Consider the following 230,686-nt stretch of genomic DNA (forward strand, 5'->3'; position numbering starts at 1 on the left):
TTTTGCCCCCCCCCCCCCCCCCCCCGCCCCGTCGGGGGGGGCGGCCCCCCCCCCCCCCCATAAATTTTGGCGCCGTCCCCCGCCCCCTTTTGGGGGGGGGGGGCACCCCCGCGATCGGGGGCGGAGGGGCGAAAAACCCTCACCCCAGCAAGTCGTTCACCGGCACCCGTCGGAACTCGATCGTGTCGTACGTCCCCGTCGCGCCGGTCTCGTAGAGGAGACCGACCCGGCTCGCGCCGAGCTGCACGAGGTCGGAGTACGCGGCGCGCTGCGAGGAGAGCGTCGTCGCCTTGGTGAAGGACCCGCCGGCGTCCGTGCTGCGCCAGATGGCCATGGACTGGCGGGCGGTGGGGACAGAGGGGCCGGAGAAGAGGAGGGGGGCGGAAGGACCGGCCAGTTGGAGGACGCTCGCCTGGACGACGGGGACGTCGTTCAGGGTGGGCTGGATGGCGTAGGGGCGGTCGAGGGACTCGGCGCCGTCGCTGGAGTAGGCGTCGAGGCGGTTTCCGGCACTCGTGCCGTTCTGATCACGGGACGTGAAGTACAGCCGACCGTCGGGCAGTTCCGCGGCGCCGCTCTCGTTCGCGTTGTCGACACCGTCGTAGGAGTCGTCCACGAAGCCCAACCGCCAGGTGACCCCGCCGTCGTCGCTGTAGAGGGCGTGCGCGCCGTAGTACTTGGGCTCCTGCCCGGTGTCCGCGGAGCCCACCGGCGGGGCGGCGGAGTGGTTGGCGGCGACGACCAGGCGCCCGGCGTGCCGGCCGTAGCGCAGAGCGATCGCGTGGCCGGGGCCGGTGGCGTACCACCGCCAGCCCGGCAGCTTCACCTGAGCCGTGATGTCGCGCGGAGAGGAGAAGTGCCGGCCGTCGTCGCGGCTCGTCTGGACGAAGACGCGACGGCTCTGTTCCGGTGTGACCTCGCCCCGCATGATCTGCGCCTCGGTCACCGCACCGCTGTTGTAGGACGTGACCAACACGATCCGTCCGGTCTTCGGGTCCACCACCGGCGCCGGGTTGCCCCGGGTGTCGCCGTCACCGGACGCGACGACCCGCAGCGGGCCCCACGTACAGCCGCCGTCGAAGGAGCGTCTGAGGACGACGTCGATGTTGCCGGTGTCGCCCGCGCTGTTGTGTCTCCCCTCGGCGAAGGCGAGCAGCGTGCCCGCGCGCGTGGTGACCGTCGCCGGGATGCGGTACGTGTCGTAGCCGTCGTGCCCCGCCGTGTACGGCACGGAGGAGGTGCAGCCCCGGCCGGCGAGCGGCGCGCCCGATGCGGTGCCGTTGACGGCGAGCGCAGCGAGGAGACCGATGGCTGCCGCCGACGCGACCCTGCGGCTCGTGATGCTCATGGCGCGCTCCCTGAACTCCGACGGACATAGGACGTGGGATGTCCAGGAGAACGTAGTGCGCCCCGGGTGGCGTATCAATATCCGTGCGGCTACGGCGTGTTGATGTGTCGTCAGTTCAGCTGCCGGTGCCGGGGGTGACGAGACCCGACTCGTACGCCACGATCACCAGCTGGGCCCGGTCGCGGGCTCCCAGCTTGCCCATGATGCGGCTCACGTGGGTCTTCGCGGTGAGCGGACTCAGTCCCAACGCCCCGGCTATCTCCGTGTTGTTGAGGCCTCGCGCGACCAGCGTGAGTACCTCGCGCTCCCGCTCGGAGAGGCCGCCGGGACCGCCCGCCGCGGGCGCCGGAGCCGACGGGCCGCGCAGGAAACGGGCGATCAGCCGGGCGGTCGGGCCCGGTGAGAGCAGGGCCTCGCCACCGGCCACCGTGCGGATGGCGTCGAGGAGCTCGGCGGGCCTCGTGTCCTTCACCAGGAAGCCGGAGGCGCCCGCGCGCAGCGCCTCCGCGATGTGTTCGTCGGTGTCGTAGGTGGTGAGGACCAGGACCCTGACCCCGGCCAGGTTCTCGTCGGCCGCGATGAGCCGGGTCGCCTCGATGCCGTCCAGGTCGGGCATGCGGATGTCCATGACGACCAGATCGGCCCGCGCGCTGCCCGCCAGCTCCACGGCCTCCCGCCCGGTGGCCGCCTGCCCGACCACCTCCATGTCCCGCGCCGACTCGACCAGCATGGCGAACGCGGCCCGCACGAGCGTCTGATCATCGGCGAGGAGTACACGGATGGTCATCGGGACTCGCCTCGCTCGAGTTCGGGCTCACGCCCGGGATCGGATGCAGGTACGGGATCGGACGCGCGTACGGGTCCGGGCTCACGTACGGCGTCGCCGTCACGTACGGCGTCGGGAGCACGCGCGGCTCGCGAATCACCTACGGCATCGACATCACCCACGGCCCGAGCATCACCTACGTCTTCGAGGTCCCGTACAGGCCCAGCATCACGTACGCCGTCCCGCCCGGACACGTGCGCGGGTACCCCGGCCCCCAGTGGCAGCACCGCCGACACCCCGAACCCACCCCCCTCCCGCACCCCGGCCTCCAACGTCCCGCCCACACTACGAGCCCGCTCCCGCATCCCCACGAGGCCGAACCCGGGAGTGCCGCCCGCGTCGCCGACGCCGTCGTCCGTGATCGCGACGTGCAGCGCCCAGCCCTCCGCCCGCAGGTCCACGCGCACCGTCACATCGGGACCCGCGTGGCGAACCGCGTTGGTGAGCGCCTCCTGGACGATCCGGTAGGCGGCGGCGCCGACCGCGGACGGGACGTCACCCGTGTCCACCGCGACCGCGGTCTCCACCGTGGCACCCGCGGTGCGTGCCGCCGCCACCAGGTCCGGCACCCCGTCGAGCCCGGGCAGCGGCCCGCGGCCGTCTCCGCCGAACTCGGAGGCGCGCAGCACCTCCAGCGTGGTGCGCAGTTCGCCGCGCGCGGTGCGGCAGGTCTCGGAGATGTCGTCGAGGGCCTGGGCGACCGCCGTCCGGTCGAGGCGGTCAGGATCGGCGGCCAGGACATGCGCGGCGACGGACGTCTGGACACCGATGAGGGTGATGCTGTGGGCGAGCAGATCGTGCAGGTCGCGGGCGATGCGCAGGCGTTCCTCGGCGACCCGGCGGCGGGCCTCCTCCTCACGGGTCCGTTCGGCGCGTTCGGCGCGTTCGACGACCGAGGTGACGTACTGACGGTGCACGCGCACGTACACGCCGAGGACGAGGAACGCGACGATCCAGCCCGTCACGCGCAGCGCCTGGGCGCCCTCGGCGGTGCCCTGCCCGAACTTGACGGCGAGCATGATGCCGATGACTCCGCCGCCGACCAGGGCGGAGCGCAGCGGGCGCCCCGTCACGGCGACGGTGAACAGGCCGAGCATCGAGACGAGCAGCGGGGCCGTGTGATCGAAGTCGAGCGCGTGGTACGGGCCGACGCAGGCGACGAGCGCGAGGAACGAGAGGAACGGGGCGCGGCGCCGCCACGCCATCGGGACATGCCCGGCGATCAGGAGGGTCCAGCCGAGCCCGTCCGGCCGACGACCGTCGGTGTCGAGCACGAGCGCCACGGACACGTCGACGACCAGCAGCGCGGCGGCCAGCAGCGCGTCCTGGCGCAGGATCCGTGCGGGGCCGGCGCTTCCCCGGTGGGCGAAGCCCGTGAGCAGTATGCGTTTGGCGTCCACCGGTTCATCCTCCGTGAGGAGGCGCCCCTGCGGGAGACAGGGGCGCCCACAAGCCGCTCAGGTGACGGCGACGGGTTCCTTGTGCCGCGGCTCCGGTGGCTGCGACGGCTCCCGTGACAGCCGCCCCGGCCACCACACCTTCCTCCGCAGCGCCACACTCGCGCTGGTCACCAGGTACGTACGGACGAGGAAGGTGTCGAGCAGCACCCCGACCGCGATCACGAACCCGAGCTCGACGAGCTGCACGAGTCCCATGTTCGTCAGCACCGCGAAGGTCGCCGCCAGGACCAGTCCGGCCGAGGCGATCACACCTCCCGTCGTGCGCAGCGCGGTCAGCGCGGCGGTGGCCGGCTCGGCACCCGAGAGAGACTCCTCGCGCATCCGGTGCATGAGGAAGATCCCGTAGTCGACGCCGAGCGCGACGAGGAAGACGAAGGACAGCAGCCCGAGCCCCGGGTCGGTCCCCTCGAACCCGAACAGCGGCCCGAAGACCAGCCCGCCGATGCCGAGCGCCGCGCCCCACACCGCGATCACGGCCGCGACCAGCAGCAACGGAGCGACCAGGCTGCGCAGCAGCGCGATCAGGATCAGCAGCACGGAGGCGAGCACGATCGGTACGACGACGAGCCGGTCCCGGGCGTTGGTGTCCTGCAGGTCGATCTGCTCGGCGCTCGGACCACCGACGTACGAGCCCGAGCCCTTGAGATCTCCCCGCAAGGACTTGATCGTGGCGGTCTCGGCCGCCGACTGGGGCGCGCCCTTCGCCGTCACGGAGATCTCCGTCCAGCCGCCCCCACTGCGCCCTCGTTCGGCGCTCGCGACACCCCGCTGGTCCCGCACCGTGGCCAGCGTGGCGTCCGTCCGCCCGGTGGGAGTGATCACGGTGATCGGCTGGGTGCCCTGCCCCGGGTAGGCCTGTGCGAGTGTCTCGATCGCGGCGACCGAGTCGGGCGTGTGGACGAAGGAGTCCTGCTGCTTGAGCGAGCCGGGCAGGTTCAGGGTCCCGAGGGCGAGCGCCCCGAGCAGGACGGCCCCGCCCGCGAGGACCGCGTACGGCCGGCGTCCGGCGGAGGACCCCATCGCGGCGAACAGACTCCGCCGCTGCTTGGGTTCGCTGCCGTACGCGGGCACGAGCGGCCAGAACACCCGGCGTCCGAGCACGACGAGAACGGCGGGCAGCAGGGTCAGCATGGCGACGAGCGCGCACAGCACGCCGACCGTGCCCATCGGTCCCATGCCCCGGCTGCTGTTGAGGTCGGCGGCGAGCAGGCACAGCAGTCCGGCCGCCACGGTGCCCGAGGAGGCGAGCACGGCGGGCCCGCAGCCGCGCAGGGCCTTGCGCATCGCGTCGTACGGCCGCTCCACGCGTCGCAGCTCCTCGCGGTAGCGGGAGATGAGCAGCAGCGCGTAGTCGGTCCCGGCGCCGAAGACGAGGATCGTCATCACGCCCGAGCTCTGGCCGGAGATGGTGGTCCCGAAGGCCTGGTGGAGGCCGTACGCGACGCCCATCGACAGGTAGTCGGCGACGCCCGCGACGGCGAGCGGTACGAGCCACAGCAGCGGGCTGCGGTAGATGAGGATCAGCAGAACGGCGACCACGGCGACGGTGGTGTAGAGCAGCGGGCCGCCGAGGGAGTTGTAGACCTCAGCCGCGTCGGTGGCGAGCGCGCCGGGCCCGCCCACGTCGACGCTCATGCCGTCCTCGGTGCGGGCGACATCGCGTACGTCGTTCACGAACGCGTCCCGCTTCTTCTCGTCCGTCCCGGGTGCGGAGCTGGCGACCGGGTACATCAGCGTGGTGCCGTCCCGGGACGGCACACCCTTCGGGGGTGCCGTGAGCGGGTTCTCCTTGGTGATCTCGGCGATCTGGCGCTCGGCGGTCGCACGGTCGGCGGCGCTCAGCCCGCCGTCGCGGTGGTAGACCAGCACCAGCTCGGTGGTCTCACCGCCGGGCAACCGGTCCTCGATCTTGGCCACTTGCGTGGAGTCGGCGCTCGCCGGCAGGTAGTCCACGGCTCGGTCGTGCTGTACATCCGTCAACTTGGACGCGAACGGCCCGATGATGGCAAGGACGGCCACCCAGAGCCCGAGCAGCGCACAGGGCACGGCCCTGCGCCGCCTGTACGTGGTTGTCTTTCCGGGCCCCATGACGGGGTCCTCCCCTCCTGGCCGGGTGTCTGGACAAGAACCAGACTCCCGGCGCGTGGGACCGGAATCGTCGCGCGGGAGGGCGAGTTCGGGGCTACTGCGAGGGGTGGCGGGACGGAGGCATTACTCCCTGGGGAGTACTACGACGGCGTACGCGCCGCCACCAGCAACCGCGTCACATCGTCCGAGCAGATCGTCAGCGCCGCGCCCACGGTGGCCAGCACGTCCCGCTCGGCGGGGGTGTAGGGGCCGTCCGCCAGCGCGATGCGGGCGCCCTGGAGGAGGATCGCTTCCCGGCCGGTCGGCGCGAGGTGCGGGGCCAGCGGGTCCAGCGCCTCGTGAAGCTCTATGGCCAGACTCGCCCCGCACGGCTCCCCGAAGACCCGGCCGGTGTCGGCGGCGAGCGCCTCGACGAGCGCGCCGAGCTGGTCCTCCGTGCAGTCGTCGAAGCCGGCCGAGCGCACCGCGCCCGCGGCGGTCTCCAGCGACGTACGGGAGCAGGTGCCGCCCGCGGCGAGCACGGCGAGGGCGACGGTGTGGACGGCGTCGCGGAGCATCGCCGAGAAGCGCGTGGTGGTGGGGTGGTCGAGGACGTCGGCGCCGTAGTGGTGGCCGCAGGCGGCGCATTCGACGACGGGCCCGGTCTCGCCGCGCGGGAGAACGGGAACACCGAGGAGAGTGAAGCGGCGACGGCCGGTGAGGCGCTGGTAGTTGCGGTCGCCTCCGCAGCCGGGGCAGAAGAACTCGCCGTCGCCGACGGTGGTCCACGCGGTACGGGTGCCCAGGACGCGGGGAACCTGAACTGCACGACCGTTTCGTCCCCGTTTCGGCAGCACCGTCGCACACCTCCGTAATGCCGCGGCAACATCGCCGCGCTGGCGTGATGTTAGCCACATTGTTGATGCGGAGTCAGTACCCCGGACGAGACCTGCTCGTGACCTCCACGCGGATTGGCCGGGAAACGACGCGGCTCCGCCCGCCTCGAAAGGCGGACGGAGCCGGAAAGAACCAGGTGAACGAGGTCAGCGGGCCGCGCGGTTGACGGCGGAGACGACAGCCTTCAGCGAGGCACGTGTCGTATTCGCGTCGATGCCGATTCCCCACAGAACCTTGTCGTCGATCGCGCATTCGATGTACGAGGCGGCCTGCGCGGAGGCACCCTCGCTCATCGTGTGCTCCTGGTAGTCCAGGAGGCGTACGTCGATGCCGATGGACTGCAGGGCGTCGAAGAACGCGGAGATCGGACCGTTGCCGGAGCCGGTCAGGACGGTGTCCTGACCGTCGACCGTGGCCTCGACCTTCAGCGTGTCCACGCCGTCGGTGTCGGTGGTCGACTGGCCGTTCTTGACCTGGATACGACCCCACGCGTTGTCGGGGTTCGGCAGGTACTCGTCCTGGAAGGTCGCCCAGATGTCCCTCGGCGTGACCTCGCCGCCCTCGGCGTCCGTCTTCGCCTGGATGATCTTCGAGAACTCGATCTGCATCCGGCGCGGCAGGTCCAGCTTGTGGTCGTTCTTCAGGACGTACGCGATACCGCCCTTGCCGGACTGCGAGTTGACGCGGATGACGGCCTCGTAGGAGCGGCCGACGTCCTTCGGGTCGATCGGCAGGTACGGGACGGCCCATTCGATGTCGTCGACCGTGACGCCCTTGGCGGCCGCGTCGGCCTCCATCGCGTCGAAGCCCTTCTTGATGGCGTCCTGGTGGGAGCCGGAGAAGGAGGTGTAGACGAGGTCGCCGACGTACGGGTGGCGTGCGTGGACCTCCATCTGGTTGCAGTACTCCCACGTACGACGGATCTCGTCGATGTCGGAGAAGTCGATCTGCGGGTCGACACCCTGCGAGAACAGGTTCATGCCCAGGGTGACCAGGTCGACGTTGCCGGTGCGCTCGCCCTGCCCGAACAGACAGCCCTCGACGCGGTCGGCGCCGGCCATCAGCGCCAGCTCGGCAGCGGCGACGGCGGTACCGCGGTCGTTGTGCGGGTGGATGGACAGGCAGACGTGCTCGCGACGGGACAGGTTGCGGCCCATCCACTCGAAGCGGTCCGCGTGGGTGGAGGGGGTGGAGCGCTCGACCGTGGCGGGCAGGTTCAGGATGATCTCGCGGCCCGGGCCGGGCTGCCAGACGTCCATGACCGCCTCGCAGACCTCCAGGGCGAAGTCCAGCTCGGTGTCGGTGAAGATCTCGGGGCTGTACTGGTAGCCGAATTCCGTCTCCGGGCCCAGCAGCTTCTCGGCGTACTCCATGACCAGTCGCGTGCCGTCGACGGCGATCTGCTTGATGTCGTCCTTGGAGCCACGGAAGACGACCCGGCGGAAGACCGGCGCGGTCGCGTTGTACAGGTGCACGGTGGCGCGCTTGGCGCCCTTCAGCGACTCGACGGTCCGCTCGATCAGGTCCTCACGGGCCTGGGTCAGCACGGAGATCGTCACGTCGTCCGGGATCGCGCTCTCGTCCTCGATGATCGACCGTACGAAGTCGAAGTCCGTCTGTCCCGACGCCGGGAAGCCGACCTCGATCTCCTTGTAGCCCATCTTCACCAGCAGATCGAACATCGCGCGCTTGCGCGCGGGCGACATGGGGTCGATCAGGGCCTGGTTGCCGTCGCGCAGGTCCGTGGAGAGCCAGCGGGGGGCGACGGTGATCCGGTTCTCCGGCCAGGTGCGGTCCGGGATGTCCACCTGGTCGTACTGACCGTACTTGTGGATCGGCATGGACGTGGGCTGCTGGCGGTTCTGGCTGTTCGCCATGGTGCGTGGGCTCCTCGTGGTGTCCGGAAAGGACGGCCGACGGCGCAACGCCAGACTCCGCGGGGAGGGGGTCGGCCTCGACTACAGGCCCTCGCCGCGGCAGCTAAGGAGAAGCAGCCCGAAACGCATGATGCTCTGCAGCCTAGCCGAGCCATGCTCCGTGCGGAGGGCTGTATCAGTATGCGGGATCGCGGCCGCGAAAGGAACGAAAAGGGCAAAAAGGTGCGCCATACCACTTTGGACCGGACTCCGAGGCTCCCTATCGACCCATTTCACCAATCATGGTTGCAGGTGGTGACAGAGTCATAACTCAGTGCAAGGGTGCCGGGCATGACGACCAACGGGGGCTTCGAGCCCGTCTTCTGCACCATCGTGCCGCCCCACGTCCTCGACAAGCTCGCCCAGCACGAGGACCCCGCGCTCGCAGGTCCCGCGCGCCAGACCCTGGAGCGCGACGCCTATGAGCGCACCCACCGCCGGCTGACCACGGTCATCGGCGCCCCGACCGTCGCGCCACCCAAGGAAGCGGCCGAGCAGAAGCCGCACCGCACGATCTACGACGCCCGCCACCACCAGGACCTGCCCGGCAAGAAGGTCCGCGGCGAGGGCGACAAGCCGGGCAAGGACGCCACCGTCAACCGCGCGTACGCCGGTCTGGGCGCGACCTTCGAGCTCTACCTGAACGCGTACCAGCGCAACTCGATCAACGGCGAGGGCCTGCCTCTCGACGCCACCGTGCACTTCGACCGGAACTACAACAACGCCTTCTGGAACGGCGAGCAGATGGTGTTCGGCGACGGTGACGGCGAGATCTTCCTCGACTTCACCATCCCGGTCGACGTCATCGGCCACGAGCTGACCCACGGTGTCACCCAGTACACGGCCAACCTCACCTACTTCGGCCAGCCCGGCGCCCTGAACGAGTCCATGTCGGACGTCTTCGGCTCGCTGATCAAGCAGTACACGCTCGGCCAGACCGCCACCGAGGCCGACTGGCTGATCGGCGCGGGCCTGCTGGCCCCGCGTGTCACCGGCACGGCGCTGCGCTCCATGAAGGAGCCGGGCAGCGCGTACGACGACGACGTGCTCGGCAAGGACCCGCAGCCCGCGACGATGGACCACTATGTCCGCACCGGCCGCGACAACGGCGGCGTGCACATCAACTCCGGGATCCCCAACCACGCCTTCTACCTCGTCGCCGAGGCGCTCGGCGGCCACGCGTGGGAACGGGCCGGGCAGATCTGGTACGACGTGCTGACCGGCGGCGAGCTTCCCTCACAGGCGCTGTTCTCGGACTTCGCCCGGCTCACGCTCGCCGCGGCCCGCTCCCGGTACAACGAGGGAGAGGAACTCCAGGCCGTGGTGAAGGCCTGGGAACAGGTCGGAGTGCCGGCCACATAGCCCCGGCCCCCGACTCGTACTAGACAGGACCCATGCGTATTCAGGTGAGGCGCACGGGCGGATTCGCGGGCATCGAGCGCCATGCCGAGGTGAACACCTCGGGACGGCCCGACGCCCATGAGTGGCACGCCCTGGCCGAGCAGGCGATCGCCGCCGGCCGGGGCGCGCCCCCCACGGGTGTCCCGGACGGCTTCAGCTACGAGATCACGGTGGACGGGAAGACGGTGTACGCGGCCGATCCCCGGCTCACGGAGGAGCAACGAAAGTTGATTTCGCGGGTACTGAAGGAGGGCGCCTAGGAAAGGGGGGCCGGGTCAGGGGCGCGGGGCTGTCACAGCGTGCGGCTCCGCCGCGTGGGCGCGACCGGCCCGGCCCGCGGCCGCACAAAGACCGCACTCCCCCTGGGCGCCCCAACGAGTAACGGCCAGTTCACACCGCCCCGTTGACTTCCGTTACCGCCGGTACGGATGATCGCGCGCATGGCGACGAACCCCCTACCGCAGTTCCCGCCCGGCTTCCTCTGGGGCGTGTCCACCTCGGCCCACCAGATCGAGGGGGCCGCGACCGAGCGCGCCCCCTCGGTATGGGACGCCTTCACGGCCGAGCCCGGCCGGATCAAGGACGGCACCACCGCGGAGGTGGCCTGCGACCACTTCCACCGCTACCGCGAGGACGTGGCGCTCCTCGCCGACCTCGGCGTGGACGCCTACCGCTTCTCCCTCTCCTGGCCCCGGGTGAACTCCCCCGGTGGTCTCGACTTCTACGACCGCCTGGTCGACGAGCTGTGCACCGCCGGCGTACGGCCCGTGCCGACCCTCTTCCACTGGGACCTGCCACTCGAGCTGGACTGGCTGAACCGGGACACGACGGAGCGCTTCGCCGAGTACGCCGGTGTCGTCGCCGCACGCCTCGGCGACCGCGTGAAGAAGTGGATCACTCTCAACGAGCCCGCCGAACACACCCTGCTGGGCCACGCGCTCGGCGCGCACGCCCCCGGCAAACAGCTCCTGTTCGACGCCCTGCCGGTGGCCCACCACCAGCTCCTCGCCCACGGCCTCGGCGTACGGGCCCTGCGCGCCGCCGGAGCCACGGACATCGGGATCGCCAACTCCCATGGGCCCACCTGGGCGGCATCGCGCCGGACCGAGGACGTGGAAGCCGCCGACTTCTACGACATCCTCCTCAATCGCCTGTTCGCCGACCCGCTGCTGCTCGGCCAATATCCCGAGGGCATCAGGGAGTTGATGCCGGGCGACGTCGAATCGGACCTGAAGGTCATCGCGGAGCCGCTGGACTGGTACGGGATGAACTACTACCAGCCGACCAAGGTGGGCGCCCCCGAGGGCGAGGAGATCGAGTTCAGCGGACTGACGCTGCCCGCGGAACTCCCCTTCTCCGTACGTGAACTGGAGGGCTACCCGGTCACGGACTTCGGCTGGCCGGTCGTCCCCGAGGCACTCACCGAACTGCTGGTCGGCTTCCACGAGCGCTATGGAGACCGGCTCCCGCCCGTCGTCATCACCGAGAACGGCTGCTCGTACGACGGCATCGACGACCAGGAGCGGATCACCTTCCTGGACGGTCATGTCCGGGCACTGCACCGGGCGTTGGAGCAGGGCGTGGACGTACGCGGCTACTTCGTCTGGTCACTGATGGACAACTTCGAGTGGGCGGAGGGATACGCGCGCCGCTTCGGTCTCGTCCATGTCGACTACGAGACGCTGGAGCGGACACCCAAGGCGTCGTACGCGTGGCTGCGGGACGCCCTGCGGGCGCGGAGATGACCACCGAGGACACCGTACGGGTGACCGCTCTCGCCGAGCCGGTCGAGCGGGTCGGCCGGGGCTGGACTTCGGCGCTCTCGCTGGCCAACGGGGCGATCTGGGTGGGCTGGTACGGCCCCCTGCAGATCCTCCTCGCCTCCCAGGCGGAGGACTACGCGCCCGGTACCGGCATGTCGAAGGAGACGATGCTGGCGTGGGTCACGGGCGCGGGCGCGGTCGTCTCGCTGGTCGCCAACCCGCTCTTCGGCGCGCTGTCCGACCGAACGACCGCGCGCTGGGGCCGCCGTACCCCGTGGATCGTGGCGGGAGCGGCGGGCGGCGCACTGTCCCTGCTGCTCCTGGCGGGCGCGGGCGGCGTGTGGACGATGGCGGCCGGCTGGTGTCTGGTCCAGCTAACGCTGAACGCCGCCTTCGCTGCGGTCACGGCGGCCGTGCCCGACCGGGTACCACGACTGCAGCGGGGTTCCGTGGGCGGCTGGCTGGGCGCGGCGCAGATCCTGGGCGTGGTCGGCGGGACGGGCCTGGCGACGGCGGCGGGGGGTGTGGGCGGCGGGTACGTGGCTTGCGCGGTGTTCACGCTGGTGGGCGTCCTGCCCTACGTACTGCGTCACCAGGACCTGCGCCTGCCCGCCTCGGCCCGCCCCGCCTGGTCCTGGCGCGCCTTCCTGGCCTCCTTCTGGCTGAGTCCGCGCCGCTACCCCGACCTCGCCTGGGCCTGGCTGACCCGCTTCCTGATCAACCTGAGCAACGCCCTCGTACTCCTCTACCTGCTCTATTACCTGAGGGACCGGCTGCACTACGACGACCCCGAGAACGGCGTGCTGATCCTGACCGCGGTGAACGGTGTCACGCTGCTCGCCACGGTCGTGGTGGGCGGGGTGTGGTCGGACCGGGTGGGCCGCCGCAAACCGTTCGTGATCTGGTCGGGCGTCCTGATGGCGGTGGCCACGGCGGCCCTTTCCGGCTGGCAGACCTGGCCGGGCGCGATCGTCGCGGCGGCGGTCCTGGGCGTGGGCTTCGGTGTCTTCACATCCGTCGACTTCGCCCTGATGACAGACGTTCTGCCCAAGGCCCTGGACCGCGGCAAGGACCTCGGCGTCATCAACATCGCCAACGCCCTGCCCCAGGTCGCCGCGCCCGCGCTGGCCGCGCCGATCGTGACGTATCTGGGCGGATACCGGGTGCTGTACCTCGTCGCGGCGGTGATCGGGATGGCGGGGGCGGTGCTGGTGGGGAGGATCAGGGGCGTGGACTGAGCGGTGTCGGGGACGTGTCGGTACGTCCCCGAGGCTGCTCAGAGGGCGCCCGCATCAGCCGCTGTCCATACCGACGGATACAGCGGGCGGTAGCCCAGTTCCCGGCGGATTCGGGCCGTGGACACGATCCCGAACCAGGGATCGGGGTCGGTGCGCTCGTACAGCGCGGGCGGGATGTCGACGCCGTTGAGCTGGTGGAGGTCGACGGTGGTGACAGGCGCGTCGTCGGCGATGTTGTAGACGGCACCCGCCGTGCCCGGGGCGTACAGCAGGCGCCACAGGCCCTGCGCGACATCCGCGTGGTGGACCATCTGGAGCCGCTGGGTGGCGGGCCAGTGCGCGGCCCACTGCATCGACGCGGCGAGATGCGGGTCGCCTTCGCCGTAGACGAAGGACAGACGCCCGATCCGCACGTCCATACCGCCCTCCAGGGCGAGCAGGCCCCGCTCCGCCTCCGCCTTCGCCTCCGGGTACGCGCCCCACATGTCGCCGCCGGGCACACTCGGGTCCTCCTCGGTGAGGGGGCGGCCGCGGCCCGTTCCATAGACCAGGTTCGTGCTGACCTGCACGAAGCGGCGTACGCCGGAGGTCTCGGCCGCGCGGCCCAGCTCCAGGGCGGCATCGCGGTTGACCGCCCGCGCCTCCTCGTCGGGTACGCCACGGAAGGCGGCCGCGATGTTCACCACCGCGTCGACGCCCGCAAGGGCCTTGCCGAGCGCTTCCGCGTCCCGCAGGTCACCGACCGCGACCTGCGCGCCGAGGTCGGCGAGGGCAGCCGCCTTCGCCTCGTCGCGGACCAGGACCCGTACCTGGTCGCCCGGGGGCAGCTGCCGCAGCAGCCGCGGTACGAAGCGGCGGCCGACCTCACCGGTGGTTCCTGTCACCAATGTCAACATGATGGGTTCCTCTCGTCGGCCCTCAGCGTCTCCCCGTGCCCCGGGCGGCGGGAGAGACCCGCTGATCCGGGGATTGGCAGTGCCTGGATAAGACGGGCGGGTTCGGTCAGGCTGGAGAGGTGAACCGAGCCGAACTCGCCGACTTCCTGCGCCGCAGCCGCGCCCGGCTGGAGCCCTCCGACGTGGGGCTCACGGCCGGGGCCCGACGCCGTACGCCCGGCCTGCGCCGCGAGGAGGTGGCGGCGCTGGCCGGCATGTCCGTGGACTACTACACCCGGCTCGAACAGTCGCGGGGCCCGCGCCCGTCCCGCCAGATGCTGACCGCCCTGGCGCGGGCACTCCGCCTCACCGGCGACGAACGGGACCACCTCTTCCATCTGGTGGGCGAGGAACCGCCGCGGGCCGAGAGCGCCTCGGCACATGTCCGCCCCGGTCTGCTGCTGATCCTCGACCGGCTGCACGACGCACCCGCGCAGGTGATCACCGACTACGGCGACGTGCTCGCGCAGAACGCGATGGCGGCGGCCCTGGTGGGCGAGGCGGACACCGACCGCAATCTCGTACGGCGCTTCTTCATCGACCCGCGGGGCCGTGCCCTCTCCCTGCCCGAGGACCGCGCCGAGCACGCGCGCGCCCATGTCGCCAATCTGCGTGCCGTCACCGCGGCCCGTCCCGACGATCCGGAGCCGGCCCGCCTGGTGGCCGAACTCCGTGCCGCCAGCGAGGAGTTCCGCCAACTCTGGGAGTCGCACGAGGTGGCGGTGCGGCGCGCCTCGACGAAGAGGTTCCTGCACCCCACGGTCGGGCTGCTCGACCTGGACTGCGAAATCCTGCTCAGCTCCGGCGACAACCAACTCCTGATCGTCCACACGGCCCGCCCCGGGACCGAGTCCTACGAACGCCTCCAACTCCTGCGCGTGGTGGGCCTCCAGGACATGTCCCCCACCGCGGACCGCTCCTGATCGCGAAAGGGGCGCGGGGAACTGCGCAAACTTTCAGGGGGTGTGGGGGCGCAGCCCCCAGGGACGGGACGGGTAGGGGCGGAGGGGGCGAACACCCCAACCGGACACCCAACTTCGGCCACTTTTTCTGACCGTTGAAGGAAAGCCTCGGCACCCCTTGCAATCGCGAGCCCCCCGCGCATCAATGGAACCGCACGTTCCGACGGACCGTCAGATACGCCGCCGCATGGCGTCCCGCACCCCACTCGCGGACGGTCCGCGCACACATCTCCCCGCACCCTCACCCGCACAGAGGTGAGAAGCCCGTGTGCCCGGACAGGGCGGTTCGGTCCCACCATCCCCACATGGCAATTCCCGTACAAGGGAAGGGAATCCGATGAGAGGCAAGCAACTCGGAATCGCCACGGCGTTAGCCGCCGGCACCCTCGCCGCGACCGGCCTGGTCTTCGCACCCGCCGCCGCGGCCGTCACCCCACAGACGGCCACCATCAACGCGACCTGCAGCATCGGCGGCAGCGGCGCGGCCACCCTCACGGCCACCCAGGACGGCACGGCCGCGACCATCACCCTCAGCTCCACCGAGATCACGGCCCCGATCGACGTGGCCCAGGACTCGGTCAGTTCCACACTGACCATGGTGAAGGCGAGCGGCGGCACCACGGTCTTCTCCGGCACGAAGAACCCCGCCATCCCCGCGGGCGGCGGCGTCTCCGTCGGCCCGCTCGACGGCACGGTCGCCGTCGGCGACAGCCTGGAGGCATACGGCGGCTCGCTGCAGATGATGGTCTTCGGCATCACCATCACCTGCACGGCGGACGCAGCGCAGTCCCCGGGCCCGTTCGTGTTCGACTGAGCCCGCATATGTGAAGACCGGTGCCGCCCGCGCGCAGCGGCACCGGTTCACGGATCACGGATCACGGTGGCACACGCAACGCAACTACCTTGTGTGCACCAGCAGTTGATGACTTCGACTGGAACTGATGGGTCAGCAGTCACCGTACCGATCCTCCATTTGCCGCCGGGGCGGCACGCATGCTCACGGCTGCGGCGGAAGATCAGAGCGCGTCCGGCCCGCGCTCCCCCGTCCGTACCCGCACCACCGTCTCCACCGGCACGGCCCACACCTTCCCGTCCCCGATCTTCCCGGTCTGCGCGGCCTTCACCACCGCCTCGATGACCGCGTCGGCGTCCGCGTCCTCGACGACGACTTCGATCCGCACCTTGGGGACGAGGTCGACCTGGTACTCGGCCCCGCGGTACACCTCGGTGTGACCGCGCTGACGCCCGTACCCACTGGCCTCCGTGACGGTCAGCCCGTGCACGCCGATTTCCTGCAGGGCGGTCTTGACCTCGTCGAGGCGGTACGGCTTGACGATCGCGGTGATGAGCTTCATGCCTGGGTCTTGACCTTCTGCGCGGTGGGGAGGGACGGCGAGACCGGGGCACCATGGCCCAGGACCCCGTGATCGTAGGCGCTCTCGGCGTGCACCGTAAGGTCCAGGCCGGTCTGCTCCTGCTCCTCGTCCGCCCGGAAGCCCATGAGCCGGTCGATCAGCTTCCCGATGCCGTACGTGACGGTGAAGGCGTACGCCCCGACCGCCACGACGGCGACCAGCTGCTTGCCGAGCTGGCCGAGCCCGCCGCCGTACAGGAGCCCCTCGGCCCCGCCCGTCATCTCCTTGGCCGCGAAGACTCCGATGAGCAGCGTGCCGATGATCCCGCCGACCAGGTGCACACCGACGACGTCCAGCGAGTCGTCGTAGTTCAGCTTGAACTTCCAGCTCACGGCGTACGAGCAGACGGCACCGGCGGCGAGACCGACGACCAGCGCACCCAGCAACGACACCGACCCGCAGGACGGGGTGATGGCCACCAGACCCGCGACCGCGCCGGACGCCGCGCCCAGCGTGGTCGGATGCCCGTCGCGCTTCTGCTCGACGAAGAGCCAGCCGAGCAGGCCGGTGCACCCGGCGGCGAGCGTGTTGAGGAACGCGGCGGCGGCCAGCCCGTTGGCTCCGAGGGCCGAGCCCGCGTTGAAGCCGAACCAGCCGAACCACAGCAGTCCGGCACCCAGCATCACCATCGGCAGGTTGTGCGGCCGCATGGCGTCCTTCTTGAAGCCGAGACGCGGACCGAGGACCAGACAGAGCGCGAGCCCGGAGGCGCCCGAGGTGATCTCGACCGGCAGACCGCCCGCGAAGTCCAGCGCGCCCAGCTTGTCCAGGATCCAGCCCCCGGGACCCCACACCCAGTGGGCCACGGGAACGTATACGAGCAGCGCCCAGACCGGCACGAAGACCAGCCAGGCCCCGAACTTCGCGCGATCCGCGATCGCGCCGCTGATCAGCGCGGCGGTGATGATCGCGAAGGTGAGCTGGAAGGTGGCGAAGAGGAGGGTGGGGACCGAGCCCTGGACATTGTCCGGGCCGAGCCCCGCCATGCCCGCGTGCTTGAGCCCTCCGATGAGCCCGCCGAGGGCGTCGTCCCCGAACGCGAGCGAGTAGCCGGCGGCCAGCCACACCACCGTGACCAGGGCGATCGACACGAAGCTCATCATCAGCATGTTGAGGACGCTCTTCGTGCGGACCATGCCGCCGTAGAAAAGGGCCAGGCCGGGCGTCATCAGCAGGACGAGCGCGGTGGCGGCGAGCAGCCAGGCCGTGTCACCGGTGTCGATGTGGGGGGCAGCCAGGGTCACAGTCTCTCCAGCGGTCCGAGGGCGTCGTCAGAGAGTCACGGGCGCGCGTTTCCGGTTGTGCACACACGCGTTTCCGGCGTGTTTCGTGTTGCGCGGGGGTTTCCGCAACCTCACGGTGCAGAGCCGCGGCGCACGGCGTGCGGCGGGGGCTTGTGGATCAGGGACAATGGGCGCCATGAGCGTTCGTACCCCGTCATCCAAGCCGTCCGAGGCCCCCCACCGCGCCGGCTTCGCCTGCTTCGTGGGCCGCCCCAACGCGGGCAAGTCCACCCTTACGAATGCTCTGGTCGGCCAGAAGGTGGCGATCACCGCGAACCAGCCGCAGACGACGCGGCACACGGTACGGGGCATCGTGCACCGGCCCGACGCCCAGCTGATCCTGGTGGACACCCCTGGTCTGCACAAGCCGCGCACGCTCCTCGGCGAGCGGCTCAACGACGTCGTCCGGACCACCTGGGCCGAGGTCGACGTCATCGGCTTCTGTCTGCCGGCCAACGAGAAGCTCGGCCCCGGTGACCGATTCATCGCGAAGGAACTGGCGTCCATCAAGAAGACGCCGAAGATCGCGATCGTCACCAAGACGGACCTGGTCGACAGCAAGACGCTCGCCGAGCAGCTCATCGCGATCGATCAGCTCGGCAAGGAGCTGGGGTTCGAGTGGGCGGAGATCGTGCCGGTGTCGGCGGTCGGTGACAAGCAGGTGAGCCTGCTGGCCGACCTGATCGTGCCGCTGCTGCCGGAGGGCCCGGCCCTCTACCCCGAGGGCGATCTCACCGACGAGCCCGAGCAGGTCATGATCGCGGAGCTGATCCGCGAGGCCGCCCTGGAGGGTGTGCGCGACGAGCTGCCGCACTCCATCGCCGTCGTCGTGGAGGAGATGCTGCCGCGCGAGGACCGGCCCGCCGACAAGCCCCTCCTGGACATCCACGCCTTCGTCTACATCGAGCGGCCCAGCCAGAAGGGCATCATCATCGGCCCCAAGGGCAAGCGTCTGAAGGAGGTCGGCATCAAGTCCCGCAAGCAGATCGAGGCGCTGCTGGGTACGCCGGTCTTCCTCGACCTGCATGTGAAGGTCGCCAAGGACTGGCAGCGGGATCCTCGGCAGCTGCGCAAGCTGGGGTTCTGACCCGGGCGGGGGCTCCGAAGACCGAGCAGTTCCCCGCGAACGGGGTCTGGGGCGGAGCCCCCGGGGACGGGCAGGCGCGGAGCGGGCGAAAACCGTTCTGGCCCGCTCAGCCCGTCAAGAGATGTTCAGCATGCGGATGTCCATCAGCACGACGTCCGGGCGGAGTTCGCGCGCCCCCGCCACCGCGCCCAGGCCGTCGGCGGCCTCGCCCACCCCCTCGATGCCACGGGCCGTCAGGATCAACCGGAAGCCCGTCCTGACCAGTGTCTGGTCGTCGGCGATCAGCGCGCGGGGCCCCCGCTCGGTCGTGCCCGCCGCCACGGCCGGTCCGGAGGAAGACGTCACGGGCGGTCCAGCGGAAAGCGAGCCCGCACCCGATGATGGACGTCTGGCAGGCCCCGGCCCTGGCGGCCACGGCCCTCGCGGGCGTCGCCGTCGCCGTACTGGGCGCGCTGCTCCCGGCACGGGGCGCGGCGCGTCTGACGATCGCGGAGGTGCTGCACAACGAGTGAGGGGACCGGGTGAGTTGTCAGTGGGCCCGCCTACACTCCCCGCCCATGACCTACGTGGAAGAGCACGTGCACCCGGAGCCTCCTGTCGCCGGCGACGAGACCGCCACCCTGCTCGGCTCCCTGGAGCGGCAGCGCGCCACCCTGGCCTGGAAGTGTGGGGACCTGGACGCGGCCGGTCTGAGAGCGACGGTCGGTGTCTCGTCGATCGCCCTGGGCGGGCTGCTCAAGCACCTGGCCCATGTCGAGGACGACTACTTCTCGGGGCGGCTGTTCGGGCGCGAGCCCAGTCCTCCGTTCGACACGGCGGACTGGGACACCGACCCCGAGTGGGACTGGCACTCGGCCGCCGAGGACACCCCCGAGCAGCTCTACGCGCTGTGGCGGGACACCGTGGCCCGTTCGCGCTCCCTCGTCGCACAGGCACTGGCCGACGGCGGCCTGGACCGCCCGGCCGACCGCGGCTGGCCCGACGGCCGGGCCCCCAGCCTGCGCCGTATCCTCATCGACCTGATCGAGGAGTACGCCCGCCACGTCGGCCACGCCGACCTGATCAGGGAAGCGGTGGATGGACTCGTGGGTGAGGACCCACCACGCACTCTTTAGCCCGTCCGGCGTTCGGGGACGAGGCCGTTCAGGCCGAAGCGGGGGTCTGGGGGCGACAGCCCCCACGTATGGGACGGGCAGGGGCGGAGGGGGCGAAAACCCTTGCCTCAGCCCGCGGTGACCGCGGCGCGGACCGCCCCGTCGGGCCCCGCGAGGAGCACCGGCGTCTCGGCCCCGCCGAGGTCCCGCACCGCAGCCCGGTCCTCCGCGGACACGGCCTCCGTCTCGGACACCACAGCCGCCGCCTCCAAGGACTTCGCCCCCGAGGCGACCGCCATGGCCACGGCGGTCTGGAGGGCACTCAGCCGCAGGGAGGGCAGAGCCACCGTCCCGGCGACATACGTACGGCCCGTCTCGTCCCGCACAGCCGCCCCCTCGGGCACACCATTGCGTGCCCGCGCGGAACGGGCCAGGGTCACGATCTTGCGGTCCTCGGGGTCAAGCGCGCTGCTGTCGGTCATGCCCTGAGCATACGAAGCACCACTCCCACCCCGCGCGGCGGTACGCGGCTAGCCGGCGACCGTGTACATCGACCCCCGCCGCCCCTCCGGCGAAGCCAGCCACTCCAGCTTCGCCGCCGTGTTCGCCTCCGGTAGCGGCGTGTGCAGCACGATCGTGAGGTCGGGCCGCACCGGGACCTTCATGGCGGTGGACTCGACGGCCAGCAGACCGACCAGCGGATGGTCCAGTTCCTTGCGGATCTGCCCGGCGTCCTCGATGTCCCGCCGCTCCCACAGCTCGGTGAACTCGGCGCTGGATTCCCGCAGTTGGGTCAGCAGCTCCTGGAACCCCTCGTCCGTGGGGTCGGCGGCGCACGACGCGCGGAACTGGGCGACGACCGTGCGCGCGTTCTCCTCCCACGTCCGGGACTGACCCCGGTAGAGCGGGTCGGTGAAGAAGTCGACGATGCAGTTCTGTGTGTTCTCGGGGCGCATGCCGAGAACCATCGCGGCGGCGTCGTTGTACATCACGCAGTTGTAGTACCGGTCCATGATGTGCGCCGGATACGGCATCCACGTGTCGATCAGCCGCCGCAGCCCCTCGCACATGTCCCGGTCCTCGGGCGCGACCTCGGGCGCCGGCGGGTTCAGCCCGGCGAGCACGTACAGATGGCGCCGCTCGGCGTTGCTGAGCCGCAGTACACGGGCGACCGAGTCGAGGACCTGCGGCGAGACGGAGATGTCGCGTCCCTGCTCCAGCCACTGGTACCAAGAGGCGCCGACACCCGCGAGCACGGCGACCTCCTCCCGACGCAGACCGGGGGTGCGACGGCGCGCCCCGCCGTCCGGCAGTCCGGCCTGGGCCGGTGACACCCGGGCCCGACGGCTCATCAGGAAGTCCCGCAGTTCCCGCCGTCGGTGGGTCCTGAGCGCGTCCTGAGTCACGTTCGAATCCCCCTCTTGGTGACTGGTGGTGCGACCACCAGCATAAGTTCCCGCTCCCCACGGTTATTCCGACCGCAGGAAGCTCTTGCCATGGCGATCGAGACCACGACCGAGACGACGGCCGAAACCCCCACCGGCACCTCCCCAGGCGCCCCCACCCGCACCTCCACCCGCCCCGCGCACGACCCCCAACCCCCGCTCGGCACCCGGCTGTCGACCCGCGACAAGCTCGTCCTCTTCGTGCTGTGCGCGGCGCAGTTCATGGTCGCGCTCGACTTCTCCGTCCTGAACGTGGCGCTGCCCGTGCTCGGCAGGGACCTGGGCATGAGCCAGTCCGCGCTCCAGTGGGCGGTCACCGCCTTCGCGTTGCCGTCCGGCGGCTTCCTGCTCCTCTTCGGCCGGATCGGCGACCTGTACGGCCGCCGCAGGCTCTTCCTGACGGGCCTGGCCCTGTTCGGCGCGGCCTCACTGCTCGCGACCTTCGCCTGGGACCCGGCGTCGTTCCTGGCCGGGCGGGCGTTGCAGGGCCTGGGCGCGGCGGCGATCGTGCCGACGGGCATGTCGCTGCTGACGACGACGTTCCCGGAGGGCCCGGCGCGCGACCGTGCCCTGGGCATCTCGGGCACGCTGCTGTCCCTCGGCTTCACGGTCGGCATGGTGGCGGGCGGTGTCCTGACCGACGTACTCGGCTGGCGCTCGACGATGGGCCTGCTGTCGGTCTTCGCGCTGATCGTGCTGCCGCTGGCCCCGGGCCTGCTGCCGGAGTCACGCACCCCCGACCGCCCGCGTCTGGACATCCCCGGAGCGGTCACCGTCACCGGCGGTCTGCTGGCCCTGATCTACGCCCTGTCGACGGCCGCCGAGCGCGGCTTCGGCGGCGCGGACGTCATGGCGGGCCTCGTCGCGGGTGTCCTCCTGCTGGCCGCGTTCGGATACGTCGAGTCGCGTGCCCAGGCCCCGCTGGTCAGCCTCCCCATGCTGCGCCGCCGCACGGTGGCGTGGGGCAACCTGGGCGGTCTGGTCACCTTCTCGATGATGTCGACGGTGGTCTTCGTGCTGACGCTGTACCTGCAGGAGATCCTCGACCTGTCCGCCTTCGAGACCGGTCTGGTCTTCGGCGTCCAGGGCGCGCTGTCGGCCGTCGCCGGGGTGTACGCCCCGAAGGTCATCGGCCGCTTCGGCGCCCGCCGTACGCTGGTCGGCTCACTGGCAGGGCAGGGACTGTTCGTCGCGGCGCTGGTGGGACTGAACGCGCACACCTGGTCCGTCTGGCTCGCCGCCGCCGCGGTCTCGCTGGCCAGCATGTGCCACCTCGGCGCGATCATCTCCTACGGCCTGACCGTCACCTCGGGCGTCCCCGACGAGGAGCAGGGCCTGGCCACGGGCCTGGTGACCTCCACCCAGCAGGTCGGCCTCACCGTCGGCATCCCGCTGCTCGGCGTCCTCGCGACGACGTCGGACGACCTGCTGAGCGGCGTCCACACGGTGCTCGCCCTGGATGCGGCGATCGTCCTGGCGGCGGCGGTGCTGGTCGCGGTGGGACTCGGCCGACGGGGCCCGAAGGCTGGTTCAGGACCGGTCGAGGCGGAGGCGCTCGGCCTTCGGTAGACCGGCGACGACGAGATCGTACGAATCCTCGATGAGCTCCCGAACCAGCCGGTCCGGGAGTTCGCCGTCGACCGTCACCGTGTTCCAGTGCCGCTTGTTCATGTGGTAGCCGGGGATGATCAGCCCCGGGTGCTCGCCGCGCAGCCGGACCGCGTCGTCCGGGTCGCACTTCAGATTGACCGTCAGCGGGCGTGCGTCCAGATGGCTCAGGGCGAAGAGCTTGCCCAGCACCTTGAAGACCGAGGTCTGCGGGTTGAAGGGGAAGTCCTCGACGGTCGCGTTGAACGACAGGCAGAACGCGCGCAGCTGCTGCGGGGTCACTCCGGCTTCTCCTCCTCGGGGGGCTCGATCGGGCCGACCGGCTCGACGAGTACCGTGACGATCTTGTTCCGGCGCCCTGCCGCGGCCTCCGCCGTCAGCCGCAGTTCGCGGCCGTCGGGCAGCTCGACCACCGAGGAGGCCCCGGCGATCGGGACCCGCCCGAGCGCCTTGGCGAGCAGCCCGCCGACGGTCTCCACATCCTCGTCGTCGTACGCCTCGAAGCCGTACAGCTCGCCGAGGTCGCCGATGTCGAGGCGGGCGGTGACGCGGTAGCGGTCGTCGCCGAGCTCCTGGACCGGCGGCAGCTCACGGTCGTACTCGTCGGTGATCTCGCCGACGATCTCCTCGAGGATGTCCTCGATCGTGACGATGCCGGCCGTGCCGCCGTACTCGTCGATGACGACGGCGACGTGGTTGCGCTCCTGCTGCATCTCGCGCAGCAGATCGCCCGCGTTCTTCGTGTCGGGCACGAAGGTGGCGGGCCGCATGGCCGTCGACACCAGCTCGGACTCGGCGTCGCGGCTGATGTGCGTCTTGCGGGCCAGGTCCTTCAGATACACGATCCCGACGATGTCGTCCTCGCTCTCCCCGGTGACGGGGATGCGGGAGAAGCCCGAGCGCAACGCGAGGGTCAGGGCCTGGCGGATGGTCTTGTAGCGCTCGATGACGACGAGGTCGGTCCTCGGGACCATGACCTCGCGCACGAGAGTGTCGCCCAGCTCGAAAACGGAGTGCACCATGCGGCGCTCCTCGTCCTCGATGAGCGACTCCTTCTCGGCGAGGTCGACCAGCGCGCGCAGCTCGGCCTCGGAAGCGAACGGGCCGCGCCGGAAGCCCTTGCCGGGCGTGAGCGCGTTGCCGATGAGGATGAGCAGGGGCGGGATCGGGCCCATCACCCGGGCCAGCGGAAGCAGGACGTATGCCGCCGCCGTCGCCGTGTTCAGTGGGTGCTGGCGGCCGATGGTGCGCGGGGAGACGCCGACCGCGACGTACGAGACGAGGACCATGACGCCGATGGCGACGGCCAACGCCTGCCAGGTCTTGTCGAACTCCTTCAAGCAGGCGTAGGTGACGAGCGCCGCGGCCGCCATCTCGCAGGCCACGCGCACGAGCAGCGCCACGTTCAGATAGCGGGTCGGGTCGGCGGCGACCTGGGCGAGCTTGGCGCTGCCGCGCCTGCCGCTGCGTACGGCCTCCTCGGCGCGGAAGCTGGAGACGCGCGCCAGGCCCGCCTCCGCGCAGGCGGCGAGCCAGGCGACGACGACCAGCAGGACGGCGCCGACGACGAGTTGAGGACTCATGACACGGTCGGGGCCGGGGAGGGGCCCGTCATGCCCTTCTCCGCGCGCCAGCCGTCCACGATGGCGGCCTGGAGACCGAACATCTCGGCCTTCTCGTCCGCTTCCTCGTGGTCGTAGCCGAGCAGGTGCAGCACCCCATGGACGGTGAGGAGCTGGAGCTCCTCGTCCATGGAGTGCTGCGTCGCGGCTTCCTTGCCCTGTCGCTCGGCGACCTCCGGGCAGAGCACGATGTCGCCGAGCAGGCCCTGCGGCGGCTCGTCGTCGTCCTTCGACGGCGGCCGCAGCTCGTCCATGGGAAAGGACATGACATCCGTCGGTCCTGGCAGGTCCATCCACTGGATGTGGAGCTGCTCCATGGCGTCGGCGTCCACGACGATCACCGAGAGCTCGGAGAGCGGGTGGATGCGCATCCGCGCGAGCGCGTAGCGGGCGATGTCGAGGATCGCCTGCTCGTCGACCTCGGTTCCGGACTCGTTGTTGACGTCGATCGACATGGTCGTGCTGGTCTACTTCCCCTTGTGGCCGGCTTTGCCGCGGCCCTTGTGGGAGCCGTTCTCGGTGCCGTTCTCGCTGTCGTACTTCTCGTACGCGTCGACGATACGGCCGACCAGCTTGTGCCGTACGACATCGTGGGACGTGAGCCGCGAGAAGTGGACGTCGTCCACACCCTCCAGGATGTCCTGGACCTGGCGCAGACCCGACTTCGTGCCGTTCGGCAGGTCGACCTGTGTCACGTCGCCCGTGACCACGATCTTCGAATCGAAGCCGAGGCGGGTGAGGAACATCTTCATCTGCTCGGCGCTCGTGTTCTGGGCCTCGTCCAGGATGATGAAGGCGTCGTTGAGCGTGCGACCGCGCATGTAGGCGAGCGGCGCGACCTCGATCGTCCCGGCCGCCATGAGGCGCGGGATCGAGTCCGGGTCGAGCATGTCGTGCAGCGCGTCGTACAGCGGACGCAGGTAGGGGTCGATCTTCTCGTAGAGCGTGCCCGGGAGGAATCCCAGTCGCTCGCCCGCCTCCACCGCCGGACGGGTCAGGATGATGCGGTTGACCTGCTTGGACTGAAGCGCCTGGACCGCCTTCGCCATGGCGAGGTACGTCTTGCCGGTACCGGCGGGGCCGATGCCGAAGACGATGGTGTGCTTGTCGATGGCGTCGACGTACCGCTTCTGGTTGAGCGTCTTGGGGCGGATGGTGCGGCCTCGCGAGGACAGGATGTTCTGCGTGAGCACCTCGGCCGGAGTCTCCTGGCCGTCGCCCTCCCCGTTCTCGCTCGCCCTGAGCATGGCGATCGAGCGTTCCACTGCGTCCTCCGTCATCGGCTGCCCCGTGCGGAGCACCAGCATCATCTCGTCGAACAGGCGCTGGACGAGGGCGACTTCACCGGCGTCGCCGACCGCACTGATCTCATTGCCCCGGACATGGATGTCGGCCGCCGGGAAGGCCTTCTCGATCACGCGCAGAAGGGAGTCCCCGGAGCCCAGCACGGTCACCATGGGGTGCGCGGCCGGAACGGTGAACTGCGCTCTCGCTTGTCCCTGCGCGGGGGTGTGAGCTGTGGGTGTCTGAGTCATGGGCCGGCTCTGAAGGCCTGCTTTTCCTCCTTGATCGGCACGCTTGCCACGAGGGCAGCGTTGCGATTCCAAGCGTACGTCGCCGCACTGACAGAGCCGTAGGGCTTTTCCTCACCCACACGGAGCGCCGCACAGAGCACTGCACGACGCCTCACGCGGAGCACCACACGGCGCCTCACGCGGAGCGCCCGAAACCGATCGTCGGCACCGCACGGCGCAGCGGCCACGGGCGCGTCACCTGGGGCAGCAGCCCCTCCAGGAACGCATAGCGCCTCAGGGCCGTCGGATCCTGGTCGTCGACCGACTGGACGCGGCGCCACCAGGCGGCGATCTCGGACCAGCCGGGCGCCGACAGCGACCCCCCGAACTCCTGGACGGAGAGGGCGGCGGTCAGCCCGGCGAAGGCGAGACGGTCGGCGAGGGGCCAGTCGGCCAGGGTGCCCATGACGAAGCCCGCGACGAAGACGTCACCGGCGCCGGTGGGGTCCATGGCCTCGACGGCGATCGCCGGGACCTCGGCGGTCTCCCCGGTACGGCCGTCCACGGCGTACGCGCCCTCCGAACCGAGGGTGACGACCGCCAGCGGTACGTGCTCGGCCAGCGCGTGCGCCGCCGCGCGCGGGCAGTTCGCACCGGTGTACCGCATGGCCTCCTCGGCGTTCGGCAGGAACGCCTCGCAGTGTTCGAGATCGGCGAGGCCCGCCAGGTCCCAGCGGCCGGTGTCGTCCCAGCCGACGTCCGCGAAGATCCGGGTGCCCTTGCTCGCGGCCTGCCCGATCCACGGCGCGCGCGTGCCCGGCGTCAGCGCGGCGACGGCGGCACGCGCGCGTGGCGGGCAGTCCGGCGCGGGTTCCTCCGGTGGCGGCTCGTGCCCGTGGCTGACCATCGTGCGCTCGCCCTCGTACGCCATCGACACGGTGACCGGGGAGTGCCAACCGGGTACGGTGCGCGACGGGGTGAGGTCGATGCCCTCGCCCTGCTCCAGGGCGTCCCAGCAGTACTCCCCGTAGTGGTCGTCGCCGAAGGCCGCCGCCAGGGAGGTCTTCAGCCCCAGCCGAGCGAGGGCGGTCGCCATGTTGGCGACTCCGCCCGGGCTGGAACCCATCCCCCGCGCCCAGGACTCCGTCCCCCGCACGGGGGCGGAATCGAGCCCGGTGAAGATGATGTCCAGGAAGACCGTGCCCGTCAGATAGACGTCCCAGGGCGGGTCCTGGGGGGTGCGCAGCCCTGCGAGCGGGTCGACGTGGGCCTGGCAGTACGGTCGCTCTCCGTTGGACGCGATCACGGTGCGCTCCCTGACGTGGTACGGATCTGGCCAGTGTGCACCACCGGAACCGCCCCGCCCCGTCCGCTCTAACCTATTTTCGCCCCCTCCGCCCCTACCCGTCCCGTCCCTGGGGGCCGCGCCCCTGACCCCCCTAAAAGATCGCGCAGTTCCCCGCACCCCAAGGGGCGCGGAAAGTCACCACCGCGGCATGGACGGCGCAACCCACCCCGCGTCGGCGACCCGCATCGCCCCCGCATCATCACGCTCCCGCAACCCCCCGTCGTCATCGAGCCACCGCCGATGCAGCACCCCCACCGCGTCACGGTCGAGCTCGACCCCCAGCCCAGGCGCGTCGGAGACCCTCACACACCCGCCCTCGAAGACGAGCCGCTCGGTCAGCACATCCTCGGACTGCCACGGATAGTGCGAGTCGCAGGCATGGTGAAGCCCAGGAATCGTCGACGCGACCTGCGTCATCGCCGCGAGCGAGATCCCCAGATGGGTGTTGGAGTGCATGGACACCCCGACACCGAACGTCCGGCAGACGGCGGCCAGTTCACGGGTGTTCCGCAGCCCACCCCAGTAGTGGTGATCGGACAGCACGATCTGCACGGCCCCCACCGTGAAGGCCTCCCGGATCTCCGCGAACGTCGTCACGCACATATTGGTGGCCAGCGGCACGGACGTGCCCGCCGCGACCTCGGCCATGGCGGCCGTCCCGAGCGTTGGATCCTCCAGATACTCGAGTACGTCTCCCAGCGCCTCCGCGACCTTCAGCGAGGTCTCCACGGACCAGGCCCCGTTGGGGTCGAGCCGCAGCGGACGGCCGGGGAAGGCCTCCGCGAGCGCCCGCACGGCGGCGATCTCCTGCTCCGGAGGAAAGACGCCGCCCTTGAGCTTGAACGAAGTGAACCCGTACCGCTCGGTGAACTTCCGCGCCTGCGCGACGACTCCGGCCGGGTCGAGCGCGGCTCCCCAGTCGTCCTTCTCCCCTGCGACCCCTTCGGGATGGTCGGCCCACTTGTAGAACAGGTAAGCGCTGTACTCCACCGCGTCCCGCACCTTGCCGCCGAGCAGCGCGTGCACGGGCAGTCCCAGCGCCTTGCCGAGCGCGTCCAGACAGGCCACCTCGAAGCCGGAGACGACCGACAGCCGCAGCTTGTCGGCGGTCTGCACCCCGCGCAGTCCGCCGACGTCGACCTGGCCGTCCACCCGCGCCCGATCGACGGCGACCTCGTTCATCACCGTGAACAACCCGTTCAGGTGGGAGACTTGCCGTCCCACCAGCTTGCGCGCGAACGGCCGGGCGAGCTCCAGATATGTGCCGTCGCCGTATGTCTCGCCGACACCCGTCACCCCGTCCGCAGTGACGACCTCCACGATCAGCCGGGGGTGTACGGCTGATGCACGCCCTGCGTGTTCAGCAGGGGCGGGTCGGCGACGAGGATCGGGGTCAGCCGGACCTCGGCGATGGTCAGAGCGCGGGTCACGGGACGGCTCCTACGGTGGGCGTACACCATCTACGTATGAAGACAAAGGTTAGGTAGGCGAACAACCCGTCGTCAATGGGCCGACGCGGGCCTCGCCGACGACCCGGTGCAGCGGCAGGGCGAAATCCACACGCCTACCCCAGCACCCTCACCCCAAACAGAACGTGCCCCACATCACACCGCCCCGCCTTCTTCGCACCCCCACCCCCTTGATACAAATTGCCCGCGCGTTCCTGTCCGTCGACAGCCGCCCAACCCCCCTTCTTGAGCCGCTTCTTTCGCATGCCCTGGGAACGCCCGTGTCCGCCCGCACCACCCCGCCCTGGCCCCTCGTCGCCCTTTTCACGGCCGGGTACCTCGCCGCTTATCTGCTCCCGACCACCGTCGGCAGGCTCGACGCGGGCCTCCCGCTCTCGGCCACGCAGGCCGGCGCCATCGGCAGCGCGCTGCTGCTGAGTTCGGCGACGGCGGGCTTCCTGCTCGCCTCCCGCGTCGACCGCTTCGGCCCGCGCAGGCTCGCCCGCACCGGCCTGCTCCTCGCGGCCGCCGGCTACGGCACCGCCGCCCTCACCTCGGCCGTCCCGCTGGTCATCACCGGCGCGATCGTCGGCGGCTTCGGATCCGGTACGGCCACCACGGTCGCCGCGACCGGCATCGCCGCCCAGCGCGACCCCCACCGCACCACCACCCTGGGCCTGCTCGGTGTCTCCGCCCTCGCGGGCGCGCTGTATCTGACGATCCCTCATCTCGGCCCGGCCCACGGCCTCCCCCTCGCCGCGATCGCCTGCACGGCGCTGCTGGTGCTGCCCCTGACCGGGCGCCTCCCGGCCCGCACCCCGGCGACCCTGGCTCTGCGCACCGGGACTCCGCTCCCCCACCTCCGCTCCGGCCTGGTCCTCGCCGCCGCCATGCTCTTGTGGTCCCTCGCCCAGAACTCCCTCTGGGGCGTCAGCGGCCGCATCGGCGTGACCCAGGCGGGGCTCGGCGAAGTGACGGTCGGCGTGGTCTTCGCGGTGGCGCTCGGCGCCGGGCTGCTGGGCGTGATCGGGGCGGGCGCCCTGGGCCCGCGGCTCGGCCCGGCCCTGCCGATCGGCGCGGGTACGGCACTGATCGCCGGCTGCATCGCGCTCAGCGCGGCGGCGAGCGACCTGTCCTCGTTCGCGACGGGCGAGATCGCCTGGAACACGCTCTACCCGGTCGTGCTCTCGTACGTGATCGGCCTCGCCGCCTCCCTGGACCCGCGCGGACGGTGGGCGGTCCTCGTCGGCTCGGCCTCCTCGCTGGGCACGGCGTGCGGCCCGCTCGCCGGGAGTCTGCTCTCCGCGCGGGCCGGGTTCCCGGCGATGGGCGTGATCCTGGCACTCGGCCTGCTCGCCGTCACCGTCCCGATGACGGCCGTGGCGCTAAGCCTCAGGCGCGGCATCCCGCAGGAACACCCGGTCGTCGAGATCCCGCTGGAGGCCGTGCCCGCCCGGCGGGCGGCGTACGACACGGCGGGACCCCGGCAAGCGGCGGCAGCGGCCGCACCGGGGTCCGGGACAGGCTGACGGCTACTCGAACTCGTACGCGTCGACCTCGGCGATGTACCGGGCCCGCCGCTCCTCGTCGTGCTCCAGGAAGGACGCCTCGAACGAGTTGCGGGCCAGCTCCCGCAGCCGCTCCTGGTCCAGCCCCAGCGCCTCGTGCACGGCGTGGAAGGTGTCGCCGACATAGCCCCCGAAGTACGCGGGGTCGTCGGAGTTGACGGTGCACAGCAGCCCGGCGTCCATCATGGCCGGCAGCGGGTGCTCCTCCAGGACGTCCACGGCCCGCAGCCGTACGTTCGACAGCGGGCAGAGCGTGAGCGGGATCCGCTCCCGCACGAGCCGCTCGACCAGTGCGGGGTCCTCCATGCAGCGCAGCCCGTGGTCGATGCGCTCGACGCCGAGCACGTCCAGCGCCTCGGTGATGTACGCGGGCGGGCCCTCCTCGCCCGCGTGCGCGACGCGCCGCAGACCGAGCGCGCCCGCGGCCTCGTACACCTCGCGGAACTTGACCGGCGGGTGCCCGACCTCCGCGGAGTCGAGTCCGATGCCGACGATCCGGTCGAGGTACGGCTTCGCGGCCTCCAGCGTCTCCATGGCCGACTCGGCGGACTCGTCCCGCAGGAAGCACATGATCAGCTGCGTGGAGATGCCGTGCGTCTCCATGCTGTCGGCCAGCGCGCGATGCAGGCCCTCCACGACCGTCCCCATGTCCACCCCGCGCGCGAGGTGCGCCTGCGGGTCGAAGAAGATCTCCGCGTGCCGGACGCCCTGCGCGGCGGCCCGCGCCAGATAGGCGTCGGCCAGGTCGGCGAAGTCCTGTTCCGTCCGCAGTACGGCCATGAGCTCGTAGTACAGGTTCAGGAACGACTGGAGATCGTCGAAGAGATACGCCTTGCGCAGCTCCTCGGTGTTCGCGTACGGCAGCGTGACGCCGTTGCGCGCGGCGAGCGCGAAGGCGAGCTCGGGTTCGAGCGTGCCTTCGATGTGGAGGTGCAGTTCTGCTTTGGGGAGGGACATCAAAGCATCGTACGGTCGATTTCCGGGCACTCGGAATCGGCGCCCCGGGCCGCGATCAAGAGTGCCGATGGCGAGCGCTCGGGAAGGGCGTCCGGGCCGCGACCACGGACGCCCCGGAGCCGGCTCGCTCACCGGCGCTTCGGAACCGGCACCCGCACCAGATCGTGCGCCACGGTCAGCTCTCCGTCGAACCCCGCGGCCCGAGCCTGCCGCTCGAACTCCTCGGGCTCGGAGTACCGCTGGCTGAAGTGGGTGAGCACGAGATGGCGTACGCCGGCCTCCATGGCCACCCGTCCCGCCTGACCTGCCGTCAAGTGGCCGTGATCCATGGCCAGTTGCTCGTCCTCGTCGAGGAACGTCGACTCGATGACGAGCAGGTCGCACCCTTCGGCGAGCGCGCCCACCCCCTCGCACAGCCGGGTGTCCATGACGAACGCGAACCGCTGCCCGTGCCGCACCTCGCTGACGTCGTCGAGGGACACCCCGTGAAGCGAGCCCTCCCGCTGCAGACGCCCGACGTCGGGCCCTCTGATGCCGCGCTCGGCGAGCCGCTCCGGCAGTATCCGCCGCCCGTCCGGCTCGACCAGCCGGTACCCGAACGACTCCACGGGGTGGGAGAGCCTGCGGGCCTCCAAGGTGTACGAGGGCGTGGTCGCCAGCACGCCCTCGACCTCGACCGGGGCTTCCGTCAGCTCGACGGTCTCGCGGTAGGCGGTCGCGTACCGCAGCCGGTCGAAGAACCGCTGGCCGGAGCGCGGATAGTGGACGGTCACCTCGTGCGGCACGCGGTCGAGGTTGATGCGCTGGATCACGCCGGCGAGCCCCAGCGAATGGTCCCCGTGGAAGTGCGTGACACAGATGCGGTGCAGGTCGTGCGCGGCGACCCCGGCACGCAGCATCTGGCGCTGCGTGCCCTCGCCGGGGTCGAAGAGCAGTCCCTCGCCGTCCCACCGCAGCAGATAGCCGTTGTGGTTGCGATGCCGGGTCGGGACCTGGCTGGCGGTGCCGAGGACCACCAATTCGCGTACGGACAAGGCCGGTTACCCCGGGGGCCACTGCATGCCGCGACCGCCCAGCACATGGGCGTGCGCGTGGAAGACGGTCTGGCCCGCGCCGCTGCCGGTGTTGAACACGACCCGGTAGCTCTCCAGCTTGTCCTCGGCCGCGACCTCGGCGGTCTCGCGCAGCACGTCCGCGACGACCGAGGGTTCGGCGGCCGCCAGCGCGGCAGCGTCCGGGTAGTGCACCTTGGGGATGACCAGGACGTGGCTGGGCGCCTGAGGGTTTATGTCGCGGAAGGCGACGGTCGTCTCGGTCTCCCGGACCACGGTCGCTGGAATGTGCCCCGCGACGATTTTACAGAACAGGCAGTCGTCCTGCGGCTCTCCCGCCATGCGTGTGCCTCCTCACGCCAGCCGATCATTACCTCCGCATGCTATCGGCCCGACCGGGCAGGCCGCGTACGGCTGTGCCGACCATCAGCGGCGTACACAGGGCGCACCGACCGGCCGCCGGGCAGGACCGCTCGGCCGGGCCGCGGTCCTGCACAGGCAGTGGCGAGCCGATCGAACACGGCTCCGCCCCCACCCGGCATCCTCCAGCCGCCGGGCCCCGCGGGGACCTTCACCGCCCCGGCCACCGCCATCGCGGATGTGCCCCGGCCACCGCCGTCGCGGGCGTGCGCCGCCCAACCGGAAGGGCGGACGGACGGGGAACAACATCCGCCGCGAAGCGGTGGATCACCCCGCCACGGCGGCGCCGCGGGTTACAGCGGCGGCAAAGCGGGCGCGGCCTTCGCCGGGTTCTCGGTGAGGGCCGCCAGGGCGATGCGGATCGCCTCGTCGAGCTGGGTGTCCCGTCCCGCGGCGTAGTCCTGCGGAGCCTGGACGACCTCGACGTCGGGGTCGACACCGTGGTTCTCGACGCCCCACTCGTAGCCCTCCAGCCAGAAGGCGTACTTGGGCTGGGTGACGAGTGTGCCGTCGACGAGCCGGTAGCGGCTGTCGATGCCGATCACTCCGCCCCAGGTACGGGTGCCGACCACGGGCCCGATCCCGAGCGCCTTGATCGCCGCGTTGACGATGTCGCCGTCCGAACCGGAGAACTCGTTGGCGACGGCGACGACCGGGCCGCGTGGCGCGTCCTCCGGGTAGCTGTACGGGCGCAGGCCGCGCGGCAGGTCCCAGCCGACGATCCGCCGCGCCAGCTTCTCGACGACGAGCTGGGAGGTGTGGCCGCCGCGGTTCTCGCGTACGTCCACCACCAGCCCCTCCCGGGCCACCTCGATGCGCAGGTCGCGGTGGAGCTGAGCCCACCCGGAGCCGACCATGTCCGGCACGTGCAGATACCCGAGGCGGCCCCCGGACTGCTCGTGGACGTACGCCCGCCGGTCCGCCACCCAGTCGTGGTAGCGCAGCGGCTCCTCGTCCGCGAGCGGGACGACGACCGCGTGACGTGGATCGCCGCCGCCCGAAGGCGAGATGGTCAGCTCCACCGGCTTGCCCGCCGTGCCGACGAGCAGCGGCCCGGGCCCGGCCACCGGGTCCACCGGCTGCCCGGCGACCGCGACGATCGCGTCTCCGGCGCGCACCGCGACCCCCGGAGCGGCGAGCGGCGCCCGCGCGTCCGGGTCGGAGGTCTCGGACGGGAGGATCCGGTCGATGCGCCAACTGCCGTCCTCATGACGGGAGATGTCCGCGCCGAGCAGCCCCTGTGCCCGGTCGCCGCCACCCCCTCCGCCACGCGGCATGACGTACGCGTGCGAGGTGCCGAGTTCGCCGTGCACCTCCCAGAGCAGGTCGACGAGATCGTCGTGCGTGGCGACCCGCTCCAGAACCGGCCGATAGCGGTCGAGTACGGCGTCCCAGTCGACCCCGCCCAGGTCGGGCCGCCAGAAGTTGTCCCGCATCAGGCGGCCCGTCTCGTCGTACATCTGCCGCCACTCGGCGGCCGGGTCGACGGTCTGCCGGACCCGCGACAGATCGACGGTGATGTTCGTGTCGCTCTCGTCGTCGTTCGAGGCGCGCCGGTCGCTGGGTACGACCTTGAGCTTGCCGTCGGTCCACAGCAGGACCCGCTTGCCGTCGCCCGTGACGGCGAAGTGGTCGGCGTCCGCGGCGAGATGCTCGATGCGCTGGTGGGCGAGGTCGTACCGCTCCAGCTCGGTCTGCGGGTCCGGGTCGTCGGGCGTGGCGCGGGAGGCGCCGAGCACACCGCGGACCGGGTGCCGCAGCCACAGCAGCCCGTCCTTGGCGGCACGCAGCGTCGAGTAGCGCGCGGCCTCGACGGGGAACGGCACGATCCGGTCGGCGAGCCCGTCGAGGTCGATGCGGGTCGTGGGGGCGCCCTCGCTGTCGGGCGTCTCGTCCTTGTCCGGCGCCTCGAAGGGGCGGCCGTGCCGCTGCGGCCCGAAGGGGGACGGCGTGGTCGCGGCCAGGGTGATCAGGTAGGGCCGCGAGCCGCCCACGAACGCCAGGTCGAAGACGTGCTCGTCGTAGACGGGGTCGAACGCGCGCGCCGAGAGGAAGCCGAGGTGCTTGCCGTCGAGCGTGAACGCGGGCTCGTAGTCGCGGAACCGGAGCGGGGTCGCCTCGGTCACCGACAGGTCGGCGGTGTTGGCCAGCTTGAGCTGGCGCAGCGGGCGCGGTCCCGGGTGCGACCAGGCGAGCCAGGCCGAGTCGGGCGAGAAGACAAGGCCGCTGACCTCACCGTCCTCGCTGCGGTCGACCTCGCGCACCTCCCCGCTCTCCCGTTCGACGAGCAGCACACGGCCGTCGTGCGAGGCGACGGCGGCGCGGCTCCCGTCGGGCGCCATCGCGAGCCCGAGGACCCGTCCGAGCTGCCCGGCGGCGAGTCGGCGCGGGGTCGCCCCCGGCGCGACTCCCGTCGCCGGGGCGAACTCCAGGGCGTCGTCGCCCTCCGCGTCGGTCACCCACACCACGTGCTCCTCGCCCTCCGCCCGGAAGGTGCGGGGCAGCCGGGAGCGCACGCCCTGCTCGGCGGCGAGGGCGCGGGCCGGACCCGAGCGGTGCGTGACCCAGTGGACGGCGCCGCGCACCGAGACCGCGCTGCCGCGTCCGGTGTGGTCGGGCGCGGCGGCGGAGAACCAGCGCGAGGCGCTCACCGGGTGCGGCTGCTGGTCGACGCGCTGGCCGCCGAGGCGGATGTCCAGCCTGCGCGGCTCGGCGCCCTCCAGGTCGTCGAGGAGCCACAGTTCACCGGCGGACGCGTACACGACCCGCGTGCCGTCGGTGGCCGCGTGGCGGGCGTAGAACCCTCCCCCACCGGGCGTGTGGCGCCGCAGGTCGGAGCCGTCGGCGAGGGAGGAGTAGAGCGCCCCGACACCTTCGTGGTCGGACAGGAAGGCGATCCGCTCCCCCACCCAGAGGGGATATTCGATGTTCCCGTCGAGCTCTTCATGCAGCCGTACGAAAGCGGAGTCCCCGTCGCCCTCCCGGTCGATCCACAGCTTGCCCGCCGTGCCGCCGCGATACCGCTTCCACCAGGCGGCCTCGCGCCCCATGGGCGCGGACAGCAGCACGACACCCGGGCCGCCGTGGGCGATGTCGCCGACGGGCCCGTAGGGAAGGGTCGTCGCGGGGCCGCCGTCGAGTGGGACGGCCCGGGCCCAGCTGCGCCGCAGGCTCGCCTGTCCCTGGGTGCTGAGCGCGAGCACCTGACCGTCCGCGGTCCAGCCGCGCACCTGGGTCTTCGAACTGCCCCAGTACGTCAGTCGCTTGGACGGTCCGCCGGCCAGGGCGGCGGCGTGTACCTCGGGCGCCCCGTCACGCGTGGACGTCCAGGCGACCGTCGTGCCGTCCGGGGAGATGCGCGGATGGTTCACCGGGACGTTGTCGGCGCTGACCCGCCAGGCCCTGCCTTCGCCGTCGAGCGGGGCGGCCCAGACGTCGTCCTCGGCCGTGAAGACGACCAACTCGCCGTGCAGATGCGGAAACCGGAGATACGCGGAGGCTGCGGACTCTGTCACCCGATCACCCTATGCAGCGACCGCACCCCTTGAAAGGGGTTTCGATCACTTGATCCGTGTGGGCCTGGCAGGTCACCGGGCAGGTCACTTGCCCTGGGAGGGCCAGCAGGTCGGGTCGCCCTTGCACCACATGGTCTTCGTCACGGTGACGGTGACGGTGGGGTTGGGCTGCCCGTTCGTGGGGTGGTACGAGATGGGCGGGTTGGGGGCGTTCGTGGCGTTGCAGTTCCCGAGGCCGCTCACGTGGAACCACTCCTTGCCGCCGACCGTGGCGCGCAGGTCCCCGCGTACGCACGCGCCGTCGACGGCGCGGGTGACCTTGCCCTTGACGACGATCTCCCGTCCGTCATCCGTCTGCCCCTGGCAGTCGACGGAGGCGGCGGTGCTCACGGTCGGCGCGGGCGTCTTCCCGGGGGTGTAGGCCTTGTTGGCCCCGCCGTAGGACGCCGTGCAGCTGAGCCAGCGCACGTTCACATGCTGTCGTTCGAGTTCCTTGGTCGCGGTCCGGTCGGTCGTGTAGGCCACCGTGGCCGAACTCAGCCCGCCCGTCGGCTCGCACGCGGCCACCCCGAACACTCCGGCCGCTCCGAGCCCCACCGCCATCAGCACCTGTCGACGCCCTGTCCGACGCCTTATCCGCCTCAAAGCCCCCATAGACGGCAGCCTGCCACTGTCCCGCGAACGGCGGTAGACCGCATGCGGCCACGATCCCCAGGACCACCCGAAGGAGGGTTTTTCACCCCCGCCGCCCCTGCCGGGGCGGCGGGGGCGAAAGAGGCCTGGCCCTCAGGTACGCAGGAGGAGCCACTCCTGGAGCTCCACCAGGTTGCCCTCCGGGTCCTTGAGGTGGGCGACGCGCATGCGGTCGGTCATGGGGACAGGACCGTGCAGGACGGTCGCGCCACGCGAGGCGATCTGCTCGCAGTACGCGTCCAGGTCATCCACCCGTAGCACCACCAACGACCGATGCCCGGTAGCCAAGTCGCCCAGTTCACCCAGGACTTCGGCCATCACCGACCGGTCCTGTATGGCGATGCCCGCCGACCCGGTGGCGGGGCTGAACTTCTCGTACGGCCCCTCCGTCGCACCCGACTGGGGCTTGAGACCCAGCACCTCGGCGTAGAAGCGGTAACAGGCGGCGAAGTCCGAGACGAGCAGCCGTACCTGAGCGAGTTCCAAGGCGATCCCCCGTGAGTGTCAGGACCAGCGACCGGTACGGGCCAGCAGCAGCGCCGCCGCCACGGTCCCGGCGGTCGAAGTACGCAGCACGGTACGCCCCAGGTGGAACGTCCGCGCACCCGCCTCGGTGAACAGCGCCACCTCCTCGGGCGAGATCCCGCCCTCGGGGCCGACCACAAGGACGATCTCCCCGGAACCGGGCAGTTCGGCCGTCGCGAACGGCTCGGTCCCGAGCTCCGTGTCCTCGTGCAGTACCGCCGCCAGATCCGCTTTGGCGAGAAGTGCGGCAACCTGCTTGGTCGACATCGCGTCCGCGACCTCGGGGAAGCGGACGCGCCGGGACTGCTTGCCGGCCTCCCGGGCCGTGGCCCGCCATTTGGCGAGCGCCTTCAGCCCCCGCTCGCCCTTCCACTGCGTGATGCAGCGGGAGGCCGCCCAGGGCACGATCGCGTCCACGCCGGTCTCCGTCATGGTCTCGACGGCGAGCTCGCCCCGGTCGCCCTTGGGCAGGGCCTGCACGACGGTGATGCGCGGCTCCTCCGCCGGCTCCTCGGTCACCGAGTCCATCCGGACGATCAGCCGGTCCTTGCCCTCGGTCTCCAGCACCACGCACTCCGCCCAGCGCCCGGCCCCGTCGGTGAGGACGACGTCCTCGCCGGGCCGCAGCCGCTTCACCGAGACGGCGTGCCGCCCCTCGGGCCCGTCGAGGACATAGCGTCCGCCGCCCCCCGCGTTGAAATCTTCGACCACGAACACCGGGGCGGTCATCGGCCCGCACCCCCGTCCTCTTCCGGGAGCGCCGACAACGCTGTCCTGGCGGCGGCGAGTTCGGCGCTCAGCACCTCCACCAGCTGCCCCGCAGGCAGTTCGCGGGCCATGCGGTGGCCCTGACCGGCCCACAGTGCCATGCCCTGCGCGTCGCCCGCCGCGGCGGCCGCCTTGCGCAGCGGGGAGGTGAGGTGGTGGATCTCGGGGTACGCGGCGGGCGCGTACGGACCGTGCTCGCGCAAAAAGCGGTTGACCAGTCCGCGCGCCGGGCGCCCGGAGAACGCGCGCGTCAACTCCGTCCGTACGAACAGGGGGTTGGTCAGCGCCTGCTTGTGCATGGCGTTCGCGCCGGACTCGGGGGTGGCGAGGAACGCGGTGCCGAGCTGGGCCGCGCTCGCGCCCGCCGCGAGCACCGCGGCGATCTGGCTGCCGCGCATGATGCCGCCCGCCGCGACGATCGGGATCTGCACGGTCTCGCGGACCTGCGCGATCAACGAGAGCAGCCCTATGCCGGTGCCGTCCGTCTCCGGGTTGTCGCGGTGGGTGCCCTGGTGGCCGCCCGCCTCGACGCCCTGCACGATCACCACGGCGGCGCCCGCCCGCTGCACGGCCAGCGCCTCCTCGGCGGTGGTCGCGGCGACCATCGTCAGCGTGCCGGCGCGGGCGAGCGAGTCCAGTACGTCGCGGGTGGGAACGCCGAAGTGGAAGGAGACCACCGGCACCGGGTTGTCGAGGAGGACGGCGAGCTTGGCGTCGTAGCCGTCGTCCCGGCCGCTGTCGGGGTCGCCGAGCTCGGTCTCGTACCAGGCGGCCTCACCAGCGAGCTGGTTGGCGTACACCTCGACGGCGGCGGAGTCCGCATACTCGGGCTGCGGCATGAAGAGGTTCACACCGAAGGGGCGGCCCGTGAGTCCGCGCAGCTGCTTGATCTCCTGGTACATGCCGTCGGCGGTCTTGTACCCGGCGGCGAGGAACCCGAGCCCACCGGCCTCGGACACGGCGGCCGCGAGATGCGGGACGGAGACGCCGCCCGCCATGGGGGCCTGCACGATCGGGTGGGGGAAGAGATCGGTCAGTGCGGAGGACATGACGGCATGTTGTCACGTCCCCCGTACAAGTCCGAATCCGGCCTTCCGCCTGGCATAGGCCAACGGGATGGGCACCCGCGACCACCTATTTTCGCCCCTGTCGAACGCCCCGTAAGGGGCCCGAGGCTGTGACATTTGCGGCTCCGCCGCGTGGGCGCGACCAGCCCCCACCCACCCGCAGCCGAAAGACGACCGGGGGCCTGGGGGGCGGAGCCCCCCAGGGACGGGACGGCCAGGGGCGGAGGGGCGAAAACCTCACCTCAGCGGCCGTTGAACGCGTCCTTCAGCCGCGAGAACAGCCCCTGCTGTCCGGGCTGGAACTGCCCGGTCGGCCGCTCCTCACCCCGCAGCTTCGCAAGCTCCCGCAGCAACCGCTCCTGCTCGGGATCGAGCTTCGTGGGCGTCATCACCTCGACGTGCACGATCAGATCGCCCCGGCCACCGCCCCGCAGATGCGTGATGCCCCGCCCGTGCAGCGGGATCGACTGCCCGGACTGCGTGCCCGGACGGATGTCGACCTCCTCCAGGCCGTCGAGCGTCTCCAGCGGCACCTTCGTGCCGAGGCACGCCGCGGTCATCGGGATGGTGACCGTGCAGTGCAGATCGTCGCCGCGCCGCTGGAACACGGCGTGCGGCAGCTCGTGGATCTCGACGTAGAGGTCACCGGCGGGCCCGCCACCGGGGCCGACCTCGCCCTCGCCGGCGAGCTGGATCCGCGTGCCGTTGTCGACACCGGCCGGGATCTTCACGGTCAGCGTCCGACGGGAGCGCACCCGGCCGTCGCCCGCGCACTCCGGGCACGGGGTCGGGACCACGGTGCCGAAGCCCTGGCACTGCGGGCAGGGGCGGGACGTCATGACCTGGCCCAGGAAGGACCGCGTCACCTGCGACACCTCACCGCGACCGCGGCACATGTCACACGTCTGCGCCGAGGTGCCCGGCGCCGCGCCTTCCCCATTGCAGGTGGCGCAGACGACGGCCGTGTCGACCTGGATGTCCTTCGTCGTGCCGAAGGCGGCCTCGTCCAGCTCGATCTCGAGCCGGATCATGGCGTCCTGGCCACGGCGGGTGCGCGACCGGGGGCCGCGCTGCGACGCCGTACCGAAGAAGGCATCCATGATGTCCGAGAAGTTCCCGAAGCCGCCCGCGCCGAAGCCGCCCGCGCCCGCGCCGCCCGACTGGGACAGCGGGTCGCCGCCGAGGTCGTAGACCTGCTTCTTCTGCGGGTCCGACAACACCTCGTACGCGGCGTTGATCTCCTTGAACCGCTCCTGCGTCTTCGGATCGGGATTGACGTCCGGGTGCAGCTCGCGCGCGAGCCTCCGGAACGCCTTCTTGATCTCGTCCTGGGACGCGTCGCGGCGCACGCCGAGTACGGCGTAGTAGTCCGTGGCCACTTAAGACTCCGCCAGGATCTGTCCGACGTACCGTGCCACCGCTCGTACCGCTCCCATCGTTCCCGGATAATCCATGCGGGTCGGGCCGACCACGCCGAGTTTGGCTACTGCCTCGCCGCCCGAACCGTAGCCGACCGAGACCACGGACGTGGAGTTGAGTCCCTCATACGCGTTCTCGTGCCCGATTCGCACGGTCATGCTCGAATCCCCGGCCTCACCAAGCAACTTGAGGAGCACCACCTGCTCCTCCAGCGCTTCGAGCACCGGCCGGATGGTGAGAGGGAAGTCATGTCCGAAACGGGTGAGATTGGCGGTGCCGCCGATCATCAGCCGCTCCTCGGTCTCCTCGACGAGCGTCTCCAGAAGGGTGGAGAGCACTGTCGAGACCGTACCGCGGTCCTCCGCCTCAAAGGCCTCCGGCAGGTCCTGCACGAGCTGCGGGACATCCGCGAAACGGCGGCCCGCGACCCTGCTGTTGAGCCGGGCCCGCAGATCCGCGAGCGACGTCTCGCCGAACGGCGCAGGGCAGTCGATCATGCGCTGCTCGACCCGGCCGGTGTCGGTGATCAGCACGAGCATCACGCGCGCTGGGGCGAGCGAGAGCAGCTCCACGTGCCGCACGGTCGAGCGCGTCAGCGAGGGGTACTGCACCACAGCGACCTGCCGTGTGAGCTGCGCGAGCAGCCGTACGGTCCGGCCCACGACGTCGTCGAGGTCGACGGCGCCGTCGAGGAAGTTCTGGATGGCGCGCCGCTCGGGCGCGGTCATCGGCTTGACGCCCGCGAGCTTGTCGACGAAGAGGCGGTAGCCCTTGTCGGTGGGGATGCGCCCGGCGCTGGTGTGCGGCTGGGCGATGTAGCCCTCGTCCTCCAGCACGGCCATGTCGTTGCGCACGGTCGCAGGCGAGACGCCGAGGCGGTGCCGCTCGGTCAGCGCCTTGGAACCGACCGGCTCCTCGGTGCCCACGTAGTCCTGGACGATGGCGCGCAGCACCTCAAGCCTGCGTTCACTGAGCATCGCGCACACCTCCAGAAGTCTTCCCCGCGCACTTCGTGGCCTTCGGCCTGGCACTCAGCGCACGCGAGTGCCAGCGTTCCCCGGCCCAGTGTACGGCGGTGAGGTACGGCCCCGGCAAGGGCGGGCCTGCGATGTCGTGCCTGGCAGGCTCTCACGGCTAGCGTCTCCATATGAGGCTGACTTGGGAAGACCTGGGGTGGGAAACGGTGGCGCCCCGGGTCGGGCGGAAGCGGCTTCCGGTCTGGGACTGCACGGCCGGGCTCGTGGTGGGCGACGGCGCGGCGCTGATGATCGACGCGGGGTCGAGCCTGCGGGAGGGCGCGCAACTGCGGACCGAGGCGCGACGGATCCTCGGTGGCGACCGCCGTGTGACGCACCTCGCACTCACACATCCCCACTTCGACCATGTCTTCGGGGCGGCCGCGTTCGCCGGGGTGGAAGTGTTCGGCGCGGTCGGCCTGGACGCGGTCTTCGCGCACGACCGCGAGGAGCTGCGCGCGGACGCCGTACGCAACGGTCTCGACCCGCGCGAGGCGGCGGAGGCCGCGGACCTCCTGGTCCACCCCCGCCACTCGGTGTCCGGCGAGTGGACCCTCGATCTCGGAGGCGGCATACAGGTCCTGCTCGCCAACGTGGGCCCCGGCCACACCTGCCACGACCTGGTGGTCCTGGTCCCCGGCCCACCCGGCTCACCGGAGACCGTCTTCTGCGGCGACCTGGTGGAGGAGTCGGGCGAACCCCAGGCGGGTCCCGACGCCGTTCCCTCCCACTGGCCGGCGGCGCTGGACCGGCTGCTCGACCTGGGCGGGGAGGACGCGGTGTACGTGCCGGGACACGGCGCGGCGGTGAATGCGGCGTTTGTCCGTGCGCAGCGGGACGCGTTGGCCACACGTTTCGGCGTGTCTTCGTAGCGGGCCGGGAGCTTCTCCTATCGTCATCCGAATGCGCCAGTACTCTCCGGACCTCACCCCGCCGTGGAAGAAGCCCCAGGCCGTGCCCGAGGTCCCCGCCGACCCCGGCCTGGTGGTCGAGGAGCCCGGCACCGGCTTCTGCGGCGCGGTGATCCGCTGCGAGGCGGGCACGGTGACCCTGGAGGACCGCTTCGGCAAGCACCGCGTGTTCCCGCTGGAGCCGCGCGGCTTCCTTCTGGAGGGCAGGGTGGTGACGCTGGTCCGCCCGGCCTCCGGTCCGGTACGTCCCACCCGCACGGCCTCCGGTTCGGTCGCCGTCCCCGGCGCGCGGGCCCGGGTCGCGCGGGCCGGACGTATCTACGTGGAGGGCCGCCACGACGCCGAACTGGTCGAGCGCGTCTGGGGCGACGACCTCCGTATCGAAGGCGTCGTCGTCGAGTACCTGGAGGGCATCGACGACCTCCCGTCGATCGTCGCGGACTTCGCGCCGGGGCCGGACGCCCGCCTCGGCGTCCTGGTCGACCACCTGGTCCCCGGCACGAAGGAGTCCCGCATCGCGGACGCGGTCACCAGCGACCACGCCCTGGTGCTGGGCCACCCGTACATCGACATCTGGGAGGCCGTGAAGCCGTCCTCCGTGGGCATCGGGGCCTGGCCCAGGATCCCGCACGGCCAGGACTGGAAGACGGGCGTCTGCCGCGCCCTGGGCTGGCCGGAGAACACCGGCGCGGCCTGGCAGCACATCCTGTCCCGGGTGCGGTCCTACAAGGACCTGGAGCCGGAACTCCTGGGCCGGGTCGAGGAGCTGATCGACTTCGTGACGGCCCCGGCGTAGCTGTGGGCAGTCGTGCCGCCGGGGCGGCACCCGCCCCACAGAAGGCGGCACCCCGCGCGCGCCGGTAGGCGCACCGCCCCCGACCCCGGCCGCGTCCCCGGGTGCCTCAGTCCACCAGGTCCCGCACCACCGCGTCGGCCAGCAGCCGCCCCCGCAGCGTGAGAACGGCGCGACCGGCGTCGTACGGGCCGGGTTCGAGAAGTCCGTCGGACAAGGCCCGGCGGGAGGCGGCCAGCCCGTCCGGCCGGAGCAGGGACAGCGGGCAGCCCTCGCGCAGCCGCAGTTCGAGCAGGATCCGCTCGACGCGGCGGTCCTCCTCGGAGAGGAGTTCGCGGCCCGCGCCCGGGGAGCGGCCGGAGGCCAGGGCGGCGGCGTACGCCCCGGGATGCTTCACATTCCACCAGCGCACGCCGCCGACGTGGCTGTGGGCGCCGGGGCCCGCGCCCCACCAGTCGGCGCCGCGCCAGTACAGCTCGTTGTGCAGGCAGCGGCCGGCCTCGGAGGTGGCCCAGTTCGACACCTCGTACCAGTCGAACCCGGCCGCCGACATCACCTCGTCCGCGATCAGGTAGCGGTCCGCGTGAACGTCGTCGTCCGTCATCGGGACCTCGCCACGGCGGATGCGGCGGGCGAGCTGGGTGCCCTCCTCGACGATCAGGGCGTACGCGGAGATGTGGTCGGGGCCGGCGCCGAGGGCCGCGTCGAGCGACGCGCGCCAGTCGTCGTCGGACTCCCCGGGCGTGCCGTAGATCAGGTCGAGGTTCACATGCTCGAAGCCCGCCGCGCGGGCCTCGGCGACACAGGCCTCGGGGCGGCCGGGGGTGTGCGTACGATCGAGCACCTTCAGTACGTGCTGCCGGGCGCTCTGCATGCCGAAGGAGATCCGGTTGAAGCCCCCGGCGCGCAGGGTCGCCAGGTATGCCGGGTCCACCGACTCCGGGTTCGCCTCGGTCGTGATCTCCGCGTCGTCCGCGAGCCCGAACTCGTCGCGGATCGCCCCCAGCATCCGTACGAGATCGTCGGCGGCGAGCAGGGTCGGCGTACCGCCGCCGACGAAGACCGTGCGAACGGGGCGCGGGTCGTCGCCGAGGACCTTGCGGGCGAGGCGGACCTCGTCGGTCAGCGTGTCCGCGTAGTTGTCGCGGGAGGCGAGCACGCCTCCGGTGCCCCGCAGCTCGGTCGCCGTGTAGGTGTTGAAGTCGCAGTAGCCGCAGCGGGTCGCGCAGTACGGCACGTGGAGATAGAACCCGAGGGGTCGCTCGGCCGCCCCGGCCAGGGCGTGCGCGGGCAGCGCCCCGTCGTCGGGGACGGGCTCACCGTCGGGAAGTGCGGAAGGCATGCCTTCCATTGTCCAGCACGTCCGCCCATGCCCTCGCTCGCCAGAATTCAGGAGCGCCCCGTCAGGGGCGCGGGGAACTGCGCGACCAGCCCCCACCGGCCCGCACCCAAAAAGACAACCCGGGCGGTCTGGGGGCAGGGCCCCCAGGTACGGGACGGGTAGGGGCGGAGGGGGCGAGAAAAACGCTGTTCCCGCTACTCGGCCTGCAGTACCAGCAAGGCCATGTCGTCCTCCGGCGGCCGCGCCCCGAACTCGTGCACCAGCCTGCGGATCCGTTCCGCGATCAGCTCGGCACTCAGCCCCGCACAGCCCTCCAGAGCCTTCGCGAGCCCGTCCTCGTCGTCGAACTGCCGGGACCCATTGCGCCGCTCCGTCACCCCGTCGGTGACACACAGCAAGGTGTCACCGGCATGCAGCTCGAAGGTCTCGGAGCTGTAGCAGGCGTCCTCGAAGACGCCGAGAAGAGTCTGCGGCCCCGCCACTTCCCGTACGTCACCGTCGGGCCCGAGGAGCAGCGGCAGTGGATGCCCGGCGGAGGCCAGAGTGCAGCGCACACCCCCGTCGAAGGGGACGAGCTCGCCGTACAGCATGGAAAGGAACCGCGTCTGCGGGCCGAGGTCCGCGCCCAGCCCCGGCCCGCCCGCTGCCACGAGCGCACGGGCCGCCGCGTCCGCGGCCTCCGTCGCGTCGTCGAGCAGGAGCTGATTGAGGCGGTCGAGGACGTCCGCGACGTGGTAGCCCTCACGGGCCAGCAGCCGCAGCCAGGGCCGGGCCAGGCCGATCACCACGGCGGCTTCGGGGCCCTTGCCCTGGACGTCGCCCACCGCGAAGCACCAGCGCCCGTCGCCCGCGGGGAACAGGTCGTAGAAGTCGCCGCTGGGCCCGCCCTTGTCGAGCGGCTCGTACACGAGCGCGCTGCGTACGCCCGGGATCTCGGCGACCGCGCCGGGCAGCAGGCCGCGCTGGAGGACCCGGCTGATGGTGGCCTGGCGCGCGTACTGGCGGGCCGCGCCGATGGAGAGGGCGATGCGACGGCTGAGGTCCTCGACGAGCCCGGTGATCTCGTCGGGGAAGTCGACCAGCCCGGCCCGTCCGATGACGAGCGTGCCCAGCGGCCGCCCGCCCGCGATCAGCCGGTACGCGAGCGCCGCCCCGCTCGCCCCGCGCCCGCCCAGCGCCTCACCGGGCCAGGGCACGGGGACGGCCCGGGAACGCACCGCGTCGGGCAGCAGCGGCGGGTCCTTCTCCAGGGCACGGCGCAGCTCCTCGATGCGGTTCTCACTGCCGTGCCACACCCGGGCCAGCCGGGGTCCCAGGGCGAAGCCGAGACCGCCCGCCCGGTCGGTGGCCTCGTCCTCCAGCCACACCGCGCACCAGTCGGCGAGGCGCGGCACGAGCAGCTGTCCGGCGAGCGCGGCCACCAGATCCTCGTCGAGCTGCCCGGCGAGCAGATCGGACGCCTCGGCGAGGAAGGAGAGCGCCCCGCGGTTGAGCCAGTCCTGGTCCTGCTGGGCGCTGCGTCGCGGCTCGGGCGGAAGTATCTCGGGGGCGAGTATCTCGCCCACCCGTATCCCGCGCTCAAGCGCCTGCTCACCGGCGTACGCCGCTATCTTCTCCGCGACTCCGGAAATCCTTTCGGCTCCCGAAATCCTGCCGACTCCCGAGATCCTTCCCGCATCGGAGATCAGCCCCGATTCCGAGACCTTTCCTCCGTCCGAGCCCTTTCCCGAACTCGAGATCCCGCCCACGTCCGAGCCCCTTCCCGAACCCGAGCCCGAACCCCTTCCCGCGTCCGAGATCCGCCCCGAATCCGATCCCCCTCCCGGATCCGAGATCCACCCCGCATCCGAGATCCTTCCCGTATTCGAGATCCTTCCGGATGCGGAATTCCTGTCGGCTTCCGACATCGTCTCGGCGCCCGGGACGCCACCCGCTGCAGGGACGCCTTGCGCACCCGAATTGCCCGCCACCTCCATGACCGCGCTCCCGTCGACGGGCAGCCGCGCCCACACGGTCTTGACCCCGGTGCGATAGGTGATCCCCCAGGCGTCGGAGAGCGCGGACACGAGCCGTAACCCGCGCCCGTACTCCGGCGTGCCGTACGGCCGTTCGATACTGTCGTCGCGTACCGCGCGCGAGGGGTGGTGGTCGGAGACCTCGATGACCAACGGTCCCGGCGCCCCGTCACCCGCGGTTTCGAGGCGGCACAGCAGCTCGACGTCGGTGCCCGCGTGCACCACGGCGTTGGTGACGAGTTCGCTGATCACCAGGATGGCGTCGTCGGTGAGGCGGTCGTCGATGATCTCGGCGCCCGGAAGGGCGAGTTCGGTCCAGTCGGCGAGCGTGCCACGCACGAACCGGCGGGCGGCTCCGGGGGCGAGCGGAGTGCCGGGCAGCGCGGTGCGGGCCACGACTTCCTGGCCGGCGCGGTTGTGCGCAGGCGCATCAGGGGCACGCGCCATGGACTCCCGTTGCGTCGGAATGGCCCCCACTGTGCAGCTCCCTGAGCAGTTCGGACGAATACGCCTCAGGCGATGCGGACAGAGTGACAGACTGACCCTGCCCATAAGCGCCGAGTTACCGAAGTGGGCCGCCATGAGTGAGAACAGTGGTATGCGTGTGCTCGAAGACGGACAGATTCGAGCATCGGATCTGCGTCCGCTGCTCGCCGCGATGACCGCCGCACGGGACGGGGATTTCAGCAAGGTGCCGGAAACGGGGCACGGCCTGGTGGCCGACCTCAGCGCGATGTTCAACCAGATCATGGACCGCAGTACCCACTTCAACTCCGAGGTGCAGCGTGTCCGCCGGGAGTTGGTACGGCACGGGCGGCTCGACGAGCGTCTTTCGGCCAGCCCCGGCCAGGGCGGCTGGACGGCGCGCGTCAACGACGTGAACCAGCTGCTCGACGCCCTGGTGGCCCCCGCGGCGAACGCCACCCGAGTCCTCGACGCGGTGGCCGGCGGCGACCTGACCCAGCGGGTCGACCTGCACGACGGCAACCGTCAACTCCGCGGCGACTTACGCAGACTGGGCCGCGCCGTCAACAAGATGGTCGACCAGCTCTCCCTCTTCACCGGCGAGGTCACCCGTGTCGCCCGCGAGGTCGGCACCGAGGGGCGGCTCGGTGGCCGCGCCAAGGTCACGGGCCTGTCGGGTAGTTGGCGGGATGTGACGGAGGCGGTCAACACGATGGCCTCCCGTCTGACGGCCCAGGTGCGAGACATCGCCCTGGTGACCACGGCGGTGGCGCGCGGCGACCTGACCCGTACGGTGACCGTCGAGGCGACCGGCGAGCTCCTCGAACTGAAGCTCACCGTGAACACCATGGTCGACCAGCTCTCCGCCTTCGCCGACGAGGTCACCCGGGTCGCCCGCGAAGTCGGCACCGAGGGCCAGTTGGGCGGACGCGCGCAGGTGCGGGGCGTGAGCGGGGTCTGGAAGGACCTCACCGACAACGTCAACTTCATGGCCTCGAACCTGACGTCCCAGGTCCGGAACATCGCCCAGGTCACGACGGCCGTGGCGAACGGCGACCTCAGCCAGAAGATCACGGTCGACGCGCAGGGCGAGATCCTCGAACTGAAGTCGACCATCAACACCATGGTCGACCAGCTCTCCGCCTTCGCCGACGAGGTCACCCGCGTCGCCCGCGAAGTCGGCACCGAGGGAAACCTAGGCGGCCGGGCGCAAGTTCGCGGGGTGAGCGGCGTATGGAAGGACCTCACCGACAACGTCAACTTCATGGCGGACAATCTCACGTCGCAGGTCCGCAATATCGCTCTCGTCTCCACCGCCGTGGCGCAGGGCGACCTCGGCAAGAAGATCACCGTCGAGGCGAAGGGCGAGATCCTGGAGCTCAAGTCGACCATCAACACCATGGTCGACCAGCTCTCCGCCTTCGCCGACGAGGTCACCCGCGTCGCCCGCGAAGTCGGCACCGAGGGAAACCTCGGCGGGCAGGCCCAGGTGCGCGGTGTGTCGGGCGTCTGGAAGGACCTCACCGACAACGTCAACTTCATGGCCCTGAACCTGACCTCACAGGTCCGGAACATCGCCCAGGTGACCACGGCGGTCGCGAACGGCGACCTGTCGAAGAAGATCACCGTCGACGCCCGCGGCGAGATCCTGGAGCTGAAGGACACCGTCAACACGATGGTGGAGCAGCTGCGCGCCTTCGCCGACGAGGTCACCCGCGTCGCCCGCGAGGTCGGTACCGACGGACGGCTGGGCGGCCGCGCCCAGGTGCTCGGCGTGTCGGGCGTCTGGCGGGACCTCACCGACAACGTCAACTACATGGCCGACAACCTGACCTCACAGGTGCGGAACATCGCGCAGGTCGCGACCGCCGTGGCCCAGGGCGACCTGTCGAAGAAGATCGACGTGGACGCCCGCGGCGAGATCCTCGAACTGAAGACGACCATCAACACCATGGTCGACACCCTCTCCTCCTTCTCCTCCGAGGTCACCCGCGTGGCCCGCGAGGTGGGCTCCGAGGGCCAACTCGGCGGCCAGGCCCGGGTCGAGGGCGTGTACGGCACCTGGAAGCGCCTGACGACGAACGTGAACGAGCTCGCCTCCAACCTCACCACCCAGGTCCGCGCGATCGCCGAAGTGGCGTCCGCCGTGGCCCAGGGCGACATGTCCCGCTCCATCACGGTGGAGACCCAGGGCGAGGTCGCCGAGCTGAAGGACAACATCAACCTGATGGTGGCCAACCTCCGCGAGACCACGCGCGCGAAGGACTGGCTGGAGTCGAACCTCGCCCGCCTCGCCGCGCTGATGCAGGGCCACCGGGACCTGATGGAGGTCGCCGACCTGATCCTGCGCGAGCTGACCCCGCTGGTGAACGCCCAGTACGGCGCCTTCTTCCTGGCCGACCCGGAAGAGGACGGCACGTCACTGCGAACGGCGGTGCCCACCAAGGGACTCGCCTTCATCGCCGGGTACGGCTCGGCGCAGGGCGCGACCGTCGACACCGGCGGCATGCCGGTGCACGGCCTGGTCCGGCAGGCGGCGCGCGAGAAGAAGCGCATCCTCGTCGAAGAGGCCCCGCCGGACTACATCAAAATCAACAGCGGGCTCGGCGAGGCGGCCCCGGCGAGCGTCGTGATCATCCCGATCCTCTTCGAGGACAAGCTGCTGGGCGTCATCGAACTCGCCTCCTTCTCCCGCTTCTCCGACGTCCACCTGGCCTTCTTCGACCAGTTCGTGAACACCATCGGCGTCGCCATCAACACCATCATCGCCAACTCCCGTACGGAGTCCCTGCTCGGGGAGTCCCAACGGCTGGCCGTCCAGCTCCAGGACCGCTCGGACGAACTCCAGTCACAGCAGGCCGAGCTGCAGCGCTCGAACGCCGAACTCGAAGAGAAGGCGGCCCTGCTGGCGACCAGCTCGCAGTACAAGTCCGAGTTCCTGGCGAACATGTCGCACGAGCTGCGCACACCGCTCAACTCGCTGCTGATCCTCGCCCGGCTGCTCTCCGACAACCCGGACGGCCATCTCTCCGACCAGGAGGTGCAGTTCGCGACCACCATCCACCGCTCCGGCTCCGACCTCCTCCAGCTGATCAACGACATCCTGGACCTGTCGAAGATCGAGGCCGGCCGGATGGACGTACGCCCCAAGCGACTCCCCCTCATCAAGCTGCTCGACTACGTCCACGCGACCTTCCGCCCGCTCACTCTGGACCGGGGGCTCGCCTTCGAGGTGACGGTCGGCGAGGACGTACCACGGGAGATGTACTCGGACGAGCAGCGGCTCCAGCAGATCCTGCGCAACCTGCTCTCCAACGCGATCAAGTTCACCGCGACCGGTCGCGTCGAGCTGCGCGTCAACCGCCTCAAGGACCCGGAACACAACTTCACCCGCGAGAACAGCGACGACGTGATCGCCTTCGCGGTCACCGACACCGGCATCGGCATCGCCGCGGAGAAACTCCCGGTGATCTTCGAGGCGTTCCAGCAGGCCGACGGCACCACCAACCGCAAGTACGGCGGCACGGGCCTCGGCCTGTCGATCAGCCGGGAGATCGCCGGGCTGCTCGGCGGCCGGATCATCGCCGAGAGCAAGCCCGGCAAGGGCTCCACCTTCACGCTGTACGTCCCTGTCGTGAGCCCCGGGCACACGGCGACCGGCCCCGCCCCCGAGGACCGCCAGGTGCACGTGCCCGAGCAGCTGTCCAGCGAGCCGTACACCGCGCACGACACCGACGACACCTGGCCGACACCCACCAAACTGGAGGCATGGAAGTCCGGCCGGGCGGGTCAAGTCCTGCCGGGTCGACGGGTGTTGATCGTGGACGACGACATCCGCAACGTCTTCGCGCTCACCCATGTCCTGGGCCGTGTCGGCATGCCCGTCCTCTACGCGGAGAACGGCCGCGAGGGCATCGAGACGCTCGAACGCAATCCCGATGTCGAACTCGTCCTGATGGACATCATGATGCCGGAGATGGACGGCTACGAAACGATCTCCGCCATCCGCCGCACCCCGCGCTGGACCGGCCTGCCCATCGTCGCGCTGACCGCGAAGGCGATGCCCGGCGACCGCGAGAAGTCCATCGCACGGGGCGCCAACGACTACGTACCGAAGCCGGTGGACGTCGACCAGCTCCTCACCGTCGTCTGCGCCCTCCTCGACCCGGAGGGCACGGACGAGCCGGAGCAGGACCCCGCGGACGGTGCGGTTGTACCGGGACCGAGCACATCAGGGGAGTCCGCGGTTCCACCGACGACTGAGTGAGGCAACAGTCATCATGAGCGCTGAGGAAACGACCGACGAGCGCGCCAGCATCCTTCTTGTCGACGACATGGAGGACAACCTGATCGCACTGGAGGCCGTCCTGGGGTCCCTCAACGAACCACTGGTGCGCGCGCGTTCCGGCGAGGAGGCGATGAAGGCCCTGCTGCGGCGGCGGTTCGCCGTCGTCCTGCTCGACATCCGGATGCCGGGCATGGACGGCTTCGAGACCGCCGCGAACATCAAGCGGCTCGACCAGACGAAGGACGTCCCCATCATCTTCCTGACCGGCACGGACGCCGACGCGGGCTACGCCTTCCGCGGGTATGCGACCGGCGCCGCCGACTATCTGACGAAACCCTTCGACCCATGGGTCCTGCGCGCCAAGGTCACCGTCTTCCTCGACCTGCACCGCAAGAACCAGCAGCTCGAGCGGATGCTCGCACGCGAACAGGAGCAGTTCGACGAGCTCGCCAACCGGCTGAAGAAGATCGAGACGCACATGGCTGCCAGCAGCCTCCAGGACGTCTTCGAACTGCGTCATCAGGTACGTCAGATGGAGGAGCTGTTGAGAGAGATGCGGAGGGGGCGGGGCCTGTAGCCCCGCCCCCCCGCGCCGCTTGAGATCCGGCCTCGCGTGCGCCGCTCGAGGTCAGGCCTCGCGCGAACCCGCGTACATCTCGTCGATCAGGTGCTTGTACTCCCGCTCGACGACCGGCCGCTTCAGCTTCAGGCTGGGCGTGATCTCGCCGTGTTCGACGTCGAGGTCGCGCGGCAGGAGGCGGAACTTCTTGATGGTCTGCCAGCGCTGGAGGCCCTCGTTGAGTTCCTTGACGTAGCCCTCGACGAGGGCGACGGTGGCAGGCGCGGCGACGACATCGGCGTACGACTTGCCCTCCAGACCGTTCTCCTTCGCCCAGTCCAGGATGGACGGCTCGTCGAGGGCGATGAGCGCGGTGCAGAAGTTCCGGTCGGCGCCGTGCACGAGGATGTTGGAGACGTACGGGCAGACGGCCTTGAACTGGCCCTCGACCTCGGCGGGCGCGATGTACTTGCCGCCGGAGGTCTTGATGAGGTCCTTCTTGCGGTCGGTGATGCGCAGGTAACCGTCGGGAGACAGCTCGCCGATGTCGCCGGTGTGGAACCAGCCGTCCGACTCAAGGACCTCGGCGGTCTTCTCGGGCAGCCCGTGGTAGCCCTCCATGATGCCGGGACCGCGCAGCAGGATCTCGCCGTCGTCCGCGATGCGCACCTCGGTGCCGGGCAGCGGCTTGCCGACGGTGCCGGTGCGGTACGCCTCGCCGGGGTTCACGAAGGAGGCCGCGGAGGACTCCGTGAGGCCGTACCCCTCCAGGATGTGGATCCCGGCGCCCGCGAAGAAGTAGCCGATCTCGGGCGCGAGCGCGGCGGAGCCGGAGACGCAGGCGCGCAGGTTACCGCCGAAGGCCTCGCGGATCTTGGCGAAGACAAGCGCGTCCGCGACCTTGTGCTTGGCGCCCAGCCCGAAGGGGACGGAGGCGGTGCCGGTACGGCGGAAGTTGTCCTGGCTGACCTTCGCGTATTCGCGGGAGACCTCGGCCGCCCACTGGAAGATCTTGTACTTGGCGCCGCCGCCGGCCCGTGCCTTGGCCGCGACCCCGTTGTAGACCTTCTCGAAGATGCGCGGGACGGCCGCCATGTACGTCGGCTGCACGACCGGCAGGTTTTCGATGATCTTGTCGACGCGGCCGTCGACCGCGGTGACGTGCCCGACCTCGATCTGACCGGACGTGAGCACCTTGCCGAAGACGTGTGCGAGCGGCAGCCACAGGTACTGCACGTCGTCCTGGCCGACCAGCCCGGTCGCGGCAATGGCCTTCGCCATGTACGCCCAGTTGTCGTGCGGGAGGCGGACGCCCTTGGGGCGACCCGTGGTTCCGGAGGTGTAGATGAGGGTCGCGAGCTGCCCGGCGGTGATCGCGCCGACCTTCTCCTTGATCAGGTCGGGGTTCTTCTCCAGGTAGGCGGCGCCGCGCGTCTCCAGCTCGGCGAGCGTGAGCACCCAGTCGCCGGTCTCGACGCCGGCCGGGTCGATGACGACCACGTGGGTCAGCTCGGGCAGCTCGGCGCGCTTCTCCCGGGCCTTGGCGAGCTGCTCCGCGTCCTCCGCGATGAGCACCTTGCTCTCGGAGTCGGAGAGGATGAACGCCGACTCCTCGGCGTTGGTCTGCGGGTACACGGTCGTTGTGGCCGCGCCCGCGCACAGGATGCCGAGGTCGGCCAGGATCCACTCGACCCGGGTGGACGAGGCGAGCGCGACGCGCTGCTCCGGCCGCACTCCCAGTTCGATCAGACCGGCCGCGATGGCGAAGACCCGCTCGGCGGCCTGCGCCCAGCTCAGCGACTTCCACTCGTCCGGGCCCTCGCCCGTGGGGGCACCTCCCTGCTCGAGCGAAGCCGAGAGCTTGGGGGAGGGTGGCACCGGGTAGCGATAGGCCTCGGCGTCCGGTGTGGCCGCCACGCGCTCCAGGAAGAGGGCCGCCACGGACGGCGGACGGTTCTCGATCAAGGTCTGTGTGTCGCTCACGACATCCTCCGGGGCCCGCGACAGTGCGTGCGTCTGGCTCGACCGACTGTGTTGGCTGCTGCCAACTGCTGTCTCTTGGCTGCCGACTACTGCTGTGCGGCTGGCTGGTTGCGGCTGTTGTTTAACTCGCGAGTAACCATCGAGCAGAGATCAGAGTAGAGCGCGTCCGGCCGGTGCGTAAGAGGCGGCGGCCTGTCACTTCCTACAGAGAGCAACCCTACGCACGCGTACGGGCTCGCCGCGCCGAAGCGCGACGAGCCCGCATTGTGCCCGAGTTTCCGGGGGTAACAGACGACTGTTCCCGAGGAACAAGTGGCTACTTCTTGCCCTTGGCCGAGCCCCCGCTGTCGTCACTGGACAGCACGGCGATGAAGGCCTCTTGCGGAACCTCCACAGACCCCACCATCTTCATCCGCTTCTTGCCCTCCTTCTGCTTCTCCAGCAGCTTCCGCTTACGGGAGATGTCACCGCCGTAGCACTTGGCGAGGACGTCCTTGCGGATGGCGCGGATGGTCTCGCGGGCGATGACCCGGGAGCCGACGGCCGCCTGGATGGGCACCTCGAAGGCCTGCCGAGGGATGAGCTCGCGCAGCTTGGCGACGAGCCGCACACCGTACGCGTACGCCTGATCCTTGTGCGTGATCGCCGAGAAGGCGTCCACCTTGTCGCCGTGCAGCAGGATGTCGACCTTGACCAGGCTGGAGGTCTGCTCGCCGGTGGGCTCGTAGTCGAGCGAGGCGTAGCCGCGGGTCTTGGACTTCAGCTGATCGAAGAAGTCGAAGACAATCTCGGCGAGCGGCAGCGTGTAGCGGATCTCGACCCGGTCCTCGGACAGGTAGTCCATACCGAGCAGGGTGCCGCGCCGGGTCTGGCACAGCTCCATGATCGAGCCGATGAACTCGGAGGGCGCGAGGATCGTGGCGCGTACGACGGGCTCGTACACCTCGCTGATCTTCCCCTCCGGGAACTCGCTCGGGTTGGTGACCGTGTGCTCGGTCCCGTCCTCCATGACCACGCGGTACACGACGTTCGGCGCGGTGGCGATGAGATCGAGTCCGAACTCACGCTCCAGACGCTCACGAATGACGTCCAGGTGCAGCAGCCCCAGGAAGCCGACACGGAAACCGAAGCCGAGAGCGGCGGAGGTCTCCGGCTCATAGACGAGCGCGGCGTCGTTGAGCTGCAGCTTGTCGAGGGCGTCGCGCAGCTCGGGGTAGTCGGACCCGTCCAGCGGATACAGCCCGGAGAAGACCATGGGCTTGGGGTCCTTGTACCCGCCGAGCGCCTCGGTCGCGCCCTTCTGCAGGGTGGTGATGGTGTCACCGACCTTGGACTGGCGGACATCCTTCACGCCAGTGATCAGATATCCGACCTCGCCGACCCCGAGCCCGTCGGCCGGAAGCATTTCCGGCGAGTTGGTCCCGATCTCCAGGAGCTCGTGCGTGGCTCCCGTGGACATCATCCGGATCCGCTCACGCTTGTTGAGCTGCCCGTCGATGACTCGTACGTACGTCACGACACCGCGGTAGGAGTCGTAGACCGAGTCGAAGATCATCGCGCGGGCGGGGGCGTCCTGGACGCCGACCGGTGCGGGGATCTCGGCGACGACCTTGTCGAGCAGCGCCTCGACGCCCAGCCCGGTCTTGGCGGAGACCTTGAGAACGTCCTCGGGGTCGCACCCGATGAGGTTGGCGAGCTCCTCGGAGAACTTCTCCGGCTGGGCGGCCGGCAGATCGATCTTGTTGAGTACGGGGATGATCTTGAGGTCGTTCTCCATCGCCAGGTAGAGATTGGCGAGGGTCTGAGCCTCGATCCCCTGGGCGGCGTCAACGAGCAGGACCGTGCCCTCGCAGGCCGCCAGGGACCGCGACACCTCATACGTGAAGTCCACGTGCCCAGGGGTGTCGATCATGTTGAGGATGTGGGTGTTGCCCGGGTCCTCTGTCGGCGCCCAGGGCAGACGGACCGCCTGGGACTTGATCGTGATGCCACGCTCGCGCTCGATGTCCATGCGATCGAGGTACTGGGCACGCATCTGCCGCTGCTCGACCACCCCGGTCAGCTGGAGCATGCGGTCGGCGAGCGTGGACTTGCCGTGGTCGATGTGCGCGATGATGCAGAAATTGCGGATCAGAGCCGGGGCGGTACGGCTCGGCTCGGGCACATTGTTAGGGGTCGCGGGCACGCAGGGTCCTGTCTCTTGAGGCGCCTGTCGCCTCGGGTCGGATCGATACGTAGGCTCCATGGTCCCACGGGTGGGGAGCTGCGACCGTTTTGGGCCGCATGAGCTGGCGGCTTCGGGCCGCGGGAGCGGGCGGTCGACGACCGGTTTGGGCCGGTCGCACGACGGCTGGTAGCCTGGTTCGCTGTGTCTCATGCCCTCTCTGCAGGAGGCACACCCCAAGGAAATCAAAACGGCGAGTGAGACGTGCTGTCTCGCGCGCCTGAACCTGTAAAGGCTCATTTCGTGGCGAACATCAAGTCCCAGATCAAGCGGATCAAGACCAACGAGAAGGCCCGGCTGCGCAACAAGGCCGTCAAGTCTTCCCTGAAGACCGCGATCCGCAAGGCCCGCGAGGCCGCTGCCGCGGGTGACGTCGAGAAGGCCACCGAGTACACGCGCGCCGCGTCGCGCCAGCTCGACAAGGCTGTCTCGAAGGGCGTCATCCACAAGAACCAGGCCGCCAACAAGAAGTCGGCGCTTGCTTCGAAGGTCGCTTCCCTCAAGGGCTGAGTCGGCTGGGCCCTGCTGGGCTCACCCCTGACTTGACCACCGGAAAGGACCAAGCGGGCCTTCTCACCCGCTCCTGACCGGCACCCCCGGACCCGTGCGCGGCCTGCGCTCGCAAGCCTGGGGAACGTTCCATCCACCGTGAGGACACGTCGAGCCCTCTACCTCGACTCACGGACAGACATCGTGGTCGCCACGCCGCGTACAGTGCCCCCGGACCCACTTCGGGGGCATTGCTGTATCCAGCTTTGCCTGCCGTTGCATCCCATGCGCCACTGCAGGGGCTCTGGGGAGGCGGAGTCCTCCAGTGACGATGCTGGTGATCCCCCTGCTCGAGCGAAGCCGAGAGCTCAGGGATGGGTAGGGGCGGAGGGGGCGCAACCCCGCGGCCGACGCGACCGCCGGGCACCTAACCCCGACGGGACCGAGCCGCCCGAGCAATAACAACTACCGCCTTCTCCAGCGCGTACTCGGGGTCGTCCCCGCCACCCTTGACGCCGGCATCGGCCTCCGCGACGGCCCGCAACGCAACGGCCACCCCGTCAGGAGTCCACCCCCGCATCTGCTGCCGGACCCGATCAATCTTCCACGGCGGCATCCCGAGCTCACGCGCAAGGTCGGCAGGACGTCCCCCACGGGCGGAGGACAGCTTGCCGATGGCCCGCACCCCTTGCGCCAACGCACTCGTGATCATCACGGGGGCAACCCCGGTGGACAGAGACCACCGCAATGCCTCCAACGCCTCCGCGGCCCGCCCCTCCACAGCCCGATCAGCAACCGTGAAGCTCGATGCCTCGGCCCGCCCCGTGTAATACCGCCCGACGATGGCCTCGTCGATCGTCCCCTCGACATCGGCGGTCAGCTGAGACACCGCGGAAGCCAGCTCCCGCAGATCGCTCCCGATGGAATCGACGAGCGCCTGACAGGCCTCCGGCGTGGCAGACCTCCCCAGCGCCCGGAACTCCCCCCTGACAAACGCCAGCCGATCCGTCGGCTTCGTCATCTTGGGGCACGCCACCTCCCGCGCCCCCACTTTGCGCGCGGCATCGAGCAGTCCCTTGCCCTTGGCGGCACCCGCGTGCAGCAGCACAAGGGTGATCTCCTCGGCCGGCGCCTCCAGGTACGCCTTCACGTCCTTGATGGTGTCGGCCGACAGATCCTGCGCGTTGCGTACGACCACGACCTTGCGCTCGGAGAAGAGCGACGGACTCGTCAGCTCGGCAAGCGTGCCGGGCTGCAACTGGTCCGGGGTGAGGTCCCGTACATCCGTGTCGGCGTCGGCGGCCCTGGCGGCGGCCACCACCTCCTGCACGGCACGGTCGAGCAGGAGGTCCTCCTGGCCCACGGCAAGCGTGACGGGGGCGAGAGGGTCGTCATGTGCAGTCTTCCTGGCCATCATCGAAAGCATCCCATGCGCCACTGACAACGCGGACCGGTCGGGCCGCCCTCCCTCGGCGGAGCGCTACGGTTCCTCGCGCCAGCCGTCCCACTCCTCCGCGAACTCGTCCAGTTCCTTCGGGTCGAGCCGCTCCCCGGGGTCCGTCAGGACCACCAGCCACTGGGCGTCCTCGGCGTCGTCCTCACCGGCCAGCGCGTCCCGCACGAGCTGCGGCTCCTCATCGAGCCCGAACCGGTCACCGAGCGCCTCCGCCGCCTCTTCCGCGGCTCGCGGTCGGGCAGCACCAGCACATGTCTCACATCACTCACATGGACATTTTCCGATACGCCCAGCAGCCCCGACGACGGGGGCGGCCCTCACGACAGCCATGCCAGAACGCCAGGTCAGCCCGGGCCTCCCGCACCCGCCGCGCATCCCGCGCCTCCCACTCCTCCCGCAGTCGGTGCGCCTCCCGACGCCGACGCGCTTGTCGCGCCCTTGCCACTCCCGCCCGTCTCACTCCTCACTCCTCACTCCCGCGCCTCCTCACCTCCGGAACCTCGCTCAACTCGATCCCGAAGCGCTCCCGATACAGGGCCAGCACCTCCTCGTCCGTGACCAGTTCCGACACCTCCTTCGTCCCGTCGGCCGTCGTCACCGTGAAGCTCCGTCCGCTGAGCGTGATCCGCCCTCCGTCCTTCGTGACCCGCGAACAGACCAGCGACCGCCCGAAATGCGACACCGGCGACGTGCTGTGCCACCAGGCCCCCGTGACGAAGTCCCCCAGCACCCGCGGACGCACCTCCAGGCGGTACTGCACCTTGCCGTTCCGGATGACGTCGAGGTCCTCGCCCTCGCGCGAACCGCCGACACCGCGAACCCCCGCAGCATCCGGCCCCGACTCGACGACCCGGAACGTGCCGCCCGGATCCTCCTGTTCCCCCCTCTCCCCGAAGGCCAGCGGGTAGTGGCTGTGCGCCCCGAACCCGACGTCGGCCAGCCAGTCGCCCCCGTCCACCGTCCGCACCCGCAGCGCGAGATGGTCGTACGGAATCCCCAGCCGCCCCTCCTCGCCGTACACCCGCGCCGCGAGCAGCGTCACGTCGTAGCCCAGCGCCCCCAGCAACGCCCCGAACGCGCCGTTCAGTTCGTAGCAGAACCCACCCCTGCGAGCGCCCACCAGCTTGTCCATCAGGCTGTTCTCCTCCAGCACGATCTCCTCACCGAGGTGGATCGACAGGTTCTCGAACGGCACCGTCTGCAGATGGCGCAGTTGTAGGTCCCGGAGCACATCGGACGTGGGCCACGCGGGGTGCTGGACCCCGATCCGGCGGAGGTAGGCGTCGGCCTGTGCGGAATTCATGAGTTCAGTCTCTCGCCACACTCAACCCTCCACCCGTACCGACGACGGCCAGCGCCCCGTCCTCGTCCGTGCGCAGCACCACCGCACCTCCGGCCCGCAGCGCCGCTACGGTGCTCGGCGCGGGATGCCCGTAGGGGTTGTCCTTGCCGCACGAGATCAGCGCGAGCCGCGGAGACACCCTGCGTATGAGGTCCGGGTCCTGGTAGGCCGAGCCGTGATGGGCGACCTTGAGAACATCCACCGCTCCGAGCTCAGCGGCCGCCGGCGACCTCAACAGGGCTCGCTGGGCCGGGGGTTCGAGGTCACCGAGCAACAGCAGCCGCAGTCCGGCGGACCGTACGAGCAGGGCGACACTGGCGTCGTTCGGGCCGTCCGGCGTCGGGGCCGGGCTCGGGGGCGGCCACAACACCCGCCAGTCGAGGCTTCCCGTGCGCCGCCGCTCCCCCGCCACGGCCCGCGTCACGGGGATGTGCCGTGTTGCCGCCTCCCTTCGTACGAACTCGACCTGGTCCGGCGGCTCTTCGAAGCCGGTCGTCTCGATCGCGCCCACCGAACGCCCGCGCAGCACGCCGCGCAGCCCCGCGACGTGATCGGCGTGGAAGTGCGTCAGTACGACGAGCGGAATCCTGGTGATGCCGAGCGTGCTCAGGCAGCGGTCGACCAACACCGGATCGGGCCCCGCGTCCACCACCACCGCTGCGCCCTCGCCCGCCGAGAGCACCGTTGCGTCCCCCTGCCCCACGTCGCACATCGCGAACCGCCAGCCGGGCGGTGGCCACCCCGTGATCACCCTGGCGAGAGGCGGTGGCTGCACCACGACCAGCAGGAACAGCAGCACACAGACGCCGCTCAGCCACGGATGTCTCAGGAGCCGTCGCCCCACGAACACGACCACCGCGATGACGAGAGCGAGCAGCAGCGCCCCCGTCCAGCTGCCCGGCCAGTCCACTCCCCCTCCGGGCAGAGCCGCCCCGGCACGCGCGATGTCCGCGATCCACCGGGTGGGCCAACTCGCGCACCACGCCAGTGCCTTGGCGACGGGCATCGCCACTGCGGCCGTCGCCAGTGTCGCGAAGCCCAGGACCGTGGCCGGCGCGACCGCGATCTCCGCGAGCAGATTGCACGGCACCGCCACCAGGCTCACCCGAGCCGACAGGACGGCTACCACCGGCGCGCACAGGGCCTGCGCCGCGGCGGCAGCGGCGAGCGCCTCGGCCAGACGCGGCGGCACACGTCGCCTCTGGAGCGCCGCGCTCCACCGCGGGGCGAGGGTGAGCAGGGCGCCGGTCGCCAGGACGGAGAGCAGGAAGCCGTAACTACGGGCCAGCCACGGGTCGTACAGCACCAGCAGCAGGACGGCCGTGGCCAGCGCGGGGATCAACGATCTGCGGCGCCCGGTCGCGATGGCGAGCAGTGCGATCGATCCGCAGGCCGCGGCCCGCAGCACACTCGGATCCGGGCGACAGACGATCACGAACGCGAGCGTGAGCGCTCCGCCCAGCAGCGCGGTCGCCCGGAGCGGAACGCCGAGCCGCGGTGCGAGACCCCGCCGCTCGGCGCGCTGGGCCAGGCCCGGCGGTCCGATGAACAGGGCGAGCAGGATCGTGAAATTACCGCCGCTGACAGCCAGGAGATGCGTGAGATCGGTCGCCTTGAACACGTCGTCCAGCTCCGGCGTTACGCGCGTGGTGTCCCCGACGACCAGCCCGGGCAGCAGCGACCGCGCGTCCGTCTCCAACCCGTCCGTCGCCTTCCGCAGGCCTTCACGCAACCGGCCGGCGAACCGCTGCGACGCGGACGGCTCTCCCACCACCTCGGGTGGCGCGCCGCCCGACACTCGCAGAACGGCCGCGATGTCATCGCCGTCCGACAGGGCGGGCACGAGCCGCGCCGACACCCGAAGCCGCGTGGACGGCAGCAGCGACAGCCAGGGTGAACCCTCAGGGCCCCCGCCGGAGAGCTGAGGCGAACCCCTTGGCCAGCGCGCGTCGACGATCACCAGCACCGGCGCACGTGTCGCCACGGCCGTCCCGTCCGCTCGCGTCACCCGTCTGACCTCCGCGTCCAGCAGCACGGCCGTCGGAGCCATGTGATCCCCCTTGATCCGGGGCCGGGTGAGCCGCGGATCGGAGGCGATCTCCACCTCGGCCGTCACACGGGCGAACTGCCGCGCCAGGGAAGGAACGGGCCCCCGTCGCAGATCCGCCCCGTGCAGCCCCGCCGAGGCCGCGGCCGCGGCGACGCAGAGCAGCGCTGCGGCAACGGAGGCCCGACGCCACGAATCCGCCGCCTGTCCCCCGTGTCGCTTCGCACCGGGCGCCCCTCTCCGCCCTGTCACCAGCAGCACGCCGGCCACGACCAGCGAAACCGCGACCACGCCCGTGACCCAGCCGGGCGAGGCGCCCACCGTCGCAGCAGCCGTCACCCAGGCCGCCAGAGCGGGCGGCACGAGCCGCAGATCCGTCGGTCCTTCCTCTCGGGGATGCGAGGCCCCCAACCGCTTGCCCGAGGCGGCATGCACCGGGCGTCGGCTCGCGGCGCCGGGGATGCTTGGGCGGTTCGGCACGGCGCGCTCCGGCACGTCGGGATCGTCCGGCCCACCTGGCGTCTTCGTCTCCCCTGGTCCTCTTCCCGTCTTCGTCTCCCCCGGCCCTCTCGACGCCTTGGCCTCGCCGAGCTCTCTCGGCGCGTTCGTCTCCCCCGCCTGCTTTGCCTCCTCCGACTGCTTTGTCTCTTCCGGCACCTTGGCCGTTTCTGGCACCTCCGGCCCGGTCATGGCCGCACCAGATTCCGGAGATCGGAGAACCGGCGATCCCCGATTCCATTCACCTCGCGGAGCTCGTCGACCGAGCGGAAGCCGCCGTGCTGGGTGCGGTAGTCGATGATGTGCTGGGCCAGGACGGGGCCGACGCCCGGGAGACTGTCGAGCTGGTCCACTGTGGCCGTGTTGAGCGCGACCGGAGCGGAGGGTGCCGCGCCGGCAGCGGATCCCCCTGTGCCGACGGAGCCCGTCCCGCCTGCGCCCGGTCCCGCGACAGGCGCGGGAGCACCGACCACGATCTGTTCGCCGTCCATGAGGAGGCGCGCGCGGTTGAGACCATCGGTGTTCGTGCCGGGGCGGACCCCGCCCGCCGCGCGCAGCGCGTCCGCGACGCGGGAACCGGACGGCAACCGTTGGAGCCCAGGGCTGCGCACCTTGCCGCTGACGTCCACGACGATCGCGGTCCCCGCCGCGCCAACGGGGCTCGGTGCTCCGGCCGAGGCATCCGGTCCCGCGTCCGACGGCTCCCCCTGCCCGGCCCTTCCGCCGTATGGAGGCACCGCCCGCACCACCTCGGGGGCCCGGACCGACTGAGTTCTGCCGACCCAGAAGTGCTGCACCGCGAAGACCGCGGCGACGACCAGCAGCACGGTGAGTGCGGCCACGCTCTTGCGCTCAAGACCGCACCTCGACTGCAGCCACAGCGGCATCCGCTCCCGCACGGCAGGCCCCATCCGGTCCCGCCAGGCCACCCCCGACCCCGCCGTACTCGAAGCGACGTCAGCGTGCGCGTCCGTGTCCGTGGGCGTGTTTGTGTCCATGGGCGTGTTTGTGTCCGTGGGCGTATTTGTGTGCGCGTCCGTGGGCGTGTACGCGTCCACGTGGGTGTGCGTGTTCGCGTTCGCATTCGCGATAGGCGCCGCACCCCTGTCCGGTGCGTCCCGGTCCGCAGCCACGGCACCGCTGACCCGGGAGCCGCCAGAGCCCAGCAACCCGCGGGCCCAGGCCCCTTCAGAGCCCGGTGCCCCCGGCGCCCACGACTCTTCAGGATTCACCACGCCACGTGCCCGGGCGCGAGCAGAGCTCAAGCGCCCGTGGCCCCAGTCGCCACCAGGCCTCACCGTCCCATGTACGCCGGCGCCGTCAGTCCTCGGCCTCTCGCGTGCTCCGGCGCCATCAGGATGCAGGCCCCCACCCGCCGTTGACCTGCCGCGCCCCAAGGCCTCGCCGACCCTGTTCTCCGGTCCCCACACATCGGCAACGCCCAATCCCACCGCGGTGCTCGCGCGCGGCCCGTCTCCCACATCCCTGTCCGCCCCCGGCGGTCCGTTCCCCAACTCATGCCGTTCTCCGGCTCTTTGGGCGAAGAGTGCCTCCGCGCGCAGCCGGAGGGCCTCGGCCGATGCCTCGTGGCGTCGGGCCCGGCTGCGCGGGGAGCGGCGGCGATGGCGGATGCGGCCGTCGGAGACGGGGCCGCGACCCGGACCGCTGGTGGGCGTGGCTGTGCGTGAAGGTGATCGAAGTGCCATGCGACGAGGATCGGGCGCCTCGGCGCTTTCGCGATGATCTTGCTCAATTCCGGTGGGCTACCGCCCAATTGTGGATAACTCCGCCACCCACATGAGTGATGCGCGGGCTCACCGAGGCGAGACGACCGCCCCCAGCAGTCCGGGCCCTGTGTGCGCCCCAATCACCGCGCCGACCTCGCTGACATGCAGATCGGCCAGGCCAGGAACGCGCTCCCGCAACCGGTCCGCGAGAGCCGAGGCCCGATCCGGGGCGGCCAAGTGGTGGACGGCGATGTCGACCTGGGCGCCGCCGGCGCGCTCGGCCACGATCTCCTCCAGCCGGGCGATCGCCTTGGACGCCGTCCGTACCTTCTCGAGGAGTTCGATGCGGCCGTCGTCCAGCTGGAGCAGCGGCTTCACCGCGAGCGCGGAGCCCAGCAGCGCCTGCGCGGCCCCGATCCGGCCGCCGCGGCGCAGATAGTCGAGGGTGTCGACGTAGAAGTACGCGGAGGTGCCCGCGGCCCTCTTCTCCGCGGCCGTGACCGCTTCGTCGATCGTGCCGCCCGACTCCGCGGACTGGGCCGCGGACAGGGCGCAGAACCCGAGGGCCATCGCGACCATCCCGGTGTCCACCACCCGCACGGGCACCGGAGCCTCACGTGCCGCGAGTACCGCGGCGTCGTACGTGCCCGAGAACTCGGACGACAGATGGAGGGAGACAATGCCGGAGGCGCCGGACTCGGCAACCTTGCGGTAGGTCGCGGCGAAGAGCTCGGGGCTGGGCCTGGACGTCGTGACGGGCCGCCGCTTCTGCAGCGCCTGGGCCAGGGAGCGGGCCGAGATCTCGGTGCCCTCTTCGAGTGCCTGGTCACCGAGGACCACGGTCAGGGGCACCGCTGTGATGCCGTGACGCTCCATCGTCCGCGGCAGCAGGTAGGCCGTTGAATCGGTGACGATCGCGACATGGCGGGACATGAGCTGGAGGTTACCTGTCGGGGCGGGCGGGCGGCAGCCCGGCCCCTCCCACCTGCGACTGGAGCGGCCGGATCAAGTCGTGCTTTCGGGACGGGGCTTCTTCTGCCAGGGGTAGGCGGGGCGTCGGCCCGGAGGCGTGATGGCGGCGCGCGTCGGCTCCTCGGCCGTCCGGGACTCCGGGCTGTCCGGCCAGGTCTGCCCGCCGGAAGTGGCCGCGTCCGGCACCGGCGCCTCGGGCCAGGAAGCCGCCGGCTTCGGCTCGGTCGTCCAGTGCCGCAGTGCGCCGGCCTCCACGTCTATCTGGGCGCTCAGCGAGTCCAGGTCGTCGTCCGCGAAGCGGCGGGCCCGGTCGCGCGCGGCCCAGCGCAGCGAGTCCGCCGACTGCGTGATCCGCTCGGTGCGCTCGCGCAGTCCGGGCAGCCGCGAGGCGAGCGCGCCCCGGTCGGGCTCGGTCTCCAGGCGCTTGAGCTCGTCGTCCAGTTCGTGCCCGTGCACGCTGAGCCGCTCGAAGAGGCCCAGGGACTCCTTCAGCGACTCGTCCTCCGCCACGCCCGCGTGCAGCGCGTCCTGCGTGGCACGCATCGAGGTGCGCAGCTTCAGGCGGAGCTGGGCCAGCTCGCCCAGCGGGCCCGGCTGGGCAAGAGTCTTGGCGCGCAGCGTGGTGTCCTCGACCGTGCGTCGCGCCTGCGACATCGTGCGGTCCACACCGCGCTTGGCGGCACCCACCACCTTCACCGTGGCATACGCGCCCAGCACCACGAACAGCAGGAAGAGCAGGGCGATAACTGTGATCAAGGTTCCCACCACGCTCCTCCTCCAACCGGCCGCGACAGCTGCCGCCGCGCTCTTCAACGGTAAACGCTACGGGCAGGTTCGGAGTTCCAGAAGAACCCCGAACCTGCCCGTAGGGGACTACCCCGAGGCGGCCGCGCCCGGACAGACCGAGTCGGCCACGCCCGGACGGACGCGGCGGCCGAGCCGAAGCCCGCCCGCCACGCTCACCAGCCGAAACGACTATGCGGTAACGATGTTCACCAGCTTCGGCGCCCGCACGATCACCTTGCGGATCCCCGCGCCGCCCAGCGCCGCGACGACCTTCTCGTCGGCCAGCGCGACCTTCTCCAGTTCCTCGTCGGAGACCGACGGGGAGACCTCCAGGCGCGCCTTGACCTTGCCCTTGATCTGCACGACGCAGGTCACGGTCTCGTCCACGACGTACGCCGGGTCGGCGACCGGGAAGTCCTCGTGTACGACCGAGTCGGTGTGGCCCAGCTTGCGCCACAGTTCCTCGGCGATGTGCGGGGCCAGCGGCGCGATCAGCAGCACCAGAGCCTCGGCGACCGTCCGCGACACCCGACCGCTCGCCTTGGTCAGGTGGTTGTTCAGCTCGGTGACCTTGGCGATGGCGGTGTTGAACCGCATGCCCTCCAGGTCCTGGCGTACGCCGTCGATGGCCTTGTGCAGAGCACGCAGCGTCTCCTCGTCCGGCTCGGAATCGACGACCGTGACCTCACCGGTCGCCTCGTCGACGACGTTGCGCCACAGCCGCTGCAGCAGCCGGAACTGGCCCACCACCGCGCGCGTGTCCCACGGCCGGGACACGTCCAGGGGACCCATCGCCATCTCGTACAGGCGCAGCGTGTCCGCACCGTACTCGGCGCAGATCTCGTCCGGAGTGACCGCGTTCTTCAGGGACTTGCCCATCTTGCCCAGCAGCCGGGAGACCTTCTCGCCCTGGTAGTAGTACGCGCCGTCGCTCTCCTCCACCTCGGCGGCGGGCACCGCGATGCCACGGCTGTCGCGGTACACGTAGGCCTGGATCATGCCCTGGTTGAACAGCTTGTGGAACGGCTCGGCCGAGGAGACGTGCCCCAGGTCGAACAGGACCTTCGACCAGAAGCGCGCGTACAGCAGGTGCAGCACGGCGTGCTCGGCGCCGCCGACGTAGAGGTCGACGCCACCGTGCGGCTGGCCCTCGCGCGGGCCCATCCAGTACTGCTCGATGGCCGGGTCGACCAGCTTCCGGTCGTTGTGCGGGTCCAGGTAGCGCAGCTCGTACCAGCAGGAACCGGCCCAGTTGGGCATGGTGTTGGTCTCGCGGCGGTACTTCTGCGGACCACGGCCGTCGCCCAGGTCCAGGGTGACGTCGACCCAGTCCTCGTTGCGGGACAGCGGCGTCTCCGGAGACGTGTTCGCGTCGTCCGGGTCGAAGGTGCGGGGCGAGTAGTCCTCGACCTCCGGCAGCTCCAGGGGCAGCATCGACTCGGGCAGCGCGTGCGCGATGCCGTCCTCGTCGTAGACGATCGGGAAGGGCTCGCCCCAGTAGCGCTGGCGGCTGAACAGCCAGTCACGCAGCCGGAAGTTGACCGTGCCCTCGCCGATGCCCTTGCGCTCCAGCCACTCCGTGATGCGCGCCTTGGCGTCGACGACGCCCAGGCCGTCCAGGGAGACCTCGTCGCTGGAGGAGTTGACGATCTTCGCGTCGTACGAGGCGAAGGCGTCGTCCCAGGTCGACGCGTCCGTGCCGCGGTCGTCCGAGGGCTCCACGACGCACCGCATCGGCAGCTCGAAGGCGCGCGCGAACGCGAAGTCGCGGGTGTCGTGCGCCGGGACGGCCATGATCGCGCCGGTGCCGTAGCCCATCAGTACGTAGTCGGCGATGAAGACGGGGATCTGCTCGCCGTTGACCGGGTTGGTCGCGAACGCGCCGGTGAAGACACCGGTCTTGTCCTTGGCCTCGGCCTGGCGCTCCACGTCGGACTTCGAGGCGGCCTGCGCGCGATAGGCGGCGACGGCCTGGGCCGGGGTCGCGTGGCCGCCCGTCCAGACCTCGTGGGTGTTCTCGGGCCAGGCGGCCGGGGTGAACTTCTCGACCAGGGGGTGCTCGGGCGCCAGCACCATGTAGGTCGCCCCGAACAGGGTGTCCTGGCGCGTCGTGAAGACCGTGATCGCTTCGCCGTCGATAGGGAAGTCGACGCGGGCACCCTCGGAGCGGCCGATCCAGTTGCGCTGCTGCAGCTTGATGGCCTCGGGCCAGTCCAGCGCGTCCAGGTCGTCCAGCAGCCGGTCGGCGTACGCCGTGATCCTCATGTTCCACTGGCGCAGCTTGGCCTTGAAGACGGGGAAGTTGCCACGCTCGGAACGGCCGTCGGCGGTGACCTCCTCGTTGGCCAGTACGGTGCCCAGTCCGGGACACCAGTTGACGGGCGCGTCGGAGGCGTACGCCAGGCGGTATCCGCTCAGGACGTCGGCTCGCTCGGCGGCGCTCAGCTCGTTCCACGCGCGCGTGGTGCCGTCGATGGCCGGTACGGCACGCTCACCGCTCTCGAACTGGGCGACCAGCTCGGAGACCGGACGGGCCTTCTTGGCCTCGTCGTCGTACCAGGAGTTGAAGATCTGCAGGAAGATCCACTGGGTCCACTTGTAGTAGTCCGGGTCGATCGTGGCGAACGACCGGCGCTTGTCGTGGCCCAGGCCCAGCGCGCGCAGCTGGACCTTCATGTTCTCGATGTTGGCCTCGGTGGACACGCGCGGGTGCGTGCCCGTCTGCACGGCGTACTGCTCGGCGGGCAGGCCGAAGGCGTCGAAGCCCAGGGTGTGCAGGACGTTGTGGCCGGTCATCCGCTGGAATCGGGCGAATACATCGGTGGCGATGTAGCCCAGGGGGTGACCGACGTGCAGGCCCGCACCGGAGGGGTACGGGAACATGTCCATGATGAACTTCTTGGGCTTGGCGACCAGCCCGGGGTCCCCGGCCAGGTCACCGCTCGGGTTCGGCGCCTCGTACGTGCCCTCGGCGTCCCAGAAGTCCTGCCAGCGTGCCTCGATCTCAGCGGCCAGGGCGGCCGTGTAGCGGTGCGGCGCTGCCATCTCGGCGGTGGCAGCGGTAGTCGTCTCGCTCATGATCCTCAAAGCTCCATCGATCGTCTCTGCCAGCGGCTGCGACATTCAAGAAACGAAAAATCCCCTCGCACAGGAGGGGACGCCGCGCCGATTCCGGCCACGATTCTTCAGCGGTCGGGACTGATCAGCGCGGCTCGCTAAGCAGAAGGCGTACGGCACGCATGGCGTCAGGGTACCGCAGCCCCCGCGGGCGCCGCGACGAGCTTGCCGGGGACCGTTCGGCACGCCGTGCCACCCCTCCGAGCGCCGCACGATCACCAGTAAAGCTGAACAATATTCAAAAGTTACTTCGCGTAACGGACGCTAAGGGACAACACAAAGAGCTCATTGCCCTTTGGTAACAACGCAATAACTCAAACCTCGTACTCATCGGTATGGCTCGACCTAGAGTGCGGCTTCGGGACCGCTTCCCCGAACCGTTGGGAGTACCCCCCCCATGAACCCTCGTCGCAACAACAGCTCGCTACCCCGACCGGGCCGCTCGGCCTATGGGGCACTGACGGCTGCCGCCTTGTTGCTCATACCCATGGTCGTGCTGGTCGGAGGCGACGGCCTGCGCGACTTCCTCAACTTCGGCGCCGGCGTGCTGTCGCTGGTCGCCCTCACCTGCTCCGTGGTGTGGGGCCTCGTCGCCACCGACCGGCTGTTCCTCAACACGCGTCAGCGGCTGGTCGCCCAGGCCGTGCACAGGACGACCGCCGTCTCCTCGGTCGCCTTCCTCCTGCTGCACATCACGGTCAAGCTGGCCCTCGACCACACCACTCTGGTCGCCGCACTGATCCCCTTCGGGCTCGGCCTCACGGGCACCAACGGCCTCATCGGATTCGGCTCCCTGGCCGGCCTGCTCATGATCTTCACGGCCATCACCGGCGCGCTGCGCAGCGCTTTCGCGTCCCCCGCGCCGGTCGCGGCACGCTGGCGGGCCGTGCACATGCTGGCGTATCCGGCCTGGTGCTCCGCCCTGGTGCACGGCCTGTACGCGGGACGCCCCGCGAAGACGTACGTCACGGTGCTCTACAGCCTCTGCCTGGTCGCCGTGATGGGCGCCCTGGCACTTCGCTCGGCCTCCGGCCCGGTCAAGCGCAAGGTCGCCGACCGGATTCTGGCGATCATCGGGGAGAACAACAGCCCTGGCGCCCGCGCCCGCGAGGATCTGGAGGCATCCCGTGCCGCCGCCGCGGACTCCCCGCTGCCGGGCTTCGCCGCGCGCTCCGCCCAGGCTCAGTCCATGGGCGACTCGTTCGTGCCCCCGCAGCGCACCCAGTCCCCTTCGTCGCTGTACGAGGCCGCGCCCGACCCGGCAACCACGGGCAGCATGCCCGGCTTCGCGGCCGCCTACCGGGCGGTGTCCGGCGGGGCGTCAGGCGCAGACAGCTTCGGCGCCACCCCGACCGAGCGCTTCCAGATGCCGATGGACATGCAGCCCACCGAGTCGTTCCCGCGTGTCGACGGCAGCAGCACGTCCGGAAGCTGGCCCATCCCCTCCCCTCCCCCCGTCGGCGAGGCGCCTCAGTCGGCGTACGACCCGCTCAACGACACGGGGTACAACATCCCGGTCTATGACAATTCGGCCGCCAATGCCTACGGCACGAGTGATGTGTACGACACCGGTGAGACGAACCCCGCCTACGGCACGTACAACACCAACGACACGTACGACAGCGGTCCCACGACTGACGTACTGCCGGGCGCCTTCGACGCTCCTGGCTCCGGTGAACCATGGAACGCCCCTTCCGGAGGCTTTTAAGTGAACGAGGCCCTGCCCGACGTCCCGGAGGTCCGCGTCGTCGGGCTTCCGCAGCTCACGTCGGGCTTCGACCTGGTTGAACGACTGGATCTACCCATGCACCTCAAGGTGCACGGGCCGCTCGAACCCATGGGCGGTGAGCAGCTCGCGGGCCTCGCCGAGGCGATCTCTCTGAAGGGTCGCGGCGGGGCGGGCTTCCCCTTCGCCAAGAAGCTGCGCTCGGTAGCAGAGTCGGCCATCCAGAAGGGCATTCGCCCCGTGGTGGTCGTCAACGGAAGCGAGGACGAACCCGCCTGCCGCAAGGACACGGTGCTCATCAACCGTGCCCCGCACCTCATCCTGGACGGCGCCCTGCTGGCCGCGGAGGCCATGGGTGCTCGCACCCTGGTCATCGGAGTGACACGTGCGTCCACGCAGGCCTCGATGGAAGCCGCGCTGGCCGAGCGCGGGCTGAGCAACCGGCGCGGATCACCCCTACGCGCGCGCGTGCAGCGCAATCCGGTGCGCATGGTGACCGGAGCGGCCGCCTCACTGATCCGGTCCATCGACGGCGGCCCGGCGATCCCGCCCGGCCGCAAGATCAGCGCGTCGCAGAGCGGCGTCGGCGGCGCGCCCACGCTGCTGTCCAACGCCGAGACGTTCGCCCAGCTGGCCATCGCCGCGCGCATCGGCCCCGACCGCTACCGCAACACGGGCCTGTACGACGAGCCCGGCACCGTCATGCTCACCGTCTCCGGCGCGGTCGCCCGTCCCATGGTGATCGAGGTCCCGACCGGCGTGCCGCTGCGCTACGTGCTCCAGCTCGCCGGCGCCCCGCCCATGCCCCAGGGCGTACTCACCGGCGGATACCACGGCAAGTGGCTGGACGCGGCGGCGCTCAACGAGGCGATCGTCTCGCGCAACTCCCTGGACGCCGTGGGCGGCGCGCTCGGCGCGGGCGCGATCCTCCCGATCAGCCAGCAGACGTGCCCGCTGGGCGAGTCACTGCGCGTGGCGCAGTGGCTGGCCGAGGAGAGCGCCGGACAGTGCGGGCCCTGCTACCTGGGTCTGCCCGCCGCGGCGCGCGGCCTGGAGGACATCCTCAATGGCGGCGGCCCGGCGGCCCTGGAGGCCGTGAAGCAGGTCGCCAAGGCCGTGAAGCGGCGCGGCGCCTGCTCGCACCCGGACGGCTCGGCGATGTTCATCGAGTCGACCATCAAGGCGTTCACGGACGACCTGGCCGCGCACGTCCTCGGCAACGGCTGCGGAAGGCCCGTGGAGGGCGTTCTGCCGCTCTTCGAGGGCGGCCAGGCCCCTACAGGCATCCCGGGCGGCCAGGGGCAGCCGGAGGCCGGCCCCAGCCGTCAGAAGATCTACGTCGACTGGACGCTGTGCCGGGGTCACGGACTGTGCGCGGACATCCTTCCGGAGGTTTTCGAGCTGGGTGCCGACGGCTTCCCGACCGTCGCGCAGGCGCCGGTGCCCCGGTATGCGGAGGCGAAGGCCCTGCGTGCCGTGCGTCGCTGCCCGGCGCTCGCGCTGCGCATCGAGGAGGACACCCGGTCCTCCGCGCCGGCGCGCAACAACCTGCCGGTCCTCTCCCAGGGTCGCGGCCGCCGGGCGCTCGGCAGCGGCCGCTGAACACGAAGAAGCGGGCCACCCTGATCGGGTGGCCCGCTCTCAACGTCTGTGGAGCTAAGGAGAATTGAACTCCTGACCTCCTGCATGCCATGCAGGCGCTCTACCAACTGAGCTATAGCCCCTCGCGGCCACGCGGCGGAGCCGCATATTTGCCGTGTCGCCCGGTTTCCCCGGCGGCGACGCCAACATTACACGGTCCTCCGGGTGCACCACCAAATCGTTTCCGTCCCGCGCGGACAATACGGACATGCGGGATAGTGTCGGCCTTCGTGACCGTGATCGCGCTCCCTCGTGTCCGCCGCCGTGCGCCCGTCGCTCTGGGTGTATGCCTGCTGTCCTTCGCGGTCTTCTGGTGCGCTCAGCGGGCCGCACACGTGTCGATGATCGACCTGATGGTGTACCGCGCGGAGGGCGAGACCGTCCGCGCGGGTGGCGACCTCTACGCACTGCGCACGACCGAGGCCCATCTGCCCACCACCTACCCGCCGTTCGCGGCGCTCCTGTTCACACCGCTGACACTGCTGGACACGGCGGCCATGCGGACCCTGGCGACAGCCGGAAACCTGGCTCTTCTTGTGGTGTTCGTCTCCCTCTCACTGCGACTCGTCGGCCACACGCGCGTGGAGTACGTCTGGTGGGTCGCCGCGGCCGCCGTGTGGTGCGAGCCGGTGTGGACGACGCTGCGGTACGGCCAGATCAATCTGCTGCTCGCCGTGCTGGTGCTGTGGGACCTGTCACGACGTCCCGGGCACCGATGTGCCGGAGTGGGCATCGGGATCGCAGCGGCGATCAAGCTGACGCCCGCGCTCTTCGCGGTGTTTCTGCTGGTCACCGGTGTCGTGGAGCATACAAGGCGGGGGTCCGGTGGGCCGTGGTTGCGGCACGCGCGGGGGGCCGCAACCGCGTTCGCCGGGGCGACGCTGCTGGCGGCGGCCATCCTGCCGTACGACTCGTGGCGCTTTTGGACCCGCATGGTCTTCGCGGCGGGCCGGGTCGGGCTCGTCGAGGACACCGCGAACCAGTCGCTGCGCGGTGTCCTGGCCCGGCTGCTGCACACCACGGATCCCGGCGTCTGGTGGGGTGCGACGGCGGCCCTGGCGGGCGTCGGGGGCCTCGCGATCGCCGTGGCCGCCGAGCTGCGTGGGCGGCGCGCCTGGGGGGCGACCTCCTGCGCGGTGACAGCGCTGTTGGTGAGTCCGGTGTCGTGGTCGCATCACTGGGTGTGGTGCCTGCCGATGGTGCTGGTCCTCGCGATGACGCGGCGGACGGCTGCCGTCTGCACGGCCCTGGCCTTTTGCACGTACGCGCTGTGGTGGGTGCCGCACGGGCCGGGCAGACTCGAACTGCACCAAGATGGCTCCGAGTTGACGCTGTCCGCCCTCTACGTAGGGACCGGTTTCGCCTTCCTGGCCCTCATCGGGTTCAGGCTGTGGCGAACGAGTAGAACCGCTTGAGCGTGCAGTGCTCGTCGAGGAGCCGGCCATAGATCGGCTCGCCCTCGAGCTCGCGGTACGTCTCGATCGGGTCGCCTTTTATGATCAGCGCCCGCGCGCACTCCTCGCACCAGTACTGGTAGTCGTGGTTGACCGGTTCCATGTCGCGGACGATCGGCGTACCACTGCCGCACCAATCGCACTTCCGCCTGTGTGCACCCATCGATCAGCTCCAGCTGTGGCCGCAGGCCGTGCACACGTAGGAGATCCCACCGTTGTCACCGAGGACCTGGGCGACGTGGACCGATCCGCAGGAAGGGCAGTTGAGAAGAGTGGCTTTTTTCCGCGTCAGTGCCACTTCGAGGAGAATGTCGACCTCCTCGAGGATGCTCGCAGGCATCGCTTCTCCCTCCCGTCGGGCCGCGCCCCCTTCCGGCCGTTTGATTCTGCCACGGCCGGAGCAATACGGTCAGCGACGCCTTCGTACCAGTCCGGACACGGCACCCAACGTGGCCGTCGCGGCCAGCGCATATGTGCACGCGAGGAGCGCGTCCGCAGAGGTATACGCCCCGGGGGGCCCAAGTGACTCAAGCCGGTTCAGGAAGAGTGTGCCGAAGGCCGCGACACCGATCAGCTGACCGAGTTGGGTGACCGTCGCGAGCAGTCCGCTGGCGTCCGCCGCGTCCTCGGGCCGCACCGTGGCCAGAGCCCTGGTGAGCGTGGGGCTGAAGCCGAGCGCGAGCCCGGCACCGACACCCGCGAACGCCACATACAGCCACAGGCCCCCGTCGCCCCCGTCCTTCAGTACGCCACCGACCCCCGCAACCGAGACGGCCGCGAGCGCGAACCCGGTCGGTATCAGCCCGCGCTGCCAGGAAGCGGGCCAGTTCCGCCAGGTCAGGCCGACCAGACCGAAGACCGCCGCGGTGGGCGCGAAGGTGAGTCCCGCACGCAGCGCGCTGTAGCCGAGGCCGCCCTGGATGTGCAGGGTGAGTGCGAACAGAAAGCCCGCGTTGACCGCCATCACGGCCAGGAGCCGGAACACGGCGAGGCCGATGCCCGGGTGGCGCAGCACCCTCGGCGCGATCAGCGGCACCCCGCCGCGCCGGGCCAGCCGGGACTCGTACAGACAGAACAGGGCGAAGAACGCCGCGGCCGCTCCCAGTGACAGCCAGGACCACAGCGGCCACTCCTCCTCCTGCCCGAGCACGAGTGGCACGGTGAAGAGGGAGACGGCGGCGGCCAACAGCACGAGCCCGGGCAGGTCGAGGCCGCGCGAGCGCTCAAGGGCCGATACGTCGTCCCGCGGCAGCACACGGCTGCCGACGGCCAGGAGTACGACGCCCACGGGCACGTTGACCAGGAACACCGGCCGCCAGCCGGTGCCGAACAGGTCGGCGCTGACCAGAACGCCGCCCAACACCTGTCCGGCCGCGGCGCCGGTGGCGAGGACCGCCGCGTAGGCGCCGAGGGCGCGGGCCCGTGCCTCGCCGGTGATGTTGCGCTGGATCAGGCTGAGCACCTGCGGGATCATCACAGCTGATCCGGCGCCCTGGATCAGCCGGAAGGCGATCAACTCCCCTGTTCCCTGGGCGAGTCCGCAGGCCAGCGAGGCGGCGGTGAACAGCGCGAGCCCGGCCAGATGGACCCCTCGGTGGCCCAGCCGGTCGCCCAGTCGTGCTCCGGTGATCAGCAGCACGGCGTACGAGATGGAGTATCCGGCGACCACCAGCTGCAGTCCGGCGCCGGACGCGTGGAGTTCGGAACCGATCGTGGGCACCGCGACGTTCACGATGAAGACGTCGAGCAATGCCATGAACTGGGCCGCGAGCACGACCGCGAGCAGGCGTCCGGGCCGGTTGTCAGTGCCGGGGTCTTTACTGGTCTCAGGACTTGGATCGCGTGCGGGACCTGTTCCCGCGGGGGTTGTCGTCGTCATGCCGTCGAGCGTGACGGCGGCTGGATACGGGTAACGAGAGCCCGCCGATGCTGGTACTGACAGCACCTGGCAGCGGACGGGTTCGGCACGGACGATGAGTGACGGGGGAAGTGAGGCCGATGAACACGACACAGCGTCGCAGGCCGGAGCTGGCCGCTTTCCTGCGCAGCAGGCGGGCGCGGGTGACACCGGCCGATGTGGGGATGCCACCGGGCTTACGGCGCCGTACGCCGGGGCTGCGCCGCGAGGAGGTCGCACAACTCTCCGGGGTCGGCGTCACCTGGTACACATGGCTCGAGCAGGGGCGCCCGATCAACGCGTCCGCGCAGGTGCTGGATGCAGTGGCGCGCACGCTGCGCCTCGACCAGCCCGAGCGCGAGCATCTCTATCACTTGGCCGAGGTGCCCTACGAGCCCGAACGCGAGGGCCCCGTGCAGACCGTGGGCGAGGAGATCCAGGGCATCATCGACGCCCTCGACCCGCGTCCGGCAGCGGTCTACAACTCGCGGTACGACATCCTGGCCACCAACCCCTCTTACCGCGACGTGTTCTTCGTGCCGCAGACGCTCCACATCGGCGTTCCCAACGCGCTGTGGACGCTGTTCACCGTGCCCGAACCGAACTGCCCGGTCGTGTTCCGGGACAGCGAGCTGCCGTTGATGGTGGCGACCATGCGGTCGTCGTACGGAAGACATGTCGGCGAGCCCGCCTGGGAGGAGTTCATACGCAGGCTCTCGGCCGCCAGTCCGTACTTCGCGGAGCTGTGGTCGGGAGGCGATGTCGTGCCGCCGGGACCGCGTGTGAAGACGTTCCGGCACGAGGCTGTGGGCGAACTGCACATGACCTCGGTGTCGCTGTCGATCAACGGCATGCCGGAGTGCCGGATCGTGGCCTACACACCGGAAGACGAGGAGGCGAGGAGAAGGCTGGCCGCGTTGCGGGATCGTCGGGAGGTGTTGTGGCCGCCGTCACACTCCTTGGGTGCCGAGGCGATAGGGACGGGGACATGAAAAATCCCGCCCCTGATGGGAACGGGATCTTCACCACTGTTCTTTGACAACTCAAAAGAGAGTCAATCTGTGGAGCTAAGGAGAATTGAACTCCTGACCTCCTGCATGCCATGCAGGCGCTCTACCAACTGAGCTATAGCCCCTCGTGTTCTTCCCGCCCGGCGGGGCGAACAAGAAGAACTTTAGCCTGCGACCAGCCGGAAAGTGAAATCCGGTCCCGACGGGCCCGCGGGACCGGACAGGGGGCCGCTCAGTCGTCGTCGCCGAGCACCGGCTCCGGCAGCGTGCCGGCGTTGTGCTCGAGGAGGCGCCAGCCGCGGGCGCCCTCACCGAGGACGGACCAGCAGCAGTTGGAGAGGCCGCCGAGGCTCTCCCAGTGCTGGGACTCCAGGCCGAGGAGGCGGCCGATGGTGGTGCGGATCGTGCCGCCGTGGCTGACCACGACGAGGGTGCCGTCCTCGGGGAGCTTCTCGGCGTGCCGCAGCACCACGGGGGCGGCGCGGTCGGCGACCTCCGTCTCCAGTTCGCCACCGCCTCGGCGTACCGGCTCGCCCCGCTTCCAGGCGGAGTACTGGTCGCCGTACCGGGCGATGATCTCCTCGTGCGTCAGCCCCTGCCAGACGCCCGCGTAGGTCTCCCGCAGGCTCTCGTCGTGGGTGACGTCGAGGCCGGTGAGGGCGGACAGCTCGTCGGCCGTGTTCGCGGCGCGCTGGAGGTCCGAGGCGACGATCGCGTCGGGCTTCAGCGAGGCGAGCAGCCGGGCGGCGCGGCGGGCCTGGCCCACCCCGGTCTCGGTGAGCTCGACGTCCGTGGAGCCCTGGAAGCGGCGCTCCACATTCCAGGAGGTCTGGCCGTGCCGCCAGAGGATGATGCGGCGGCCCCGGCCCGGCTTCCTCCCGGCTTCGGCGCTCACCGCAGCTCCCCCAGTTCGGCGGAGTCCTCCTCGGCCTGGAGCTTGGCGTGCTCGGCCGCCTTGCCGCGGGTGGCCTTGGCGTCGGCGGGCAGGTCCAGCTCCGGGCAGTCCTTCCACAGCCGCTCCAGAGCGTAGAAGACACGCTCCTCGCTGTGCTGCACGTGCACCACGATGTCGACGTAGTCGAGCAGGACCCAGCGGGCCTCGCGGTCGCCCTCGCGGCGCACCGGCTTGGCGCCGAGCTCCTTGCTCAGCCGCTCCTCGATCTCGTCGACGATCGACTTGACCTGGCGGTCATTGGGCGCGGACGCCAGCAGGAAGGCGTCGGTGATGGAGAGCACGTCGCTGACGTCGTAGGCGATGATGTCGTGCGCGAGCTTGTCTGCGGCCGCCTGTGCGGCGGTGTTGATGAGCTCGATGGAGCGGTCCGTGGCGGTCACTACGCGGCTTTCCGTCGGCGGTCAGTAATGACTCCAGGGTCTCACGGACCGCCGACGACACCCCACGCGTTTCTTCAGCCCCGCCCCGGGCGCTCCCGGGACGTGGCGTCCGTCACCCCGTCGAGCCGCTGCTCGCCTTGTAGTCCTGGCCCAGGACCACGGACACGTCCGCGTTGGACGTGGCCTTGCCCTTCTTCACGCTGCTCGTGGGCAGCCCCAGGGTCTTGGCGACCTCGACGGCGTCGTTCTTCTTGGCGGCGTCGGCATATGTGACCAGGGACACACTCTGGACGGCAGTGGCGGTGCCGGAGTCGAGGAAGGTGTAACCGCCGTTGACCAGGACGACACGGGCCTGCGCGGCGGCGGCCTTGTTGCCGGTGGCGTTCCTGATGCCGACGCGGACGGCGGCGCCGGCGTCGGGGCTCTTCGCGGTACCGCCGAGCACGTCCTTGACCACGCTGTCGGAGGCGCTGTCGCTCAGGGTGCCGTCCTGCTGCACGGGCAGCAGCGCGGTCTTGTAGTCGCCGCCCTTGGCAAGGTCGGCGAGCTTGGCGAGGAAGGCGCCGAGGTCCTGGTCGGTCAGGGACGGATCGAGGATCTGCGCCAGGGTCTGGACGGTGGTGGTCGCCGCCTGCTTGTCGGAGGACAGCTTGCGCAGCACACCCTGCATGACCTGTCCGAACCGCTCCAGCTGCGCGTTCTGGGACTCGCCGGAGGCCCGGTAGGTGGCGTAGGCGACGGCCATCTTGCCGCTGAGGGTCTGCTCCTCGCCCTTCTTCACGAGGGGCGACTCGCCCTTCTTCTTCGAACCGGGGTCCGGCACATCGGCGTTGGTGGTGATGTCGATGTTGCCGACGAGCTCGACCAGGTTGTTGAGGTAGGGGGTGTCGAGGCGCCAGGTGCCCTGGATGTTGGTCCCGAGCACCGTGTCGATCGCGTCCTGGGTCCCGGAGGAGCCGTCGTCGTCGACGGACTTGGCGAGCGTGGTCGTCGAGCCGTCGTCGCCCGTCAGGGCAAGGGTGTTGGGCAGCAGAACCGTGGTGCCCTGCTTGGTGGTGGTGTTGTCGACGAGCAGCGCGGTGGAGGTGCCGCCACCGTTGGTGTTGTGCAGGTGGACGACGATCACATCACGCTTCTGAGCACCCACGGCGGCCGTCGTAGCGGACTTGCCCTTCGAGGACGTGCCGGGCAGCTTGCCCGCGTACCAGAGATAGCCGACGCCGCCGACCGCGACCAGGGCGAGCACCACGACCAGGGTGACGACCCTGCTGCGGGTGCGGCGCCGGGCCTCCTCGCGGCGCTCGGTGCGGTTCTCGGTGAACTTCAGCCAGTCGATGACGTCTTCGGAGTTGTCCTCCTGCTCCTCGACGAAGGCGAACTGCTCGGTGCGGTAGTCCCGGTCGGCCCGACCGCCCCGGGGTTCGCCGCCCTTGGCTGGTCCGGCCTGCTGCGGGATGTAGGCGGTCTGCTCGGCGACTCGGGGCTGCTGACCGGTACTCGCGGTGCCGGCCGGGCCCGCGGACTGCCCGTAGCGGTCGTACCCGGGCGAGGTGGTCCCGGCGGCGCCGGGCGCGCCGGTGCCGGTGCCGGTGCCGTAAGGGTCGTACGAGGGGACGGGCGGCTGCTGACCGGTGTCATAGGGCGACACAGGAGGGTGCTGGCCCGTGTCGTACGGCTGCACCGGCTGCTGCTGACCGGTCGCATACGGGTCGTAGCCGTAGCCCTGCGGCTGGGCGCCATAGGGGTCGTACCCCTGGGGAGGCTGCTGCGGCACCTGTCCGTACACAGGCTGCCCGAACTCGTCGTAGCCGACGAGCTCGTACTGGTCGCCGCCCGCGTATCCGTCGTATCGGTCGTTCACCGGTGCCCCTCTCGGCTCACTCGCCGCGGTACAGCTCGCGCTTGTCGATGTAGCGCACCACACCGTCCGGCACCAGATACCAGACGGGATCGCCCTTGGCCACTCTCGCACGGCAGTCTGTGGACGAGATGGCGAGCGCGGGAACCTCGACGAGCGAGACACCGCCCTCGGGAAGCCCAGGATCGGTCAGCGGGTGGCCGGGCCGGGTGACCCCGATGAAGTGCGCGAGGGAGAACAGTTGTTCCGTGTACCGCCAGGTGAGGATCTGGCCGAGCGCGTCGGCGCCCGTGATGAAGAAGAGGTCGGTGTCGGGGTTGAGTGCCTTCAGGTCGCGCAGGGTGTCCGTGGTGTAGGTCGGGCCGCCGCGGTCGATGTCGATGCGGCTCACCGAGAACTGGGGGTTCTCGGCGGTCGCGATGACCGTCATCAGATAGCGGTCCTCGGCCGGGGTGACCTTGCGGTCGGTCTTCTGCCACGGCTGGCCGGTCGGCACGAACACCACCTCGTCGAGGTGGAACTGCGCGGCGACCTCGCTGGCCGCCACGAGGTGCCCGTGGTGGATCGGGTCGAAGGTTCCGCCCATGACGCCGAGGCGGCGCTTGCCCGGATTCGTGGGGCCGTTTCCGGGGCCGGTCGTCAGGCGCTTCGCCGCGCTGTCGTCGGCCGCGCCGTTCGCGCCACCCGTGGCGGCGCCGGCGGCGCCGCTCTCCGTGTCACTCGCCGGACCGGTAGGCATGTCCTGCTCTCCCATGCGTGCAGACCCTACCGGCCCGGCCGACGGGCTCCGGCCGACAGGGGCCCCGAGCGGCCCCGAAAGGGCTCAGCGGTCCCGGTTGAAGCGCGTGGTGATCCACAGCAGCAGAAGCAGGATGAAGAGCGCCCCGCCGCCGGTCAGGAACGGGCTGAGGCTCTCATGGTTGCCGCCGTTCTCGCCCTCGGCAGCGACGGTGACCAACTGTGCAGCGGTGCTGTGGAAGCTCATCTCGGCAGGACCTATCCGGTGTGGGCGGGATAAAGACGTCGGCCCATCGTATGCGGGCGCCTCCGCCACGATCACCCCGACTCCGCCGTTGGGGACGCCGGTTGCCGCGCACACCCCTGTGCCGGCTGTCGCGGCCTCCTCCATGACGTGGCGCTCAGTCGTCCCGCTTGTACCCCCGCAGCAGGAACCAGGCGGTCAGAGCCACTCCGACGACCATCACGATCAGCACGACACGGAGCAGATTGCCCGGGCCCTGCTTGTCTGCCGCGTTCGCGGCTTCGGTGAGCCAGGCGGCTGCGGGGATGTGCTCCATGGCGTACGACTCCTTCTCTGTACTGCCCGTCCACGGTATCTCCGCCTAGGCTGGGCTCTGCCTTGGGGGCACATAGGGCACTCAGACGCACATGGGGGAACACATGTCCGACGACGGCCACGAGCAGAACGGGCACGAGAACGTGCCGAGCAGGCAGCGCAGGCGCTTCGAGGGGATCTCCTCTCGGGCGTACGAACACCCCGCGGACCGCTCGGCCCTGGTGGCCCTGCGCAAGCTCAGCGGCTTCGACACGGTCTTCAAGGTGCTCAGCGGTCTGCTGCCCGAACGCAGCCTGCGGCTGCTGTTCCTGTCCGATTCGGTGCGCGTCTCGGACGCCCAGTTCGCGCACCTCAACGACATGCTGCGGGACGCGTGTTACATCCTGGACCTGGAGAAGGTCCCGCCGATGTATGTCACCCAGGACCCGCAGCCGAACGCGATGTGCATCGGTCTGGACGAGCCGATCATCGTCGTGACGACGGGGCTCGTCGAACTGCTGGACGAGGAGGAGATGCGGGCGGTCGTCGGCCACGAGGTCGGCCACGCGCTCTCCGGCCACGCGGTCTACCGCACGATATTGCTCTTCCTCACCAACCTCGCGCTCCGGGTCGCCTGGATCCCGCTCGGGAACCTCGCGATCATGGCGATCGTCACCGCGCTGCGCGAGTGGTTCCGCAAGTCGGAGCTGTCCGCGGACCGCGCCGGGCTCCTGGTCGGCCAGGACCTGCAGGCCTCGATGCGCGGCCTGATGAAGCTCGCCGGAGGCAATCACCTGCACGAGATGAACGTGGACGCGTTCCTCGCCCAGGCAGAGGAGTACGAGGCCGGGGGCGACCTGCGCGACTCGGTGCTCAAGATCCTCAACACCCTCCCCCGCACCCACCCCTTCACCACCGTCCGCGCGGGCGAGCTGAAGAAGTGGGCCGAGTCCCGCGACTTCCAGCGGATCATGGACGGTCACTACTCTCGGCGCCACGAGGACAAGGACACCTCGGTCTCGGACTCCTTCCGGCAGTCGGCGGCCAGCTACGCCAGCGACGTGAAGAACTCCAAGGACCCGCTGATGAAGCTGGTCACCGACATCGCCGGCGGTGCGGGAGACCTCGGGGGACGGGTGCGACGCGGCTTCGGCGGCTTCGCGAGCGGCGGCGGCAGCGGCTCCAGCAAGGACACGTCCGGCTCACCGAAGGACGCGCCGCCGCGGGACACCGACGCGCACCCGGACGATGAAAGCCCCAACGGCGACGGCTGACCTGGAACCGGCCAAGGGCGGCCCGAAACGGGCCGCGCCGCCGGAGACGCCGCCGGTAACGGCTACAGCTTCGGCTGCGCGCTCGTCGCCAGCGACCCGCACAGCGCCGTCGCACTGCCGGTGGCGTACGGGTCGGTGCCGGCCGGGCCGCCCGCCTTCGCGGTCTGTCCCGCGAGCAGCGGGCGAAGGTGGTTGACGGAGTCCTCGGAACAGGCGAGCGGCCCGGCCTGGACGTAGGAGACGACCAGCTCGGCCTGGTGCATGCGCAGGTCGTCGCGGTCGAAGCGGAAGTGCAGCTCGCGCCGGACGGTGAACAGCGAGGCCTTCGCCTTCGCGTCCGAGCCCGTCGGCTTCAGCGCGTAGACGAAGGTGTGGTCGGCGATGACCTCAAGGGTGGTCGAGTCGAACTCGGCGGCCTGGAGGGTGCCCTGCACACGGATCTTCTTGTCGGCGAGCTGGACCTGGGCCGCGTCGAAGCGGACCAGCCAGCCGGTGGGCGCGTGCCGCCCGTCCGCGATCGGCCGGTCGATGCTCTGGTCGAACTGGTCGAGCTGCTGCGGGTCGAGCAGTATCCGCACCGGCCGGGTGGCACCGCCGGTGAGCACGTCCGGGTCGAGGGAGGACTCGACGAGGTAGTCCTTGGCGGTGGTCAGGGCGGTGACGACCTGGCTGTCGGAGAAGTGCGCGGTGCGCCGAGAGGCGGGCAGCGTGACGCCCTCGGCGCCGATGCGGAACTGGGCGGCCGGGCTGTGCGCGTACAACTCGTCGGCGCTCGTGGAGCCGGGCACGGCGGTCTGCGGGGCCAGGGGTATGACCGTCATCCGCAGGGGCTCGGGGGGCTGGGCGGTGGGGGCCTGGTACGGATGGCGTACACCCATGTAGATCGCGGTGCCGAAGGCTAGGGCGATCAGCAGGACGAGGATCAGCGCCTGCCGCGACAGCCCGCGCTGGAGGGATGGGCGGCGGCGTACGGCCGGGGCGTGGTCGGCCATGCGCTCCTGGGCCGAGAATTCCTGGAGGCGGGCAGCGCGGACGAACGACTCGTCGAAGACGACGGATCGGTACTCGTCCTCTCCACCAGCGGGAGCACCCTCGGGTGTCCCCTCAGGTGGGTCTCCAGGCCCGCCCATATATTCAGAGTAGGTCTCCCGGAGCTCAGGTAAACGCCCTGGTACACGACAAGTTCTGACAGGTTCTCACCAGGATCGTCACGGTGTTCGAAGGGTCGTCGGCAGCGTTGGTGTCAGGGTGTCCGGGGGACCGCCGACACCGCTGGCTGGGAGTAGTCGGCCGATGCGGAGGGACCGGTGCCGGTGACCTTGTCCTGGCCATGCTCCAGGCCTGTCGAGGCGGGCGGCGGGACCTGTTCCTGACGGCCTGAGGACGCCCCCCGGTAGACCGCCGTGAAGGCCAGCGCGACCATGCCGATGCCCATCACGAGGGCGAGGATCCAGGCGACGGGGCGGTGCCAGCGAGTCTGTTTCCCGTAGGCCCTGCCGTACGTCCCCGGTGCGCCGTAGCGGCCTTCCAGGACCTCGGTGTCGTCCAGATCGTCCCATTCGGGATCGTGGCCGAAATCGCCACGGTCGTCGGGCCCGAAGCCGTCCTCGTAGCGCTCGTCGTCGCCGCGGGCACCCCGGGCGTGCGCCCGGCGCCCCTCGGCCTCGGAGGCCTCCGCGCGGGCCTGGGCGGCTGCCAGGAGTCTCTCCACAGCGGTCGGCTCGTGAATCACCGCTGCCCGTACGAAGTCCTCGTCGAAGACCACGGAGGCGAACTCTTCGTCCGCACCCCCGCGGTCGCGGTCGTCGTCGGGCTCCCAGCCGTCAGGGAACGGCGTGCCCCCCACGTCCTCCGGCACGGATCCAGAGTAGACCTGGGGGGTCATTTTGGGCAGACGGTATGGAAATTCATCCACCTGACGAGACGCGTCTCGCGCGGAGCGCGGGCCGTCCACCGCACGCCGCGCGCCCCCGGCTCCGGCGCGCGCGCCGACCGTCCCTGCACCGGCGCCTCAGCGCCGAATGTGCCCGTCCCCCGTGACGATGTACTTCGTGCTCGTGAGCTCCGGCAGCCCCATCGGCCCCCGCGCGTGCAGCTTCTGCGTGGAGATGCCGATCTCGGCGCCGAAGCCGAACTGGCCGCCGTCGGTGAAGCGGGTCGACGCGTTCACGGCGACCGTCGTGGAATCGACCAGTTGGGTGAAGCGGCGGGCGGCCTGCTGCGATGTGGTGACGATGGCCTCGGTGTGGCCCGAGGTCCACAGCCGGATGTGCTCGACGGCCCTGTCGAGCGAGTCGACGACAGCGGCGGCGATGTCGTACGAGAGGTACTCCGCCTCCCAGTCCTCGGGGGTCGCCTCGACGACGGTGGCCTTGGAGTCCTTGGCGTAGGCGAGGACGCGCTCGTCGGCGTGCACGGTGACCCCGGCGTCCGCGAGGGCGTCCAGGGCGCGCGGCAGGAACTGCGCGGCGATGTCCTGGTGGACCAGGAGCGTCTCGGCGGCGTTGCAGACACTGGGCCGCTGGGCCTTGGAGTTGATCAGGATGTCGATCGCCATGTCGAGGTCGGCGTTCGCGTCGACGTAGACGTGGCAGTTGCCGGTGCCGGTCTCGATGACCGGGACGGTGGACTCCTGGACGACCGTGCGGATCAGCGAGGCACCGCCGCGCGGGATGAGCACGTCGACGAGGCCGCGGGCGCGCATCAGCTCGCGGACGGACTCGCGGCCCTCGCCGGGCACGAGCTGGACGGCGTCGGCGGGCAGCCCGGCGCCGCCCACGGCGTCGCGCAGGACCCGTACGAGCGCCGTGTTCGACTCGTACGCGGACGACGAGCCACGCAGCAGCACCGCGTTTCCGGACTTCAGGCAGAGCGCGGCGGCGTCGACCGTCACGTTCGGGCGGGCCTCGTAGATGATGCCGACGACACCGAGCGGCACGCGGACCTGGCGCAGGTCGATACCGTTCGGGAGGGTGGAGCCGCGGACGATCTCGCCGACCGGGTCGGGAAGCGCCACCACGTCGCGGACGTCGGAGGCGATCGCGCGCACGCGCTCGGGCGTGAGCGTGAGCCGGTCGATGACGGTCTCGCTGGTCCCGGCCTCACGGGCGCGCGCGATGTCCTTGGCGTTGGCGGCGACGATCTCGCTGGTACGGACCTCCAGCGCGTCCGCGATCGCGAGCAGCGCGTCGTCCTTCTCGGCCCGGGGCAGGGGCGCCAGGTCTGCGGCGGCGGCCTTCGCGCGATAGGCGGCCTGGGTGACCGGGGACATCGAGTCGTACGGCGAGAGCGTGGTCATGAGGGAAGGGTAGTGCGCCCGGCGAGCGGGTCCACCGGCTATCCCACACCGCGAGACGAGCCCAAAAAGGGCGAACTCCGACGTGAGCCCGGACGCGGACTCAAGCGCGCGATCTCCGACGTGAGCTCGCGCGTGGACTGAGGGGGGCGCACTTCGACGTGGAGCCGGACGCCGACTCAGAAGGGGTGCACTCCGACGGGCGTCGCCGGCAGCGGTCCGTAGCCCTCCGCGATCCGCTGGTGGTACGTCTCGCGGTCGATGACCTCCAGGCCGACGATCTCCCACGGCGGGAGCTTGGCGGTCTGGCGGTGCTCGCCCCACAGACGCAGGGCGACCGCCGCCGCATCGTGCAGATCGCGGGCCTCTTCCCAGTAGCGGATCTCCGCGTGGTCGTTGGCGTAACGGCTGGTCAGCAGAAACGGGTGGTCGTGGGCGAGCTGTTCGAGACCGCGCCTGACCTCCTTCAGAGGGGCCTCATCGCCCGAGACGCTGAGGGTGACGTGCCACAGCCGGGGCTGGTCCGCCGGTTCCTCGCCCTTGTATGTGTCACCGGCCGCGACGCTCGTCAGGGCCCGTTCCTCGCCCGCCGCACGGGAAGCGGCAGCACCCGCACGGGACGTGGCACCTCCTGCACGGGAAGCGGCGCCACCCGCACGGGAGGCGGCACCACCGCGGGACGCCGCCGCCTCGGGGCGCACTCGTCTCACGACGGCCTCCTTTACGCAATGGTCGTGCCGAATACCGGGGTCTCCCTGCCCCAAAGTTGAGCAGGTGGGGAGCCGTCGCGTGGCGGTTTTACGGAACGTCCCCCACTGAGGGCGGGGGAATCGGCCGTTTACGGGTGTAGTGGACAGCTGTTTTGCGGGTGCCCAGAACGCCTGTCGTACGAGCTCACGGACGCGGCAGAACGGCTGTCTTACGGATTCAGCAGTACGAGGTCGTCCCTGTGTACGACCTCACGCTCGTACGCGGGGCCCAGCTCGCGAGCCAGTTCCCTGGTCGAACGGCCGATGAGCTGCGGAATCTCCTTGGCGTCGAAGTTCACCAGACCTCGCGCGACCGCCCGGCCCGTGCTGTCGCGCAGCTCGACCGGGTCGCCCGCGGTGAACTCGCCCTCGACGGCCGCGATGCCGGCCGGCAGCAGCGACTTGCGCCGCTCGACCACCGCGCGCACGGCCCCGTCGTCCAGTGTGAGCGCGCCCTGCGGGGTGGAGGCGTGCTGAAGCCACAGCAGCCGGTCGGCGGACCGCTTGCCGGTGGGATGGAAGTAGGTGCCGGTGTCCCGGCCCGCGAAGGCGTCGGCGGCGTGGATAGTGCTGGTCAGCACTACTGGAATGCCCGCCGCGGCGGCGATCCGGGCCGCCTCGATCTTGGTGACCATGCCGCCGGTGCCGACGCCCGCCTTGCCCGCGCTGCCGACGTCGACGCCGTCGAGGTCAGCAGGCCCACGTACTTCCGCTATCCGCGAGGTACCGGGCTTGCTGGGGTCGCCGTCGTACACGCCGTCCACATCGGAGAGCAGGACGAGCAGATCGGCCCGTACGAGATGGGCGACGAGCGCGGCGAGCCGGTCGTTGTCACCGAAGCGGATCTCGTCCGTGGCAACGGTGTCGTTCTCGTTGACGACCGGCAGGGCACCCATCGCGAGGAGCTTGTCGAGGGTGCGGGAGGCGTTGCGGTGGTGGGCGCGGCGGCTGGTGTCGTCGGAGGTGAGGAGCACCTGTCCGACGCGGATGCCGTAGCGGGCGCAGGAGGCGGTGTAGCGGGCGACCAGGAGGCCCTGGCCGACGCTGGCGGCGGCCTGCTGCCGGGCGAGATCCTTGGGGCGGCGGCGCAGCCCCAGCGGCGCGAGCCCCGCGGCGATGGCGCCGGACGAGACGAGGACGATCTCCTTCTCGCCGCCGCTGCGGGCCTTGGCGAGGACGTCGACCAGGGCGTCGACCCGGTCCGCGTCGAGGCCGCCGGACGCAGTGGTCAGCGAGGAGGAGCCGACCTTGACGACGATCCGGTGCGCCTGCGCCACGGCATTTCTGTGAGCTTGCGTCACAGCACCAGTGTCGGCCTCTGCCACAGCACTCGTATCGGCCTGCGCCACGGCACTCGTGTCGGCCTGCGTCACGTTCTGCCTCGCCCCTGCCACCTGCTGTGTGTCCCCTCGCGTCGATCCGGGTGCCCCGCCCGGCAATCTACGCGAAGAGGGCGGGCCGATGCCCGCCGGTCCAGTCCCCGGACGCGACCGCCGACGGCCGAACGCCGACCGCGTGGATGTACGGCTCACGCCGCGCGCAGCGCCCTCAACACCCGCCGGGCCACCCGCCGCAGTCGCGGGAAGCGCCTGGTGCGCGGCCTGAAGCCTTCGATGGTGACCGTCTCGCGGGTCGTCGGGACATAGCAGCTGTCCGGGATGCCGGCGGCCGGGTCGCGGAAGTGCGGGTAGGCCAGGAAGGCCTTGCGGCCGCGGGACTCCAGCAGGACCTCCGGGGCCTTCTTCGCCTTGATGAATTCCAGTACGTCGACAAGGAGATCGCCCCGGCCCTGGGCCACGAGGTGCAGGCGCAGCCGCTCGTGGACCTTGAAGCGCGAGGCGACGCCCTCGTGCCAGTAGGCGTCCAACAAGGGCTTGGCCAGCTCGAGTTTGTGGCGCCGGATCTTCTCGCTCTGCTTGAGGAATCCGGGACCGAACTGCGGGAGCAGGGTGATGAGTAAGGGGCGGATCATGAGCGCGTCGCGCCGCGGACCGGCGGGCACGTGCTCGGCGATCAGGCTCATCAGAGCGCCGGCGGAGTCGAAGCGCAGGGCGTAACCGCCGCTCTTGGTCACATGCTTGCCGTCGTCGCGCCCGACCAGGTAGTAGCACTCGTAGTCGGCGATCACGGAGACGCCGTCGGCGCGGAGGTAGGCCTCCATCGTGAACAGGGCGTCCTCGCCGGTCTGCAGCGACTCGTCGAAGCACATGCCGTGCTGCGTGAGCAGCTCGCGGCGGAAGAGCTTCTGCGCGCTGAGCGTGAACTTGATGTTCGAGGAGAAGACGTCGGTACGGGGCCGGTCCTTGCCCCACATCGACTTCGGAGCGTTCCTGTTGACCCCGACGACCTTGCCGAGCACCACGTCCGTGCCCTGCTCGTCGGCCATCGAGACCATGCGCTCCAGCGCCTCGGGGCCGAAGTAGTCGTCGGCGTCGAGGAAGAAGACGTAGCGTCCACGCGCCTTGCCGAGACCGACGTTGCGCGGGCCGCTGGGGCCGCCCGAGTTCGGCTGCCTGATCACCGTGACCTGCATGGCCGACCGCTCGGCGAACTTCTCCAGATACTCCCCCGTGCCGTCCGTCGACCCGTCGTCGACCGCGATCACCTCGATCCGTGCCGCGTCGAGTGTCTGGTTCTCCACGGATTCCAGGCACTTGACCAGGTACGGCATCGCTTCGTACGCCCCGATGATGACTGTCACATCAGGTTGCGTCACGTTTCCCCCTTGTTACGGGAAGTGTCACTGGAACATTTCCCCCTTATCACCTCAATCGCTACCTTGAAGACGACTGAAAGTACGTACGGGTTGCCCGTAACCGCTCACTTCGTGACCCAGCTCACAGGAAACGATGGGTGACTTCACAGTGAAGCCTGGCAGACGGACGTAAGAGAAAACGTGAGAAGCGTAAGAAATGGGCATGGCCCCGAGGAGTGCTCCTCGGGGCCATGCCCATGTGCGCACGCGGACTCGGTCAGCCCGTGACCGCCGCACCGTCCGTGTCGCCGGTCACCCGCTGGCCGGGCAACGCGGTCGCCAGGTCCACGGCGGCGGCCGAAGTGCCGCTCTCCTGGCCCAGGTTGCGCCGCTCGGCCTTCCGCGCCAGCTCCCGCACCGCGGAGTTGAACTGGTCGATCGAGGTCGGCTTGTCGGGGCCGAGCAGATACCGCTTCAGCTCCTGGCGTTCGGCGGCCTGCGCGTCGGCGGCCGGGTCGGTCACCGCGGCGAGCAACTCGCCCAGTTCGCCTGCCGAGTTGGACAGGATCACGGCGGCGCGCACCGCGGTGTTCTGCCGCTTGAACTCCTCGACACCGAGCTCCGCGGAGTCGGTGACCGCGTAGGGCTTGCCGCTCGCGATGAAGTCGGAGACCACGCTGGAGATGTCCGAGACCATCGCGTCGGAGACGTTGAAGCAGTCGTACAGGCGCGGCTCGGCGCCCGCGATGACACGGTGCTCCCAGGTGGCGAACGAGCGCCAGTAGGCGTCGTTCCACTCGGCGCGCAGCCGGGCGATCTCGGCGTGCTTGGCGGCGTCGACCATGCCGTCACGGGTGGCCTCGGCGTCGTCGCCGGCCTCCGCGGCGCCGGTCAGCTCGGCGATGCGGGCCTCGATGCGGGCCAACTCGGCCTTGCCCGCGCTCTGCGCAGCGGCGTCGGCGGCGAAGCGCGGATCGGCGACACGCTCGGCGGCCGCCTTCTCCACCAGCCCGGTGATCCGCTTGTGCGCGGCCTTGGCCTGCGCGCTGCGGGTGCCGGTGAACGGGTGCGGCTTGTAGAGGACGCGGACCGGCTGGTCGGCGGCGAGCAGCCGCTTCACGATGTTCTCGCCCGCGAGCAGGATCGAGGTGTTGCCGGGGTTGTCGTCCCAGCCCTCCCACGTGGGGGCGTACAGGATGGTGGGGATACGACCCTCGGGCACGCCCTGCCAGGACTGGATCGGGGCGAGCTGCGGGCGTCCGACCTCCACGATGTCGTCGTCGCGGACGCCGACATCGGCGATGGCGTAGCGGTCGCGGCCCGCACGGCCCGCGGTCCACACCTCGTCGTACACCTTGCTGTACGGGTTGACGCTGGCGAGCTTGTCGCTGTCGCCGTGGCCGATGAAGACGTGCTTGATGGTCGGCACACGCAGCATGTGGATGTTCTTGCCGACGTTCGCCGCGTACAGCGCGACCCGCACCGTGGACAGGTCCATGTTCATCAGGTGCACCCCTCCGGGCACGCAGATGACCGGCACGGTGGTCGGCGCCATGCGCTCCAGGATGGCGCGCTCGCGGAGGATGATCAGCGGCTTGGTGTCCAGCTGCTCCATCGTCTCCAGCCACATGTTGACCTGGTACGCCGAGTCCTTGGAGCCCGAGAAGTAGAGCACCGTCTCCGGGCGGTACTCGCGCAGCCAGTCGTCGACCGCCGCCAGGACCTGCTCCGCGTTCGGCGGGACCTTCCGGCCGCGGACGAACGGGACGAGCACGGCGACGTAGCCGAAGCCCAGCGCCAGCGTGAGGGCGACACCCGCGAAGCCGTAGACGTTGTTGTCGGTCGCCCCGGCGACGAGCACGCCGACGACCGCCGCCAGGTCGAGGTGGAGCATCTTCTCGGCGGACCGGTGCAGCAGACGGCGCGGGGGTGCGTCCGGGATGCGGACGCGCGATCTCAGGTCGACATTGCGGGTGGCGACGGGCATCTTGCGACGCAGCCGGATCAGCGTGATCAGCGCGCCGTGCGGGGCCTGGAAGCCGTAGAAGGCCAGGAAGCACGCGATGGCCGCGTAGAAGACCATGCTGCCGGACAGGTCCAGCCGCGCCAGCAGCAGCACGAGGAGCAGCTGCCGGATGAGGAACCTGATGGACAGACCGGCCCGCACCTTGCTGAGGCGGTTGATCAGATAGCTGCCACGCCGGTGCAGATAGTGGTCCGCCAGGTACGTCACGGCGGCCGCGGCCGCGAAGGCAGCGACGCTCGGCAGGAGCGCGGCCAGCATCAGGCAGGGAAAGCCCAGCATCATGAGGGCCGCCGCAGCCAGCTCGGCCGCACTACCCACCCGGGCAACGCGAATAGCGGTGGAAATCACGGAGAAACCTGCTCTTGAGGGGTGTGTGCCGGTTTGATACTAAAAGTGAACCAAAAGCCGAAAAGTGAACTCTACGGATTCAGGCCTCTGCGAATGCGCCGCAAATGCGCAGAAACAGAGGCCTGAATTCCAAAAGGCTATTAGCTGATTATGCCACGCCGTCCTGGCGATCCAGGACGCTGGCCAGGGCCGCTTCGAAGCCGGAGGCGCGGCCCGCGCCGGCCGTCGGGTCCTGCTGGCGGACGTCGATGACGTGGCCGGTGAGCTCGGAGAGCAGGACGTCGAGCGAGGTGTGCGCGACGGCCTCGGAGGACAGCAGCGAGCCCGCGGGCTCCTGGCCGAACGCCTTGGTGCGCATCGGGGTCGCGGTGCGCTCGGGGTTGATGCAGTTGACGCGGATGCCGTCGCCGGCCCACTCGTCGGACAGCGCCTGAGTGAGGTTCACCATGGCGGCCTTGGTGGAGGAGTAGAGGCTGTACTCGGCGCGGCCGCGGGTGTAGCTGCTGGAGGTGTAGAGCAGCAACTGGCCCTTGGTCTCGGCCAGGTACTTGTACGAGGAGCGGGCGATCTGCACCGGGGCCAGGTAGTTGACCTTCAGCGCTTCCTCGATGGTCGCGTTGTCCGTCTCGGCGAGCTTGCCGATGCGCAGCACGCCCGCGGTGTTGATGACGTAGTCGATGCGCCCGGTCTCGGCGTACGCCGCGGACAGCGCGTCGTCGACCTCCTCCGGGTTCTCGACGTGCGTGCCGGTGGTCGAGCGGCCCAGCGCGTAGGTCTTCGCGCCGTAGCCCTCGGCGAGTTCGGCGATGTCCTTGCCGATGCCGTACGAACCGCCGAAGACCACCACGGTCTTACCGGTGAGCAGCGCGCGGTAGGCCTCCTCGTCGGCCTGCTCGGGCGCGGCGGTGGAGGCGAGTTGGAAGAGCTTGTCGGCGATGAAGACGTCGACGGGCTGAGTGACCTTCATGTTGTACTCGTCGCCCGCGACGACGTGGATCGGCACGTCCGGCAGGTACTTGAGTACGACGGAGCAGTCGTCCGTGGCCTGGAAGTTGGGGTCACCGGCGGCGACCTCGTAGGCACGGCGGATCGTGGACAGCTTGAACGCCTGGGGCGTCTGGCCGCGGCGCAGCCGGGAGCGGTCCGGGATCTCGGTGATGAACTCGCCGTCCTCGCCGTGCGTGCGGGTCACGATGATCGTGTCCGCGGACGGGATGGCGACGTCGACGGCCTGGAAGCGCTCGAGGGCCGTGACGCAGTCGTCTATGACGCGCTCGGACAGCAGCGGGCGCACGGCGTCGTGGAACAGGACGTTGCGGTCCTGACCCTCGGCCAGCCCCTCGCCCAGGGCTGCGATCGCGCGCTCGGTGGTCTCGTTCCGCGTGGTGCCGCCCTCGATGATCCGAGTCACCTTGGTGAAGCCCGCCTTCGCGACGATCTTCTCGACGTCCGGCACATAGCCGGGGGCCATCAGCACGATGATGTCGTCGATGGAGTCGGCCTGCTCGAAGGTGGTCAGCGTGTGCTCGATGACCGCCTTGCCGGCGATCTTCAGCAGCTGCTTCGGAATCGACAGACCCACGCGCTGACCGGTCCCGCCGGCCAGGATCACTGCGGTGGTACGGGGCTTGGCAAAGTGCTCAGACACAGGTGACCTACCTTGGGGCGACAGGGAACCCGGGAATGGTCCCACTTACGGTTACTGCCATGCAAGGTGAGCGCCGTCTGCTGCATATGTGCGCGCAACCGGTTATTCACCTAGCATGCAGGCGACTTCCGGGAAACCGGACCGGATTGTCCGGATTTGCTGTGAGTAACTGCACACGTTTCTTGTACGTGTTCTCCTCAGCTCCGCCCGAGGCGTACGTGCTCTCCTCAGCTCCGCTTGAGGCGCTTGAGCACACGATGGCCGAGAACCCGCACGAGTTCCCCGGACGGCGTCTGGTGAACCGTGCGGGCGGCGGAGTGCGCGGGGACCTCGGCCGCCACGACGAGCGCCCCGTAGAGCGCGTGGGCAGCCACCTCCGGACTATGCGGGCGGGCTCCGGCTCCGCGCTCGCCGAGGGAAGGACGGCGGACAGCAGCGCCGGATCTCCGAGGATCCGTACGCCCATGGTGCCGATCCGTTCGGCCATTTCCGCACCGATGCCGGCCGCTTCCTCCAGAGCCCACATCGGGGTGGTGATCCGCGCGTCGTCCGACGCGGGCCGGCAGGTGTTCTTCATATGCATGACCGCGCCATTGCGCACCAGCTTGGAATACAGCTCGTCGGGCAGGCCATTTCCGCGGAATTCCATGTTGAGTTTCCGAAGCATTTCGGTCTCGGCGAGCGTGAGGGAACGGTTCGCCGTGTCCGGCACCTCCACCAGAAGACCGTCGGGCAGGCCGAGGAGGGACTCGAAGGTGCGCATCAGACCGCCGCGGTCCCGGTCGTCGACCACGACGACGGTGATGTTCTCGGCACCGACGACCCGCGTCCAGCGCTCCACGAGCCGGTCGTGGCGGTGCCGACGCCAGAAGCTCGGGTTGGGCTTCTCGTACGGGGCCTTGCGCAGCATGTGGTCGAGCCAGTCCTCGTACCCCATGCGGAGACCGTTCTGCACATACTGCTGCCACTGCGAGGGCATGATCTTCGCCAGCGGGCGCAGCGTGACCAGAACGTGCACCCGGTCCCGGCCCAAGTCGTCGACGATCCGGGCGATGGTCTCGTCGTCGGGCGCGTCCGCGAAGAACTCGCTGCTGATCACCGAGGTGTGCTTCCTGGTGGCGCGCACCGCGTCCAGGAGCCGCTGCCAGTGCCCCTCGGTGGGCCGGGTGTCGCCCATCATGCCGGGCCGGGCGCAGACCGCGAGGGCGGCTTCCATGGGGTGCCTGCTGTGCGCGGGGAAGGCGACGCCGTGCTCGGCCATCGCGTCCTTCGCGGCGAACAGCGCGCCCTGGATCGACGTGGTCCCGGTCTTGTACGGGCCTATGTGCAGCAGCCGGGTGCCGGCGGGCAATGACCGCAACCGGGGGCCGGCGGGCAGGACGGGAGCAGCCGTCTCAGCGGCCGTCGTGTGGCGTATCGAACAGTCGGTCTCCATGGTAAGAGGACGATAAGGAGCATTCCTGAGCGCAGGCTGGCCCTGGGACTCCAGTGAGTCCCAGGGCGTCACCCACGGTTCAGCGTCGGTTCACACAAGCCGTACACCCGGCCCAGGTGCTCAGGCGCCCGTCACACGAGCCGTACGCCCGGCCCAGCCGCTCCGGCCCAGCTGCTCAGGTGACCGTCATACGAGCCGTACGCCCGGCTTTCCCGCCTCGACCCGCAGCCGGGCCAGCGTGCTGGAGGCGGCGTCCGGCTGCAGCACCGTCTCCGGAACGCGCACCTGGGCATCGATGCCGTCGCGGCGGATGTCGAAGAGGTGGTAGCCGCGGTGGGCGTCGATGAACTTCCAGTGCGGGTTGTCCGCCATCCGCGGGTCCCACTCCTTGTGGAAGGCCGTCTGGTCCTGGTCGCCGCCGCTGGAGATGGAGGTGCCGACGAACTCGGCGCCGACGACGTCGGAGTCCGGGTCCGCGAAGTCCTCCTTGAGGTCGCTGATCATCGTGAGGTGCCGGTCGCCGGTCAGGACGACCGGGTTGCGGATGCTCGCGAACTCCTCCATGAGGGCGTTGCGTTCCACCTGGTAGCCGTCCCAGGCGTCGTAGTACCAGAGCTTGCCCTCGCCGACCTGGAGGTCGGTCTCGGCCATCATGATCTGCGAGGCGATCAGGTTCCAGCGGGTCGGCGACTTGTGCAGGCCATCCAGCAGCCAGTCCTTCTGCTCGGCACCGAGCATGGTGAGCGAGGGGTCTTCGGCGCCCTCCTGGCTGATCGCCTGGTTGCTGCGGAACTGCCGGGTGTCCAGCACGTTCAGGCGGGCGAGGCGCCCGAAGTCGAGCCGCCGGTACATCTGGATGTGCGGCCCGTTCGGGATCGCGGTGGCCCGGACCGGCATGTGCTCGTAGTACGCCTGGTAGGCGGCGGTCAGCCGGGCCACGAAGGCGTCGTGCGACTGCTTGTCGGGGTCCTGCGGGATCTCGCCGGCGAAGTCGTTGTCGACCTCGTGGTCGTCGAAGGTGACCACCCAGGGAACATGGGCATGCATCGCCGCGAGGTGCGGATCCGTGCGGTACTGCGCGTAGCGGTTGCGGTACTGGACGAGGGTGTACGGCTCGTCGCTGCCCTCGTGCTTGCGTACGGCGGTGGCCGCCGGCTTGGACTCGTAGATGTAGTCGCCGACGAAGAGGACGAAGTCGGGGTCCTGGTCGAGCATGTCGGCGTACGGCGTGAAGTAGCCGTTCTGCCAGTTCTGGCAGGAGGCGAGCGCGACCCGCAGGGTGCCGCCCGAGCTGTGCGGGTGCGGGGCGGTGCGGGTGCGGCCGGTCGGCGAGAGCTGTCCTTCGGCACGGAAGCGATACCAGTACGCGCGGTCGGGGCGCAGCCCGCGGACGTCGACGTGCACGCTGTGTCCGTACTCGGACCGCGCCTGGGCGGTGCCGCGGCGCACCGGCTTGCGGAAGCGGCTGTCCTCGGCGATCTCCCAGTCCACGGACACCGTGCGGTCGGGCATGCCGCCGCCGTTCAGCGGGTCGGGAGCGAGCCGGGTCCACAGCACGATGCCTTCGGGCAACGGGTCACCGGAGGCGACACCGAGCGTGAACACACCATCGGGCAGCGGTGTTTCGGCCGCGCGCGCGATGCCGGGCAACCAGAGCTGGGCAGAGGCGGCGGCGCCGAGCACGGCGGCCCCGGCGGTGAGAAAGCGGCGTCGATCGCTTGAGATTGCTCCGGTCATCGGCGAACTCCCTTACGTCGGTGGCCCCTTGGACACCGGGAAGCTCACACGGCGCAGCAGCCCGCTCACTGAACAGAACGCATCGTATGCATGACAAATGCACGAGCAACGAACGACCGCGGCGACACGGAGGTTTTGGCGAAACTCGACCTAAATTTGGCGAAACTCTCCCGCTCCGCGACGGGCTTGAAGGAGCGTCAGTAGGCGAAGCCCTGGCCCAGCCGGGCGCCCGCCGCCACCGTGTCCAGCGTGCCCGCGCCGAAGGTGTACGAGCCGGTCGGGGTCACGCCGGACGCGGTGGACTTGAACACCCACACCGAACCGGCGTTCGTGTTCTCGCCAGGGGCGCCGACGGCGAGTTCGGCACGCCCGTCGCGGTTGGCGTCGGTCAGCCGGGTGGCCCAGCCGAAGACGTCCTGGTTCTCCGCGGTGCCGGGCACCCCGTCGGTGTTCTGGCTGAACACCTTGGCGCCGCTGCCGGTCAGGCCGCTCGCGGTACCGCGCATCGTGACCACGGAACCGGCCCGCGTCGTGCCGTCGAAGTCCTCGCCCGGCACACCGACGGCCACGTCCGCGTAGCCGTCGCCATCGATGTCACCGACCGAGATCGAGCTGCCGAAGTAGTCACCGCCACCGCGTCCGTCGGCTCCCTCGGCGACGCCCGGTACTCCGGGGCTGTCCTGGTTGAAGAATTTCGCCTTGTCGGCGACGGGGCCGCTCGCACTGCCCGGAACGTAGGTGACCATGCCGCCCTTGGCGAGCGGCACGGAGAGGTCGCTGTCCATCCCGTCGGCGCGTCCCACGACGATGTCGTCGTAGCCGTCCTTGTTCACGTCGCCGATGCCGAGGACCTCACCGCCCTGCAGCCGTCGATCGTCGGCCGTCCGCACCTCCGCGTACGGGCCCGGCCCGCTCGGCGTACCGGCCCAGTAGGCAATGCGCCGGGAGTCGCCCTCGTCGCCGTCGTGGACCACCGAGACGAGGTCGGTGATGCCGTCGCCGTTGAGGTCGCCCGTGGCCAGGTCCATGAACCGGATGTCGTCGGCGATCAGACTGGTGGCGCCGCTCGCGGAGCCATCGCGCCCGAAGGGCCCCGACAGCACCTTGAGCTGGGTCACCGCGTCGTCCGTCACCACCTCCTGGTCGCCGTCACCGTCGAAGTCCCCGGCCGCGACCTGGTGACCCACCAAGTAGTAGGCGCTTGCCCCGTTGTAGAGCGTCGCCCCTCCCGAGAGGCCCTTGGCGCCGCCCCAGATCACCGCGACCGAGCCCGCGTCGGTCATCGTGCCGATGTCCTCCCCGGAGGCGCCGACGACGAGATCCGCGTACCCGTCCTGGTCCAGGTCCGTCGTCGCGATGTCACTTCCGTACGCGTCCCCGGCTTCCTCGACGCCGGGTATGCCCGCGGTGCTCTGACTGAACACCTGCCTCGTCGAGGTCTTCAGGCCCGTCGACGATCCGTAGATCACCGCGACATAGCCGGCCTTGGCCTTGCCACCCACCGTGGCGGCGGGCGCGGTGACGGCGAGGTCCTGGTAACCATCACCGTTGAAGTCGCTCCGCAGCTTGCTGGTGGTCTGCGTCTGCTCCGCGTGCCCGGCGCCGGTGACCGCCACGGCGCCGGTGACCGACAGGGCGACGGTCAGGCCGACGCGCCAGGCCTTCTTGCGAGTGCTCATGTCGGGTGCCTCCTGAATTCGGGGTGTACGTGTGCGGTGCGCGACGGAGCACGCCGACCGCCTGGTGAGGAGTCAGTTCGGGAGCGTCACACCGAGTGCGGCACCGCTCGCGACCGTGCCGAGGACGCGGGCGACGAGGGCGAAGGAGCCCTTGGCCGTGGCCCCGGCGGAGGTGGCCCGGAACACCCGGACGGCGCCGGCCCCGGAATCCTCCTGCGGCGCGGCGACGACCGGCTCCCCCCTGCCGTCGCCAGCCGTCGACGAGGTAGGTGTTGTCGCCGAACCGGTCGCCCTTCTCGGCGGTGCCCGGCACATCGGCGCTGTTCTGGCTGAACACCCTGGAGCCGGCGCCGGTCGGTCCGTGCGGCCCAGCGGGTACGACGGCGAACGTGCTCGCCTGCTTCAGTCCGCCGAAGGTCTCGTCCCGGTTGCCGGCCAGGATGTCCCCGTACCCGTCACCGTCGAAGTCGACCCGCGCACTCGTCGCGGTGGAGCGGGCATGGGCGATCGGGACGGCCGTCGTGGTCGCGGCGAGCAGGGCGATCGCTATGACGACCGCGCGGCGCGTAGTCGGCGGAGCGGGCTCGGGCACGTCGACTCCGGGCGTCCGGAAGGAAGTTGGGCGCGAAGAGGAAGATCCTCATCCGCGCCCACTACGACTTCCTGCCCGCCCGGTTGGTTGCCCTGCCCATGCCGTTCATTTCCCTGGCGTTCACCTGGAGTGGCGGCTGCCCGGGGCGTGCGTGGATGTGTTTCGCCCCCTCCGCCCCTACCCGTCCCCGCCCTTGGGGCTCCGCCCCCACACCCCCGTGTCGCGCGCTTCGCGCTCGTGCTCGAACGCCGGGCGGGCTGAGGAAATCAGCCCGCCCGGCGTTCGAGGAGCGGGGGCTTGGGGGCGACGCCCCCAAGAGACGAGAACTGCCGCCTAGAACGGCTCGAAGTCGTCGTACTCCTTCTCCGACTCGTCCCGTTCCGCCTGCTTGTCACGGCGACGCTGGGCCGCGGGCCGCGGCGCGTCGAACCGGTGGTCCTCACCACGGCGACCGAGCATCTCCGCACCGGCCATGACCGTCGGCTCCCAGTCGAAGACGACCGCGTTCTCCTCGGGGCCGATGGCGACGCCGTCACCCGTGCGGGCGCCCGCCTTCATCAGCTCTTCCTCGACACCGAGACGGTTGAGGCGGTCGGCGAGGTAGCCGACGGCCTCGTCGTTGTTGAAGTCGGTCTGCCGGACCCAGCGCTCGGGCTTCTCACCGCGCACGCGGAAGAGGCCGTCCTCCTCCTGGACCACGGTGAAGCCGGTGTCGTCCACCGCCTTCGGGCGGATGACGATCCGGGTCGCCTCCTCCTTGGGCTTGGCTGCCCGCGCCCGACCGACGAGCTCGGCGAGCCCGAAGGACAGTTCCTTGAGGCCCATGTGCGCGACCGCGGACACCTCGAAGACGCGGTAGCCGCGCGCCTCCAGGTCCGGGCGAACCATCTCGGCCAGGTCCTTGCCGTCCGGAACGTCGATCTTGTTGAGGACGACGACGCGCGGCCGGTTGTCGAGGCCGCCGTACTGCTTCAGCTCCTCCTCGATGATGTCGAGGTCGGAGACGGGGTCACGGTCGGACTCCAGAGTCGCGGTGTCCAGGACATGGACCAGGACACTGCAACGCTCGACGTGGCGGAGGAACTCCAGGCCGAGGCCCCGACCCTGGCTCGCGCCGGGAATGAGTCCGGGCACGTCGGCGATCGTGTAGACGGTCTCGCCCGCGGTCACGACACCCAGGTTGGGGACGAGAGTCGTGAACGGGTAGTCCGCGATCTTCGGCTTGGCGGCCGACAGGACCGAGATGAGCGACGACTTGCCGGCGCTCGGGTAGCCCACCAGGGCCACGTCCGCCACCGTCTTCAGCTCAAGGACGATGTCCTGCAGGTCCCCGGGCACGCCGAGCAGCGCGAAGCCGGGTGCCTTGCGACGGGCCGAGGCCAGCGCCGCGTTGCCGAGGCCGCCACGGCCGCCCTGCGCGGCGACGTACGACGTGCCGTGGCCGACGAGGTCCGCGAGCACGTTGCCCGCACTGTCGAGCACGACCGTGCCGTCCGGCACCGGCAGGATCAGGTCCTGGCCGTCCTTGCCGGAACGGTTGCCGCCCTCGCCGGGCTTGCCGTTGGTGGCGCTGCGGTGCGGCTTGTGGTGGTAGTCGAGCAGCGTGGTGACGGACTGGTCGACGACCAGCATCACGTCACCGCCACGGCCGCCGTTGCCGCCGTCGGGGCCGCCGAGCGGCTTGAACTTCTCCCGGTGAACGGAGGCACAGCCGTGGCCTCCGTTACCCGCGGCGACGTGCAGCTCGACGCGGTCCACGAAGGTGGTCATGGGGGTGCCTCCAGCACTTCGGTTACTTCGGTTGCGTACGGAAATGTCTTGCGTACGGACGCGTACGGGATTGCCTTCCGTACGGAATGTCTCTTGCGTAACACGCGAAAGGCGGACCCGCCTTCCCGATCGGGAAGTGAGGTCCGCCTCGCGAAGAACTCTGTTCTACGGAACCTGCGTCCTAAAGGGACTGGATCAGGCGACCGGAACGATGTTCACGACCTTGCGGCCACGGTGGGTACCGAACTCCACCGCACCGGCATCAAGGGCGAACAGCGTGTCGTCCTTGCCACGGCCGACGCCGTTGCCCGGGTGGAAGTGGGTACCGCGCTGGCGGACCAGGATCTCACCGGCGTTGACGACCTGACCGCCGAAGCGCTTCACGCCGAGCCGCTGAGCATTGGAGTCGCGACCGTTCCGAGTGGACGATGCGCCCTTCTTGTGTGCCATCTCTCCTCAGTCCCTTACTTCGCAGCCGCGGGGATCTCAGTGACCTTGATCGCCGTGTACTGCTGGCGGTGGCCCTGACGACGGCGGTAGCCGGTCTTGTTCTTGTAGCGAAGGATGTCGATCTTCGCGCCCTTGTGGTGGTCCACGACCTCGGCCTGGACCTTGATGCCGGCCAGTACCCACGGGTCGCTGGTCACGGCGTCGCCGTCGACAACGAGCAGGGTCGAGAGCTCGACCGTGTCGCCAACCTTGGCAGTGGAAATCTTGTCAACCTCAACGATGTCGCCGACAGCAACCTTGTGCTGGCGACCACCGCTGCGCACGATGGCGTACACGCGGATCTCTCTCTCGCTCGGAACGGAATCCCGCAGTCCAGCCGCGCGCTCGCGCGAACGGCCTCTCCCGAAGCGCAGAGCGCCGGGAGGAAGAGGTTTACGGGAATGCGGCGCGTCTATGGACACGCCGACGGTCAAGGTTACGGGGCCACGACCGAAAGGGTCAAACCAGGCCGGGCCCCACAGGTGTGCCACCGGTCACGGCGACGCCCCCTGCAGGGGGCGTCGTTCGAGCCGGTCTCCGGAGTGCTCGTGCGCTCCGGAGACAGTGGCTCAGCCTTCGTCGGTCGAAGCCGACACGGAGGACAGGGTCTGCTCCGCCGCCGCGGTCTTCTTCGCCGTCGCCTTGGTGGCCGTGGCCTTCTTCGCGGTCGCCTTCTTGGCCGTGGCCTTCTTGGCGGCCGTCTTCTTGGCAGCGGTCTTCTTGGTGGCGGCCTTCTTCGCCGTCGCCTTCTTCGCCGTCTTACGGGCGGCCGCCTTCTTGGCGGCGGCCGGAGCCTCGGACTCGGCCGCCTCGGCCGCCTCGGCCGTCTCGACGACCTCGGCGGTCTCCACGGACGCCGTCCCCGACGGGACGACCACGACAGCCGCCTCCTCGGACGCGGTGGGCGCGGTGGCCTTGCGGACCGCGCGGCGACGCGGACGGGCCGGGGCGGGGCTCTCGGCAGGCGCCTCGGCGACCTGCTCGACGGCAGGCTCGACCTCGGGCTCGGGCTTCGGCTCGACGACCTCCGAGGCGGGCTCCGGCACGGAAACCGGCTCCGTGACCGTCACCGCCTCTTCCGCCGCCTTCGGCGAACCGGCCGGGGCCGACACCTTGCGGGTCGCCCGGCGGCGCGTACGGCCCTTGGGAGCGGCCTCCTCCTGCACGGGGGCCTGCTCCTGCACGGGGGCCTCCGCTTGGACGGGGGCCTCCGCGACCGCGGACGCCTCGGGCGCTTCGACGACCGGGTCCTCGACCGCGACGGGCTCGGACTCGGCGGCCTCCCGCGACTTGAGGGCGCGCTCGGCGCGCTCCTCACGCTTCGTCGGGGGACGCCCCTCGGCCTTCGGCGCACCCGCCGGAGCCGACGCGCGCCGGGTCGCCCGGCGCCGCGAACGGCCGCGGGTGGCCGCGGCCTCCGCCTCGGCGGCGCTGCCGTACAGCTCCTCGTCCGGCGCGAACTCGGGCGCGAGCAGCGCGGTGGGCTCGGCAGCCTCGGCAGCCACCTCGGCCTCGGTCTCCACCTCGACGAGCTCAGCGGCCTCGGCGGCCTCGGTCGTCTCCGTGGCCACGGCCTCGTGCTCGTGCTCGGGCTGCTCGGCGCCGCCACGGCCGCGCTTCTTGCGCTTGCCGCCGCCTCCGACGGAGGTCGGCTGCTCCATGTGCACGATGACACCGCGGCCGTTGCAGTGGACGCAGGTCTCGGAGAAGGACTCCAGCAGGCCCTGCCCGACGCGCTTACGCGTCATCTGCACCAGACCCAGCGAGGTCACCTCCGCCACCTGGTGCTTCGTACGGTCGCGCCCCAAGCACTCGAGCAGGCGCCGCAGCACCAGGTCGCGGTTGGACTCCAGGACCATGTCGATGAAGTCGATGACGACGATGCCGCCCAGGTCGCGCAGCCGCAGCTGGCGCACGATCTCCTCGGCCGCCTCCAGGTTGTTCCTGGTCACGGTCTCTTCGAGGTTGCCGCCCTGACCGGTGAACTTGCCGGTGTTGACGTCGACCACGACCATGGCCTCGGTCTTGTCGATCACCAGCGAACCGCCGCTGGGCAGCCAGACCTTGCGGTCCAGCGCCTTCATCAGCTGCTCGTCGATCCGGTACGTCGCGAAGACGTCGACCTCGGAGGTCCACTTCGACAGACGGTCGACCAGGTCGGGCGCGACGTGGGACACGTACCCGTGGATGGTCTCCCAGCCCTCGTCGCCGCTGACGATGACCTTGGAGAAGTCCTCGTTGAAGATGTCGCGGACGACGCGGACGGTCATGTCCGGCTCGCCATAGAGCAGCGTCGGAGCGTTGCCGTTCTTCGCCTTCTTCTGGATGTCCTCCCACTGCGCCTGCAGTCGCTCGACGTCACGGCGCAGCTCGTCCTCGCTCGCGCCCTCGGCGGCGGTGCGCACGATGACGCCCGCGTCCTCGGGGACGATCTTCTTGAGGATGGTCTTCAGCCGGGCACGCTCGGTGTCGGGCAGCTTGCGGCTGATGCCGGTCATCGAGCCCTCGGGCACGTAGACCAGGTAGCGGCCGGGGAGGGAGACCTGGCTGGTGAGGCGGGCGCCCTTGTGGCCGATCGGGTCCTTGGTGACCTGCACCAGGACCGACTGGCCGGACTTCAGCGCGGACTCGATGCGGCGGGGCCCGTTGGCCATGCCCAGCGCCTCGAAGTTGACCTCACCGGCGTAGAGCACCGCGTTGCGGCCCTTGCCGATGTCGATGAAGGCGGCCTCCATCGACGGCAGCACGTTCTGGACCTTGCCCAGGTAGACGTTGCCGACGTACGAGGTCGACTGCTCCTTGTTGACGTAGTGCTCGACGAGCACGTTGTCCTCAAGGACGCCGATCTGGGTGCGCTCGCCGCTCTGGCGGACGACCATCACACGCTCGACGGCCTCGCGGCGGGCCAGGAACTCGGCCTCGGTGATGATCGGAACGCGGCGACGGCCCTGCTCGCGCCCTTCACGACGACGCTGCTTCTTGGCTTCGAGGCGGGTCGAACCCTTGATGGACTGCACCTCGTCTGTGCCATCGCCGGGCCGCTCGTCCTTCTTGCTGCGGGGCTCGCGAACCTTCACGACGGTGCGCTCGGGGTCGTTCTCACCGGGCTCGACGTCGGTGCCGGAGTCACCGGAGCGACGACGGCGACGACGACGGCGACGGCTGCTGCTGGAGCCGCCCGACTCCTCGCGCTCCTCGGCCTCCTCGGCGTCTTCCTCGGCCTGCTCGGCGGTGTCCTCGGCGTCCTGCGCCGCCTGCTCGGCGGCGTACTCGTCCTCGCCCGCCTCGGCGTCCGATTCGGCGGACTCGCCACGGCGACGGCGACGGCCGCCACGACGGCGACGGCGACGGGAGCCCGCGGACTCCTCCTCACCCTCGTCGCTCTCGACGGCTTCCTCGGCGGACTCGGCGTCCTCAGCGGGCTCCTCGGCCTCGTCGGCGGCCTCCGCGGTCACGGCCGCGGGCTCCTCCTCGACGGCCCGGCGACGACGGCGACGGCGCGGCCCGGTCTCCTCCTGGACGACCTCGGCGGCCTCGGCGGCCTCGGGGGTCTCGGTGACTCCCGCGGCCTCCTCCGCCGCCTCGGCGGCAGCCGCGGCGGCGGCCCGCTCGGGCGTCTGGAACATCGGCTCGGTGAACACGGGCGCCTGGAACACGGCGACGGCAGGACGCTTGGGCCGCTGCGCGGACTCGGCTTCCTTCGGCGCGGGCGCGGAGAAACCGACGGCGGCCTTGCGGGTGGCACGGCGGCGGGTACGACGCGGTGCACCGTCCTCGGCGGCCTCGGTCTCGGCGCCTTCGGTGCTCTCGGCAGGCTTGTTCTCGCTGGTCACGGGCGCCTCCACACGCTCGTCGGCGGCGTCGCCCTCGGGCGCACCGGCGGGTGCGGAGACGCGCCGGGTGGCACGACGACGGGTGGTGCGGCGGGGTGCGGCTTCCTCGACGGCGGCGGGGGCCTCGGCCTCGGCGGACACGTCGGCGCTCGCCGGCTCCTCGACGGCCTCAGCCGTCGCCACGGCCTCAGGGGCCTCAGCGGCCTCCACGATCTCGGCCGCCTTGGGCGTCCCGGTCGGCGCGGAGGCGCGACGCGTCGCACGACGACGCGTACGACCCGCGGGCGCCTCCTCCACGACGGCGGGCGCGGCGGTGGGGGTCTCTTCGACCTCGGCCGCGGCCTCGGCCTCGGCCGCAGCCGGGGGCACCACGGTCTCAGCGGCCTCGGCCGTCACCGGCGTACCGGCGGGTGCGGACACCCGGCGGGTGGCACGACGACGCGTACGACGCGGGGCGACTTCCTCGGTCTCGACCGCGGACGGCTCCGGCGTCTCCTCGACCGCGGCGGTCTCTTCGGCCTCAGCCGCCGCTACGGCCTCAACAGCCTCTTCCGCCTCTTCTGTCTCGACAACCTCGGCCTGCACGGAGGTCTCGTCCTGCGCGGGGTCGGCGGACGCCACGGCCGGTATGGCCGGCGCGGTGGTCTCGGCCGCGGCCTCGGAGGCGGCGGCCGGCGGACCTGCGGGGCGCGACGCCGCGCGGCGGCGGCGCCGCGGCGGCAGGGTGTCGCTCGGGGTGTTGTTGTTTTCGGAACCCTCAGTGGGTTCGGTGGGCTCGAGCATGCGGGTGGATCTCCCGTCAGGCTCCCGGGCGCCGCGGCCTGGTCCGGCAGTGCCGGTGACGTCCGCGGCTCGCGCGATGCGCGGTGCCGCCGTCCGGGGCGCGGGCGCCGCACGGGAGCTCTCTGTGTCCTGTCTCGCCGGTTCCGTACGCCATGTGTGCGTACGGCCTGGCGAAAGTCTTCTGGTCGGTGCGCTGCCCGACCCAGGTGGCTCCCGGATACGAGGGCGGCGCTACGACATCTGTCCTTACGCGGGACCTTCCTTACGCCGGCGCCTTCGCGGTGGCAGATGCGGCGACCGCCTCTTCGTGAGAGGGCGGGACGGCCGTGACTGCCTCGCGGTCGGGCGCGAGCGGGTCGGTCACCGTGCCGGTCTCTTCATCGAACAGCCCCTGCGCCAGCCTGGTCACCGCTGCGGCGACCGGCGGCGCCAGGTCGGCCACGGCGCGAAGACCGGACAGGACGTCGTCGGGTCGTACGGCAGGCGTCACGTGCCGAACAACCAGCCGCAGTATCGCACAGGGCTGGTCGGTCGGCCTATCAGCCTGTGGACTCTGCGTCTCGCTGTGCGTATCGAGGCTTGCTACGGCGCTGCGGGCGTCGAACGTCCGCATGCCGTTCTTCGTTTTGCGCTGGACCTCGACCGCATCGGCCGCCTTGAAGGCCTCGACCGCGCGCTCCGCGTCCGCCGGGTCCACGCCGTCAAGGCGCAGCTCCCACACGGAAGCGGTGAGCCGGTCGGCGAGACCCGAGGTACGGGCCTCGACCGCGTCGATGATGTCGAGCCCTGTGGGCAACGACTCGTCGAGGAGCTCGCGCAGCTTGTCCGGGTCACGCGTCTCGGTGAGTGCGATCTCCAGATACTCCGCCTCACTGCCCGTGCCGGTGGGTGCGGCATTGGCGTACGACACCTTCGGATGCGGCGTGAACCCCGCCGAGTACGCCATGGGCACCTCGGCACGGCGCAGCGCACGCTCGAAGGCGCGCTGGAAGTCACGGTGGCTGGTGAACCGGAGGCGGCCGCGCTTGGTGTAGCGCAGTCGGATGCGCTGCACCGCGGGTGCGGGCGGCGGGCCTTCGGGCTGTCGCTTGCCCAGTGTCGTTCAGTCCTTCGTGAGAGCCGTCGTACTGCTACCTAGAGTACGTGTCTCGCCGGGCTGTGGTTCCCGGTGGGACTTCGCCAAAGGCACCCGCTCCGGCTCGCGCGGGGCGCCGAAGAGCATCCGCCGGAAATCGGCGCGGGCCTGCCGGGCGGACTCGCGGGCGGCGGCCAGGGCCTGCCGTGTCGCCCGCCCGACGCTGCGCGCGGCCTCGGCGGCAGGCCGCAGGACCGCGTCGCGGATGACGTGCCCGACGGGCGTCAGCACGGCCTGGTACACCCAGCGCACCGGCTCCACGAAGATCCACCGGAAGAGTCGCCCGAGGAACCGCCCGACGGCGAGCGAGATGTGCCCGGCGACGCGCCAGGCGTGCCCCAGGGCCTCGCCGATCTCCCTGCCGATGACGGCGAGCACGCGTCCGACCGGCACGAGCACCCAGCGCCACACGGCGAGCGCGGGCAGCACCAGCAGAATGCGCAGCGTCCAGTAGATCGCGGCACCGATGCCGGTGAAGATCATCCGTACGAACCACACGAGACCGCGCGTCAGCCAGGCGATCCCTCTGCCGACGGGGGCGAGCACCCACTCGTACAGCCACATCGCCGGTACGACGACCAGGTACCGCACCAGCCGGGCCACGACGGTGTACACCCCGACCCCCACGGCCGCGAGCGCCAGCCCCAGGCCCTTGAACAGCCAGGCGATCGCGTGTCCGACGGGCGTGAGCACCCGTGTGTACACCCAGGCGAGCCCGACCGCGATGCCGCCGAGCACCCGGGCGATCCCGGCACCGATCCTCCGCGCCGCCCCGGCGAGAGTGGCCCAGACGCCCCGCGCGACCCACACGATCGCGTGCCCGAGGGGAGTCAGCACCGTCCGGTACAGCCACACCGCGGGTACGACAACCAGCACATGCCCGAGCCACGCCAGCGCCCGGCCGACCGGTACGAGGACGTACCGCCACAAGGCCACCCACGGCCAGACGAACACCGCCCACGCCACCCGGGCCAGCACCCGCCCCACCGGCCGCAGCACGGCGTCCCGCAGGAACCGTCCGCCCACGACCAGCGCGTCCCAGGCCATCCGCACCGGCACGACCAGGACGAGGACCACGATCCGCACGGGAATGCGGATCGCGACGGTGAGGCACCCCTCGGCCCGCGGCACGGCCGGGGGCGTGCCCTCGGCCTGTGCCACGGGTCGCTCAGCAGGCGGCTTTCCCAGATCCATACCTGCGTAGACGCGTCAGCCGTCGCGATGGATGCGGTCGGTGGCCACCCAGTACCGGAGCTTCCCGTCGCGCTCGTCCTCGAACTCCCCGTCGGCCGCCTCGATCACCTTGCGGGAGCCGATGTTCGTGGAGTCGCAAGTGACCAGCACCCGGTCGAGCCCGAGGGCACGGGCGTGCGGCAGCACGTCCCGGAGCATCGCCGTGGCGTGCCCCCTGCGACGGGCGCTCGGCCGTACCCCGTACCCGATGTGCCCGCCGACCTCGAGCAGCCAGGGCGTCAGCCGGTGCCGTATCTGGATGCGCCCGAGGTAAGAATCCCCGTCCACGTACCAGTACCAGCTGGCGGGCACGAACCCTTCTGGGCGGCGCCCTTCCTCCAGCTCCTCCTCACGTATCGCGGCGACGTACCGCGCGAAGCCGTCCGGCTCGTGCCAGGTGTCCCCGTACACGTCCAGCTCTCTTTTGATGGTGTCGCCGAAGAACTCCCCCTCGGCGACGTTCTCCCGCACGGCCTCCAGAAAGGAGGCCCGGTAACGGACATGAGGCGACGTCAGCTGTGGCATGGGGGCAGTGTGCCGGGGCGACCGCTTGGCGCGCAGGCCTTATTTCTTCGTGGCCCCGGCCGCCTTCGCGACGTTGGAGAACTTGGTGGCCTTGCCGGCCCGGGAGACCTTCGGCCTGCTGCGGCCGTCATGGTGGCATGCACCGCACCCGCAGCCGCTCGCCCACGCGGGGCCGGTAACGCGCACACAGGACTTCCTGGCCATAGCGACGCACCGCCGGCACGGTCGCGAAGAGAATTCCGGCGAGAATTCCGGCACGGTACCCGAAGAGCCGGTCTCCGATGTGACTCACGACGGACGCGGCTCCGACCACGGCCAATTCAGCGGGGAGCCGCAGGGAAATGACGGAATGTCCGAAGAGCTCCACCCGCAGATACATCAAGGAAGGGGCAGCGGCGCGGTGATCACCATGAAAGTCCCCCACGCCTGTTAGCAGGAACTGCCGACTTATACACAGGCGCCGGCAGCCGGGATGGCAGACAGGTCGAGCCACCGCCTCTATGGACGCCAAACCTCCAGCCGCGGTCCTTGCATGGGATTTCATCATTCACTAAAGTCACCGACCGATCCTTTTCATCCCGGAAAAGAAAAAGTCATGAAAACGGTCTGCCTCAATATGATCGTCAAGAATGAGGCGCATGTGATCCGACGCTGCCTCGAATCCGTGCGCCCCCTTGTCGACTCCTGGGTGATCCTCGATACGGGCTCGACCGACGGCACCCAGGGCGTCATCCGCGAAACCCTCGCCGACCTGCCCGGGGCGCTGCACGAGAGCCCTTGGAAGGGCTTCGACCTGAGCCGCAGCGAGGCGATCGATCTGGCACGGGACTGTGCGGACTACCTGCTGTTCATCGACGCCGACGACGTGATGGAGACCGCTCCCGGCTTCACGATGCCGGAACTGACCCACGACTGCTACGACTTCGAGGTAAGGCACGGTTCCCTCGTCCACTGGCGCGCGACGATGGTGTCGACTCGCCTCGCCTGGCGGTATGAGGGTGTGCTGCACGAGTACCTGGAGTGCGACAGTCGCTTCAGCCGGGCGACCTTCGACGGCGCGCGCATGGTCATCGTGGGCGGCGGCGGACGCCTCCAGGGCAGCCAACGGGAGAAGTACCTCCGCGATGCCGCGGTTCTCGAGGACGGGCTCGCCACGGAGCCGGACAACGCCCGTTACCACTTCTACCTCGCCCAGAGCTGGCGGGACGCCGGCGAACCCGGGAAGGCGCTCGCCGCGTACGACCGGCGCGCGACAATGGGCGGCTTCGCCGAGGAAGCGTTCTGTGCCCGCCTCTACGCGGCCCGGCTCGCGCTGGATCTCAAGCGCCGTATGCCCGAGGTCATGTCCCGTTTTCTGGAGGCGCACGAGTTCCGGCCCACGCGGGTCGAACCGCTCGGCGAGCTCGCGCACCTGTGCCGTATGAACGGGGAGCGCTGGCCGCTCGCGTACATGTTCGCGCGGCGCGCGGTGGAGATCCCGCAGCCGAAGGACGTCCTGTTCGTCGAGCATGGCTGGTACGACTGGAGAGCACTGGACGAGCTGGCGGTGGCGTCGTACTGGGTCGGCGAGTACCGCGAATCCCTGGAGTGCTGCGACAAGCTTCTGGACGGCGGAAAGTTGCCCGAGGCCCATCGTGAACGGGTGAACGCGAACAGGGACTTCGCGCGCGCCAAGCTCCGTCTGGGCTCCGGGGCGGGCGCGCGGACACTCGTCGGCAACTGACCCGACGGCAGGACAGCCGTCGTTCCGCGCGGAGGCCGAACATCGGTAGGGGAATCGGCAGCCACACGGCTGCCCCCCTCCTGGTCAGGGAGGGGGGCGAGGGGGGGGCAGAATCCCGCGATCCACGCGTGCCGACTCCATCAAGCGTCCAACTCACCCAGCAAGCCACGGATGCGCTGTTCGATCTCATCGCGAATCGGGCCAACGGCGGCAACCCCCTGCCCGGCCGGGTCGGCAAGTTGCCAGTCGACGTATCGCTTGCCGGGAAACACCGGGCAAGCGTCACCGCATCCCATGGTGATGACGACCTCAGAGGCTTGCACCGCCTCGACGGTCAGCATCTTCGGGGTCTTGGCGGAGATGCCGATGCCGACCTCCTTCATCGCCTCGACGACCGCCGGGTTGACCGCGCCGGCGGGAGCGGAGCCGGCCGAGCGGGCTCGCCCTGGCCCTCACCAACGCCCCGTACTCCCGGATCAGTTCCTCCAGGCCGCCCGTATACCCCTTGCCGCCGAGCACGAAGTCCCCGTCGCCACTGGTGCGACGGCGGAAGGAACCGAGCACCAGCGCGGTCTCGTGGGCCCGGCCGTCGGAGACGTCGAGTCGGCCGAGCTCGGCCCCCGAAGGATCGAGCAATCGAATCCCGGCGTCGGTGAACCCCGACAGATCCGCTTCGGGATTGACCTCCGGGTCGACCGCGGCGGCCAGAACGAGTCGGTCGGCCCTCTCGGGCAGGGCATCGAAGGACACCCGGATCGCAGCCTTGTCCGGTGCGGAGGCGGCGAGGGCGTGGACCGTGCCGTCCGGCATCCTGGGGTTGTTGAAGAAGACGAAGTGGTCGTCGCTCAGGGCTCGGTTGAAACGTGGCAGACGAGCGCGCCGGTTTCGGGGCGGCTCAGCTCATGGACAGCACCTCGCGGCGGGGGCGGACGCCGCGGCGGCACGGCGCCTTCCTGACGGAGGTGCCGGAGCGCGAGCCTCCGTCCCGCGCCGCGGTTGGCTGCGACCCTCCGCCTCGTTCACGACGATGGGCGTGGCCGTCGGCCGCAGGCCCGTTCACCCGTCAGCGGCAACCCCGTTCAGGACTTGCTGCGGCTCCGGGCGTCGGCTTCGGCAATGGCCTCGGCGTCGGACTCGGCCACCGCGATGGCGAAGCCGAGCGCCTCGGTGATGTGACCCGCTGCCGCCATGACGCGTGCCGTGCCCACAACCGGGGCGATCGCCACGAGAACGTCTTGCACTTGCTCCAGCGTCAGGTTGGCCTTGACAGCGGGATCGACGTGGGCGAGGTAGGAGATCGCCGGTGCGTCCATGGCCGCGAGCGCGGCGATGCGGGTGAGGATGAGCGCGCTTTCCTCCATGCCGCAGCGCTCTATCGAGTCGATGGTCATGGCTGCCAGCGTGTCGAGAACGGGAGCGTCTGACGTTATGGCCATTTCCGGACCGCCTTCCGGTGCTGTGCGGAACCGGCACGCGACACCCGCGGAGCAGGCACCCACGCGACGGCTGCTTGCCCTTCCACCATATGGGCCCCCTGAGCCTCAAGCATGCGGGGCCGCCCACGACTCGCGCTGCGTCTCTCCCGGGGACGGAGGAGGATGGTCTCGGGGAGGTGCGGCAGGCGCTCAGCCGACGCAAGGGGGATGCGTGTGTTGCCGCGTTGTCTCTTTCCGTTCCGATGAAGTGGGGCCGATATGTCCGAATCATCGCGCACGCATTCCCGGAGAACAGGAGATGTGGCGGAAACCGCGGTCAACGTGGCACGTGCGGCCGGACAGGCGGTTCGGCATCCCAGGGCCACCATCGAGCGCGCTCGCCGTCTGCCGCAGATCTTTCCCACGCTGCGCCAGGCCGTAGGTCCGATCATCACGGGACGGGTCGGCGACTGGCGCGGCGAGTACGCCTACACCCTCGGCGAGCAGGCGTTCGTCTACGGGTTCCCCTACATCTACAACGCGCAGCTGCGGTACGACTGGGTGACACAGCCGCGAAACCCGGCGACGGTGCCGTACGCCCCGGTCAACCATTTCTGGCACGCCGAGCGCCTGCTCGACGCGTCCTACCGCGACGGTGGGTGCCCCAACAACGACACCTTGTACTCGGTCGCCTGGGTGAACCTCGGTGACGAGCCCGTCATCCTCTCCCACCCGGACATGGGCGATCGCTATTTCGCCTTCGAGCTGATAGGGATCACCTCGGACAATTTCGACTACGTCGGCCAGCGCACGACCGGCTCCGCAGCCGGGAACTTCGCCTTGACCGGTCCGGGGTGGAGCGGAGACCTCCCGCCCGACGTGCAGCCCCTCAAGACCGCGCCCAGCCCGTGGATCCTGATCCTGGGTCGCACTTTGGTGAGCGCCACGAACGACGTGGCGAACGTACGGGCGTTGCAGGAGGAGTACCGGCTGACCCCGCTGAGCCTGTTCGGCAAGCCGGATGCGAAGGTCCCGGAAAACCGTGACGTACTCAAGCCGATCAGGGCCGAGGACGATCCGCTGGGGCCATGGAAGACGCTGAACGCCATGCTGGCCGAGAATCCTCCACCGGCTCACCACGAGATCCTGCTCAAGCAGTTCGCGCAGATCGGCGTGGGGCCCGGTCTGGATGTGGAGGCCCAACCCGACGTGGTCAAAAGGAGCCTGATCCGGGCGGCCGCTGTCGGAGTGCCCATGCTCAAACAGCAGATTCTCAGCGGCGACTGGGCGCATCTCGTCCACGGCTGGCGCTACCCGCCCCCGGAGATGGGGCGCTTCGGCGACGACTTCCTCAAGCGCGCCGCCGACCAATCGCTGGTGGGGATCACCGCCAACGACCCTGCCGAGGCGGTGTATCTCGTCAACTTCGACGACTCGGACGGCAACAAGCTGACCGCCGGCGGCCACTACGAACTGCACTTCGAGACGGACGAGTTGCCACCGGTCGACGCCTTCTGGTCGCTCACGGCCTACGGGGAGGACATGAACCTGATCCCCAACCTCGCCGACCGCTACTCCATCGGCGACCGCACCCCAGGCCTGAAGCAGGCCGCCGACGGGGCGCTGACCATCTACCTCCAGCGCAAGCCGTCGGATGAGGACAAGGAATCCAACTGGCTGCCCACTGCTCAGGAGGGCGCCTGGTTCGTGGTCCTGCGCTTGTACCGGCCCCGTTCCGAGGTGGTCGACGCCACCTGGGAGTGCCCTCCGCTCCACCGCGTCGGCTGACGCCTCTCGATGATCGCGCCCTGACGTTCGGGGTCCCCGGCCTACCGGCCGTCCCAAGAGGCGCGTTGTCGCAGAGCTTCCGCCTTGCTGCCGTTGCTCCACGAAGTCTCCCGTCCCTACGGGAGGTTGGCGGGTCAGCAGCAGACCGAGAGGCCGGCCGCCCTGCCCCGCTCACTGGCGCACCAGGGTTGCACTCGTTCCGGACTGCGCTCCTGACGGCGGCCAGGCCGCGGCCTGTTCGGATCTCGGCAGGTGCTAATGGCCGTCCGCCCGCGGCAGGTCCTGCTCGGTCCAGATGGTCTTGCCGGTGGGGGTGTAGCGCGTGCCCCAGTGGTGGGTCATCTGGGCGATGATGAACAGGCCCCGGCCTCCCTCGTCATCGCTCGCGGCGTACCGCAGATTGGGCGCCGTGTGGCCGGTGTCGGAGACTTCACAGATCAGCGTCCGGTCGCGGATCAGGCGTACCTGGGTCGAGCCGCCGACGTAGCGGATGGAGTTGGTGACCAGTTCGCTGACGATGAGCTCGCTGGTGAACGTCAGGTCGTCCAGCCCCCAGTCGCGGAGCTGCTTGCTGACGGCGGCGCGGATGGTGGCCACCGCCGCCGGGTCCGGGGGCAGTTCCCACTGGGTGAACTGGTTCCGGTCCAGCAGGCGTGTGCGGGCCACGAGCAGCGTCGCGTCCTCGTCCACCGCCCCGGGCAGCAGGGTGGTCACCGCCCGGTCGCACAGGTCTTCCAGGGACCTTCCGTCGCCGGCGAGGACATCGGACAGCTGCGCGAGCCCGGCGTCACGGCCGTCGGCTGCCTGGAGGAGGCCGCCCGTGAAGAGGGCGACGAGACTGCCCGGCGCGAGCTCCAGTTCCGTGCTCTGGTAGGGCAGCCCACCGATTCCCAGCGGCTGTCCGGGCGGCAGCTCCGGATAGTCGACGACGCCCGTGTGCGGTTCGACGACCGCCAGCACCGACTCCCCGGCCCGTGCCAGGCTGCACTTCCCCGAGACGGGGTTGTACACCGCGTACAGGCAGGTCACGCCCAGCGCCGCGTCGGCCTGCGGCCGCCGGTGGCCCGTCCCGCGCTCGTGCGCGGTCTGCTCGACCAGGTCGTCCAGGCGGGACAGGAGCTCGTCCGGGCTCAGGTCCAACCGGGCCAGGACGCGCACGCCCGTGCGCAAGCGTCCCATGGTGGCCGCGGCGCGCAGGCCGTGACCGAGCACGTCCCCGACGACCAGGCCGACCCGGGTGCCCGACAGGGGGATGAGGTCGTACCAGTCGCCGCCCACCCCGGACCCGCTGTCGGCGGGCAGATAGCGACTCGCCGAGTCGACGGCGGCGTGCGGCGGCAGGTGGCGCGGAAGCAGGCTCCGCTGGAGTTTGAGGGCGACGGTGTGGCCACGGGTGACCACCGGCATCAGCAGGAAACCGAGCAGCAGGGCGCCCAGGCCCAGGACGGTGACCCCGCCGGTCGGCCCGATCAGTGGCAGGTCGACGCTGGTCGAGCCGTACCGCGGGTTCGCGTAGACGACGAAGGTGGCATACACGAACAGCAGGAGCATGATGAGCCCGCCGAGCGCCGGGAACACGCCCTTGAAGACCATGTCCCTGACGCTGCGGGTGAGGACCTTGCGGTAGTACCAGAGGCAGGCGAAACCGGTCACTCCGTACTGGAACGCGATCGCGAGCCCGACCGAGTCGATCGAGTCGGCCACGATGTTCTGGCTGAACGACGTCAGCAGGACCAGCAGGGCGATCGAGACCGCTCCCATGCCGATGGTCCCCCAGGTCGGGGTGAGAAACCTGCGGTGGATCCGGGCGAACCGGGCGGGGAGGGCCTTGTGGACCGCCATGGAGAAGACCGTCCTGGCCAGGGGCAGGATGGTGGTCTGGGCGGAGGCCAGCGCCGAGGTCAGCACCATCAGGATCAGCAGTCTCGACAGGACCAGCCCCGTCTCGTGGCTCCCGAACACGGCATCGCCCAGCCCGGAGAACACGTCGTCCGAGTTGTTCGGGTTGCCGAGGCCGATGCCCGAGGTGCCGACGCCCGCGAACGCCTGCGCCGACGTGGACACCAGCCCGTACATGACCAGGAGCAGCACGGTGGCGAGGACTGCGGCGCGCCCGGGGATGCGCTTGCTGTCGACGGTCTCCTCGTTGACCGCGAAGGCGGTGTCCCATCCCCAGTAGAGGAAGACGCCCGCGAGGACGCCCGAGGTCAGGGCCCGTGCCGAGGACACCTCGAAGGGGTTGAACCAGGAGGCGGAGACGTGGATCGCCGTCGCGGGAGGACTGCTGTAGACCCTGACCAGCGCGGCGACGGCGAACAGGATCAGCATCAGCACTTCCAGGCACAGCAGCCAGCGCTGCACGGCCGCGGAGAGCTCGATGCCGACGTAGCAGATCGCGGTCAGCACGGCGATCCAGACGATGCCCGCCACGGTGGTCCACAGGCGGCTCTCCCCCAGTTCGTCCAGGCCCACCAGCCGGAAGCCGTAGACACCGGCGATCTCGGCGAGGTTCACCATGACGATGATGTCGGCGACGACGATGCCCCAGCCGCCCATCCAGCCGGTGCGCGGCCCGAAGGCGCGGGTGGCCCAGGTGAAGGTGGTCCCGCAGTCGGCGTTGCTCGCGTTGAGCTCCCGGAAGGCGTACGCGACCAGCAGCATCGGGATGAAGGCCAGCATGGTGACGATCGGGGCCTGCAGTCCGACCCCGGCCACGATGATGCCCAGCGTGGCGGCGACGCTGTACGCCGGGCCGGTGGAGGCCAGGCCCATGACCACCGAGGAAAACATGCCCAGGGCGTTGCTCTTGAGCCCCTTCCGGCCGGCCCCCGTCCCGGGGGCGGGGCGGCCGGCGGACTCGGTGCCGCCAAAGTGCCTCACACTTGATTCCAACGCCGGGCCGCTTCCCTCCGCAACAGCGCAGGGGCAGCACGAATGCCACCGGTCACAGAAGGTGCTCAGTCGTCTCCGAGTGCGCCCACCGCACACCGACTCGCCTTGAAGTCGCCGCACACCACTGAGCCCCCTCCGCATCAGGAAGGGGCTCAGACGGGTCACATGACCAGGGCTTCCATCACCTGATCGAGCGCGTCACCCACCTCAACTGTGAGGCGACCGCTGAGGCCACGGGGCCGCGCCAAGCCTGCGGAAAATCCGAGCGCGGCCCGTCAGCGACGCCCGCGGGCGTTGAGCCGGGCGGCCTGGCGCGTCAGGTGGTCGCGCTCGGCGAGGTTGGGTGCCTTGTGGGCCGCCTCCGCGTACAGCCGTGCCGCCGTCGCCAGGTCACCGTCGCGCTCGTGGAGGTACGCCGCTGCCGCGGCGTGGCGGGGCAGTGAGTCGTCCAGCGCCGCGAGCGCCGCCAGTCCGGCGCGCGGTCCGTCGGCCTCACCGACGGCCACTGCGCGGTTGAGCCGGACGACCGGGCTGTCGGTCAGGCGTGCGAGCTCGTCGTACCACTCGACGATCTGCACCCAGTCGGTCTCCTCGGCGGTGCGCGCGTCGGCGTGGAGTGCCGCGATGGCAGCCTGGGCCTGGAAGTCGCCCAGCCGGTCGCGGCCGAGGGCCGCCTGCAGGATTTCGACGCCCTCGGCAATCGCGGCTGTCTCCCACCGGCCGCGGTCCTGCTCGGCGAGCGGCACCAGGCTGCCGTCGGGCGCGGTGCGGGCGGCGCGCCGGGCGTGGTGGAGCAGCATGAGGGCGAGCAGCCCCGCCACCTCGGGGTGGTCGATCGCGGTGGCGAGCTGCCGGGTGAGCCGGATGGCCTCGGCCGCGAGGTCGACGTCGCCGGAGTAGCCCTCGTTGAAGACGAGGTAGAGGACGCGCAGCACGGTGGCGACGTCGCCGGGCTGGTCGAACCGCACGCCGGAGACGGTGCGCTTGGCCCGGCTGATGCGCTGCGCCATGGTCGCCTCGGGTACCAGGTAGGCCTGGGCGATCTGGCGGGTGGTCAGCCCGCCGACCGCGCGCAGCGTAAGCGCGACCGCGGAGGACGGCGTGAGCGACGGGTGGGCGCACAGGAAGTAGAGCTGGAGCGTGTCGTCCGCCCCGGACGCGGGGCCGGGCGCCGGCTCCTCGTCGACGCGGTCCTCTCGCCTGCGGCGGGCGACGTCCGCGCGGGTCACGTCGAGGAACTTGCGCCAGGCCACGGTGACCAGCCAGCCCTTCGCGTCCCGCGGCGGATCGTCCGGCCAGACGCGGACCGCCTCGACCAGCGCGTCCTGTACGGCGTCCTCGGCCGTCGCGAAGTCGGCTCCGCGGCGGACGAGGACGCCGAGCACACTCGGCGTGAGGCTTCTCAGCAGGGCCTCGTTGATCCGGGTCACTTGAAAGTGCACTCCGTGATGGTGGGCGACGCAGCCAGGAACGGGCGCAGCTCGAGCCACTCGTGGATCGGCTTCCCGCCCGCGCCGGGGGCGGCCGACAGCTCCCCGGCCAGCTCGACGGCGCGCTCGTAGCTGTCGACGTCGATCACCATCCAGCCGGCGATGAGGTCCTTGGTCTCGGCGAACGGCCCGTCGGTGACCGGCGGGCGCCCCTCACCGTCGTACCGGACCCACGTGCCCTCGGGGGCCAGTGCCTGACCGTCGACGAACTCGCCGGTCTCCTCGAGCCGGGCCGCGAAGTCGTTCATGTACTGCACGTGGGCCGAGATCTCCTCCGGCGTCCACTGGTCCATGGACACGTCGTTGGCCGGAGCCGGAGCGCCGCGGTAGTGCTTGAGCAGCAAGTACTTGGCCATGGTGTTACTCCTCGGTGCTGGTGCGACCCATCTTGGTCACCTTCACCCCCGGGACGGAGCCAGTCACGGCTTCTCGACACCGCCGTCCGAACTTTTTTGGCTCTCGTCGATGAGCCCGGGTGAGCCGTCTCGTGGTGTCCGGGTCCACGGCGTGGCGCGAGGACGAAACGGAACGAGGTCGTCCAACGGAACGAGGCCTTCCAAGGGCCACGGCCGGCACGTCCAGGCCTTGCCCGATGCCCCATCCTCCAGCACGCCGGTGCGGGTGCAGACGCCGTGGGCACAAGGACGACCCACTCCATCGGGTCCGCCGCCGCCTCGTCGGCTTGCGACCGATGAGTTCCGGAGCCCGGTGGGGTCTACCTCTGCACAAGGGAAAGCTGCGCGTGAGCTCTGTGAGGGGACCATGACCACCTACGTACTACCACCCGTCGTCGACGCCGCAACTTGGGAGCGCCGGCTCGAGACACTGCGTGCCCGGGAGAAGGCCGCGACGCGGGAGCTTGACGCCATCGCCGCCGAGCGTCGTCGCCTACCGATGGTCGAGATGCCCGACTACTCCCTCGAGGGCGAGGACGGCCCCGTTCGGCTGGCGGACGTCTTCGAAGGCAAGAGGCAACTGATCGTCTACAACCACATGTGGTTCGCCGGCCAGGAATGGCAGTGCCCGGGCTGCACGGGCTTCACCTCGCAGTACACCCGCCTGGAGTTCCTGGACAACTACGACGCGCGATTCGTCATCGTCACCCAGGGCCCGATCAAAGAGGCGCTCGCCTACAAGCGGCGGGTCGGCAACCGGATGCCGTGGTACTCGACTGCCAACAGCTCATTCGGGGCCGACGTCGACGCATCGCCCGGCGGAGGATTCGCGGTCAACGTGTTCCTGCGCGACGGCGACACCGTCTATCGCACCTGGCACACCAACGGTCGGGGTACCGAGCAGCTCAGTCACACCTTCGCGCTGATCGATGTCCTGCCGTACGGACGGCAGGAGGAATGGCAGGACTCGCCCGAGGGCTGGCCTCAGTCCCCCACCTACAGCCGGTGGGCGACGTCCAAGGACATCGCTGCGCTCTACGGCTCGGGCTCTGGCGGTGGCTGAACCGATCACGGCCCGGTGAGCGTCCTTCGAGCGCCTCGCCCACCTCAGTGCGCGTGCCCACTCGAAGCCGGCGTCGGACCTGCGTTCTTGACCGTCAGAGTCAGCAATGCCACCCCGGGGACTCCCTGATGTGCGCTGATGCTCTGGCCGCCGAGATCCGTCCTGATCCGGCTCTGTTCCGGGCGGGGTCCTCAACGGCTGAAGGTGCCCAGTCCGTTGGCGTTGAGGTGCTCGATGGTGACGCTCGTGGCCTTGCCGGAGCGGAGGTGGAAAGTGACACCGGACAGGCCGACGGCGTTCTCGCCCTGTGTCTGGTAGCTGAAAGTGTCACCCGTGTAGTGCCTCAAGGGGAACGACATCTTTTGCGGTCCCAGCGTCATGCTCAAATTTCCGCTGTTGTCACTGATAACCGTGACCGGCCCGTAGTACTCGTTCGCATAGGTGCCCGTATAGACGTCGTCGGCCTTGGCCGGAGTGGCGTTGGCGGGCGGCTTGGCGTAGTTCGTCGGCGAGATGCCCGTGTAGGCGGCGGCCTGCACCACTTTCCTGAAGAAGGCCAGCCAGTCAACTGTCTGCTTTCCATTTTGGGCGATGTCGAAGAACGCGGCGGCTACCGCCTCGGGTACGCCGATGGGTTGTCCGTTCGTCAGCACTACGATGCCGAGCCGTTCGCTGGGCAGTAGCGTGACCTCGGTTGCGGCGCCCAGGTCGAAGGCGCCGGAATGGTTCAAGCGCAGCCGTCCGTGCTCGTCGTACCTGACGTTCCAGCCGAGCCCATAAAAGCCTGGCTCACCTGCCGGGGCGAGCGGGTCCATTGCGACAGAGTGTGGGATGCGGGTCTGGTCCAGGGCCGCCGGGTCGACCAGCTGTTTCCCGTTGAACGCGCCGTTGTCCAGTTGCAGGCGCATCCACTGGGTGAGGTCGTCGATACTCGAACTCGCACCGCCCGCGGGCGCCTGGCTGTCGGCGTTCTCAGTGGTGGAGGGCTTCCAGCGGCCGTTGACCTCGACGTGGGCCGACGCTTTGTCGGCGGCCTTGTCGTAGTCGGCGCGCCGGTAGCTGGAGTGATCCATCCCCAGGGGCTTGAACAGCGTGTTCGCTGCCAGCTGCGGCCAGCTCGTTTTCGCCGCATCGGCCACCGCCACCCCCGCCTCGGTGAAGCCGTAGTTGGTGTAGGCATAGCTTGCGCGGAAGGGAGCCAGCGGCTCCAGCCGCAGGTGCTGCAAAATGTAGTCGCCCTGGTAACCCAGGTCCTCGAGCAGGTCACCAGCATGGTCGGGCAGTCCACTGCGGTGCGAGAACAGGTCCGCGACCGTCACGTTCGCGCTCACGTACGGGTTTTTGAGCGCGAAGCCCGGATCATGGACGACTGTCCGATCATCCCAGCCGACCACCTTGCGCCCTACGGCCCCGGAGACGACGGTGGACGACAGCGGCTTGGACAGCGACGCCAGCTGGAAGACCGTTTCGGGGTCGACCTTGTCGCTCTTGCCCAGCTCACGGACGCCGAAGCCCTTCTCGTACACGACCTTGTCCCGGTAGACGACGCCCACGGCGACCCCCGGCACCCCGGTCTGCCGCATCGCGTTCCCCACCAAGCCGTCGAGTCGGCCCACAGCGGCCTTCACCTGCGCCTGCGTCAACTGAGGCGGCGGTTGCTTCGGCGGCGTGGGGGCGAGCGATGCACCTGCGGACGGACTGCTGGCAGCGGCGTCCATGCCGACACACCCCGACAGGACGACCCCGAGCACACCCAGGTACACCACTGCAGCGCCGCCCACCAGGGCCTGCCGACGCGGCCTTCTCCTGCGACTCCGATTCGCCATGATCCGGATACCTCGCGCTCAAGAGCCCTCAGGGGCACGCCCGGCGCCCGTTCCATACTCGCCGCAGCGGCGGACCGCGGCACTCGGGCATCGCCAAGTGGGTGAGGAACGGGTACCGGCGGGCGGGCATCACAACCGCCAACCGGCGGGAACCGGTCATACCGACCGATTGGGGTTAAGAGACGTGGGGATGTGGCGCACGAGTCCATGCCTCCGGCACACCTGACGGTGGAGCATGGTGACCTGGCGGAGCTGACCCGGATGCGGCGTTGACTCCAACGAGTTGAGGTCGATCACGACCCTGCTCCTGCACGAGATTGATGCGGAAGCGGACGGAGCGGTCCCGAGGTCGATGGAGTGGCGTAATACGACGCCCAGCCGCGGCAACAACCTAAGAGAGCCGCGAGTGCGGCTCTCTTAGGTTGCCTTGAAGGACAGGGTTACGGAAGGTTGCCGAATTCATGCGTCAGGACTTCAGTCGCATCCGGCGGCGTCCCCGGGGGCTGCTGGACGTGCAGCACGACGTTCACGAAGTTCAGCCCGGTCTGGCGCACCGTCCAGTTGCCATTGGGGCATGCGTCGCGCGGGTTCGGAGGGGGCGGCGGAGGGATCGACACGCTGAAGGTGATCTGGCCGTTGCGAGGGTTGGGGAAAGTGCTGACCGGGCCAGTCACGTCTTCCTCAACGACGGGCTGACCAGGCGCGACGTTGCCACCCTTGTTGACGCACTCGAAGGTGGCCGTCACCGAGTCCGCCGTCAGGAAGACAAAGGTGGTGGTGCTGCCCAGTCCGGCCACCTTGCCGCTGCAAACCAGGCCAACGGTGTTCAGGTTGTCGGTGTCGCACCCTAGATTGCCGACAAAGTGTGGGCTATCGGCGATGGCTGACGGGATGCCGACCCCGAGGGCCAGCATCGTCGCGAGCGCGGTGAAAGTACGCCGCATTCGCATGTACGCCTCCTTAATAGAAGGTGTGAGGCAGAGGAGCGGCGTATGCGCGCTCCGCCACGAACGATCTCCTGCCACGAGGCGGTCGTAACAGCGACGCGGTCGTAGATCCATCCAATGGCCGCTACAGGTGACTGAAGCGGCCTACGGGCGGTGCCGAAACGGACGCGTCGTCGGCCGACTACGGTGATTGGGAAGTGCGTGTCCACGCGAGCCACTCACGTCCGCCCATCGAAAAATGGCATCGCGACGAGGCGCTGCCCATTTTTTCCTGAGTCACTTTTCGAATGCAGACGTTGACACGTCCCGAATTATCGGCGGTACGAACATTGCATCCCTAACGCCGACCGCGAGGTGTTCGACGGTCTTTACCGGGCAGCTCCGATTACCGACATACCAACAATATAAACATCACGCGTCGCCGGATCCATTCGGCTGGGCTAATTCATGCCCACCCGCATACATCATCCTTCAACAAGTCGCCATCGTCCTCAATTAGCGTGTCGGGCAACACCGCCCTGGTCACCCTTGTTACTCTGCGCTTCCCGGAAATCGCCCATAAAACGGAAACTTCGGGATCGTCACATCACTCACGTACAAAGTGGCTCCGCTGAAGGGCGTCACCTATCTGCAGGCGACGTGGGACGGCCTCGGGGACCTGCATGGAGTCTTCGACGCATGGCAGCGTACGGCTCCGGTCGCCGAAGACCGCCTCGGAACCCAGCTCGAGATCCACAAACCCCAGATCCTGCTGTTCGCGGTTCTCGCCGAAGGATCGCCGGAGGAGGCGAAGGAGTTGCTGGCCCCGATCCTGTCGGTCGGCAACCCCCAGATCTCGGTGCAGGAAGGCAACTGGGGCGACGTATACGCGGGATTCCAGATTCCGACCGAGGACGAACCCGCGAACTGGAAGTTCTTCTCGCAGTTCACCAGAAGGCCGTTCCCGGAGGAAGCGATCGACGTGATCGCCTCGTTCATGCACGACGCCCCGACGGATGACAGCAACTTCTTCACCCAGGCCTTCGGCGGGGCGGCCAGGAGGAGCCCCCGCGGCGGCGCCGCGTTCGCGCATCGCGACGCGATTTTCTACTCCGAGTCCGGCGCCGGCTGGGGGACTCGTGGAGACGAGCCAGGCGTCTGCGACCCGCTCACCCCGCAGGCCCAGGCCTGGATCGCCGAGTTCAGCCAGGCGCTGCGGCCCTACGTGAACGGCGCATACGTCAACGTGCCGAACATCGGGCAGCAGGACTGGGAAATCGCGTACTGGCGAGACAACTTCGAGCGACTGCGCAAGATCAAGGCGAAGTACGACCCGCACAACGTCTTCCAGTACGAGCAGAGCATCCCGCCGGCGTCCTGCTGACCGACCGACTGAGGCCCCTCCCTGATCAGGGAGGGGCCTCAGTCGGTCACGCAGTCGCACACAAGCCTGAAACCGACCTCAGACCCACTCCACCTCAGAGACGATCTGCGAGGCGTCTGCACAGCCCGGCAGCGGCGTCCGGGAGGACACCGACCGCGCCGACGGGCGCGGAGGCGAACCGTCGGCCGCAACCAGCGCAGCAGCCACCTCCGCCTCACTCACCCCGCCAGCGCGTCTACCACCCGAACCGAGTGCCTCGCTCACCTCAGTGCGCGTGACCACTCGCAGCGGGCGTCGGACCAGCGTTCTTGACCGTCAGAGGCAGCAGCTTCTTGCCCGTCGGGCCGATTTGGATGTGCGTGTCCATCTGCGGGCAGACACCGCAGTCGAAGCACGGCGTCCAGCGGCAGTCCTCGACCTCGGTCTCGTCGAGGGAGTCCTGCCAGTCCTCCCAGAGCCAGTCCTTGTCGAGACCGGAGTCGAGATGGTCCCAGGGGAGGACTTCCTCGTAGGTGCGCTCGCGGGTCGTGTACCAGTCGACGTCCACGCCGAAGGCGGGGAGGGTCTTCTGGGCGCAGGCCATCCAGCGGTCGTACGAGAAGTGCTCGCGCCAGCCGTCGAAGCGGCCGCCGTCCTCGTAGACGGCGCGGATGACGGAGCCGATGCGGCGGTCGCCGCGGGAGAGCAGGCCCTCGACGATGCCGGGCTTGCCGTCGTGGTAGCGGAAGCCGATGGAGCGGCCGTACTTCTTGTCGCCGCGGATCTTGTCCCTCAGTTTCTCCAGGCGGGCATCCGTCTCCTCCGCCGAAAGCTGCGGGGCCCACTGGAAGGGGGTGTGGGGCTTCGGGACGAAGCCGCCGATCGACACCGTGCAGCGGATGTCGTTCTGGCCGGAGACCTTGCGGCCCTCGGCGATCACGTTCATCGCCATGTCGGCGATCTGGAGGACGTCCTCGTCGGTCTCCGTCGGCAAGCCGCACATGAAGTACAGCTTCACCTGGCGCCAGCCGTTGCCGTAGGCGGTGGAGACCGTACGGATCAGGTCCTCCTCAGAGACCATCTTGTTGATGACCTTGCGCATGCGCTCGCTGCCGCCCTCCGGCGCGAACGTCAGGCCCGAGCGGCGGCCGTTGCGGGTCAGCTCGTTCGCCAGGTCCACGTTGAAGGCGTCCACGCGGGTGGAGGGGAGGGAGAGGCCGATCTTGTCTTCCTCGTACCTGTCCGCAAGGCCCTTGGCGATGTCGCCGATCTCCGAGTGGTCGGCCGACGACAGCGAAAGGAGGCCCACCTCCTCGAAGCCCGTTGCCTTCAGGCCCTTCTCCACCATGTCGCCGATACCGGTGATCGAGCGCTCGCGCACGGGGCGCGTGATCATGCCCGCCTGGCAGAAGCGGCAGCCGCGCGTGCAGCCGCGGAAGATCTCGACCGACATGCGCTCGTGGACCGTCTCGGCCAGCGGGACCAGTGGCTGCTTGGGGTACGGCCACTCGTCGAGGTCCATGACCGTGTGCTTGGACACGCGCCACGGGACGCCCGACTTGTTCGGGACGACTCGGGCGATACGGCCGTCGGAGAGGTACTCGACGTCGTAGAAGGCCGGGACGTAGATCGAGCCCGTCTTGGCCAGGCGGAAGAGGATCTCTTCGCGACCACCCGGGCGGCCCTCGGCCTTCCAGGCGCGGATGATCTCGGTCATGTCGAGCACGGCCTGCTCGCCGTCGCCGATGATCGCCGCGTCGATGAAGTCGGCGACCGGCTCGGGGTTGAAGGCCGCGTGGCCGCCGGCCAGCACGATCGGGTCGTCGAGCGTACGGTCCTTGGACTCCAGGGGAATCCCGGCCAGGTCGAGCGCCGCCAGCATGTTCGTGTAGCCCAGCTCCGTGGAGAAGGACAGGCCGAAGACGTCGAAGGCCTTCACCGGGCGGTGGCTGTCCACCGTGAACTGGGGAACCCGGTGCTCGCGCATCAGCTCCTCCAGGTCCGGCCACACGCTGTACGTGCGCTCGGCGAGGACGCCCTCGCGCTCGTTGAGTACCTCGTAGAGGATCATGACGCCCTGGTTGGGCAGCCCGACCTCGTACGCGTCGGGGTACATCAGCGCCCAGCGGACATCACAGGTGTCCCAGGGCTTGACCGTGGAGTTGAGCTCTCCGCCGACGTACTGGATCGGCTTCTGCACATGCGGGAGCAGAGCTTCGAGCTGCGGGAAGACCGACACAGCGGATTCGGCAGACATCTCGCGAACCTTCGTGAGCTGACGGGGGTGACCATCTAGCCTAACGCGGCCGGAAGGGCCCGCCGCACCGTCAGACCGCCGCAGCCTTGCCCTCGACCGCTTCCCACTCCTCGGGCAGCTGTGCTTCGACCGCGGCCGCCCGCTGTTCCTCCCGCCCGTACAACACCCCGTACGTGAACGAGCTCTCCCCCGTCGCATGCGCCTGCTCGGCGACTTCGCGCAGGGTGTCTCGGCCCATCACACTGTCCTGGTGCTCGCCGAGCAGGCTCTGCAACGACTTCATCGACTTGACCAGGGACTCGGCGGGCTTGCCCAGCGCGGGGGCCGCCGCCTCCGCCGCGTACCGGGTGCGCTTGGCCTTCTTGCGGGCCTCGTGCATCGCGTGGTCACGGTCGGTGCCGGGCGGCAGGTCGAGGGCCTGTTCCACCAGGGCGGAGACTTTCTTCAAGTCCTTCTCCACGGCTTTGGCGAGCACTTTCTCCGGATCGTGCGTGGCCGCCTTGCGCATCGGCGGTTCCGCGAGAAGCGTGTCGAGCCCGGAGAGCAGGTCCAGGTACCGCTTGCCGTCCAGTACGGCGATCAGCCGGTCCCTGGAGCCGCCGCGGCGGGCGCGGGACCAGGTGTTCACGCGGTCACGGACCGGGCCGACGACCAAGGGGGGCGGCAGCTCGTCGAGCGCCGCCGTGAGCCGCTCGGTGAGCACCTCCTGATCCCGGTCGACGCCCAACTCGCCGGCCAGCCACTTCAGCTCATCGGCGATCGGATCGGTGACGGCACGGTCCATGACCTTGCCGAACGAGCGGAACGTGCTGCGCATCCGCCGGGTGGCGACGCGCATCCGGTGCACGGAGTCCTCCACCTCGAGGCGGACCGCGGGGTCGAGTTCGACTATGGCGTCGCGTTGGGTACGGACGTACGCGAGTACGTGGTCCCCGGCGGTGGTCGCAGGCGGCTCCGCGATCGTCTTGTGCCGCGTCGGGCCGCCGGTCTCCGCCAGTGCCCTGGCCAGCTTGGACGGCGACGTGGACGGGCTCAGCCCGGCCTTGCGGAGCTTCTTCTCGACCTTGTCGAGGAACGCGGGGTCGCCGTCGTCCGCGAGCTCCACCTCGATCTCGGTCCACTCGGCGGTGCCTTCGCCGCCGCTGAGCCGATCGGCGCGGACGCGGTCGAGGCTGACCTCGGCGAGCAGGGCGCCGTCGGCGTCGACGAGGTGGCGGATGTCGCGGGTCGACCGCAGGCGTACGAGGGGGACGAGTTCCGCGTCGCGCACGCGGGAGCGTACGAGGCCCTTCAGCGACTGGGGCAGGTCGTCGGAGAGCGGGGCGTGGATCTCGTCCCGTACGCCCTCGGACACCGGGAGTTTGAGGTGCCAGCCCGCGTCGTCACCGCCGGTGCGGTGGCGGAGGGTGCGGGAGGCGGCGGCGAGTCGCTGGTCGGGGGTGTCGTAGTAGGTGGCGTCGAGCTGGGCCACGCCCTTGTCGATGACACCCGAGACTCCGGACACGCCGGTCAGGTCCGGCAGTCTCGCGTCTTCGCCGGCTGGGGGACCCTCGTACTTTCGCTCGATCTCGCGCTTTGTGTCCGCCATGACCTGAATCTAGTGCGCGCGGGGCCGGGATGGCAGTGCCCGGGCTCTGCGGGACTGCTGGGGAGACCGGTTTTCGCCCCCGCCGCCCCTACCCGTCCCATCCTTCTGGGGCTGCGCCCCAGACCCCCTGGGTTGTTTCTTTTGGTGCGGGCCGGTGGGGGCTTGTCGCGCAGTTCCCCGCGCCCCTGAAGGGGCGCGTAGGGCGGCGGGGGCGCGAAAAAGCCTCCGGCGCCCCCCGAAGGTCTACGCCGACATGGGCCGCTGCACCCTGATCGACTGCAGCAAACCCACCGCCACCCACACCGCGAACATCGACGAGCCGCCGTAGGAGACGAAGGGCAGTGGGAGGCCCGCGACCGGCATGATGCCGAGGGTCATGCCGATGTTCTCGAAGGACTGGAAGGCGAACCAGGCGATGATGCCGGCGGCGACGATCGTGCCGTAGAGCTCGGTGGTCTCGCGGGCGATGCGGCAGGCGCGCCACAGGACCACGCCCAGGAGGACCAGGATCAGGCCCGCGCCCACGAAGCCGAGCTCCTCGCCCGCGACCGTGAAGACGAAGTCCGTCTGCTGCTCGGGGACGAACTGGCCCGTCGTCTGCGAGCCGTGGCCGAGGCCCGTGCCGAAGAGGCCCCCCGAGCCGATGGCGATGCGGGCCTGGTTGGTGTTGTAGCCGACGCCGGCCGGGTCGAGGTCGGGGTTGGCGAAGGCGGCGAAGCGGTTGATCTGGTACTCGTCCAGAATGTGGAGCTGCCAGATGGCGATCGCGCCCAGAGCGCCTGTGCCGAGCAGGCCGAAGACCCAGCGGTTGGAGGCCCCCGACGCCAGGAGTACGCCCAGGATGATGATGACCATGACCATGACCGAGCCGAGGTCGGGCATGAGCAGCACGATCATGATCGGGACGGCGGCCAGGCCGAGGGACTGCAGCACCGTGCGGTGATCCGGGTACTGCTTGTCACCTGCGTCGACTCTCGCTGCCAGCAGCATGGCCATGCCGAGGATGATCGTGATCTTCACGAACTCCGACGGCTGCAGGGAAAAGCCGCCGCCCAGGACGATCCAGGCGTGCGCGCCGTTGACCGTCGCGCCCAGCGGGGTCAGCACCAGCAGGATCAGGAAGACCGAGAGGCCGTACAGGATCGGCACGGCCGTGCGCAGGGTGCGGTGGCCGAGCCAGATCGTGCCGATCATCAGGCCGAAGCCGATGCCGGTGTTCATGAGATGGCGGATGAGGAAGTAGTACGGATCGCCCTGGTTGATCTCGGTGCGGTTGCGGGTCGCCGAGTAGACGAGCGCCGAACCGATCATCGAGAGCGCGATGGCCGAGAGGAGTATCGGCCAGTCGAGGCGGCGGGCGAGCGAGTCGCGGGCGAACAGGCGGGTCCAGCCCGCGCGCTCGGGTCCGTACCCGGAGACGGAGAAGTTGTTCGCTCCGGTCATGTCAGGATCCTCATCCCCCGCCTCTTCTTCGGGCGGGCCGTGCGCCTTCGGGTGTCGCGGTTGCTCCCGCTGGGCGAGGGCGTGGTGCCCGCGGGCGACTGCTGGTCGGTGGTACCGGAGTCGTCGGTCTTGCTGGCCTGCAGGTCCTTGACCGGGTCCTTGGAGATCGCCGGGGCGTCGATCGAACCGTCCGTCTGGATTTTCGGCAGGCCCTTCTGCGGGGTGGGGAGAAGGGCCTTCGACTTGTCGATGGAGCCGTCGGCGCCGACGCCGTACAGGGCGCTGTAGATGTTGCGCACGGCTTCACCCGAGGCACCCGAACCCGTACCGGCCTGGGCGATCGTCATGATGACGGTGTAGTCCTTGGAGTACGTGGCCAGCCAGGACGTGGTCTGCTTGCCGTAGACCTCGGCCGTACCGGTCTTGGCGTGCAAGGGGATCTGGTTCTGCGGCCAGCCGCCGAACTTCCAGGCGGCGGTACCGCGCGTGACGACGCCGGCGAAGGCATCGTCCATGCCCTTGATGGTCGTCTTGTTGACCGGCAGTTTGCCCTTCGCCTTCGGCTTGATCTCCTGGACGCTCTTTCCGTCGGCGCTGACGATCGCCTTGCCGATGGTCGGGGTGTACATGGTGCCGCCGTTGGCGACGGCGCCGTAGATCACGGCCTCCTGGATCGGAGTGACGAGCGTGTCGCCCTGGCCGATCGAGTAGTTGATCTCGTCACCCTCGCGCATCTTGTTGCCTTCGAGGCAGTTCTCGTACGCGATCTTCTCGACGTAGGAGCCGTTCTTCTTGCCGGTCTTGCACCAGGCGTCCTTGTTGGCCTTCCAGTAGCTCTCCTTCCACTGGCGGTCGGGGATGCGGCCGGTGACCTCGTTGGGCAGGTCGATGCCGGTCTCCTTGCCGAGGCCGAACTGGTGGGCGGCCTTGAAGAAGTAGTCCTTGGGCTGGCCCTTCTTCGGGTTGATGCCGCCGTCCTTCTTCCACTCCCGGTCGGCCAGGCCGTAGAAAACGGTGTCGCAGGAGACCTCGAGGGCGCGGCCGAGCGAGATGGGGCCGAAGCTCTCACCCTCGAAGTTCTTGAAGACCTGGCCGCCGACCGAGTACGAGCTGGTGCACGGATAGCCGCCGTCCCACTCATAGCCGGCCTCGACCGCGGCGGCCGTGGAGACCACCTTGAAGGTCGAACCGGGCGCGGCCTGACCCTGTATGGCCCTGTTGAGCAGCGGGTAGTCGGAGTTCTTGCCGGTGAGCGCCTTGTAGTCCTTGGCTGAGATGCCGCCGACCCAGACGTTCGGGTCGTAGGTCGGGGCGGACGCCATGGCGACGATCCGGCCGGTCTTGGCCTCCATCACCACGACAGCGCCGGAGTCGGCCTTGTAGTACTCACTGGTGATCTTGTCGTACTGCTGGCGGGCCTTCTTCATCGCCTCGTTCAGCTCGTACTCGGCGACCCGCTGGACCCGGGAGTCGATGCTGGTGACCAGGTTCGAGCCGGGCTCGGCTGCGTCGCTCTCGGCCTTGCCGATGACCCGGCCGAGGTTGTCGACCTCGTAGCGGGTGACGCCGGCCTTGCCGCGCAGTTCCTTGTCGTACGCGCGCTCCAGGCCGTTGCGGCCGACCTGGTCGGAGCGGAGGTAGGGCGAGTTGCTGTCCTTGGCCTTGGTGATCTCGTCGTCGGTGACGGGCGAGAGGTAGCCGAGGACCTGCGCGGTGTTGGACTTGCCGGGAGCGGCGTAGCGGCGTACGGCCTCCGGCTCGGCGGTGATGCCGGGGAAGTCCTCGGAGCGCTCGCGGATCTGCAGGGCCTGCTGGGTGGTCGCCTCGTCGGTGATGGGGATCGGCTGGTACGGCGAGCCGTTCCAGCAGGGCTGCGGCGTCTTGGCGTCGCAGAGGCGCACCTTCTCCATGACCTCCTGGGGCTTCATGCCCAGGACCCCGGCGAGCTTGGTGAGGACGGCCTTGCCGTCGTCCTTCATCTTCAGCAGGTCGGTACGGGAGGCGGAGACCACGAGCCGGGTCTCGTTGTCGGCGATCGGCACACCGCGCGCGTCGAGGATCGAGCCGCGCACGGCGGGCTGCACGACCTGCTGGACGTGGTTGCCGGAGGCTTCCTTGGCGTACTCGTCGCCGTTGCGGATCTGGAGATACCAGAGGCGTCCGCCGAGGGTGCCGAGGAGGGAGAGTACGAGAATCTGGATGACGACGAGTCGGATCTGGACCCGTGGGGTCCGACCGGTCTCGGGGATGTTGGTCACTGCTGTTGCCTCCCCCTCTCAGTGTGTGTACGAGACATACGAGTACACGGTGAACCTGTGTGCGGCGACTCTGCGGTCGGCCAACTTCCGTGACACGAGCGGCGCTTGAGATCCGCTCACGGCTGCCCTCGCACCTGTGCGCGCAACCGCACTCGCAGTTGTCCTCATCGCCGTCCTCACCCCTGTCCTCACAGCCGCTTGACCCCCTTGATGCGTCCCGCGCGGGCGACGCGCGCCTTGGCGGCCTTCACCCGCAGCCCGCCGCGCTGTCTGCCGATGCGCAGTCCGGTGCCGGACGACAGCCAGCCCACGGAGACGTCGGCGGCCTTGGCGGACCCGCTGGTCTCGGCGAGCGGATTGTTCTCGGCGCGCCGGGCCAGGGCCATCAGTGCCGGGACGACGAACGGCGCGAGCAGCAGGTCGTACAGGGCGGCCGTGAACAGCAGGCTGCCGAGGCCGACATGGCGGGCGGCGGTGTCGCCGACGAGGGCGCCGACACCGGCGTACAGCAGCGTGGAGCCGACCGCGGCGGCGACGACCACGGCCATCGGGCCGGTCGCGGACTTGAGCTGGCCGTTCTCCGGCTTCACCAGTCCGGCGAAGTAGCCGATGACGCACAGTACGAGGGCGTAGCGCCCGGCGGCGTGGTCGGCGGGTGGGGCGAGGTCGGCGAGCAGGCCCGCGCCGAAGCCGATGAGGGCGCCGCCGACATGGCCGTAGACCATGGCCAGGGCCAGCACGGTCAGCAGCACCAGGTCCGGGACGGCGCCCGGGAGGTGGAGTCGGGCGAGCACGCTCACCTGGATCACCAGGGCGACGACCACCAGGGTGGCGGAGAGCAGCATCCGGTTGAAACGCATGGGATTCGGCTCCTCCTGCTACTGCTGCTGGTCGTCGACGGACACGGACTCCGAGGGGGTGATCGTCACGGTCACCGTCGGTGTGGGCGTCGGCTTGGGTTTCGGCGGCAGCACGGTGTCGCGCGGGTCCTTACCGGGTGCTTGGACGACGACACCGACGATGTCGAGCTTGGTGAACGACACGAACGGCTTGACGTAGATCGTGCGGGTCAGGCCACTGCTGGAGGGGTCCACACGGGACACCGCACCGACCGGGACGCCGGGCACGAACGGCTTGTCGGCCTGCGAGCCGAAGGTGACCAGACGGTCACCTTTGTTGATCTTCGCCTTGCCGTTGAGCAGTTCCACCCGCAGCGGGCGGTCGCCCTGTCCGGAGGCGAAGCCGAGTTCGTCGCTCGATTCCATCCGCGTACCTACGGTGAAATCGGGGTCGTTGGCGAGCAGCACGGTGGCCGTGTTCGGCCCCACGGTGGTGATCCGGCCGACCAGGCCGTCCCCGTTCAGCACGGTCATGTCGCGCTTGATGCCGTCGTTGGCGCCGACGTCGATGGTCACGGTCCAGGAGAAGCCCTGGGCCGCCCCTATGGCGATGACCTCGCCGCCCTTGATGCCGTATTGGCCCTCGGCCGCCACGTTGATCATCTTGTTGAGTTGCCTGAGGCGGCTGCGGTTGCGGTCGTCGCTGCCGAGCTTCGCCTTCAACGCGGCGTTGTCGTGCTCGAGTTGGGCGATGCGGTCGTGCCGACCGCCCGAGTCGCGAACCGCTGAGATCGCATTGCCGACGGGATCGACCGCGGACGACACCCCGTTCTCGATCGGACCGAAGACCGTCGCGGCGGCCTGGCGGGCACCGTCGACCGGTGAGTCCTGCCCACCGCGGATGTCCACCGTGATCAGTGCGAACGCGATGGCGATCAGCAGCACCAGGAGCAGCCGGCTCTCTCGTGTGTCCCTCACGTGCGGCGGCCGTGCCTTCCTCATTGGATTGGGTCAACAGGGGCGCACCCCGGGCAGAAGCATGCCCCTGGGTGTGATGAGGCTGTTATGGGGGGCTGTTGTACGTGGCTGGTGTGGGGGGCCGTTGTGGGGCTGGTGTGGGGGCTGTTATGGGTGAGCTTATGACTCTATGTCGGAGGAGTTTATGTCTCCATACCAACGATCCGCCGTACGAGAAGGGGTCATCTCGTACGGCGGAATCGAAGTATTAATTCATCTGCGCGGCTGGGCGTCCAGGACCTGCTGGAGCGCCTCGAACTCCTCGACGCACTTGCCGGAGCCGAGCGCCACGCTGTCCAGCGGGTCCTCGGCGATGTGGATCGGCATACCGGTCTCGCGGCGCAGCCGCTCGTCGAGCCCGCGCAACAGGGCGCCACCGCCGGTCAGAACGATTCCGCGGTCCATCACGTCGCCGGACAGCTCCGGCGGACACTTGTCGAGGGTCGTCTTCACGGCGTCGACGATGGCGTTGACGGGTTCCTCGATCGCCTTGCGCACTTCGGCGGCCGAGATGACCACGGTCTTGGGCAGCCCGGAGACGAGATCCCGGCCGCGGATTTCGGTGTGTTCGTCATTGTCGAGGTCGTACGCCGAACCGATCGTGATCTTGATCTGCTCGGCGGTCCGCTCACCCAGAAGAAGGCTGTACTCCTTCTTGATGTGCTGGATGATCGCGTTGTCCAGCTCGTCGCCCGCGACGCGGATGGACTGGGCGGTGACGATGCCGCCGAGCGAGATGACCGCGACCTCCGTGGTGCCGCCGCCGATGTCCACCACCATGTTGCCCGTTGCCTCGTGGACCGGCAGGCCGGAACCGATGGCCGCGGCCATGGGCTCCTCGATGATGTGCACTTGGCGGGCGCCGGCCTGGGACGACGCCTCGATGACGGCGCGGCGCTCGACACCCGTGATGCCCGAGGGCACACAGACGACGACACGGGGGCGGGCGAGGTAGCGCCGCTTGTGGATCTTCAGAATGAAGTAGCGGAGCATACGCTCGGTGATCTCGAAGTCGGCGATGACACCGTCCTTCAGCGGGCGCACGGCAACGATGTTGCCCGGCGTCCGCCCGATCATCTTCTTCGCCTCCGCGCCGACCGCGAGGATGCCACCGGTATTGGTGTTGATCGCGACGACGGACGGTTCGTTGAGTACGATCCCGCGACCCCTGACGTACACCAGCGTGTTGGCGGTCCCGAGGTCGACAGCCATGTCACGGCCGATGAACGACATTGAGTTCCCCATCAGGATTCGTCTGGCCTTCCCAAGTGGAGCTTTGACGGCTTTTTAGGACGGCGAGTTGGGTGCAGTGACGTGAAGGCTTCCATCGTAGACGCGCCTGCCCGAACACTGCGCGAGGGTCTTCGCCATTGTCAGCAGATGACGGGCCGCCCCGCTTGTGGAGACGGTCCATCGGGGGAACGCGTTCCCCCGATCGGCACGCATATGCCACGGGACGACCGAAAAACATTCGGCCGTCCCAGGTCAGGCATACGAGTGACGTGACGATCCCTCAGAAAAATGTTGGAAAATTGATCTCCGCGTGATGTCCGCGCGGCGCTTCGGAGGACACTCGTGCGGTGCTTCGGACGATGTCCGGAGGGTGCTCAGACGCGGCCGGGGAAGAAGATCTTCAGCTCGCGCTCGGCGGACTCCTCGGAGTCGGAGGCGTGGATCAGGTTCTCGCGGACGATCACACCGTAGTCGCCCCGGATGGAGCCGGGGGCGGCCGCGATCGGGTCCGTGGGACCCGCCAGCGCCCTGAGTCCCTCGATCACGCGCTCGCCCTCGACGACCAGCGCCACGACGGGCCCGGACGCCATGAACTCCACCAGCGGCTCGTAGAAGGGCTTGCCCTTGTGCTCGCCGTAGTGCTGCTCCAGCGTGTCCTGGTCCAGCGTCCGCAGCTCCAGCGCGGTGATCTGCCAGCCGGCCTTGCGCTCGATACGGCTGATGATCTCGCCGGTCAGGCCGCGACGGACGGCGTCGGGCTTGAGGAGGACAAGGGTGCGCTGGCTCACGGGGTGGCTCCTTCAGGTCACAAGTGTGCGGGTCACCGAGGCTACAGGGCGTAGCTGGGTGCCCTTTCAGCCCGTCCGGCGTTTGACTTCCAGCCCGTCCGGCGTTTGAGGACGAGGCCGTCGAGGCCGATGCGGGGGTCTGGGGGCGGCAGCCCCCAGGGACGGGACGGGTAGGGGCGGAGGGGGCGAACAAAACCCGACGGCCACCCCTACGCCGGGTTACCCCCGGCCTCGACCGGCGTGGCCGCCGACGCCTGCGTCTCGGCCTGCGCCTGCGCCGCAAACCTCGCCTTCGCCTCGTCGATCTTCCGCCCGTAGTGCACCGACGCCCACCACAGCGCTGCGAAGATCGCCCCCAGGAAGAACATCGACGGCACCACGAACCCACTCGCGATCAGCGCGATCTGCAGCGCCCAACCGAGCTGGACGCCCCCGGGCCGCGTGATCATGCCGCACAGCAGCACGCTCACCGCCATGACGACCCCGCAGACCGTCCACACCGTGGACGTCGAAAGGTCGGGATCCTTCATCGCGACGAGCCCGGCGAAACCGATGACGAAGAACTCGCCGATCAGCGTGGAAGCACAGAGCGTACGCACAGTGGTCAGCCCCTCCCCAGGAGCAGTCGGGCCTCGCCGACGGTGATGACGGAACCGGTGACCAGCACGCCCCCGCCCGCGTACTCGCCCTCCTCCTCGGCGAGCGTGATCGCGGCCTCCAGTGCGTCGTCGAGCCGCGGTTCGACCTGCACCCGGTCCTCGCCGAAGACCTCCACGGCGATCCCGGCCAGCTCGTCCGCGTCCATCGCGCGATGACTGGAGTTCTGCGTGACGACGACCTCGGCGAAGATCGGCTCGAAGGCTTCGAGCAGCCCTCGTACGTTCTTGTCGCCGCTCGCGCCCACGACCCCGATCAACCGGCTGAAGTCGAAGACCTCGCTGACGGCCTCGGCGGTGGCGCGGGCGCCCGCCGGATTGTGCGCGGCGTCCACGACGACGGTCGGCGAGCGGCGTACGACCTCCAGGCGGCCCGGCGAGGTCACCGAGGCGAAGGCCTTGCGGACGGTGTCGATGTCGAGCCGCTGGGCGTGCGCGGAACCGATGCCGAAGAACGCCTCGACGGCGGCGAGCGCCACGGCGGCGTTGTGCGCCTGGTAGGCGCCGTGCAGCGGCAGGAAGATCTCTTCGTACTCGCCGCCGAGTCCGCGCAGCGTCACCAACTGCCCGCCCACGGCGACCTGTCGCGCGACCACCCCGAACTCCAGGCCCTCCCGGGCCACGGTCGCGTCGACCTCGACGGCCTTCTTCAGCAGTACCTGGGCCGCGTCCACCGGCTGCTGCGCCAGGATCACGGTGGCGTCCTGCTTGACGATGCCGGCCTTCTCCGTGGCGATCTCGCCGTGCGTCTCGCCGAGCCGGTCGGTGTGGTCGAGATCGATGGGCGTGATGACGGCGACGTCCCCGTCGATGACGTTGGTGGCGTCCCAGCTGCCGCCCATGCCGACCTCGACGACGGCGACATCGACGGGGGCGTCCGCGAAGGCCGCGTAGGCCATGCCCGTCAGCACCTCGAAGAACGACAGCCGGTACTCCTGCTGACCGTCGATCATCTCCACATACGGCTTGATGTCGTTGTACGTCTCGATGAACCGCTCGGCGGAGATCGGTGCGCCGTCGAGGCTGATCCGCTCGGTGATCGACTGCACATGGGGGCTGGTGTAGCGGCCGGTGCGCAGGTCGAAGGCGCCCAGCAGGGCCTCGATCATGCGGGCGGTGGAGGTCTTGCCGTTCGTGCCCGTGATGTGGATCGAGGGGTACGCGCGCTGCGGCTCCCCGAGAACGTCCACCAGCGCGGCGATGCGGCTGACCGACGGCTCCAGCTTGGTCTCGCCCCAGCGGGTCGCCAGCTCCGCCTCGACCTCGCGCAGCGCCTTGTCGACCTCGGGGTCGGCCGGACGGGCGGGGACGTCGGCCTGCCGGCCGTCGGTGCCCTGCGTGCGCAGGGTGCGGCTGCCGGCCTCGATCACCGCGAGATCGGGGTCGCGGTCGGTCTCGGCCGCGACGATCTCGTCGAAGAGGCCGAGCGAATCGCGCGGCTCCGGCTCGTCTGACTCGCTGCTGTCGTGCGGGGGGAGGTCACTCACGAGGCCAGTCTACGGAGCCGCCGCTGTGTCTGGGCGTGTGGGGGTTTCGCCCCCTCCGCCCCTGCCCGTCCCGTACCTGCGGCTGCGCCCCAGACCCCCTTGGGCCGCCTGTTGACCGCGGGCGGTGGGAGCCACCTTTTGTATGCAATGGGGTGATGGGCGCCGCCCGACCATCGCCCGCGTGACCGTGGAACCGCACTGCCACCGACACAGTCGTATGACCGACAAGGTCGTACGACGGACGAAGGCCCCCGGAACCATGGAGGTTCCGGGGGCCTTCGCGCACGTACGACCGGCGGCTACGCCTCCGGCAGGCGGTCCAGTTGCGCCTTGATGCGGGCGATGTCCTCGTCCGCCTTGGCGAGCCGCGTGCGGATCTTCTCCACGACGTGGTCCGGGGCCTTGGCGAGGAACGCCTCGTTGCCGAGCTTGGCGTTCGCCTGGGCCTTCTCCTTCTCGGCGGCGGCGAGGTCCTTGGCGAGGCGCTTGCGCTCCGCGGCGACGTCGATCGTCCCGGAGAGGTCGAGCGCGACCGTGGCACCCGCGACCGGCAGCGTCGCCGTGGCCGAGAAGCTCTCGCCCTCCGGCTGGAGGCGCAGCAGCTGGCGGATGGCCGCCTCGTGCGGGGCCAGCGCGGTGCCGTCGAGGGCCAGCCGGGCCGGGACGCGCTGGCCGGGCTGGAGGCCCTGGTCGGCACGGAAGCGGCGGACCTCCGTGATGACCTGCTGAAGCGTCTCGATCTCCCGCTCGGCGCCGGCGTCGCGGAAGCCGCTGTCCTTGGGCCACTCGGCGATGACGATCGACTCGCCACCGGTGAGCGTGGTCCAGAGGGTCTCCGTGACGAACGGGACGACCGGGTGGAGGAGACGCAGCGTCACGTCCAGGACCTCGCCGAGGACCCGGCCGGAGACCCTCGCGGGCTCGCCGCCGCCCATGAACGTCGTCTTGGACAGCTCGACGTACCAGTCGAAGACCTCGTCCCACGCGAAGTGGAACAGGGCATCGGACAGCTTCGCGAACTGGAAGTCGTCGTACAGGGCGTCGACCTCGGCGACCACCGAGTTGAGGCGGGACAGGATCCAGCGGTCGGTGGCCGACATCTGCTCGGGCGAGGGCAGCGGGCCCTCGACCGTGGCGCCGTTCATCAGCGCGAAGCGCGTGGCGTTCCAGATCTTGTTGGCGAAGTTGCGCGAGCCCTGGACCCAGTCTTCGCCGATCGGGACGTCGACGCCGGGGTTGGCGCCGCGGGCGAGAGTGAAGCGCAGGGCGTCGCTGCCGTACTTGTCCATCCAGTCCAGCGGGTTGACCGCGTTGCCGAAGGACTTCGACATCTTCTTGCCGAACTGGTCGCGGACCATGCCGTGCAGGGCGATGGTGTGGAACGGCGGGGTGCCGTCCATCGCGTACAGGCCGAACATCATCATCCGGGCGACCCAGAAGAAGAGGATGTCGTAGCCGGTGACCAGGACGGAGTTCGGGTAGAACTTCGCGAGGCTCTCGGTCTGTTCGGGCCAGCCGAGGGTCGAGAAGGGCCACAGGCCGGAGGAGAACCAGGTGTCGAGGACGTCGGTGTCCTGACGCCAGCCCTCGCCGGTCGGCGCCTCGTCGTCGGGACCGACGCAGACGACCTCGCCGTTCGGGCCGTACCAGACCGGAATCCGGTGCCCCCACCACAACTGCCGTGAGATGCACCAGTCGTGGAGGTTGTCGACCCAGTCGAAGTACCGCTTCTCCATCTCCTGCGGATGGATCTTGACCTTGCCCTCGCGGACCGCGTCACCGGCGGCCTTGGCCAGGGGGCCGACCTTGACCCACCACTGCATGGAGAGGCGGGGCTCGATCGTCGTCTTGCAGCGCGAGCAGTGGCCGACGCTGTGGACGTAGGGCCGCTTCTCGGCGACGATCCGGCCCTCGGCGCGCAGCGCGGCGACGATGGCCGAGCGGGCCTCGAGGCGGTCCAGGCCTTGGAAGGGGCCGTGGGCGGTGATGACGGCGTGCTCGTCCATCACCGCGATGGCGGGCAGGTCGTGGCGCTGACCGATCTCGAAGTCGTTCGGGTCGTGGGCCGGGGTGACCTTGACGGCGCCGGTGCCGAACTCGGGGTCGACGTGCTCGTCGGCGACGACCGGGATGGAGCGGTCGGTCAGCGGCAGCCTGATGAGCTTGCCGACCAGGTGCTTGTACCGCTCGTCCTCGGGGTGAACGGCGACAGCCGTGTCACCGAGCATGGTCTCCGCACGGGTGGTGGCGACGACGATGGTGTCGTCCCCCTCGCCGTACTTCATCGAGACGAGCTCGCCGTCGTCGTCCTGGTACTCGACCTCGATGTCCGAGATGGCGGTCAGGCAGCGCGGACACCAGTTGATGATGCGCTCGGCGCGGTAGATCAGCTCGTCGTCGTAGAGCCTCTTGAAGATGGTCTGGACGGCCTGGGAGAGCCCTTCGTCCATGGTGAAGCGCTCACGCGACCAGGCGACGCCGTCACCGAGGCGCCGCATCTGCCCGGAGATCTGCCCACCGGACTCGGCCTTCCACTGCCACACACGCTCGACGAAGGCCTCACGGCCCAGGTCGTGGCGGGACTTGCCCTCCTTGCCGAGCTCCCGCTCGACGACGTTCTGCGTGGCGATGCCGGCGTGGTCCATGCCCGGCTGCCACAGCGTCTCGTAGCCCTGCATGCGCTTGCGGCGCGTGAGGGCGTCGATGAGGGTGTGCTCGAAGGCGTGCCCGAGGTGCAGGCTGCCCGTGACGTTCGGCGGCGGGATGACGACGGTGTATGGAGGCTTGTCACTCTTCGCGTCGGCCTCGAAGTAACCCCGCTCTACCCAGCGCTCGTACAGCGGCCCCTCTACGTCGGCCGGCGCGTACTGGGTCGGCAGTTCGGTGTTGGGCGCTGGTGGCTGCTGATGAGCGTTCTCGGTCACAGGCTCAGTTTAGGGGTGTCACGGGGCAGTCCCGAAACGCGATTCTTTGGTAACGGTGCCGCCCCCGGGGACTTGGCCGCGTGACCTGTGCGCCAGGATGTTGGGAACACATAAGTATCTGGAGGGGAACCCAGTAATGAGCTACAACCAGCCGGGCCCGTACGGCGGGCAGCCCCAGCAGCCCGGACCGTACGGTCAGCCGGGCCCCTACGGCCAGCAGCCGCAGGCCCCCCAGCCCGGCTACGGCTACCCGCAGCAGGCTCCCCCCGCGCAGCCCGGGTACGGCTACCCCCAGCAGGCTCCCCAGGGCGTCCCCCCGCAGACTCCCCCGTACGGCCAGCAGCCTCCCTACGGCCAGCAGCCCTACGGCGCCGTGCCGCAGCCGCCCGCCCCGAGCGGCGGCAAGAAGAAGACGGGCCTGATCATCGGCGCCGTCGCCGTCGTGGCGGCGATCGCGGTGGGGGCGTACTTCGTGATCGGCGGGGGCGGGGGCGGCTCGAGCGTCGCCGACGACGGCGCCCACAAGCTGACAACTCCGGCCAAGGTGCTCAGCGGCGAGTACACGAAGGGCGAGAGTGACAGCGACACGATGTCCAAGAGCGACATCGAGGACGCCAAGAAGTGGGGTGTGCAGAACCCCAAGGACGTCAGCGCCCAGTACCAGTCCGGCGACAAGAGCAATCCGCTGGCGCAGAAGGTGCTGCAGTTCAGCGGTGTCTACGGCACCATCGAGGACCCGGAGAAGGTCGTCGACGCCATGTACGCGCACATGAAGACCGAGGCCTCCAAGGACGACAGCGAAGGCACGCCCGTCGGCAGCCCGCAGAAGTTCGACTTGGACGGCGCCGTCCTCAAATGCCAGGCCGTGAAGATCAAGAACGACGATGCGTCGTCGAGCAGCGCCGCCTCCGGTCCCAAGGAGTTCACCGTGCCGACCTGCATCTGGGGTGACCACAGCACCATCGGCCTGGTGATCGCCACTGACGTGGCGAGCATGATGGCCGGCAAGAGTGGGTCCCTGTCGGACACCGCGGACATGGCGGGCAAGCTCCGCAAGGACGTGCGCGTCAAGATCTGACGACTGCACGGCAATTGACGCCAAGGGCGCCCGGTGAGTCCCGCCGGGCGCCCTTGGCCATGACCGGCCCGACCTCAAGCGCGGACGCAGGCCCTATAAGCGTGTATCCCGCGCACGCCTATGTCCGTGAGGGGGTTGTAGCAGGCAGGGTTGGGCACCTTGCCGTCGCCGAGGGGGCCGTTGTACGCCGGGTGACTGCAAGCCTCCTTCACCTTGGGCCCGATCTGGTAAAGCCCCAGGTTTCCGAGGTAGTTCACGCATGTGCTCCGTGCCGCGTGTGCTGCCGTGGCCGTAACCACCGGCGTGACGGCTGCCGCGGCAACCACGGACACGGCCGCCAGCGCGCGCCTCATCTTCATGTCTGTCCCTCCCGTTTCACTTGCCGCGAGGTGGTCGGCCTCGCGGCGATCAAGAAGATCACCGACGCGGGTGTCGCACAAGTGACCGACCTCAACGTGGCTTGATCCGGGCATGGATCGACGGAGGGGGCGTCCAGCGAAATCCGCTGGGCGCCCCCTCCGTCGTACTGGAACCGGCTATGCCGTCTTCTGCTCCCCCGGACCCCGTCCGCGGGCGTCCCGCGGGATCAGTGTCGGGTTCACGTTCGAGTGGACGACGTCCGCGGTGATGACGACGCGGGCCACGTCCTTGCGGGACGGGACCTCGTACATCACCGACATCAGGACCTCTTCCATGATGGCGCGGAGCCCTCGGGCGCCGGTCTGCCTCAGGATGGCCTGGTCGGCGATGGCTTCGAGGGCCTCGCGCTCGAAGTCCAGTTCCACACCGTCGAGTTCGAAGAGGCGCTGGTACTGCTTCACCAGGGCGTTGCGGGGCTCCACCAGGATCTGGAGGAGGGCCTCGCGGTCCAGGTTGTGGACCGAGGTGATGACCGGGAGGCGGCCGATGAACTCGGGGATCATGCCGAACTTGACCAGGTCCTCGGGCATGACGTCCTCGAACTGGTCCTTCGACTCCAGCTCGCGCTTCGAGCGGATCGTCGCACCGAAGCCGATCCCCTTCGCCCCGGCACGGGACTCGATGAGCTTCTCCAGGCCAGCGAAGGCGCCGCCCACGATGAACAGGACGTTCGTCGTGTCGATCTGGATGAATTCCTGGTGGGGGTGCTTGCGGCCGCCCTGGGGCGGGACTGACGCCGTCGTGCCTTCGAGGATCTTGAGGAGGGCCTGCTGCACGCCCTCGCCGGACACGTCTCGCGTGATCGACGGGTTCTCGCTCTTACGAGCCACCTTGTCGATCTCGTCGATGTAGATGATGCCCGTCTCGGCCTTCTTGACGTCGTAGTCGGCCGCCTGGATGAGCTTCAGAAGGATGTTCTCGACGTCCTCGCCGACATACCCCGCCTCCGTCAGCGCCGTCGCGTCGGCGATGGCGAACGGAACGTTGAGCATGCGCGCCAGGGTCTGGGCGAGCAGTGTCTTGCCGGAGCCCGTGGGGCCCAGCAGCAGGATGTTCGACTTCGCCAACTCGATGGCGTCATCGCGGTTCTGGCCCGTGCTGTTCTCGCCGGCCTGGACCCGCTTGTAGTGGTTGTACACCGCGACCGAGAGAGCTTTCTTGGCCGACTCCTGGCCGACCACGTACCCCTCGAGGAACTCGTAGATCTCGCGAGGCTTCGGGAGCTCCTCCCATCGGACCTCGCTCGTCTCCGCGAGCTCTTCCTCGATGATCTCGTTGCAGAGATCGATGCACTCGTCGCAGATGTACACACCGGGGCCTGCGATGAGCTTCTTGACCTGCTTCTGGCTCTTGCCACAGAACGAGCACTTGAGCAGATCGCCGCCGTCACCGATGCGTGCCACGGTGTGCTTCCCCTTCGCCTGGGAGACGCCTAGGTCCAGCGGCTCCTGGTGCTGCCTTATGTCCGACGGTACCTTGCCGAGCCCCCCGTTCGGGCCCCCCTTGGCGTGGTTCACTTTGTCGTGAACCACGCCAAGGAGCGGCAGACGATACAGCGATACGTCAGACGACCGCGGAATTGTTCATCTTGCGGGTGGAGATGATCTGGTCGATCAGGCCGTACGCCAGCGCGTCCTCAGCGGTGAGGATCTTGTCGCGCTCGATGTCCTCGCGGATCTTCTCGATCGGCGTGGTCGAGTGCTTGGCCAGCATCTCTTCCAGCTGCGCACGCATCCGGAGGATCTCGTTCGCGGCGATTTCGAGGTCCGAGACCTGGCCGCGGCCGGTCTCGCTGTAGGGCTGGTGGATCAGCACACGCGCGTTCGGAAGCGCCATGCGCTTGCCCGGCGTACCGGCGGCCAGCAGGATCGCGGCGGCCGAGGCCGCCTGTCCCATGCAGACCGTCTGAATGTCGGGCTTCACGAACTGCATCGTGTCGTAGATGGCAGTGAGCGCCGTGAAGGAACCACCGGGGCTGTTGATGTAGACCGAGATGTCACGGTCGGGGTCCATCGACTCCAGGCACAGCAGCTGCGCCATGACGTCGTTGGCGGAGGCGTCGTCGATCTGCACGCCGAGGAAGATCACGCGCTCCTCGAAGAGCTTCGCGTACGGGTCGTACTCACGCACGCCCTGCGAGGTGCGCTCGACGAAGCGCGGGATGACGTAGCGGGACTCCGCGCGAGGACCGGTGTACTCGGCCTGCGTGCGGGCGTAGAGGCCGCTGCCGGGGAAGTCGTTCACTGTGTCTCCTGAAGAGCCTGATAAGGGCTGAGGCGGTCGGCTGGGGGCGCTGGACGGCTCGCGGCCGCCTGGGGGCGGTGGAACCGGCCTGCGCCGCCCTGGAGGGCGCTGAGGGGCTTACGCCGCCCCGGTGCCGCCGCCGCCCGGCATACCGGCAGCGGTGGGCATGATGTCGTCGATGAGGCCGTACTCCTTGGCCTCGATCGGGTCGAACCAGCGGTCGCGGTCCGAGTCGATGGTGACCTGCTCCACCGTCTGGCCGGTGTGGAAGGCGGTCAGCTCCGCCATCCGCTTCTTGGTGTGCAGCAGCCGCTCGGCGTGGATCTTGATGTCCGACGCGGAGCCGGCGAGGCCGGCCGAGGGCTGGTGGATCAGGATCTCGGCGTTCGGCAGTGCGAAGCGCTTGCCGGGGGTACCGGCGCTGAGCAGGAACTGGCCCATCGAGGCCGCCATGCCCATGGCGATGGTCACCACGTCGTTCTTGATGTACTGCATGGTGTCGTAGATCGCCATGCCGGCCGTGATCGATCCGCCGGGGCTGTTGATGTAGAGGTAGATGTCCTTGTCCGGGTCGGAGGCAAGGAGCAGCAACTGCGCGGTGATCTTGTTGGCGATGTCGTCGTCCACCGGCTGGCCGAGGAAGATGATCCGCTCGTTGAGCAGCCGGTTGTAGACCTGGTCGCCGAGGCCACCACCGATGGAAGGCTCGCCGGCGGCGGAGGGCATCAGATTCGTCACGTATCCACCTGCTCGTCTTACGACGGCGCCGGGCCGTCTCACGTCGTCTGCTGGGGGCGTGGGACCCCGGTCCAACACCGCTCGGGGCGGCTTCGGGGACTCCCCTGCCCTCGTATTCATGGACCCTAACGCGCTGGTCCCTCCGGTGAATCCCGCAGAAGGAACTGTTCGCTGTGAGCGCAGGTCGGGCGGCACGCCCGGGGCGCCTCGAAGGAGCGCGGGAACTGCGCGATCAGCCCACTACAAGCCGCACCCGCCACCACAAGCCGCACCTGCCGATGCCCTGGGCACGGCAGGCGCGTCCGGGGCTTTGTGGGGGTTGCTCGCGCAGTTCCCCGCGCCCCCCTTACAAAGCCCGACGGGGCCCCCGGTGTCCCCGGGAGCCCCGTCCAGTTGTCCAGCGAGGCGATCAGGCCTCGGTGCAGCGAGGTGATCAGGCCTCGGTGCTCTCCTCGGAGGAGGCCTCGGCGGCCTCACCCTCGGTGACCTCGGCGGCGACCTCCGTGGCCGTCTCCGTCTCGTCCTCGTCCTCGAGGTCGACGATCTCGCCGTTCGTGTCCTTGACCGTGGCGGCCTCGACGACGACCGCGAGGGCCTTGCCGCGGGCGACCTCGCCGACGAGCATCGGGACCTGGCCGCCCTCGACGACGGCCTGGGCGAACTGGTCGGGGGACATGCCGGAGGAGGCAGCGCGCCGCATGAGGTGCTCGGTGAGCTCCTCCTGGTTGACGTTCAGCTTCTCCTTGTTGACGAGCTCGTCAAGGACGAACTGGGTCTTGATGCCCTTGACCGCCGCTTCCTTGGTCTCGGCATCGAACTCTTCCTCGGTCTTGCCCTGGATCTCCAGGTACTTCGCGAGGTCGAGACCCATCTGGCCGAGCTGGTGGTGCTCGAGGTTGTGCTTACGGGTGTTGATCTCGTCCTCGAGCAGCTTCTCGGGGACGGGCACCTCGACCAGCTCGAGCAGCTTCTCCAGGACGCGCTCCTGGGCCTGCGTGGCCTGGTCATACTGCTTCATGTTCTCGAGGCGCTTGCGGCTGTCCGCCTTCAGCTCCTCCAGGGTGTCGAACTCGGAGGCGAGCTGCGCGAAGTCGTCGTCCAGCTCGGGGAGTTCGCGCGCGGCGACCTGGGTGACCTTGACGGTGACCTCGGCCTCCTTGCCGGCCGCGGAGCCGCCCTTGAGCTCGGAGGTGAAGGTGGCCTCGCCACCGGCCTCCACGCCCGTCACGGCCTCGTCGATGCCGTCGAGCAGCTCGCCGGAGCCGATGGTGTAGGAGACACCGCTGGCGATGCCGTCCTCGAGGACCTCGCCGTCGACCTTGGCCTCCAGGTCGATGGTGACGACGTCGCCGTCCTGGGCGGCGCGCTCGACCGGGGAGGTCGACGCGAAGCGCTCGCGCAGGTCGGAGACGGCCTTCTCGACGTCCTCGTCGCTGACCTCGACGGCGTCGACCTCGACCTCGATGCCGGAGTAGTCCGGGATCTCGATGGTCGGGCGAATGTCGACCTCGGCGGTGAAGTTCAGCGTCTCGCCGTCCTTCAGCTCGGTGATGTCGACCTCGGGCTGGCCGAGGACGTTCAGCTCAGCCTCGTTGACCGCTTCGGTGTAGAACTTCGGGAGCGCGTCGTTGACGGCCTCTTCGAGTACGGCGCCGCGACCGAACCGCTGGTCGATGACGCGCGCCGGGATCTTGCCCTTCCGGAAGCCCTTCACCGTGACCTGCTGGTTGATCTTCTTGTACGCCGCGTCGAGGCTGTCCTTGAGCTCCTCGAAGGGCACCTCGACAGTGAGCCGAACCCGGGTCGGGTTCAGGGTCTCCACGGCGCTCTTCACGGTTCGGTCTCCTTGTGGCTGACTTCTTGGGGGTTCTGCTGCGTGCTTCTGCCGAGTCGGGCAGAGCCTTAGGCGGATTCGCGGCCCTTGAGAGACGTAAGAGTGCAGACACACGGGCGCGCAGCTTGCATAGTAACCGCAGGCGGTACACGCCCCAAAAGGTGATCTTGCGACGCGCGGAGCCCTGGCGGGTTCCGGCCGGTGGTCGGGGTGGCGGGATTTGAACCCACGGCCTTCCGCTCCCAAAGCGGACGCGCTACCAAGCTGCGCCACACCCCGTCGGTGCGACACGTAGGGTACATGCCCGCAGGCAGCGGGGCTGCCGCATTTCGCGAGCGCCTGTGCGGCACGGGAAACGGGGTGTGCATCGAAGGGGTACGACCCGCTACGATGCCTCCTGTGCCGCGGTCACTGACCTGCGGCGCGTCCTGCTCGCGGGCGTAGCTCAATGGTAGAGCCCTAGTCTTCCAAACTAGCTACGCGGGTTCGATTCCCGTCGCCCGCTCCATATGGCTCAGGGCCAGGTCAGAGGTTCATTCCTCCGCCTGGCCCTGATCGCTTTCCGGGACTCCGATCAGTCCCGCGTGTCCCCCTCGTGCCCCTTGGGCTTTCGATCTTGTTTTTTCTTTGCCTTCCGAATCTTCTTCCGCCCCTTGTTGACCAGCCCGCTCACCGCGTCGGCAATCAGCCGATCACGGTCGGCGCTCGCGTGCTGATAGATCAACGCAGCGCGGGCGGTGCTGTGACCCATACGCGCCATCAGCTCTCGCGTACTCGCACCTGTCGACGCGGCGAGCGTGTTGCCCGTGTGCCGAAGATCATGGAAGTGCAGGCCCTTGATTCCGGCGTCCGTGCAGGCCTTACGCCACAGCCGGTTGAAGTGGTTACGGCGCGGGGTCGCCCCCTTGGCACCGATGAAGACGCGGCCGTCGACGCCCGGCTCGGCGTACCGCGCCAGGTGATCGCGGACGTCCGGAAGGATCGCGCCCGGGATCGCCACGGTGCGCTTGCCCGCAGCGCTCTTGGGCGCCTTGATCTCCCGTTGCCCGTTGTTCAGCTCGGCGACGGCGCGGCGGACACGCAGGGCGCCCCCGTCAAGGTCGATGTCCCGGCGGTGCAGGCCGACCAGCTCACCCCAGCGCCGGCCGAGGAATCCGGCCAGGAGCACGAGCGCCCGGTAACGCGGCTGGATCGCGTCGGCAAGGTCGTAGACCTCCTGCACGGTGTCGGTCGGCCGCTCCGGGGTGTGCACGGTGCTCGCACCCTTGATCGTGCACGGGTTGCGCCTGATCATCTGATCGGCCACGGCGGTACCCATGATCGCGCGTAGCAGGGCGTACGCCTTGGCGACGGTCGTCGGTCCCACACCGGACGCAAGCTTGTCAGCACGCCAGCGGCGCACCAGCGGAGGCGAGATCTCGGCGACGTTGACCGCCCCGAAAGCGGGTTCGAGGTGGTGACGCAGGAGCGAGCAGTACAACTGCCGTGTGGTGGTGGTCAGTTCGCGTTCCTCGATCCATGCTGCGGCGTACGGACCGCCGGACGTTCCGGATCATGGCGCGGACAGAGTTTCCCTACGTCATCAAGGACCCGCGCAAGCGCGGGCTGGCCCCTTGGGCCCGACCCCTCTGCGCCTTCGGCGCCGGGGCCGTGCCCCTGGGGCCGCAAGCGACTTACGGCCCTGAGTAGAAACCTGAACGGGCAAGCCACGGTCAGAACAATGCCTCCGGCGGGGGATCGGCCGGCACCGGGATGGAAGGGGCGCCGTCGGCGACTGCGGGTCCGTAGGGGCGTGCGCGGGGTGGGAGCTGGGGTAGGTGGTGGCTTGAGGCCAGTCCGATAGGTCGCGGCGGGTCTGCCAGCGCGGGCCAGCAGTTGTCCCAAGAGCTAGGAGCTGCCGCTTGGTGTTGGCTGCTGGGATGACAATTCGGGGAAGTTCTTGGTGAGGCTGTTGGGCAGTTCGAGGAAGGCCTTGCCGATGATGGGGCCGTTGAGGGAGTCCTTGCGGATCCAGGAGGCGCCCTCGTAGAGGGTGATGCCGTTGGTGCCGTAGGGCTTGTAGCCGATCGGCATCTCGTAGGACTCGAAGATCGGGGTGTAGTACCACGTCCCGTAGGGAGTGGACAGACGTGCGAATACGGGGTAGTTACGCCCGGAGGCCGTCGACTTCCAGGTCTGCAGCGGGACCCATTGGACCGCCTCTCCGAACCCGTACTCGGGGTTGGCGTTCGGGGTTGCGTGCATGTAGCGGCCGATGTTCAACAGCGGTTTGTTCTGCTGGTCGTACCACTGGCGGAACGTGAAGATCGAGCCGTCGTTGAACTGGATCGCCGACCACACGTAGGCCGTGCCCCACGGCTGCTTGGAGACCAGGAAGTTGCCCCACTGGTGCTCCATCCACAGCGATCCGGTGAGGTGCCGTGTCTGGTTGCCGATGGTGACGGTTCCGGTGACGTTCTGCTTGGGAGCGCCGTAGTAGTAGGACAGCGATCTCATCGTCTGCGGATCGGCCTTGCCCTGCCAGGGCGCGTTCTCGTTCTCCACGCCGAACGGCGTCATGGGTGTGTAGCCGTAGGAACTCTGCGTCTTGGTCTCCAGGTCCATGGTGATGGGCTGGTTGACGTTCTTGGCCTGGCTCTTGAAGTGCAGGTTCCAGGTGTCGGGGGAGGCGCGGTAGACGGTCGTGAAGGTCGTACCGTTCTGTGAGGTGCTGTACTGGAAGTCGTCGGGCGAGGTGGACTGCGGCGGTGCGGTGGCCGTCAGCGGCGAGGTCAGGGTATTGGCCGACCAGACGAAGTCGTGCGTTTTGAGGTTGCCCAGCGAGAAGTACGGGCGGTACTGGTACTTGCCGGGCGAGACGCCCTCGTGGAAGAGGTTGTAGAAGAGTCCGAACTCTTCGCCGGTGTCCTTGTCGGTGACGTATCCGGTCCAGTAGTGCCACTCCTCCAGCTCGCCGGTGTCGTAGAACGGGCCGCCGTGCCACTTGTGGTCCTGCGGGAGGGTGTAGAGGGCCTGGGCCGAGCTGGTCGCGATCCGGTCGTTGGACGCACGCAACGCCGCCCCGCTGGCCTGACCGCTGGCCTCGTCCTCCGCGGTGACCGAGGTGCATCCTGCCAGAGGCGCAGCGGCCGCCACCGCCAGTCCCGAGAACAGGACGCGGCGCCGACTGGGGGCCGTGACGGCGACGTCGCCCGTGGAGGGCTCGCCTTCCGCGGCGTTGTGCGCCTGCGGTGTCTTCCCGCTCGCGTTCTGCGGCATGTGCTGTCCCTCCGAGCCAGTCACCGAATACAACTAGAAGTTGCAGCGTGTGATGTGTGCTGTGACTGTATGGCGGAGGTGCATGCACGGCATCTCGAGAGCGCACTCCGGCGCGGGTGGTATCGATGCCCTCACAGCCCGCGTGAGCGGTTCACGAGGCCTACCGCACAGCGCACGACACTCAACATCGAGAGCGCGGCAGAAGGGCGTACGTGCCCCCTGCGTGCCCGATGCGGGAGTGCAGCACGGGGAACAGCGGGGAGTCGCAAGCGACCAACCCAGAAACGCACAGGTCAGCGTCTCGCCAGATCAGCGCGCATCCGCATACGCGATCTTCCAAACTAGCTACGCGGGTTCGATTCCCGTCGCCCGCTCCATATGGCGTAGGGCCAGGCCAGAGGTTCGATCCTCTGCCTGGCCCTTGTCGTTTTCGGGGGCTCAGATCAGCGCTCCCTGGCCGCTGCGTGTCCCTTGGGCTTTCGAGTCGCGACGGTGCAGGCCGATCAGTTCACCCCAGTGCAGGCCTCAGTCCGAGCAGGGCGTGCCGTCTCCGCTGCCCACCAGGGCCGTCGGACCCTCCCCATGTAGTGGCAGGTCCGTTTCCCCATGTAGTGGCAGGTTCGTTTCCGATGTAGTGGCAGGTCCGTTTCCGATCCGGGCGATCAGCGACCCGGCCGGCGCACCCGGCAGCGGGTAGTCCGAGCCCACGAGCGTCCTGCTGTCGCCGAACGGACTGAAGGTCGTGGTGACGTCGCGCTGGATCGCGATCGTTGGCGTCGCCGTGATCTTCACGGCACCGCTCACGCACACATCCGTGTCGATCAACCCCGCGACGCTGGGGATCCCAGGGGGGCCGGCCGTGGCCGGGCCTGGATGGTGGCCGGGAGCGGGGCCGGGTGATGGGGCACGCGGGTACGCCGGAACGGCGCTCGGCCGCCACGGCGGAAGGGCGATCTTCCAGACCGGCTACGCGGGTCCGATTCCCGTCGCCCGCTCTGTGGCCCCCGGCCCGGTTCCTCGGAATCGGGCCGAAGGTTTCTTCGTGCGCCGCGGGCCCCGCGGGCGTATTGAGGAGCGAGAGGGGACCGCTGTCGCGCCCGGTCCGGGTGAGCGTATCGGCGGCGGCCAGGTCGGCGGCACGCCGGAGCCGAGGGCGCGAGAAGCGTCGTCGACGGGCAGCACGTCGGCCGGTTTCAGGGCGCGGCGGATCCGCGCTCCGCATTCCCCGACGCCCATCGAAAGCGCGACGAGCGGATACGCCCCGTCCGGTCCCGCCCCGTCCCGTTCTGTCCTGTTCAGAAGCTGATCGAGTTGATCGTCTCCGCTATCGAGTTCAGGAACCGATTGATGGACGGAGCCATGCCGGTCGACGCGAGGAAGAAACCGAAGAGCACCGCGACAATGGCAGGTCCCGCCTTGATCGATCCCCCTCGGATCAACACCACAAGGATGATCGCCAACAGCAGCACCACTGACAGCGAAATGGCCACAACTGATCACACCCTACGGTCGGTCCGCTCTCCCGGCCCGGAGGTGCAACCCCTCACACCCCCGCCAGAACCATCGTGCCACCAACCAGGCTTTCGTATGCGGCGGGTGACGCATCGTCGGCCACGGGCATGCCGGGCCCGCACACCCGCACCGCCTCGGCGCGGACCAACGGCGGGACTCCGTACGGCAATTCGAGAGTGCACCCGCATGGGCCCCTCAACTGAAATTCAGGGGGACCGTTGCCATGTCCACACAACCTGTTCGCAGGTAATTCGAATTGTTGCCACAGGCACATCGAAGACTCTATAGACGGGTAACTAAAGGATAATGAACCGGACATATCACCAGAGTCGCCCGCGAGCCTTATGCACCATTTAGTCGGGATGTATCGGGACAGAACAGCCTCATACGGTAAGCAAATCGGTATGCCGAACCACTTGCGGACCGATAGGCAGACATCTCCAAATCCTGGGTACTCGCAGGCGATAAGCAGGAATGACGCCGAGCGTTTTACGAAAACGCATAGACAACGCTAGGGTGCCTCAGATGTTCCACGCCGCCACGTCCCCCGCATGTGCAGCGAGGTCCCGGATCGTCTCCCCGAGTTCTTGGTGGGAGGGCCTGTGACGAACTCGCTCCGACCGCACGGCCACCACAGAGCGCCGCTCCCCCCGGCACAGCAGCCGGCCGCGGGAGTGCCGAGTCCGCGCTCACCCCAAACCCCCAGAGCGGCCACCGATGCCGCAGCGGCGGGCGCCAAGCCCGCCAAGCAGCGCGACGCCTTCTTCGACAACGCCAAGTACCTGGCCATCGTGCTCGTGGCCATGGGTCACGCGTGGGAGCCGCTGAAGGGCCAGAGTCGCATCATCGAAGCGGTGTACACGGTCGTGTACACCTTCCATATGCCGGCCTTCATCATCATCTCCGGCTACTTCTCGCGCAGTTTCGACATGCGCCCCGACCGGCTCAAGAGACTGGTGACCGGTGTCGCCGTGCCGTACGTCCTCTTCGAGACGGCGTACTCGCTCTTCGATCGCTGGGCCGGCGGCGATACGAATCAGGCGATCAGCCTCCTCGACCCCTGGTACCTCACCTGGTTCCTGGTCGCGCTCTTCGTCTGGCGGCTGACGACCCCGCTGTGGAAGCTGGTGCGCTGGCCTCTTCCGCTGGCACTCGTCTTCGCGGTGCTCGCGTGCGTCTCCCCGGACATCGGCGACGACCTGGACCTCCAGCGCGTGCTGCAGTTCCTGCCGTTCTTCGTCATGGGCCTGTTCATGAAGCCCGAGCACTTCCAGCTGGTACGGCGCCGTGAGGTGCGGATCCTGTCGGTGCCGATCTTCGCGACGGCGCTGGTCGTGGGCTACTGGGCAGTGCCGCGCATGAACACCGCCTGGTTCTACCACCGTGACAGCGCGCAGGAGCTGGGCGCGCCCTGGTGGGCGGGTGTCGTCATGACCCTCGCGCTCTACGGCTGCTCGCTGCTGCTCACCGCGTGCTTCTTCGCCTGGGTGCCGCGGCGCTCCTTCTGGTTCACGGCGCTCGGAGCGGGCACGCTGTACGGCTATCTGCTGCACGGCTTCGTGGTCAAGGCCTCTGAGTACTGGGGCTGGTTCGACCACCCGTGGCTGCACAAGCCGCTCGGCGAGATCCTCGTGACGATCGTCGCGGCCGCGCTCGTCACCGCGCTGTGCACGCCACCCGTCCAGCGGATCTTCCGTTTCGCGATGGAGCCCAGGATGGCCTGGGCCTTCAAGCGGGACGCGACGGAGCTGGCCCGGGAACGGGCGACGGCGAAGGCCTAGCCACGCGGCTGACCGCTCGAAGTGCGGGCCCGGGTTCTCCCGGGCCCGCACTTTTCCGTGCCGGGCCACCCTGCGTGCGCTGCCCGGGCAAGCGGCTCGGGCCGCTCAGGACGGCGGCAGCCCCAGCAGCGCCCGCATCGTGGCGTACTTCTTCGTCAGCCGGGCCCGGGTGTGCTCGTCCAGGACCGCGAGCCGGGCCGGATCGGCGTTGTGCGTCAGGTCCGACACCTTCACCAGAAGGGCGCCCGGGGTCGTACGGATGCGCCGCGCGTACGACTCCGGCGGCTCGCCCTCCTGTTTGGTGAGCGCCAGCACGATGTCCTTCGTACGCCGGGTCAGCGCGGCCTCGCGCAGCCAGTCCGCGGAGAGCACGTCGTCCTCGACCGCGTCGTGCAGCCAGGCCGCCGCTATCTGTTCGTCGTCGCCGCCGCGCTCGCGGACGCCCTCCGCCACGGCCTGGAGATGCTCGGCATACGGCCGCCCGGCCTTGTCGGTCTGGGCGGCGTGCGCCTCACGGGCAAGGGCTTCGACTTCGGCCAGGGTCAGAAGAGTCTGCGTCACTCCTCCAGTGTCTCCCCGCGCAGCGCCGCGCGGGCCGGGACGGTCGCCGCCGTCACGCCGAGCACGACGATCGCCGCGGCGAACGAGCCGTACAGGAGCGGCGGTATGTACGGGCCCTGCCCGGTCAGCCCCTTCATCATCGGCACGAGCGTGGCGAGCGCGATGGCCGTACCGATCGCGATGCCGGCGAGGACGACCAGCAGGGCCTCCCAGTGGATCATGCGCAGCACCTGGCGGCGGGTGGAGCCGATCAGCCGGAGTGTGCCGAGTTCACGGCGGCGGTCGAGGACCGTCATCACCAGGGTGTTGGCGGCGGCGACGGCCGCGAATCCGCCGAGCACCGCCGCCATCACGGTGTTCGCCCAGGCGCTGAGCTCCCGGTCCAGGGACTGGTCGGTGGTGTAGTCGCCTCGGTCCAGGACCGTGCCCAGCTTCGCGAGCGTGCTCGTCGTGCCGCCCTTCGTCCAGATCTCGGTGTCGAAGGAGTTGGTGACGTGGGTCGCCAAGTCGGATCGGTTCAAGGTGACTTGGGACAGGCCCAGACCGCGGCCGTACGTCGCCACAACCGTCTGGGACACCTTGGTGCCGTCGGGCAGCCTGAGCTTGACACGCTCGCCGACCTTGACGTGGGCGCTGTCGGCGAGCGAGGCGTCGATCGCCGCCTCTCCGGGCTTCAGGGACAGGGCGCCGTGCTTCACGTCCAGGTGCTGGACGCGCGCCAGGTCCTCGGGCGTTCCCGTCACGCCCTGCGTGGAGGCCGACTCCAGCGAGCCGCTCACCGGGATCAGTACGGCCGTCTTCAACAGGCCCACGGCGGAGGTCACCCCCGGCGCGCGGTCGGCCCGGTCCACCGTGTCGGGGGCGAGGCCCGTCTGTGAGGTGACGATGTGGTCGGCCACGATGCCGTCCCGCTGCTGCTCCCGGGTGACCCGCTCCTCGCTGGTGTGCATGAAGACGAGCACGGAGGAGAAGGCCATCGCGAGGACGATCGGGGTGATCGCGGAGGCCAGCCGGCGGGCGTTCGTGCGGGAGTTGGCGGCCGCGAGCGAGGCGGACGCGCCGGCCCCGCGCAACGGCAGTCCGAACAGCGCGGCGCAGGCACGCGCGACCAGCGGGCCCAGCAGCGCCACGGCCAGCATGAAGAGCATGACGACGCCGAGGGAGGCGTTGGCCGCGTCCTCGCCGGTCAGCGAGGCGGCGAGGCCCGCGCAGACGAAGCCGCCGGCCGCCGCCGCGACCCCCAGCGGCGTACGGATCCAGCCGGGTCGCAGCCGCTCCACGGACGCCTCGCCGATCGCCAGGCCCGGCTTGATACGTGAGGTGCGGTGAGCCGCCATGTAACCGGCGAACAGCGCGGTGAACAGGACGGTGCCGACCGCGGAGAGCAGCGGGATGTACGAGACGGACAGATCCACGGCCCGCGGGACCGCGCCCTTGTCCTGCAGCTGTCCGAACCACCAGCGGGCCAGGGCGACCCCGGGCAGGCAGCCGACGAGTCCCGCGAGGGGTGCGACGAGCAGGGCCTCGGTGGCGATGGTGCGACGGATCTGCCGCGGGGTCGTCCCGATCGCCCGCAGCAGCGCGAACTCGCGGGCCCGCTGGCCGACCGAGAGCGCGACGGTGCCGGCCGCGGTGAAGACGGCCACCAGGGTGGCGACGCCCCCGAAGGAGCCGCCGAGCCCGGTGAGCATCTCCTTGGCATAGCCGAGCGAGGCGTCCTCGACGGCGCCGCGATCGTCGCCGGTGTGCACCTTGGCGTGCTCGCCGACGGCATGCGCGACCCGAGCCTTGAGGGTCTCGGGGCTCACACCGTCCTTCGGGAGCACCGCGATGGCGTCGATCCGGCCCGGGTGCGGGGAGAGGCGTACGGCTTCGGAGTCGGCGAACCAGGCAGTGGGGGTTGCTTGTCGGGCCGTTCCGGACACCTGGAAGGTGCGGGGGCCTGCGGCGGTGGTGAGGGTGAGGCGCTCCCCCACGGAGGCGCCCTGGGAAACGACGACCTCTCCGGTGCCGGGGGCGTGCCCGGAGGTGAGCTTCTCGCCGGTGAAGGCCGTGGAGCTCCAGCCGTGCGCGGTGAGAGCGCCGTGCGCTGCGGTCCGCACCGGGAAGGTCACATCGGCGACCGCCCTACGCGCTCCCGGCACCGAAGCGGCCTTCGCCACCAGGGAGTTGTCGAGCCGGGCCCGGTCCGGCACCTGTACGGCCTCGTCGTCGCGGTCCTCGCCGTGGCCGCTGACGAGGTGGGCGCGCTGGTCGGCGGCGACCACCACGGGCGCGTCGGCGTAGCGCTGGGGTGGCACGGAGGCCCGTATGCCCGTCTCCAGGAGGATGCCGCAGGCCGACACGATCAGCGCGGCCATCGCGAGCGCGACGAACGTGCCCACGAAACCCGCGGGCTTGAAGCGGACGGCGGCGCGGGCCAGGCCATTGGGCATCGGCATCAGGCTGCCGCTCCGGCGTACGCGGGGGCGCTCAGCGCCGTCATCCGGGCCGCGATCTGCTGGACCGAGGCGCGCTCCAGGCGGTCGGCGATCGAGCCGTCGGCGAGGAACAGCACGCGGTCGGCCCAGGCGGCCGCCGCGGGGTCGTGGGTGACCATGACGACGGTGGAGCCGAGGCCGTCGACAGCCTGGCGAAGCAGACCGAGGATCTCCGCGGCGGTGGTCGTGTCGAGAGCGCCGGTCGGCTCGTCCGCGAAGACGACGTCGGGGCGCGTGACCAGCGCGCGGGCGATCGCGACGCGCTGCTGCTGGCCGCCGGAGAGCTGGCCGGGGCGGCGGCGGGCCTTGTCGGCCAGGCCGACCTGAGCGAGTACCTCGGCGGCACGGCGGCGGTCGGGGCGGTGGCCGGCCAGCCGCATCGGGAGGAGGACGTTCTGCTCGACCGTCAGGGACGGGAGCAGGTTGAACGCCTGGAAGACGAAGCCGAGGCGGGTGCGGCGCAGGGCGGTCAGTTTGTTCTCGCTCAGGCCGGTGATCTCCGTGCCGCCGAGGCGTACGGTGCCGGTGGTCGGGCGGTCGAGTCCCGCCGCACACTGCAGGAACGTGGACTTTCCCGAGCCGGAGGGGCCCATGACCGCGGTGAAGGTGCCACGGGGGAGCGCGAGGTCGATGCCGCGCAGGGCGTGTACGGCGGAGCCGCCGCGGCCGTACTGGCGTCGTACGCCGTGCAGTTCGACCGCCCAGTCGTGAGCCGGGCCCGCGGCCGCGTCCTCGTGGCGCTTCTTTCGCAGGCCCATGGTGGGTCCCGTCCTTTCGTCCGTCACATCGGATTTCGGCGATGTCTCGAACGTACGGATGCACAAGGGGTCTGGACCATGAGGGCTGCCGCCGACTTGGGGTGGGGAGAACCCCACCGTCGGTGGTCGGGGGCTCGGCCGGGATTTTTTTCGCCCCCTCCGCCCCTGTCCGTCCCGTCCCTGGGGGCTGCGCCCCCAGACCCCCGCCAAAAGATTGCGCAGTTCCCCGCGCCCCTTTTCAGGGGCGGAGGGGGCGAAATCCTCCCTCGGTCACCGTGTGGGGGTCGAGCCGTCTCGGCAGATCAGGAGGAGGGCGCGGTCGTCGTTGACGTCCCTGGCCACAGCTTCGATGAGGTGCCAGGCCGCTCCGTGGAAGCCACCGGCCACATAGCGATCGGCTTCGCCGGTGAGGCGGTCGATGCCCTCGACGATGTCACGGTCGGAGGTCTCCACCAGCCCGTCCGTGAACAGCATCAACACGTCTCCGGGACGCAGCGCCCCCTTCACGGAGTCGAACTGGGCGCCGTCGTACACACCCAGCAGGGGCCCTTCCGCGGCCTTCTCCTCCCAGCGCCCGCTACCCGCACTGAGCTGCAGACCCGGCGGGTGTCCGGCGGAGAAGAGTTCGTAGTCCCCGGAGTCCAGATCCAGGACCAGGTGGATCGAGGTCGCGAAGCCCTCGTCCCAGTCCTGGCGGAGGAGGTAGCCGTTCGCGGCGGGGAGGAAGGCGTGCGGCGGCAGGGAGCCCAGGAGGCCTCCGAAGGCTCCGGAGAGGAGGAGCGCGCGCGAGCCCGCGTCCATGCCCTTGCCCGAGACGTCCGTGAGGACGACCTCCAGGGTGCGGCCCCCGTTCGTACGAGCGGCCACCACGAAGTCTCCCGAGAAGGACTGCCCGCCGGCCGGTCGCAGCGCCATCTCACGGTGCCAGCCCAGCGGCAGCTTCGGCAGCTTGCTCTGTACCCGGATGCGTTCGCGGAGGTCGAAGAGCATGGTGCCGCCCCGTCGCCAGGGCACGCCCACCCGGCTGCGGAACTGCGCGATCAGGAGTCCGAAGAAGCCGCAGGCCGCGACCACCAGCACCACGCCCGGCGTCACCCGGGACGGGCCCTCGGTGTACGGGCCCAGCTCCACGGACTCCACTATCAACGCGGTGGCCGCGGCCGCGTACAGACCGAGCAGGCTGGCCGGGCGCAGCAGGAGGCCTCCGGCCACGATCGGCAGAACGAGGGCGGCGGGCGAGCACCACACCGAGTTCACCAGCGTCGTGGCCGCGACGAGGGGAATCGTGAGCAGCAGACCGGCCAGAGCGATCCAGTCCGAACCGTCCCCACGGAAGTAGTCGACGGCGGATCTGCGCAGCCCTGTGCGGGCCCGGTGCCACTGCTTCTTCAACCGGGCCGTGAACGTCTCGGCTTCCGCGCGCCGCTCTCGTCCTGCTGCCATTAGTTCGGGACCCTATCCATCGGACCAGGTGCTTGGCACGGGAGGTCCCACTTGTCCCCCGTCCGAGCGCTCAACTTCACAGAGAACTTCACACCAGGCACCGCGACGGCGGGGGAGAAATTCCCTCGCTCGTACCGCATTGCCCTGGTAGGCATGGGCTATGACGACTGACGTGCGGGTGCTGCAGCAGACCGACTGGGATGTCTGGTACGACAACCTCATTCGCGCGTTCGGTGGCGTCCCGGAGGCGTCCGAGGAGCGTGAGCTGTACAACGCGCTCACAGAGTACGACCGTTCCCTCGGCGTGTGGGACGGCGATCAGTGCGTGGGTACGGCGGGCGCGTTCTCCTTCCGCGTCACCGTCCCCGGCGGCGCCTCCGCCCCGGCCGCGGGCATCACCATGGTGAGCGTGGCGGCCACGCACCGCAGGCGCGGGGTGCTGACCGCGCTGATGCGGCGCCAGCTGGACGACATCCGCGCCGGGGGCGAGCCGCTCGCCGTCCTGACCGCCTCGGAACCGGCGATCTACGGCCGGTTCGGCTACGGCATCGGCACACTGCAGCTCAACGCCGAGATCGACACCCACCGCGTACGACTGTCGGTGCCGCCCGGCACCGACGACGTACATCTGCGCTACGCCGTGCCGGCTGAGGTGCTCGACGCGTGCGAGGCGGTGTACGCGCGCGTGGTTCGGGGCCGGCCGGGAATGCTGGCGCGGCAGCCCGGCTGGGACCGCCTCCAGGTCCTCGACCCCGAGAGCGAGCGGGACGGCGCGTCGCCGCTGCAGTGCGTGGTCGCCGATCGGGACGGCGAGGTCGTCGGCTACGCGCGCTTCCGGGTCAAGCCGGAGTGGGGCCCTTCCGGGCCCGACGGCGCGGTGGTCCTGAGCGACCTGGAGGGGCTCGACCCGGCGGCGCGGGCCGCGCTGTGGCGGTTCCTGTTCGACATCGACCTGACGTCCACGCTGCGCACCCGGGCCCGGCCCGTCGACGAGGACGTGCAGCACCTGGTGTCCGACATCCGGCGCTGCAATCTGCGGATGAAGGACTCGCTGCACGTACGGCTCGTCGATGTCGGCGCGGCGCTGGAGGCGCGCGCGTATCAGGCGCCGGTGGACGTGGTGTTCGAGGTCGAGGACGCATTCTGTCCCTGGAACGAGGGGCGTTGGCGGCTCACCGGGGACGCGAAGGGCGCGACGTGCGTGCGCACCGACGACTCGGCCGATCTCACCCTGTCCGTACGGGAGTTGGGGGCCGCATATCTCGGTGGGGTGTCACTCGCCTCGCTCGCGACGGCCGGGCGGGTACGGGAGCTGCGCCAGGGGGCGCTGGGTGAGGCGTCCGTGGCCTTCTCGTCCGTGGTCGCGCCCTGGCTGCCGCACGGGTTCTGACGGCGGCTCTCGGCTACGGCCGCTGGCAGGTCGGGCACCAGAACAGGTTGCGGGCGGCGAGATCGGCGGTGCGGATCTCGCCGCCACAGATGTGGCAGGGCAGGTGGGCCCTGCGGTACACGTAGACCTCGCCGCCGTGGTCGTCCACGCGCGGCGGGCGGCCCATCGCCTCGGGGGTGTGTTCCGGGCGGACCGTATCGATGCGGTTGTTGCGGACGCCCTCGCGCATCAGCTCCACGAGGTCCGTCCAGATCGCGTTCCACTCCGTGCGGGTGAGGTCCTTGCCCGCACGGTACGGGTCGACGCCGTGCCGGAAGAGGACCTCAGCGCGGTAGACGTTGCCCACGCCCGAAATGATCTTCTGGTCCATGAGGAGGGCGGCGATCGTCGTACGGCTGCGGGAGACGCGGTGGTACGCCGCTGAGGGGTCGGCGTCGGGGCGGAGGGGATCCGGGCCGAGGCGGTCGTGTATCGCCTGCTTCTCGGTGTCCGTGATCAGGGCGCAGGTGGTGGGGCCCCGGAGGTCCACGTACGCGGTGTTGTTCGCCAGGCGGAGGCGGACGGTGTCCGTGGGAGGTGGGGCGGGGGCGTCGCCGAAGTCGACCTTGCCGAAGAGGCCCAGGTGGATGTGGACCCAGTCCTCCGCGCGGAAGCCGAGGAAGAGGTGTTTGCCGTGGGCTTCCGCGGTGCCGAGCACCGCGCCGTCCAGGAGGGCGGCGGCGTCGGTGAACTTGCCCTGAGGGCTGGTGACGCGTGCCGGACGGCCGCCGAAGCTCGCGAGGTAGTCCTCGGCGAGCCGGTGGATCGTGTGCCCTTCGGGCACGGGGTCCTCCTGCTGTTGTCTGTCGTCCGACAGCTCGGGCGTCTTTCGCCCCCTCCGCCCCTGCCCGTCCCGTCCCTGGGGGCTGCGCCCCCAGAGCCCCCTAAAAGATTGCGCAGTTCCCCGCGCCCCTGAAAAGGGGCGCGGGGAACTGCGTGAACAACGGAGGGGCCCCGGTGGCTACGGCTGCTGCGGGTGGTGGGCCGGGATCGGGGGGAGTTCGCGGGTCGTCTCGTAGGCGGAGAGCATGTCGATGCGGCGGATGTGGCGCTCGTCACCGGAGAAGGGGGTGTTGAGGAAGGTCTCGACGAACTTCGTCGCCTCTTCCTCCGAGTGCATGCGGGCGCCGACGGCAACGACATTGGCGTTGTTGTGCTGGCGGCCCAGCGACGCCGTCTCCTCGCTCCAGGCGAGCGCGGCACGAACCCCGGCCACCTTGTTCGCGGCGATCTGCTCACCGTTGCCCGAGCCGCCGATCACGATGCCGAGGGACTCGGGATCAGCCGCCGTGCGCTCCGCGGCGCGGAGGCAGAACGGCGGGTAGTCGTCCTGGGCGTCGTAGATGTGGGGCCCGCAGTCGACGGGCTCGTGACCGGCGGCCTTGAGCCACTCGACGAGGTGGTTCTTGAGTTCGAAACCGGCATGATCGGAGCCGAGGTACACGCGCATGGTCCGAGTGTGACACGGCTGTTTCGTCGCCGCGCCGCGGGGGTTCGACCACGGAAACTGTGAGCAATACTACAGAACCTCAGGGAAACCTCAAGTAACGATCTGGATTCAAAGGTTCACGAATCTCTTTGCCTCAGATTCACTGGTCCGACCCGTACACCGCTCATACACGGGAATCTGCCCACCGGCGCAAAGGAATCCCCCTCATGACCTCGCAGCCGACCCCCACGAAGGCCGCAAGCGGCCCCGGAGGCCCCGGAGAACCCGGTGGCGGCCTCCAGGCCGGACTCAAGAACCGCCATCTGTCCATGATCGCCATCGGTGGTGTCATCGGAGCCGGGCTGTTCGTCGGCTCCAGCACCGGTATCGCCACCGCCGGGCCCGGCATCCTCCTCTCCTACGCCCTCGTCGGCACGCTCGTGGTGCTGGTGATGCGGATGCTCGGAGAGATGTCCGCCGCGAACCCGACCTCCGGCTCCTTCTCCGCGCACGCCGACCGCGCGCTCGGCCGCTGGGCCGGCTTCTCGATCGGCTGGCTCTACTGGTTCTTCTGGGTCGTCGTGCTGGCCGTGGAGGCCACCGCAGGCGCCAAGATCCTCGAAGGATGGATCCCGGCCGTGCCCCAGTGGGGCTGGGCGCTCATCGTGATGGTCGTCCTCACCGCCACCAACCTGGTGTCCGTGGGGTCCTACGGCGAGTTCGAGTTCTGGTTCGCCGGGATCAAGGTCGTGGCCATCGGCGCGTTCATCATCGTCGGCGCGCTCGCGATCTTCGGTGTGCTGCCGGGTGCGGACAGCGACAAGGCCGGCATCGCAAACCTGACCGGCCACGGCGGCTTCCTGCCGCACGGACCCGGCGCGATCCTCACCGGCGTCCTGCTGGTCGTCTTCTCCTTCATGGGCAGCGAGATCGCGACCCTCGCCGCCGGTGAGTCCGAGAACCCGCAGCGGGCCGTCACCAAGTCCACCAACAGCATCATCTGGCGGATCGGCGTCTTCTACCTCGGCTCGATCTTCGTCGTCGTGGCCCTGCTGCCGTGGAACGACCCCTCGATCAAGGACAAGGGCTCGTACGTCGCCGCCCTGGACTCCCTCGGCATCGCGCACGCCGGTCAGATCATGAACTTCATCGTGCTGACGTCGGTGCTGTCCTGCCTCAACTCCGGCCTCTACACGGCCTCCCGCATGGCCTTCTCGCTCGGTCAGCGCGGTGACGCGCCGAAGGCCTTCGCGAAGACCACCTCGCGCGGTGTGCCGATGGCCGCGATCGTCGTCTCGGTCGTCTTCGGCTTCGTCGCCGTCTTCTTCAACTACAAGTTCCCGGACTCGGTCTTCCTCTTCCTGGTCAACTCCTCCGGTGCGGTGGCCCTGTTCGTCTGGCTGGTCATCTGCTTCTCCCAGCTGCGGATGCGGAAGATCATCCAGCGCGAGTCGCCGGAGAAGCTGGTCGTGAAGATGTGGCTGTACCCGTACCTGACCTGGGCGACGGCCGCGCTGATCGTCTTCGTGCTCGGCTACATGCTGACCGACACGGAACACGACGGCCGGGAGACCGTGCTGCTGTCGCTGCTGGTCGCGGCGGTGGTACTCGTCATCGCCGTCATCCGGCAGAAGGTCGGGGCGGGCACGTCCTCCGCGCAGCACGTCGTGGCCGCCGAGCCTCGGGACGAGGATCCGGTGAAGGTCGGCTGAGCCGATGGTGACGTCGGGTCCGACGTCTTTGATGTGACGTGTGGGAGGGGCTCCGCGGCGATTGTCCTCGCCGCGGGGCCCCTCCTTCCGTTTGCCCCGCGCGGTCGCGTCCGCTTGTCCCACGCGGTCGCGGCTCACAGCACCGTGAAGCTGTTCTTGACCTGCTGGTAGACCTGGAGCGCCTGGTTCTCGATGTCCGGCTGGTACCAGGTGTTGACCTGATACGACTTGCCGTCGGCGTCGAAGCCGAGCAGCAGGGCGTGCCAGTGCACGCCCTTGAGCGTGAAGGTGTACTCCCAGACCACTGCGGGCCTGCCCTGGAACGTCGTCCTGTCGAGACGGATCTTCTGGTAGTCCCGCCCCTGGCGGGCGTTCCGTTCCGAGGTCTGCCAGGTCTGCATCAGGTCGCCCTTGGCCAACGAGGACGTGGCCGCGAGTTCCTGCTTGCCGTCGGGCGAGGTGTAGTGCACCTCCGAGCCCGTCTTCAGGTCACGGCGCCAGCCCTTGGGCGTCGCCCACGCGTAGCCGCCGGCCTCCCGATGGGCTCCCGGGGGCAGGCTGGGCGGCCGCGAGGTGCCCTCGACCGTGGACGAGGGAGACGCGGAGCCGACGGCTCCCGACGAGGCGGTCGGCACGGACGATCCGGAGGAGGCCCCGGCCCTGTCGTCGGGCGATCCGCTCATCGAGGCGATGACGACCCAGGCGACGACGCCCGCGGCGACCACACCACTGGCCGCGGCCAGACCCATACGACGCCTGCTCCGTCGCGGGCCGCCGGACGGCACGGCGGGACCGGGCAGTTCGCCGGGGGGCATCCCGACAGGCCCGGGCGCCGTCGGCAGCCGTGCCGCGGTCATCGCCGTCGCGGTCTGCGCCGACGGTTCGGGAGTGTTGGCGGAGGGGATCTCCGAGCCGACCTCCGCGCGCACTGCGGAGGGGACCTCGGTGGAGGCGTTGGGGGCGGAGGCGGACGGCTGCTCCGAGGGCCCCTTCGGATGGTTCTGCGGTTGCAGCTTTGGGTGCTTCTCGAAGTCGGGTGGGCTCTTTCGCGTCGGGGTGCGGTGCAGCGGTATCGCGTCGTGTACGGGCTCGGGCTCGCGGGCGGGTTCGGGGGCGGGTTCAGGGGCGCGTTCTTCTTCCGGAGGTGGAGTGGCCTCGGGGAGGTCCGACGGGGGCTGCCGCGCGGCACGTAGCAGTTCGGCGTCGAGGAGTGCGGGGGTGGGCGGTTCCTCGTGAGCCGGCTGAAGGAGCGGTGCGGTGGCATTCGGCACGTCCGGCTCGGGCCAGGGCCCGGGCTCGGACTCGGACTCGGACTCGGACTCGGACTCGGCCCCAGTCTCGGTCGCGTACTCGAATTCGTACGCGGAGTCGAAGTCGTACTCGGGCCCCGTATCCGGAAGTTCGGCGGAACCCGTGCCTGCCCCGGCCCCCGACCCCCGGTACCCGAACTCCGCGAGCTCCGCCTCAACTTCCGCCAGGCCGGGCCGGGTCGACGGCTCCTTCTCCAGGAGCGCGGCCAGAATGTCCCGCAAGTCCCCTGCGGAGGCAGGAAGTTCGGGCTCCTCGTACAGGACGGCGTGCAGCGTCGCCAGCGTGGTGGAGCGGGAGAAGGGGGAGCGGCCGCCGAGGGCCGCGCAAAGGGTCGCGCCCAGCGACCACACGTCGGACGGCGGACCCTGTGGGCGGCCGGAGATGCGTTCGGGCGCCATGTAGTCAGGGGAGCCGACCAGCATGCCCACCATGGTGAGCGCCTCCGCGTCCTGCAACGCGGCGATGCCGAAGTCGGTGAGCACGACGCGATGGCCGCGCCGCTCGACCAGGACGTTGCCCGGTTTGATGTCGCGGTGCAGCACTCCCCCGGCGTGCACCTGGCGCAGCGCCGAGACCAGTTGGAGCCCGATCCGCGCCGCCTCGCGCGGGCCGAGCGGTCCATCCTCCACCACGATCTGTTCCAGGGAACGCCCGGCGACGAGTTCCATGACGATCCACAGCCGCTCGCCCTCGTCCACGACGTCGTAGATGCGGACGACGTTGGGATGGTCGATCCGGGCCGTGGCCCTGGCTTCGCGCAGTGTGCGTTCGCGGCGCGTCCTCGTGTCCTCGGGATCGAGTCCGTCGATGCGCATTTCCTTGACCGCGACCTGCCGGTCGAGCATTTCGTCGGCGGCTCGCCACACCCGCCCCATTCCCCCCTGCCCAATACTCTCGACCAGCCGATAACGCCCCGTCACCAGTAATCCCGGAACACCGCCCTGTACGTTCGCCGACAATCCCTGCACCCCCCTCAACATCAGCCACAAGCGCCCGTCACAACGGAAACACAATGGTCACACTTCAGGCCGTACCAGCATAGTGCGGAGAAATCTTGTGGTACCTCTTCAAGTACTGCGAATTCAGGCGCAGCCAAGGGGGACGAACATGAGTTCTCGTCGCACGACGACCATCGCGGGATCGCTGCTCACGGCATCTTTCTCGGCCGTGATGATCCTTTCCTTCACCGCCGTCGCGGACGACCAGGGGCCGGGAAGCAGCAAGGGGGGAAAGGTAATTGACGAGGCACCGCCGGGTGTAAAGCTGACCACGCTGCTGCCCGAGAAGATCTCGGTCGACAACAGTTCACAGAAGACGGCGATTACTGCCACGGTAAAGAACGAAGGGACCAAGGACAGCGGCGACATCAGGCTTTTGGTGGTCGGTTTCGACGGCCTTCAGGTCAAGGGCGTCAAGGGCTGCACCGCCATGGCGGACAAGGATCTGCCCAAGGGATCGAACAGTGGTTTCGTTTGCTCGGTCGGCAATCTCGCGGTCGGCAAGTCGAAGTCGTACGCGGTCGATGCGACGTTCGATCTGAGCAAGACCGGAAAGATCTGCCTCCCGGTGCAGACGAGCGACGGGAAGAAGACCTACTGGCAGCAGGGCCCCGTGCCGTTCGGTACGACGAACCCGTCGCCGAACGCCCCGGCCACCCCGCTGCTGCTCGGCACCGACAACAAGCCGGTGGCACCCGGCGGCGACCAGCTGCCGAAGACCGGCCTGGGGAGCGACGTGCTGCCGCTCGGCGCGGCGGGCGCGGCGCTCATCTCCGCGGGAGCGGCGGGACTGTGGTGGGCGCACCGGCGCCCGCGGCGGCAGCAGCCCTGAACAGCGACCGTTGAGGATGGGCCGGGATGCCGAGCGCGGCATCCCGGCCCATCTCTTGCGCGACCTCGGAAAACCTGACGGCAGTTGTCAGGTAATACCGCCACGATGAGCCGCGTGAACACCGCCGACACCACCGCAGACCAGGACCGGAACATCGCAGACCGTGGCCGGCTCGTCCTCCGCCCCGGCGACCCCGGGCGGGAACGCGCAAGAGGCTCGCCGGGCTGAAGTCGCAGTACGACCCGGCGAACCTCTTCCGCAGGAACTACAACATCAAGGACCAGTAGGCCACTTGAGCCATCACTTCTTGTCGACGAGCTTCCAGGCGGTGGGCAGCACGCCCATCGCCAGGGCCGCCTTGAGAGCGTCGCCGATCAGGAACGGGGTGAGGCCCGCCGCGATGGCCGCGCTCGCCGACATGTCGGCGGCCAGGGCCAGGTACGGGACGCCGATCGCGTAGATGATCGCCTCGCCGAGCAGCATCGTGCCCGCCATGCGCAGCACCGAGCGGTCGGCGCCGCGGCGGGCGAGGGCGCCCACGACCGTGGAGGCGAGGAGCATGCCGAGGATGTAGCCGAAGGACACGCTGACGCCGGAGGCGCCGCCGGCGAACCACGGGACGCCGACCAGGCCGAGCAGCGCGTAGAGGGCGAGGGAGAAGAGGCCCCGGCCGGCGCCGAGCGCCGTGCCGACGAGGAGCGCCGCGAAGGTCTGGCCGGTCACCGGCACCGGGGAGCCCGGTACCGGCAGGGAGATCTGGGCGGCGAGTCCGGTGAGGGCGGCGCCGCCGAGCACGAGGGCGGCGTCCCTGACGCGGGAGGCGGGAAGCAGGTCGGCGAGGACCTCGCCGGGGCGGGTGCCGGTGCGGGGCGTGGCGGCTGCGGTACTCATGGGGACTCCGGCGGGGTGCAGGCAGGTTGGGACACGGTGACGCTATCCCAGGGGTGCGTGGGCGATCACCGTCAGTGGTCGACAAAGCGGAGATCCGGAGCTTGGTGGGCTCTCCACAAAGGGGGTGGGATACACCCGTCGGGGCGTGACGCTGATCACTGAGGTGGGGGTCGATTTGTCGGGGGTAGTGGGGTGGGCGGCGACTGTAGGGTCCCACCAAAGAGTTTCTTCGCCCCCTCCGGCCCGGCCCGTACCTGGGGGAGGCTGCCGCCCCCCAGTCCCCCCGCTGTCGCGCTGACGCGCTCGTTCTCAAATGCCGGACGGGCTGAAAATCTACGGCGCTTGCGGAGCGGGGGGTTCGGGGGCGAAGCCCCCGAGGTCGGGAGTGGGCAAGGGCGGGGAGGGGGCGAAACACCCCCTGGCCGAAGTCGGTCGGCAGCGCCTACCCTTCGACACATGATTGCCCAGGCCCGGAACTTCTCGTCGCGTCGCCATGTCGACCTGCGGCGGGTGAGCGCGGCCGCCTGTCGCCGTCCTTAGCGAGGCGGGCGGAGCGGATCCCGTGCGCCTCACTTCACGAGACGGCGCAGTGTCGGACCCGTTCCCGAGGATGATCGCCATGCCCCGTACCGCGGCACCCACTCTCACCTACCCTTCCTCTCCCTCTTCCCGCATACCGCGCGCCGCCGATCCCGACCGGCGCAGGACGAGCGCGAGCGTCGTCCTACGGTCCGTGCTGGAGCACGGTCCGGTGGCGCGCAGCACCATCGCCCGGCTGACCGGTCTTTCGCCGGCGTCGGTGACGGACTACTGCGCCCGGTTCGCCGAACTGGGCCTGATCCGCGAGTCGGCCGCGCCCCGGCGGTCGAACGGGGTGGGCCGTCCGCACGTCCCTGTCGACCTGGACGACTCGCGGTTCGTGGTCGGCGGAGTGCATGTGGCGGTGCCGTACACCACGGTCGCGCTGCTCGATCTGCGCGGTCGCGTGGTGGCCCTGCGCGAGCTGAAGCACGAGGGCACCGATCCCGGTGCGGTGCTGGCGCGGGCCGCCGAGGGGCTGGGGACGCTGCTGGACGAAGCCCCGGGATGCAGACCGCTCGGCGTCGGCGTGGCCGTCGGAGGCTGGGTGGACCGGGAGTCCGGGACCGTCGTCGAGCACACACTGCTGGGCTGGCGGGACGTGGCGGTGCGGGAGGTGCTCGGCGAGCGTACCGGGCTGCCGGTCCATGTGGACGGGCACGCGCGGGCGTTGGTCAACGCGGAGCGGCTGTTCGGGCTGGCGCGGGGCAGCGGGAGCTTGCTGCACCTGTTCGTCGGCAACGTCGTCGACGGGGCGTTCGCCACCAACGACGAGGTGCACCACGGGCCGCGCTCGCAGGCCGGCGCCATCGCCCATCTCCCGGTGCCGGGGGGTACGGAGCCCTGCGGCTGCGGGCGCATCGGCTGCCTCCAGGCCGAGTTGAGCGAGCGGACGCTGTGCCGGCGGGCTCGGGAGGCCGGCATCGTGGAGGGCCTGAACCCCATGCACGTGGTCGCGGCCGCGGCGGGCGGTGACCCGGAGGCCGTACGGCTGCTGGTGGAGCGGGCCCGCACCATCGGACGGGCGACGCGGCTGCTGCTGGATGTGCTCAATCCGGAGACGGTGGTCGTGACCGAGGTCGGGATCATTCACCGCCAGGACTGCCTCGGCGCGCTGCGCGAGGAGGTCGGTGACGAGCGCGCGGCTTCCGTCGTGACGACGAGTTTCCCGGATTCCGTACTCGCCGTGGCCGGTGGTTCGGTGGCGCTCGACGTGCTCTACCGGGATCCGCTGGCCGCTTCACCTGAGGCTATTTAATTCAGAAACTCCGAATGTTGACAGGGGCTGCGCATGACCAGGAACATGCTGCTCATGAGCCCGTTCGTGAGCTGTCGCACCCTTTGTTGCTGACACGTTGCCGCGTGTGAAGCGCTCATTTCCGCATGCTTTCCCTGCGTGAATTCCCTTTCCCCTGGGCTGCCGAGTGCCCGGAATTCCGCATGTTTTCCTGCCTTCTGAACTCACGGAGTCCTCCCATGCCTACTTCCCCCGTGTCGGGTGTCGACCGACGGCTCTTCCTCACCTCCCTGCTCGGTGCCGCGGCCGGCGTCGCCGGGCTGAGCGGCTGCGCCGGAAGCAGCGCGGCCGCCGACACCAAGGGCGCCTCGTCCGCCCCGCTCGCCGACAAGGTCCCGGCCGGTACCAGCCTGAAGATCGCCTCGTATCTGAGCACGCAGCAACTCCAGTTCAAGCTCGCCAAGTTGGACGACCTGCCGTTCAAGGTGTCGAACTGGTTGAACATCGGCGCCGGTCCGGACGTCATCAACGCGTTCCGCGCCAAGTCCCTGGACGTCGGCAACAACGCGGGCATTCCGCCGATCCAGGCGCACTACCAGGGCTTCGACGCGAAGATCGTCGCGATCAACATCACCCGTAAGCCCAACTACCTCTTCGCCACCAAGCCCGGCAGCGACATCCAGTCGGTCGCCGGCTTCAAGGGCAAGAAGCTCGCCTTCTCGCAGGGCCAGGCCCAGGGTGTCGTCCTTCTGCGGGCGTTGAAGAAGGCGGGCCTCAAGTACGACGACGTCAAGCTCGTCCCGCTGACCAGCAACCAGTTCCTGACGGCCCTGCAGTCCGGCCAGGTGGACATCGCGCCGCTCGCCAACAGTCAGGCGCCGGCCTATCTGCAGCAGTACAAGTCCAAGGGCGCCCACGTCATCACCACGGACGTCGTCGACCTGCTCAACCTGCTGTGGGCGCCGGCCTCCGTACTGAACGACTCCGCGAAGGCCGCCGCGGTCGCCGCGTACATCCCCTACTGGGCCAAGGGCCAGGTTTGGACGTACGAGAACCCCGACACCTGGAACGAGGAGTTCTACGTCAAGACGCAGAACCTGAGCCTCGCCCAGGCCCAGGCCATCACCGAGCTCGCCAACAAGCCTCTGTTCCCGCCGAGTTGGGACGAGGCCATCAAGTGGGAGCAGGAGACCGCCGATCTGCTGGCGGAGGGCGGCTTCGTGAAGAAGTTCGACGTCTCCTCGCTCTTCGACCACCGCTTCGAGGACATCGCCGCCAAGGCCGTACCGGCGGAGTACCGGAGGTGAGCGCCGTGACCACGACAACCACTGTCGCGCCGGTGACGGCTCAGGAAGAGAGCCATCGCCCGCGGCGCCGGCGCCGAGGCCTCTCCCCCGGCAAACGCCTGCCCGCCTCCCGGCTGATCGGCCCCGCCCTCGTCGTCGCCCTGTGGGCCGTCGCCTCCGCCGCCGGACAGCTCGACCCCGGCGCGATACCGGCCCCCTGGACGGTTCTGAAGACGGCCGGTCATCTATGGACCGCCGGGACTCTGCGCACCGACATCCTGACCTCCCTGGAGCGCGCCGGGTACGGATTCGCCATCGGACTCACCGCCGGAGTCGCCCTCGCGCTGGCGGCCGGGCTCAGCCGGGTCGGCGAGGCGCTGATCGACGGGACGGTGCAGCTCAACCGGGCGATCCCGACCCTCGGTCTGATCCCGCTGTTCATCCTGTGGCTGGGCATCGGCGAGACCTTCAAGATCGCGATCATCGCCATCGTCGTCTACATACCGATCTACCTCAACACGCACGCCGCGCTGTCCGGAATCGACAGCCGTTTCGTCGAACTCGCCGAGGTCCAGGGCCTGTCCAGGTGGGCCTTCGTCCGCCAGATCGTCATCCCCGGCGCGCTGCCCGGCTTCTTCGTCGGACTGCGGCTCGGGGTGACCGGCTCCTGGCTCGGCCTGGTGGTCCTGGAGCAGATCAACGCCACCAGCGGACTCGGCTACATGATGTTCCAGGCCCAGAACTACGGCCAGTCCGACGTCATCCTCGTAGGCCTGCTCGTCTACGGCGTCTTCGGCCTCATCTCCGACAGCGCGGTCCGTCTCATCGAACGGAGGGTGCTGTCATGGCGCCGCACACTGAGCAGCTGACCCGGCCCGCCGTCCAACTCCGCGGACTGACCAGGTCGTTCAACGGCCGCACCGTCCTCGACGGCATCGACCTCGACCTTCCGGCCGGACAGTTCACGGCCCTGCTGGGGCACAGCGGTTCCGGCAAGAGCACGCTGCTGCGCGCGATCGCCGGCCTCGACCACAACGTCAGCGGCAGCGGTCAACTCACCGCCCCGGAACGGGTGTCCGTCGTCTTCCAGGACTCACGACTGCTGCCCTGGCGCCGGGTGCTGGACAACGTACTCCTCGGCCTCGACGGTAAGGAAGCGGCACACAAGGGCCGCGAGGCCCTTGTCGAGGTGGGCCTGAACGGCCGCGAACGCGCCTGGCCCAACGAGCTGTCCGGCGGCGAGGCCCAGCGCGCCGCCCTCGCCCGCTCGCTCGTTCGCGAGCCCGAACTGCTGCTGGCCGACGAGCCGTTCGGTGCCCTGGACGCGCTCACCCGGATCCGGATGCACGTCCTGCTGCGTGAGCTGTGGGAGCGCCACCGGCCCTCCGTCCTGCTCGTCACGCACGACGTGGACGAGGCGATCGTGCTCGCCGACCGGGTGCTCGTGCTCGACCACGGCCGTATCGGCCTCGACCTGCCCATCGACCGCCCGCATCCGCGCTCGTACCGGGACCCGCTGCTCGGCGAGTACCGGGAGCGGCTGCTGACCGCCCTTGGCGTCACGGAGGACCACAAGTGACCCGCCCAGCCCGGCAACTCCACCTCAACGCGTTCCTGATGAACACCGGCCACCACGAGGCGTCGTGGCGGCTGCCGGAGAGCGACCCGTATGCGCACGTCGAGCTCGACCACTACGTGCGGCTCGCCCGGATCGCCGAACGCGGCACCTTCGACTCCCTCTTCCTCGCCGACGGACCGCAGCTGTGGGGCAACCTCGCCCAGCGCCCCGCCGGCGCCCTGGAGCCGCTCACCCTGCTCACCGCGCTGGCGACGGCCACCGAGCACATCGGCCTGATCGCCACCGCCTCGACCTCCTACAACTCCCCCTACAACCTGGCCCGCAAGTTCGCCTCCCTGGACATCATCAGCGGCGGCCGGGCGGGCTGGAACATCGTCACCACCGCCGGTGCCGAGGCCGCCCGCAACTTCGGCCTGGAGCACGAGCCCGCACACGCCGACCGCTACGCCCGCGCCGCCGAGTTCCTCGACGTGGCCCTCAAGCTCTGGGACAGCTGGGAGGACGACGCGATCGTCGGCGACAAGGCGGCCGGCGTCTGGGGCGACGACGCCAAGATCCACCCGCCCCTGCACAAGGGGACATACTTCAGCGTCGAGGGCGCCCTCAACGTGCCGCGCACGCCCCAGGGGTACCCGCTCCTCGTGCAGGCGGGTTCGTCGCAGGACGGCAAGGCGTTCGCGGCACGCTACGCGGAGGCGGTGTTCACCGCCCAGCAGACCCTCGCCGACGCACAGGCCTTCTACGCCGACCTCAAGTCCCGTACGTCGGCGGCCGGTCGCGACCCCGACCACATCAAGGTGCTGCCCGGCATCGTCCCGGTGCTCGGCTCGACCCAGGCCGAGGCACGGGCGAACGAGCAGGTCCTCGAGGACCACATCGTGTACACGCACGGGGTGAGCCGCCTGGAGAGCTTGCTGCAACTGGAGCCGGGGACACTCGAGTTGGATGGCCGGCTCCCCGCCGACCTGCCGCCCGAGGACGCCATCGAGGGCGCCAAGAGCCGCTACACGCTCATCGTCGAACTCGCCCGGCGCGAACGGCTCACCGTACGGCAGCTGATCGGCCGGCTCGGCGGCGGACGCGGACACCTCACCTTCGCCGGAACCCCCGAACAGGTCGCCGACGCGATCGAGGAGTGGTTCACCCACGGCGCGGCCGACGGCTTCAACATCATGCCCGCCGTCCTGCCGTCCGGCCTCGAGCTCTTCGTCGACCACGTCGTCCCGATCCTGCGCGCCCGCGGCCTGCTCCGCACCGCTTACGGCCCGCGGCAGACGCTGCGGGAGAGATACGGACTGCCCCGCCCCGCCAACCAGTACAGCTCCGTCCTCGTCTGAACCTCCTCCGAAAGGAACCGCCCCACATGGCCGACCTCCAGATCCACAAGGTCACCGGCAACATCGGCGCCCGGATATCCGGTGTCGACATCGCCAAGCCCCTCGACGACGACACCGTCGCCGCCGTGCGTGCCGCCCTCAACGAGCACAAGGCCCTGGTCTTCGACGACGTCGACCTCGACGACGAGGGCCAGCAGGTCTTCGCCCGGCAGTTCGGCGACCTCACCACCGCCCACCCCACCGTGTCCGCGGTGGACGGCGCCCCGAACGTGCTGCCCGTCGACAGCGAGCGCGGCCGCGCCAACCACTGGCACACCGACGTCACCTTCGTCCTCAACCCGCCGCAGGCCAGCACCCTGCGCAGCATCACGATCCCGCCGTACGGCGGCGAGACGCTGATCGCCAACTCGGCGGCCGCCTACCGCGACCTGCCCGAACCCCTCCGTGCGCTCGCCGACACGCTGTGGGCCGAGCACACCAACGACTACGACTACGCGGTGCCGGACGAGGAGATCGACGAGGAGAAGGCCGCGCAGCGGGCCCAGTTCACGTCCATCAAGTACCGCACCGCCCACCCGGTCGTCCGGGTGCATCCGCTGACCGGTGAGCGCGGGCTGTTCATCGGCGGGTTCGCGCAGCGGATCGTCGGCCTGTCGGTGGGCGAGTCCCGCAAGATCCTCGACCTGCTCCAGGCGTACGTCACCCGGCCGGAGAACATCCTGCGCTGGCGCTGGTCCCCGAACCAGCTGGTCCTGTTCGACAACCGGATCACCCAGCACTACGCCATCGACAACTACGACGGTCTGCCGCGCCGGCTGCACCGCGTGACGGTCGCCGGTGACGTGCCGGTCGGCATCGAGGGCAAGGAGAGCTACTCGATCGCGGGCGATGCCTCGCACTACACGTCCGTCGCCGCGTAACGCGGAGGTCACGCACCGTACGGCGCATGTCCGCATACTGGGCGGCTTCTCCCTCTGAGCGGAGAGGCCGCCCAGACTGTGGGCGTTTTTGCCGCTCGCACGTAAGGGACCACCCGCTCTCATGTCCCGCTCCACCCTCGACGCACCACCCGGCGCCCCCGGCACGGACGTCTCCCTCTCCCACGGCCTCAAGCAGCGCCACCTGTCGATGATCGCCCTCGGCGGTGTGATCGGCGCGGGCCTGTTCGTCGGGTCCGGCGCGGGCATCGCCGCCGCCGGGCCTTCGATCGTCATCGCGTACGCCGTCTCCGGTCTGCTCGTCATGCTGGTGATGCGGATGCTCGGCGAGATGTCGGCCGCGTATCCCTCGTCCGGCTCCTTCTCCGCGCACGCGGAGCGGGCGATCGGGCCGTGGGCGGGCTTCACCGCGGGCTGGTCGTTCTGGGTGCTGCTGTGCACGGCGGTCGGCCTGGAGGGCATCGGCGCCGCGAAGATCGTCACCGGCTGGTTGCCGGGCACGCCCGAGTGGGCGTGGGTGGCGCTGTTCATGGTCGTCTTCTGCGCCACCAATCTCGCCGCCGTGAAGAACTTCGGCGAGTTCGAGTTCTGGTTCGCCGCGCTGAAGGTCGGCGCGATCAGTCTGTTCCTGGTCCTTGGCGTACTGGCTGTCGTGGGCGTCCTGCCGGGCACGGACTCCCCCGGCGCCTCGAACCTCACCGGTGAGGGCGGCTTCCTGCCGAACGGCAGCGAGGGGCTCGTCATCGGCCTGCTCGCGTCGGTGTTCGCGTACGGCGGCCTGGAGACGGTCACCATCGCGGCGGCCGAGTCGGAGAACCCGGTCAAGGGCGTCGCGAGCGCCGTGCGCACCGCCATGTGGCGCATCGCGCTCTTCTACATCGGCTCGATGGCGGTCATCGTCACTCTCGTCCCGTGGGACTCCAAGGAGGTCGTCGAGAAGGGCCCGTACGTCGCCGCCCTCGACCACCTGGGCATCCCGGGCGCCGCGCAGCTGATGAACGTGGTCGTGCTCGTGGCCCTGCTCTCGGCGATGAACGCCAACATCTACGGGGCCTCGCGCATCGGGTACTCGCTGGTGGAGCGCGGCCAGGGCCCGAAGGTGCTCGGCCGGGTGTCGGGCGGCGTACCGCGCATCGCGGTGCTGGTGTCCTGCGTCTTCGGCTTCGTGTGCGTCGTCCTCAGCTACTGGCGCCCGAACGACGTCTTCCCCTGGCTGCTGAACATGATCGGCGCGGTGATCCTGGTCGTCTGGATCTTCATCGCGGTCTCGCAGCTGCGGCTGCGGCGCCGGGTGGAGCGGGAGGCCCCCGAGAAGCTGGTCGTGCGGATGTGGGCGTTCCCGGCGCTGACGTGGGTCGCGCTGGCCGGCATGGCGGCGATCTTCGTCCTGATGGCCCGGGAGCCCGACACCCGCGTGCAGCTCTACTCGACGGGCGCGATGACGCTGTTCCTGGCGGCCGTCGGCTACGGATGGCAGAAGGCGCGCGCCCGCGCCTGACACGCATCGCCGCAGGGCCCTCGCACGGAGGACGGTTTCGTGCGAGGGCCCTTTCGCATGCCCGGGCTCGGATCCCCCGGCGCCCTCGACGCCTTGTGCGTGCCCGGCACACACCTCCACTCTCTTGCTGCTAGCGTGCACTTGCAAGCTCTTTGCAATAGGAGGCCGGAGGGGACCTGACATGGCCGTCTGCACACTTCCCGAACTGCCGTACGACTACGCCGCGCTCGCGCCCGTGATCAGCCCCGAGATCATCGAGCTGCAGCACGACAAGCACCACGCCGCCTATGTGAAGAGCAGGATGTGGCCCGGCGTCACGAAGCGGCCAAGTCTCGCGCCGACGTGTTGCTCCTGGCCCCCTGAGGCAGATAGGAAACGTCCTGCTCGTGATCGTCTTCTCACCCTTCACGCAGCAGGCGGAAAGAAGGAAAGCCCCCACGAGGACCTGACTCGCGGGGGCTTTCCCTCATGGTGTGCACGGCACGTTGAGCGACAGCAGGGCGACGACCCCGTCCGTCACCCGCAGTTCGGTGATCGCCGCGTTGCGCAGTCGCGGAAAGACCCGGCGGTACTCGCCCAGCGGGATGGACAGGACGGAGCAGAGCACCAGGCGGAGCAGGGTGTTGTGGGCGACGACCAGGACGCGTTCGCCGGGGTGTGCGGCGGCGATGCGGCGCAGGGCGCCCGCGCCCCGGGCGGCGGCGGTGCGGGGGTCCTCCGCCTCCGGGAAGGGGTACGACACCGGGTCGGCCCGGAAGGCCTTGGCGCGCGCCGGGTTCTCCGCCTCGAACTCGGCGAGGGTGCGGCCCTCCACGACCCCGAAGTCGCACTCGCGCAGCGCGGGGTCGCGGTGCGGGCTGAGGCCCAGGGCGCGGCAGGCGGGTTCGGCCGTGGCGATGGCGCGGGAGACCGTGGACGTCCAGATCGCGTCGACAGGGTGTGCTGCGGCCCAGCGGCCGAGGGCCTCGGCCTGGGCGCGGCCCTCGTCGGTGAGGGGGACGTCGCTCACGCCGGCGTAGCGGTTCTCGGCATGCCAGACGGTCTGCCCGTGCCGGGCCAGCAGAAGGGTCGCACCGCGGGTGCTCGTCGTACTCATGACCCGGCAGTATCCAGGTTCCCGCGGGCTCGCGCGTGCGCTGCGACGGAAGCCGGCAGCCAGCCGCGCTGTTCGAGCTCGTCGACGAAACGCGTGTACGGGTCGCCGAAGAGTGCCGTGCGGGCGGGGCGCGGTTCGAGGACCGCGCGGATGCGGACCATGGCTTCGGCGGCGTCGGCGAGGCTCGCGACGGCGCCGGTGCCGTAGGCCGCCAGCGCGGCCATGCCCAGGGCGGGTTCGGTCTGCTCGGGGACACGGGCGGGGCGGCCGAGGATGTCGGCGCGGAGCTGGTTCCAGTAGGGGCTGCGGGCGGCGCCGCCGGTGAGGGTGAGCGGGCCGTCCAGCGGGGCGCCGAGGTGGTGCAGGTAGTCCAGGCAGAGCCGCTCGGTGAGGCCGACGCCCTGGAGGAGCGCGGCCCACAGGTCGGCGTCACAGGCGGGTTCGCCGAGGACGAAGGCTGTGGCGTCCGGGGCGAGGAAGGGAAAGCGTTCCCCGGGTGAGGTGAGGGGGTAGGCGAGGACGGACGCGGGCTCGTGGGCCGGGGCGGCCTCGTCCATGGCGGCCGGTGAGGCATCCGGGAAGTACGCCGCCAGCGCGCCCGCGCCGACGCTCGACGCGCCGCCGGGCAGCCAGCTCCCGTCCGGGGCGAGGTGGTTGTAGACGACGCCGGTTGCGTCCCGTACGGGCTGCGCTGCCGCACCCTTGAGCACGAGCGTCGTCCCGAGCACCGAGTTCCAGGAGCCCTCGCGCAGGGCGCCCGAGGCGATCTGGGCCGCGCAACCATCGGTCATCCCGGCGATCACGGGGGTGCCGGCGGGGATGCCGGTGCGTTCGGCGGCGGCCGCGCAGACCTCGCCGAGCCGGGTTCCGGGACGTACGACCTCGGGCAACACATCCTCGGGCAGGCCCAGTTCGGCCAGGGCCGCGTACGGCCAGGTGGCGCGCTCCAGGTCGTAGGCGGTCTTCAGGGCGTGGCTGGAGTCGGTGGGCGTCGGGTGGCCGGCGAGACGGCCGGTGATGACATCGGCCTGGTGCGCCAGACGAGCGCACCGACCCGACCCGACGCCACCTCGCCCGTCGGCGCCGCCGCACTCCCCCATCAGCCACAGCGCCTTCGGCAGCCCCCAGCCGTTCTGCACGAAGAGCCCGGCCGCCCGGGCCCGTTCCCCCTGCGCCGCGGCGCGTCCGTCGTCGTACATCAGGCCCGGTGTCAGCGGGCGCCCCGCATCGTCCGTGAGCAGCACCGTCCCGGACGTGGCGCACACCGCGAGCCCACCGATCCGTACGCGGTCGAGCGGCCGCAGCGCCGCCCGGGACGCCGTGCACACCGCGTCCCACCAGTCGTCCGCGTCCTGTTCATGGCGGGGGCCCGCCCGTCGTCCGGTGAGCGGGGCCGCGCCACCGCCGAGGACGCGTCCGGCGCCCGTGACGACGAGGACGCGCACACCCTGCGTGCCCAGGTCGACCCCCAGCCACGCCGTTCCGTCTTCCGCCATCCGGACCTCCCTGCCTTCTCGACTCACTCACGCGCATACCGACCCGGACTGTGAACTTCTCACTCTGCCCTGAGATTTATCCCTGCACGAGGGATTGACGGTCAACCCCCGCCGTTACACCCTCTGTTAACGAGTCGACTCGACGTGTTAACCGGACCGGACCGATCCGACGTGGAGGTCACGGATGGACATGCACGTGCACGACCGCCGGCGCTTCCTCGCGCTGGCCGCCGCGGCGGCCTCGGCCCCGCTGCTGACCGCCTGCGGCGCCGGGTTCGGCGGGGACGACAAGAAGAACGACGGGTCGGCCGCCGCCGACGTCACCGGGTCCTTCGACTGGAAGCGGGAGAAGGGCACGACGGTCAAGGCGCTGCTGAACAAGCACCCCTACACGGACGCGCTGATCGCCGACCTCAAGACGTTCACCGAGAAGACCGGCATCAAGGTCGAGTACGACGTCTTCCCCGAGGACAACTACTTCGACAAGCTCACCGTGGACCTGTCCAGCGGACGCGCCTCGTACGACGTCTTCATGCTCGGCGCCTACATGGTATGGCAGTACGGGCCGCCGGGCTGGCTGGAGGACCTCGGGCCCTGGATGCGCAACTCCTCTGCCACCGGCGACGAATGGGACCGGGCCGACTTCTTCCCGAACCTCCTGCAGGCCGACCAGTGGTCCCTCAAGGCGGGCGCGCCGCTCGGGCAGGGCGGGCAGTACGCGCTGCCGTGGGGCTGGGAGACGAACGTCGTCGCCTACAACACGGAGGTCTTCAAGAAGCTCGGCCTCAAGCCGGCCGAGAGCTTCGAGGAGTTACGGGAAGTGGCGTCCGTCATCAAGCGCAAGGCGCCGGGCGCCGGATTCGACGGGATGTACGGCATCGCGGTGCGCGGCTCGCGCAGCTGGGCGACGATCCACCCCGGCTTCATGACGATGTACGCGCGTAACGGCCTCAAGGACTTCACCGTCACCGACGGCAAGCTCGAACCGGCCATGAACACCCCGGAGGCCATCGCCTTCACCCAGGACTGGGCGGGCATGGTCAAGCAGGGCGGCCCGCCGTCGTGGACGTCGTACACCTGGTACCAGTGTTCCAGCGACCTCGGTGCGAAGAAGGCCGGGATGCTCTTCGACGCGGACACGGCCGCATACTTCCAGGCCGTGAAGGGGGCGAGCCCGGCGTCCGGGAAGATCGCCTTCCATCCGGGGCCGAAGGGGCCCGACGGGTCGCTCGCCACCAACATGTGGATCTGGTCGCTCGGCATGAACGCCAAGAGCAAGAAGAAGAGCGCCGCCTGGCTGTTCCTGCAGTGGGCGACCGGCAAGGAACATCTGCGCAAGGGCGCGATCACGTACAACCACATCGACCCGGTGCGGAAGTCGATCAGCCAGGACGGCGCCTACAAGGACAAGATGAGGCACCTGGAGGGCTTCATCGACACCTTCGAGACGGTCGTCGGCCAGACGAAGATCCAGTTCACCCCGCAGGCGCAGTTCTTCGACGCGACGACGAGCTGGGCGTCCGCGCTCCAGGAGATCTACGGTGGCAAGAATGCCAAGTCCGTGCTCAACGGCCTCGCAAGTGACCTCGCGGCCAAGGTGAGTTGAGCCCGATGACCTCGTTGACGGAGACCGACCACGGGGCGGCCTCTCGCGAGGAGGGGGCACGGCAGGTACGGGCCGTTCCGCGCTGGCGACGCGGCCTGCGCCCGTACCTGCTGATCGTGCCCGCCCTGCTGCTCACCGGCGGGATCCTGTACCCCTTCGGACTCGGCCTCTACTACACGCTGTTCGACTTCTCGGCGAGCAAGCCGCGGCCGGACATGGTGGGCTTCGAGAACTACCGGACGGTGTTCACCCAGGAGGCCTTCTGGAACTCCGCCTGGGTGACGGTGCTGTACGCGGTCGGGGCCGCCGCCGTGGAGACCGTGCTCGGGGTCGCCGTGGCCCTGCTGCTGCACCGGTCCTCCCGCGTCGGCCGTGTGCTGGAGAAGATCCTCATCCTGCCGCTGATGATCGCGCCGGTGATCGCCGCGATCATCTGGAAGCTGATGCTCCAGCCGTCCGTGGGCGTGATCAACCACGTGCTGAAGCCCTTCGGCCTGGGCGGCGTCCAGTGGACGGACACCCCGACCGGCGCGCTGTTGTCGTCGATCGCGGTGGACGTGTGGGTGTACACGCCGTTCGTGGCGATCCTGGCGCTGGCCGGGCTGCGCTCGTTGCCCACCTCCCCGTTCGAGGCGGCCGCGGTGGACGGGGCCCGCTGGTGGTACACCTTCCGGCGGCTCACACTGCCGATGCTGTGGCCCTACGTCCTGGTCGCGGTGATCTTCCGGTTCATGGACTCGCTGAAGGTCTTCGACATCATCTACGCGCTGACCGAGGGCGGGCCCGGCGACTCGACGGTGGTGCTGCAGATCCGCGCCTACCTGGAGGCGATCCGCTTCCAGCGCTATTCGTTCGGGATCAGCTACACGATCGTGCTGTGGGCCGTGGTCTATCTGGCCGCGATGGTGCTGGTGCGCTATCTGGGCAGGCTTCAGAACCGGGCCGCGGAGGTGCCCAAGTGATCCGCAGGAGCAGGAAGTCGCGACGGAAGCCGGGCAGGAAGCCTTGGCTCGGATGGCTGGCGGACGCCGCGCTCATCCTCTACTTCGTCTTCGCGCTCTTCCCGATCGCCTGGATGGTGATGCTCTCCCTCAAGCCGGCCGACCAGCTCTTCAGCACCTACTTCTCCTTCACCCCGACCCTCGACTCCTACCGGACGGTGCTCGGCGACAGCGAAGGGATTCCCTTCGTGCGCTTCTTCGTCAACAGCCTGGTCGTGTCGCTGGGCGCGGTCGCGCTCTCGCTCGTGGTCGGCCTGCCGGCGGCGTACGCGTCGGCACGCTGGCGGTTCAAGGGCTCCGAGAACCTGATGTTCACCCTGCTGTCGTTCCGCTTCGCGCCCGAACTCACCGTGATCATCCCGCTGTTCGTGCTCTATCAGAAGCTCGGCCTGTTCGACACCTACGTCGGCATGGTGTGGGTGCTGCAACTCGTCACCCTGCCGCTGATCGTGTGGATCATGAGGTCCTACTTCGCCGATCTGACCCCGGAGCTGGAGCAGGCGGCGCTCCTCGACGGCTACACACGTAAGCAGGCCTTCTTCAAGGTCGCGCTGCCGCTGGTCAAGCCCGGGATCGCGGCCGTGTCACTGCTCGCCTTCATCTTCGCCTGGAACAACTTCGTCTTCCCCCTCATCCTCACCTCCTCGCAGGCCCAGACCGTGACCGTGGGCGCGCTGTCCTTCCTCGGCGGCGACCGGCCCAAGTACAACCTCACGGCCGCCGCCGCGCTCGTCTCCGTCGTCCCACCCTTGCTGCTCGCGCTGACGATCCAGCGGTATCTGGTGCGGGGGCTGTCGTTCGGGGCGGTGAAGTCATGAGCATCGCTCTGCGAGGCGTGCGCAAGTCGTACGGCCGGACCACCGCGCTGGACGGGCTCGAACTGGAGGTCCACGACGGCGAGTTCTTCTGCCTGCTCGGCCCCTCGGGCGCCGGCAAGACGACGACCCTCAAGACAGTGGCCGGACTCGAACAGCCCGATGCCGGCACGGTCGAGCTCGACGGCGCCGACATGACCGGCGTCGAGCCGTACGACCGGGGCGTGGCCATGTGCTTCGAGAGCTACGCCCTCTACCCGCACCGCTCGGCGTACGACAACCTCGCCTCCCCGCTGCGCTCGCCCCGCTACAGGTTGCCCGCCGCCGAGGCCCGCGACCGCATCGGCGCGATCGCCGAACTCCTCGGCATCAACGGCCTGCTGGACCGTCCGGTGGGCCAGCTGTCCAACGGGCAGCGGCAGCGGATCGCGCTCGGCCGGGTGCTGGTACGCCCCGCCCGCGCCTTCCTCCTCGACGAACCGCTCTCCCACCTGGACGCCAAACTGCGCCAGTCGATGCGCGCGGAGCTCAAGGCGATCGGCGCCGTGCAGCACACCACCACGCTGTACGTCACCCACGACTCCGTCGAGGCCCTGGCACTCGGCGACCGGATCGGCGTCATCCGGGACGGCCGGATCGTACAGACGGGGACTCGGGAGGAGATCTGGTACCGGCCGTACGACACCGAGGTGGCGCGGGCGTTCGGGCGGCCGCGGATCAATCTGCTGCCGGGGACGATCGCCGAGGGCGGCGGCTTCCGTTCGGTGGACGGGGCGGTGGAGCTGCCCGTCGGGGCGGAGGCGTCCCCGGGCGCGGACGTGCTGGTCGGGGTGCGTCCCCGGGATCTCGCCCTGGGGCACGAGGGACCCGACACCGACGGCCTGCGCTCGGCCCTCACCGGCACCGTCTACGTCACCGAGGTGCTCGGCCGGGCCGTCGAGGTCACCGTGCGGCTGGGCGGGCAGCACGTCTCGCTCGTCGCGCCGCGGGCCGAGGCGACACACCTGCGTCCCGACGATCCGGTACGGCTGACCGTACGGCCTGAGAACCTGCTGCTGTTCGAGGCCGACCGGCCGGAGCGTCCAGGACGAAGGATCGAGACGAGCACGCGATGAGCAGCAGCGGCAACACCAGTGGTGCACAGCAGGGGCCCGCGGTCCGGCAGGCCGCCATGGCCGAGCAGGTACTGGCCGACGGGTCGGCGACCGCGGCCGAGCTGGCCGAGCGCTTCGGCGTGAGCCTGATGACCATACACAGGGACCTCGACGAGCTCGAACGACAGGGAATCGTACGGAAGTTCAGGGGTGGTGTGACCGCGCAGCCCTCCGGCGTCTTCGAGTCGAATGTCCAGTACCGGCTGAAGACGATGCGCCCGCAGAAGGCGGCCGTCGCCGAGCGCGCGCTGAAGCTCGTCGAGCCCGGCATGGCGGTGCTGCTCGACGACTCGACGTCCGCGCTGGAGATAGCCCGAAGACTGGGCGAGATCACCCCGCTCACGGTCGTCACGAACTTCCTCGAGGCGATCAACCTCCTCTCCGACCGGCGCGGCATCCATCTGATGGCCCTGGGCGGCGACTACGACCCGCTGCACTCCTCGTTCCTCGGGGTGTCCTGCGTGGAGGCGGTGCAGTCGCTGCGCGTCGACATCTGCTTCGCGTCGACGTCGGCGGTCTTCGGCGGGTACGCGTACCACCAGGAGCAGCACATCGTGTCCGTCAAGCGCGCCATGCTCGACTCGGCCGCCCGCAACATCCTGCTGCTCGACCACACCAAGCTCGGCCGGGTCGCGCTGCACCGCGTCGTCCCGCTGTCCCGCTTCGACCTGGTCCTCGTCGACGACGGGGCGTCGGCCGAGGCGCTGCGCGATCTCGACGAACACAAGGTCCCCTACGAAGTGTGCGCCACCGGCACCGGTGGCTGAGTGCCCAGCAGAGAGGGTTGCAGATGGCCGAATTGGCGCTGCGCGAACTGCGCAAGACGTACCGGTCCAGGGGTCGCCCGGCCGTCGACGCGGTGCGCGGCATCGACCTGGAGCTGCGCTCCGGCGAACTCCTCGGACTGCTCGGCCCCTCCGGGTGCGGCAAGTCCACGACCCTGCGCATGATCGCGGGTCTGGAGACGGTGACCGGCGGCGACATCCTGGTGGGCGGCGCCTCGGTCGTGGGGCGGCCCGCGCAAGCCCGCAATATCGGTGTCGCCTTCGAGAACTACGCGCTGTATCCGCCGCTGAGCGTCGCCGAGAACCTGGCGTTCGGACTGAAGGCCCGCAGGCGGGGAGCACGGGGATCGCGGGAGGATGTCTCCCGCAAGGTCGCCGAGATCGCGGAACGGGTCGCGCTCACCGATCTGCTCGAGGCCCGGCCCGCCGGTCTGTCCAGCGGCCAGAAGCAGCGCGTCGCCCTCGCCCGCGCGCTGATCCGCGAGCCCGACGTCCTGCTCCTGGACGAGCCGCTGTCCCACCTCGACGCGGCCCAGCGGGACACGACCCGCCGCGAACTCAAGCGCATCCAAAAGGACTTGGGCCACACCACGATCCTGGTCACGCACGACCAGGAGGAGGCCCTCTCCCTCGCCGACCGGATCGCCGTGATGAAGGACGGCGTCATCCAGCAGCTCGGCACGCCGTACGAGATCTTCGACAGCCCCGCCAATGTCTTCGTCGCCGACTTCGTCGGGGAGCCCGCGATCAATCTGCTGCCGGGGATCTCGACGGGGGACGGCCACGCCCGGCTCTCGCGTACGGTGAGCTTCGCGCTGCCGGTGAAGGTGGCGCAGGGCCGCGAGGTGGTGATCGGCATCCGCCCGGAGGATCTGGAACTGTCCGGCGAGGGCGGGGTCGCGGCACGGGTGAGCGCCCACGAGCCACTCCTGGAATCGGGCATCGCCACCCTGGTCCTCGAAGGAGTCGTACGACCGCTGGTCACCCTCACCGGCCCCGAGGTGCGGCTCGCCCGGGACGAGCGGGTCCGGGTGAGCGCCGATCCCGGCCTCACCCATGTCTTCGACGCCGAGACGGGAGACTCCCTGCGATGACCGGTTCCGTGACTGTGGTGGCCGCGGGCGACCACTTCGTACTGCCGCGGCTGATCGCGGAGGCGGTCCGCGCCGAGCTCGGCGAACACCCCCTTTCCGTACGGGAACTGACGCTCGACTGGCCCCTTGAACCCTTCGGCCCGGTCGCCGAGGTCGAGGAGGCGAGCGACGCCGAGGACGAGCTGATCGAGGCACTCGGCGACGCGGACGTCCTGGTCACCCAGATGGGCCCGGTGACCGAGCGGGTGCTGGCCGCCTCCCCCCGGCTGCGGCTGGTGGTCGTCTGCCGGGGCGGTCCGGTGAACGTGAACCGGGAGGCGGCCCGCGCACAGGGCGTACGGGTGTGCTTCGCGCCGGGCCGCAACGCCGCCGCCACCGCCGAGTTCACCGTCGGCCTGCTCCTCGCGGCACTGCGGCGCATCCCGCAGGCCCACGATCTCCTCGCACGGCAGGGCAGTTGGGGCGGCGGCGCGACGTACTACACCTACGAGCAGAGCGGCCTGGAGCTGGAGGACCTTCCCGTCGGGCTGATCGGCTACGGGGCCGTCGGCAGCCGGGTCGCACGGGTGCTCGGCGCGTTCGGGGCACGGGTGCTGGTGTACGACCCGTATGTGCGCGGCGAGGTGCACGGACTGCGGGTCGGCTCACTGGACGACCTTCTCGGCCGGTCCCGGGTGATCAGCCTGCACGCACGGCTCACCTCCGAGACCCGCGGCCTGATCGGCGCGCGCGAGCTGGCGCTGCTGCCGCCCGGTGCCGTCCTGGTGAATGTGGCGCGGGGTCCGCTGGTCGACGAGGGCGCACTGTGCGACGCGCTGAAGAGCGGGCAGCTGTCGGCGGCCGCGCTCGACACCTACGAGCGCGAGCCGGTGCCGCCGGACTCCCCCCTCTTCGACCTCGTCGGGACCGAACGGCTGCTCATGACACCGCACTTGGGCGGCGCCAGCCGGGCGGTGGCCGAAAAGGCCGCACGGATCGCGGCGGCGGAGGTGGGCCGCTGGGCACGCGGAGAGCCACCGGCACACTGCCTCGACTGAGGCCCACCGACAGGAGACGACCGAGCTGAGGGAGGCCGAGGGTCATGTACGTCGGTATCGATGTGGGCACGTCCATGGTGAAGGCCGCCGCCTTCGACGACACGGGCCGCGAACTGGCCGTGCAGGCACGGCCGGTGGACCTCACCATCCGCGGCGGCTTCGTCGAGCAGGACATGGAGGAGGTGTACGCGGCGGTGGTCGCCGCGCTCTCCGCGCTGACCGCCGCCGTGCCGGGCATCGTCGAGCTGGCCGGGCTCACCGGGCAGGGCGACGGGGTGTGGCTCGTCGACGACGAGGGCCTGCCGGTGCGGGCCGCCGCGTCCTGGATGGACGGCCGGGCGCACGAGCTGGTCGACCAGTGGCTGGCGGACGGCACCTTCGAGACGGTGTTCCGGCGCACCGGGAGCGCCATGTTCCCCGGCTGTCCCGGGCCGCTGCTGGTCTGGCTCGACCGCTACGAGCCCGCTTCGCTGGACTCGGCGACCACCGCGCTGTACTGCAAGGACATGGTCTTCCAGCGGCTGACGGGGGTGCGGGCGACGGATGTGTCGGACGCGTCCATGCCGTTCCTCGACCCGCGCACCCGCGCGTACGACAACCGGGTCGTCGAGCTGCTCGGCCTGGCCCACCGGCGCGGGCTCCTGGCGCCGGTGAGCGATCCCGTGGCCACCGGGCGGACCCGCGGCGGAGGCCTGCCGCCCGGCACGCCGATCGCCAACGGCCCGTACGACCTCCCTTCCTGCGCGCTCGGCGCGGGCGTCACGGCCCCCGGCGACGGACTGCTGATCGTCGGCACCTGCCTGGCCAGTCTCGTCGCGACGACGGACCTCGACCTGACCGGCGAACCGGCCGGCCTGTACATCTCGACCGACCGGGCCGGGTACTGGCTGCGCGCCATGCCCGCGATGGTCGGCACGGCGGCGCTGGACTGGGTCCTGTCGACGACGGGCGTCCACCACGACGAGGTGGACGCGCTGCTGGCCGCGACCCCGCCCGGCGCGAACGGCGTCCGCGTACTGCCCTACTTCGCCCCCTCGGGCGAACGCGCCCCCTTCGTCGAACCACGCCTGCGCGCCGAACTGACGGGCGTCTGCCTGGAGTCGACTCGCGGCGACCTCATCCGCGCCACCTGCGAGGGCATCGGCTACGCCGCCCGCCACTGTCTGGAGGCCGCCGGCCTGACGGGGTCGCTCGCCGTCTGCGGCGGGGGCACGCGCAGCCCCGCGTGGATGCGGCTGCTGGCCGATGTGCTCGGGCGGCCCTTGCGGGTCGTGGAGGGTGAGGTGGGGGCGCGGGGAGCGGTGCTGGCGGCGGCGGCGCGGTACGGGGTCGCCCTCGACACGGCCGCGTGGACCGAGCCGACCGCGGTCGTCGAACCCGACGCGGCGCGGGCGGCCTACTACGCCAAGGCGTACGAGGACCACCTGGCCCGCCTGACAGAGGCCCGGTCCCGGGCTCGCCACTGAGTTTCCTCGCCCCCTCCGCCCCTGCCCGTCCCGTCCCTGGGGGCTGCGCCCCCAGACCCCCGCCAAAAGATCGCGCAGTTCCCCGCGCCCCTGAAAGGGGCGCGGGGAACTGCCGAAAGGCTGGTCGGGACGGGCAGGGGCGGAGGGGGCGAATCAAACACGCCGACCACCCACCACGGAAAGGAAGTTGCATGACCCCGCATCCAAGACGTCGCTCCATACTGCTCGCAGCGGCTGCCGGCACGGCGGCCGCCGCCGCACCCACCGCGGCGGCAGCCGGGCAGTCCCACCCCCACGCCCCCGTGGTGGTCGGCCACCGCGGCGCCGCCGGCTGGCGCCCCGAACACACCGCGGCGGCATACACGTACGGCGTCCAGACCGGCGCCGACTGGATCGAACCGGACCTGGTGCCGACCAAGGACCACGTTCTGGTCGTCCGGCACGAGAACGAGATCTCGCAGACCACGGACGTGGCAGCGCACCCGGAGTTCACCGGCCGCCGCACGACGAAGACGGTGGACGGCCGGAGCGTGACAGGCTGGTTCACCGAGGACTTCACGCTGGCGGAGCTGAAGACGTTACGGGCGGTGGAGCGCCTCCCCCTGGTCCGCAACCGCAACACCGTCTTCGACGGCCGCCACGAGGTGCTCACCTTCCAGGAGGTCGTCGACCTCGCCCGCCGCCTGTCCAAGGAACACGGCCGTACGATCGCCGTCTTCCCGGAGACGAAGCACCCCACCTATTTCCGCTCGATCGGCCTGGAACTGGAGCCGAAACTGGCGGCGCTCATCCGCGGCAACCGCCTGGGCCCGCGCGAGTGCGTCGTCCAGTCCTTCGAGCCGACGAGTCTGCAGGGCATCGCCATCCAGAAGCTGGGCGTACCGCTGTGGCAGGCTCTGGGCACCACGGGCGGCCCCTACGACCTGGCCTCCTCCGGCGACCCGACGACGTACAAGGACATGATGACGCCGACGGGCCTCGCGGAGATCGCCACCTACGCCGACTGGATCGGCCCCGACAAGACGTCGATCGTGCCGGTGGGCACCGACGGCCGCCTCGGTAGCCCGACCTCTCTCGTGCCGGACGCCCACCGGGCCGGCCTGCGGATCGGGCCGTACACCTTCCGGGCGGAGAACCAGTTCCTGCCGGCGGACTTCCGGCGGGGTACCGGAGCCAATGATTTCGGGGACGCGTTCGCGGAGTACGCGCTGTACTACGGGCTGGGGGTCGACGCGGTGGTGACCGACTTCCCGGACCTGGCGGCGATCGCGAGGAGGGGTTCATGACGATAAGCCGGGTATGCCCGACCTGTGGCAGCAGGCAGGACTTCCGGAAGCTCAATGACGCCGAGAAGGCAGCGGTCCGCGCGGAGAAGGGCGAGCGCCACTTCGTCAACAACCTCTGGCGGTGCACCGCCAAGGGGTGCCTGTGGTACCAGCCGTACCTCCACACGCGAGGCGGCGACCGCCTCCCCGAGAAGTTCCGGGACGACCCCACGACCGAGCCGGGCGCGGACTGACACCTCGTTGTCAGACCCTCCTGACACGCTTCCCCTCATGGACACCGCAGAGTTCTGGCGCATCGTCGAGGACGCACGCAAGCAGGCAGCCGACCCGGCGGACGGCGAAGCGGTCGCCGAGCGGGCCACCGCGGTGCTGGCCACTCGGCCCGTGGCGGAGATAGTCGCCGCCCAGCAGGTCTTCTGGGACCTGATGGCGCAGTCGTACCGCGCTCCCCTGTGGGCCGCCGTCTATCTGATCAACGGCGGCTGCTCCGACGACGGCTTCGACTACTTCCGCGGCTGGCTGATCCTGCAGGGCCGCGAGGTGTTCGAGCGGACCCTGGCCGATCCGGACACGCTGGCGGACCTCCCGGTCGTGGGGGAGGCCGCGGCGGACTGGAGGGAGATGGAGTGCGAGGACGCACTGGGCATCGCCTGGGACGCCCATCGGGCGGCGACGGGTGAGGAGCTGCCCCAGGACAGCTTCACGATCCGGTATCCGGAGCTGAAACCGTCCTGGGGCTTCGACTTCGACGACGACGAGGAGCGGTCACGCCGACTGCCCCGGCTGTCCGCGCTCTACGCCGACTGAGGAACCGGAGGACCTACAGGTTGCTGAAGTCCGGTCCCGCCGTCCGCGACCGCTTGATCTCGTAGAAGCCCGGCACCGAGGCGACGAGCAGCGTGCCGTCCCAGAGCTTGGCTGCGTCCTCGCCCTTGGGAGCCGGGGTGACGACGGGGCCGAAGAAGGCGAGCTGTTCGCCGTCGGCGCCGGGGACGGCGATGACCGGGGTGCCGACGTCCTGGCCGACCTTGTCGATGCCCTCCTTGTGGGAGGCGCGCAGCTCGGCGTCGAACTCGAAGTTCTCCTGGTCGGCGTAGTCGATCAGGTCCGCGGGGAGGCCGACGTCGGCGAGCGCGCCGACTATCGCCTCGCGGGTCGGGCCCTCGCCCTGGTTGTGGATGCGGGTGCCGAGGGCGGTGTAGAGCGGGCCGAGGACGTCGTCGCCGTGCTTCTGCCAGGCGGCGGTCACCACGCGGACCGGGGCCCAGGCCTTGGTGGTCAGCAGCTCCCGGTAGTCCTCGGGCAGCTCGTCCAGCTTGGGCTCGTTCAGCACGGCGAGGCTCATGATGTGCCAGCGGACCTCGATGTCCCGGACCTTCTCCACTTCCAGGACCCACCGCGAGGTCATCCACGCCCAGGGGCACAGCGGGTCGAACCAGAAGTCGACGGGGGTCTTGGCGGAGGTGCTCGCGGTCTCGGACATGGCTCTCCTAGAAATACGGTCGTTTCCCCAGGCAACACCGACCGCCATCCACCCCATTCCCGGGTGCCCGGTCTCAGGGGCACATGGCAGGATCGGGCCTGTCCGCATGCCGAACACCAGCCGAGGGAGTGCCGTCCGTGCCCGGTGAGAATCTGTCCCGCGACGAGGCCCGGGAGCGGGCCGCCCTGCTGTCCGTCGACGGGTACGACGTATCCCTCGACCTGCGCTCCGCCCTCGACGCCTCCCCCGCGGGCGCGGGCGGCACGGAAGGGCAGCGGACCTTCCGGTCCGTGACCACGATCCGCTTCCGCTGCGCCGAGCCGGGCGCGGCCACCTTCGCCGATCTGATCGCGCCGAGTGTGACCGCCGTCTCATTGAACGGCAAGGACCTCGACCCGGGCGAGGTCTTCGACGGCTCCCGGATCCGCCTGGAGGACCTCGCCGCCGACAACGAACTCGTGGTCGACGCCGAGTGCGCCTACTCCCGCACCGGCGAGGGCATGCACCGCTTCGTCGACCCCGAGGACGGCGAGGTATACCTGTACACGCAGTACGAGCCCGCCGACTCGCGCCGCGTCTTCGCCAATTTCGAGCAGCCGGATCTCAAGGCCCCCTTCCGCTTCGAGGTGCGCGCCCCACAGGGCTGGACCGTCTGGAGCAACGGCGTCGGTGAACTCGCGGACGGAGTCTGGCGGTTCGCCGAGACCAAGCCGATCTCGACGTACATCACGGCGGTCGTGGCGGGCCCGTACCACTATGTGACCGACTCCTACTCCCGCACCTTCGACGACGGTACGACGCTGGAGATCCCCCTGGGCGCGATGTGCCGCAAGGGCCTGGCACCCCACTTCGACTCCGACGACGTGTTCCTGGTGACCAAGCAGGGGCTGGACTTCTTCCACGACCACTTCGACTACCCGTACCCGTTCGGCAAGTACGACCAGGCGTTCGTGCCCGAGTACAACCTCGGCGCGATGGAGAACCCGGGACTCGTCACCTTCCGCGAGGAGTTCATCTTCCGCGGCAAGGTCACCCAGGCGTCGTACGAGGGCCGGGCGAACGTCGTCCTGCACGAGATGGCGCACATGTGGTTCGGCGACCTCGTCACCATGGAGTGGTGGGACGACCTGTGGCTCAAGGAGTCCTTCGCCGACTTCATGGGCGCGTTCTCGCTGGTCGGCGCGACCCGCTTCAAGGACGGCTGGATCACCTTCGCCAACCGCCGCAAGGCGTGGGCGTACCGCGCGGACCAGCTGCCGTCCACCCACCCGATCACGGCCGACATCCGCGACCTCCAGGACGCCAAGCTCAACTTCGACGGTATCACCTACGCCAAGGGCGCGAGCGTACTGAAGCAGCTCGTCGCGTACGTCGGGCAGGACGCCTTCCTGGAGGGCGCGCGGCGCTACTTCAAGCGGAACGCCTACGGGAACACGCGCCTCGGCGACCTGCTGTCGGTGCTGGAGGAGACGAGCGGCCGGGACATGGCCGCCTGGGCGCGGTCCTGGCTGCAGACCGCCGGCGTCAACTCCCTCACCCCGCAGGTGATCCTGGGCTCCGAGGGACGCGTCACCGAGCTGGCGATCCTCCAGGAGGCCGCCGAGTCGCACCCCGAACTGCGCCCGCACCGGGTGGCGGTGGGCCTGTACCGCTGCACGCCCGAGGGCACCGTGGAGCGGTACGCGCGCGCCGAAGTCGACGTCGACGGCCCGCGTACGGTCGTCCGCGAGCTGGTCGGCGCCGACGCCCCCGATCTGGTCCTCGTCAACGACGACGATCTGACGTACTGCAAGATCCGGTTCGACGAGGGCTCGTTGGCGACCCTGCGGGAGCGACTCGGTGAGATCACCGACCCGTTGGCGCGCGCCCTGTGCTGGTCGGCGCTGTGGAACCTCACACGCGACGCGCTCATGCCCGCCCGCGACTTCATCGACCTGATGCTGCGATTCGCCGGCCGCGAGTCCGACATCGGTGTGCTCCAGATGCTGCACGCCTGGGCCAACTCGGCGCTCACGTACTACGTGGCGCCCCACTGGCGCACGGAGGCGGGCCGCCTGCTCACCGAGGGCGCGCTGCGAGAGCTGCGGCTCGCCGAGCCGGGCAGCCAGCACCAGCTGACGTGGGCGCGTTTCTTCGCGACGGTGGCGTCCGAGGAAGCCGATCTCCAGCTGCTGCAGGGCCTGTTGGCGGGCACCGCGAAGATCGACGGGCTGGAGGTCGACCAGGAGCTTCGCTGGGCGTTCCTGGAACCGCTCGCCGCGCACGGGGTCGCCGACGAGGTCGCGCTCTCCGCCGAACTCGCCCGCGACGACACGGCGTCCGGCAAACGCCACCAGGTCCGCTGCCTCGCCGCCCGCCCCTCGGCGGCGGTCAAGGCGCAGGCCTGGGCGGCCGTGGTCGAGTCCGACGCGCTGTCCAACGCGCTCGTCGAGGCGACCATCGCCGGGTTCACGCAGCCGTCCCAGCGCGAGCTGCTCGCGCCGTACGCCGCGAAGTACTTCGAGACGATCGAGCGGGTCTGGGCGGAGCGGTCCATCCAGATCGGCATGGACGTGGTGAAGGGGCTGTTCCCGTCCCTCCAGGACTCGCAGGCGACGCTGGACGCGACGGACGCCTGGCTGGCGGCGCACGAAGGGGCGGCGCCGGCGCTGCGCCGACTGGTGCTGGAGGCGCGGGACGATCTGGCGCGCACCCTGCGGGGACAGGCCTGCGATGTGGCGGCGGCGGGCTAGCACTGCTCCCTGCTTGACGACTGAGGGCACCGGTTCCGGCCGGTGCCCTCAGTGCTGACGCGGTACGGACGCGGACGCGGCTGACGCGGTACGGACGCGGCGACGGCGCTCGTGGTTGGCGTGGCTGGCGCGGATAGCTGGCGCGGATAGCTGACGCGCGTGGCTGGCGCGGATAGCTGACGCGCGTGGCTGGCGCGGATGGCCGGCGCTCATGGTCGGCGCGGGTGTCCGGCGCGGGTGGCCGGCCTGCCGGTGACGTAATCCGATGCACGCGGTGGTTACGAAATACAGGTATTCAGAGCCGTAACCCCTATTACTCCCCGTCCGGACCAGGGCCTTTCGGCAGTCGAACGCCCGTACTTTAGGACGGTCTTGTCCAGATTTGTCGACGGGCGTGTAACAGCGGTTAGAGGGCTGCCCCGGGGCGGGAAACCCCGGGTCATGAACCACAACACCCCGCTCTCCCCCCGCCCCCTCCACCATCTCTCCGACGTACAGCGGCGCGTCCTGACCACCGCCCAGCTGCGCGCCCACGGTGTGACCACCGCAGATGCGAACGAGCAGTGCCGGCCCGGCGGCCCCTGGCAGCAGATCCTCCCGAGCGTCTACCTCCTGCACCCCGGCCCGCCCACATCCGAGGAGCGCCTGCACGCGGTGCTGCTGTACGCCGCCCGCCCACCCATGCCCGGCCCGGCGACCACCATCCCCGCCCAGCCGGCCGCCGAGGAACCGCACGCTCCTCAGCCGTACACGGACGCCCTGATCACGGGCCTGGCGGCGCTGACCCTGCACGGCTTCTCCTCGGCCCCGCCCCTCCTCTCCCTCGACAAGATCGACGTCCTGGTCCCCCGCCTGCGTCGCCTCCGCTCCAACGGCTGCGCCCGCATCGTCCGTACACCGTCCCTCCCGACCCCCGTGCAGGTCACGGGCGTTCCGGTCGCCCCCGTGCCGCGCGCCCTCGCCGACGCGGTCTCGGAACTGGCCGACGCGGGGGCCGTACGCCGACTGCTCACGGAGGCGGTACGGGGCGGCCACTGCGAACCGGCGTCGGTGGTCCGTGAGTTGACGGCGGCCCGGCTCCTCGGCCGCCCCCACGTGGTGGACGCGGTGGATTCACTGCTGGCCGAGGGCCGCGCCATCGCCGAGGACCGTCTGTACCGCATGGTCCGTGAGTACAACCTGCCCGACCCGGTGTGGAACGTGGACCTGCGTCTGCCCGGCGGCCCCCACCTGGGCGGCCTGGACGCGTACTGGCCGGAACAGGCGGTCGCGGTGGAGCTGGACACCCGGGCTCCCCGCCAGGACGAGGACGCCCTCTGGTCGGAGTACGCCCGCAAGCGCGAACACCTGGAACGCCTGGGCATCACCGTCGTCTACATCACCCCGAAGAAGCTCCGCGAAGGGATGGAGCAGCAGGCCACGGTCCTACGCACCGCGCTGATGGCCTCGAACGACCGGGATCCTGCGGCATATGTCGTGGTGCTGCCCCGGTAGGAACGGACCGGGGCACATATCAGGAGGGGAGGGAAGGGGCTCGCGAGCACACCTCGCGGGCCCCTTCCCATGTGCTCGCCGCTTCGGAGTGGCGTTGTCAGTGCCCCGCTCTACTGTGGGGCCGGCACAGGATTTCCGAGGATCCTCGACGAGAAACCGGAGAGCTCCATGACGACCCTCCCCGACCGGCCGAACACCGCGCTGCTCGTCATCGACGTCCAGAACGGAGTGGTGGACGGCTCCCACAACCGCGACAGCGTGATCGCGAACATCAACACCCTGGTCGACAAGGCCCGCGCGGAGGACGTGCCCGTGATCTGGGTACAGCACTCCGACGACGACCTCAAGCGCGGCAGCCACAGCTGGCAGTACGTCCCGGAGCTGGTCCGCGCGGACTCGGAACCCCTCGTCCACAAGCTCTACGGCGACTCCTTCGAGGACACCGAACTGGAGACGCTGCTCGCCGACCGCGGCGTGGGCCGCCTCGTCGTCACCGGCGCCCAGACCGACGCGTGCATCCGCTCCACCCTCCACGGAGCCTTCACCCGCGGCTACGACGTGACACTCGTCGGCGACGCCCACACCACGGAGGACCTCACTGCCTACGGCGCACCGTCCCCGGAGCAGGTGGTCGCCCACACCAACCTCTACTGGCGGTGGCAGAGCGCCCCCGGGCGCCGCGGAGGAACGATCGACACGGGGGCCGTCACCTTCGCCGCCGGCGACTAGGGCCTGCGGCCTCGGGGAGGCTACTTGCCGCAGAACTCCGCCTCGATCACCGCATCGCTGTCCCCCGACCAGTCCCCGTTGAAGTTGAAGGAGAGGGAGTGGCGGCCGTCGGCGGTGGTCACGGCGGAGGACGTCGAGCCGTGGATGCCGCCGTCATGGCCCCACACGTGGACGCCGCAGGTCAGTTTGCGGTCGATGAGGCCGAGGCCGTAGCGCGCGTTCGGGACGCCGGCCACCTCGACCGTGGTCTTCATTTCTGTCAGCTGCTTCCGCGGAAGGAGCTTGCCTCGCAGCAGGGCCGCGTAGAAGCGGTTCAGGTCCGAGGAGTTGGAGATCATCTCGCCTGCCGAGGACGCCAGGGACGGGTTGAGTTCCGTGGCGTCGTAGGTCGGGCCCGTCGTCGTCTCGGCCAGCTTCGAGTACGCGCGGCTGCTCGGCCCCGGGACCGTGACCCTGGTGCCGGGGACGGACGTCGCGTGCAGGCCGAGCGGTTCGATGATGCGGTGGCGGATCTCCGACGCGTACGAGTGGCCGGTGACCTCGCCGATCACCATGCCGGCCAGGACGTAGTTCGTGTTGGAGTAGCTCCAGGAGGCGCCCGGCGCGAAGACCGGCTCGTGGGTCATGGCGAGCTGTACCAGCTGCTGTGGAGTCAGCGTGTCGTAGCGGTGCTCGAAGAAGCCGCCCTTCAGGAAGTACGTGCGGACGAATCCGGCGTCGTTCGTGTAGTCGAAGATTCCGCTGGTGTGGTTGAGGAGCCGGCGGAGTGTGATCGCGCGGCCGTCGTGGCCGTGGCCCCGCACCACGCCCGGGAGCCACTTGTCCACCGTGTCGTCCAGCGACAGGCGGCCCTCCGCCTCCAGTTGGAGCAGCACCGTGGAGACGAAGGTCTTGGTGATGCTGCCGACGCGGTAGTGGTCCGCCGTCGAGCGCGGCGCCCCCGTCCGCAGGTCGCCCACGCCCGACGTGTCGGACCACGTGCCGTGGCGGTCCTTCGCCGTGGCCGTCACCCCCGGCACACCGTCCTTCACGGCCGCGTCCATCGCCTGCCGTGTCGCACCGTGCTTCCCTCCGGCGGGCGCCGCCACCGCGGGCCCCGCCAGAACCGCGGCCAAAGCCACCGCGGTCACGCCCACCAGTCCCGTACGCACTGACATGTCCTCCCCCTTCACCGACGAACTGCTTGGTCGGGTGAGGGGACTCGACGGGCCCGTGTGAAGGTTGCCTCCCCGTGAGCCGGTTGAGCCGGTTTCAGCCCTTTGTGAGGACCAGCTCGGTGTTGCGGTCCCGTGATGTCCCCGACAGGTCAGTGCGGGCGCCGGGGGTGTTGAAGGAGAGCTCGCGGTAGAGGGCCGCCAGGCCGGTCTGGGTGAGGTCGGAGAAGTCCGTCTCGTGCGGGGCCGAGGACTCGATGAGGGTGGTGAACAGGGAGAGCGTGCCGTCCTTGTTGTCCACCAGCTCGATCACGCGGGCGAGTTGGGGGAAGTCGACGTGCGAGGCGGTGCAGATCTCCCAGAAGGAGCGGTTGTCGGGGGCCGCGTGCGGGATGATCTCGTTCTTGTGGGTGTGCCCGTTCACCCAGGCCAGCACGTTGCTGAAGCTGGCGAGGAGCGCGATGACCTCGTCGCCGCCGTGGCGCTTCTCCGCCGGGTGGGCGGGGTCGGCGTGGCGGTTGCGCATCGTCTTGCTGGTGTGGTGGCTGAAGACGATCACGTACGAGTCCTTGTTCTCGCGCAGCGTCCTCTCCAGCCAGCGGAGCTGGGCCGTGCCGATGGAGCCCTCGTAGTGGCCACCGGGGTCGGTGGTGTCGAGGCTGACGCCGATGACGTCCTCGGCGATGCGGAACGTGTAGTACTGGGTGTTCGCGGCGAGGTTCGCGGAGGAGTATCCGTGGCCGATCGGACCCGGGCCGGTGTACGCGGGGTCGAGGTGCGCCCGGATGTACTCGGCGGGGGTGAACGGGGCCCGGTTCTCGTCGGGCGTGACCGAGCGCATCTGCCGGGCGTGCGCCTTGAGCAGGTCCCGAAGCTCCGTGCCCTTCGGGCTGCTGCCGTCCTTGATGCTCTTCGCCAGGGCGGTGCACTCCGCCGCCGGCAGCGACATCAGCTTCTTGCCGCCGACCGCGAAGTCGGTGAGGTACGAGTCGCCGCGCGAGCCGTAGCAGCCGAGCGGGAGCGCGTCGTGGTTGCCGACGGTGGAGTACCAGGGCAGCTTGAGACCGGGGCTCCGCAGTTCGCGGATCGCCGCCTCCAGGAAGCCCTCGATGCGCGGGAAGCCGAGCTGCTTGTCGGCGTCGCGCAGGGCCGCGTCGGGCTGCCAGTACGTCTTGAGGCCGCTGGCCTGCACGCCTTCGTAGTGGCGCGGGTCCCCGCTGTTGGGGCTGATGCGGCCGCCGCTCATGACCTTCAGGAACCACTCCAGCTCGGTCTTGGAGTTGTTGTCCGTGTTGTCCCCGGTGGTCATGACGAAGTGCAGCGGGGAGCCGGTGACGGGCGCCCCCCGCAGTGAGTTGACCCGCTCGACGAGCGAGACGGCGCCCGCGACGGTGAGGGTCTCCTGCGGACGCCAGGCGCTCTTGTTCTGGGCACGCAGGTACTCCAGGCGCAGCGGGTGCTGGGCGTCGGTCAGGTGCAGGTCGGTGAGCTGTACGAACGCGGCGAGGGCGGTGCGCCGCTCGGCCCGGCCGGACTTGGCCGAGGCCAGCTCGCTGCGTACGACCCGCTTCCAGCCGGCGCCGTCGCCGAGCCGCCGGTACCCGGTGGAGCCGGAGCGCGGGGTGGCGACGCTGCTCACAGTGGTGCCGCGCGTGTACGGAGCCAGTCCGGCGGGGGCCACCCCCGACCGGGCCTTGGAGTGCGCGAGCGAGTCGGCGACGGGCGCCTGGCCTGCGTGGCCGGTCGCGGCGTGCGCGTCCGAGCCGGAACGCAGGGCCAGGCCGATCCCCGCGGAGAGGGACACCGCCCCGGTGGCGGCGAGTAGCGTACGGCGGTTCATGGCAGCGGCAGTGGCGACAGAGCGTATGCGCGACATGGCGCGGTCTCCCCGAGTGCGAACGCGTCGGCAGTGGTCGCGGGGCGCTCGACTTGCGAACTCCCCGCTCACACTGGATCGTTGGCACCGGGAATGACCTGCACGTTAACTGGGAAGCAACGGGCAGCGCCGATCACCGTACGTGGATCTTGGAACACCCTGCGCGTCCGTGACCCCTCTCCGAACGGCCGGGAGACGGTCACTCCGTGTTCATGTTCCCGGGTACTGAACCTGTTCGCCGGCGCTCGCCTACGGGTTGGCCGGTGAGTACTCGGGCGCCGACCAGCGCAGCGCACTGGCCGCGGATGTCTCCACCACCTCCTTGAGCGTGAAACGGACGGTCCGCTCCCCGTCCTCGGTGAATTCCGTGCGGGCCGTGCCCGTGAGCTGGAGCGCCGCCCCCGACTCCCAGCCCAGGAAGAGCAGCCCGGCCCGTGGGTCGACCGCCAGGTTGCCGAGGGTCAGGAACATGGAGTTCCCGGGGTAGTCGCGCCACCTGAGCTCGCCGGGCGAATCGACGCGTACGAATCCGGGGTTGCCGCCCCGATGGCTCACGTCGGCCCCTCGCGCGTGGACCGTGGCGAGGAAGAAGGTGTCGGCGGCCTCGATGAACTCCCGCTGGTCAGGGGAGAGTTCGCCACCGCTTCGAGCCGCACCGGGCATGCGGTCCACCGTCTCGTACGACTCCCTCCTCTGCAGGTACCTCGGACAGTTCGAGAAGACCTGGTCGGCCTCGACCGCGAACCCGCGGGGTGTCGGGCGGGCCCGTCCATTGAGGCGCATCCGGCGGCGGGTGCGCGGGTCGAGCGCGATCGTGCCGACGGGGGTGCCGGCCGTGGAGAGTGCCGGGGCGAGCGGGTCGCCGGGCCCGACCCCGCCCGCGACCGAGATCTGGTGGGATCCCGTGGCCCGTACGAAACCGGGTGCCCCGGTGAGCGGCGAAGCCCACACGGCGCCGCTCACCGGGTCCGCGGCGCCGACGACCAGCATCGGCTGCAGTTCGAGGAAGGCGGCGGCCACCGGGCGGATGCCCTGCCCGATGGCCTGCCCCACATGATCGGCGAGGTCGCGGACGCCGACCCGGTCCTGCACGGCACGCGAGCCGGAGTGATACGTCATGTCAGCCCCTGGGGAGTCATACCCGTGCTCTAGAAGAAACCGCAGGTCGGCGCCGACGCGGACGGCACGGGTGCCTCCTGTGCGCCGTTCGGCGTGTAGATCTCCAGGCGGGTGCCGTCGGGGTCGTGGAAGAAGATTCCGCCCGAGGCCGCGCCCTCACGGTGGGCGACCACACCCTCGTACGCGAAGTCGACACCGTAGGTGCGCAGGGCGCTCTCGTACTCCCTGACCTGGTCGATCGAGTCGACCTCGAGCGCGAGGTGGTGCAGGCCGGCGCGCCCGTTGTCGTACGCCCCCCGCGCCTGCTGCCAGAGGGTGAGCACCGGGCTGCCGCCCTCCCCCAGGAATGCGTACCGCCGCTCCTCCTCCTTGCCCTCGCCGATCACGCCGAAGCCGAGGACGTCCCGGTAGAAGGCGAGTGAGCGGTCGAGGTCCGTGACGTTCAGGCCGATGTGGCCGGTGCGCGGTGTCATGCGGGTCCCCTCTGTCGATGGCGCCCCCAGCAGGGCTAACCTCTGTCACCGAGGTTAGAGGTTAGACTGGATAAGCGCAACCAGTCACGTACTCTTGACCGGTTAGCCGTGAAGGGAGCCCCGCCATGCCCACCACCACCGATCCGCGTCCACTCACCGGCGAGCCGCTCGCACTCGACCTGCTCAACACCCGCTGGATGCACGAGGGGGCCGTGCAGGACCTGCTCACGGACACCGAGGGGCTCGCGGTATGGCTGGCCGCGAACGAGCTGGACCATGTCGCCGACGAGGCGACCCTGCGGCACGTACTCCAGGCCCGCGACGCGCTGCGCACCGTGGTCGACGGGTCCCTGGAGGACGGGGCGGACCGCGTCGACGCCGTCCTCGCGCACGGGCGGATGCGCCCCACGCTCAGCCCCCAGGGTCCGGGGGAGAGAGTCGAGTTCAAGGACCCGGCCTGGGCTCCCGCCTGGCTCGCCGCGCGCAACTATCTGGAGCTGCTCGCCACCGCCCCCGACCGCATCCGCCACTGCGCCCACGACTCGTGCATCCTGCACTTCTTCGACACCTCACGGAACGGCACCCGCCGCTGGTGCTCGATGGCCTCGTGCGGTAACCGGGCGAAGGCGTCCCGCCACTACGCGCGCACGAAAGAGGGCTGAACCCTCGCGCATGTCGCGCGATACGGCGACATAACTGGCGTGACGCATGGCGGAATTACGCCATGACTCCATCCCGCCTCGGTCAACTCTCCCCAAACAACTGCCCCTTAGGTAAAGCTGAGCGGTCATCCGGGTCCACATACCGGACTGACGCGATCGCGTTCCGAAGGAACGTCGGAACCGGTCGCTCCGCGCTCGTTCCTTTACCTACAAGGGATGCAGATGACCTCCGATCCTCAGCGCGCTCCGATATCGGGCGCGAGACGCGTGGCCCGCATAGCCGTGGCCGCGGGCCTGGTGGCCGCGCTCTCCGCGGCCGGGCCGATACCCATGGCCTTCTCCGCGAACGCGGGCGCGGACGCCCCGGCGGCCGACCCCGGCACCAAGTCCGCCGCCGCCAAGCTCGGTTCCGCCGATGCCGATCTCCTCGCCGAGGCCAAGGCCGACGGCGACAAGAACGTCACGATGATGATCGCCACGGCTCCCGGCCAGACCGAGCAGGTCGCCAAGGAGCTGGACGCGGTCAAGGGCGGCTCCGTGGGCCGCACCTACGACAAGCTCGGTTACGTCCGGGCCACCGTCCCCACCGGCCGGGCCGACTCGGCCATCGCCGCCGCCGCGAAGCTCTCCTCCGTGCACGGGATCGACCTGCGCCAGGAGATCGCGCTGGACGACCCGACGCCGAGCGCCGACACGGCCAAGGGCGCCGAGGAGCAGGCCACTTCGACGGCCACGTACTCCGGCCCCAACAAGAAAACCCCCGCCGAGAACCCGTACAACCCGTCCTTCGAGACGGGTGCCGTCGACTTCGTGAAGGACCACCCGAAGGCGGACGGCCGGGGCATCACCATCGGCATCCTCGACTCCGGCGTCGACCTGGGCCACCCCGCGCTGCAGAAGACGACCACCGGCGAGCGCAAGATCGTCGACTGGGTCACCTCGACCGACCCGATCCTCGACAGCGACGCGACCTGGCGCCCGATGATCACCCCGGTGAGCGGGCCCACCTTCACCTACAGCGGCAAGACCTGGACGGCGCCCGCGGGCTCGTACGAGATCAGCACCTTCCGCGAGTCCGCGACCACGGGCGGCGACGCCAAGGGCGACGCGAACCGCGACGGCGACACGACCGACGCGTGGGGTGTTCTGTACGACGCGGCGGCCGGCACGGTCACCGTCGACCTGAACAACAACAACGACTTCACCGACGACAAGCCGATGAAGCCGTACAAGGACGGCTACCAGATCGGCTACTTCGGCACCGACAACCCGTCGACCGACGTCGTCGAGCGGCAGCCGTTCGTCGTGGAGATCCGCAAGGACGTCCCGATGGACCCCTACGGCGGCGACTGGGTCGGCAAGAAGGCCGACTTCGTCAACATCGGCGTCATCGAGTCCGAGCACGGCACCCACGTCGCGGGCATCACCTCCGCGAACGGCCTGTTCGGCGGCAGGATGAACGGTGCGGCCCCGGGCGCGAAGATCGTCTCCTCGCGCGCCTGCACCTGGACCGGCGGCTGCACCAACGTCGCGCTCACCGAGGGCATGATCGACCTCGTCGCCAACCGTGGCGTCGACATCGTCAACATGTCCATCGGCGGTCTGCCCGCGCTGAACGACGGCAACAACGCGCGCGCCGAGCTCTACACGCGTCTCATCGACACCTACGGCGTCCAGTTGGTGATCTCCGCGGGCAACTCGGGCCCCGGCGCCAACACCATCGGTGACCCCGGTCTCGCCGACAAGGTCATCTCGGTCGGCGCGACCATCTCCAAGGAGACCTGGGCCGCCAACTACGGCTCACAGGTGGAGAAGAAGTACGCGATGCTGCCCTTCTCCTCGCGCGGCCCGCGCGAGGACGGCGGCTTCACGCCGACGCTGAGCGCCCCCGGCGCCTCCATCAACTCCACGCAGACCTGGCTGCCGGGCTCCCCGGTCGCCGAGGCGGGCTACTCACTGCCGGCCGGCTACTCGATGCTGCAGGGTACGTCGATGGCGTCGCCGCAGGCCGCCGGCGCGTCCGCGCTGCTGCTGAGCGCCGCGAAGCAGAAGGGCATCGAGCTGAAGCCCGCCACCCTGCGCACGGCGCTGACCTCGACCGCCGACCACATCAAGGGCGTGCAGGCGTACGAGGAGGGTGCGGGCCTCATCAACATCGGGGACGCCTGGGACGCCATCAAGGACGACGTCAGCGCCCACGACTACACCGTGAAGGCGCCGGTCGACACCGCGATCGACTTCGCGCTGAAGACGCCGGGCTTCGGCACGGGCCTGTACGACCGCGAGGGCGGGCTGAAGGCCGGTGACAGGAAGACGTACGACATCACGATCACGCGTACGTCGGGTGCCGACCGGGCGATCCGCCACGAGCTGCACTTCGAGAACAACGCCGCCGGCACCTTCCGGATCGTCGGCTCGGACGAGGTCAAGCTCCCGCTGAACCAGCCGGTGACCGTCAAGGTCCAGGCCGCCCCGAAGTCGGCCGGCCTGAAGAGCGCGATCCTGGAGGTCGACGACCCGGGGACCGAAGGCGTCGACAAGCAGATCCTGTCGACGGTCGTGGTCTCGTCCCCGGTCAAGTACACGTACTCCGCGTCGAGTTCGGTGCAGCGCAACAGCACGCAGTCGTACTTCCTGACCGTCCCCGAGGGCGCCAAGTCCCTCGAGGTCGCGATGAGCGGGCTGAAGGACAAGAGCCAGACCCGGTTCATCTCGATCCACCCGTACGGCGTTCCGGTCGACAACACCGGCACCCCGTACTGCTACAACAACTACCTCGACGGCAACGGCTGCAAGCCCGACGTGCGTTCGTACGCGGACCCGCAGGCCGGCGTCTGGGAGATCGAGGTCGAGGCGCGCCGTACGTCGCCGCTGCTCGACAACCCCTACAAGCTGGACGTCGCCGTGCTCGGCGCGGCATTCGACCCGGCGGTCGTGACCGTCCCCGAGGCCAAGGTCGGCACCCCGGCCACCGCCTCCTGGAAGGTGACGAACAACTACGCCGCGCTGGACGGCACCCTGAAGGGCGGCCCGCTCGGCTCCTCACTGACCGCGCGGCCGACCATCACGGAGGGCGCGAAGCAGACCACCACGGTCCAGGTGCCCGCGGGCGCCACGTCCCTCGACGTCTCCATCGGCAATGTCTCCGACACGGCCGCCGACCTCGACCTGACGGTGAAGAACGCCGCCGGGACCGTCGTCGGCTCGTCCGCGGACGGCGACTCCGAGGAGGCCGTCTCCGTCGCGAACCCGGCCGCCGGGACGTACACCATCGAGGTCGCGGGCTACTCGGTCCCCTCGGGCTCGACCGCGTACGACTACCAGGACGTGTTCTTCTCGTCCGCGCTCGGCACGGTCACGGTCGACGCGTCCGCGCCGGTGAAGCTCGGCACGGGCGACTCGGCCACGGTGTCCGGCTCGGTCACCGCCGCGGCCGCGGCGCCCGCCGGACGCGAGTTCTTCGGACAGGTCCAGCTGGTGAACGCGCGCGGCACCGCCGCGGGCATCGGCAGCGTGAAGATCGAGAAGGTCACGCCGTAGCTTCTGCGGCTGGTGCGGGGCGGGCGTCCGGAAACGGGCGCCCGCCCTTTTCTCACTCACATGCCAGGCCTCGGGACTGGGGCAACGCCTTGAGGATCCAGGCCCGGTCGTGGGCGATGTCCTTCTCCCGCGTGCTCCAGATGTCGGGCGACGCCGAGTTGCGCGGGATGCCGACCAGGACGTGGTCACCCTTGTGCAGCCGCGGGTCGACGTCCTCGTCCATCACAAAGGTGACCTGGTCCTTCCCCTTGTCCGGCTTGTAGTAGCGGTCCACGTCGAGGGTGATCCGGTCCTGTCCGGTGCCGGTCACCGGCTCGACCTCGGTGACCGTGCCCTCGGCGATGAACCGGGAACAGGCGAGGTAGCCGGGAGCGCTGAGCGAGGACTCCGCCCCCTTCGCGTCGCCGCTGTCCGCCTTGGACGACGAGGCGCTGTCGTTCGCCCCCCCGGCCCCGCCCTGCGCGATGAGCCATCCCATGCCGACGACCATCGCACCCACCGCGGCCGTGGCGAGGGTTCCCACCGCGAGGGCTAGGGGACGGCGGCCACGGTTCCTCGGGGCCCGTTCCGAGCGGCGGGTGCGCTTCCTGGGCGTCCGTCGTGGGGCCGGCTTCCTTTCTTCCCCCTGGTCCGCCCAGGCATCCCCGAGGGCCGTCAACTGCGCGCGCAGCAGCGCCACGTCCGCCACCGCGGCACGGTGTTCCGCCATGAAATCGGCGTCGTCGTGGGCCTCCTCGGGCACTGGCTCGTCCGTGATCGCGGCCATGAGCGCGTCCATGCCTTCGTACTCGGCCACGTCACACCACCTCGTCCTCGTGCAGGCGGGCGCGCAGGGCGCGGACCGCTGTGTGCAGCCTGCTCTTGACCGTGCCCTCCGGGATGCCGAGCTCCTCGGCTATCCCGCGCACGGAGAGATCGGCGTAGAAACGCAGGACGAGGACCTGGCGCTGGGCGTCGGGCAGTTCGTCCAGGCCCTGCGCGACGGCGAGCGAGAGCACGCTGGAGTCTTCGTCGGAGGGGTGCTCCAGCTGCCGCAGCGAGGCCAGACGTTCGCCCAGCCGCTCCTGGCGGCGCTTGGCCCGGTGCCAGTCCATCGCCAGGTTCGACGCGACGACCGCCGCCCACGCGGACACGTCACGCGGCGCCTCGTCCCCCTTCGCCGCCCGCTCCAGCAACCGCAGGCGGACCTGCTGCACCCCGTCCGGCAGGTCCGCCTGCGGTACGCCGCCGAGCGCGAGCACCGCCCGCACCCGGCGTTCCTGGGCCGCGTCCAGGGGGTCGTCAACCCCCTGCGCGCGGCGGGCCTTTCTGCGCAGCACAGCCACCCCTCCCCTCCCGCGTTTCCTCTACGACGCCGGTGCCGGCCAAAACGTTCGGCCCACTTCGGCGGGGTTTTCCGGACCGTCGGCCTCCATATTTCCCACCCCTCGACTTGGTCGAGGCCTGGCACGAGGGCGAGGGCTACGTCTACGCGTACACGCTCACCAAGCGCAACAAGGACGACAAGCTCGTCTTCAACAACACCGTGACCGACTTCCGCGGCCGCGCGCTCGCCTTCCAGGGGGACGACCGGCGGCTTCGGCTGCGGGTCACCGGCGACAACGGCTGGACGGTGTCCGTCCAACCGCTGTCGGTGGTACGCCACCTCAACGGCACCGTGCACGGGCTCGGCTTCGAAGTGCTCGCCTACACGGGTACGGAGGCCGACGTGGACGCGGAGTTCTCCGGCGACGACGGCGACAGCTCGTTCGTCGTCTGGAGCGTGGACGCGCACAACCTCCGGGGGTCACAGGACCTGGTCTTCAACGACGTCGGGCGGCTGCGGCAGACCGCGCCCCTCCCCGGGGGCCCGCTCCTGCTGCTCATCGAGGCCGACGGCCCCTGGCAGCTCACCGCCCGCCCCCTGCCCCCCGTCGAACCCCTGCCCGCCCCCGCCCCCGTCCCGGCCCAGGCGCCCGAACCGCTCGCCGTCGCCGTACCCGAGACGCCACCCGTCCAGCCGTACGTGGGTGACGGCGACGGCGTGGGCAAGGGCGAGAGCCGCTCGAAGGGCCTTCTCGGCCGCTTGGGTCGCGCCTAGGTCGAGCACGCGGGCCGCGGCGCGAAGACGATCACGCTGGTCAATCCGGAGCCGGGGCGGCCCGCGATCCTCGAGTACACGATCAAGGACGACAACGAGTACAGCGGCTACAAGATCGACCAGCTGGACGAGTACGACGACGCCGACAAGTTCATGGAAGTGCACACGCACGGAACGCACGGCCGCACCCTCCTGTTCGGCTCGGGCCAGAGCGAGGTCCGGCTGCGACTGGAGCGGGTGGGCTCGTGGAGCCTGCGGTTGCTGCCCATCGAGGCGGCGACACCGCTGACCGGGAAGGCGGAGGGCAAGGGCAGCACGGTGTTCCGCTACACCGGTCCGCCCGCGGTGCACTCCCTGCGCCGTCTCACCCGGGACGATCATCCGCTGGACGCCTTCACCGTCCAGGCCGACGGCAAGAAGTGGATCAGCGCGGGCACCGCGGGGCGGCGCCGGCCCGTCGTCGGTAACCTGCCGGTGTCGGCGGCCGGATACTGCTACGTCCTGGTCACCGCGGGCCATTCGACCGGCTGGCAGATCGAGCCGGCCGCCCTCGACACCGTGCCCGCCTTCACCGACAAGGTGTCGGGACAGGGCTATGGAGTCGTACGTCACACCCGCCAGGCGGCCGAGATGATGGTCCGGTACGAAGCGCGCGGTCTGATCGACATCATCGCGCTCTGGGAGCTCGACGAGCGCCTCGAACCGATACGCCGGATCAGCATGGCCACCGGTCTCCAGCACATACCGCAGGGCCTCGTCCAGGTCAGAACGGGCGGCGGCAAGTGGAGCATCGAGACACGCGGCTGAGGCCCCGCGCGGACCCCGACCCCCGGCCCGGAGTCGTACGTCACACCGCTCCGGGCCGCGGGACGGCGTCCCGCAGTACGGCTTGCGGTCCGGGACGGGCGGCGGGCGGATTTCTTCGGATCCGGGGGAGCCGTCGCCGGAGGATCGGGGCGGGTCCGGCCGGTCCCCGCGTCCCACTCCTCGGGCGCCAGGGGGAAAGGATTGGACACACGGGCACGGGACAGACGCATCATGGAAGCGCTGGACCACGTAAAACGCACGCAAAGGGAGTCGCCGTGAAGGTCGGAATCGTCGGAGCCACCGGTCAGGTCGGCACGGTCATGCGCAGGATCCTGGTCGAGCGGGACTTCCCGGTCGACGAGCTGCGCCTGTTCGCCTCGACCCGCTCGGCCGGGTCGGTCCTCGACGGTGTGACGGTGGAGGACGCCTCCACGGCCGACTACACGGGCCTGGACATCGTGCTCTTCTCCGCGGGCGGCGCGACCTCCAAGGCGCTGGCCGAGAAGGTCGCCTCGCAGGGCGCGGTCGTGATCGACAACTCCTCGGCCTGGCGCAAGGACCCCGAGGTCCCCCTCGTCGTCTCCGAGGTGAACCCGCACGCGATCGCGGACCGTCCCAAGGGCATCATCGCGAACCCGAACTGCACGACGATGGCCGCGATGCCGGTCCTGAAGCCGCTGCACGAGGAGGCGAGGCTCGAGGCCGTCGTCGTCGCCACCTACCAGGCGGTCTCCGGCTCGGGCCTCGCGGGCGTGGCCGAGCTGCACGGCCAGGCGCTGAAGGTCGTCGCCGACGCCGACAAGCTCACCCACGACGGCGAGGCGGTCGACTTCCCCGAGCCGCAGGTCTACAAGCGCCCCATCGCCTTCAACGTGCTCCCGCTCGCCGGCTCCATCGTCGACGATGGTCTGCACGAGACGGACGAGGAGCAGAAGCTCCGCAACGAGTCCCGCAAGATCCTGGAGATCCCGGCCCTCAAGGTCTCCGGCACCTGCGTGCGCGTCCCGGTCTTCTCGGGCCACTCCCTCCAGGTGAACGCACGCTTCGCGCGTCCGCTGAGCGTGGAGCGTGCCACGGAGCTGCTGGCCGGTGCGCCGGGTGTCGTCCTCTCCGACATCCCGACCCCCCTGGAGGCCGCCGGCAAGGACGCCTCGTACGTCGGCCGTATCCGCACCGACGAGACCGCCGACCACGGCCTCGCCCTCTTCATCTCCAACGACAACCTCCGCAAGGGTGCCGCGCTGAACGCGGTCCAGATCGCGGAGCTGGTGGCGGCCGAACTCAACGAACTCAAGGGCTGACAGCCGCGAACACGACAGGAGGGCGGGGCACGGACACGGTGCCCCGCCCTCCTGTCGGGCGCCCTTCGCGCACCCTTTCCACGTCTTTCCGGCGACCTCTTCGAACCGTCCTCCAGCCGAGCGCGCCGACGCGGGGAATCCTGGACGGCCTCGCGTTCACGTTCCCGCCCTTCGTCCACAGGGCTCGGGCAAGCAGCGCGTCACCTGTCCTCAGTCCCTTCCGCCCGGTGGGCGCGTGGTCGTCGAGATCGAGTGCCGCGACAGCATTTCCGTCAGCGTGTACTCGTGCGACGAGTACGGACGTACGGACAGGTCGCTGCTGGATTCGTACGAGGACGAGGTGCACGGACGGGCGGTGGCGTCCGTTCCCGAGAACCGGCCGCTGTCCCTGAGCGTGGAGGCCGACACCCCCTGGGCCCTGCGGGTGCTTCCCCTCGGCCAGGCCCGGCGCTTCGACCTCACACTCCACGGCCAGGGTCCCGACCTGCTGGTGTACGACGATCCCGCGGGCGTTCTCTCCTACACTCACCAGGGCGAGAGCAACTTCACCGTCTGGCACCACGTCGAGTCCGCCAACCCCGACCGGCCCGGCGACGACGAGGACCTCCTCGTCAACGAGGTCGGCCGCCTCGACGTACTGGCCCCCGTCCGGGGGCCGGGCCTCCTCCGCGTGGGCGCCGACGGCCCCTGGCGTATCGCGGTGGGCGGCTGACGGACGGGGTCGAAACCCCCTACGCCCGCCCCCTGCGCACCTCGTACAGGAAGCAGCCGTACTCCACGGCCCGTACGTGGACGACGGCCGCCTCGGGGTCGGTGAAGGCCGAGGCGAACGCCTCGTCGAAGGAGTCCGGGGGCTGCACGAGCCGGCCGCCGAGGATGCGGCCGTCGGCGGAGTAGCGACGGACGACGCGATGGGCCCCCGTGAACGGGTGGCCGTCCAGGTCGGGACCCGCGCAGTCGTCCGCGTGGATGAAGACGGGCCCCCGCTCGTCGTACGCACCCGGATCGGCCCCCGTCTCCGCGGCCCACCTCCGCAACGGCGCGTACGAGACGAGCGCGATCCGCTCCCCGGGCTCACTGCGGCGCAGACAGCAGCGCAACGGAGCACCCCCCTCTTCGTCGGTGATGGACGCCGCCGGGCGACCCGCGTCATCAAGGTCCCGGAGGTGTTTCAGGACGGCCGGCTCGATGGGGCGTGCGGTGTACGCGGTGTACTTCGTCATGACGTCCAGGTTCGCGCCCGCCGGAGCTCCTCACCGGCGGCAAACGGACATCGCATTCCGTGCAGGTCCCGTGGAAGGATGGCGCAACCCACACATAACGAGGAGATGACCGCGTGCCTGGCACAAACCTGACCCGCGAAGAGGCACAGCAGCGGGCGAAGCTGCTCACCGTTGACTCGTACGAGATCGATCTCGACCTCTCCGGCGCGCAGGAGGGCGGCACCTACAGGTCCGTGACCACGGTGCGCTTCGACTCCGCCGAGACCGGCGCGGAGTCCTTCATCGACCTGGTGGCCCCGACCGTCCACGAGGTCACCCTGAACGGGGACGCGCTCGACCCCGCCGAGGTCTTCAAGGACTCGCGGATCGCGCTCCCGGGTCTGCTGACGGGGCGCAATGTGCTCCGAGTCGTCGCGGACTGCGCCTACACCAACACCGGCGAGGGGCTGCACCGGTTCGTCGACCCGGTCGACGAACAGGCCTACCTCTACACCCAGTTCGAGGTCCCGGACGCCCGCCGCGTCTTCGCGTCCTTCGAGCAGCCCGACCTGAAGGCCACCTTCCAGTTCACCGTGACGGCGCCGACCGGTTGGACCGTCATCTCCAACTCTCCGACGCCCGAGCCCAAGGACGACGTCTGGGTCTTCGAGCCGACGCCGCGGATCTCGACGTACATCACCGCGCTCATCGTCGGTCCGTACCACTCCGTCCACAGCGTCTACGAGAAGGACGGGCAGTCCGTCCCGCTCGGTATCTACTGCCGGCCCTCGCTCGCCGAGTTCCTCGACTCGGACGCGATCTTCGAGGTGACGCGGCAGGGCTTCGACTGGTTCCAGGAGAAGTTCGACTACGCGTACCCGTTCAAGAAGTACGACCAGCTCTTCGTGCCGGAGTTCAACGCGGGCGCGATGGAGAACGCCGGTGCGGTGACGATCCGGGACCAGTACGTGTTCCGCTCCAAGGTCACCGACGCCGCGTACGAGGTGCGTGCCGAGACGATCCTGCACGAGCTCGCCCACATGTGGTTCGGCGACCTCGTGACCATGGAGTGGTGGAACGACCTGTGGCTGAACGAGTCGTTCGCCACCTACACGTCCATCGCCTGTCAGGCGTACGCGCCCGACTCGCGCTGGCCGCACTCCTGGACCACGTTCGCCAACTCCATGAAGACGTGGGCGTACCGGCAGGACCAGCTGCCCTCCACGCACCCGATCATGGCGGAGATCCGCGACCTCGACGACGTCCTCGTCAACTTCGACGGGATCACCTACGCCAAGGGCGCCTCGGTCCTCAAGCAGCTCGTCGCGTATGTCGGCATGGACGAGTTCTTCCAGGGCGTGCAGGCGTACTTCAAGGCGCACGCGTACGGCAACACGCGGCTCAGCGATCTGCTGGGCGCACTGGAGCAGACCTCCGGCCGTGACCTGAAGAACTGGTCGCAGAAGTGGCTGCAGACGGCCGGTATCAACATCCTGCGCCCGGAGGTCGAGACGGACGCGGACGGCGTCATCACCTCCTTCGCCATCCGCCAGGAGGCCCCGGCCCTGCCCGCCGGCGCCAAGGGCGAGCCGACGCTGCGCCCGCACCGCATCGCCATCGGCCTGTACGACCTGGACGACGCGAGCGGCAAGCTGGTGCGCGCCGAGCGCATCGAGCTGGACGTCGACGGCGAGCTGACGGCCGTACCGGAGCTGGTCGGCAAGCGCCGTCCGGCGGTCGTCCTGCTCAACGACGACGACCTGTCGTACGCCAAGGTCCGCCTCGACGAGGCCTCGCTGGCCTTCGTCACGGAGCACCTGGGCGACTTCGAGGCCTCCCTGCCCCGCGCCCTGTGCTGGGCCTCGGCCTGGGACATGACCCGGGACGCGGAGCTCGCGACCCGCGACTACCTGTCCCTCGTCCTGTCCGGCATCGGCAAGGAGTCCGACATCGGCGTCGTGCAGTCGCTCCAGCGCCAGGTGAAGCTGGCGATCGAGCTGTACGCCGACCCGACGGCGCGCGAGGCCCTGCTGACCCGCTGGACGGACGCGACGCTCGCCCACCTGCGCGCGGCCGAGCCCGGCAGCGACCACCAGCTGGCCTGGGCGCGCGCCTTCGCGGCGACCGCCCGTACGCCGGAGCAGCTGGACCTGCTGGAGGCGCTGCTGGAGGGCCGGGAGACCATCGAGGGCCTGGCTGTGGACACCGAGCTGCGCTGGGCGTTCGTGGAGCGGCTCGCGGCGGTCGGACGCTTCGACGAGGCGGAGATCGCCGCCGAGTACGAGCGCGACAAGACAGCGGCCGGTGAGCGGCACGCGGCCACGGCCCGGGCCGCCCGTCCCACCGAGGAGGCGAAGGCGGAGGCCTGGGCCTCGGTCATCGAGTCCGACAAGCTTCCGAACGCCGTGCAGGAAGCGGTGATCACCGGCTTCGTCCAGACCGACCAGCGCGAGCTGCTCGCCCTGTACACGGACACATTCTTCGCCGTGGTCAAGGACATCTGGGACTCCCGTTCGCACGAGATCGCCCAGCAGATCGCGATCGGCCTCTACCCGTCGATCCAGGTCTCCGAAGAGACCCTCGCCAAGACGGACGCGTGGCTGGCCTCCGCCGAGCCCAACGCGGCTCTGCGGCGCCTGATCTCGGAGTCCCGCTCGGGCGTGGAGCGGGCGCTGCGGGCGCAGGCGGCGGACGCGGCGGCAGCGACCGCGTAACCGAAGGTGACGGCGGGCGGGTGACCGAGGTGGTCACCCGCCCGTCGCGCACACCAGGCGGGCGGTGTCGATCATCGTCCGCACGTGCAGTCCGGTCTGCGCGGACACGGGCACCCATCGCAGGTCGTACGACTTCTGCAGCTCCTGGCACCACTCGCGCACCAGGTTCGCGAGGGTGTCGGAGGCCTCGGGAGCGGTGCGGGCGAGGGCCCGGCGCATCATGGCCGCCGCGCGCAGCGGTATGCGGCGTGCGGCGATGCCGAGGGTCGCGAAGTGGCCCTGATGCGCGCTGTGTTCCTCCGCGGCCCAGGTGTCGACGAGTGACGGCACCACATCGACGAGTTCCCGGGCTGCCTCGCGCAGGGGCAGCAGATCCGCGGGGACGGCGGCGGTCGACGCCCGCTCGTCGAGTACGGCCGCGAGCTCCCGGGTCCGGCCCAGCAGCACCTTGTTCACCCGCGCGATCTCCCGCTCCGGGGCGACGGCGGGCCGTGCGTCGCTCACCGCGGGCGCGCACCAGGCGGGCGCCTCGACGAGTACGGTCAGGGTGCCGTGCCGACGGGGATACAGCCAGGTGCTCTCGGCGACGAAGCCGCTCGGGTCGCGTTCGTCCTCGCTGCGGTCGCCGGGGAGCAGCAGGACACCGGGCGGGTCCAGGTGCCAGTCGGGGCCGTCGCAGGGGTGGCGGTCGAGGGGGATGCGCAGCCGGGCGGCCGTCTCCCGGAAGGCGGGGGCGACGCCGGGCACCTCCCGCGTCGACATCATGAAGGCGCCACCGACTTCGATCCCGTGCAGCGTGAACTGCGCCACCGGCCGCAACTCGTCGAGCAGCCGGACGAGCGTCGCCGACTCGGGGAGCGGACCCCGGTCCCCGCCCGGCGCGGGCAGCGACTCCGGCTGGCAGGCGAACGCGGGCCGGTAGAAGTTCCGGTGGCACTCCTCCAGGGAAGGTTCCGGTTCCTCCGGCTGCCAGCCATGGGCCAGGCGTGCCCCGTCCGGGTCGAGGCAGAGCAGGAAGTGCCAGGTGCAGCGGAGGCGTTCGAGGTCCCGTGGTCTGCGCGCCAGCAGCCTCGCGAGGCGGAGGGCGGAGGCCCCGCCCACCGGTTCGTTGGCGTGCGCACCGGCGACGGTGAGGATCTGCCGGTCGCCGCGCCCCGCGGACAGCAGCCACAGCGGCCGCCCGGCCCGGCTCTCGCCGACGGTGCGCAGCCGCAGCACCTCGGGCGCGGCGGTGGCCAGCGCGCGGGCCTGCCGCTCCAGTTCGTCCACAGCTGGGTAGAGCGGTGTCCGCACGCCGGCCCTCCGATCAAGCACCCTGGGAGTTACTGTCCCCAGTGGTCTCCTTCTTGTCCAGCGGGCGAATCACGATCTTGGTGGGCATACGGACTCCTCTCGGTTCTCGTTGCTCACTTCGCGCGGAAAGCCCCGGCAACTGCCGCCGGGCGCGGGCCTGGACGGGTCAGCCGCCGTTGCCGCCACTGCTGTCGCCCGTGGTCTCCTTCTTGTCCAACGGGCGGATCACAATCTTGGTGGGCACGCCAACTCCTCATCTGCATAGGGATGTTGACCGTTCCGAAGCGATCGTCGACCGCTCTTGTCAAGGCTCGACTCGTGGGACGAGAGTGTCAAGGCATGTTCCTGTAATGGGGAGGGGCCCTGGTGACGATGACGGTGACGGTCGAAGCGCTCAGCCGGCCCCGGATCAAGCCCGAACACCGCGCGTACCGCACGGTCGACGGCAACGTCCGCATCGGCAGTGTCATCCACGGCATCGGTGCGGAGATCGCGGATCCACAGGGCTGGGTCTGGACGCTGGTCGAGGCGATGGACGGGACGCGGGGGCCGTCCGCGGTGGTCGCCGAGGTGGTACGGACGCACCCCGGACTCCCCGGCGAGGACGCCCGCCAGGCGATGGCGGACCTGCTCGCCGCCGGGTTCGTGGACGACGCGGGGGCCGCCGTGCCGGTGCCCGAACGGGAGCGCGTCCGCTACAGCCGCGGGGTGCCGCTGCTGCGCTGGATGGATCTCGGTCCCCGCACCAGCCCCTGGGACGCCCAGCTCCGGCTGCGCCGGGCGCACGTCCTGCTGATCGGTATCGGCGGTACCGGCGGCTACGCCGCCCAGAGCCTCGTCGCCTCCGGAGTGGGCCACCTGCACTGCGTGGACCCGGACGTGGTGGACCTCTCCAACCTCAACCGCCAGCCCCTGTTCCGCGAGTCCGACATCGGACGCCCCAAGGTGGAGGCGGCGCTGTCCACTCTACGAGCCCTGAACTCGGACGTGACGATCACCGGGGAGCAGCGGGAGGTGACAGGGCCGGAGGACTTGGCGGAGCTTGTGCGGGCGGGGGGCCGAGCGGGTGGGGTTGACGCCGGGCCGGACACCAGCGGGCCGGGCCGTGGCGGGCTGAACACCAGCGGGCGAGCCACCCGCGTGCCGGACGCGTGCGGACCAGCCACCGGCGGGCCGGACGCCGACGCGCCGGGCCGCGGCGAGCCGGGTACGGGCGGACCAGGTACGGACGGACCAGGTACGGGCGGACCAGGTACGGGTGGGCCAGGTACGGGTGGGCCAGGTACGGGTGGGCCAAGCACCACCGGAGAAGGAACCAGCGAGCGGGACGAGGACGGGCCGAGCGACGGCGGTCGGGACCGGGACGAGCCGGGCCAGGGCGGTCCGACTGGGGACGAGCCGGGCAACCCCGGGCCCGGCAGTGCGGGGCCGAACGGCACGAGCAACCCCGGGCCCGGCAGTGTGGGTGGGGACCGTCCCGGGGAGGCCCTCGGCCGCGGCTACGACCTTCTCGTCCTCGCCGCCGACCGGCCCGATGACATCCGCCGGTGGGCGAACCGGGCCTGCCTGGCCGCAGGCCTCCCGTGGGTCGACGCGGGCTACCGTGGCCCCTTGGTGACCGCGGGCGTGTACGTGCCCGGCCGGGGCGCCTGTTGGGAGTGCCTGCGGGCCGGCGAGGCCGCCCGCCGCGATCTGCGCCTCGGGTCGGACCAGGACCCGGAGGTCGCCTCGCCGCGAATGCCGTGGAACCCGGCGACCGCGGTCACCGCGGGCCTCTCCGGCGGCCTGCTCGCCCACGCGGCCCTCGCCCTCCTGACCGGAGTCCCCGCGCTGGACCCGGGCTTCCGTTTCGGAGTGAACCTGATGCTGCCGGGCGATCCGGTGCTCCAGAGAACCCCACGCCACCTGGACTGCCCGGTGTGCGGGGAGCGGGCCGGCGGGGTGCCCGAGTGAGCGGGACGGGAGCCGAAGCCCGGGCCGGGGGCGGGGTCGGGGGCTGGGCGGAGTCCGGGAGCAGGGAAGAGCCCGGGGCCTGGGCAGCGCGGGAGCGCGGCGCGCCCGCCGACACGAGGGGACTCCCGGCTCCAGCCGCCGCCGACACGACAGGGCCCACTGCCACGACAGGACCTACCGCTCCCACCACTCCCGCCGCTCCCACCGACACCGGCACCGGCACCGGCGCCGGCGCCGGCACGACAGGACTCCCCGCTCCCGCCGCCGACACGACAGGGCACCCCCCGCCCGCCGACACCGCGCAGCCCCCACCACCCCTGGGCGCCCCCGGCCACGTACGCCTGCACGAGCTCAACTCCCGCCCCGACGGCGACGAATGGATCGTCGGGCGGATGGCCACGGGCCGGTTCGTCGCGCTGCCCGAGGTCGGGAAGCAGGCGTTGGATCTGCTCGGGCAGGGGCTGAGCGCCGCGGAGGCAGGGGAGCGGTTGCGGGAGACGACCGGCGACGACATCGACGTACCGGACTTCGTCGAGGCCCTGCTGGGGCTCGGGTTCGTCGCCGAGGTGGACGGGCGGGAGGTCCCGCAGCCCGCCCCGCCGAAGCCGACGTTCGCCAGGATCCGACCCCGCCATGTGCGATGGGTGCTGAGCCCCCTCGTCCCCGTGGCCATCGGGCTGCTGATCGCGGCGACCCTGCTCACCCGCCCTCCCGTACCGCTCAGTTACCACACCCTCCTCTGGAGCCCGCACGGCAGCGCGGTGATCGCGCTCGGCGCCGGCGTGGGCTGGACGCTGCTGCTGCTCCACGAGTGCGCGCACCTGATCACCGCCCGCGCGACCGGCGTACCGGGGCGGATGCGGCTGGGCACCAGACTCCAGTTCCTGGTCATGCAGACGGACATCAGCGGCATCGAACTCGCCCCGCGCCGCCACCGGTTGACCGCCTACCTCGCCGGCATCGCGACCAATCTGACGGTCGCCGCCCTGGCCGCCCTGGCCGCGGGTGCCACGGACGGCGCGGTCCGCCGGATCCTCGCCGCCGTCACCCTCCTCGCCCTGCTCCCGCTCCCCTTCCAGCTCATGGTCTTCATGCGCACGGACCTGTACTTCGTGCTCCAGGACGTGACGCGCTGCCGCGATCTGTACGGAGACGGGGTGGCATTCACAAAGTACGCGGCCCGGCGCCCGTTCCGTCGTACAAGAGCCGTGGACCCGCGCCACCTGGACCCCGGGCTCCCGGGCCCCGGGAACTCGGACCCCAGTCACTCGGCCGCCGCCCACGCGGACCCGAGCCTCCAACTGCCGCCCCACGAACGGCGGGCCGTGCGCGCGTACAGCGTGGTGCTCGTCGTGGGCACCACGCTGTGTCTGGCGTTCCTCGCCACCGTCACCCTGCCCGCGGACATCACCCTCTTCGCCCGCGCGGTGACCCGCCTGGGCCCCGGCCACCCGGCCGGGCAGCGCCTCGACGCGACAGCCGTCGTCGTCGCGCTCGGCGGAATCCACCTGCTGTGGGCCCGCACCTGGTGGGGCAACCGACGCGAACGACGGGTCAGCCGCGAAACATCCCGCCAGTGAGACGGACGGAGCCGGTGCCCCCACCGACACGCCCGCACCGGCGCGCCCGCACCTACTGGCGGAGCCCGGCGGCCACATCCCGCAAGGCCGTCAGGACCTGTCCCACCGCGGCTCCCTCCTCCGCGCCGCGCCGCACCGCGGCCACCACATGCCGATGCGGCCGCTCCCCCGCGAGCTCCCGCATCACCACACCCTCCCGCCGCACGGCGGCCATCCGCGGCACCAGCGCGACACCCATCCCGGCCTCGACCATCGCGAGGATCGCGGTCCATCCGGCCGCGGAGTGACCCTGATACGGACTGAACCCGGCCGCCTCACACGCCCCCCGTGTGATGTCCGACCACGGCCCGCTCCCCCCGAAGATCCACGACTCGGCGGCGAAGTCGGCCAGCCGCACGACCGGCGCACCGGCCAGCGCGTGCCCGTGCGGGAGCGCGAGGTCGAGCGGGTCGGCGAGCAGCGGCACGCGCGTGAAGCGGGGATCCGCCGCGGACGGCGCCTGCGCGGCCAGCGACAGGGCGAGGTCCACCACCCCGGCGCCGAGCAACTCGTACGCCTCCGCCGCCTCGGCCTCCCGCACCTGCACGGAGATCCCGGGCCGCGCCGCCCGCAACGCCCGCACGGCGGGTACGACGAGTGCCGGCACGGCGGTGGAGAAGGCGCCGACCCGCACCTCCCCGACCTCCCCGTGCGCGTACGCGGCCAACTCGGCGTCGGCCCGCTCCAGTTGTTCGAACACCGCCTCGGCGTGCCGCAGCACGAGCTCCGCCGCGTCAGTGAGCCGCACCCGTCGCCCCTGCGCCTCCAGCAGGGTCACGTCGAGCTGCTTCGCGAGGTTCGTCAGCTGCTGCGACACGGCCGACGGGGTCATCAGCAGCGCCTGGGCGGTCGCGGTGACGGTCCCGCGCTCGCGCAGCGTCCGCAGAATCTCCAGCTTCCTGATGTCCCACTTGTCGTACTCGGCCATGTCGGCAACCTATCCCGCGGCCCCAAAGGCCCCGGCCCGGCGGCGGTTCAGCGGGACCTGGCGGCGGTACCCAGGACGACTCCACCCAGGATCAGGTTCATGCAGAGCAGCTGCGTCCAGGTCGTCCGCTCGCCGAGAAGCACATACGACAGGGCGGCGACGCAGACCGGCTGGAGGTAGTAGACCGTGCCGGCTTGGGCCGCGCCGATGAGGGAGATCGCCTTGTTCCAGGCGAAGAAGGCGACCGCGGAGGAGGCGACTCCCACATAGAGGAGGGGGCCGACCGTGCCGGGGGTGGGAGTGAAGGTCCCCTGCGCGCTCACGCTGAGCGCGTACGCCGGGAGCAGCATCACCGCGCCCAGGGCGAAGGTGGTGAACAGGAAGGTGAGGCCGGTGAGTTCGGCGGGCCGCCGGCGCAGGAGCGCGCTGTACGACGCGAAGCACGTCGCCGCCGCGATCATCCAGAGGTCGCCCGCCGTGAAGTCCACGACCGACAGCGACCCCTTGCCGACCAGGAGCACGACTCCCGTGCAGGCGATCAGCATCCCGGCCACACGGCGCGCTCCAAGACGTACGCCGCCGATCCGCTCGTACACCGCCATCAGGACCGGCGAGGCGGCCATGATCATGCTCATGTTGCCGGCGGAGGTGGAGACACCCGCCTGGTTGACCAGCGTGTTGTACACGGTGACGCCGAGCAGGGCGGCGAGGAGGACATGGCCCAGGTGACGGCGCACCAGGGCCCGTTGCCGCCAGGCCTCGCGTGCCGCGAACGGGGCGACCGCCACGAGCGCGACGACCCAGCGCCAGAACGCGTGCTGGACGGGCGGCACACTGTCGTGCAGCGCGCGCACGGCCACGAAGCTCCCGGACCAGAGGACCGTGGCGGCGATCGCGAGGGTGATTCCGAGACCGGCGACCCCCTTCCGCGCCGCGGTGCGGGTGACGCTGTGCGTACGCGTCCGGTCCAGGACTGCCACGAATGTCCCCTGCCTCTCGTGTGATCGGAGGCTGCCCGTCGGCCGGAGCAGCTGCCCGACTACCGTCGCAAGGCGGGAACTGTCACGTCCATCGAATCTTTTTGAGCATTCCCTTCAGTTGAACTGAAAGATCCGCGGACGGTCACACCCGCCCCGACGGCCTTCCGTGGCTTGAGCTGACCGAACACCGTCGCCCCGAACGCCAGCGCCATGCCCGCCAACTGCACCGGCGTCAGCGCCTGACCCAGCGCCGCCCAGCCGATGACGGTCGCGGTCAGCGGTGAGAGCGGGCCGAGGAAGGTGACCTGCGTGGCGGTGAGCCTGCCGATACCGCGGAACCAGAGCCAGTACGCGACCGCCGTGTTCGCCAGCGCGAGGTACAGGTAGCCGCCTACCGCCCGGCTGTCCAGCGCGGGCGGCGCGCCCTCGACGAGCAGGGCGACCGGCGCGATCAGCAGCCCGCCGGCCGTCAACTGCCAGGCGGTGAGCGCCAGCGGACCGACCCCGTCCGGCCGCCTCCACCGCTTGGTGAGCACGGTTCCGGTGGACATCGAGGCGGTCGAGGCGAGCGCCGCGAGCACGCCCACCAGGTCGAGTGCGCCGGCCGCCCTCAGCACGACGAGGCTGACGCCGAGGGCGGCGGCGATGCCGGTCAGGAGCGTGCGAAGGGTCGGCCGGTCGCCGAGCAGCAGCACCGACAGGCCCGCGACGAACAGCGGCCCGATCGAGCCGACGACCGCCGCCATACCGCCGGGCAGTCGGTACGCGGAGAGGAACAGCAACGGAAAGAAGGCGCCGATGTTCAGCGCGCCCAGCACCGCCGCCTTCCCCCACCAGATGCCGCGCGGCAGCACCCGCGCCAGCGCCAGAAGCAGCAAGCCGGCGGGCAGGGCGCGCATCACCGCCGTGAACAGGGGCCGGTCGGCCGGCAGGAACTCGGTGGTGACGGCGTAAGTGCTGCCCCAGGAGATGGGAGCGAGCGCGGTGAGGGCTATGAGGGCGGGGCGGTTGCTGTTCGCGGCCATGAGGGCACCCGGTTTCAAGGGACCAGCAGAAGTAGGTCAACGGAAAGTAGCTTAGCCATAAGCTACTTTCCGTCAAGTCGCTTTTCGCTGATCTACTTCCTGTCGAGCTACTTTCTTGCGGGCAACCGACCTTCGACGGATACTCGCCCCATGAGCACCCCCAAGGACCCCGTCGACGCGATCATCGAGCAGTGGGCCGCCGTCCGGCCGGACCTCGACACCGCCGCGATGGAGGTCTTCGGACGGATCTTCCGGCTCTCGCGGGCGATGGGCGACCGCATGGAGAAGGCCTACGCGCGCTACGGCATCTCGCGCGGGGAGTTCGACGTGCTGGCGACGCTGCGCCGCTCGGACACCCCGCACACGCTTTCCCCTCGACAGCTCTCAGCCACCCTCATGCTCACCACGGGCGGCATGACCGGGCGCCTGGACAAGCTGGAGCGCGCCGGGCTGCTGCGCCGCTCACCCGATCCGCACGACCGGCGCGGGCTCCAGGTCACGCTCACCGACGAGGGACTCCGCCTGATCGACGAGGCCGTCGGGGCGGGTCTCGCGGTCCAGACGGAGGCGCTCTCAGCCCTCGACCAGGAGCAGGCCGGACAACTCGCCGACCTGCTGCGCCAGTTGCTGGCGGGCGCCACCGTCTAGGCGACGCTCCCCCGGCGTCCCCACCGCGGTGTCCAGTGCCGCATCGACCGCCGCCGCGTCCGGGGACTCCGCGGCCCAGGCGACGTATCCGTCGGGCCGCACCAGCACCGTCGTACGCCGGTCGCTCGCCCAGCTCTCGACGGCGAGACGGCCGTTGCGGTCCCCGGCCCGGTACGACTCCGAGGCCGACTGCGGCGTGACGAGGACGAACCTGCCGCCGCGCAGGGCCTCGTAGAGACGGCCGCTCTTCAGGGCGACGTCCGGAGCGCGCGTACCGACCAGGGGGTGGGCACCGCGCGGCGCCGCGTACGCGTACCCGATGCCCGTGATCTGGCCCGCCGCCTTGCGACGAACGGGGCCGACATGATTGACCAGTGCGGTGAGCCCGGCGCGCAGCGCCAGCGTCCACGGATACTTGGCCATCGCGAGCCGTACGATGCCGCCGCTACTGCGCAGCACGGACTTGCCGACCGGGTGACGCTCGGCCTGGTAGGTGTCCAACAGGGCGGCGTCCACCTGCCCGTTGAGTACGGCCGCCAGCTTCCAGCCGAGGTTGGCCGCGTCCTGGAGACCGGTGTTCATGCCCTGACCGCCGGCCGGGGTGTGCACATGCGCGGCGTCTCCGGCGAGAAAGACGCGGCCCACGCGGTAGGAGGGCGCCTGGCGCTCGTCACTGTGGAAGCGGGACATCCAGCGGGCGTCCCGCATGCCGTAGTCGCGGCCGAGGGCGAGCCGGGCGATCTCCTTGACCTCGTCGAGTGCGAGCGGCTCGCTGTCGGGGACATTGCGGCCGCGGTGCCAGCCGATCACCCGGTAGTAACCGTCGCCGAAGGGCGCGATGAAGGCGAAGGCGTCGCCGATGGCGTTGGCGGTCAGCACCGATTCCGGCTCCTCGTCGAGCAGGACGTCCGCGAGGACGACGGACCGGATGACCGACTTGCCGGGGAACGGCAGCCCGATCGCCTCCCGCACCACGCTGCGCATCCCGTCCGCCCCGACGACGTACGCGGCCGCCAGCTTCTCCGGCCCACCGTCGTGGCGCCGGACGTCGAGGGTCACCCCGTCCGCGTCCTGGCTCAGCCCGGTCACCTCGGCCTCGTGCACGAACCGCACCCCGGCCTCTTCCGCCCACCGCAGCAACGCCTTCTCCACCTCGTATTGGGGGATCACGAGGACGTGATGGAAGCGGGAGGGAAGGGTGTCGAGCGCGATGCCGAGCCCGCCGAAGAGCCGGATGCGGTCGAGGGGCCGGCCCTTGAGCTCCAGATCGTCGGCGAGACCGCGTGCGTCGAGCTGCTCCAGGGCGCGAGCGTGCAGGACGAAGGCGCGGGAGAGGTTGCTGATCTTGCGCGGGCGCTTCTCGACGAGGGTGACGGGGATGCCGGCGGTGGCGAGGTCGCCGGCCAGCAGCAGCCCCGTCGGGCCGGAGCCGACGACGATCACGTCGCGGGGGGCGGCCGGGTGCGTGTTGCGCGTGCGGCGCGTGTTCTCCGTGCTACGCGTGTCGTGCCTGGTGCCCATGTTGTCGTTCATGGCGGCCTCCCTGATGCCAACACTTGTTGGTCAACGCCTGTCGACCAACACCCGTTGGCCGCCCCTGCCGACCCGCGCCCGCCAGTCGGCGCCCGGCCGTCCCGACGTGCGCTTGCCAACGCTTGTTGGCCAACGCTTGTTTGCCAACATAAAGCGCGATCACTGGACTGTCAACACGTGTTGGCCTACGGTTGTTGGCATGCCACTCAAGAACCACCCCGCGCCCCCGTCGACACCCGCGCCGGCGCCGGAGGCGGCGTCCGCGTCGGCGGCGGCATCCGTGTCGGCCTCGCCATCGGAGCCCGTCGACGCGCCCGCGCCCCGCCGCTCCGATGCCACCCGCACCGCGATCCTCGCCGCCGCCCGCGAGCGCTTCGCGGCCGACGGCTACGAGCGCGCCACCATCCGCGCCATCGCCAAGGACGCGCGGATCGATCCGTCGATGGTGATGCGCTACTACGGCTCGAAGGAGGGGCTGTTCGCGGCCGTGCTCGACGTCGATCTGCGGCTGCCCGATCCGGCGGGCCTCGACCCGCACGACGTGGGCCGCGTCCTGGTGAACCACTTCCTGGACCTCTGGGAGGAGAACGAGGTGCTCACCGCGATACTCCGGGTCGGCGTCACCAATCAGGCCGGCGCCGCACGCATGCAGAGCATCTTCAGGGACCAGCTCTCCCCGGTCGTCCAGCGCACCTGCCCCGACCCCGAGCAGGCGCCGACACGGGCCGCGCTCTGCGCCTCACAACTGCTCGGACTCGCGCTCGCCCGCTACGTCCTGCGCATCGAGCCGGCCGTCGCGCTGAACCGCGCGGAGATCGTGGCGTGGCTGGGGCCGACGGTGCAGCGGTATCTGACGGCGCCGAATCCGTAGTACGCGCGACAAAGCCTCAGCATGACGCGCAAAAACGTCGAGCCTGCGTACGCACACAAAAAACGTCGAGGGAGTCCGCGCACCCTGTGGTGCGCGGACTCCCTCGACGGAAAGAACCGGTGAAAGCCGGCGAGAGCCGTGTGAGCCGAGCCGGGCTCAGCTCTGCTTCGGCCGCTTGTCGGACTTGTCCAGGGCCATCACGAGGCCGGCGATGATCAGGAACAGCAGGATCGGCGCCACGACGTAGAGGCCCAGCGTGTCCACCACGCTCAGGCCCGTGCCGGGGTCGTCACCGTCGTCGCGGGTCAGCGCGAGCGCGGGGGACGACATGAGCAGCATCATCAGCGTCGTACCGGCGGCCAGGGCGCCGGCGCGCAGGGCGTTCTTCTTGTCCACGGTGCAAACGTAGCGAACACCTGAATGAGCCGCGCGCCCGGGGGTGCCGTAGGGGGTGCTCACCGCGCCGCGTGACCGCCTCCGCCGCCACGGGCACGCCTGCCGCCCCCGGTCTGCGCTCCGGCCCGCACCACATCGAGCAGCGCGTGCAGCCGGGGCGAGGCGGCGAGTTCCTCCAGCGTCACCGGGCGGCCCTCGGCGTCGGCGATGGGCAGGCGCCAGTTGGGGTACTGGTCCCAGGTTCCGGGCAGGTTCTGCGGGCGCCGGTCGCCGATCGCGTCCGGGAGCCAGACGCCGATCATGCGGGCCGGGGTGAGCAGCAGGAAGCGGTGCACGGCCTGGATCTCGGCCTCCTCCGAAACCGTGCACCCGCCGCTCGCGCCCCACAGCAGCCCGAGCCGGGTGAGCAGCGTCAGCCACTCCCCCGTGTCCGCGGCGGCCGCCGCCCGCTCATCCTCCAGGGAGCCGGTCAACAGGCCGAGCCGGTCGCGGAGTTCGACGTGGTCGCCGGTGAGCCGAGCGGCAGTGGGTGGCAGGTCGTGGGTGGTGGCGGTGGCCAGGCAGTCGGCGCGCCAGCGTTCGGGGGGCAGGGGGAGCCCGTCGCCGTCCCAGTCGCGTTCGAACCACAGCACCGACGTGCCGAGCACCCCGCGCGTCCGCAGCGTCTCGCGCACGCCCGGCTCCACGGTGCCGAGGTCCTCGCCGATGACCAGCGCCCCGGCGCGCGACGCCTCCAGAACCAGGATCGCGAGCATCGCCTCGGCGTCGTAACGGACGTAGGTGCCTTCCGTGGGCGGCCGGCCCTGCGGGATCCACCAGAGCCGGAACAGGCCCATGACGTGGTCGATGCGCAGGGCGCCCGCGTGCCGGAGAAGAGCGCGCAGGAGGCGGCGGTACGGGGCGTAGCCGGACGCGGCCAGCCGGTCCGGTCGCCAGGGCGGCAGGCCCCAGTCCTGGCCGCGCGCGTTGAAGGCGTCCGGGGGCGCGCCGACGGACATGCCGGCCGCGAAGTACTCCTGCTGGGCCCAGGCGTCGGCACCGTCCGGGTGCACCCCGACGGCGAGATCGTGCACCACCCCCAGCGCCATCCCCGCGTCGCGCGCCGAGCGCTGGGCGGTGGCGAGTTGGGCGTCGGTGAGCCAGGCGAGACGGGTGTGGAAGTCGACACGGTCCATCAACTCGCCGCGGGCCCGGGCGGTTTCCGGCGAGCGGGGGTCGCGCAGGCTCTCGGGCCACCGCCGCCAGTCGGAGCCGTACACCTCTGCGAGCGCACACCAGGTGGCGTGGTCCTCCAGTGCCTCGCCCTCCTCGGCGAGGAAGTCGACGTACGCCGCCCGTCTGCCGGGGCCGAGCGGCACGGTGCGGACCAGTTCCAGCGCCTCGCGCTTGAGCTCCCACACGGCGTCGCGGTCGATCAACGCGCCCTTGTGCAGCACGGATGCGCGCAGCCGCTCGGCGCGCTCCAGCAGCGTGCGCACCCGGTCGGGCTCGTCGACGTACGCGAACTCGGGGATGTCCTCGACCCGCAGGTGCACCGGGTCGGGGAAGCGGCGGGAGGAGGGCCGGTAGGGGGAGGGGTCGGTGGGGGCGCCGGGTACGGCCGCGTGCAGCGGGTTGACCTGCACGAATCCGGCGCCGAGCGCGCGGCCGGCCCAGGCGGTCAGCTCAGCGAGATCGCCGAGGTCACCCATGCCCCAGGAGCGGCGGGACAGCAGGGAGTAGAGCTGGACGAGCAGACCGTACGTGCGGCCGGGCGGGGTGGGCAGTCGGGCGGGCGCGACGACGAGGTGGGCGTCGGCGGTGCGGCCGTCGGAAGCGGTGGCGCGCAACGTGTGGACGCCGGGCGGGAGTTGTTCGGCCGAGGCGCGGGTCTCGCCCTGTTCGGTCGTGATGCGCAGCCGGGTGCCGTCGGGCAGTTCGGCCAGTTCGGCGGGGGCGCGGCCGCCCCAGCACACCACCGTCGGCGGCAGCAGCCGCTCCCTCGCCTCGGCCGCCTGCGCCGCGAGGGCGGTGCTCACGGCGTCCGGGGTGCTCGCGTCGACGCCGAGTGCCGTCAGAGCCGCGACGAGCGCGGCGTCCGAGGCCGCGACCGTACGGTCCGGGGACGGGTTGTACGAGGTGGCGACGCCGTGCAGTTCGGCGAGCCGGGACAGGGGCGTCGCAGGCGTCGTCTGCGGGGGGTCGGCGGGCCGACGTGGTGCCATCTAGACCCCCGAGGCGGCGCCGGTGGAGGTCGGCTCGCTCGTCAGGTGCGCCGCGTCGGCCAGCGGCGGCTCGCTGGTGAGCGGTTCGGCGTCGGGCAGCGGGGGTTCACTGGTCAGCGGAACCTCCGTGCAGGCGCCTTCCGCGCTGAGCAGGCACAGATGGGCGCCTTCGGGTTCGACGGACGCATCCGCCTCGCGTTTGGAGAGGGCCGAGAGCAGAAGGTGTGCCGATGCGGCCACGGAGGCCTCCTTGTCGAGTCTGGCGGTCTTGGACCTGTCTGACGGGATACCGCAGCCCTACCCAGCGGGCGCGATCGCAGACGTAGGTGAACGAACAACGTGCTTCTGGTCACATTCTGCCCCCATGTCACACCTCCGGATTGGGGTAAACAGGGCACTTCGGCCACTCTCGTTGACACCCTCACCACGCGGATGGTGGGCTCGATGCCTCCCCGACGCGGCCGTCGGGGAGCCTGGCTACGAGGAGGGGGAGCGTGCAGCTCCGGCGTGGGAGAGGAGCGGCCGCGGTCGCGTTCGCCGTCGTTGCCGGCGCTCTGGGTGCGGCTTCCGCCGCCGTCGCCGCACCGCCCGCACCCACGGCCTCCGCGGACGACCGCGAGCCCGCCGAGGGCGGACTGCCCGCGGTCTGGCCGCGCCCGCAGTCCCTGCGCGCGGGCGGCACTCCGGTCGCGGTCACGGACGAGGTCGTCCTGGTGACCGACGCGAGGACCGATCCGTACGCCGTCGACGTGCTGCGCACGCTGCTTCGCCAAGCAGGTGCGCGCGAGATCACGACCGCGCGCGAGGTGGACGAGCTCCCCGCGCGTGCGCTGGTGGTGCGCGCGGGCACGGAGACGGGGTACTCGAGTCAACAGGGCACCCAAGGGGCGTACTCCTTCGGGGGGCACGCCGGGAGCGCGACCACTGATGGGGCGCACGCCGTCGGTCCGCGCGCCGCCTCCAGCGACTTGGAGCGGGCGCTCACGGCGCTCGGCGCCACGCCCCGCACCGACCTCCCCACCGGTGGCTACCGCTTGGCCGTCGGCCGCGCCGGCGGCCGTGACACCGTCGCCCTCGCGGGAGTCGGCGAGGACGGCCTGTTCCACGCGGTGCAGACGCTGCGGCAGCTCGTCGGCACCGACGGCAGGGTCGCGGGCGTCGTCGTCCGCGACTGGCCCGGCACCGCGGTGCGCGGCACCACGGAGGGCTTCTACGGCACCCCGTGGACCCGCGAACAGCGCCTCACCCAACTGGACTTCATGGGCCGCACCAAGCAGAACCGCTATGTGTACGCCCCTGGTGACGACCTCTACCGCCAGGCACGCTGGCGTGAGCCCTACCCCGCCGACCAGCGCGCGGACTTCCGGGAGCTGGCGGACCGGGCGCGCCGCAACCACGTCACCCTGACCTGGGCGGTGGCCCCGGGTCAGGCGATGTGTTTCTCCTCGGACGCGGACGTGAGGGCGCTGACGCGCAAGCTCGACGCCATGTGGGCGCTCGGCTTCCGGGCCTTCCAGCTCCAGTTCCAGGACGTCAGCTACAGCGAGTGGCACTGCGGCGCGGACGCCGACACGTTCGGCTCCGGCTCCGAGGCGGCCGCGAAGGCGCAGGCCCGGGTGGCGAACGCGGTGGCCCGGCATCTCGCCGAACGCCACCCGGACGCCGTCGCACTGTCCCTGATGCCTACCGAGTACTACGAGGACGGCTCGACGACCTACCGTCAGGAGCTGTCGAACGCCCTGGACGAGGGCGTCGAGGTCGCGTGGACGGGCGTCGGCGTCGTGCCGAGGACGATCACGGGACGCGAACTGGCCCGCACCCGGGACGCGTTCGGGTGGCACCCGCTCGTCACCATGGACAACTATCCGGTCAACGACTATGCGCAGGACCGGATGTTCCTCGGCCCGTACCAGGGGCGCGAGCCGGCGGTCGCGACGGGTTCGGCGGCCCTGCTGGCGAATGCGATGCCCCAGGCCGAAGCCTCCCGCATCCCGCTGTTCACCGCCGCCGACTACGCCTGGAACCCGCGGGACTACCGCCCCCAGGAGTCCTGGAAGGCCGCGATAGACGACCTCGCGGACGGCGACGCACGCCGCGGGGACGCGCTGCGCGCTTTGGCCGGCAACGACGCCTCGTCCGTCCTCGGCGGCACGGAGTCGGCCTATCTGCGCCCGCTCATGGAGGCGTTCTGGCAGGCCCGTACGACCACCGACCGGGCCGCGAACGAGACGGCGGCCGAGCGGCTGCGCGCCGCGTTCACGGTGATGCGCGAGACCCCGAAGCGGCTGGCCGACGGCTCGCTGGCGACCGAAGTGGCCCCCTGGACCGAGCAGTTGGCGCGCTACGGCGAGGCCGGCGAAACCGCGGTCGCCATGCTGCGCGCCCAGGCGAGCGGGGACGCCACCACAGCCTGGACGGCGTACCGCACTCTCGACCGGCTGCGCACCGAGCTCGCGGCGAGCGGGGTGACGGTCGGCAAGGGGGTACTGGACCCGTTCCTGGCCAAGGCCCGGACGGCGTACGAGACCTGGGCGGGCCTCGACCACGAGCCGGCCGCGGACCGCGGCGCGACGGCGGACGGCCGCACCGTCCGCTTCCCGCGCACCCGTGCCGTGACTGCGGTCAGCGTCCTCACCGACCCCGGCACGAAGGGCTCCGTCGACGCCCATGTCCCGGGCGAGGGCTGGCGGACCCTCGGCCCCCTCTCGAGCGGGGGCGCGACGCAGGTCACGGCGGCGGGCGTGTACGCGGACGCGCTCCGCGTCACCGGTCCCGCGCCCTCCCGCGTACGCCATCTCGTGCCGTGGTTCGCCGACTCCCCCGCCGCCGCGCTGGAGTTGAACCGCTCCACGACCGACGTGGAGATCGGCGGCACGCAACGGCTGACGGCCCGGCTGACCTCGCTGCGCCCCGCCGATGTCCGCGGCGCACTGACGGCGCGGGCGCCGAAGGGCATCGAGGTCAAGGTCCCCGGGAGTGCCTCGACCCTCCCCCGCGGAACCTCCGTCGACCTCCCCGTCGAGGTCACCGTCCCACCGGGGACGCCGTCGGGAACGTACGAGGTCACCGTCGCCCTCGGCCCTCAGACCCGCACGCTGACGGTCCGCGCCTTCCCGCGCACGACGGGCCCCGATCTGGCCCGCACCGGTGTCGCGTCCTCGTCCGGCGACGAGACCCCCGACTTTCCGGCGTCCGCGGCGAACGACGGTGATCCGGGGACGCGCTGGTCCTCGCCCGTCGAGGACGGCGCCTGGTGGCAGGTGCGGCTGGCCGAGCCGGCCCGGCTCGGCCAGGTCGTCCTGCGCTGGCAGGACGCGTACCCCTCTTCGTACCGCGTCCAGGTCTCCGCAGACGGCCGCGTCTGGCGCACGGCGGCGACCGTGCGGGACGGCCGGGGCGGTCGCGAGTCCGTCCGCTTCGACGAGCGCGACGTCCGGTACGTGCGTGTCCAGGGGGTCAAGAGGGCGACGGACTACGGGTACTCGCTGTGGTCGGTGGAGGCGTACGCGGTGGCGGAGTGAACCGACGGCCACCACGGGGTCGATAGACGGGGTGTGAGACTGTTCCGCCCCATGGGGGGCCACCGGGAGGACGACACGGACGCGGCGCTGCTGCGGGCCGTGGCGGACGGGGACTCGGCGGCGATGGCCGCGCTGTACGACCGGCACGCCGGGTGGCTGCACACGCGGCTGACTCGGCGGTGTGCCGATCCCGAGGTGGTGCGCGAGGTGTTGCAGGACACCTTCGTGACCGTGTGGCGGTCGGCCGGCGCGCATCGGGGCGCCGAGGCCGGCGGCTGGCTGTGGACCATCGCCGCACGGCGTCTGGTGGACGCGCGGCGGGTGCAGGAGCGGGCGACGCGCGTGGAGTACGCGGCCCCGGTGCCCGCGCCCTCCGCCGAGGAGCGCGTGCTGGCGGGGCTCGAGTACGGCGACGTGGGCACGGCCCTGGACCGCATCTCCCCCGAACTGCGCGAGGTACTGCGAGCCACGGTCGTCGACGGTCTGACCACGCGCGAGACCGCCCGGCTCCTCGGTATCCCCGAAGGCACCGTCAAGAGCCGCGCCATGCGCGCCCGCGCCGAACTCCGCGCGGCCCTCGCCCATCTGAACCCGTCCCCGGGTCCCTACCTGAATCCATCCCTGGACCCGTCCCCGCTGGGAGGCCCGGCATGACCGGCTGGCACGCCCCCGACGACCTCGTCACCCGCTATGCGGACGGCTCTCTTCCGGAGACGGACGCCTGGTCCCTGGAGAAGCACCTGGAGAGCTGCGGGCCATGCGCCGCACGGGTCTCACACGCGGCCCGTGCGGGAGCGGCTGGGGTGATGCTGGCGGAAGTGCGGGACGCGGTCCTGAACGCGGTACGCGAACCGGCACCGACCACCGCGCGCGCCCCGACCACCGCGCGCGCCCCGGCCCCCGCGACGGCCCAGATCTCGGCTTCCGCCTCCGCGCCGGCGGTGCCGAGGGGCGCTCGAGCCGTCCGGGGGCGGCTCGGGCGGATCGTCTGGGCCGCCGGGCCCGCCTTGCGCGGGGCCTGGGCCGGGGCCGTGGTGCTGGTGGCCGTGGGGGCGGTCGCACTCGCGTACGGGGGCGGGTGGGCGGGCGCGAGGCCGTTGCTGCTGGCCGTCGCGCCGGTCGTGCCCGTGGCGGGGGTCGCTCTCTCGTACGGGCGGCACGCCGATCCACTGCACGAGATCGTCACGGCCACTCCCTCCGGTGGGCTGCGCCTCCTGCTGATGCGGACGGCCGCCGTGCTGGCGGTGAGTCTGCCGTTGCTGACGGTGGCGGGGCTGCTGCTCCCGCCCTCCGGCTCGCGCCTGCCCGCGGCACCGGCGGCGGCCACCTGGCTGCTGCCCGGGCTGGCCCTCACGCTGGCCTCGCTCGTGCTGTACGGGTACGTGGGCTGCCGTACCGCGACGGCGGTGGTCGGCGGAGGCTGGCTGCTCGCGCTCGCGGCCCCCGTCCTCACCGCCACCGGCCCCGGCCTGACGGCCCGTCTCACGCAGCAGCTCTCCCTCTACTTCACCGGCGCCTCACCTCAGGGGGGCTGGGCGGCAGCGGCCGCGCTCTGCGCCCTCCTCCTCGCCGCGCGCCGCAGCGCATACGACCGTCTGGAGACGATGTGAACATCCCTGGTACGACCGGCATGTCCGCCATGGGCGACGTTGACGGTCCCGGGACAGCCACGGCCAAGGACGGCGGTGACGGACTGTGGACCACCGCCATACGGGTCTCCGGGCTGACCGTCCGGCACCGCAGGACCACCGCCCTGGACGCCGTCGACCTGGACTTCGGCCCCGGCGTCCACGGTCTGCTCGGCCCCAACGGCGCCGGCAAGACCTCGCTCATCCGCGTCCTCGCGACGGTCGCTGAGCCCACCGCGGGCCGGGTGGAGATGCTCGGCAGCGGCCTCCGGAGCCACCGGGAGCGCAGCGCGGTCCGCCGCGAACTCGGCTATCTGCCGCAGGACTTCGGGTACTACCCGGGCTTCACGGTGCGGGAGTTCGTCGCCTATGTGGCGTGGCTGAAGGAGCTGCCGGCCGCGACCGCCTCTGCCGCGGTCGAGCGGGCCGTTGCCCGGGTCGGGCTCGCCGAGCGTATCGACGCGAAGGTCAAGACCCTGTCCGGCGGCATGATCCGCCGCGTCGGCATCGCCCAGGCCATCGTGAACGACCCTCGCGTCCTGCTCCTCGACGAGCCCACCGCGGGCCTCGACCCGGAACAGCGCGTCGAGTTCCGCGCGCTGCTGCGGGAGTTGGGCAGGACCGCCACCGTGCTCGTCTCCACCCACCTGGTGGAGGACGTGGCCGCGGCCTGCACGGAGGTGACCCTGATCGAGGCCGGTCAGGTCGCCTACCGCGGCACGCCCCACTCGCTTGCCGCCCTCGGCGCGGACGGTCACGACTCCGACGGCAACGCCATCGAGCGCGGTTACACGGCGGCCTTGCGCGGCCACCGCACGGCGACAGCGGCGGGAGCCGGCCGATGAACATACGCATCCAGCCGGACGGCGACAGTCCGGCCGGCACGCACGCGCGGGCGGACGGAGGCAGTCGTACGAGCCGGCGGACCGAGTCGAACGGCAGCCGCCCGACAGACCAGCAGCCCCATGGAGGCCACCCGGCAGACGTGCGGGCCCAGACCGGCGCAAGCCGTGAGCAGACCACACGCCCCTCGGCTCCGCCTGCCCCAAAGCCGCGCCCCCGCTCAGCTCCTCACCCCCTCCGCGTCGAATCGCTGCGTGGCTTCGCCCCCTGGGCAGGCGCGGGACTGCTCCTCGCTCTCGCGTGGCCCATCGCCGCCAAATCAGCTCAGTGGCAGGGCAGCTGGGGCGCGACGACCGGAACGCTGAGCACCGCGG

The 230,686-nt window shown here is 70.2% G+C and carries 184 protein-coding genes, 4 tRNA genes and 7 pseudogenes (1 of these 195 cut by a window edge); 71 read left to right on the forward strand and 124 right to left on the reverse strand.

What is annotated here, in order from left to right; genetic code table 11:
* Window positions 1–139 precede the first annotated feature (139 nt).
* The 6 genes from ACIBK0_RS01760 to leuA all read right to left on the reverse strand — a co-directional run bounded on the left by ACIBK0_RS01760 (window position 140) and on the right by leuA (window position 8,475).
* A complete protein-coding gene (locus ACIBK0_RS01760) occupies window positions 140–1,348 on the reverse strand; it encodes an exo-alpha-sialidase (RefSeq protein WP_399074467.1) in 1,209 nt (402 codons plus the stop codon).
* 115 nt (window positions 1,349–1,463) lie between these two features.
* Entirely contained in the window at window positions 1,464–2,135 is a 672-nt protein-coding gene (locus ACIBK0_RS01765) for a response regulator (RefSeq protein WP_399074469.1), read from the reverse strand.
* Window positions 2,132–3,574, reverse strand: a complete 1,443-nt coding sequence (locus ACIBK0_RS01770; RefSeq protein ID WP_399074471.1) for a sensor histidine kinase — start codon at window positions 3,572–3,574, stop codon at window positions 2,132–2,134. Before ACIBK0_RS01770 ends, ACIBK0_RS01765 begins: the two co-directional genes overlap by 4 nt.
* 57 nt (window positions 3,575–3,631) lie before the next feature.
* Window positions 3,632–5,722 (reverse strand): MMPL family transporter, encoded by a 2,091-nt coding sequence (locus ACIBK0_RS01775; protein ID WP_399074473.1) that lies wholly within the window; start codon window positions 5,720–5,722, stop codon window positions 3,632–3,634.
* Between the two features lie 140 nt (window positions 5,723–5,862).
* Window positions 5,863–6,558, reverse strand: coding sequence for a TerB family tellurite resistance protein (locus ACIBK0_RS01780; protein WP_399074475.1), 696 nt, complete (start codon window positions 6,556–6,558; stop codon window positions 5,863–5,865).
* Window positions 6,559–6,744: 186 nt separating this feature from the next.
* Window positions 6,745–8,475: a 2-isopropylmalate synthase gene (gene leuA, locus ACIBK0_RS01785; RefSeq protein WP_399074477.1), complete on the reverse strand. Its 1,731-nt coding sequence runs from the start codon at window positions 8,473–8,475 to the stop codon at window positions 6,745–6,747.
* Window positions 8,476–8,805: 330 nt separating this feature from the next.
* Between leuA and ACIBK0_RS01790 the strand changes: the two genes are divergently transcribed.
* The 4 genes from ACIBK0_RS01790 (at window position 8,806) to ACIBK0_RS01805 (ending at window position 12,916) form a co-directional block, all read left to right on the forward strand.
* Window positions 8,806–9,876: a M4 family metallopeptidase gene (locus ACIBK0_RS01790; RefSeq protein ID WP_399074479.1), complete on the forward strand. Its 1,071-nt coding sequence runs from the start codon at window positions 8,806–8,808 to the stop codon at window positions 9,874–9,876.
* 32 nt (window positions 9,877–9,908) lie between these two features.
* Entirely contained in the window at window positions 9,909–10,175 is a 267-nt protein-coding gene (locus tag ACIBK0_RS01795) for a protealysin inhibitor emfourin (RefSeq protein WP_399074481.1), read from the forward strand.
* A gap of 168 nt (window positions 10,176–10,343) precedes the next feature.
* Window positions 10,344–11,660 carry a GH1 family beta-glucosidase gene (locus ACIBK0_RS01800; RefSeq protein ID WP_399074483.1) on the forward strand — a complete coding sequence of 439 codons (1,317 nt, stop codon included), beginning with the start codon at window positions 10,344–10,346 and terminating at the stop codon, window positions 11,658–11,660.
* Window positions 11,657–12,916: an MFS transporter gene (locus ACIBK0_RS01805; protein WP_399075112.1), complete on the forward strand. Its 1,260-nt coding sequence runs from the start codon at window positions 11,657–11,659 to the stop codon at window positions 12,914–12,916. Before ACIBK0_RS01800 ends, ACIBK0_RS01805 begins: the two co-directional genes overlap by 4 nt.
* 38 nt (window positions 12,917–12,954) lie before the next feature.
* Here the strand turns inward: ACIBK0_RS01805 and ACIBK0_RS01810 are convergent, their stop codons facing one another.
* A complete protein-coding gene (locus ACIBK0_RS01810) occupies window positions 12,955–13,812 on the reverse strand; it encodes an NAD-dependent epimerase/dehydratase family protein (RefSeq protein ID WP_399074485.1) in 858 nt (285 codons plus the stop codon).
* Window positions 13,813–13,931: 119 nt separating this feature from the next.
* On the opposite strand from ACIBK0_RS01810, the gene ACIBK0_RS01815 reads away from it, so the two are divergent.
* On the forward strand, window positions 13,932–14,774 hold the full coding sequence (locus ACIBK0_RS01815; protein ID WP_399074487.1) for a helix-turn-helix transcriptional regulator: 843 nt from the start codon (window positions 13,932–13,934) through the stop codon (window positions 14,772–14,774).
* 376 nt (window positions 14,775–15,150) lie between these two features.
* The gene (locus ACIBK0_RS01820) at window positions 15,151–15,627 is read left to right on the forward strand and encodes a hypothetical protein (protein ID WP_399074489.1); all 477 of its coding nucleotides are present in this window, start codon (window positions 15,151–15,153) and stop codon (window positions 15,625–15,627) included.
* 202 nt (window positions 15,628–15,829) lie between these two features.
* Here the strand turns inward: ACIBK0_RS01820 and ACIBK0_RS01825 are convergent, their stop codons facing one another.
* Window positions 15,830–16,168 (reverse strand): P-II family nitrogen regulator, encoded by a 339-nt coding sequence (locus tag ACIBK0_RS01825; RefSeq protein WP_399074491.1) that lies wholly within the window; start codon window positions 16,166–16,168, stop codon window positions 15,830–15,832.
* Complete coding sequence (locus ACIBK0_RS01830) at window positions 16,165–17,472, reverse strand: ammonium transporter (protein ID WP_399074493.1); 1,308 nt, start codon at window positions 17,470–17,472, stop codon at window positions 16,165–16,167. The genes ACIBK0_RS01825 and ACIBK0_RS01830 overlap by 4 nt, the downstream gene beginning before the upstream one ends.
* A gap of 166 nt (window positions 17,473–17,638) precedes the next feature.
* Here ACIBK0_RS01830 and era point away from each other — a divergent pair, with 166 nt between their 5' ends.
* Window positions 17,639–18,598, forward strand: a complete 960-nt coding sequence (gene era / locus ACIBK0_RS01835; RefSeq protein ID WP_399074495.1) for a GTPase Era — start codon at window positions 17,639–17,641, stop codon at window positions 18,596–18,598.
* A 129-nt stretch (window positions 18,599–18,727) separates the two neighbouring features.
* On the opposite strand, the pseudogene ACIBK0_RS01840 reads toward era, so the two are convergent.
* A pseudogene (locus tag ACIBK0_RS01840) lies at window positions 18,728–18,919 on the reverse strand (response regulator); the annotation flags it as partial.
* Between the two features lie 56 nt (window positions 18,920–18,975).
* On the opposite strand from ACIBK0_RS01840, the gene ACIBK0_RS01845 reads away from it, so the two are divergent.
* Both ACIBK0_RS01845 and ACIBK0_RS01850 read left to right on the forward strand, forming a co-directional pair.
* On the forward strand, window positions 18,976–19,110 hold the full coding sequence (locus tag ACIBK0_RS01845; RefSeq protein WP_399074497.1) for a hypothetical protein: 135 nt from the start codon (window positions 18,976–18,978) through the stop codon (window positions 19,108–19,110).
* Between the two features lie 45 nt (window positions 19,111–19,155).
* Complete coding sequence (locus ACIBK0_RS01850) at window positions 19,156–19,713, forward strand: DinB family protein (RefSeq protein ID WP_399074499.1); 558 nt, start codon at window positions 19,156–19,158, stop codon at window positions 19,711–19,713.
* 107 nt (window positions 19,714–19,820) lie between these two features.
* Here the strand turns inward: ACIBK0_RS01850 and ACIBK0_RS01855 are convergent, their stop codons facing one another.
* Together ACIBK0_RS01855 and ACIBK0_RS01860 are read right to left on the reverse strand one after the other, a co-directional pair.
* On the reverse strand, window positions 19,821–20,174 hold the full coding sequence (locus ACIBK0_RS01855) for a cytidine deaminase (protein WP_399074501.1): 354 nt from the start codon (window positions 20,172–20,174) through the stop codon (window positions 19,821–19,823).
* 48 nt (window positions 20,175–20,222) lie between these two features.
* Complete coding sequence (locus ACIBK0_RS01860) at window positions 20,223–21,044, reverse strand: helix-turn-helix transcriptional regulator (protein ID WP_399075114.1); 822 nt, start codon at window positions 21,042–21,044, stop codon at window positions 20,223–20,225.
* Between the two features lie 144 nt (window positions 21,045–21,188).
* Here ACIBK0_RS01860 and ACIBK0_RS01865 point away from each other — a divergent pair, with 144 nt between their 5' ends.
* Window positions 21,189–22,706: an MFS transporter gene (locus ACIBK0_RS01865; RefSeq protein WP_399074503.1), complete on the forward strand. Its 1,518-nt coding sequence runs from the start codon at window positions 21,189–21,191 to the stop codon at window positions 22,704–22,706.
* Here the strand turns inward: ACIBK0_RS01865 and ACIBK0_RS01870 are convergent.
* The 6 genes and pseudogenes from ACIBK0_RS01870 to ACIBK0_RS01895 form a co-directional block, all read right to left on the reverse strand.
* A complete protein-coding gene (locus tag ACIBK0_RS01870) occupies window positions 22,668–23,027 on the reverse strand; it encodes an MmcQ/YjbR family DNA-binding protein (protein ID WP_399074505.1) in 360 nt (119 codons plus the stop codon). The two genes, ACIBK0_RS01865 and ACIBK0_RS01870, sit on opposite strands and share 39 nt — an antisense overlap.
* A complete protein-coding gene (locus ACIBK0_RS01875; protein ID WP_399074507.1) occupies window positions 23,024–24,328 on the reverse strand; it encodes a hemolysin family protein in 1,305 nt (434 codons plus the stop codon). Before ACIBK0_RS01875 ends, ACIBK0_RS01870 begins: the two co-directional genes overlap by 4 nt.
* Complete coding sequence (gene ybeY / locus ACIBK0_RS01880) at window positions 24,325–24,822, reverse strand: rRNA maturation RNase YbeY (protein WP_189185145.1); 498 nt, start codon at window positions 24,820–24,822, stop codon at window positions 24,325–24,327. Before ybeY ends, ACIBK0_RS01875 begins: the two co-directional genes overlap by 4 nt.
* 12 nt (window positions 24,823–24,834) lie before the next feature.
* Entirely contained in the window at window positions 24,835–25,902 is a 1,068-nt protein-coding gene (locus ACIBK0_RS01885; protein WP_399074509.1) for a PhoH family protein, read from the reverse strand.
* A gap of 175 nt (window positions 25,903–26,077) precedes the next feature.
* Window positions 26,078–27,187, reverse strand: a complete 1,110-nt coding sequence (locus tag ACIBK0_RS01890) for a carbohydrate kinase family protein (RefSeq protein WP_399074511.1) — start codon at window positions 27,185–27,187, stop codon at window positions 26,078–26,080.
* Window positions 27,188–27,364: 177 nt separating this feature from the next.
* A pseudogene (locus ACIBK0_RS01895) lies at window positions 27,365–28,659 on the reverse strand (glucarate dehydratase family protein).
* A gap of 299 nt (window positions 28,660–28,958) precedes the next feature.
* Between ACIBK0_RS01895 and ACIBK0_RS01900 the strand changes: the two are divergent.
* Window positions 28,959–30,206: an MFS transporter gene (locus ACIBK0_RS01900; protein WP_399074513.1), complete on the forward strand. Its 1,248-nt coding sequence runs from the start codon at window positions 28,959–28,961 to the stop codon at window positions 30,204–30,206.
* A gap of 3 nt (window positions 30,207–30,209) precedes the next feature.
* Here the strand turns inward: ACIBK0_RS01900 and ACIBK0_RS01905 are convergent, their stop codons facing one another.
* The 10 genes from ACIBK0_RS01905 to hrcA form a co-directional block, all read right to left on the reverse strand.
* Window positions 30,210–31,202 carry an adenosine deaminase gene (locus ACIBK0_RS01905; RefSeq protein ID WP_399074515.1) on the reverse strand — a complete coding sequence of 331 codons (993 nt, stop codon included), beginning with the start codon at window positions 31,200–31,202 and terminating at the stop codon, window positions 30,210–30,212.
* 128 nt (window positions 31,203–31,330) lie between these two features.
* Window positions 31,331–32,236, reverse strand: a complete 906-nt coding sequence (locus ACIBK0_RS01910; protein WP_399074517.1) for a ribonuclease Z — start codon at window positions 32,234–32,236, stop codon at window positions 31,331–31,333.
* A gap of 6 nt (window positions 32,237–32,242) precedes the next feature.
* Window positions 32,243–32,596 carry a histidine triad nucleotide-binding protein gene (locus tag ACIBK0_RS01915; RefSeq protein ID WP_399074519.1) on the reverse strand — a complete coding sequence of 118 codons (354 nt, stop codon included), beginning with the start codon at window positions 32,594–32,596 and terminating at the stop codon, window positions 32,243–32,245.
* Window positions 32,597–32,967: 371 nt separating this feature from the next.
* Window positions 32,968–36,189, reverse strand: a complete 3,222-nt coding sequence (locus ACIBK0_RS01920; RefSeq protein ID WP_399074521.1) for a S41 family peptidase — start codon at window positions 36,187–36,189, stop codon at window positions 32,968–32,970.
* Between the two features lie 84 nt (window positions 36,190–36,273).
* Window positions 36,274–36,792: a hypothetical protein gene (locus ACIBK0_RS01925; protein ID WP_399074523.1), complete on the reverse strand. Its 519-nt coding sequence runs from the start codon at window positions 36,790–36,792 to the stop codon at window positions 36,274–36,276.
* A gap of 183 nt (window positions 36,793–36,975) precedes the next feature.
* Window positions 36,976–37,368, reverse strand: a complete 393-nt coding sequence (locus tag ACIBK0_RS01930; protein ID WP_399074525.1) for a VOC family protein — start codon at window positions 37,366–37,368, stop codon at window positions 36,976–36,978.
* Window positions 37,369–37,386: 18 nt separating this feature from the next.
* The gene (locus tag ACIBK0_RS01935) at window positions 37,387–38,136 is read right to left on the reverse strand and encodes a 16S rRNA (uracil(1498)-N(3))-methyltransferase (RefSeq protein WP_399074527.1); all 750 of its coding nucleotides are present in this window, start codon (window positions 38,134–38,136) and stop codon (window positions 37,387–37,389) included.
* Entirely contained in the window at window positions 38,133–39,224 is a 1,092-nt protein-coding gene (locus ACIBK0_RS01940; RefSeq protein ID WP_399074529.1) for a nitronate monooxygenase, read from the reverse strand. The genes ACIBK0_RS01935 and ACIBK0_RS01940 overlap by 4 nt, the downstream gene beginning before the upstream one ends.
* A 260-nt stretch (window positions 39,225–39,484) precedes the next feature.
* Window positions 39,485–40,621 (reverse strand): molecular chaperone DnaJ, encoded by a 1,137-nt coding sequence (gene dnaJ, locus ACIBK0_RS01945; RefSeq protein WP_399074531.1) that lies wholly within the window; start codon window positions 40,619–40,621, stop codon window positions 39,485–39,487.
* Window positions 40,622–41,638 carry a heat-inducible transcriptional repressor HrcA gene (gene hrcA, locus ACIBK0_RS01950; RefSeq protein ID WP_399074533.1) on the reverse strand — a complete coding sequence of 339 codons (1,017 nt, stop codon included), beginning with the start codon at window positions 41,636–41,638 and terminating at the stop codon, window positions 40,622–40,624.
* 170 nt (window positions 41,639–41,808) lie between these two features.
* Between hrcA and ACIBK0_RS01955 the strand changes: the two genes are divergently transcribed.
* Window positions 41,809–42,549, forward strand: coding sequence for an MBL fold metallo-hydrolase (locus tag ACIBK0_RS01955; RefSeq protein WP_399074535.1), 741 nt, complete (start codon window positions 41,809–41,811; stop codon window positions 42,547–42,549).
* 31 nt (window positions 42,550–42,580) lie between these two features.
* Complete coding sequence (locus ACIBK0_RS01960; RefSeq protein ID WP_399074537.1) at window positions 42,581–43,384, forward strand: DUF3097 domain-containing protein; 804 nt, start codon at window positions 42,581–42,583, stop codon at window positions 43,382–43,384.
* Between the two features lie 106 nt (window positions 43,385–43,490).
* Here the strand turns inward: ACIBK0_RS01960 and hemW are convergent, their stop codons facing one another.
* The gene (hemW, locus tag ACIBK0_RS01965; RefSeq protein ID WP_399074539.1) at window positions 43,491–44,723 is read right to left on the reverse strand and encodes a radical SAM family heme chaperone HemW; all 1,233 of its coding nucleotides are present in this window, start codon (window positions 44,721–44,723) and stop codon (window positions 43,491–43,493) included.
* A 194-nt stretch (window positions 44,724–44,917) separates the two neighbouring features.
* Window positions 44,918–47,185 (reverse strand): SpoIIE family protein phosphatase, encoded by a 2,268-nt coding sequence (locus ACIBK0_RS01970; RefSeq protein ID WP_399074541.1) that lies wholly within the window; start codon window positions 47,183–47,185, stop codon window positions 44,918–44,920.
* A 133-nt stretch (window positions 47,186–47,318) separates the two neighbouring features.
* Between ACIBK0_RS01970 and ACIBK0_RS01975 the strand changes: the two genes are divergently transcribed.
* Window positions 47,319–51,470, forward strand: coding sequence for a HAMP domain-containing protein (locus ACIBK0_RS01975; protein ID WP_399074543.1), 4,152 nt, complete (start codon window positions 47,319–47,321; stop codon window positions 51,468–51,470).
* A 13-nt stretch (window positions 51,471–51,483) separates the two neighbouring features.
* Window positions 51,484–52,068 (forward strand): response regulator, encoded by a 585-nt coding sequence (locus ACIBK0_RS01980; protein ID WP_399074545.1) that lies wholly within the window; start codon window positions 51,484–51,486, stop codon window positions 52,066–52,068.
* 51 nt (window positions 52,069–52,119) lie between these two features.
* On the opposite strand, the gene ACIBK0_RS01985 is transcribed toward ACIBK0_RS01980, so the two are convergent.
* Both ACIBK0_RS01985 and lepA read right to left on the reverse strand, forming a co-directional pair.
* Window positions 52,120–54,033, reverse strand: a complete 1,914-nt coding sequence (locus ACIBK0_RS01985; protein ID WP_399074547.1) for an AMP-dependent synthetase/ligase — start codon at window positions 54,031–54,033, stop codon at window positions 52,120–52,122.
* A 316-nt stretch (window positions 54,034–54,349) separates the two neighbouring features.
* On the reverse strand, window positions 54,350–56,218 hold the full coding sequence (gene lepA, locus ACIBK0_RS01990) for a translation elongation factor 4 (RefSeq protein WP_399074549.1): 1,869 nt from the start codon (window positions 56,216–56,218) through the stop codon (window positions 54,350–54,352).
* A gap of 282 nt (window positions 56,219–56,500) precedes the next feature.
* Here lepA and rpsT point away from each other — a divergent pair, with 282 nt between their 5' ends.
* Window positions 56,501–56,767, forward strand: coding sequence for a 30S ribosomal protein S20 (rpsT, locus tag ACIBK0_RS01995; protein WP_028802556.1), 267 nt, complete (start codon window positions 56,501–56,503; stop codon window positions 56,765–56,767).
* Window positions 56,768–57,173: 406 nt separating this feature from the next.
* Here rpsT and holA read toward each other — a convergent pair whose 3' ends face one another.
* The 8 genes and pseudogenes from holA to leuS form a co-directional block, all read right to left on the reverse strand.
* Complete coding sequence (gene holA / locus ACIBK0_RS02000; RefSeq protein ID WP_399074552.1) at window positions 57,174–58,160, reverse strand: DNA polymerase III subunit delta; 987 nt, start codon at window positions 58,158–58,160, stop codon at window positions 57,174–57,176.
* A 66-nt stretch (window positions 58,161–58,226) separates the two neighbouring features.
* Window positions 58,227–58,471 (reverse strand): annotated as a pseudogene (locus tag ACIBK0_RS02005) (hypothetical protein).
* 194 nt (window positions 58,472–58,665) lie between these two features.
* On the reverse strand, window positions 58,666–59,505 hold the full coding sequence (locus ACIBK0_RS02010; protein ID WP_399074554.1) for an arylamine N-acetyltransferase: 840 nt from the start codon (window positions 59,503–59,505) through the stop codon (window positions 58,666–58,668).
* 4 nt (window positions 59,506–59,509) lie between these two features.
* Window positions 59,510–62,071, reverse strand: a complete 2,562-nt coding sequence (locus ACIBK0_RS02015) for a ComEC/Rec2 family competence protein (RefSeq protein WP_399074556.1) — start codon at window positions 62,069–62,071, stop codon at window positions 59,510–59,512.
* Window positions 62,072–62,277: 206 nt separating this feature from the next.
* Window positions 62,278–63,354 (reverse strand): helix-hairpin-helix domain-containing protein, encoded by a 1,077-nt coding sequence (locus ACIBK0_RS02020; protein WP_399074558.1) that lies wholly within the window; start codon window positions 63,352–63,354, stop codon window positions 62,278–62,280.
* Between the two features lie 549 nt (window positions 63,355–63,903).
* On the reverse strand, window positions 63,904–64,749 hold the full coding sequence (locus ACIBK0_RS02025; protein WP_399074560.1) for a DegV family protein: 846 nt from the start codon (window positions 64,747–64,749) through the stop codon (window positions 63,904–63,906).
* A gap of 72 nt (window positions 64,750–64,821) precedes the next feature.
* The gene (locus tag ACIBK0_RS02030; protein WP_399075116.1) at window positions 64,822–65,544 is read right to left on the reverse strand and encodes a hypothetical protein; all 723 of its coding nucleotides are present in this window, start codon (window positions 65,542–65,544) and stop codon (window positions 64,822–64,824) included.
* 219 nt (window positions 65,545–65,763) lie between these two features.
* Entirely contained in the window at window positions 65,764–68,652 is a 2,889-nt protein-coding gene (gene leuS / locus ACIBK0_RS02035) for a leucine--tRNA ligase (RefSeq protein WP_399074562.1), read from the reverse strand.
* 436 nt (window positions 68,653–69,088) lie between these two features.
* Between leuS and ACIBK0_RS02040 the strand changes: the two genes are divergently transcribed.
* Both ACIBK0_RS02040 and ACIBK0_RS02045 read left to right on the forward strand, forming a co-directional pair.
* On the forward strand, window positions 69,089–70,399 hold the full coding sequence (locus ACIBK0_RS02040) for a cytochrome b/b6 domain-containing protein (protein WP_399074564.1): 1,311 nt from the start codon (window positions 69,089–69,091) through the stop codon (window positions 70,397–70,399).
* Window positions 70,400–72,019, forward strand: coding sequence for an NADH-ubiquinone oxidoreductase-F iron-sulfur binding region domain-containing protein (locus ACIBK0_RS02045; protein WP_399074566.1), 1,620 nt, complete (start codon window positions 70,400–70,402; stop codon window positions 72,017–72,019).
* A gap of 49 nt (window positions 72,020–72,068) precedes the next feature.
* On the opposite strand, the gene ACIBK0_RS02050 is transcribed toward ACIBK0_RS02045, so the two are convergent.
* Window positions 72,069–72,141, reverse strand: a tRNA-Ala gene (locus tag ACIBK0_RS02050).
* Window positions 72,142–72,288: 147 nt separating this feature from the next.
* Here ACIBK0_RS02050 and ACIBK0_RS02055 point away from each other — a divergent pair.
* Entirely contained in the window at window positions 72,289–73,473 is a 1,185-nt protein-coding gene (locus ACIBK0_RS02055) for a glycosyltransferase 87 family protein (protein WP_399074568.1), read from the forward strand.
* Here the strand turns inward: ACIBK0_RS02055 and ACIBK0_RS02060 are convergent.
* The 3 genes from ACIBK0_RS02060 to ACIBK0_RS02070 form a co-directional block, all read right to left on the reverse strand.
* A complete protein-coding gene (locus tag ACIBK0_RS02060; protein ID WP_010986886.1) occupies window positions 73,442–73,675 on the reverse strand; it encodes a hypothetical protein in 234 nt (77 codons plus the stop codon). The genes ACIBK0_RS02055 and ACIBK0_RS02060 overlap by 32 nt on opposite strands.
* 3 nt (window positions 73,676–73,678) lie before the next feature.
* Window positions 73,679–73,852, reverse strand: coding sequence for a hypothetical protein (locus tag ACIBK0_RS02065; protein ID WP_399074570.1), 174 nt, complete (start codon window positions 73,850–73,852; stop codon window positions 73,679–73,681).
* A 69-nt stretch (window positions 73,853–73,921) separates the two neighbouring features.
* The gene (locus tag ACIBK0_RS02070; RefSeq protein WP_399074572.1) at window positions 73,922–75,391 is read right to left on the reverse strand and encodes an MFS transporter; all 1,470 of its coding nucleotides are present in this window, start codon (window positions 75,389–75,391) and stop codon (window positions 73,922–73,924) included.
* A 119-nt stretch (window positions 75,392–75,510) separates the two neighbouring features.
* Here ACIBK0_RS02070 and ACIBK0_RS02075 point away from each other — a divergent pair, with 119 nt between their 5' ends.
* Window positions 75,511–76,401: a helix-turn-helix transcriptional regulator gene (locus ACIBK0_RS02075; protein WP_399074574.1), complete on the forward strand. Its 891-nt coding sequence runs from the start codon at window positions 75,511–75,513 to the stop codon at window positions 76,399–76,401.
* 70 nt (window positions 76,402–76,471) lie between these two features.
* Here ACIBK0_RS02075 and ACIBK0_RS02080 read toward each other — a convergent pair.
* The 7 genes from ACIBK0_RS02080 to ACIBK0_RS02110 form a co-directional block, all read right to left on the reverse strand.
* Window positions 76,472–76,544: transfer RNA gene (locus ACIBK0_RS02080), tRNA-Ala, on the reverse strand.
* 107 nt (window positions 76,545–76,651) lie between these two features.
* Window positions 76,652–77,314: a histidine phosphatase family protein gene (locus tag ACIBK0_RS02085; protein ID WP_399074576.1), complete on the reverse strand. Its 663-nt coding sequence runs from the start codon at window positions 77,312–77,314 to the stop codon at window positions 76,652–76,654.
* On the reverse strand, window positions 77,311–77,754 hold the full coding sequence (gene rsfS / locus ACIBK0_RS02090) for a ribosome silencing factor (RefSeq protein ID WP_399074578.1): 444 nt from the start codon (window positions 77,752–77,754) through the stop codon (window positions 77,311–77,313). Before rsfS ends, ACIBK0_RS02085 begins: the two co-directional genes overlap by 4 nt.
* 112 nt (window positions 77,755–77,866) lie before the next feature.
* Window positions 77,867–79,615 carry a LytR C-terminal domain-containing protein gene (locus ACIBK0_RS02095; RefSeq protein ID WP_399074580.1) on the reverse strand — a complete coding sequence of 583 codons (1,749 nt, stop codon included), beginning with the start codon at window positions 79,613–79,615 and terminating at the stop codon, window positions 77,867–77,869.
* Between the two features lie 16 nt (window positions 79,616–79,631).
* Window positions 79,632–80,198, reverse strand: a complete 567-nt coding sequence (nadD, locus tag ACIBK0_RS02100; RefSeq protein WP_399075118.1) for a nicotinate-nucleotide adenylyltransferase — start codon at window positions 80,196–80,198, stop codon at window positions 79,632–79,634.
* 237 nt (window positions 80,199–80,435) lie between these two features.
* A complete protein-coding gene (locus tag ACIBK0_RS02105) occupies window positions 80,436–80,597 on the reverse strand; it encodes a hypothetical protein (RefSeq protein ID WP_327428662.1) in 162 nt (53 codons plus the stop codon).
* Between the two features lie 154 nt (window positions 80,598–80,751).
* On the reverse strand, window positions 80,752–80,910 hold the full coding sequence (locus ACIBK0_RS02110; RefSeq protein ID WP_189185108.1) for a hypothetical protein: 159 nt from the start codon (window positions 80,908–80,910) through the stop codon (window positions 80,752–80,754).
* Window positions 80,911–81,013: 103 nt separating this feature from the next.
* Between ACIBK0_RS02110 and ACIBK0_RS02115 the strand changes: the two genes are divergently transcribed.
* On the forward strand, window positions 81,014–82,162 hold the full coding sequence (locus tag ACIBK0_RS02115) for a M48 family metallopeptidase (protein ID WP_399074582.1): 1,149 nt from the start codon (window positions 81,014–81,016) through the stop codon (window positions 82,160–82,162).
* A gap of 62 nt (window positions 82,163–82,224) precedes the next feature.
* Here the strand turns inward: ACIBK0_RS02115 and ACIBK0_RS02120 are convergent, their stop codons facing one another.
* The 18 genes from ACIBK0_RS02120 to ACIBK0_RS02205 all read right to left on the reverse strand — a co-directional run bounded on the left by ACIBK0_RS02120 (window position 82,225) and on the right by ACIBK0_RS02205 (window position 108,134).
* Window positions 82,225–83,292: a hypothetical protein gene (locus tag ACIBK0_RS02120; RefSeq protein ID WP_399074584.1), complete on the reverse strand. Its 1,068-nt coding sequence runs from the start codon at window positions 83,290–83,292 to the stop codon at window positions 82,225–82,227.
* Window positions 83,293–83,405: 113 nt separating this feature from the next.
* Complete coding sequence (locus tag ACIBK0_RS02125; RefSeq protein ID WP_399074586.1) at window positions 83,406–84,047, reverse strand: hypothetical protein; 642 nt, start codon at window positions 84,045–84,047, stop codon at window positions 83,406–83,408.
* 126 nt (window positions 84,048–84,173) lie between these two features.
* The gene (locus ACIBK0_RS02130) at window positions 84,174–85,460 is read right to left on the reverse strand and encodes a glutamate-5-semialdehyde dehydrogenase (RefSeq protein ID WP_399074588.1); all 1,287 of its coding nucleotides are present in this window, start codon (window positions 85,458–85,460) and stop codon (window positions 84,174–84,176) included.
* Window positions 85,461–85,636: 176 nt separating this feature from the next.
* Window positions 85,637–86,167, reverse strand: coding sequence for a hypothetical protein (locus ACIBK0_RS02135; protein WP_399074589.1), 531 nt, complete (start codon window positions 86,165–86,167; stop codon window positions 85,637–85,639).
* 209 nt (window positions 86,168–86,376) lie between these two features.
* Window positions 86,377–87,483: a glutamate 5-kinase gene (proB, locus tag ACIBK0_RS02140; protein WP_399074591.1), complete on the reverse strand. Its 1,107-nt coding sequence runs from the start codon at window positions 87,481–87,483 to the stop codon at window positions 86,377–86,379.
* A gap of 251 nt (window positions 87,484–87,734) precedes the next feature.
* On the reverse strand, window positions 87,735–88,877 hold the full coding sequence (locus ACIBK0_RS02145; RefSeq protein ID WP_399075120.1) for a glycosyltransferase family 2 protein: 1,143 nt from the start codon (window positions 88,875–88,877) through the stop codon (window positions 87,735–87,737).
* A gap of 301 nt (window positions 88,878–89,178) precedes the next feature.
* Complete coding sequence (locus tag ACIBK0_RS02150) at window positions 89,179–91,275, reverse strand: hypothetical protein (protein ID WP_399074593.1); 2,097 nt, start codon at window positions 91,273–91,275, stop codon at window positions 89,179–89,181.
* Window positions 91,276–91,423: 148 nt separating this feature from the next.
* Window positions 91,424–92,923, reverse strand: a complete 1,500-nt coding sequence (locus tag ACIBK0_RS02155; protein WP_399074594.1) for an SDR family NAD(P)-dependent oxidoreductase — start codon at window positions 92,921–92,923, stop codon at window positions 91,424–91,426.
* A 106-nt stretch (window positions 92,924–93,029) separates the two neighbouring features.
* Window positions 93,030–94,358 carry a hypothetical protein gene (locus ACIBK0_RS02160; protein ID WP_399074596.1) on the reverse strand — a complete coding sequence of 443 codons (1,329 nt, stop codon included), beginning with the start codon at window positions 94,356–94,358 and terminating at the stop codon, window positions 93,030–93,032.
* 186 nt (window positions 94,359–94,544) lie between these two features.
* Window positions 94,545–96,095, reverse strand: coding sequence for an alkaline phosphatase D family protein (locus ACIBK0_RS02165; RefSeq protein ID WP_399074598.1), 1,551 nt, complete (start codon window positions 96,093–96,095; stop codon window positions 94,545–94,547).
* A gap of 197 nt (window positions 96,096–96,292) precedes the next feature.
* Window positions 96,293–97,774, reverse strand: a complete 1,482-nt coding sequence (locus ACIBK0_RS02170) for an FG-GAP and VCBS repeat-containing protein (protein WP_399074600.1) — start codon at window positions 97,772–97,774, stop codon at window positions 96,293–96,295.
* Window positions 97,775–98,699: 925 nt separating this feature from the next.
* On the reverse strand, window positions 98,700–100,136 hold the full coding sequence (gene obgE, locus ACIBK0_RS02175) for a GTPase ObgE (RefSeq protein ID WP_399074602.1): 1,437 nt from the start codon (window positions 100,134–100,136) through the stop codon (window positions 98,700–98,702).
* A gap of 195 nt (window positions 100,137–100,331) precedes the next feature.
* Complete coding sequence (rpmA, locus tag ACIBK0_RS02180) at window positions 100,332–100,586, reverse strand: 50S ribosomal protein L27 (RefSeq protein ID WP_028802588.1); 255 nt, start codon at window positions 100,584–100,586, stop codon at window positions 100,332–100,334.
* Between the two features lie 14 nt (window positions 100,587–100,600).
* Window positions 100,601–100,921, reverse strand: coding sequence for a 50S ribosomal protein L21 (rplU, locus tag ACIBK0_RS02185; protein ID WP_028802589.1), 321 nt, complete (start codon window positions 100,919–100,921; stop codon window positions 100,601–100,603).
* Between the two features lie 273 nt (window positions 100,922–101,194).
* Window positions 101,195–105,241: an Rne/Rng family ribonuclease gene (locus ACIBK0_RS02190; protein WP_399074605.1), complete on the reverse strand. Its 4,047-nt coding sequence runs from the start codon at window positions 105,239–105,241 to the stop codon at window positions 101,195–101,197.
* A gap of 262 nt (window positions 105,242–105,503) precedes the next feature.
* Window positions 105,504–106,295 (reverse strand): TIGR03936 family radical SAM-associated protein, encoded by a 792-nt coding sequence (locus ACIBK0_RS02195; protein WP_399074607.1) that lies wholly within the window; start codon window positions 106,293–106,295, stop codon window positions 105,504–105,506.
* A 48-nt stretch (window positions 106,296–106,343) separates the two neighbouring features.
* Window positions 106,344–107,570, reverse strand: a complete 1,227-nt coding sequence (locus tag ACIBK0_RS02200) for a hypothetical protein (protein ID WP_399074609.1) — start codon at window positions 107,568–107,570, stop codon at window positions 106,344–106,346.
* Between the two features lie 15 nt (window positions 107,571–107,585).
* Window positions 107,586–108,134, reverse strand: a complete 549-nt coding sequence (locus tag ACIBK0_RS02205; protein ID WP_399074611.1) for a GNAT family N-acetyltransferase — start codon at window positions 108,132–108,134, stop codon at window positions 107,586–107,588.
* A 25-nt stretch (window positions 108,135–108,159) separates the two neighbouring features.
* Here ACIBK0_RS02205 and ACIBK0_RS02210 point away from each other — a divergent pair, with 25 nt between their 5' ends.
* On the forward strand, window positions 108,160–108,567 hold the full coding sequence (locus tag ACIBK0_RS02210; RefSeq protein WP_399074613.1) for a hypothetical protein: 408 nt from the start codon (window positions 108,160–108,162) through the stop codon (window positions 108,565–108,567).
* Between the two features lie 183 nt (window positions 108,568–108,750).
* On the forward strand, window positions 108,751–109,857 hold the full coding sequence (locus ACIBK0_RS02215) for a glycosyltransferase (RefSeq protein ID WP_399074615.1): 1,107 nt from the start codon (window positions 108,751–108,753) through the stop codon (window positions 109,855–109,857).
* A gap of 140 nt (window positions 109,858–109,997) precedes the next feature.
* Here the strand turns inward: ACIBK0_RS02215 and ACIBK0_RS02220 are convergent.
* The 3 genes and pseudogenes from ACIBK0_RS02220 to ACIBK0_RS02230 form a co-directional block, all read right to left on the reverse strand.
* Window positions 109,998–110,300, reverse strand: a pseudogene (locus tag ACIBK0_RS02220) (phosphotyrosine protein phosphatase); the annotation flags it as partial.
* Window positions 110,301–110,382: 82 nt separating this feature from the next.
* Window positions 110,383–110,667 (reverse strand): annotated as a pseudogene (locus ACIBK0_RS02225) (TerD family protein); the annotation flags it as partial.
* A 269-nt stretch (window positions 110,668–110,936) separates the two neighbouring features.
* On the reverse strand, window positions 110,937–111,293 hold the full coding sequence (locus ACIBK0_RS02230; RefSeq protein ID WP_399074617.1) for a carboxymuconolactone decarboxylase: 357 nt from the start codon (window positions 111,291–111,293) through the stop codon (window positions 110,937–110,939).
* 300 nt (window positions 111,294–111,593) lie between these two features.
* Here ACIBK0_RS02230 and ACIBK0_RS02235 point away from each other — a divergent pair, with 300 nt between their 5' ends.
* Window positions 111,594–113,060 carry a DUF1254 domain-containing protein gene (locus ACIBK0_RS02235; RefSeq protein ID WP_399074619.1) on the forward strand — a complete coding sequence of 489 codons (1,467 nt, stop codon included), beginning with the start codon at window positions 111,594–111,596 and terminating at the stop codon, window positions 113,058–113,060.
* A gap of 255 nt (window positions 113,061–113,315) precedes the next feature.
* Here the strand turns inward: ACIBK0_RS02235 and ACIBK0_RS02240 are convergent, their stop codons facing one another.
* From ACIBK0_RS02240 to ACIBK0_RS02250, 3 genes are all read right to left on the reverse strand, one after another.
* On the reverse strand, window positions 113,316–115,850 hold the full coding sequence (locus tag ACIBK0_RS02240; RefSeq protein WP_399074621.1) for an amino acid permease: 2,535 nt from the start codon (window positions 115,848–115,850) through the stop codon (window positions 113,316–113,318).
* A 377-nt stretch (window positions 115,851–116,227) separates the two neighbouring features.
* Entirely contained in the window at window positions 116,228–117,373 is a 1,146-nt protein-coding gene (locus ACIBK0_RS02245; RefSeq protein WP_399075122.1) for an RNA polymerase sigma factor, read from the reverse strand.
* Between the two features lie 5 nt (window positions 117,374–117,378).
* Window positions 117,379–117,798 carry a YciI family protein gene (locus ACIBK0_RS02250; protein ID WP_399074623.1) on the reverse strand — a complete coding sequence of 140 codons (420 nt, stop codon included), beginning with the start codon at window positions 117,796–117,798 and terminating at the stop codon, window positions 117,379–117,381.
* 406 nt (window positions 117,799–118,204) lie between these two features.
* On the opposite strand from ACIBK0_RS02250, the gene ACIBK0_RS02255 reads away from it, so the two are divergent.
* Window positions 118,205–118,900, forward strand: coding sequence for a DUF899 domain-containing protein (locus ACIBK0_RS02255; protein ID WP_399074625.1), 696 nt, complete (start codon window positions 118,205–118,207; stop codon window positions 118,898–118,900).
* Between the two features lie 191 nt (window positions 118,901–119,091).
* Here ACIBK0_RS02255 and ACIBK0_RS02260 read toward each other — a convergent pair whose 3' ends face one another.
* Window positions 119,092–120,618: a serine hydrolase gene (locus ACIBK0_RS02260; protein ID WP_399074627.1), complete on the reverse strand. Its 1,527-nt coding sequence runs from the start codon at window positions 120,616–120,618 to the stop codon at window positions 119,092–119,094.
* Window positions 120,619–121,166: 548 nt separating this feature from the next.
* Window positions 121,167–121,676 (reverse strand): hypothetical protein, encoded by a 510-nt coding sequence (locus tag ACIBK0_RS02265; RefSeq protein ID WP_399074629.1) that lies wholly within the window; start codon window positions 121,674–121,676, stop codon window positions 121,167–121,169.
* 598 nt (window positions 121,677–122,274) lie between these two features.
* On the opposite strand from ACIBK0_RS02265, the gene ACIBK0_RS02270 reads away from it, so the two are divergent.
* Entirely contained in the window at window positions 122,275–123,036 is a 762-nt protein-coding gene (locus ACIBK0_RS02270; protein WP_399074631.1) for a BBE domain-containing protein, read from the forward strand.
* Window positions 123,037–123,301: 265 nt separating this feature from the next.
* Here ACIBK0_RS02270 and ACIBK0_RS02275 read toward each other — a convergent pair whose 3' ends face one another.
* From ACIBK0_RS02275 to ACIBK0_RS02325, 11 genes are all read right to left on the reverse strand, one after another.
* Entirely contained in the window at window positions 123,302–125,272 is a 1,971-nt protein-coding gene (locus tag ACIBK0_RS02275) for a TIGR03960 family B12-binding radical SAM protein (RefSeq protein ID WP_399074633.1), read from the reverse strand.
* Window positions 125,273–125,342: 70 nt separating this feature from the next.
* Window positions 125,343–126,860, reverse strand: coding sequence for a CHAD domain-containing protein (locus ACIBK0_RS02280; RefSeq protein WP_399074635.1), 1,518 nt, complete (start codon window positions 126,858–126,860; stop codon window positions 125,343–125,345).
* A 243-nt stretch (window positions 126,861–127,103) separates the two neighbouring features.
* Entirely contained in the window at window positions 127,104–128,303 is a 1,200-nt protein-coding gene (gene rodA, locus ACIBK0_RS02285; RefSeq protein ID WP_399074637.1) for a rod shape-determining protein RodA, read from the reverse strand.
* A complete protein-coding gene (mrdA, locus tag ACIBK0_RS02290) occupies window positions 128,300–130,561 on the reverse strand; it encodes a penicillin-binding protein 2 (RefSeq protein WP_399074639.1) in 2,262 nt (753 codons plus the stop codon). Before mrdA ends, rodA begins: the two co-directional genes overlap by 4 nt.
* 188 nt (window positions 130,562–130,749) lie before the next feature.
* A complete protein-coding gene (gene mreD / locus ACIBK0_RS02295; RefSeq protein ID WP_399074641.1) occupies window positions 130,750–131,421 on the reverse strand; it encodes a rod shape-determining protein MreD in 672 nt (223 codons plus the stop codon).
* An 18-nt stretch (window positions 131,422–131,439) separates the two neighbouring features.
* Window positions 131,440–132,378 (reverse strand): rod shape-determining protein MreC, encoded by a 939-nt coding sequence (gene mreC, locus ACIBK0_RS02300; RefSeq protein ID WP_399074643.1) that lies wholly within the window; start codon window positions 132,376–132,378, stop codon window positions 131,440–131,442.
* A gap of 252 nt (window positions 132,379–132,630) precedes the next feature.
* Window positions 132,631–133,650 carry a rod shape-determining protein gene (locus ACIBK0_RS02305; protein WP_037747701.1) on the reverse strand — a complete coding sequence of 340 codons (1,020 nt, stop codon included), beginning with the start codon at window positions 133,648–133,650 and terminating at the stop codon, window positions 132,631–132,633.
* Between the two features lie 374 nt (window positions 133,651–134,024).
* A complete protein-coding gene (gene ndk, locus ACIBK0_RS02310; RefSeq protein ID WP_369246568.1) occupies window positions 134,025–134,438 on the reverse strand; it encodes a nucleoside-diphosphate kinase in 414 nt (137 codons plus the stop codon).
* 209 nt (window positions 134,439–134,647) lie between these two features.
* The gene (locus ACIBK0_RS02315; protein WP_399074646.1) at window positions 134,648–135,037 is read right to left on the reverse strand and encodes a DUF4233 domain-containing protein; all 390 of its coding nucleotides are present in this window, start codon (window positions 135,035–135,037) and stop codon (window positions 134,648–134,650) included.
* 5 nt (window positions 135,038–135,042) lie between these two features.
* Window positions 135,043–136,581, reverse strand: a complete 1,539-nt coding sequence (locus ACIBK0_RS02320; RefSeq protein WP_399074648.1) for a bifunctional folylpolyglutamate synthase/dihydrofolate synthase — start codon at window positions 136,579–136,581, stop codon at window positions 135,043–135,045.
* Window positions 136,582–136,880: 299 nt separating this feature from the next.
* Window positions 136,881–139,505 (reverse strand): valine--tRNA ligase, encoded by a 2,625-nt coding sequence (locus ACIBK0_RS02325; RefSeq protein ID WP_399074650.1) that lies wholly within the window; start codon window positions 139,503–139,505, stop codon window positions 136,881–136,883.
* Between the two features lie 136 nt (window positions 139,506–139,641).
* On the opposite strand from ACIBK0_RS02325, the gene ACIBK0_RS02330 reads away from it, so the two are divergent.
* Window positions 139,642–140,583, forward strand: coding sequence for a hypothetical protein (locus ACIBK0_RS02330; RefSeq protein WP_399074652.1), 942 nt, complete (start codon window positions 139,642–139,644; stop codon window positions 140,581–140,583).
* 74 nt (window positions 140,584–140,657) lie between these two features.
* Here the strand turns inward: ACIBK0_RS02330 and ACIBK0_RS02335 are convergent, their stop codons facing one another.
* The 6 genes from ACIBK0_RS02335 to ACIBK0_RS02360 form a co-directional block, all read right to left on the reverse strand.
* Window positions 140,658–141,056, reverse strand: a complete 399-nt coding sequence (locus ACIBK0_RS02335; protein WP_399074654.1) for a hypothetical protein — start codon at window positions 141,054–141,056, stop codon at window positions 140,658–140,660.
* 63 nt (window positions 141,057–141,119) lie between these two features.
* Window positions 141,120–142,406, reverse strand: a complete 1,287-nt coding sequence (gene clpX / locus ACIBK0_RS02340) for an ATP-dependent Clp protease ATP-binding subunit ClpX (protein ID WP_189185069.1) — start codon at window positions 142,404–142,406, stop codon at window positions 141,120–141,122.
* A gap of 160 nt (window positions 142,407–142,566) precedes the next feature.
* Complete coding sequence (locus tag ACIBK0_RS02345; protein ID WP_362087703.1) at window positions 142,567–143,247, reverse strand: ATP-dependent Clp protease proteolytic subunit; 681 nt, start codon at window positions 143,245–143,247, stop codon at window positions 142,567–142,569.
* Between the two features lie 117 nt (window positions 143,248–143,364).
* A complete protein-coding gene (locus ACIBK0_RS02350; protein ID WP_391355491.1) occupies window positions 143,365–143,973 on the reverse strand; it encodes an ATP-dependent Clp protease proteolytic subunit in 609 nt (202 codons plus the stop codon).
* Window positions 143,974–144,418: 445 nt separating this feature from the next.
* Window positions 144,419–145,819: a trigger factor gene (gene tig / locus ACIBK0_RS02355; RefSeq protein WP_399074657.1), complete on the reverse strand. Its 1,401-nt coding sequence runs from the start codon at window positions 145,817–145,819 to the stop codon at window positions 144,419–144,421.
* Window positions 145,820–146,021: 202 nt separating this feature from the next.
* Window positions 146,022–146,098, reverse strand: a tRNA-Pro gene (locus tag ACIBK0_RS02360).
* A 155-nt stretch (window positions 146,099–146,253) separates the two neighbouring features.
* On the opposite strand from ACIBK0_RS02360, the gene ACIBK0_RS02365 reads away from it, so the two are divergent.
* Window positions 146,254–146,327: transfer RNA gene (locus ACIBK0_RS02365), tRNA-Gly, on the forward strand.
* Between the two features lie 66 nt (window positions 146,328–146,393).
* Here the strand turns inward: ACIBK0_RS02365 and ACIBK0_RS02370 are convergent.
* The 4 genes from ACIBK0_RS02370 to ACIBK0_RS02385 form a co-directional block, all read right to left on the reverse strand.
* Complete coding sequence (locus tag ACIBK0_RS02370; RefSeq protein ID WP_399074659.1) at window positions 146,394–147,299, reverse strand: tyrosine-type recombinase/integrase; 906 nt, start codon at window positions 147,297–147,299, stop codon at window positions 146,394–146,396.
* Between the two features lie 407 nt (window positions 147,300–147,706).
* Window positions 147,707–149,077 (reverse strand): lipocalin-like domain-containing protein, encoded by a 1,371-nt coding sequence (locus ACIBK0_RS02375; protein WP_399074661.1) that lies wholly within the window; start codon window positions 149,075–149,077, stop codon window positions 147,707–147,709.
* Window positions 149,078–149,602: 525 nt separating this feature from the next.
* Window positions 149,603–149,902: a hypothetical protein gene (locus ACIBK0_RS02380; protein WP_399074663.1), complete on the reverse strand. Its 300-nt coding sequence runs from the start codon at window positions 149,900–149,902 to the stop codon at window positions 149,603–149,605.
* A 470-nt stretch (window positions 149,903–150,372) separates the two neighbouring features.
* Entirely contained in the window at window positions 150,373–150,567 is a 195-nt protein-coding gene (locus tag ACIBK0_RS02385; protein ID WP_016435177.1) for a hypothetical protein, read from the reverse strand.
* Between the two features lie 624 nt (window positions 150,568–151,191).
* Here ACIBK0_RS02385 and ACIBK0_RS02390 point away from each other — a divergent pair.
* Entirely contained in the window at window positions 151,192–152,370 is a 1,179-nt protein-coding gene (locus tag ACIBK0_RS02390; protein WP_399074666.1) for an acyltransferase family protein, read from the forward strand.
* 105 nt (window positions 152,371–152,475) lie between these two features.
* On the opposite strand, the gene ACIBK0_RS02395 is transcribed toward ACIBK0_RS02390, so the two are convergent.
* The 4 genes from ACIBK0_RS02395 to ACIBK0_RS02410 all read right to left on the reverse strand — a co-directional run bounded on the left by ACIBK0_RS02395 (window position 152,476) and on the right by ACIBK0_RS02410 (window position 157,612).
* Window positions 152,476–152,931: an HD domain-containing protein gene (locus tag ACIBK0_RS02395; protein ID WP_399074668.1), complete on the reverse strand. Its 456-nt coding sequence runs from the start codon at window positions 152,929–152,931 to the stop codon at window positions 152,476–152,478.
* The gene (locus tag ACIBK0_RS02400; protein ID WP_399074670.1) at window positions 152,928–155,366 is read right to left on the reverse strand and encodes an FtsX-like permease family protein; all 2,439 of its coding nucleotides are present in this window, start codon (window positions 155,364–155,366) and stop codon (window positions 152,928–152,930) included. The genes ACIBK0_RS02395 and ACIBK0_RS02400 overlap by 4 nt, the downstream gene beginning before the upstream one ends.
* Before the next feature lie 5 nt (window positions 155,367–155,371).
* Complete coding sequence (locus ACIBK0_RS02405) at window positions 155,372–156,169, reverse strand: ABC transporter ATP-binding protein (protein ID WP_399074672.1); 798 nt, start codon at window positions 156,167–156,169, stop codon at window positions 155,372–155,374.
* Between the two features lie 270 nt (window positions 156,170–156,439).
* Complete coding sequence (locus ACIBK0_RS02410; protein ID WP_399074674.1) at window positions 156,440–157,612, reverse strand: PP2C family protein-serine/threonine phosphatase; 1,173 nt, start codon at window positions 157,610–157,612, stop codon at window positions 156,440–156,442.
* Between the two features lie 160 nt (window positions 157,613–157,772).
* Between ACIBK0_RS02410 and ACIBK0_RS02415 the strand changes: the two genes are divergently transcribed.
* Window positions 157,773–159,002: a GNAT family N-acetyltransferase gene (locus ACIBK0_RS02415; protein ID WP_399074676.1), complete on the forward strand. Its 1,230-nt coding sequence runs from the start codon at window positions 157,773–157,775 to the stop codon at window positions 159,000–159,002.
* A 13-nt stretch (window positions 159,003–159,015) separates the two neighbouring features.
* Here ACIBK0_RS02415 and ACIBK0_RS02420 read toward each other — a convergent pair whose 3' ends face one another.
* Together ACIBK0_RS02420 and ACIBK0_RS02425 are read right to left on the reverse strand one after the other, a co-directional pair.
* On the reverse strand, window positions 159,016–159,825 hold the full coding sequence (locus ACIBK0_RS02420; RefSeq protein WP_399074678.1) for an Fpg/Nei family DNA glycosylase: 810 nt from the start codon (window positions 159,823–159,825) through the stop codon (window positions 159,016–159,018).
* A gap of 177 nt (window positions 159,826–160,002) precedes the next feature.
* Entirely contained in the window at window positions 160,003–160,491 is a 489-nt protein-coding gene (locus tag ACIBK0_RS02425; RefSeq protein ID WP_399074680.1) for a ribose-5-phosphate isomerase, read from the reverse strand.
* Between the two features lie 206 nt (window positions 160,492–160,697).
* Here ACIBK0_RS02425 and ACIBK0_RS02430 point away from each other — a divergent pair, with 206 nt between their 5' ends.
* Complete coding sequence (locus ACIBK0_RS02430; protein ID WP_399074682.1) at window positions 160,698–162,182, forward strand: amino acid permease; 1,485 nt, start codon at window positions 160,698–160,700, stop codon at window positions 162,180–162,182.
* Window positions 162,183–162,316: 134 nt separating this feature from the next.
* On the opposite strand, the gene ACIBK0_RS02435 is transcribed toward ACIBK0_RS02430, so the two are convergent.
* Window positions 162,317–164,368, reverse strand: a complete 2,052-nt coding sequence (locus ACIBK0_RS02435; RefSeq protein WP_399075125.1) for a protein kinase — start codon at window positions 164,366–164,368, stop codon at window positions 162,317–162,319.
* Between the two features lie 232 nt (window positions 164,369–164,600).
* On the opposite strand from ACIBK0_RS02435, the gene ACIBK0_RS02440 reads away from it, so the two are divergent.
* Both ACIBK0_RS02440 and ACIBK0_RS02445 read left to right on the forward strand, forming a co-directional pair.
* A complete protein-coding gene (locus ACIBK0_RS02440) occupies window positions 164,601–165,323 on the forward strand; it encodes an LPXTG cell wall anchor domain-containing protein (protein WP_399074684.1) in 723 nt (240 codons plus the stop codon).
* Window positions 165,324–165,538: 215 nt separating this feature from the next.
* Window positions 165,539–165,610 (forward strand): annotated as a pseudogene (locus ACIBK0_RS02445) (BBE domain-containing protein); the annotation flags it as partial.
* 13 nt (window positions 165,611–165,623) lie between these two features.
* Here the strand turns inward: ACIBK0_RS02445 and ACIBK0_RS02450 are convergent.
* Complete coding sequence (locus ACIBK0_RS02450) at window positions 165,624–166,214, reverse strand: biotin transporter BioY (RefSeq protein ID WP_399074686.1); 591 nt, start codon at window positions 166,212–166,214, stop codon at window positions 165,624–165,626.
* A 619-nt stretch (window positions 166,215–166,833) separates the two neighbouring features.
* On the opposite strand from ACIBK0_RS02450, the gene ACIBK0_RS02455 reads away from it, so the two are divergent.
* The 8 genes and pseudogenes from ACIBK0_RS02455 to ACIBK0_RS02490 all read left to right on the forward strand — a co-directional run.
* Window positions 166,834–168,051, forward strand: coding sequence for an ROK family protein (locus ACIBK0_RS02455; RefSeq protein WP_399074688.1), 1,218 nt, complete (start codon window positions 166,834–166,836; stop codon window positions 168,049–168,051).
* 218 nt (window positions 168,052–168,269) lie between these two features.
* A complete protein-coding gene (locus ACIBK0_RS02460; protein ID WP_399074690.1) occupies window positions 168,270–169,337 on the forward strand; it encodes an ABC transporter substrate-binding protein in 1,068 nt (355 codons plus the stop codon).
* Between the two features lie 5 nt (window positions 169,338–169,342).
* The gene (locus ACIBK0_RS02465; protein ID WP_399074692.1) at window positions 169,343–170,185 is read left to right on the forward strand and encodes an ABC transporter permease; all 843 of its coding nucleotides are present in this window, start codon (window positions 169,343–169,345) and stop codon (window positions 170,183–170,185) included.
* Complete coding sequence (locus ACIBK0_RS02470; RefSeq protein ID WP_399074694.1) at window positions 170,161–170,895, forward strand: ABC transporter ATP-binding protein; 735 nt, start codon at window positions 170,161–170,163, stop codon at window positions 170,893–170,895. Before ACIBK0_RS02465 ends, ACIBK0_RS02470 begins: the two co-directional genes overlap by 25 nt.
* Window positions 170,892–172,232 (forward strand): LLM class flavin-dependent oxidoreductase, encoded by a 1,341-nt coding sequence (locus ACIBK0_RS02475; protein WP_399074696.1) that lies wholly within the window; start codon window positions 170,892–170,894, stop codon window positions 172,230–172,232. The genes ACIBK0_RS02470 and ACIBK0_RS02475 overlap by 4 nt, the downstream gene beginning before the upstream one ends.
* Window positions 172,233–172,258: 26 nt before the next feature.
* Window positions 172,259–173,152 carry a TauD/TfdA dioxygenase family protein gene (locus ACIBK0_RS02480; protein ID WP_399074698.1) on the forward strand — a complete coding sequence of 298 codons (894 nt, stop codon included), beginning with the start codon at window positions 172,259–172,261 and terminating at the stop codon, window positions 173,150–173,152.
* A 121-nt stretch (window positions 173,153–173,273) separates the two neighbouring features.
* On the forward strand, window positions 173,274–174,668 hold the full coding sequence (locus tag ACIBK0_RS02485; RefSeq protein WP_399074700.1) for an amino acid permease: 1,395 nt from the start codon (window positions 173,274–173,276) through the stop codon (window positions 174,666–174,668).
* Window positions 174,669–174,849: 181 nt separating this feature from the next.
* Window positions 174,850–174,963 (forward strand): annotated as a pseudogene (locus ACIBK0_RS02490) (superoxide dismutase); the annotation flags it as partial.
* A 171-nt stretch (window positions 174,964–175,134) separates the two neighbouring features.
* Here the strand turns inward: ACIBK0_RS02490 and ACIBK0_RS02495 are convergent.
* Window positions 175,135–175,764 carry a histidine phosphatase family protein gene (locus tag ACIBK0_RS02495; RefSeq protein WP_399074702.1) on the reverse strand — a complete coding sequence of 210 codons (630 nt, stop codon included), beginning with the start codon at window positions 175,762–175,764 and terminating at the stop codon, window positions 175,135–175,137.
* Complete coding sequence (locus ACIBK0_RS02500; protein ID WP_399074704.1) at window positions 175,761–177,260, reverse strand: FGGY-family carbohydrate kinase; 1,500 nt, start codon at window positions 177,258–177,260, stop codon at window positions 175,761–175,763. Before ACIBK0_RS02500 ends, ACIBK0_RS02495 begins: the two co-directional genes overlap by 4 nt.
* A 184-nt stretch (window positions 177,261–177,444) precedes the next feature.
* Between ACIBK0_RS02500 and ACIBK0_RS02505 the strand changes: the two genes are divergently transcribed.
* The 11 genes from ACIBK0_RS02505 to ACIBK0_RS02555 all read left to right on the forward strand — a co-directional run bounded on the left by ACIBK0_RS02505 (window position 177,445) and on the right by ACIBK0_RS02555 (window position 188,311).
* The gene (locus ACIBK0_RS02505; RefSeq protein ID WP_399074706.1) at window positions 177,445–178,866 is read left to right on the forward strand and encodes an extracellular solute-binding protein; all 1,422 of its coding nucleotides are present in this window, start codon (window positions 177,445–177,447) and stop codon (window positions 178,864–178,866) included.
* A 5-nt stretch (window positions 178,867–178,871) separates the two neighbouring features.
* Window positions 178,872–179,828 (forward strand): carbohydrate ABC transporter permease, encoded by a 957-nt coding sequence (locus ACIBK0_RS02510; RefSeq protein ID WP_399074708.1) that lies wholly within the window; start codon window positions 178,872–178,874, stop codon window positions 179,826–179,828.
* The gene (locus tag ACIBK0_RS02515; protein WP_399074710.1) at window positions 179,825–180,685 is read left to right on the forward strand and encodes a carbohydrate ABC transporter permease; all 861 of its coding nucleotides are present in this window, start codon (window positions 179,825–179,827) and stop codon (window positions 180,683–180,685) included. Before ACIBK0_RS02510 ends, ACIBK0_RS02515 begins: the two co-directional genes overlap by 4 nt.
* Window positions 180,682–181,797, forward strand: coding sequence for an ABC transporter ATP-binding protein (locus ACIBK0_RS02520; protein WP_399074712.1), 1,116 nt, complete (start codon window positions 180,682–180,684; stop codon window positions 181,795–181,797). The genes ACIBK0_RS02515 and ACIBK0_RS02520 overlap by 4 nt, the downstream gene beginning before the upstream one ends.
* Entirely contained in the window at window positions 181,794–182,603 is an 810-nt protein-coding gene (locus ACIBK0_RS02525) for a DeoR/GlpR family DNA-binding transcription regulator (RefSeq protein ID WP_399074714.1), read from the forward strand. The genes ACIBK0_RS02520 and ACIBK0_RS02525 overlap by 4 nt, the downstream gene beginning before the upstream one ends.
* Before the next feature lie 23 nt (window positions 182,604–182,626).
* Complete coding sequence (locus ACIBK0_RS02530) at window positions 182,627–183,715, forward strand: ABC transporter ATP-binding protein (protein ID WP_399074716.1); 1,089 nt, start codon at window positions 182,627–182,629, stop codon at window positions 183,713–183,715.
* The gene (locus ACIBK0_RS02535; RefSeq protein WP_399074718.1) at window positions 183,712–184,752 is read left to right on the forward strand and encodes a 2-hydroxyacid dehydrogenase; all 1,041 of its coding nucleotides are present in this window, start codon (window positions 183,712–183,714) and stop codon (window positions 184,750–184,752) included. The genes ACIBK0_RS02530 and ACIBK0_RS02535 overlap by 4 nt, the downstream gene beginning before the upstream one ends.
* A 44-nt stretch (window positions 184,753–184,796) precedes the next feature.
* Window positions 184,797–186,218, forward strand: a complete 1,422-nt coding sequence (locus ACIBK0_RS02540) for an FGGY family carbohydrate kinase (RefSeq protein WP_399074720.1) — start codon at window positions 184,797–184,799, stop codon at window positions 186,216–186,218.
* Window positions 186,219–186,409: 191 nt separating this feature from the next.
* Window positions 186,410–187,504, forward strand: coding sequence for a glycerophosphodiester phosphodiesterase family protein (locus ACIBK0_RS02545; protein WP_399074722.1), 1,095 nt, complete (start codon window positions 186,410–186,412; stop codon window positions 187,502–187,504).
* Window positions 187,501–187,737 carry a hypothetical protein gene (locus ACIBK0_RS02550; RefSeq protein WP_399074724.1) on the forward strand — a complete coding sequence of 79 codons (237 nt, stop codon included), beginning with the start codon at window positions 187,501–187,503 and terminating at the stop codon, window positions 187,735–187,737. The genes ACIBK0_RS02545 and ACIBK0_RS02550 overlap by 4 nt, the downstream gene beginning before the upstream one ends.
* Before the next feature lie 37 nt (window positions 187,738–187,774).
* Entirely contained in the window at window positions 187,775–188,311 is a 537-nt protein-coding gene (locus ACIBK0_RS02555) for a DUF4240 domain-containing protein (RefSeq protein WP_399074726.1), read from the forward strand.
* Window positions 188,312–188,324: 13 nt separating this feature from the next.
* On the opposite strand, the gene ACIBK0_RS02560 is transcribed toward ACIBK0_RS02555, so the two are convergent.
* Window positions 188,325–188,987: a DsbA family protein gene (locus ACIBK0_RS02560; RefSeq protein ID WP_399074728.1), complete on the reverse strand. Its 663-nt coding sequence runs from the start codon at window positions 188,985–188,987 to the stop codon at window positions 188,325–188,327.
* A 137-nt stretch (window positions 188,988–189,124) separates the two neighbouring features.
* On the opposite strand from ACIBK0_RS02560, the gene pepN (ACIBK0_RS02565) reads away from it, so the two are divergent.
* From pepN (ACIBK0_RS02565) to ACIBK0_RS02575, 3 genes are all read left to right on the forward strand, one after another.
* Window positions 189,125–191,719, forward strand: a complete 2,595-nt coding sequence (gene pepN, locus ACIBK0_RS02565) for an aminopeptidase N (RefSeq protein ID WP_399074730.1) — start codon at window positions 189,125–189,127, stop codon at window positions 191,717–191,719.
* A gap of 441 nt (window positions 191,720–192,160) precedes the next feature.
* Window positions 192,161–193,213, forward strand: coding sequence for a hypothetical protein (locus ACIBK0_RS02570; RefSeq protein ID WP_399074732.1), 1,053 nt, complete (start codon window positions 192,161–192,163; stop codon window positions 193,211–193,213).
* A 168-nt stretch (window positions 193,214–193,381) separates the two neighbouring features.
* Complete coding sequence (locus tag ACIBK0_RS02575; RefSeq protein ID WP_399074734.1) at window positions 193,382–193,942, forward strand: cysteine hydrolase family protein; 561 nt, start codon at window positions 193,382–193,384, stop codon at window positions 193,940–193,942.
* A 20-nt stretch (window positions 193,943–193,962) separates the two neighbouring features.
* On the opposite strand, the gene ACIBK0_RS02580 is transcribed toward ACIBK0_RS02575, so the two are convergent.
* From ACIBK0_RS02580 to ACIBK0_RS02595, 4 genes are all read right to left on the reverse strand, one after another.
* Window positions 193,963–195,099: a serine hydrolase domain-containing protein gene (locus tag ACIBK0_RS02580; protein WP_399074736.1), complete on the reverse strand. Its 1,137-nt coding sequence runs from the start codon at window positions 195,097–195,099 to the stop codon at window positions 193,963–193,965.
* Between the two features lie 94 nt (window positions 195,100–195,193).
* Window positions 195,194–196,972 (reverse strand): TIGR03767 family metallophosphoesterase, encoded by a 1,779-nt coding sequence (locus ACIBK0_RS02585; RefSeq protein WP_399074738.1) that lies wholly within the window; start codon window positions 196,970–196,972, stop codon window positions 195,194–195,196.
* 249 nt (window positions 196,973–197,221) lie between these two features.
* Window positions 197,222–198,091, reverse strand: coding sequence for a pyridoxamine 5'-phosphate oxidase family protein (locus tag ACIBK0_RS02590; protein ID WP_399074740.1), 870 nt, complete (start codon window positions 198,089–198,091; stop codon window positions 197,222–197,224).
* Between the two features lie 29 nt (window positions 198,092–198,120).
* Entirely contained in the window at window positions 198,121–198,564 is a 444-nt protein-coding gene (locus ACIBK0_RS02595; protein ID WP_399074742.1) for a VOC family protein, read from the reverse strand.
* Window positions 198,565–198,689: 125 nt separating this feature from the next.
* Here ACIBK0_RS02595 and ACIBK0_RS02600 point away from each other — a divergent pair, with 125 nt between their 5' ends.
* Window positions 198,690–199,226, forward strand: a complete 537-nt coding sequence (locus tag ACIBK0_RS02600; RefSeq protein WP_399074744.1) for a CGNR zinc finger domain-containing protein — start codon at window positions 198,690–198,692, stop codon at window positions 199,224–199,226.
* Between the two features lie 222 nt (window positions 199,227–199,448).
* Entirely contained in the window at window positions 199,449–202,766 is a 3,318-nt protein-coding gene (locus tag ACIBK0_RS02605; RefSeq protein WP_399074746.1) for a S8 family serine peptidase, read from the forward strand.
* Window positions 202,767–202,818: 52 nt separating this feature from the next.
* Here the strand turns inward: ACIBK0_RS02605 and ACIBK0_RS02610 are convergent, their stop codons facing one another.
* Together ACIBK0_RS02610 and ACIBK0_RS02615 are read right to left on the reverse strand one after the other, a co-directional pair.
* Window positions 202,819–203,562 carry a hypothetical protein gene (locus ACIBK0_RS02610; protein WP_399074748.1) on the reverse strand — a complete coding sequence of 248 codons (744 nt, stop codon included), beginning with the start codon at window positions 203,560–203,562 and terminating at the stop codon, window positions 202,819–202,821.
* A gap of 1 nt (window position 203,563) precedes the next feature.
* A complete protein-coding gene (locus ACIBK0_RS02615; RefSeq protein WP_399074750.1) occupies window positions 203,564–204,091 on the reverse strand; it encodes a sigma-70 family RNA polymerase sigma factor in 528 nt (175 codons plus the stop codon).
* Between the two features lie 107 nt (window positions 204,092–204,198).
* On the opposite strand from ACIBK0_RS02615, the gene ACIBK0_RS02620 reads away from it, so the two are divergent.
* The 4 genes from ACIBK0_RS02620 (at window position 204,199) to ACIBK0_RS02635 (ending at window position 207,666) form a co-directional block, all read left to right on the forward strand.
* Entirely contained in the window at window positions 204,199–204,846 is a 648-nt protein-coding gene (locus ACIBK0_RS02620; RefSeq protein ID WP_399074752.1) for a hypothetical protein, read from the forward strand.
* A 159-nt stretch (window positions 204,847–205,005) separates the two neighbouring features.
* Window positions 205,006–205,653, forward strand: coding sequence for a hypothetical protein (locus tag ACIBK0_RS02625; RefSeq protein ID WP_399074754.1), 648 nt, complete (start codon window positions 205,006–205,008; stop codon window positions 205,651–205,653).
* Window positions 205,654–205,928: 275 nt separating this feature from the next.
* The gene (locus tag ACIBK0_RS02630; protein ID WP_399074756.1) at window positions 205,929–206,954 is read left to right on the forward strand and encodes an aspartate-semialdehyde dehydrogenase; all 1,026 of its coding nucleotides are present in this window, start codon (window positions 205,929–205,931) and stop codon (window positions 206,952–206,954) included.
* 235 nt (window positions 206,955–207,189) lie between these two features.
* Complete coding sequence (locus tag ACIBK0_RS02635) at window positions 207,190–207,666, forward strand: hypothetical protein (RefSeq protein WP_399074758.1); 477 nt, start codon at window positions 207,190–207,192, stop codon at window positions 207,664–207,666.
* A 19-nt stretch (window positions 207,667–207,685) separates the two neighbouring features.
* Here the strand turns inward: ACIBK0_RS02635 and ACIBK0_RS02640 are convergent, their stop codons facing one another.
* The gene (locus ACIBK0_RS02640; protein ID WP_399074760.1) at window positions 207,686–208,177 is read right to left on the reverse strand and encodes a DUF1203 domain-containing protein; all 492 of its coding nucleotides are present in this window, start codon (window positions 208,175–208,177) and stop codon (window positions 207,686–207,688) included.
* A 113-nt stretch (window positions 208,178–208,290) separates the two neighbouring features.
* Here ACIBK0_RS02640 and pepN (ACIBK0_RS02645) point away from each other — a divergent pair, with 113 nt between their 5' ends.
* A complete protein-coding gene (gene pepN / locus ACIBK0_RS02645; protein ID WP_399074762.1) occupies window positions 208,291–210,870 on the forward strand; it encodes an aminopeptidase N in 2,580 nt (859 codons plus the stop codon).
* 33 nt (window positions 210,871–210,903) lie between these two features.
* Here pepN (ACIBK0_RS02645) and ACIBK0_RS02650 read toward each other — a convergent pair whose 3' ends face one another.
* On the reverse strand, window positions 210,904–212,163 hold the full coding sequence (locus ACIBK0_RS02650) for a M14 family zinc carboxypeptidase (protein ID WP_399074764.1): 1,260 nt from the start codon (window positions 212,161–212,163) through the stop codon (window positions 210,904–210,906).
* Between the two features lie 372 nt (window positions 212,164–212,535).
* On the opposite strand from ACIBK0_RS02650, the gene ACIBK0_RS02655 reads away from it, so the two are divergent.
* Entirely contained in the window at window positions 212,536–214,116 is a 1,581-nt protein-coding gene (locus ACIBK0_RS02655; RefSeq protein WP_399075127.1) for a ThiF family adenylyltransferase, read from the forward strand.
* The gene (locus tag ACIBK0_RS02660; RefSeq protein ID WP_399074766.1) at window positions 214,113–215,696 is read left to right on the forward strand and encodes a hypothetical protein; all 1,584 of its coding nucleotides are present in this window, start codon (window positions 214,113–214,115) and stop codon (window positions 215,694–215,696) included. The genes ACIBK0_RS02655 and ACIBK0_RS02660 overlap by 4 nt, the downstream gene beginning before the upstream one ends.
* Window positions 215,697–215,748: 52 nt before the next feature.
* Here ACIBK0_RS02660 and ACIBK0_RS02665 read toward each other — a convergent pair whose 3' ends face one another.
* The 3 genes from ACIBK0_RS02665 to ACIBK0_RS02675 form a co-directional block, all read right to left on the reverse strand.
* Entirely contained in the window at window positions 215,749–216,663 is a 915-nt protein-coding gene (locus ACIBK0_RS02665) for a LysR substrate-binding domain-containing protein (protein ID WP_399074768.1), read from the reverse strand.
* A 47-nt stretch (window positions 216,664–216,710) separates the two neighbouring features.
* Window positions 216,711–217,634 (reverse strand): DMT family transporter, encoded by a 924-nt coding sequence (locus tag ACIBK0_RS02670; protein WP_399075129.1) that lies wholly within the window; start codon window positions 217,632–217,634, stop codon window positions 216,711–216,713.
* A 68-nt stretch (window positions 217,635–217,702) separates the two neighbouring features.
* Window positions 217,703–218,668 carry an EamA family transporter gene (locus ACIBK0_RS02675; RefSeq protein ID WP_399074770.1) on the reverse strand — a complete coding sequence of 322 codons (966 nt, stop codon included), beginning with the start codon at window positions 218,666–218,668 and terminating at the stop codon, window positions 217,703–217,705.
* A gap of 150 nt (window positions 218,669–218,818) precedes the next feature.
* Here ACIBK0_RS02675 and ACIBK0_RS02680 point away from each other — a divergent pair, with 150 nt between their 5' ends.
* The gene (locus ACIBK0_RS02680; RefSeq protein WP_399074772.1) at window positions 218,819–219,316 is read left to right on the forward strand and encodes a MarR family winged helix-turn-helix transcriptional regulator; all 498 of its coding nucleotides are present in this window, start codon (window positions 218,819–218,821) and stop codon (window positions 219,314–219,316) included.
* On the opposite strand, the gene ACIBK0_RS02685 is transcribed toward ACIBK0_RS02680, so the two are convergent.
* Window positions 219,242–220,849, reverse strand: a complete 1,608-nt coding sequence (locus ACIBK0_RS02685) for an FAD-dependent monooxygenase (protein WP_399074774.1) — start codon at window positions 220,847–220,849, stop codon at window positions 219,242–219,244. The two genes, ACIBK0_RS02680 and ACIBK0_RS02685, sit on opposite strands and share 75 nt — an antisense overlap.
* 199 nt (window positions 220,850–221,048) lie before the next feature.
* On the opposite strand from ACIBK0_RS02685, the gene ACIBK0_RS02690 reads away from it, so the two are divergent.
* Window positions 221,049–221,720 carry a TetR family transcriptional regulator gene (locus ACIBK0_RS02690; RefSeq protein ID WP_399074776.1) on the forward strand — a complete coding sequence of 224 codons (672 nt, stop codon included), beginning with the start codon at window positions 221,049–221,051 and terminating at the stop codon, window positions 221,718–221,720.
* A 156-nt stretch (window positions 221,721–221,876) separates the two neighbouring features.
* Here the strand turns inward: ACIBK0_RS02690 and ACIBK0_RS02695 are convergent, their stop codons facing one another.
* Genes ACIBK0_RS02695 through ACIBK0_RS02705 form a run of 3 tightly spaced genes read right to left on the reverse strand, consistent with a single transcriptional unit; the run spans window position 221,877 to window position 224,560 of the window.
* A complete protein-coding gene (locus ACIBK0_RS02695; RefSeq protein ID WP_399074778.1) occupies window positions 221,877–222,116 on the reverse strand; it encodes a hypothetical protein in 240 nt (79 codons plus the stop codon).
* 59 nt (window positions 222,117–222,175) lie between these two features.
* Window positions 222,176–224,320: a 4-alpha-glucanotransferase gene (gene malQ, locus ACIBK0_RS02700; protein WP_399074780.1), complete on the reverse strand. Its 2,145-nt coding sequence runs from the start codon at window positions 224,318–224,320 to the stop codon at window positions 222,176–222,178.
* Window positions 224,321–224,560, reverse strand: coding sequence for a hypothetical protein (locus ACIBK0_RS02705; protein ID WP_399074782.1), 240 nt, complete (start codon window positions 224,558–224,560; stop codon window positions 224,321–224,323).
* A 254-nt stretch (window positions 224,561–224,814) separates the two neighbouring features.
* Here ACIBK0_RS02705 and ACIBK0_RS02710 point away from each other — a divergent pair, with 254 nt between their 5' ends.
* The 5 genes in view from ACIBK0_RS02710 to ACIBK0_RS02730 are tightly spaced (at most 51 nt apart) and all read left to right on the forward strand, a layout consistent with a single transcriptional unit that may run on beyond the window.
* Window positions 224,815–227,841, forward strand: a complete 3,027-nt coding sequence (locus ACIBK0_RS02710; RefSeq protein WP_399074784.1) for a beta-N-acetylglucosaminidase domain-containing protein — start codon at window positions 224,815–224,817, stop codon at window positions 227,839–227,841.
* Window positions 227,842–227,892: 51 nt separating this feature from the next.
* A complete protein-coding gene (locus ACIBK0_RS02715; protein WP_399074786.1) occupies window positions 227,893–228,495 on the forward strand; it encodes an RNA polymerase sigma factor in 603 nt (200 codons plus the stop codon).
* Window positions 228,492–229,451, forward strand: a complete 960-nt coding sequence (locus ACIBK0_RS02720) for a zf-HC2 domain-containing protein (RefSeq protein ID WP_399074788.1) — start codon at window positions 228,492–228,494, stop codon at window positions 229,449–229,451. The genes ACIBK0_RS02715 and ACIBK0_RS02720 overlap by 4 nt, the downstream gene beginning before the upstream one ends.
* Entirely contained in the window at window positions 229,448–230,314 is an 867-nt protein-coding gene (locus ACIBK0_RS02725; protein WP_399074790.1) for an ABC transporter ATP-binding protein, read from the forward strand. Before ACIBK0_RS02720 ends, ACIBK0_RS02725 begins: the two co-directional genes overlap by 4 nt.
* Window positions 230,311–230,686 carry the start of a hypothetical protein gene (locus ACIBK0_RS02730; protein ID WP_399074792.1) on the forward strand. Its footprint extends 1,169 nt past the window's final position, so 376 of the gene's 1,545 nt are visible here — the first part of the coding sequence; it begins with the start codon at window positions 230,311–230,313; the stop codon falls past the right edge of the window. Before ACIBK0_RS02725 ends, ACIBK0_RS02730 begins: the two co-directional genes overlap by 4 nt.

It is taken from the genome of Streptomyces sp. NPDC050564 (assembly GCF_044457265.1).
GTDB lineage: Bacteria > Actinomycetota > Actinomycetes > Streptomycetales > Streptomycetaceae > Streptomyces.

What these genes read in the sequence shown, in the direction of transcription:
- ACIBK0_RS02680 (WP_399074772.1), top strand. Translation starts at nt 218,819, where the DNA reads ATGAGCACCCCCAAGGACCCCGTCGACGCGATCATCGAGCAGTGGGCC.
- ACIBK0_RS02655 (WP_399075127.1), top strand. Translation starts at nt 212,536, where the DNA reads ATGACGGTGACGGTCGAAGCGCTCAGCCGGCCCCGGATCAAGCCCGAA.
- ACIBK0_RS02040 (WP_399074564.1), top strand. Translation starts at nt 69,089, where the DNA reads ATGAACCCTCGTCGCAACAACAGCTCGCTACCCCGACCGGGCCGCTCG.
- holA (WP_399074552.1), bottom strand. Translation starts at nt 58,160, where the DNA reads ATGGCCAGGAAGACTGCACATGACGACCCTCTCGCCCCCGTCACGCTT.
- ACIBK0_RS02520 (WP_399074712.1), top strand. Translation starts at nt 180,682, where the DNA reads ATGAGCATCGCTCTGCGAGGCGTGCGCAAGTCGTACGGCCGGACCACC.
- ACIBK0_RS02605 (WP_399074746.1), top strand. Translation starts at nt 199,449, where the DNA reads ATGACCTCCGATCCTCAGCGCGCTCCGATATCGGGCGCGAGACGCGTG.
- ACIBK0_RS02215 (WP_399074615.1), top strand. Translation starts at nt 108,751, where the DNA reads ATGATCGTCAAGAATGAGGCGCATGTGATCCGACGCTGCCTCGAATCC.
- ACIBK0_RS01775 (WP_399074473.1), bottom strand. Translation starts at nt 5,722, where the DNA reads ATGGGGCCCGGAAAGACAACCACGTACAGGCGGCGCAGGGCCGTGCCC.
- ACIBK0_RS02170 (WP_399074600.1), bottom strand. Translation starts at nt 97,774, where the DNA reads ATGAGCACTCGCAAGAAGGCCTGGCGCGTCGGCCTGACCGTCGCCCTG.
- rodA (WP_399074637.1), bottom strand. Translation starts at nt 128,303, where the DNA reads ATGACCGGAGCGAACAACTTCTCCGTCTCCGGGTACGGACCCGAGCGC.
- ACIBK0_RS01865 (WP_399074503.1), top strand. Translation starts at nt 21,189, where the DNA reads ATGGCGATCGAGACCACGACCGAGACGACGGCCGAAACCCCCACCGGC.
- ACIBK0_RS01960 (WP_399074537.1), top strand. Translation starts at nt 42,581, where the DNA reads ATGCGCCAGTACTCTCCGGACCTCACCCCGCCGTGGAAGAAGCCCCAG.
- ACIBK0_RS02165 (WP_399074598.1), bottom strand. Translation starts at nt 96,095, where the DNA reads ATGACCGGAGCAATCTCAAGCGATCGACGCCGCTTTCTCACCGCCGGG.
- ACIBK0_RS02540 (WP_399074720.1), top strand. Translation starts at nt 184,797, where the DNA reads ATGTACGTCGGTATCGATGTGGGCACGTCCATGGTGAAGGCCGCCGCC.
- ACIBK0_RS02715 (WP_399074786.1), top strand. Translation starts at nt 227,893, where the DNA reads ATGGGGGGCCACCGGGAGGACGACACGGACGCGGCGCTGCTGCGGGCC.
- ACIBK0_RS01925 (WP_399074523.1), bottom strand. Translation starts at nt 36,792, where the DNA reads ATGGCGGTGGGGCTCGGAGCGGCCGGAGTGTTCGGGGTGGCCGCGTGC.
- ACIBK0_RS02125 (WP_399074586.1), bottom strand. Translation starts at nt 84,047, where the DNA reads ATGACCCCCCAGGTCTACTCTGGATCCGTGCCGGAGGACGTGGGGGGC.
- ACIBK0_RS02205 (WP_399074611.1), bottom strand. Translation starts at nt 108,134, where the DNA reads ATGCCACAGCTGACGTCGCCTCATGTCCGTTACCGGGCCTCCTTTCTG.
- ACIBK0_RS02190 (WP_399074605.1), bottom strand. Translation starts at nt 105,241, where the DNA reads ATGCTCGAGCCCACCGAACCCACTGAGGGTTCCGAAAACAACAACACC.
- ACIBK0_RS02685 (WP_399074774.1), bottom strand. Translation starts at nt 220,849, where the DNA reads ATGAACGACAACATGGGCACCAGGCACGACACGCGTAGCACGGAGAAC.
- ACIBK0_RS02500 (WP_399074704.1), bottom strand. Translation starts at nt 177,260, where the DNA reads ATGGCGGAAGACGGAACGGCGTGGCTGGGGGTCGACCTGGGCACGCAG.
- ACIBK0_RS01800 (WP_399074483.1), top strand. Translation starts at nt 10,344, where the DNA reads ATGATCGCGCGCATGGCGACGAACCCCCTACCGCAGTTCCCGCCCGGC.
- ACIBK0_RS02075 (WP_399074574.1), top strand. Translation starts at nt 75,511, where the DNA reads ATGAACACGACACAGCGTCGCAGGCCGGAGCTGGCCGCTTTCCTGCGC.
- ACIBK0_RS02505 (WP_399074706.1), top strand. Translation starts at nt 177,445, where the DNA reads ATGGACATGCACGTGCACGACCGCCGGCGCTTCCTCGCGCTGGCCGCC.
- ACIBK0_RS01970 (WP_399074541.1), bottom strand. Translation starts at nt 47,185, where the DNA reads ATGGCGCGTGCCCCTGATGCGCCTGCGCACAACCGCGCCGGCCAGGAA.
- hrcA (WP_399074533.1), bottom strand. Translation starts at nt 41,638, where the DNA reads ATGCTCAGTGAACGCAGGCTTGAGGTGCTGCGCGCCATCGTCCAGGAC.
- ACIBK0_RS02430 (WP_399074682.1), top strand. Translation starts at nt 160,698, where the DNA reads ATGACCTCGCAGCCGACCCCCACGAAGGCCGCAAGCGGCCCCGGAGGC.
- ACIBK0_RS02145 (WP_399075120.1), bottom strand. Translation starts at nt 88,877, where the DNA reads ATGCCGTACCTGGTCAAGTGCCTGGAATCCGTGGAGAACCAGACACTC.
- ACIBK0_RS02160 (WP_399074596.1), bottom strand. Translation starts at nt 94,358, where the DNA reads ATGGAGACCGACTGTTCGATACGCCACACGACGGCCGCTGAGACGGCT.
- ACIBK0_RS02585 (WP_399074738.1), bottom strand. Translation starts at nt 196,972, where the DNA reads ATGTCGCGCATACGCTCTGTCGCCACTGCCGCTGCCATGAACCGCCGT.
- ACIBK0_RS02115 (WP_399074582.1), top strand. Translation starts at nt 81,014, where the DNA reads ATGTCCGACGACGGCCACGAGCAGAACGGGCACGAGAACGTGCCGAGC.
- ACIBK0_RS02280 (WP_399074635.1), bottom strand. Translation starts at nt 126,860, where the DNA reads ATGGCGGACACAAAGCGCGAGATCGAGCGAAAGTACGAGGGTCCCCCA.
- ACIBK0_RS02495 (WP_399074702.1), bottom strand. Translation starts at nt 175,764, where the DNA reads ATGAGTACGACGAGCACCCGCGGTGCGACCCTTCTGCTGGCCCGGCAC.
- ACIBK0_RS01935 (WP_399074527.1), bottom strand. Translation starts at nt 38,136, where the DNA reads ATGACCGCCCCGGTGTTCGTGGTCGAAGATTTCAACGCGGGGGGCGGC.
- ACIBK0_RS02065 (WP_399074570.1), bottom strand. Translation starts at nt 73,852, where the DNA reads ATGCCTGCGAGCATCCTCGAGGAGGTCGACATTCTCCTCGAAGTGGCA.
- ACIBK0_RS02070 (WP_399074572.1), bottom strand. Translation starts at nt 75,391, where the DNA reads ATGACGACGACAACCCCCGCGGGAACAGGTCCCGCACGCGATCCAAGT.
- ACIBK0_RS02485 (WP_399074700.1), top strand. Translation starts at nt 173,274, where the DNA reads ATGTCCCGCTCCACCCTCGACGCACCACCCGGCGCCCCCGGCACGGAC.
- malQ (WP_399074780.1), bottom strand. Translation starts at nt 224,320, where the DNA reads ATGGCACCACGTCGGCCCGCCGACCCCCCGCAGACGACGCCTGCGACG.
- ACIBK0_RS02350 (WP_391355491.1), bottom strand. Translation starts at nt 143,973, where the DNA reads ATGCCCTCCGCCGCCGGCGAGCCTTCCATCGGTGGTGGCCTCGGCGAC.
- ACIBK0_RS01845 (WP_399074497.1), top strand. Translation starts at nt 18,976, where the DNA reads ATGATGGACGTCTGGCAGGCCCCGGCCCTGGCGGCCACGGCCCTCGCG.
- ACIBK0_RS02240 (WP_399074621.1), bottom strand. Translation starts at nt 115,850, where the DNA reads ATGTTTTCCTCGGTGGTCATGGGCCTGGCCTCCACCGGCCCGGCGTAC.
- ACIBK0_RS02265 (WP_399074629.1), bottom strand. Translation starts at nt 121,676, where the DNA reads ATGCGAATGCGGCGTACTTTCACCGCGCTCGCGACGATGCTGGCCCTC.
- ACIBK0_RS01940 (WP_399074529.1), bottom strand. Translation starts at nt 39,224, where the DNA reads ATGTCCTCCGCACTGACCGATCTCTTCCCCCACCCGATCGTGCAGGCC.
- ACIBK0_RS02600 (WP_399074744.1), top strand. Translation starts at nt 198,690, where the DNA reads ATGCCCACCACCACCGATCCGCGTCCACTCACCGGCGAGCCGCTCGCA.
- ACIBK0_RS01915 (WP_399074519.1), bottom strand. Translation starts at nt 32,596, where the DNA reads ATGGCGGGAGAGCCGCAGGACGACTGCCTGTTCTGTAAAATCGTCGCG.
- ACIBK0_RS02580 (WP_399074736.1), bottom strand. Translation starts at nt 195,099, where the DNA reads ATGTCAGTGCGTACGGGACTGGTGGGCGTGACCGCGGTGGCTTTGGCC.
- ACIBK0_RS02590 (WP_399074740.1), bottom strand. Translation starts at nt 198,091, where the DNA reads ATGACGTATCACTCCGGCTCGCGTGCCGTGCAGGACCGGGTCGGCGTC.
- ACIBK0_RS01980 (WP_399074545.1), top strand. Translation starts at nt 51,484, where the DNA reads ATGAGCGCTGAGGAAACGACCGACGAGCGCGCCAGCATCCTTCTTGTC.
- ACIBK0_RS01820 (WP_399074489.1), top strand. Translation starts at nt 15,151, where the DNA reads ATGAGAGGCAAGCAACTCGGAATCGCCACGGCGTTAGCCGCCGGCACC.
- ACIBK0_RS01875 (WP_399074507.1), bottom strand. Translation starts at nt 24,328, where the DNA reads ATGAGTCCTCAACTCGTCGTCGGCGCCGTCCTGCTGGTCGTCGTCGCC.
- ACIBK0_RS02025 (WP_399074560.1), bottom strand. Translation starts at nt 64,749, where the DNA reads ATGTCCCGCCATGTCGCGATCGTCACCGATTCAACGGCCTACCTGCTG.
- ACIBK0_RS02545 (WP_399074722.1), top strand. Translation starts at nt 186,410, where the DNA reads ATGACCCCGCATCCAAGACGTCGCTCCATACTGCTCGCAGCGGCTGCC.
- ACIBK0_RS02640 (WP_399074760.1), bottom strand. Translation starts at nt 208,177, where the DNA reads ATGACGAAGTACACCGCGTACACCGCACGCCCCATCGAGCCGGCCGTC.
- ACIBK0_RS02720 (WP_399074788.1), top strand. Translation starts at nt 228,492, where the DNA reads ATGACCGGCTGGCACGCCCCCGACGACCTCGTCACCCGCTATGCGGAC.
- obgE (WP_399074602.1), bottom strand. Translation starts at nt 100,136, where the DNA reads ATGACCACCTTCGTGGACCGCGTCGAGCTGCACGTCGCCGCGGGTAAC.
- ACIBK0_RS02690 (WP_399074776.1), top strand. Translation starts at nt 221,049, where the DNA reads ATGCCACTCAAGAACCACCCCGCGCCCCCGTCGACACCCGCGCCGGCG.
- ACIBK0_RS02455 (WP_399074688.1), top strand. Translation starts at nt 166,834, where the DNA reads ATGCCCCGTACCGCGGCACCCACTCTCACCTACCCTTCCTCTCCCTCT.
- ACIBK0_RS02405 (WP_399074672.1), bottom strand. Translation starts at nt 156,169, where the DNA reads ATGGGCCTGCGAAAGAAGCGCCACGAGGACGCGGCCGCGGGCCCGGCT.
- ACIBK0_RS02575 (WP_399074734.1), top strand. Translation starts at nt 193,382, where the DNA reads ATGACGACCCTCCCCGACCGGCCGAACACCGCGCTGCTCGTCATCGAC.
- ACIBK0_RS02335 (WP_399074654.1), bottom strand. Translation starts at nt 141,056, where the DNA reads ATGCCCGGATCAAGCCACGTTGAGGTCGGTCACTTGTGCGACACCCGC.
- ACIBK0_RS01805 (WP_399075112.1), top strand. Translation starts at nt 11,657, where the DNA reads ATGACCACCGAGGACACCGTACGGGTGACCGCTCTCGCCGAGCCGGTC.
- ACIBK0_RS02525 (WP_399074714.1), top strand. Translation starts at nt 181,794, where the DNA reads ATGAGCAGCAGCGGCAACACCAGTGGTGCACAGCAGGGGCCCGCGGTC.
- ACIBK0_RS02375 (WP_399074661.1), bottom strand. Translation starts at nt 149,077, where the DNA reads ATGCCGCAGAACGCGAGCGGGAAGACACCGCAGGCGCACAACGCCGCG.
- ACIBK0_RS02200 (WP_399074609.1), bottom strand. Translation starts at nt 107,570, where the DNA reads ATGGATCTGGGAAAGCCGCCTGCTGAGCGACCCGTGGCACAGGCCGAG.
- ACIBK0_RS02510 (WP_399074708.1), top strand. Translation starts at nt 178,872, where the DNA reads ATGACCTCGTTGACGGAGACCGACCACGGGGCGGCCTCTCGCGAGGAG.
- ACIBK0_RS02435 (WP_399075125.1), bottom strand. Translation starts at nt 164,368, where the DNA reads ATGGGGCGGGTGTGGCGAGCCGCCGACGAAATGCTCGACCGGCAGGTC.
- ACIBK0_RS01795 (WP_399074481.1), top strand. Translation starts at nt 9,909, where the DNA reads ATGCGTATTCAGGTGAGGCGCACGGGCGGATTCGCGGGCATCGAGCGC.
- ACIBK0_RS01765 (WP_399074469.1), bottom strand. Translation starts at nt 2,135, where the DNA reads ATGACCATCCGTGTACTCCTCGCCGATGATCAGACGCTCGTGCGGGCC.
- ACIBK0_RS02260 (WP_399074627.1), bottom strand. Translation starts at nt 120,618, where the DNA reads ATGGACGCCGCTGCCAGCAGTCCGTCCGCAGGTGCATCGCTCGCCCCC.
- ACIBK0_RS02060 (WP_010986886.1), bottom strand. Translation starts at nt 73,675, where the DNA reads ATGGGTGCACACAGGCGGAAGTGCGATTGGTGCGGCAGTGGTACGCCG.
- rpmA (WP_028802588.1), bottom strand. Translation starts at nt 100,586, where the DNA reads ATGGCACACAAGAAGGGCGCATCGTCCACTCGGAACGGTCGCGACTCC.
- ACIBK0_RS01850 (WP_399074499.1), top strand. Translation starts at nt 19,156, where the DNA reads ATGACCTACGTGGAAGAGCACGTGCACCCGGAGCCTCCTGTCGCCGGC.
- ACIBK0_RS02330 (WP_399074652.1), top strand. Translation starts at nt 139,642, where the DNA reads ATGAGCTACAACCAGCCGGGCCCGTACGGCGGGCAGCCCCAGCAGCCC.
- ACIBK0_RS02440 (WP_399074684.1), top strand. Translation starts at nt 164,601, where the DNA reads ATGAGTTCTCGTCGCACGACGACCATCGCGGGATCGCTGCTCACGGCA.
- hemW (WP_399074539.1), bottom strand. Translation starts at nt 44,723, where the DNA reads ATGCCTTCCGCACTTCCCGACGGTGAGCCCGTCCCCGACGACGGGGCG.
- ACIBK0_RS01905 (WP_399074515.1), bottom strand. Translation starts at nt 31,202, where the DNA reads ATGTCCCTCCCCAAAGCAGAACTGCACCTCCACATCGAAGGCACGCTC.
- ACIBK0_RS02110 (WP_189185108.1), bottom strand. Translation starts at nt 80,910, where the DNA reads ATGGAGCACATCCCCGCAGCCGCCTGGCTCACCGAAGCCGCGAACGCG.
- ACIBK0_RS02560 (WP_399074728.1), bottom strand. Translation starts at nt 188,987, where the DNA reads ATGTCCGAGACCGCGAGCACCTCCGCCAAGACCCCCGTCGACTTCTGG.
- ACIBK0_RS01885 (WP_399074509.1), bottom strand. Translation starts at nt 25,902, where the DNA reads ATGACTCAGACACCCACAGCTCACACCCCCGCGCAGGGACAAGCGAGA.
- ACIBK0_RS01790 (WP_399074479.1), top strand. Translation starts at nt 8,806, where the DNA reads ATGACGACCAACGGGGGCTTCGAGCCCGTCTTCTGCACCATCGTGCCG.
- ACIBK0_RS02460 (WP_399074690.1), top strand. Translation starts at nt 168,270, where the DNA reads ATGCCTACTTCCCCCGTGTCGGGTGTCGACCGACGGCTCTTCCTCACC.
- ACIBK0_RS01825 (WP_399074491.1), bottom strand. Translation starts at nt 16,168, where the DNA reads ATGAAGCTCATCACCGCGATCGTCAAGCCGTACCGCCTCGACGAGGTC.
- ACIBK0_RS02275 (WP_399074633.1), bottom strand. Translation starts at nt 125,272, where the DNA reads ATGTCTGCCGAATCCGCTGTGTCGGTCTTCCCGCAGCTCGAAGCTCTG.
- mreD (WP_399074641.1), bottom strand. Translation starts at nt 131,421, where the DNA reads ATGCGTTTCAACCGGATGCTGCTCTCCGCCACCCTGGTGGTCGTCGCC.
- ACIBK0_RS01955 (WP_399074535.1), top strand. Translation starts at nt 41,809, where the DNA reads ATGAGGCTGACTTGGGAAGACCTGGGGTGGGAAACGGTGGCGCCCCGG.
- ACIBK0_RS01975 (WP_399074543.1), top strand. Translation starts at nt 47,319, where the DNA reads ATGAGTGAGAACAGTGGTATGCGTGTGCTCGAAGACGGACAGATTCGA.
- ACIBK0_RS02665 (WP_399074768.1), bottom strand. Translation starts at nt 216,663, where the DNA reads ATGGCCGAGTACGACAAGTGGGACATCAGGAAGCTGGAGATTCTGCGG.
- ACIBK0_RS02410 (WP_399074674.1), bottom strand. Translation starts at nt 157,612, where the DNA reads ATGGCAGCAGGACGAGAGCGGCGCGCGGAAGCCGAGACGTTCACGGCC.
- ACIBK0_RS02530 (WP_399074716.1), top strand. Translation starts at nt 182,627, where the DNA reads ATGGCCGAATTGGCGCTGCGCGAACTGCGCAAGACGTACCGGTCCAGG.
- ACIBK0_RS02535 (WP_399074718.1), top strand. Translation starts at nt 183,712, where the DNA reads ATGACCGGTTCCGTGACTGTGGTGGCCGCGGGCGACCACTTCGTACTG.
- ACIBK0_RS02425 (WP_399074680.1), bottom strand. Translation starts at nt 160,491, where the DNA reads ATGCGCGTGTACCTCGGCTCCGATCATGCCGGTTTCGAACTCAAGAAC.
- ACIBK0_RS01760 (WP_399074467.1), bottom strand. Translation starts at nt 1,348, where the DNA reads ATGAGCATCACGAGCCGCAGGGTCGCGTCGGCGGCAGCCATCGGTCTC.
- ybeY (WP_189185145.1), bottom strand. Translation starts at nt 24,822, where the DNA reads ATGTCGATCGACGTCAACAACGAGTCCGGAACCGAGGTCGACGAGCAG.
- ACIBK0_RS01860 (WP_399075114.1), bottom strand. Translation starts at nt 21,044, where the DNA reads ATGAGCCGTCGGGCCCGGGTGTCACCGGCCCAGGCCGGACTGCCGGAC.
- ACIBK0_RS02415 (WP_399074676.1), top strand. Translation starts at nt 157,773, where the DNA reads ATGACGACTGACGTGCGGGTGCTGCAGCAGACCGACTGGGATGTCTGG.
- ACIBK0_RS02570 (WP_399074732.1), top strand. Translation starts at nt 192,161, where the DNA reads ATGAACCACAACACCCCGCTCTCCCCCCGCCCCCTCCACCATCTCTCC.
- leuS (WP_399074562.1), bottom strand. Translation starts at nt 68,652, where the DNA reads ATGAGCGAGACGACTACCGCTGCCACCGCCGAGATGGCAGCGCCGCAC.
- ACIBK0_RS02130 (WP_399074588.1), bottom strand. Translation starts at nt 85,460, where the DNA reads ATGACCACGCTCTCGCCGTACGACTCGATGTCCCCGGTCACCCAGGCC.
- leuA (WP_399074477.1), bottom strand. Translation starts at nt 8,475, where the DNA reads ATGGCGAACAGCCAGAACCGCCAGCAGCCCACGTCCATGCCGATCCAC.
- ACIBK0_RS02230 (WP_399074617.1), bottom strand. Translation starts at nt 111,293, where the DNA reads ATGGCCATAACGTCAGACGCTCCCGTTCTCGACACGCTGGCAGCCATG.
- ACIBK0_RS02555 (WP_399074726.1), top strand. Translation starts at nt 187,775, where the DNA reads ATGGACACCGCAGAGTTCTGGCGCATCGTCGAGGACGCACGCAAGCAG.
- ACIBK0_RS02400 (WP_399074670.1), bottom strand. Translation starts at nt 155,366, where the DNA reads ATGCCCAATGGCCTGGCCCGCGCCGCCGTCCGCTTCAAGCCCGCGGGT.
- ACIBK0_RS01810 (WP_399074485.1), bottom strand. Translation starts at nt 13,812, where the DNA reads ATGTTGACATTGGTGACAGGAACCACCGGTGAGGTCGGCCGCCGCTTC.
- ACIBK0_RS02255 (WP_399074625.1), top strand. Translation starts at nt 118,205, where the DNA reads ATGACCACCTACGTACTACCACCCGTCGTCGACGCCGCAACTTGGGAG.
- ACIBK0_RS02595 (WP_399074742.1), bottom strand. Translation starts at nt 198,564, where the DNA reads ATGACACCGCGCACCGGCCACATCGGCCTGAACGTCACGGACCTCGAC.
- ACIBK0_RS02250 (WP_399074623.1), bottom strand. Translation starts at nt 117,798, where the DNA reads ATGGCCAAGTACTTGCTGCTCAAGCACTACCGCGGCGCTCCGGCTCCG.
- ACIBK0_RS02470 (WP_399074694.1), top strand. Translation starts at nt 170,161, where the DNA reads ATGGCGCCGCACACTGAGCAGCTGACCCGGCCCGCCGTCCAACTCCGC.
- ACIBK0_RS02450 (WP_399074686.1), bottom strand. Translation starts at nt 166,214, where the DNA reads ATGAGTACCGCAGCCGCCACGCCCCGCACCGGCACCCGCCCCGGCGAG.
- ACIBK0_RS02480 (WP_399074698.1), top strand. Translation starts at nt 172,259, where the DNA reads ATGGCCGACCTCCAGATCCACAAGGTCACCGGCAACATCGGCGCCCGG.
- ACIBK0_RS02010 (WP_399074554.1), bottom strand. Translation starts at nt 59,505, where the DNA reads ATGAATTCCGCACAGGCCGACGCCTACCTCCGCCGGATCGGGGTCCAG.
- ACIBK0_RS02675 (WP_399074770.1), bottom strand. Translation starts at nt 218,668, where the DNA reads ATGGCCGCGAACAGCAACCGCCCCGCCCTCATAGCCCTCACCGCGCTC.
- ACIBK0_RS02550 (WP_399074724.1), top strand. Translation starts at nt 187,501, where the DNA reads ATGACGATAAGCCGGGTATGCCCGACCTGTGGCAGCAGGCAGGACTTC.
- ACIBK0_RS01855 (WP_399074501.1), bottom strand. Translation starts at nt 20,174, where the DNA reads ATGACCGACAGCAGCGCGCTTGACCCCGAGGACCGCAAGATCGTGACC.
- ACIBK0_RS02120 (WP_399074584.1), bottom strand. Translation starts at nt 83,292, where the DNA reads ATGGGCGGGCCTGGAGACCCACCTGAGGGGACACCCGAGGGTGCTCCC.
- ACIBK0_RS02305 (WP_037747701.1), bottom strand. Translation starts at nt 133,650, where the DNA reads ATGTCGTTCATCGGCCGTGACATGGCTGTCGACCTCGGGACCGCCAAC.
- nadD (WP_399075118.1), bottom strand. Translation starts at nt 80,198, where the DNA reads ATGGGCGGAACCTTCGACCCGATCCACCACGGGCACCTCGTGGCGGCC.
- era (WP_399074495.1), top strand. Translation starts at nt 17,639, where the DNA reads ATGGGCGCCATGAGCGTTCGTACCCCGTCATCCAAGCCGTCCGAGGCC.
- ACIBK0_RS02105 (WP_327428662.1), bottom strand. Translation starts at nt 80,597, where the DNA reads ATGAGCTTCCACAGCACCGCTGCACAGTTGGTCACCGTCGCTGCCGAG.